This window comes from Jiangella alkaliphila (assembly GCF_900105925.1).
Lineage (GTDB): Bacteria > Actinomycetota > Actinomycetes > Jiangellales > Jiangellaceae > Jiangella > Jiangella alkaliphila.
This window is the reverse complement of the sequence record NZ_LT629791.1, coordinates 5,694,099-5,916,798: the sequence shown is the minus strand read 5'-3', so window position 1 is coordinate 5,916,798 and position 222,700 is coordinate 5,694,099. Positions and strand designations below refer to the sequence as shown.

227 protein-coding genes and 13 pseudogenes (2 of these 240 only partly in view) are annotated in these 222,700 nt (G+C 70.8%); 121 read left to right on the top strand and 119 right to left on the bottom strand.

The annotated features are described in order from the left end of the window. Together BLV05_RS27220 and BLV05_RS27215 are read left to right on the top strand one after the other, a co-directional pair. On the top strand, positions 1-495 hold the 3' portion of the coding sequence (locus BLV05_RS27220) for an HU family DNA-binding protein (protein ID WP_052762918.1). 477 nt of this gene lie to the left of the window's left edge; only the last 495 of its 972 coding nucleotides appear in the window; its start codon lies beyond the left edge, outside the window; its stop codon occupies positions 493-495. 141 nt (positions 496-636) lie between these two features. Beyond that, positions 637-1,644 carry an NAD(P)/FAD-dependent oxidoreductase gene (locus BLV05_RS27215; RefSeq protein WP_152690966.1) on the top strand — a complete coding sequence of 336 codons (1,008 nt, stop codon included), beginning with the start codon at positions 637-639 and terminating at the stop codon, positions 1,642-1,644. A gap of 10 nt (positions 1,645-1,654) precedes the next feature. Here BLV05_RS27215 and cofC read toward each other — a convergent pair whose 3' ends face one another. After that, entirely contained in the window at positions 1,655-2,326 is a 672-nt protein-coding gene (gene cofC / locus BLV05_RS27210; RefSeq protein WP_046771417.1) for a 2-phospho-L-lactate guanylyltransferase, read from the bottom strand. A 114-nt stretch (positions 2,327-2,440) separates the two neighbouring features. Between cofC and BLV05_RS27205 the strand changes: the two genes are divergently transcribed. The 3 genes from BLV05_RS27205 to BLV05_RS27195 are packed head-to-tail and all read left to right on the top strand — an operon-like array spanning position 2,441 to position 5,354. After that, on the top strand, positions 2,441-3,214 hold the full coding sequence (locus tag BLV05_RS27205) for a lysophospholipid acyltransferase family protein (protein ID WP_197683343.1): 774 nt from the start codon (positions 2,441-2,443) through the stop codon (positions 3,212-3,214). After that, the gene (locus BLV05_RS27200) at positions 3,211-4,218 is read left to right on the top strand and encodes an NAD(P)H-dependent glycerol-3-phosphate dehydrogenase (protein WP_046771415.1); all 1,008 of its coding nucleotides are present in this window, start codon (positions 3,211-3,213) and stop codon (positions 4,216-4,218) included. The genes BLV05_RS27205 and BLV05_RS27200 overlap by 4 nt, the downstream gene beginning before the upstream one ends. Positions 4,219-4,238: 20 nt before the next feature. Continuing rightward, entirely contained in the window at positions 4,239-5,354 is a 1,116-nt protein-coding gene (locus BLV05_RS27195) for a D-alanine--D-alanine ligase family protein (RefSeq protein ID WP_046771414.1), read from the top strand. 56 nt (positions 5,355-5,410) lie between these two features. Here the strand turns inward: BLV05_RS27195 and BLV05_RS27190 are convergent, their stop codons facing one another. Genes BLV05_RS27190 through BLV05_RS27180 form a run of 3 tightly spaced genes read right to left on the bottom strand, consistent with a single transcriptional unit; the run spans position 5,411 to position 6,636 of the window. Then, positions 5,411-5,926, bottom strand: a complete 516-nt coding sequence (locus BLV05_RS27190) for a GNAT family N-acetyltransferase (protein WP_197683342.1) — start codon at positions 5,924-5,926, stop codon at positions 5,411-5,413. A gap of 9 nt (positions 5,927-5,935) precedes the next feature. After that, on the bottom strand, positions 5,936-6,397 hold the full coding sequence (locus BLV05_RS27185) for a DUF3515 domain-containing protein (protein WP_046771412.1): 462 nt from the start codon (positions 6,395-6,397) through the stop codon (positions 5,936-5,938). Then, positions 6,376-6,636, bottom strand: a complete 261-nt coding sequence (locus tag BLV05_RS27180) for an Lrp/AsnC family transcriptional regulator (protein WP_046771411.1) — start codon at positions 6,634-6,636, stop codon at positions 6,376-6,378. The genes BLV05_RS27185 and BLV05_RS27180 overlap by 22 nt, the downstream gene beginning before the upstream one ends. 65 nt (positions 6,637-6,701) lie before the next feature. Between BLV05_RS27180 and BLV05_RS27175 the strand changes: the two genes are divergently transcribed. Continuing rightward, positions 6,702-7,652, top strand: coding sequence for a thiamine-phosphate kinase (locus BLV05_RS27175; protein ID WP_046771410.1), 951 nt, complete (start codon positions 6,702-6,704; stop codon positions 7,650-7,652). A 926-nt stretch (positions 7,653-8,578) separates the two neighbouring features. Here BLV05_RS27175 and rpmB read toward each other — a convergent pair. After that, on the bottom strand, positions 8,579-8,767 hold the full coding sequence (gene rpmB, locus BLV05_RS27170) for a 50S ribosomal protein L28 (RefSeq protein WP_046771409.1): 189 nt from the start codon (positions 8,765-8,767) through the stop codon (positions 8,579-8,581). Positions 8,768-8,898: 131 nt separating this feature from the next. Between rpmB and BLV05_RS27165 the strand changes: the two genes are divergently transcribed. The 14 genes and pseudogenes from BLV05_RS27165 (at position 8,899) to ftsY (ending at position 23,615) form a co-directional block, all read left to right on the top strand. After that, positions 8,899-10,515: a DAK2 domain-containing protein gene (locus tag BLV05_RS27165; protein WP_046771408.1), complete on the top strand. Its 1,617-nt coding sequence runs from the start codon at positions 8,899-8,901 to the stop codon at positions 10,513-10,515. Continuing rightward, positions 10,515-12,695: an ATP-dependent DNA helicase RecG gene (recG, locus tag BLV05_RS27160; RefSeq protein ID WP_046771407.1), complete on the top strand. Its 2,181-nt coding sequence runs from the start codon at positions 10,515-10,517 to the stop codon at positions 12,693-12,695. The genes BLV05_RS27165 and recG overlap by 1 nt, the downstream gene beginning before the upstream one ends. A 93-nt stretch (positions 12,696-12,788) precedes the next feature. After that, positions 12,789-13,690, top strand: a pseudogene (locus BLV05_RS27155) (magnesium and cobalt transport protein CorA). Positions 13,691-13,718: 28 nt separating this feature from the next. After that, positions 13,719-14,279, top strand: a complete 561-nt coding sequence (gene rsmD, locus BLV05_RS27150; protein ID WP_046771406.1) for a 16S rRNA (guanine(966)-N(2))-methyltransferase RsmD — start codon at positions 13,719-13,721, stop codon at positions 14,277-14,279. 18 nt (positions 14,280-14,297) lie between these two features. Next, positions 14,298-14,777, top strand: a complete 480-nt coding sequence (coaD, locus tag BLV05_RS27145; RefSeq protein ID WP_046771405.1) for a pantetheine-phosphate adenylyltransferase — start codon at positions 14,298-14,300, stop codon at positions 14,775-14,777. A 30-nt stretch (positions 14,778-14,807) separates the two neighbouring features. Next, positions 14,808-15,458, top strand: coding sequence for an ATP synthase F0 subunit B (locus tag BLV05_RS27140; RefSeq protein ID WP_152690964.1), 651 nt, complete (start codon positions 14,808-14,810; stop codon positions 15,456-15,458). A 75-nt stretch (positions 15,459-15,533) separates the two neighbouring features. Next, positions 15,534-16,136, top strand: coding sequence for a YceD family protein (locus tag BLV05_RS27135; protein WP_172860703.1), 603 nt, complete (start codon positions 15,534-15,536; stop codon positions 16,134-16,136). A gap of 2 nt (positions 16,137-16,138) precedes the next feature. Continuing rightward, the gene (gene rpmF / locus BLV05_RS27130) at positions 16,139-16,342 is read left to right on the top strand and encodes a 50S ribosomal protein L32 (protein WP_046771403.1); all 204 of its coding nucleotides are present in this window, start codon (positions 16,139-16,141) and stop codon (positions 16,340-16,342) included. 22 nt (positions 16,343-16,364) lie between these two features. After that, the gene (gene rnc, locus BLV05_RS27125; RefSeq protein WP_046771402.1) at positions 16,365-17,108 is read left to right on the top strand and encodes a ribonuclease III; all 744 of its coding nucleotides are present in this window, start codon (positions 16,365-16,367) and stop codon (positions 17,106-17,108) included. After that, a complete protein-coding gene (gene mutM / locus BLV05_RS27120) occupies positions 17,092-17,952 on the top strand; it encodes a bifunctional DNA-formamidopyrimidine glycosylase/DNA-(apurinic or apyrimidinic site) lyase (protein ID WP_046771401.1) in 861 nt (286 codons plus the stop codon). Before rnc ends, mutM begins: the two co-directional genes overlap by 17 nt. A 154-nt stretch (positions 17,953-18,106) precedes the next feature. Then, positions 18,107-18,310, top strand: coding sequence for a hypothetical protein (locus BLV05_RS27115; RefSeq protein WP_082155635.1), 204 nt, complete (start codon positions 18,107-18,109; stop codon positions 18,308-18,310). A 45-nt stretch (positions 18,311-18,355) separates the two neighbouring features. Beyond that, a complete protein-coding gene (smc, locus tag BLV05_RS27110; protein WP_046771400.1) occupies positions 18,356-21,907 on the top strand; it encodes a chromosome segregation protein SMC in 3,552 nt (1,183 codons plus the stop codon). A 171-nt stretch (positions 21,908-22,078) separates the two neighbouring features. After that, complete coding sequence (locus BLV05_RS27105) at positions 22,079-22,315, top strand: hypothetical protein (protein ID WP_046771399.1); 237 nt, start codon at positions 22,079-22,081, stop codon at positions 22,313-22,315. Between the two features lie 118 nt (positions 22,316-22,433). After that, a complete protein-coding gene (ftsY, locus tag BLV05_RS27100; RefSeq protein ID WP_046771398.1) occupies positions 22,434-23,615 on the top strand; it encodes a signal recognition particle-docking protein FtsY in 1,182 nt (393 codons plus the stop codon). A 489-nt stretch (positions 23,616-24,104) separates the two neighbouring features. Here ftsY and BLV05_RS27095 read toward each other — a convergent pair whose 3' ends face one another. Next, complete coding sequence (locus tag BLV05_RS27095) at positions 24,105-26,336, bottom strand: MMPL family transporter (RefSeq protein ID WP_046771397.1); 2,232 nt, start codon at positions 26,334-26,336, stop codon at positions 24,105-24,107. A gap of 130 nt (positions 26,337-26,466) precedes the next feature. Here BLV05_RS27095 and BLV05_RS27090 point away from each other — a divergent pair, with 130 nt between their 5' ends. From BLV05_RS27090 to BLV05_RS38775, 4 genes and pseudogenes are all read left to right on the top strand, one after another. After that, positions 26,467-27,666, top strand: coding sequence for a sensor histidine kinase (locus BLV05_RS27090; RefSeq protein WP_046771396.1), 1,200 nt, complete (start codon positions 26,467-26,469; stop codon positions 27,664-27,666). Further along, positions 27,663-28,340 (top strand): response regulator transcription factor, encoded by a 678-nt coding sequence (locus tag BLV05_RS27085; RefSeq protein ID WP_046771395.1) that lies wholly within the window; start codon positions 27,663-27,665, stop codon positions 28,338-28,340. Before BLV05_RS27090 ends, BLV05_RS27085 begins: the two co-directional genes overlap by 4 nt. Before the next feature lie 203 nt (positions 28,341-28,543). Beyond that, positions 28,544-29,592 (top strand): annotated as a pseudogene (locus BLV05_RS38780) (glycerophosphodiester phosphodiesterase family protein); the annotation flags it as partial. Next, positions 29,584-30,597, top strand: coding sequence for a glycerophosphodiester phosphodiesterase family protein (locus BLV05_RS38775; protein WP_407717048.1), 1,014 nt, complete (start codon positions 29,584-29,586; stop codon positions 30,595-30,597). The pseudogene BLV05_RS38780 and the gene BLV05_RS38775, both read left to right, overlap by 9 nt. A 65-nt stretch (positions 30,598-30,662) precedes the next feature. Here the strand turns inward: BLV05_RS38775 and BLV05_RS27075 are convergent, their stop codons facing one another. Continuing rightward, positions 30,663-31,262, bottom strand: coding sequence for a LysE/ArgO family amino acid transporter (locus BLV05_RS27075; RefSeq protein ID WP_046771394.1), 600 nt, complete (start codon positions 31,260-31,262; stop codon positions 30,663-30,665). A gap of 70 nt (positions 31,263-31,332) precedes the next feature. On the opposite strand from BLV05_RS27075, the gene BLV05_RS27070 reads away from it, so the two are divergent. Continuing rightward, positions 31,333-32,250 (top strand): LysR family transcriptional regulator ArgP, encoded by a 918-nt coding sequence (locus BLV05_RS27070; protein ID WP_231948625.1) that lies wholly within the window; start codon positions 31,333-31,335, stop codon positions 32,248-32,250. Here the strand turns inward: BLV05_RS27070 and BLV05_RS27065 are convergent. The 5 genes from BLV05_RS27065 to BLV05_RS27045 all read right to left on the bottom strand — a co-directional run bounded on the left by BLV05_RS27065 (position 32,226) and on the right by BLV05_RS27045 (position 36,853). Continuing rightward, on the bottom strand, positions 32,226-32,819 hold the full coding sequence (locus tag BLV05_RS27065) for a TetR/AcrR family transcriptional regulator (protein WP_046771393.1): 594 nt from the start codon (positions 32,817-32,819) through the stop codon (positions 32,226-32,228). The genes BLV05_RS27070 and BLV05_RS27065 overlap by 25 nt on opposite strands. After that, positions 32,803-34,359, bottom strand: coding sequence for an MFS transporter (locus BLV05_RS27060; protein WP_046771392.1), 1,557 nt, complete (start codon positions 34,357-34,359; stop codon positions 32,803-32,805). The genes BLV05_RS27065 and BLV05_RS27060 overlap by 17 nt, the downstream gene beginning before the upstream one ends. A 119-nt stretch (positions 34,360-34,478) precedes the next feature. Further along, positions 34,479-35,126 (bottom strand): response regulator transcription factor, encoded by a 648-nt coding sequence (locus tag BLV05_RS27055; RefSeq protein ID WP_046771459.1) that lies wholly within the window; start codon positions 35,124-35,126, stop codon positions 34,479-34,481. Continuing rightward, complete coding sequence (locus BLV05_RS27050) at positions 35,123-36,376, bottom strand: sensor histidine kinase (RefSeq protein WP_052762915.1); 1,254 nt, start codon at positions 36,374-36,376, stop codon at positions 35,123-35,125. Before BLV05_RS27050 ends, BLV05_RS27055 begins: the two co-directional genes overlap by 4 nt. 36 nt (positions 36,377-36,412) lie before the next feature. Then, positions 36,413-36,853 (bottom strand): hypothetical protein, encoded by a 441-nt coding sequence (locus tag BLV05_RS27045; protein ID WP_052762914.1) that lies wholly within the window; start codon positions 36,851-36,853, stop codon positions 36,413-36,415. A gap of 158 nt (positions 36,854-37,011) precedes the next feature. Here BLV05_RS27045 and BLV05_RS27040 point away from each other — a divergent pair, with 158 nt between their 5' ends. Both BLV05_RS27040 and BLV05_RS27035 read left to right on the top strand, forming a co-directional pair. Beyond that, positions 37,012-37,812, top strand: a complete 801-nt coding sequence (locus tag BLV05_RS27040) for an ABC transporter ATP-binding protein (protein ID WP_231948623.1) — start codon at positions 37,012-37,014, stop codon at positions 37,810-37,812. Beyond that, positions 37,809-39,272, top strand: a complete 1,464-nt coding sequence (locus BLV05_RS27035; RefSeq protein WP_052762913.1) for an FtsX-like permease family protein — start codon at positions 37,809-37,811, stop codon at positions 39,270-39,272. Before BLV05_RS27040 ends, BLV05_RS27035 begins: the two co-directional genes overlap by 4 nt. On the opposite strand, the gene BLV05_RS27030 is transcribed toward BLV05_RS27035, so the two are convergent. Both BLV05_RS27030 and BLV05_RS27025 read right to left on the bottom strand, forming a co-directional pair. Further along, positions 39,266-40,894 carry a thiamine pyrophosphate-binding protein gene (locus tag BLV05_RS27030; RefSeq protein ID WP_046771390.1) on the bottom strand — a complete coding sequence of 543 codons (1,629 nt, stop codon included), beginning with the start codon at positions 40,892-40,894 and terminating at the stop codon, positions 39,266-39,268. The two genes, BLV05_RS27035 and BLV05_RS27030, sit on opposite strands and share 7 nt — an antisense overlap. Then, positions 40,894-41,667 carry a cyclase family protein gene (locus tag BLV05_RS27025; RefSeq protein WP_046771389.1) on the bottom strand — a complete coding sequence of 258 codons (774 nt, stop codon included), beginning with the start codon at positions 41,665-41,667 and terminating at the stop codon, positions 40,894-40,896. Before BLV05_RS27025 ends, BLV05_RS27030 begins: the two co-directional genes overlap by 1 nt. Positions 41,668-41,870: 203 nt before the next feature. Between BLV05_RS27025 and BLV05_RS27020 the strand changes: the two genes are divergently transcribed. Together BLV05_RS27020 and BLV05_RS27015 are read left to right on the top strand one after the other, a co-directional pair. Continuing rightward, entirely contained in the window at positions 41,871-42,584 is a 714-nt protein-coding gene (locus tag BLV05_RS27020; RefSeq protein WP_046771388.1) for a tetratricopeptide repeat protein, read from the top strand. Between the two features lie 32 nt (positions 42,585-42,616). Then, complete coding sequence (locus BLV05_RS27015; RefSeq protein WP_046771387.1) at positions 42,617-43,249, top strand: alpha-ketoglutarate-dependent dioxygenase AlkB; 633 nt, start codon at positions 42,617-42,619, stop codon at positions 43,247-43,249. 508 nt (positions 43,250-43,757) lie between these two features. On the opposite strand, the gene BLV05_RS27010 is transcribed toward BLV05_RS27015, so the two are convergent. From BLV05_RS27010 to BLV05_RS26995, 4 genes are all read right to left on the bottom strand, one after another. Further along, positions 43,758-45,164, bottom strand: a complete 1,407-nt coding sequence (locus BLV05_RS27010) for an IS1380 family transposase (protein WP_083421320.1) — start codon at positions 45,162-45,164, stop codon at positions 43,758-43,760. Positions 45,165-45,304: 140 nt separating this feature from the next. Next, positions 45,305-46,162 (bottom strand): IS5 family transposase, encoded by an 858-nt coding sequence (locus BLV05_RS27005; protein ID WP_157524380.1) that lies wholly within the window; start codon positions 46,160-46,162, stop codon positions 45,305-45,307. 231 nt (positions 46,163-46,393) lie between these two features. After that, complete coding sequence (locus BLV05_RS27000; protein WP_083421331.1) at positions 46,394-47,800, bottom strand: IS1380 family transposase; 1,407 nt, start codon at positions 47,798-47,800, stop codon at positions 46,394-46,396. Positions 47,801-48,087: 287 nt separating this feature from the next. Continuing rightward, a complete protein-coding gene (locus BLV05_RS26995) occupies positions 48,088-49,062 on the bottom strand; it encodes a helix-turn-helix domain-containing protein (protein ID WP_046772382.1) in 975 nt (324 codons plus the stop codon). A gap of 130 nt (positions 49,063-49,192) precedes the next feature. Between BLV05_RS26995 and BLV05_RS38280 the strand changes: the two genes are divergently transcribed. Next, complete coding sequence (locus BLV05_RS38280) at positions 49,193-53,518, top strand: S8 family serine peptidase (RefSeq protein ID WP_046772383.1); 4,326 nt, start codon at positions 49,193-49,195, stop codon at positions 53,516-53,518. A gap of 33 nt (positions 53,519-53,551) precedes the next feature. On the opposite strand, the gene BLV05_RS26985 is transcribed toward BLV05_RS38280, so the two are convergent. Further along, the gene (locus BLV05_RS26985; protein WP_046772384.1) at positions 53,552-53,812 is read right to left on the bottom strand and encodes a hypothetical protein; all 261 of its coding nucleotides are present in this window, start codon (positions 53,810-53,812) and stop codon (positions 53,552-53,554) included. A 130-nt stretch (positions 53,813-53,942) separates the two neighbouring features. On the opposite strand from BLV05_RS26985, the gene BLV05_RS26980 reads away from it, so the two are divergent. From BLV05_RS26980 to BLV05_RS26965, 4 genes are all read left to right on the top strand, one after another. Then, positions 53,943-54,788, top strand: a complete 846-nt coding sequence (locus BLV05_RS26980) for a glycerophosphodiester phosphodiesterase (RefSeq protein ID WP_197683339.1) — start codon at positions 53,943-53,945, stop codon at positions 54,786-54,788. Between the two features lie 111 nt (positions 54,789-54,899). Further along, the gene (locus BLV05_RS26975; protein WP_046772385.1) at positions 54,900-55,829 is read left to right on the top strand and encodes an ABC transporter ATP-binding protein; all 930 of its coding nucleotides are present in this window, start codon (positions 54,900-54,902) and stop codon (positions 55,827-55,829) included. Positions 55,830-55,834: 5 nt separating this feature from the next. After that, positions 55,835-56,668 carry an ABC transporter permease subunit gene (locus BLV05_RS26970; protein ID WP_046772429.1) on the top strand — a complete coding sequence of 278 codons (834 nt, stop codon included), beginning with the start codon at positions 55,835-55,837 and terminating at the stop codon, positions 56,666-56,668. 65 nt (positions 56,669-56,733) lie between these two features. Further along, a complete protein-coding gene (locus BLV05_RS26965) occupies positions 56,734-57,612 on the top strand; it encodes an aminoglycoside phosphotransferase family protein (RefSeq protein WP_052763101.1) in 879 nt (292 codons plus the stop codon). Positions 57,613-57,623: 11 nt separating this feature from the next. Here the strand turns inward: BLV05_RS26965 and BLV05_RS26960 are convergent, their stop codons facing one another. The 3 genes from BLV05_RS26960 to BLV05_RS26950 are packed head-to-tail and all read right to left on the bottom strand — an operon-like array spanning position 57,624 to position 59,714. Further along, complete coding sequence (locus BLV05_RS26960) at positions 57,624-58,217, bottom strand: histidine phosphatase family protein (protein WP_046772386.1); 594 nt, start codon at positions 58,215-58,217, stop codon at positions 57,624-57,626. Next, positions 58,214-59,116, bottom strand: a complete 903-nt coding sequence (locus BLV05_RS26955; RefSeq protein ID WP_046772387.1) for an alpha/beta hydrolase — start codon at positions 59,114-59,116, stop codon at positions 58,214-58,216. Before BLV05_RS26955 ends, BLV05_RS26960 begins: the two co-directional genes overlap by 4 nt. After that, complete coding sequence (locus BLV05_RS26950; protein ID WP_046772388.1) at positions 59,109-59,714, bottom strand: GNAT family N-acetyltransferase; 606 nt, start codon at positions 59,712-59,714, stop codon at positions 59,109-59,111. Before BLV05_RS26950 ends, BLV05_RS26955 begins: the two co-directional genes overlap by 8 nt. Before the next feature lie 93 nt (positions 59,715-59,807). Between BLV05_RS26950 and ffh the strand changes: the two genes are divergently transcribed. The 16 genes and pseudogenes from ffh (at position 59,808) to BLV05_RS26870 (ending at position 73,153) form a co-directional block, all read left to right on the top strand. Further along, a complete protein-coding gene (ffh, locus tag BLV05_RS26945; protein ID WP_046772389.1) occupies positions 59,808-61,418 on the top strand; it encodes a signal recognition particle protein in 1,611 nt (536 codons plus the stop codon). After that, positions 61,415-62,500, top strand: coding sequence for an amidohydrolase family protein (locus tag BLV05_RS26940; protein ID WP_046772390.1), 1,086 nt, complete (start codon positions 61,415-61,417; stop codon positions 62,498-62,500). The genes ffh and BLV05_RS26940 overlap by 4 nt, the downstream gene beginning before the upstream one ends. 667 nt (positions 62,501-63,167) lie before the next feature. Next, positions 63,168-63,779 carry an ArsR/SmtB family transcription factor gene (locus BLV05_RS26935; RefSeq protein ID WP_046772391.1) on the top strand — a complete coding sequence of 204 codons (612 nt, stop codon included), beginning with the start codon at positions 63,168-63,170 and terminating at the stop codon, positions 63,777-63,779. Between the two features lie 9 nt (positions 63,780-63,788). Then, the gene (locus tag BLV05_RS26930) at positions 63,789-63,998 is read left to right on the top strand and encodes a hypothetical protein (protein ID WP_046772392.1); all 210 of its coding nucleotides are present in this window, start codon (positions 63,789-63,791) and stop codon (positions 63,996-63,998) included. 4 nt (positions 63,999-64,002) lie between these two features. Continuing rightward, positions 64,003-65,223, top strand: coding sequence for an MFS transporter (locus BLV05_RS26925; protein ID WP_052763102.1), 1,221 nt, complete (start codon positions 64,003-64,005; stop codon positions 65,221-65,223). A 222-nt stretch (positions 65,224-65,445) separates the two neighbouring features. Continuing rightward, positions 65,446-65,958 (top strand): annotated as a pseudogene (gene rpsP / locus BLV05_RS26920) (30S ribosomal protein S16); the annotation flags it as partial. Positions 65,959-66,137: 179 nt separating this feature from the next. Beyond that, positions 66,138-66,377, top strand: coding sequence for an RNA-binding protein (locus BLV05_RS26915; RefSeq protein ID WP_046772394.1), 240 nt, complete (start codon positions 66,138-66,140; stop codon positions 66,375-66,377). A 7-nt stretch (positions 66,378-66,384) separates the two neighbouring features. Then, positions 66,385-66,894 carry a ribosome maturation factor RimM gene (rimM, locus tag BLV05_RS26910; RefSeq protein WP_046772395.1) on the top strand — a complete coding sequence of 170 codons (510 nt, stop codon included), beginning with the start codon at positions 66,385-66,387 and terminating at the stop codon, positions 66,892-66,894. An 8-nt stretch (positions 66,895-66,902) separates the two neighbouring features. Continuing rightward, complete coding sequence (gene trmD, locus BLV05_RS26905) at positions 66,903-67,685, top strand: tRNA (guanosine(37)-N1)-methyltransferase TrmD (RefSeq protein WP_046772396.1); 783 nt, start codon at positions 66,903-66,905, stop codon at positions 67,683-67,685. Positions 67,686-67,811: 126 nt separating this feature from the next. Continuing rightward, positions 67,812-68,165, top strand: a complete 354-nt coding sequence (gene rplS, locus BLV05_RS36705) for a 50S ribosomal protein L19 (protein ID WP_046772397.1) — start codon at positions 67,812-67,814, stop codon at positions 68,163-68,165. 140 nt (positions 68,166-68,305) lie between these two features. Then, positions 68,306-69,043 (top strand): signal peptidase I, encoded by a 738-nt coding sequence (lepB, locus tag BLV05_RS36700; protein ID WP_046772398.1) that lies wholly within the window; start codon positions 68,306-68,308, stop codon positions 69,041-69,043. Between the two features lie 5 nt (positions 69,044-69,048). Then, the gene (locus tag BLV05_RS26890) at positions 69,049-69,738 is read left to right on the top strand and encodes a ribonuclease HII (protein WP_046772399.1); all 690 of its coding nucleotides are present in this window, start codon (positions 69,049-69,051) and stop codon (positions 69,736-69,738) included. Next, positions 69,735-70,043 carry a DUF2469 domain-containing protein gene (locus tag BLV05_RS26885; protein WP_046772400.1) on the top strand — a complete coding sequence of 103 codons (309 nt, stop codon included), beginning with the start codon at positions 69,735-69,737 and terminating at the stop codon, positions 70,041-70,043. The genes BLV05_RS26890 and BLV05_RS26885 overlap by 4 nt, the downstream gene beginning before the upstream one ends. Positions 70,044-70,178: 135 nt before the next feature. After that, positions 70,179-70,535, top strand: a complete 357-nt coding sequence (locus BLV05_RS26880; protein WP_046772401.1) for a YraN family protein — start codon at positions 70,179-70,181, stop codon at positions 70,533-70,535. Further along, positions 70,532-71,473, top strand: a complete 942-nt coding sequence (locus tag BLV05_RS26875; protein ID WP_046772432.1) for a YifB family Mg chelatase-like AAA ATPase — start codon at positions 70,532-70,534, stop codon at positions 71,471-71,473. Before BLV05_RS26880 ends, BLV05_RS26875 begins: the two co-directional genes overlap by 4 nt. Positions 71,474-71,611: 138 nt before the next feature. Further along, entirely contained in the window at positions 71,612-73,153 is a 1,542-nt protein-coding gene (locus tag BLV05_RS26870; protein WP_197683338.1) for a recombinase family protein, read from the top strand. Positions 73,154-73,483: 330 nt separating this feature from the next. Here BLV05_RS26870 and BLV05_RS26865 read toward each other — a convergent pair whose 3' ends face one another. From BLV05_RS26865 to BLV05_RS26845, 5 genes are all read right to left on the bottom strand, one after another. Further along, on the bottom strand, positions 73,484-73,984 hold the full coding sequence (locus tag BLV05_RS26865; protein ID WP_046772403.1) for a hypothetical protein: 501 nt from the start codon (positions 73,982-73,984) through the stop codon (positions 73,484-73,486). 18 nt (positions 73,985-74,002) lie between these two features. Beyond that, positions 74,003-74,485, bottom strand: a complete 483-nt coding sequence (locus tag BLV05_RS26860; protein WP_046772404.1) for a single-stranded DNA-binding protein — start codon at positions 74,483-74,485, stop codon at positions 74,003-74,005. A gap of 48 nt (positions 74,486-74,533) precedes the next feature. After that, on the bottom strand, positions 74,534-76,327 hold the full coding sequence (locus BLV05_RS26855; RefSeq protein WP_046772405.1) for a type IV secretory system conjugative DNA transfer family protein: 1,794 nt from the start codon (positions 76,325-76,327) through the stop codon (positions 74,534-74,536). After that, positions 76,308-76,862, bottom strand: a complete 555-nt coding sequence (locus tag BLV05_RS26850) for a hypothetical protein (protein WP_052763103.1) — start codon at positions 76,860-76,862, stop codon at positions 76,308-76,310. Before BLV05_RS26850 ends, BLV05_RS26855 begins: the two co-directional genes overlap by 20 nt. A gap of 190 nt (positions 76,863-77,052) precedes the next feature. Then, on the bottom strand, positions 77,053-77,529 hold the full coding sequence (locus tag BLV05_RS26845; RefSeq protein ID WP_046772406.1) for a hypothetical protein: 477 nt from the start codon (positions 77,527-77,529) through the stop codon (positions 77,053-77,055). A 155-nt stretch (positions 77,530-77,684) separates the two neighbouring features. On the opposite strand from BLV05_RS26845, the gene BLV05_RS38275 reads away from it, so the two are divergent. After that, positions 77,685-78,098, top strand: coding sequence for a YkvA family protein (locus BLV05_RS38275; RefSeq protein WP_046772407.1), 414 nt, complete (start codon positions 77,685-77,687; stop codon positions 78,096-78,098). A 222-nt stretch (positions 78,099-78,320) separates the two neighbouring features. On the opposite strand, the gene BLV05_RS37190 is transcribed toward BLV05_RS38275, so the two are convergent. The 9 genes from BLV05_RS37190 to BLV05_RS26800 form a co-directional block, all read right to left on the bottom strand. After that, complete coding sequence (locus BLV05_RS37190) at positions 78,321-78,773, bottom strand: TSUP family transporter (RefSeq protein WP_231948878.1); 453 nt, start codon at positions 78,771-78,773, stop codon at positions 78,321-78,323. A 462-nt stretch (positions 78,774-79,235) separates the two neighbouring features. Then, positions 79,236-80,768 carry a TraC family protein gene (locus BLV05_RS26830; RefSeq protein ID WP_046772434.1) on the bottom strand — a complete coding sequence of 511 codons (1,533 nt, stop codon included), beginning with the start codon at positions 80,766-80,768 and terminating at the stop codon, positions 79,236-79,238. An 8-nt stretch (positions 80,769-80,776) separates the two neighbouring features. Beyond that, positions 80,777-81,226, bottom strand: a complete 450-nt coding sequence (locus tag BLV05_RS26825) for a hypothetical protein (RefSeq protein ID WP_152691084.1) — start codon at positions 81,224-81,226, stop codon at positions 80,777-80,779. 253 nt (positions 81,227-81,479) lie between these two features. Then, positions 81,480-81,914, bottom strand: a complete 435-nt coding sequence (locus BLV05_RS26820) for a hypothetical protein (RefSeq protein ID WP_052763104.1) — start codon at positions 81,912-81,914, stop codon at positions 81,480-81,482. Continuing rightward, positions 81,911-82,720, bottom strand: a complete 810-nt coding sequence (locus tag BLV05_RS26815) for a DNA/RNA non-specific endonuclease (RefSeq protein WP_046772409.1) — start codon at positions 82,718-82,720, stop codon at positions 81,911-81,913. Before BLV05_RS26815 ends, BLV05_RS26820 begins: the two co-directional genes overlap by 4 nt. A 783-nt stretch (positions 82,721-83,503) precedes the next feature. Next, positions 83,504-84,784: a chymotrypsin family serine protease gene (locus BLV05_RS36135; protein ID WP_157524325.1), complete on the bottom strand. Its 1,281-nt coding sequence runs from the start codon at positions 84,782-84,784 to the stop codon at positions 83,504-83,506. Between the two features lie 227 nt (positions 84,785-85,011). After that, on the bottom strand, positions 85,012-86,475 hold the full coding sequence (locus BLV05_RS26810; protein ID WP_046772410.1) for an SCO6880 family protein: 1,464 nt from the start codon (positions 86,473-86,475) through the stop codon (positions 85,012-85,014). Continuing rightward, positions 86,472-88,133 carry a conjugal transfer protein TrbL gene (locus tag BLV05_RS26805; RefSeq protein ID WP_157524323.1) on the bottom strand — a complete coding sequence of 554 codons (1,662 nt, stop codon included), beginning with the start codon at positions 88,131-88,133 and terminating at the stop codon, positions 86,472-86,474. Before BLV05_RS26805 ends, BLV05_RS26810 begins: the two co-directional genes overlap by 4 nt. Further along, positions 88,058-88,330: a DUF6112 family protein gene (locus BLV05_RS26800; RefSeq protein ID WP_046772437.1), complete on the bottom strand. Its 273-nt coding sequence runs from the start codon at positions 88,328-88,330 to the stop codon at positions 88,058-88,060. The genes BLV05_RS26805 and BLV05_RS26800 overlap by 76 nt, the downstream gene beginning before the upstream one ends. A gap of 361 nt (positions 88,331-88,691) precedes the next feature. Between BLV05_RS26800 and BLV05_RS26795 the strand changes: the two genes are divergently transcribed. Next, on the top strand, positions 88,692-89,615 hold the full coding sequence (locus BLV05_RS26795) for a hypothetical protein (protein WP_046772411.1): 924 nt from the start codon (positions 88,692-88,694) through the stop codon (positions 89,613-89,615). 194 nt (positions 89,616-89,809) lie between these two features. Here the strand turns inward: BLV05_RS26795 and BLV05_RS26790 are convergent, their stop codons facing one another. Genes BLV05_RS26790 through BLV05_RS26780 form a run of 3 tightly spaced genes read right to left on the bottom strand, consistent with a single transcriptional unit; the run spans position 89,810 to position 92,008 of the window. Continuing rightward, positions 89,810-90,091 carry a DUF6112 family protein gene (locus tag BLV05_RS26790; protein WP_046772412.1) on the bottom strand — a complete coding sequence of 94 codons (282 nt, stop codon included), beginning with the start codon at positions 90,089-90,091 and terminating at the stop codon, positions 89,810-89,812. 2 nt (positions 90,092-90,093) lie between these two features. After that, positions 90,094-91,326, bottom strand: coding sequence for a M23 family metallopeptidase (locus BLV05_RS26785; RefSeq protein WP_197683336.1), 1,233 nt, complete (start codon positions 91,324-91,326; stop codon positions 90,094-90,096). A gap of 16 nt (positions 91,327-91,342) precedes the next feature. Continuing rightward, positions 91,343-92,008: a hypothetical protein gene (locus tag BLV05_RS26780; protein ID WP_046772413.1), complete on the bottom strand. Its 666-nt coding sequence runs from the start codon at positions 92,006-92,008 to the stop codon at positions 91,343-91,345. A gap of 1,777 nt (positions 92,009-93,785) precedes the next feature. On the opposite strand from BLV05_RS26780, the gene BLV05_RS26775 reads away from it, so the two are divergent. Further along, positions 93,786-94,088, top strand: coding sequence for a hypothetical protein (locus BLV05_RS26775; protein WP_046772415.1), 303 nt, complete (start codon positions 93,786-93,788; stop codon positions 94,086-94,088). Between the two features lie 1,347 nt (positions 94,089-95,435). Here BLV05_RS26775 and BLV05_RS36130 read toward each other — a convergent pair. From BLV05_RS36130 to BLV05_RS26755, 3 genes are all read right to left on the bottom strand, one after another. After that, positions 95,436-95,603, bottom strand: coding sequence for a hypothetical protein (locus tag BLV05_RS36130; RefSeq protein ID WP_157524321.1), 168 nt, complete (start codon positions 95,601-95,603; stop codon positions 95,436-95,438). 15 nt (positions 95,604-95,618) lie between these two features. Then, positions 95,619-95,972 carry a hypothetical protein gene (locus BLV05_RS26760; RefSeq protein ID WP_152691086.1) on the bottom strand — a complete coding sequence of 118 codons (354 nt, stop codon included), beginning with the start codon at positions 95,970-95,972 and terminating at the stop codon, positions 95,619-95,621. Positions 95,973-96,125: 153 nt separating this feature from the next. After that, positions 96,126-96,320 carry a hypothetical protein gene (locus tag BLV05_RS26755; protein WP_046772418.1) on the bottom strand — a complete coding sequence of 65 codons (195 nt, stop codon included), beginning with the start codon at positions 96,318-96,320 and terminating at the stop codon, positions 96,126-96,128. Positions 96,321-96,632: 312 nt separating this feature from the next. Between BLV05_RS26755 and BLV05_RS38770 the strand changes: the two genes are divergently transcribed. Next, the gene (locus tag BLV05_RS38770; RefSeq protein ID WP_082155788.1) at positions 96,633-96,956 is read left to right on the top strand and encodes a hypothetical protein; all 324 of its coding nucleotides are present in this window, start codon (positions 96,633-96,635) and stop codon (positions 96,954-96,956) included. 184 nt (positions 96,957-97,140) lie between these two features. Here the strand turns inward: BLV05_RS38770 and BLV05_RS26745 are convergent, their stop codons facing one another. Then, positions 97,141-97,452: a hypothetical protein gene (locus BLV05_RS26745; RefSeq protein WP_152691087.1), complete on the bottom strand. Its 312-nt coding sequence runs from the start codon at positions 97,450-97,452 to the stop codon at positions 97,141-97,143. A 292-nt stretch (positions 97,453-97,744) separates the two neighbouring features. On the opposite strand from BLV05_RS26745, the gene BLV05_RS26740 reads away from it, so the two are divergent. Beyond that, positions 97,745-98,920, top strand: a complete 1,176-nt coding sequence (locus BLV05_RS26740) for an aminoglycoside phosphotransferase family protein (protein ID WP_046772421.1) — start codon at positions 97,745-97,747, stop codon at positions 98,918-98,920. 218 nt (positions 98,921-99,138) lie between these two features. Here BLV05_RS26740 and BLV05_RS26735 read toward each other — a convergent pair whose 3' ends face one another. Next, on the bottom strand, positions 99,139-99,777 hold the full coding sequence (locus BLV05_RS26735; RefSeq protein ID WP_152691088.1) for a GIY-YIG nuclease family protein: 639 nt from the start codon (positions 99,775-99,777) through the stop codon (positions 99,139-99,141). 497 nt (positions 99,778-100,274) lie between these two features. Between BLV05_RS26735 and BLV05_RS26730 the strand changes: the two genes are divergently transcribed. Beyond that, positions 100,275-100,967 (top strand): response regulator transcription factor, encoded by a 693-nt coding sequence (locus BLV05_RS26730; protein WP_046772439.1) that lies wholly within the window; start codon positions 100,275-100,277, stop codon positions 100,965-100,967. Here the strand turns inward: BLV05_RS26730 and BLV05_RS26725 are convergent. Next, positions 100,964-101,536 carry a hypothetical protein gene (locus BLV05_RS26725; RefSeq protein ID WP_082155792.1) on the bottom strand — a complete coding sequence of 191 codons (573 nt, stop codon included), beginning with the start codon at positions 101,534-101,536 and terminating at the stop codon, positions 100,964-100,966. The two genes, BLV05_RS26730 and BLV05_RS26725, sit on opposite strands and share 4 nt — an antisense overlap. Positions 101,537-102,176: 640 nt before the next feature. Beyond that, the gene (locus BLV05_RS36125) at positions 102,177-102,389 is read right to left on the bottom strand and encodes a hypothetical protein (RefSeq protein ID WP_152691089.1); all 213 of its coding nucleotides are present in this window, start codon (positions 102,387-102,389) and stop codon (positions 102,177-102,179) included. A gap of 360 nt (positions 102,390-102,749) precedes the next feature. Between BLV05_RS36125 and BLV05_RS26720 the strand changes: the two genes are divergently transcribed. The 3 genes from BLV05_RS26720 to BLV05_RS26710 all read left to right on the top strand — a co-directional run bounded on the left by BLV05_RS26720 (position 102,750) and on the right by BLV05_RS26710 (position 105,127). Beyond that, a complete protein-coding gene (locus BLV05_RS26720; protein ID WP_046772424.1) occupies positions 102,750-103,121 on the top strand; it encodes a hypothetical protein in 372 nt (123 codons plus the stop codon). 62 nt (positions 103,122-103,183) lie between these two features. After that, entirely contained in the window at positions 103,184-103,369 is a 186-nt protein-coding gene (locus BLV05_RS26715; RefSeq protein ID WP_160312833.1) for a hypothetical protein, read from the top strand. Positions 103,370-103,555: 186 nt separating this feature from the next. Next, positions 103,556-105,127: a polysaccharide deacetylase family protein gene (locus tag BLV05_RS26710; protein WP_052763106.1), complete on the top strand. Its 1,572-nt coding sequence runs from the start codon at positions 103,556-103,558 to the stop codon at positions 105,125-105,127. A gap of 58 nt (positions 105,128-105,185) precedes the next feature. Here BLV05_RS26710 and BLV05_RS26705 read toward each other — a convergent pair whose 3' ends face one another. Beyond that, positions 105,186-106,259 (bottom strand): phosphotransferase, encoded by a 1,074-nt coding sequence (locus tag BLV05_RS26705; RefSeq protein WP_046772426.1) that lies wholly within the window; start codon positions 106,257-106,259, stop codon positions 105,186-105,188. 50 nt (positions 106,260-106,309) lie between these two features. Continuing rightward, a complete protein-coding gene (locus BLV05_RS26700; protein ID WP_172860701.1) occupies positions 106,310-109,450 on the bottom strand; it encodes a glycosyltransferase in 3,141 nt (1,046 codons plus the stop codon). Positions 109,451-109,764: 314 nt separating this feature from the next. Here BLV05_RS26700 and BLV05_RS26695 point away from each other — a divergent pair, with 314 nt between their 5' ends. Further along, on the top strand, positions 109,765-110,535 hold the full coding sequence (locus tag BLV05_RS26695; protein WP_152691014.1) for a hypothetical protein: 771 nt from the start codon (positions 109,765-109,767) through the stop codon (positions 110,533-110,535). A 617-nt stretch (positions 110,536-111,152) separates the two neighbouring features. On the opposite strand, the gene BLV05_RS36120 is transcribed toward BLV05_RS26695, so the two are convergent. From BLV05_RS36120 to BLV05_RS26665, 7 genes are all read right to left on the bottom strand, one after another. Then, positions 111,153-111,320, bottom strand: coding sequence for a hypothetical protein (locus BLV05_RS36120; protein ID WP_157524319.1), 168 nt, complete (start codon positions 111,318-111,320; stop codon positions 111,153-111,155). Between the two features lie 109 nt (positions 111,321-111,429). After that, positions 111,430-111,780, bottom strand: coding sequence for a hypothetical protein (locus BLV05_RS26690; RefSeq protein WP_046771863.1), 351 nt, complete (start codon positions 111,778-111,780; stop codon positions 111,430-111,432). A 96-nt stretch (positions 111,781-111,876) separates the two neighbouring features. Then, a complete protein-coding gene (locus BLV05_RS26685) occupies positions 111,877-112,548 on the bottom strand; it encodes a hypothetical protein (RefSeq protein WP_052762994.1) in 672 nt (223 codons plus the stop codon). 107 nt (positions 112,549-112,655) lie between these two features. After that, on the bottom strand, positions 112,656-113,741 hold the full coding sequence (locus tag BLV05_RS26680) for a ParB N-terminal domain-containing protein (protein WP_046771864.1): 1,086 nt from the start codon (positions 113,739-113,741) through the stop codon (positions 112,656-112,658). Next, positions 113,734-114,585 carry a hypothetical protein gene (locus BLV05_RS26675; RefSeq protein ID WP_046771865.1) on the bottom strand — a complete coding sequence of 284 codons (852 nt, stop codon included), beginning with the start codon at positions 114,583-114,585 and terminating at the stop codon, positions 113,734-113,736. The genes BLV05_RS26680 and BLV05_RS26675 overlap by 8 nt, the downstream gene beginning before the upstream one ends. Positions 114,586-114,638: 53 nt before the next feature. After that, positions 114,639-115,316: a DUF2637 domain-containing protein gene (locus BLV05_RS26670; protein ID WP_231948620.1), complete on the bottom strand. Its 678-nt coding sequence runs from the start codon at positions 115,314-115,316 to the stop codon at positions 114,639-114,641. After that, positions 115,313-116,383, bottom strand: a complete 1,071-nt coding sequence (locus BLV05_RS26665; RefSeq protein WP_046771866.1) for an ArdC-like ssDNA-binding domain-containing protein — start codon at positions 116,381-116,383, stop codon at positions 115,313-115,315. Before BLV05_RS26665 ends, BLV05_RS26670 begins: the two co-directional genes overlap by 4 nt. A 993-nt stretch (positions 116,384-117,376) precedes the next feature. Here BLV05_RS26665 and BLV05_RS26660 point away from each other — a divergent pair. Continuing rightward, complete coding sequence (locus BLV05_RS26660) at positions 117,377-118,990, top strand: ParB/RepB/Spo0J family partition protein (RefSeq protein WP_160312812.1); 1,614 nt, start codon at positions 117,377-117,379, stop codon at positions 118,988-118,990. 97 nt (positions 118,991-119,087) lie between these two features. After that, on the top strand, positions 119,088-120,026 hold the full coding sequence (locus BLV05_RS26655) for a DNA processing protein DprA (protein WP_052762996.1): 939 nt from the start codon (positions 119,088-119,090) through the stop codon (positions 120,024-120,026). Positions 120,027-120,094: 68 nt separating this feature from the next. Here the strand turns inward: BLV05_RS26655 and BLV05_RS37185 are convergent, their stop codons facing one another. The 3 genes from BLV05_RS37185 to BLV05_RS26640 form a co-directional block, all read right to left on the bottom strand. Then, the gene (locus BLV05_RS37185; RefSeq protein ID WP_197683335.1) at positions 120,095-120,670 is read right to left on the bottom strand and encodes a hypothetical protein; all 576 of its coding nucleotides are present in this window, start codon (positions 120,668-120,670) and stop codon (positions 120,095-120,097) included. Positions 120,671-121,477: 807 nt separating this feature from the next. Beyond that, positions 121,478-121,924, bottom strand: a complete 447-nt coding sequence (locus BLV05_RS26645) for a hypothetical protein (protein ID WP_046771867.1) — start codon at positions 121,922-121,924, stop codon at positions 121,478-121,480. Positions 121,925-122,025: 101 nt separating this feature from the next. After that, on the bottom strand, positions 122,026-123,717 hold the full coding sequence (locus BLV05_RS26640; protein ID WP_160312813.1) for a NucA/NucB deoxyribonuclease domain-containing protein: 1,692 nt from the start codon (positions 123,715-123,717) through the stop codon (positions 122,026-122,028). A 205-nt stretch (positions 123,718-123,922) separates the two neighbouring features. Here BLV05_RS26640 and mobF (BLV05_RS26635) point away from each other — a divergent pair, with 205 nt between their 5' ends. Then, positions 123,923-127,480: a MobF family relaxase gene (gene mobF, locus BLV05_RS26635; protein ID WP_046771868.1), complete on the top strand. Its 3,558-nt coding sequence runs from the start codon at positions 123,923-123,925 to the stop codon at positions 127,478-127,480. A gap of 172 nt (positions 127,481-127,652) precedes the next feature. Here mobF (BLV05_RS26635) and BLV05_RS36695 read toward each other — a convergent pair whose 3' ends face one another. From BLV05_RS36695 to BLV05_RS26615, 5 genes are all read right to left on the bottom strand, one after another. Next, on the bottom strand, positions 127,653-127,901 hold the full coding sequence (locus tag BLV05_RS36695; protein ID WP_046771869.1) for a winged helix-turn-helix domain-containing protein: 249 nt from the start codon (positions 127,899-127,901) through the stop codon (positions 127,653-127,655). A 576-nt stretch (positions 127,902-128,477) separates the two neighbouring features. Beyond that, a complete protein-coding gene (locus BLV05_RS36115; RefSeq protein ID WP_152691017.1) occupies positions 128,478-128,930 on the bottom strand; it encodes a hypothetical protein in 453 nt (150 codons plus the stop codon). A gap of 457 nt (positions 128,931-129,387) precedes the next feature. After that, positions 129,388-130,230 carry a helix-turn-helix domain-containing protein gene (locus BLV05_RS26625; RefSeq protein WP_046771870.1) on the bottom strand — a complete coding sequence of 281 codons (843 nt, stop codon included), beginning with the start codon at positions 130,228-130,230 and terminating at the stop codon, positions 129,388-129,390. Positions 130,231-130,242: 12 nt separating this feature from the next. Continuing rightward, positions 130,243-130,773 carry a DUF6879 family protein gene (locus tag BLV05_RS26620; protein ID WP_046771871.1) on the bottom strand — a complete coding sequence of 177 codons (531 nt, stop codon included), beginning with the start codon at positions 130,771-130,773 and terminating at the stop codon, positions 130,243-130,245. After that, on the bottom strand, positions 130,770-131,138 hold the full coding sequence (locus BLV05_RS26615) for a hypothetical protein (RefSeq protein WP_046771872.1): 369 nt from the start codon (positions 131,136-131,138) through the stop codon (positions 130,770-130,772). Before BLV05_RS26615 ends, BLV05_RS26620 begins: the two co-directional genes overlap by 4 nt. Positions 131,139-131,333: 195 nt before the next feature. On the opposite strand from BLV05_RS26615, the gene BLV05_RS26610 reads away from it, so the two are divergent. Next, positions 131,334-131,897: an NUDIX hydrolase gene (locus tag BLV05_RS26610; protein WP_046771873.1), complete on the top strand. Its 564-nt coding sequence runs from the start codon at positions 131,334-131,336 to the stop codon at positions 131,895-131,897. Here BLV05_RS26610 and BLV05_RS26605 read toward each other — a convergent pair. Continuing rightward, entirely contained in the window at positions 131,877-133,007 is a 1,131-nt protein-coding gene (locus BLV05_RS26605; protein ID WP_082155692.1) for a helix-turn-helix domain-containing protein, read from the bottom strand. The genes BLV05_RS26610 and BLV05_RS26605 overlap by 21 nt on opposite strands. 452 nt (positions 133,008-133,459) lie before the next feature. Between BLV05_RS26605 and BLV05_RS26600 the strand changes: the two genes are divergently transcribed. Both BLV05_RS26600 and BLV05_RS26595 read left to right on the top strand, forming a co-directional pair. Beyond that, a complete protein-coding gene (locus BLV05_RS26600) occupies positions 133,460-133,756 on the top strand; it encodes a hypothetical protein (RefSeq protein ID WP_152691018.1) in 297 nt (98 codons plus the stop codon). Positions 133,757-133,779: 23 nt separating this feature from the next. After that, positions 133,780-133,989: a hypothetical protein gene (locus BLV05_RS26595; RefSeq protein WP_046771875.1), complete on the top strand. Its 210-nt coding sequence runs from the start codon at positions 133,780-133,782 to the stop codon at positions 133,987-133,989. Positions 133,990-134,289: 300 nt separating this feature from the next. Here the strand turns inward: BLV05_RS26595 and BLV05_RS26590 are convergent, their stop codons facing one another. After that, on the bottom strand, positions 134,290-135,129 hold the full coding sequence (locus tag BLV05_RS26590; protein WP_152691019.1) for a hypothetical protein: 840 nt from the start codon (positions 135,127-135,129) through the stop codon (positions 134,290-134,292). Between the two features lie 186 nt (positions 135,130-135,315). Here BLV05_RS26590 and BLV05_RS36110 point away from each other — a divergent pair, with 186 nt between their 5' ends. Further along, a complete protein-coding gene (locus BLV05_RS36110) occupies positions 135,316-135,462 on the top strand; it encodes a hypothetical protein (RefSeq protein WP_157524317.1) in 147 nt (48 codons plus the stop codon). A 403-nt stretch (positions 135,463-135,865) separates the two neighbouring features. Here the strand turns inward: BLV05_RS36110 and BLV05_RS38765 are convergent, their stop codons facing one another. Further along, a complete protein-coding gene (locus BLV05_RS38765; RefSeq protein WP_160312814.1) occupies positions 135,866-136,033 on the bottom strand; it encodes a DUF4190 domain-containing protein in 168 nt (55 codons plus the stop codon). Positions 136,034-136,602: 569 nt separating this feature from the next. Further along, positions 136,603-137,223 (bottom strand): hypothetical protein, encoded by a 621-nt coding sequence (locus tag BLV05_RS26575; protein ID WP_052762999.1) that lies wholly within the window; start codon positions 137,221-137,223, stop codon positions 136,603-136,605. A 245-nt stretch (positions 137,224-137,468) separates the two neighbouring features. On the opposite strand from BLV05_RS26575, the gene BLV05_RS26570 reads away from it, so the two are divergent. After that, entirely contained in the window at positions 137,469-137,750 is a 282-nt protein-coding gene (locus BLV05_RS26570) for a hypothetical protein (protein WP_083421400.1), read from the top strand. Positions 137,751-137,804: 54 nt separating this feature from the next. On the opposite strand, the gene BLV05_RS26565 is transcribed toward BLV05_RS26570, so the two are convergent. From BLV05_RS26565 to BLV05_RS26545, 6 genes and pseudogenes are all read right to left on the bottom strand, one after another. Further along, complete coding sequence (locus BLV05_RS26565; RefSeq protein ID WP_152691020.1) at positions 137,805-138,038, bottom strand: hypothetical protein; 234 nt, start codon at positions 138,036-138,038, stop codon at positions 137,805-137,807. A gap of 56 nt (positions 138,039-138,094) precedes the next feature. Beyond that, the gene (locus BLV05_RS26560) at positions 138,095-138,622 is read right to left on the bottom strand and encodes a helix-turn-helix transcriptional regulator (protein ID WP_052763000.1); all 528 of its coding nucleotides are present in this window, start codon (positions 138,620-138,622) and stop codon (positions 138,095-138,097) included. After that, on the bottom strand, positions 138,622-138,867 hold the full coding sequence (locus tag BLV05_RS26555) for a hypothetical protein (protein ID WP_046771881.1): 246 nt from the start codon (positions 138,865-138,867) through the stop codon (positions 138,622-138,624). Before BLV05_RS26555 ends, BLV05_RS26560 begins: the two co-directional genes overlap by 1 nt. Before the next feature lie 30 nt (positions 138,868-138,897). Further along, on the bottom strand, positions 138,898-139,119 hold the full coding sequence (locus BLV05_RS37845; protein WP_052763001.1) for an NUDIX hydrolase: 222 nt from the start codon (positions 139,117-139,119) through the stop codon (positions 138,898-138,900). 109 nt (positions 139,120-139,228) lie between these two features. Continuing rightward, positions 139,229-139,339: pseudogene (locus BLV05_RS38760) on the bottom strand (NUDIX domain-containing protein); the annotation flags it as partial. Between the two features lie 240 nt (positions 139,340-139,579). Then, on the bottom strand, positions 139,580-139,765 hold the full coding sequence (locus BLV05_RS26545; RefSeq protein WP_046771882.1) for a MerR family transcriptional regulator: 186 nt from the start codon (positions 139,763-139,765) through the stop codon (positions 139,580-139,582). A 323-nt stretch (positions 139,766-140,088) separates the two neighbouring features. Between BLV05_RS26545 and BLV05_RS26540 the strand changes: the two genes are divergently transcribed. Continuing rightward, positions 140,089-140,694, top strand: coding sequence for a hypothetical protein (locus BLV05_RS26540; RefSeq protein WP_046771883.1), 606 nt, complete (start codon positions 140,089-140,091; stop codon positions 140,692-140,694). 32 nt (positions 140,695-140,726) lie between these two features. Here BLV05_RS26540 and BLV05_RS26535 read toward each other — a convergent pair whose 3' ends face one another. After that, the gene (locus BLV05_RS26535) at positions 140,727-141,044 is read right to left on the bottom strand and encodes a winged helix-turn-helix domain-containing protein (protein ID WP_052763002.1); all 318 of its coding nucleotides are present in this window, start codon (positions 141,042-141,044) and stop codon (positions 140,727-140,729) included. A gap of 163 nt (positions 141,045-141,207) precedes the next feature. Here BLV05_RS26535 and BLV05_RS26530 point away from each other — a divergent pair, with 163 nt between their 5' ends. The 3 genes from BLV05_RS26530 (at position 141,208) to BLV05_RS26520 (ending at position 143,362) form a co-directional block, all read left to right on the top strand. Further along, positions 141,208-141,837, top strand: coding sequence for a hypothetical protein (locus BLV05_RS26530; protein ID WP_046771884.1), 630 nt, complete (start codon positions 141,208-141,210; stop codon positions 141,835-141,837). A 278-nt stretch (positions 141,838-142,115) separates the two neighbouring features. Next, positions 142,116-143,072, top strand: a complete 957-nt coding sequence (locus BLV05_RS26525) for a helix-turn-helix domain-containing protein (RefSeq protein WP_160312815.1) — start codon at positions 142,116-142,118, stop codon at positions 143,070-143,072. After that, the gene (locus BLV05_RS26520) at positions 143,069-143,362 is read left to right on the top strand and encodes a winged helix-turn-helix domain-containing protein (RefSeq protein WP_052763003.1); all 294 of its coding nucleotides are present in this window, start codon (positions 143,069-143,071) and stop codon (positions 143,360-143,362) included. Before BLV05_RS26525 ends, BLV05_RS26520 begins: the two co-directional genes overlap by 4 nt. A gap of 115 nt (positions 143,363-143,477) precedes the next feature. On the opposite strand, the gene BLV05_RS26515 is transcribed toward BLV05_RS26520, so the two are convergent. Next, complete coding sequence (locus tag BLV05_RS26515; protein WP_152691022.1) at positions 143,478-144,401, bottom strand: hypothetical protein; 924 nt, start codon at positions 144,399-144,401, stop codon at positions 143,478-143,480. A 171-nt stretch (positions 144,402-144,572) separates the two neighbouring features. Here BLV05_RS26515 and BLV05_RS26510 point away from each other — a divergent pair, with 171 nt between their 5' ends. Beyond that, the gene (locus BLV05_RS26510) at positions 144,573-145,649 is read left to right on the top strand and encodes a hypothetical protein (RefSeq protein WP_046771886.1); all 1,077 of its coding nucleotides are present in this window, start codon (positions 144,573-144,575) and stop codon (positions 145,647-145,649) included. Between the two features lie 423 nt (positions 145,650-146,072). On the opposite strand, the gene BLV05_RS26505 is transcribed toward BLV05_RS26510, so the two are convergent. The 3 genes and pseudogenes from BLV05_RS26505 to BLV05_RS26500 form a co-directional block, all read right to left on the bottom strand. Continuing rightward, on the bottom strand, positions 146,073-146,897 hold the full coding sequence (locus BLV05_RS26505) for a hypothetical protein (RefSeq protein WP_046771887.1): 825 nt from the start codon (positions 146,895-146,897) through the stop codon (positions 146,073-146,075). A 465-nt stretch (positions 146,898-147,362) separates the two neighbouring features. Beyond that, a complete protein-coding gene (locus BLV05_RS38755; protein ID WP_407717052.1) occupies positions 147,363-147,710 on the bottom strand; it encodes a DUF4238 domain-containing protein in 348 nt (115 codons plus the stop codon). Beyond that, positions 147,646-147,945: pseudogene (locus BLV05_RS26500) on the bottom strand (DUF4238 domain-containing protein); the annotation flags it as partial. The pseudogene BLV05_RS26500 and the gene BLV05_RS38755, both read right to left, overlap by 65 nt. Positions 147,946-147,977: 32 nt before the next feature. On the opposite strand from BLV05_RS26500, the pseudogene BLV05_RS38750 reads away from it, so the two are divergent. Both BLV05_RS38750 and BLV05_RS37840 read left to right on the top strand, forming a co-directional pair. Further along, positions 147,978-148,724: pseudogene (locus BLV05_RS38750) on the top strand (AlbA family DNA-binding domain-containing protein); the annotation flags it as partial. An 86-nt stretch (positions 148,725-148,810) separates the two neighbouring features. Further along, complete coding sequence (locus tag BLV05_RS37840) at positions 148,811-149,482, top strand: hypothetical protein (RefSeq protein ID WP_231948617.1); 672 nt, start codon at positions 148,811-148,813, stop codon at positions 149,480-149,482. Here the strand turns inward: BLV05_RS37840 and BLV05_RS26485 are convergent. The 7 genes from BLV05_RS26485 to BLV05_RS26460 all read right to left on the bottom strand — a co-directional run bounded on the left by BLV05_RS26485 (position 149,479) and on the right by BLV05_RS26460 (position 157,656). Continuing rightward, the gene (locus tag BLV05_RS26485) at positions 149,479-150,906 is read right to left on the bottom strand and encodes a hypothetical protein (RefSeq protein WP_046771889.1); all 1,428 of its coding nucleotides are present in this window, start codon (positions 150,904-150,906) and stop codon (positions 149,479-149,481) included. The two genes, BLV05_RS37840 and BLV05_RS26485, sit on opposite strands and share 4 nt — an antisense overlap. 757 nt (positions 150,907-151,663) lie before the next feature. Beyond that, the gene (locus BLV05_RS26480) at positions 151,664-152,113 is read right to left on the bottom strand and encodes a hypothetical protein (RefSeq protein ID WP_046771890.1); all 450 of its coding nucleotides are present in this window, start codon (positions 152,111-152,113) and stop codon (positions 151,664-151,666) included. Further along, positions 152,110-152,946: a DNA/RNA non-specific endonuclease gene (locus BLV05_RS26475; RefSeq protein WP_046771891.1), complete on the bottom strand. Its 837-nt coding sequence runs from the start codon at positions 152,944-152,946 to the stop codon at positions 152,110-152,112. Before BLV05_RS26475 ends, BLV05_RS26480 begins: the two co-directional genes overlap by 4 nt. 225 nt (positions 152,947-153,171) lie before the next feature. Further along, positions 153,172-153,684 carry a hypothetical protein gene (locus tag BLV05_RS26470; RefSeq protein ID WP_152691023.1) on the bottom strand — a complete coding sequence of 171 codons (513 nt, stop codon included), beginning with the start codon at positions 153,682-153,684 and terminating at the stop codon, positions 153,172-153,174. 425 nt (positions 153,685-154,109) lie between these two features. Continuing rightward, positions 154,110-154,442, bottom strand: a complete 333-nt coding sequence (locus BLV05_RS37175; RefSeq protein WP_197683333.1) for a hypothetical protein — start codon at positions 154,440-154,442, stop codon at positions 154,110-154,112. 73 nt (positions 154,443-154,515) lie between these two features. Beyond that, the gene (locus BLV05_RS26465) at positions 154,516-156,033 is read right to left on the bottom strand and encodes a hypothetical protein (RefSeq protein WP_197683332.1); all 1,518 of its coding nucleotides are present in this window, start codon (positions 156,031-156,033) and stop codon (positions 154,516-154,518) included. Positions 156,034-156,735: 702 nt separating this feature from the next. After that, on the bottom strand, positions 156,736-157,656 hold the full coding sequence (locus BLV05_RS26460; RefSeq protein WP_046771893.1) for a bifunctional DNA primase/polymerase: 921 nt from the start codon (positions 157,654-157,656) through the stop codon (positions 156,736-156,738). Between the two features lie 119 nt (positions 157,657-157,775). Between BLV05_RS26460 and mobF (BLV05_RS26455) the strand changes: the two are divergent. The 3 genes and pseudogenes from mobF (BLV05_RS26455) to BLV05_RS26450 all read left to right on the top strand — a co-directional run. Continuing rightward, positions 157,776-159,371, top strand: a pseudogene (mobF, locus tag BLV05_RS26455) (MobF family relaxase); the annotation flags it as partial. 329 nt (positions 159,372-159,700) lie between these two features. Next, a pseudogene (locus BLV05_RS38745) lies at positions 159,701-159,826 on the top strand (LLM class F420-dependent oxidoreductase); the annotation flags it as partial. 55 nt (positions 159,827-159,881) lie between these two features. Continuing rightward, positions 159,882-161,669 (top strand): thiamine pyrophosphate-requiring protein, encoded by a 1,788-nt coding sequence (locus tag BLV05_RS26450; protein ID WP_046771894.1) that lies wholly within the window; start codon positions 159,882-159,884, stop codon positions 161,667-161,669. On the opposite strand, the gene BLV05_RS36095 is transcribed toward BLV05_RS26450, so the two are convergent. Together BLV05_RS36095 and BLV05_RS26445 are read right to left on the bottom strand one after the other, a co-directional pair. After that, positions 161,666-161,806: a hypothetical protein gene (locus tag BLV05_RS36095; RefSeq protein ID WP_157524315.1), complete on the bottom strand. Its 141-nt coding sequence runs from the start codon at positions 161,804-161,806 to the stop codon at positions 161,666-161,668. The two genes, BLV05_RS26450 and BLV05_RS36095, sit on opposite strands and share 4 nt — an antisense overlap. Before the next feature lie 73 nt (positions 161,807-161,879). Beyond that, positions 161,880-162,323: a GNAT family N-acetyltransferase gene (locus BLV05_RS26445; RefSeq protein WP_197683331.1), complete on the bottom strand. Its 444-nt coding sequence runs from the start codon at positions 162,321-162,323 to the stop codon at positions 161,880-161,882. A gap of 823 nt (positions 162,324-163,146) precedes the next feature. On the opposite strand from BLV05_RS26445, the gene BLV05_RS26440 reads away from it, so the two are divergent. Beyond that, the gene (locus tag BLV05_RS26440; protein ID WP_152691025.1) at positions 163,147-163,671 is read left to right on the top strand and encodes a hypothetical protein; all 525 of its coding nucleotides are present in this window, start codon (positions 163,147-163,149) and stop codon (positions 163,669-163,671) included. A gap of 55 nt (positions 163,672-163,726) precedes the next feature. Then, on the top strand, positions 163,727-163,960 hold the full coding sequence (locus tag BLV05_RS36085; RefSeq protein WP_152691026.1) for a hypothetical protein: 234 nt from the start codon (positions 163,727-163,729) through the stop codon (positions 163,958-163,960). 94 nt (positions 163,961-164,054) lie between these two features. On the opposite strand, the gene BLV05_RS36080 is transcribed toward BLV05_RS36085, so the two are convergent. Together BLV05_RS36080 and BLV05_RS38740 are read right to left on the bottom strand one after the other, a co-directional pair. Continuing rightward, a complete protein-coding gene (locus BLV05_RS36080) occupies positions 164,055-164,207 on the bottom strand; it encodes a hypothetical protein (protein WP_157524313.1) in 153 nt (50 codons plus the stop codon). A 277-nt stretch (positions 164,208-164,484) separates the two neighbouring features. Further along, positions 164,485-164,889: an FAD-dependent monooxygenase gene (locus BLV05_RS38740; RefSeq protein WP_082155700.1), complete on the bottom strand. Its 405-nt coding sequence runs from the start codon at positions 164,887-164,889 to the stop codon at positions 164,485-164,487. Positions 164,890-165,747: 858 nt separating this feature from the next. Here BLV05_RS38740 and BLV05_RS26425 point away from each other — a divergent pair. The 4 genes from BLV05_RS26425 to BLV05_RS26410 all read left to right on the top strand — a co-directional run bounded on the left by BLV05_RS26425 (position 165,748) and on the right by BLV05_RS26410 (position 169,131). Then, positions 165,748-166,392: a class E sortase gene (locus tag BLV05_RS26425; protein WP_160312819.1), complete on the top strand. Its 645-nt coding sequence runs from the start codon at positions 165,748-165,750 to the stop codon at positions 166,390-166,392. A gap of 119 nt (positions 166,393-166,511) precedes the next feature. Beyond that, the gene (locus tag BLV05_RS26420) at positions 166,512-167,207 is read left to right on the top strand and encodes a ferritin-like domain-containing protein (RefSeq protein ID WP_082155702.1); all 696 of its coding nucleotides are present in this window, start codon (positions 166,512-166,514) and stop codon (positions 167,205-167,207) included. 12 nt (positions 167,208-167,219) lie between these two features. Then, complete coding sequence (locus BLV05_RS26415; RefSeq protein ID WP_046771897.1) at positions 167,220-167,828, top strand: ferritin-like domain-containing protein; 609 nt, start codon at positions 167,220-167,222, stop codon at positions 167,826-167,828. Positions 167,829-167,865: 37 nt separating this feature from the next. Continuing rightward, entirely contained in the window at positions 167,866-169,131 is a 1,266-nt protein-coding gene (locus BLV05_RS26410) for an Nramp family divalent metal transporter (RefSeq protein ID WP_082155703.1), read from the top strand. A 97-nt stretch (positions 169,132-169,228) separates the two neighbouring features. Here BLV05_RS26410 and BLV05_RS26405 read toward each other — a convergent pair whose 3' ends face one another. The 3 genes and pseudogenes from BLV05_RS26405 to BLV05_RS38735 all read right to left on the bottom strand — a co-directional run. Further along, positions 169,229-169,813 carry a TetR/AcrR family transcriptional regulator gene (locus BLV05_RS26405; protein ID WP_407717053.1) on the bottom strand — a complete coding sequence of 195 codons (585 nt, stop codon included), beginning with the start codon at positions 169,811-169,813 and terminating at the stop codon, positions 169,229-169,231. Between the two features lie 211 nt (positions 169,814-170,024). After that, on the bottom strand, positions 170,025-170,765 hold the full coding sequence (locus tag BLV05_RS26400; protein ID WP_046771900.1) for an anti-sigma factor: 741 nt from the start codon (positions 170,763-170,765) through the stop codon (positions 170,025-170,027). Beyond that, positions 170,762-170,908: pseudogene (locus BLV05_RS38735) on the bottom strand (sigma factor-like helix-turn-helix DNA-binding protein); the annotation flags it as partial. The gene BLV05_RS26400 and the pseudogene BLV05_RS38735, both read right to left, overlap by 4 nt. A 170-nt stretch (positions 170,909-171,078) precedes the next feature. On the opposite strand from BLV05_RS38735, the gene BLV05_RS26390 reads away from it, so the two are divergent. Continuing rightward, positions 171,079-172,638, top strand: coding sequence for a molybdopterin-dependent oxidoreductase (locus BLV05_RS26390; RefSeq protein ID WP_046771901.1), 1,560 nt, complete (start codon positions 171,079-171,081; stop codon positions 172,636-172,638). A gap of 49 nt (positions 172,639-172,687) precedes the next feature. Continuing rightward, positions 172,688-173,371 (top strand): fasciclin domain-containing protein, encoded by a 684-nt coding sequence (locus BLV05_RS26385; RefSeq protein WP_046771902.1) that lies wholly within the window; start codon positions 172,688-172,690, stop codon positions 173,369-173,371. A gap of 60 nt (positions 173,372-173,431) precedes the next feature. On the opposite strand, the gene BLV05_RS26380 is transcribed toward BLV05_RS26385, so the two are convergent. After that, positions 173,432-174,187 (bottom strand): anti-sigma factor, encoded by a 756-nt coding sequence (locus BLV05_RS26380; RefSeq protein WP_046771903.1) that lies wholly within the window; start codon positions 174,185-174,187, stop codon positions 173,432-173,434. Beyond that, complete coding sequence (gene sigK / locus BLV05_RS26375) at positions 174,184-174,801, bottom strand: ECF RNA polymerase sigma factor SigK (RefSeq protein WP_082155704.1); 618 nt, start codon at positions 174,799-174,801, stop codon at positions 174,184-174,186. The genes BLV05_RS26380 and sigK (BLV05_RS26375) overlap by 4 nt, the downstream gene beginning before the upstream one ends. Before the next feature lie 170 nt (positions 174,802-174,971). On the opposite strand from sigK (BLV05_RS26375), the gene BLV05_RS26370 reads away from it, so the two are divergent. After that, complete coding sequence (locus BLV05_RS26370; protein ID WP_046771905.1) at positions 174,972-175,535, top strand: RNA polymerase sigma factor; 564 nt, start codon at positions 174,972-174,974, stop codon at positions 175,533-175,535. 83 nt (positions 175,536-175,618) lie between these two features. Here BLV05_RS26370 and BLV05_RS26365 read toward each other — a convergent pair whose 3' ends face one another. Continuing rightward, entirely contained in the window at positions 175,619-177,196 is a 1,578-nt protein-coding gene (locus tag BLV05_RS26365; RefSeq protein WP_052763008.1) for a DUF1365 family protein, read from the bottom strand. Beyond that, on the bottom strand, positions 177,193-178,488 hold the full coding sequence (locus BLV05_RS26360; protein WP_083421397.1) for an NAD(P)/FAD-dependent oxidoreductase: 1,296 nt from the start codon (positions 178,486-178,488) through the stop codon (positions 177,193-177,195). The genes BLV05_RS26365 and BLV05_RS26360 overlap by 4 nt, the downstream gene beginning before the upstream one ends. 242 nt (positions 178,489-178,730) lie before the next feature. Between BLV05_RS26360 and BLV05_RS26355 the strand changes: the two genes are divergently transcribed. Next, the gene (locus BLV05_RS26355) at positions 178,731-179,507 is read left to right on the top strand and encodes a hypothetical protein (RefSeq protein WP_063932650.1); all 777 of its coding nucleotides are present in this window, start codon (positions 178,731-178,733) and stop codon (positions 179,505-179,507) included. On the opposite strand, the gene BLV05_RS37830 is transcribed toward BLV05_RS26355, so the two are convergent. Next, the gene (locus BLV05_RS37830; RefSeq protein ID WP_231948899.1) at positions 179,497-179,850 is read right to left on the bottom strand and encodes a hypothetical protein; all 354 of its coding nucleotides are present in this window, start codon (positions 179,848-179,850) and stop codon (positions 179,497-179,499) included. The genes BLV05_RS26355 and BLV05_RS37830 overlap by 11 nt on opposite strands. Between BLV05_RS37830 and BLV05_RS37825 the strand changes: the two genes are divergently transcribed. After that, complete coding sequence (locus BLV05_RS37825; protein ID WP_231948877.1) at positions 179,819-180,226, top strand: class F sortase; 408 nt, start codon at positions 179,819-179,821, stop codon at positions 180,224-180,226. The two genes, BLV05_RS37830 and BLV05_RS37825, sit on opposite strands and share 32 nt — an antisense overlap. Before the next feature lie 14 nt (positions 180,227-180,240). Here BLV05_RS37825 and BLV05_RS26345 read toward each other — a convergent pair whose 3' ends face one another. From BLV05_RS26345 to BLV05_RS26325, 5 genes are all read right to left on the bottom strand, one after another. Next, the gene (locus BLV05_RS26345) at positions 180,241-180,699 is read right to left on the bottom strand and encodes an SRPBCC family protein (protein WP_046772543.1); all 459 of its coding nucleotides are present in this window, start codon (positions 180,697-180,699) and stop codon (positions 180,241-180,243) included. A 174-nt stretch (positions 180,700-180,873) separates the two neighbouring features. Next, complete coding sequence (locus BLV05_RS26340) at positions 180,874-181,077, bottom strand: hypothetical protein (protein ID WP_046772544.1); 204 nt, start codon at positions 181,075-181,077, stop codon at positions 180,874-180,876. Positions 181,078-181,123: 46 nt separating this feature from the next. Further along, complete coding sequence (locus BLV05_RS26335; protein ID WP_052763124.1) at positions 181,124-182,953, bottom strand: CocE/NonD family hydrolase; 1,830 nt, start codon at positions 182,951-182,953, stop codon at positions 181,124-181,126. Next, a complete protein-coding gene (locus BLV05_RS26330) occupies positions 182,950-184,281 on the bottom strand; it encodes a glycoside hydrolase family 36 protein (RefSeq protein WP_046772545.1) in 1,332 nt (443 codons plus the stop codon). The genes BLV05_RS26335 and BLV05_RS26330 overlap by 4 nt, the downstream gene beginning before the upstream one ends. 10 nt (positions 184,282-184,291) lie before the next feature. Then, complete coding sequence (locus tag BLV05_RS26325; RefSeq protein ID WP_046772546.1) at positions 184,292-185,401, bottom strand: LacI family DNA-binding transcriptional regulator; 1,110 nt, start codon at positions 185,399-185,401, stop codon at positions 184,292-184,294. Between the two features lie 447 nt (positions 185,402-185,848). On the opposite strand from BLV05_RS26325, the gene BLV05_RS26320 reads away from it, so the two are divergent. The 8 genes from BLV05_RS26320 to BLV05_RS26285 are packed head-to-tail and all read left to right on the top strand — an operon-like array spanning position 185,849 to position 197,280. Then, on the top strand, positions 185,849-186,703 hold the full coding sequence (locus BLV05_RS26320; protein WP_046772586.1) for an ABC transporter permease: 855 nt from the start codon (positions 185,849-185,851) through the stop codon (positions 186,701-186,703). Beyond that, the gene (locus BLV05_RS26315) at positions 186,700-187,584 is read left to right on the top strand and encodes a carbohydrate ABC transporter permease (RefSeq protein WP_046772547.1); all 885 of its coding nucleotides are present in this window, start codon (positions 186,700-186,702) and stop codon (positions 187,582-187,584) included. Before BLV05_RS26320 ends, BLV05_RS26315 begins: the two co-directional genes overlap by 4 nt. A gap of 25 nt (positions 187,585-187,609) precedes the next feature. Then, positions 187,610-189,256, top strand: a complete 1,647-nt coding sequence (locus BLV05_RS26310; RefSeq protein ID WP_046772587.1) for a type 2 periplasmic-binding domain-containing protein — start codon at positions 187,610-187,612, stop codon at positions 189,254-189,256. A gap of 8 nt (positions 189,257-189,264) precedes the next feature. Further along, positions 189,265-191,202, top strand: a complete 1,938-nt coding sequence (locus tag BLV05_RS26305; protein ID WP_046772548.1) for a heparinase II/III domain-containing protein — start codon at positions 189,265-189,267, stop codon at positions 191,200-191,202. A gap of 49 nt (positions 191,203-191,251) precedes the next feature. Then, positions 191,252-193,462, top strand: coding sequence for a hypothetical protein (locus BLV05_RS26300; RefSeq protein ID WP_152691097.1), 2,211 nt, complete (start codon positions 191,252-191,254; stop codon positions 193,460-193,462). A 59-nt stretch (positions 193,463-193,521) separates the two neighbouring features. Beyond that, complete coding sequence (locus tag BLV05_RS26295) at positions 193,522-194,499, top strand: hydroxyacid dehydrogenase (RefSeq protein ID WP_197683328.1); 978 nt, start codon at positions 193,522-193,524, stop codon at positions 194,497-194,499. Further along, the gene (locus BLV05_RS26290) at positions 194,489-196,480 is read left to right on the top strand and encodes a DUF2264 domain-containing protein (RefSeq protein WP_046772551.1); all 1,992 of its coding nucleotides are present in this window, start codon (positions 194,489-194,491) and stop codon (positions 196,478-196,480) included. Before BLV05_RS26295 ends, BLV05_RS26290 begins: the two co-directional genes overlap by 11 nt. Continuing rightward, positions 196,477-197,280 (top strand): DUF6807 family protein, encoded by an 804-nt coding sequence (locus tag BLV05_RS26285; protein ID WP_052763126.1) that lies wholly within the window; start codon positions 196,477-196,479, stop codon positions 197,278-197,280. The genes BLV05_RS26290 and BLV05_RS26285 overlap by 4 nt, the downstream gene beginning before the upstream one ends. Before the next feature lie 61 nt (positions 197,281-197,341). Here the strand turns inward: BLV05_RS26285 and BLV05_RS26280 are convergent, their stop codons facing one another. After that, on the bottom strand, positions 197,342-197,848 hold the full coding sequence (locus BLV05_RS26280; RefSeq protein ID WP_046772552.1) for a hypothetical protein: 507 nt from the start codon (positions 197,846-197,848) through the stop codon (positions 197,342-197,344). Next, positions 197,839-198,402, bottom strand: a complete 564-nt coding sequence (locus BLV05_RS26275) for an RNA polymerase sigma factor (RefSeq protein ID WP_046772553.1) — start codon at positions 198,400-198,402, stop codon at positions 197,839-197,841. Before BLV05_RS26275 ends, BLV05_RS26280 begins: the two co-directional genes overlap by 10 nt. A 166-nt stretch (positions 198,403-198,568) precedes the next feature. On the opposite strand from BLV05_RS26275, the gene BLV05_RS26270 reads away from it, so the two are divergent. Genes BLV05_RS26270 through BLV05_RS26250 form a run of 5 tightly spaced genes read left to right on the top strand, consistent with a single transcriptional unit; the run spans position 198,569 to position 201,024 of the window. Beyond that, positions 198,569-199,030, top strand: coding sequence for an Asp23/Gls24 family envelope stress response protein (locus BLV05_RS26270; protein ID WP_046772554.1), 462 nt, complete (start codon positions 198,569-198,571; stop codon positions 199,028-199,030). After that, positions 199,027-199,362 (top strand): Asp23/Gls24 family envelope stress response protein, encoded by a 336-nt coding sequence (locus BLV05_RS26265; protein WP_046772555.1) that lies wholly within the window; start codon positions 199,027-199,029, stop codon positions 199,360-199,362. The genes BLV05_RS26270 and BLV05_RS26265 overlap by 4 nt, the downstream gene beginning before the upstream one ends. Beyond that, a complete protein-coding gene (locus tag BLV05_RS26260) occupies positions 199,359-199,538 on the top strand; it encodes a hypothetical protein (protein WP_046772556.1) in 180 nt (59 codons plus the stop codon). Before BLV05_RS26265 ends, BLV05_RS26260 begins: the two co-directional genes overlap by 4 nt. 26 nt (positions 199,539-199,564) lie before the next feature. After that, positions 199,565-200,452, top strand: coding sequence for an Asp23/Gls24 family envelope stress response protein (locus BLV05_RS26255; RefSeq protein ID WP_160312836.1), 888 nt, complete (start codon positions 199,565-199,567; stop codon positions 200,450-200,452). Then, complete coding sequence (locus BLV05_RS26250; RefSeq protein ID WP_152691098.1) at positions 200,449-201,024, top strand: Asp23/Gls24 family envelope stress response protein; 576 nt, start codon at positions 200,449-200,451, stop codon at positions 201,022-201,024. The genes BLV05_RS26255 and BLV05_RS26250 overlap by 4 nt, the downstream gene beginning before the upstream one ends. Positions 201,025-201,060: 36 nt before the next feature. On the opposite strand, the gene BLV05_RS26245 is transcribed toward BLV05_RS26250, so the two are convergent. After that, complete coding sequence (locus tag BLV05_RS26245; protein ID WP_052763128.1) at positions 201,061-201,852, bottom strand: nucleotidyltransferase domain-containing protein; 792 nt, start codon at positions 201,850-201,852, stop codon at positions 201,061-201,063. Positions 201,853-202,032: 180 nt separating this feature from the next. Between BLV05_RS26245 and BLV05_RS26240 the strand changes: the two genes are divergently transcribed. The 6 genes and pseudogenes from BLV05_RS26240 to BLV05_RS26210 all read left to right on the top strand — a co-directional run bounded on the left by BLV05_RS26240 (position 202,033) and on the right by BLV05_RS26210 (position 206,597). Then, positions 202,033-202,902 (top strand): DUF4394 domain-containing protein, encoded by an 870-nt coding sequence (locus BLV05_RS26240; RefSeq protein ID WP_046772558.1) that lies wholly within the window; start codon positions 202,033-202,035, stop codon positions 202,900-202,902. A gap of 184 nt (positions 202,903-203,086) precedes the next feature. After that, positions 203,087-203,278, top strand: a pseudogene (locus BLV05_RS38730) (transcriptional regulator); the annotation flags it as partial. Between the two features lie 70 nt (positions 203,279-203,348). Then, the gene (locus tag BLV05_RS36690; protein ID WP_162489672.1) at positions 203,349-203,978 is read left to right on the top strand and encodes a hypothetical protein; all 630 of its coding nucleotides are present in this window, start codon (positions 203,349-203,351) and stop codon (positions 203,976-203,978) included. 754 nt (positions 203,979-204,732) lie between these two features. After that, the gene (locus BLV05_RS26220) at positions 204,733-204,990 is read left to right on the top strand and encodes a hypothetical protein (protein WP_083421394.1); all 258 of its coding nucleotides are present in this window, start codon (positions 204,733-204,735) and stop codon (positions 204,988-204,990) included. Between the two features lie 724 nt (positions 204,991-205,714). Continuing rightward, positions 205,715-205,963, top strand: a complete 249-nt coding sequence (locus BLV05_RS26215; protein ID WP_046772563.1) for a hypothetical protein — start codon at positions 205,715-205,717, stop codon at positions 205,961-205,963. Between the two features lie 124 nt (positions 205,964-206,087). Continuing rightward, entirely contained in the window at positions 206,088-206,597 is a 510-nt protein-coding gene (locus BLV05_RS26210) for a hypothetical protein (protein WP_046772564.1), read from the top strand. A gap of 117 nt (positions 206,598-206,714) precedes the next feature. Here BLV05_RS26210 and BLV05_RS38270 read toward each other — a convergent pair whose 3' ends face one another. The 3 genes and pseudogenes from BLV05_RS38270 to BLV05_RS26195 form a co-directional block, all read right to left on the bottom strand. Beyond that, positions 206,715-206,843, bottom strand: a complete 129-nt coding sequence (locus BLV05_RS38270) for a hypothetical protein (RefSeq protein ID WP_267884925.1) — start codon at positions 206,841-206,843, stop codon at positions 206,715-206,717. 33 nt (positions 206,844-206,876) lie between these two features. Further along, positions 206,877-207,113: pseudogene (locus BLV05_RS38725) on the bottom strand (hypothetical protein); the annotation flags it as partial. Positions 207,114-207,651: 538 nt separating this feature from the next. Beyond that, a pseudogene (locus BLV05_RS26195) lies at positions 207,652-208,321 on the bottom strand (recombinase family protein). Between the two features lie 229 nt (positions 208,322-208,550). On the opposite strand from BLV05_RS26195, the gene BLV05_RS36060 reads away from it, so the two are divergent. Both BLV05_RS36060 and BLV05_RS26180 read left to right on the top strand, forming a co-directional pair. Further along, positions 208,551-209,099 (top strand): hypothetical protein, encoded by a 549-nt coding sequence (locus BLV05_RS36060; RefSeq protein WP_152691099.1) that lies wholly within the window; start codon positions 208,551-208,553, stop codon positions 209,097-209,099. Between the two features lie 154 nt (positions 209,100-209,253). Continuing rightward, the gene (locus BLV05_RS26180) at positions 209,254-209,664 is read left to right on the top strand and encodes a hypothetical protein (RefSeq protein ID WP_046772567.1); all 411 of its coding nucleotides are present in this window, start codon (positions 209,254-209,256) and stop codon (positions 209,662-209,664) included. A gap of 348 nt (positions 209,665-210,012) precedes the next feature. Here the strand turns inward: BLV05_RS26180 and BLV05_RS26175 are convergent, their stop codons facing one another. Both BLV05_RS26175 and BLV05_RS26170 read right to left on the bottom strand, forming a co-directional pair. Further along, positions 210,013-210,516 (bottom strand): hypothetical protein, encoded by a 504-nt coding sequence (locus BLV05_RS26175; RefSeq protein ID WP_046772568.1) that lies wholly within the window; start codon positions 210,514-210,516, stop codon positions 210,013-210,015. After that, the gene (locus BLV05_RS26170) at positions 210,516-210,707 is read right to left on the bottom strand and encodes a hypothetical protein (RefSeq protein WP_046772569.1); all 192 of its coding nucleotides are present in this window, start codon (positions 210,705-210,707) and stop codon (positions 210,516-210,518) included. The genes BLV05_RS26175 and BLV05_RS26170 overlap by 1 nt, the downstream gene beginning before the upstream one ends. A gap of 80 nt (positions 210,708-210,787) precedes the next feature. Between BLV05_RS26170 and BLV05_RS26165 the strand changes: the two genes are divergently transcribed. Continuing rightward, positions 210,788-210,943, top strand: a complete 156-nt coding sequence (locus BLV05_RS26165; RefSeq protein ID WP_082155810.1) for a type II toxin-antitoxin system prevent-host-death family antitoxin — start codon at positions 210,788-210,790, stop codon at positions 210,941-210,943. 316 nt (positions 210,944-211,259) lie between these two features. Further along, positions 211,260-211,418, top strand: coding sequence for a hypothetical protein (locus BLV05_RS36685; RefSeq protein WP_162489673.1), 159 nt, complete (start codon positions 211,260-211,262; stop codon positions 211,416-211,418). 38 nt (positions 211,419-211,456) lie between these two features. Here the strand turns inward: BLV05_RS36685 and BLV05_RS26160 are convergent, their stop codons facing one another. The 5 genes from BLV05_RS26160 to BLV05_RS26140 form a co-directional block, all read right to left on the bottom strand. Then, a complete protein-coding gene (locus tag BLV05_RS26160; protein ID WP_052763138.1) occupies positions 211,457-212,194 on the bottom strand; it encodes a class I SAM-dependent methyltransferase in 738 nt (245 codons plus the stop codon). A gap of 219 nt (positions 212,195-212,413) precedes the next feature. After that, positions 212,414-212,920: a hypothetical protein gene (locus BLV05_RS26155; protein WP_083421391.1), complete on the bottom strand. Its 507-nt coding sequence runs from the start codon at positions 212,918-212,920 to the stop codon at positions 212,414-212,416. A gap of 114 nt (positions 212,921-213,034) precedes the next feature. Beyond that, positions 213,035-213,355 carry a hypothetical protein gene (locus BLV05_RS26150; RefSeq protein WP_046772571.1) on the bottom strand — a complete coding sequence of 107 codons (321 nt, stop codon included), beginning with the start codon at positions 213,353-213,355 and terminating at the stop codon, positions 213,035-213,037. Beyond that, entirely contained in the window at positions 213,352-214,719 is a 1,368-nt protein-coding gene (locus BLV05_RS26145) for a DUF4331 domain-containing protein (protein WP_046772572.1), read from the bottom strand. Before BLV05_RS26145 ends, BLV05_RS26150 begins: the two co-directional genes overlap by 4 nt. A gap of 3 nt (positions 214,720-214,722) precedes the next feature. Then, positions 214,723-215,019, bottom strand: coding sequence for a twin-arginine translocation signal domain-containing protein (locus BLV05_RS26140; RefSeq protein WP_046772573.1), 297 nt, complete (start codon positions 215,017-215,019; stop codon positions 214,723-214,725). 258 nt (positions 215,020-215,277) lie between these two features. Here BLV05_RS26140 and BLV05_RS26135 point away from each other — a divergent pair, with 258 nt between their 5' ends. Next, positions 215,278-215,739, top strand: a complete 462-nt coding sequence (locus BLV05_RS26135) for an RNA polymerase sigma factor (RefSeq protein WP_152691101.1) — start codon at positions 215,278-215,280, stop codon at positions 215,737-215,739. Here the strand turns inward: BLV05_RS26135 and BLV05_RS26130 are convergent. Both BLV05_RS26130 and sigK (BLV05_RS26125) read right to left on the bottom strand, forming a co-directional pair. Further along, complete coding sequence (locus tag BLV05_RS26130) at positions 215,694-216,443, bottom strand: anti-sigma factor (RefSeq protein WP_046772574.1); 750 nt, start codon at positions 216,441-216,443, stop codon at positions 215,694-215,696. The two genes, BLV05_RS26135 and BLV05_RS26130, sit on opposite strands and share 46 nt — an antisense overlap. Further along, complete coding sequence (gene sigK / locus BLV05_RS26125; RefSeq protein WP_197683325.1) at positions 216,440-216,973, bottom strand: ECF RNA polymerase sigma factor SigK; 534 nt, start codon at positions 216,971-216,973, stop codon at positions 216,440-216,442. Before sigK (BLV05_RS26125) ends, BLV05_RS26130 begins: the two co-directional genes overlap by 4 nt. A 266-nt stretch (positions 216,974-217,239) precedes the next feature. On the opposite strand from sigK (BLV05_RS26125), the gene BLV05_RS26120 reads away from it, so the two are divergent. Both BLV05_RS26120 and BLV05_RS26115 read left to right on the top strand, forming a co-directional pair. Continuing rightward, complete coding sequence (locus tag BLV05_RS26120) at positions 217,240-217,923, top strand: fasciclin domain-containing protein (RefSeq protein ID WP_046772576.1); 684 nt, start codon at positions 217,240-217,242, stop codon at positions 217,921-217,923. Between the two features lie 133 nt (positions 217,924-218,056). After that, positions 218,057-218,332, top strand: coding sequence for a hypothetical protein (locus BLV05_RS26115; RefSeq protein ID WP_046772577.1), 276 nt, complete (start codon positions 218,057-218,059; stop codon positions 218,330-218,332). 37 nt (positions 218,333-218,369) lie between these two features. Here BLV05_RS26115 and BLV05_RS26110 read toward each other — a convergent pair whose 3' ends face one another. Next, positions 218,370-219,071: a hypothetical protein gene (locus BLV05_RS26110; protein WP_052763131.1), complete on the bottom strand. Its 702-nt coding sequence runs from the start codon at positions 219,069-219,071 to the stop codon at positions 218,370-218,372. Further along, complete coding sequence (locus BLV05_RS26105) at positions 219,064-219,642, bottom strand: sigma-70 family RNA polymerase sigma factor (protein ID WP_052763140.1); 579 nt, start codon at positions 219,640-219,642, stop codon at positions 219,064-219,066. Before BLV05_RS26105 ends, BLV05_RS26110 begins: the two co-directional genes overlap by 8 nt. A gap of 133 nt (positions 219,643-219,775) precedes the next feature. On the opposite strand from BLV05_RS26105, the gene BLV05_RS37170 reads away from it, so the two are divergent. From BLV05_RS37170 to BLV05_RS26070, 6 genes and pseudogenes are all read left to right on the top strand, one after another. Next, positions 219,776-219,925, top strand: a complete 150-nt coding sequence (locus BLV05_RS37170) for a hypothetical protein (protein ID WP_197683324.1) — start codon at positions 219,776-219,778, stop codon at positions 219,923-219,925. Then, positions 219,919-220,473: a CHRD domain-containing protein gene (locus BLV05_RS26100; protein WP_197683323.1), complete on the top strand. Its 555-nt coding sequence runs from the start codon at positions 219,919-219,921 to the stop codon at positions 220,471-220,473. Before BLV05_RS37170 ends, BLV05_RS26100 begins: the two co-directional genes overlap by 7 nt. Beyond that, positions 220,470-221,086: pseudogene (locus tag BLV05_RS26095) on the top strand (sortase domain-containing protein). The gene BLV05_RS26100 and the pseudogene BLV05_RS26095 overlap by 4 nt, the downstream one beginning before the upstream one ends. 585 nt (positions 221,087-221,671) lie before the next feature. Next, positions 221,672-222,124: an iron chelate uptake ABC transporter family permease subunit gene (locus BLV05_RS26080; protein WP_052763133.1), complete on the top strand. Its 453-nt coding sequence runs from the start codon at positions 221,672-221,674 to the stop codon at positions 222,122-222,124. After that, positions 222,121-222,468, top strand: coding sequence for a hypothetical protein (locus BLV05_RS26075; protein ID WP_052763134.1), 348 nt, complete (start codon positions 222,121-222,123; stop codon positions 222,466-222,468). The genes BLV05_RS26080 and BLV05_RS26075 overlap by 4 nt, the downstream gene beginning before the upstream one ends. 41 nt (positions 222,469-222,509) lie before the next feature. After that, positions 222,510-222,700: the 5' portion of a hypothetical protein gene (locus BLV05_RS26070; protein ID WP_046772579.1), read on the top strand. Its footprint extends 1,174 nt past the window's final position; the window shows 191 of its 1,365 coding nt (coding positions 1-191); its start codon is at positions 222,510-222,512; its stop codon lies beyond the right edge, outside the window.

Here is a 222,700-nt window from a genome sequence, read left to right as displayed (position 1 = left end):
ACGTCCGCCGCGGCCAAGAAGACGGCCGCGCCGTCGGCCCGGAAGACGGCGGCGCCGTCGGCCCGGAAGACGGCCGCCCCGGCCGCCAAGAAGACCACGACCGCGGCGCGGAAGACCGCCACGCCGGCGAAGAAGACGGCGACGTCGGCCACGGCCGCGAAGAAGACGGCGACCGCCGCCCGCAAGACGGCCGCCCCGGCCGCCAAGAAGACCACCACCGCCGCGAAGAAGACGACCTCGTCGACGGCGGCGGCGAAGAAGACGACGACCGCCGCGCGGAAGACCGCCGCGCCGGCCACGGCGGCGAAGAAGACCACGACCGCCCGGAAGACCACGGCCACGGCGGCGAAGAAGACCGCCGCACCGGCCGCCGGCACCGCGACGGCCGCCAAGAAGACGACGGCCACGCCGGCCAAGCGGGCCGCGGCCACGCCGGTGCGGCCGGCCACGACGTCGGCGCCGGGCACCACCACGCCGCCGTCGACCCAGGGCTGACCCGGGTCACCGGACGACACGAGCCGGGCGGCGGCCACGAGGCCACCGCCTGGCTTGTCGCTGGGCCCGGCCCTACGGCACAGTGCTGCGGGTGACCATGCGACCCATCAGGACCGACCTGCCCCTCCCGGCGAGCCAGTGGTGAGCGGCGACCTGGTGGTCGTCGGCGCCGGCATCGTCGGCGCATCGGTGGCTTATCACGCCGCCCGGGCCGGTGCCGTCGTGACGCTCGTCGACGCCGCGCGGCCGGGCGCTGGTGTGACGGCGGGCTCGTTCGCCTGGATCGGATCGTCCGGCGTCCGCACCGGCCCGGCCGGCGCGCTGCGGGCGAGCGCGGTCGACGAGTACCACCGGCTCGAGGCCGAGCTGCCGGGACTCCCGGTGACCTGGTCCGGCTCGCTGTCATGGGGCACGACGGACGGCGCGCCGGCGGCGGGGCCTGGGCAGGAGATCGTCGACGCGGCCACCGTGGCGACGCTCGAGCCCAACGTGGCGCAGCCCCCGGAGTGGGCCGTCTGGGCACCCGGCGACGGCGCCGTCGACCCGGTGGGCGTGACCGAGCGGCTGGTCGAGGGGGCCCGCGCCCACGGCGCCCAGGTCCGTCCGGACACCCCGGTGACCGCGGTCCGCCGCGACGCCGCGGGCCGGGTCGACGGGGTCGAGACGGCCGCGGGACCGCTCTCCGCAGCGACCGTGGTGCTCGCGGCCGGGGTGGCGACGGCCGCGCTAGGCGCGTCGGCGGGCGTACGCGTCCCGGTCGGCCCGTCGCCGGCGACGCTCTTCCGGTTCAGCGCACCGGCAGGTCTGGTCCGCACCCTGGTCAACACGCAGGACTTCGATCTCCGGCAGATCGCCGCGGACCAGCTGATCGCCGCCGCGGACTCGCCCGAACGGACGCTGGCCGCCGTCCGGTCCACCTTCCGCGGCGCCGCGGACGTCGAACTGCTCAGCAGCCGGGTCAGCGCCCGCCCGATGCCGGCCGACAGCGTGCCGATCGTCGGCCCGGTCGCCGACGTGCCCGGCCTCTACCTGGCGGTCATGCACCCCGCGATCACGCTCGCCGCGGCCGTGGGCCGCCTGGTCGCGCGCGAGCTGGTCGACGGCGCCGCCGAGCCGCTGCTGGCGGGCTGCCGCCTGGACCGCTTCTGAGGCCCTAGACCTAGAGGGCGACGTCCAGCTCGGCGAGCAGGGCGGCCGTGCGGGGGCCGACGCCGAGGCGGCGGGCGTCCCAGAGGTCGACGGCGGTGTCGACGTCGCGGCGGACCGACGCGATGGCGTCCAGCTCCAGCTCGACGGCCCCGGCCAGCCGGTGCGCCGCACGCGACCGTCCGCCGAAGGCCGGCTCGAACGGGGCGCCCGGGCCGGCGGCGTAGCTGGTCGTCCCTATACCGGCCGCGTCGGCGACGAACGACTGCGGGTGCTCGGCGGCCGCGGCCAGCACCCGGGCCAGCTCGGCCGGGCGCAGCGCGGGCAGGTCGGCGGAGAGCGAGGCGACGGCGACGGCGTCGCCCCCGTCGTCGCCGACGTCCCCGCCGTCCTCGGCCCGCGCCGACTCGGCGCCGTGCCGCAGCGCCGCGTTCAGCCCGGCGTCGGGGGTGTCGGCCACGACCTCGGCGCCCAACGACCGCGCCTCGTCGGCCGCGGCGTCGTCGTCGGTCACGACGATCACCCGCTCGACAGACGAGCATTCCAGCGCGGCCTGGACGGTGTCGGCGGCGAACGCGCGCGCGAACCGCGGGCGCGCGTCGCCGACGGCGTCGGCCAGGCGGGTCTTGGCGTGCTCGGGTCGCTTGACGGGAATCACGACCGTCCAGAGCTGCGGTGTCGTCATCGGGATCCAGTCTGGCGCATCGGCACGCGCGGCGCGCCGGTGGCCGGTTCGACGTGCGTGGCCCGGGGGAGCGACACTGTCTGCGGGCATTCACGTGGGTGGAGGGAGAAATAGGTGGCGGGACCGAGTGCGGACGCGCGGGCCGCGATGGGGTTCGCGTTCAGGTTCATCGCGGGCCTGGTCCGTCCGTTCCTCATGGCGTTCACCCGGCAGAACTGGCGCGGCGGCGAGTACATTCCACCGGCCGGCACCGGGGTGATCGTCGCGGGCAACCACATCTCGCACTTCGACCCGCTGACGTTCGCGCACTTCCTGTACGACAACGGCCGCGCCACCCGGTACCTCGCCAAGGCCGGCGTGTTCCGGGTCCCGGTCTTCGGCCGGCTCATCACGGCCGCCGGGCAGATCCCCGTCTACCGCGAGTCGCGCGACGCCACGCACGCCTACCGCGCCGCCGTCGCCGCCGTCGCGGCCGGTCAGCTCGTCGCCATCTATCCCGAGGGCACCATCTCGCGCGACCCCGAGCTGTGGCCGATGGTCGGCAAGACCGGCGCCGCCCGGGTCGCGCTGGAGACCGGCTGCGACGTCATCCCCGTCGCGCAGTGGGGCGCCAACCACGTGCTGGCGCCGTACTCCAAGCGCATCCGGCTGCTGCCGCGCAAGACCATGTACGTCACCGCGGGCCCGCCGATCCCGCTCGACGACCTGCGCGGCCGGCCGGTCGACTCCACCGTCCTGCGCATCGCCACCGACCGCATCATGGCCGCCATCACCGCGCAGCTGGCGCAGATCCGCGGCGAGATCGCGCCGGCCGAGCGGTTTGACCCGAAGGCGGTCGGGCTGCCGCCGGTCGGCGACCCGAAGCAGCAGCCGGAGGAGCAGCCGTGACCCGCGCCGCCGTCTTCGGCGCCGGCTCGTGGGGGACGGCGTTCGCGCTCGTGCTCGCCGACGCCGGCGCCGACGTCACCATCTGGGGCCGACGGCCGGAGCTGTGCGACGCCATCAACGCCACCCACACCAACCCCGACTACCTGCCCGGCGTCGCGCTGCCGCCGGTCATCCGGGCCACGCACGACCCCGGTGAGGCCGCGCACGAGGCCGACCTCGTCGTGCTGGCGGTGCCGTCGCAGTCGCTGCGGGAGAACCTGTCCGCGTGGGCGCCGGAGCTGCCGTCGTCGGCGTCGCTGGTCAGCCTGATGAAGGGGGTCGAGCTCGGCACGGCGAAGCGGATGAGCGAGGTCATCGACGACGTCACCGGCGCCGGCCCGGCCCGCATCGCCGCCGTCTCCGGGCCCAACCTCGCCCGCGAGATCGCCCAGCGGCAGCCCGCCGCGAGCGTCGTCGCGGCCGCCGACGACGACCTTGCCAAGCGCATCCAGCAGGCCTGCCACTCGCCGCACTTCCGCCCGTACACCAACCACGACCTCGTCGGCGCGGAGCTCGGCGGCGCCGTCAAGAACGTCATCGCGCTGGCCGTCGGCATCGCCGCCGGGCTCGGGTTCGGCGACAACGCCCGCGCCAGCGTCATCACCCGCGGGCTGGCCGAGACCGCGCGGCTGGGCGCGGCGCTGGGTGCCGACGCGTACACGTTCTCGGGCCTGGCCGGGCTCGGCGACCTCGCCGCGACCTGCATGTCGCCGCTGTCGCGGAACCGCTCGTTCGGCGAGAAGCTGGGCGGCGGCATGACCGTCGCCGAGATCGTCGCCGGCACCCGGCAGGTCGCCGAAGGGGTCAAGTCGTGCGAGTCGATCCTCGACCTCGCCGGCCGCCACGGCGTCGACATGCCCATCGTCCAGCACGTCACCGGCGTGGTCCGCGGCGAGCTCACGCCGGCGGAGATGGTCGGGTCGCTGTTGTCCCGATCCGCCAAGCCCGAGCGTCACGGACACTGAGGACGGGTAGGGTCGGCGCGATGAACGACACGCAGGACCGCCGCATCAGGGTGGCCGTCGTCTACGGCGGCCGCAGCTCCGAGCACGAGATCTCGTGCGTCACCGCTGGGGGAGTGCTCGCCGCACTGGACCCGCGCCGCTACGAGGTGCTGCCGATCGGCATCACGACGACCGGCCGCTGGGTGCTGACCAGCGCCGACCCGGACCGCCTGGCCATCAAGGGCCACAGCATGCCGCACGTCGACGACGAAGGCGGCACCGTCGTGCTGCCGGGGCGGGGCGAGCTGGCGGTGCAGTCGCCGGGCGAGGTGCCGCGCATGCTGGGCGCCGTCGACGTCGTGTTCCCGCTGCTGCACGGCCCATACGGCGAAGACGGCACCATCCAGGGGCTGCTCGAGCTGGCCGACGTCCGCTACGTCGGCTCCGGTGTGCTGGCCTCGGCCGTCGGCATGGACAAGCACGTCATGAAGCTGCTGCTGGCCGGCGCCGGGCTGCCGGTCGCCCGGCACGTGCTGGTGCGTCCGTCCGCTTGGGAGCCGCAGCGCGACCGCGTCGTCACCGAGGTCGAGCGGACGCTGGGCTGGCCGGTCTTCGTCAAGCCGGCCCGCGCGGGGTCGAGCATGGGCGTCAGCAAGGCCCGCGACGCCGCCGAGCTGGAGGCCGCCGTCCTGGCCGCCCGCGAGCACGACCCGAAGGTGCTGGTCGAGGAGGCCGTCGCCGGCCGCGAGGTCGAGTGCGGCGTGCTCGAGGGCCAGGGCGGCGGCGAGCCGGAGGCCAGCGTCGTCGGCGAGATCCGCCTCGGCCCCGGCCACGAGCTGTACGACTTCGAGGCCAAGTACCTGCCCGGCGACGACGTCTCCCTCGACATCCCCGCCGACCTGCCGGCCGACGTCGCCGAGCGGGTGCGGCTGATGTCGATCGAGGCGTTCCAGGCGCTGTCGTGCGAGAGTCTCGCCCGGGTCGACTTCTTCCTCCGCGACGACGGGTCGCTGCTGGTCAACGAGCTGAACACGATGCCGGGCTTCACGCCCACGTCGATGTTCCCGCAGCTGTGGGCGAAGACCGGCATCGACTACCCGTCGCTGGTCGACCGTCTCGTCGACACCGCGCTGCGCCGGCCGACCGGGCTGCGCTGATTCTCTATTACCTCGTCGTACTCGCCGCCGCCTTGGACCTGGCGGTCGGCCATTGGCTAGCCCTGGCGCGCGTACACGACCACGTCCAGGCCCTCGTGCGTGGCCTCCTCCCAGAGGGTGAAGCCCAGGCGGCGCATGACGGCGATCGAGCGCGTGTTCGCGGGGATCGTGATGGAGATCAGCCGCGGCAGGCCCAGCTCGCCGAACGCGTACTCCATCCAGGCGGTCGCCGCCTCGGTGGCGTAGCCGTGCCCCCACGCGTGCGGCGCGAGGCGCCAGCCGATCTCGACGTCGTCCGGGTACCAGTGGTGGCGGTGGATGCCGGCGAAGCCGAGGAACACGCCGTCGGCGGTCCGCTCGACCGCGGCCAGGCTGTGGCCCTCGCGCAGGTGGTGCTCGCGCATCTTCGCGAGCATGCGGTCGGACGCTTCGCGGTCCAGCGGGCCGGTGGTGAAGTGCTCCATCACGGCGGGGTCGGCGTTCATGGCGGCGAACGCGTCGGCGTCGCGCTCTTCCATCGGGCGCAGGGTGAGACGTTCGGTCGTCAGCGTGGTGGGTTGCGTCGTCGGCACCGTCCGACGCTACTGCAGGGCCCGCTCCGGGACGGTGTCGAGGATCGCCGTCGCGAGGTCGCCCAGCACGTTCGCCTCGGGCGCGTAGTCCTCCGGGATGGCGACCTCGACCAGGATCTCCCGGTCGACGGCGGTGAAGAACAGCCCGCCCTCGCCCTCGTCGGCCAGCCAGCCGACGCCGTCGACCTCGAACAGCTGGGCGTCGGGGCGGTACGAGGCGGGCATCGCGACGCCGCAGCGCAGCACGATCGGCGGCTGGCCCCAGGCGGCCACGTACTCGGAGGACGGGTCGACGTCGCGCCGGACCGCGTCGTCGACCGTGTCGGGGAGGGCGTCCCTCAGGGCGGCGCAGACGTCGGCGCTGCCGGGCTCGGGTTCGTGCGGCGTGACCTCGACGGCGCCGTACCCGCAGCCGGCCAGCCCCGTCGCAAGCAGGATGGCGACCGGCGTCAGATGTGGACGACGGGGCACGTGAGCGTGCGGGTGATGCCGTCGACCGTCTGCACCTTGGCGACCACGAGCTTCCCCAGGTCGTCGACGTTGCCGGCCTCGGCCCGCACGATGACGTCGTACGGCCCGGTGACGTCCTCGGCGAGAGTGACGCCGTCGATCTCGGAGATCTTCCTGGCGACCTCGGCGGCCTTGCCCACCTCGGTCTGGATCAGGATGTAAGCCTGTACGACCACGGGATTGCCCTCCCACGCGTGCATTGAAGTGTGCGAACGGTCAACCTACCTGGTCGAGTAATCGTGCGGGAGAAGAGGGAGTGCACAGAATGCCCGACAGCGTTGGCGAGCTCGGAGAGTTCGGCCTCATCGGTGCCGTGACGGCGCGCCTGCCGCAGGGCCCGGACGTCCTCCTCGGCCCCGGCGACGACTCCGCCGTGGTCGCCGCGCCCGACGGCCGGGTGGTGGTGACGACCGACCTGCTGGTCGAGAACCGGCACTTCCGCCGCGACTGGTCCGCCGCCGCCGACGTCGGCCACAAGGCGGCCGCCCAGAACCTCTCCGACATCGAGGCCATGGGCGCCCGCCCGACGTCGCTGGTGGTGGGGCTGGGGGTGCCGGCCGACCTGCCCGTGTCGTGGGCGGTCGAGCTGTCGGCCGGGCTGGGCGAGGAGGCCGCGCTCGTCGGCGCCTCCGTCGTCGGCGGCGACGTCGTGCGCTCGCCGCTCGTGGTGGTGTCGGTGACGGCGCTGGGGACGCTGGCCGGTGCCGCGCCGGTTCTGCGGTCGGGGGCGCGCGCGGGCGACGTGGTCGCGCTGTGCGGGCGGCTCGGCTGGGCGGAGGCCGGCTACCAGGTGCTCAGCCGCGGCTTCCGCACCCCCCGCGCCGTCGTCGAGGCGCATCGGCGGCCCGCGGTCCCCTATGGGGCGGGGGCGGAGGCCGCGGGGCTGGGCGCGACCGCCATGTGCGACGTCAGCGACGGCCTGCTCGGCGACCTCGGCCACGTCGCCACCGCCAGCGGCGTCCTGATCGACGTCTCGCCGTCGCTGCTGGTGGTGGCGGAGCCCCTGCGTGAGGTCGCGTCGGCGCTGGGGGCCGATCCGCTGGCTTGGGTGCTGACGGGCGGGGACGACAACGCCCTGGTGGCGACGTTCCCGGCGGACGTGGAGCTCCCTGAGCGGTGGACGGTGATCGGCTCGGTCTCCGCCGGTTCTGGCGTCACCGTTGGTGGGGCGGAGTATGACCAGCCGGCCGGGCATGATCACTTCGCCGGGTCCTGACCGTTGGCCGGGTTCCTCGGCCCCCTGCTGTTCGATTGTCGAGGGCGCGGCGGCGCGCCTCAAGCGGACTGTTGGGCGCTTCGCGCCATCGATGACCGCTTGACCCGCGCCGCCGCGCCCTCGTTCGAACAGCATCAGGGGGCCTTCCGAAAGTGGACCGGGCTTTCGGGTCCGCTGGCTGTTCGCTCTCCGCTGGCCTCTTGCGGCCGCACCTTCTGGCGATCGACTCCGCTGTGGGTGGCGGGCCGCTGGCCTCCTCTGGCTCTGCCCCTGCCCGCGCCCATGATCATCGGCGATCGACCACACCATGGAGCCTGTTGCTTTTTGAAAGATGAGAACGATGTTCATCCACGGGGCAACTTGGCCGCTGCAAAGGCGCTGGTCAGCGAGGTGGGCTTTCGCCATTTGATCAAGGGCCCTCCACTTGGGCCTATTTTCAGCCCGTTTTCGCGTTGTTCCCCCCACCTCGCCTGGACGGAGCCTCATTCAGCAACAGGCTCCATGACGTGGTCGATCGCCGATGATCATGGAACGGGGTGTGGGTGAGCGCTTTCCGGCGGGTTTGGTGGGGCACCTCGCTCGCTTGGGGTGCTCCGCACTCGCCTGGGGGTCGAATTGGGGTCGGTTCGGGGCTGGATGCGGTACTTCTGGCGGGTGAGGTGCACTTACGGCGGGTGAGGATCCCCGCAGGTGGCCAGCGGAGGGTGACGAACAGTGGAGTCGGTAGCCGAGAACGCCATCTAGGAAGGGCGAGGGGCAAGCGGAGCTAGCCCTCAGAGCGGGCTAGGGCCGGGGGCCATTCTTGGAGCGGCCCCGACAATTGAAAGCAGCAGGGGGCAGGCCAACTCGGCAACGTCAGCCCCGAAAAACCAAAACGACCATGAAACGCCCCAACGCGGAGCGTCTCATGGTCGTTCAGGAAAGCGTCAGCGGCGGGCGACCTTGCCGGCCTTGAGGCACGAGGTGCAGACGTTCAGCCGCTTGGGGGTGCCCCCGACGACCGTCCGCACGGTCTGGATGTTCGGGTTCCAGCGACGCGGGGTCCGGCGGTGCGAGTGCGAGATCGAGTTGCCGAAGCCCGGGCCCTTGCCGCAGACATCGCAGGTGGCAGCCACGGAGACTCCTACTGAGACGGATTGGAAGACGACAGTGTTGGTGCCCGCGCCAACACCCCCACGCGAGCAACCGCCCCAGGGTACCGGGCGGGCGCGCCACATAACAAACCGGCGCGGGATAGTCTCGCCGGGTGCCACCGGTTCCCGACGCTGAGATCGTGCTGCGGTGGTGTCGCGCCGGGTTGGACGCGCTCGCGGCGGCCAGGGAAGAGATCGACGCGCTGAACGTGTATCCGGTGCCCGACGGCGACACCGGGACCAACCTGTACCTCACCATGGAGGCGGCCGTCCAGCACGCCGAGGCGGCGGCGCCGGACCTCGGCAGCACCGCCGACGCGGTCGCACGGGGCGCGCTGCTCGGGGCGCGCGGCAACTCCGGGATCATCGTCGCGCAGATGCTGCGCGGCGTCGCCGACGTCCTGAGCCGGCCGGGGACGACGCTCGCGGACGGGACAGCCCTCGCCGCTGCCCTGGGTCACGCCGCGGACGAGGCGAAGCGAGCCGTCGCCGACCCCGTCGAGGGCACCATCCTCACCGTCGCCCAGGCGGCCGCCGACGCCGCCCAGCAGGCGGCCCGCAACACCATCAGCACCCTCCCCGCCGTCGCTCTCGCCGCGGCCGCCGCCGCCCACGAGGCACTCGACAGGACGCCGGAGCAGCTGGACGTCTTGCGGCGTGCGGGCGTCGTCGACGCGGGCGGGCGGGGACTGACCGTGCTGCTGGACGCGTTCGACACCGTGCTGACCGGACGGCGCCCGCTGCCCAGGCCGCGCACCGTCGGCGCTCACACCGTACCTGCGCCGGCCCTGACCAGCGGCGACAGCGAAGAACCGGGCCCCGCGTACGAGGTCATGTACCTGCTCGACGCCCCGCAGCGGAACACGGCGCAACTCAAGGAGACGCTGGCAAACCTGGGCGACTCGCTCGTCGTCAGCGGCGCCGGCCAGGAGTGGAACGTCCACGTCCACACCGACGACGCCGGTGCGGCCATCGAGGCGGGCATCGCCGCCGGCCGGCCGCACCGCATCAGCGTCACCTACCTGCCCGCCCAGCACGGCAGCCGGCCCGACACCCCGCACAAGCGCGTCATCGTCGCGTTCGCCGCCGGCGACGGGCTGGCCGAGCTGTTCGCCGAGGCCGGCGCCGTCGTCGTCGCGACGGCGACCGGGCACCGGCCGTCCACCGGCGAGATGCTGGCCGCCGTCGACCGCGGTGACACCGGCCGCACCAGCGACGTCGTCATCCTGCCGAACGAGCGCGACGCGGTCCCGGTCGCCGAGGCGGCGGCGGCCGAACTGCGCACTCACCACCGACGAGCCGCCGTCATCCCGACGGTCGCGCAGGTGCAGGGCCTGGCCGCGCTCGCCGTCCACGAGCCCAACCGCGCCTTCGACGCCGACGTCGTCGCGATGACGTCCGCCGCCGGTCAGACCCGGCACGGCGCCGTCACGGTCGCCGCGAAGGAGGCGGTCACGATGGCCGGCGTCTGCAAGCCGGGCGACGTGCTCGGGGTGGTCGACGGCGACTTCGCGGTCATCGGCGCGGACCTGCTGGACGTCGCGATCGAGGTGGTCGCCCGTATGCTCGCGGCGGGGGGCGAGCTGGTCACCGTCGTCACGGGCGACGGCGCCGGCCCGGGCCTCGCCGACGGCGTCGCCCGCGCGGTCCGCCGCGGCCACCCGGAGGCCGACACCGTCGTCTACCGGGGCGGACAACCCCGCTACCCGCTACTGCTCGGAGTCGAGTGATGGTCGGATTCGACACGCAGCTGACCACCGTGGTCGGCGACAAGACCGCCAAGGCGCTGGCGAACACGTTGGACCTGCGCACCGTCGGCGACCTCATGCGCCACTACCCGCGCCGGTACATCCAGCGCGGCGAGCTGACAGAGCTCAGCTCGCTGCGCGAGGACGAGCTGGTCACCGTCGTCGCGATGGTGAAGAGCGTCTCGAAGCGGCGCATGAAGAACCGGCGCGGCTCGATCCTGGAGGCGGTCGTCACCGACGGCACCGGCGAGCTGAACCTGACGTTCTTCAACCAGGCCTGGCGCGAGCGCGACCTGCGTCCCGAGCGCATCGGCCTGTTCGCCGGCAAGGTCGGCGCGTTCCGCCACCAGCGCCAGCTCGCGAACCCCGAGTACGAGATGTTCCCCGAGGACGCCGGCGACATCCGCGAGGCGGCGGAGAAGTACGCCGACGAGGTCATCCCGGTCTACCCGGCCAGCGTGAAGGTCCAGTCCTGGCTGATCGCGAAGTCGGTCGACGTCGTGCTCCAGCAACTCGGCGACCCGCCGGACCCGCTGCCCGACGAGGTGCTGCGCAAGCGGCGCCTGCCCGGCCTGGCCGAGGCGCTGCACGCCGTCCACCGGCCGAAGACGATCGAGAAGGCCTGGGCGGCGCAGCGGCGGCTGCGGTACGAGGAGGCGTTCGTCCTGCAGACGGAGCTGGCCCGGCGCCGGCTGTCGACGGCCGCGCTGCCGGCGACGCCGCGGCGGGCGACGCCGGGCGGGCTGCTCGACGCGCTGGACGAGCGGCTGCCGTTCGAGCTGACGGAGGGCCAGCGGGAGGTCGGCGAGCGGCTCGCCGCCGAGCTGGCCACCCCGCACCCGATGCACCGGCTGCTGCAGGGCGAGGTCGGCGCGGGCAAGACCGTCGTCGCGCTGCGGGCGATGCTGGCCGTCGTCGACGCCGGGGGACAGGCTGCCCTGCTGGCGCCCACCGAGGTGCTGGCCCAGCAGCACCACCGGTCGCTGACGGCGATGCTCGGCCCGCTCGCGCAGGGCGGCATGCTCGGCGGTGCGGAGCAGGGCACCCGGGTCGCGCTGCTCACCGGTTCGATGTCGACGGCGCAGCGCAGGACGGCGCTGAACGAGATCGTCACCGGCGACGCCGGCATCGTCGTCGGCACGCACGCGCTGCTCGAGGAGAACGTCCAGTTCTTCGACCTCGGCCTGGTCGTCGTCGACGAGCAGCACCGCTTCGGCGTCGAGCAGCGGGCCGCGCTGGCCGCCAAGAGCCGCGACGACACCCGGCCGCACGTGCTGGTCATGACGGCGACGCCGATCCCGCGGACGGTCGCGATGACGGTCTTCGGCGACCTCGAGATCTCCACGCTCACCGACGTCCCGCGCGGCCGCGCCGACGTCGCCACGCACGTCGTCCCGGTCGACGAGAAGCCGCACTTCCTCGACCGCGCCTGGCAGCGCGTGCGCGAGGAGGCCGAGGCCGGCCACCGCGTCTACATCGTCTGCCCGCGCATCGGCGACGACAGCGCGGTCGACGTCGAGGAGGAACCGGCCGGCGATGACACAAAGCGCCGCCCGGTCGCCGTCCTCGAGCTGGCCGAGTACCTGCGCACCGGCCCGCTCCAGGGCGTCGGCCTCGACGTGCTGCACGGCCGGCTGCCGGCGGAGACGAAGGACGCGGTCATGGCCGCGTTCGCCGCCGGGACGATACCGGTGGTCGTCGCGACCACCGTCATCGAGGTCGGCATCGACGTGGCGACGGCGGCGATGACGGTGATCATGGACGCCGACCGGTTCGGCGTGTCGCAGCTGCACCAGTTGCGCGGCCGCATCGGCCGTGGCGCCATCCCGGGCGTGTGCCTGCTGGTCACCGAGGCGCCGCCGGGCACACCCGCGCGCGAACGGCTGGACGCCGTCGCCAGGACCCGCGACGGGTTCGAGCTCTCGCAGGTCGACCTCGAGCACCGCCGCGAGGGCGACGTGCTCGGCGCCTCGCAGTCCGGCCACCGGTCCAGCCTCAAGCTGCTCAGGGTCATCCGCCACGCCGACACCATCGCCGAGGCGCGCGAGGACGCCTCCGCCGTCGTCGAGGCCGACCCCGACCTCTCGCACCACCCGGCGCTGCTGGGCGCCGTCGAGGCGGTGCTCGCCGAGCAGGAGGCGGACTACCTCGACAAGGCCTGAGTCCGCCCGCAGGCAGGCACAACGGCGAATCTCAGCGGTTTCTTGACGCCTGGCGGTCGATCCGGCCCACGAAGCCGTGTTGGAATCGTCAGCGTGATCGTGGACAAGGCCATCTACCGAGACGGCGAGCGCGAGGAGATCGACGGCGACATCAGTGAGGCGTTCGAGCGGGCCAAGGCGCGCGGCGACAGCTTCCTGTGGATCGGCCTGTTCGAGCCCACGCACGAGGAGTTCGACCTCATCGTCGACGAGCTGAGGCTGCACCCGCTCGCCGTCGACGACGCCGTCAACGCGCACCAGCGGCCCAAGCTGGAGCTGTACGGCGACACCGTCTTCGCCGTGCTCAAGACGCTCAAGCACCGCGAGGACGCCACCACGCTCGAGGTCGGCGAGATCATGCTGTTCATCGGCGACGACTTCGTCATCACCGTCCGGCACGGGGCGATCAACGCGCTCGACGGCGTCCGCGACCGCGTCGAGTCGGAGAAGTGGCTGCTGGACGCGGGTCCGGCCGGGGTCCTGTACGCCGTCTGCGACCTCGTCGCCGACAGCTACACGCGGCTGGCCCGGCACGTCGAGGCGGACGTGATCGAGACCGAGCGGCTGGTGTTCCAGCCGGGTGTCGCCGACGCCACCGAGGCGATCTACTCGCTGAAGCGGCAGGTGCTGCAGTTCCGCATCGCCGTCGATCCGCTGGTCCCCGTCATGGAGGACCTCACCCAGGGCCGCATCGCGCTGTGCGCCAGCCCAGGGGGCATTGCTGAGCGAGTAATTCCGCGACATCCTCGACCACCTGCTGCGAGTAGATCCTGCGCAAGATCTCCGCGTGGGCCGCGATCGTCGCCGTGCCGACGATGATCGCCGGGATCTACGGCATGAACTTCGACCACATGCCGGAGCTGGACTGGTCGTTCGGCTACCCACTGGCCGTGGGCGTCATGATAGGCGCGTGTCTGTTGCTCTATCGCAAGCTCCGGCGCAGCGGCTGGCTGTGAGGTCCGTACCACCTGGTCCGGTCCGCCGATGACGCGGATCGTGGCCGGCGTGGCCGGCGGCCGGCGGCTCGCGGTCCCGCCCGGGAACCGCACCCGGCCGACGTCCGACCGCGTCCGCGAGGCGCTGTTCTCGTCGCTGGAGGTCGCCTTCGGCGGCGGGCTCGGCGGCCTGCGGGTGCTCGACCTCTACGCCGGCAGCGGCGCGCTCGGCCTGGAGGCGCTGTCGCGCGGCGCGGAGCACTGCCTGCTGGTCGAGTCCGACCGTCGCGCAGTAGCCGTGATCAGGGAGAACGTCAAATCCGTCGGGCTGCCGGGCGCCGTCGTCGTGGCGTCGCCGGTCGAGCGGGTGCTGGCCACACCGCCGGACGCCCCGTACGACGTCGTGCTGGCCGATCCGCCGTACGCGATGGTTGACGCCGAGCTGAGCGGGGTACTCGTCTCTCTGACGGCCGGCTGGCTCGCCCCTGACGCGCTGGTGGTCGTCGAGCGGGACCGTCGCGGCGCGCCGGTGACCTGGCCCGACGACATCACTGGCGGCCGGGAACGGCGGTACGGCGAGACCGTGCTCTGGTACGGTCGCGCCCGGTGAAGTGACACAGGAGGACACGTGCGCCGTTGTCTGTGCCCAGGCTCGTTCGACCCGGTCACGAACGGTCATCTCGACGTCATCGAGCGGGCCGCGAGCCTGTTCGACGAGGTGGTCGTCGCGGTCCTGGTGAACGTGTCGAAGAAGGGGCTGTTCTCCCTCGACGAGCGCATCGACATGCTCGAGAAGACGTGCGCGCACCTGCCGTCCGTCCGAGTCGAGAGCTTCGAGGGGCTCTTGGTCGATTTCGCCCGCGAGCGCGATATCCCGGCTGTCGTAAAGGGGCTGCGCGCGGTCACCGATTTCGACTATGAACTACAGATGGCGCAGATGAACCACCGCCTGACGGGATTGGAGACGCTGTTCGTGGCGACCAATCCCGACTACTCGTTCCTTTCGTCCTCTTTGGTGAAAGAGGTAGCGTCCTACGGCGGTGACGTCGCTGGACTGGTGCCCGACGGGGTGCTCCAGCGGTTGCATGAGAGATTGGGACGCCGGTGATACCGCTCCGGCACACCTAGGGGGATGGTCATGGAAGTTCATGACAAGATCGCCGAGATCGTCGCACTGGTCGACTCGGCGCGGACGATGCCTATGTCGTCCACCGCGATGGTCAACAAACAGCAGTTGCTCGGCCTGCTCGACGAGGTCCGCGAGGGGCTGCCGGCCAACCTGCAGGCGGCCGAGGCCGTCCTGGGGCAGCGCGAGGCGCTGCTGATCGAGGCGCGCGGCAACGCCGAGCGCATCGTCGCCACCGCCAAGGCCGAGCAGGCCCGGCTGGTGGCCGACCACACCGTCACGCAGGCCGCCCGGCTCGAGGCCGAGGAGATCCTGCGGCAGGCCCGCGAGCAGGCGGAGAACATCCGCAGCGACGCCGACGACTACGTCGACGCCAAGCTGGCCAGGCTGGAGATCTCCGCGGCGCGCATCGTCGAGACCGTCCGCGACGGCCGCGAGCAGCTGCGCCACCCCACGGCCTACGAGGAGCTGTCGCAGCGCCGCAACGGCCACCCGGTCGTGGTGCCGCAGCTCGACGGCGCGCCTGATCCGGCGGACGACTTCAGCGCCGGGTCAGACGGCAAGGCCGAGCGGTTCGGGCCCGACCCCGACGACTCGGCCGACGAGCCCCGTCGCGGCGACCATGACTCCCAGCCGGACAAGCTGACATCGGGTTTGGGCTGACAGCCGGCGTCCGGTAGTATTCGACGTCGGCCTCACGTCGAGGCCGAGATTGGCATGCCCTTACCAGTACGAGAGTTGACTACGCTGAGCACGCTCGATCCGCGCGCCCCGTTCGTTCTCGCCACTCACGAGCTCGGACGTCGGCCAGGGTCGACCCAGCGGGTCTCTCTCACGGTTCCGGCGCCTGCCGATCTCGGACTGGGCGGTGTGGTCAGGGTGCCCGAAGGGGCTGACGTCGAGCTGGACCTGCGGCTCGAGTCGGTCATGGAGGGCGTGTTGGTGTCCGGCACCGTCCGGGCTCCGTACTCGGGCGAGTGCGTGCGCTGCCTGGAGCCCGTCGACGGCGAAGTCGTCGCCGAGGTCCAGGAACTGTACGTCTACCCGGAACGGGCCGACGACCCCGACACCGAGGCCGACGACGAAGAACTGCGCGTCGAGGACGACCTCGTCGACCTCGAACAACCGGTCCGGGACGCGGTGGTGCTCGCACTGCCGCAGTCGCCGGTCTGCCGGGACGACTGCCCGGGCCTGTGCCCGGACTGCGGTGCCCGGCTGGCCGACGATCCGGACCACGCGCACGAGAACACCGATCCACGGTGGGCGGCCCTGGCCGGGCTGGTCACCGACGACACGAATGAGACCGGCTCGCACAGGGCCGGCCCGATGGAAGAGAGCTAGCTGTGGCCGTCCCGAAGCGGAAGATGTCGCGCAGCAACACCCGCCACCGCCGTTCGCAGTGGAAGGCGAAGCTGCCGCAGGTCCAGAAGCGCACCGTCAACGGCCGCACCACCTGGGTCGTCGCGCACCGCGCCACCGTGGTCGAGGACTCCCAGGGCACGCCGCTGTTCCTGGAGTACAACGGTCGCCAGGTCGGCGACGTCTAAAGGGCTCTGTAGGAGCTCCCAGGTGACGGCCGAGACCCCACCCCTGACCGTGTTGGAGGGGCGTCTCGGCGTGCCCATCGAGCCCGCGCTGCTGCAGCTGGCGCTGACCCACCGCTCGTACGCGTACGAGAACGGCGGGCTGCCCACCAACGAGCGGCTCGAGTTCCTCGGCGACGCCGTGCTCGGCCTGGTCGTCACCGACGCGCTGTACCGGCTGCACCCTGACCTCTCGGAGGGGCAGCTGGCCAAGCTGCGGGCCGCGGTCGTCAACATGCGCGCGCTCGCCTCCGTCGCCCGTGAGCTGGAGCTGGGCGGGTTCGTCAAGCTCGGCCGCGGCGAGGAGACCACCGGCGGGCGCGACAAGTCGTCCATCCTCGCCGACACCGTCGAGGCGCTGATCGGCGCCGTCTACCTCGACCGCGGGCTGGTCGAGACCTCCGCGCTGGTGCATCGCCTGGTCGACGACCTCATCGAGGCGTCCGCGCTGCTCGGCGCCGGGCTGGACTGGAAGACGTCGCTGCAGGAGCTCACCTCCCGGCACGCGCTCGGCGTCCCCGAGTACCGCATCACCGAGGACGGCCCCGACCACGCGAAGACGTTCACCGCCGACGTCGTGGTCAGCGGCGAGGTGCGCGGCTCCGGCACCGGCCGCAGCAAGAAGGAGGCCGAGGCGCGCGCCGCCGAACTGGCCTGGAAGGCGCTCAGCGAGGCCGCCGAGGCCGAGAAGGCCGCCGCGGCCGGCGACTCCGGTGCCCGAACTACCTGAGGTCGAGGTCGTCCGTCGCGGCCTGGCCGCGCACGTCGTCGGCCGCGTCATCGACCATGTCGACGTCACGCACGGCCGCGCCGTCCGCCGGCACGTCGCCGGCCCCGCAGATTTCGCCGGATCGCTGGTCAAGGCCGCCTTCACCGACGCGCGCCGGCGCGGCAAGTACCTCTGGCTGCCGCTCGACGACGGCGTCCGCGCGGTCGTCGGGCACCTCGGCATGAGCGGCCAGCTGCTGGTGCAGCCGGCGTCCGTGCCCGAGGAGGCCCACCTGCGGGTGCGCTTCGTCTTCGCCGACGGCGACCCCGAGCTGCGCTTCGTCGACCAGCGCACGTTCGGCGGCCTCGCCGTCGCGGGGCTCGGCCCCGGCGGCGTGCCGGTCCCGATCGCGCACATCGCGCCCGACCCGCTGGACCCCGCGTTCGACGACGAGACGTTCCGGCAGGCGCTGGTGCGCCGTCGCACGGGCGTCAAACGGGCGCTGCTGGACCAGTCGCTGATCTCCGGCGTCGGCAACATCTACGCCGACGAGGCGCTGTGGCGGGCGAAGCTGCACTTCGCGCGGGCCACCGAGACGCTGCGCCGGCCCGACGTCGCCCGCTTGCTGCAGGCGGTCCGCGACGTCATGGCGGCCGCGTTGCACCAGGGCGGCACGTCGTTCGACAGCCTCTACGTCAACGTCAACGGCGAGAGCGGGTACTTCGACCGGTCGCTGGACGCCTACGGTCAGGAGGGGCGTCCGTGCCGTCGTTGCGGCACGCCGATCAGACGTGACCCGTTCATGAATCGATCGTCGTACACCTGCCCTCACTGTCAGCCCCGACCACGGCATGCGCGCTGGTGAGACGCGATGACAGTATCGCCGAACGAGTTGACCGAGAGGCATGTCCGGTGAGATGCTGGTATGCGTTGCGGCCTGTGCGTCTACGGTCAGACGGGTGCCGCGCTGACGAAGAGTGATCATAGAAATTTCTCAGGCCTTCTGGAGGGCTTCGACAATGGCGAAGGCGCTGTTGGGTTATGTCGGGGGTACAGATCCAAGGCTCGCTACCGAGGTGCAGCGCTTGCGCCGGCGGGTGACCGATCTCGAGGCGCAGGTGTCGCGGCTGCAGGTGGAGAACGACCACCTCGCCGAGGCCGCGGTCGAGCACAGCCGGCTGACCCTCGACGACACTCAGGTTCCGCAACCGGCCTTGACCTGACGGTCGCGGTTGTAGGCTGGCCCCTTCAGCAGGGGAGTCGGTCTGTTGCACCTGAAAAGCTTGACACTACGGGGATTCAAGTCTTTCGCGTCGTCCACGACGCTGCGCCTGGAACCGGGCATCACCTGTGTGGTGGGCCCCAACGGCTCGGGTAAGTCGAACGTCGTCGACGCCCTGGCCTGGGTCATGGGCGAGCAGGGCGCCAAGAGCCTGCGCGGCGGCAAGATGGAGGACGTCATCTTCGCCGGCACCGCCGGCCGCCCCGCCCTCGGCCGCGCCGAGGTCGTCCTCACCATCGACAACACCGACGGCGCGCTGCCGATCGAGTACTCCGAGGTCACCATCTCGCGGACGATGTTCCGCAACGGCGGCTCCGAGTACGCCATCAACGGCCAGGCCTGCCGCCTGCTCGACGTCCAGGAGCTGCTGTCCGACTCCGGCATCGGCCGCGAGATGCACGTCATCGTCGGGCAGGGCCAGCTCGACGCCGTCCTGTCCGCCACGCCCGAGGACCGCCGCGGCTTCGTCGAAGAGGCGGCCGGCGTCCTCAAGCACCGCAAGCGCAAAGAGAAGGCGCTGCGCAAGCTCGAGGCGATGGCGGCCAACCTCACCCGCGTGCAGGACCTCACCGCGGAGCTGCGCCGCCAGCTCGGGCCGCTGGGCCGTCAGGCCGAGCTGGCCCGCAGGGCCGCCACCATCCAGGCCGACTTGCGCGACTCCCGGCTGCGGGTGCTCGCCGACGAGCTGGTGCAGGCCAAGGCGAGCCTCGAGCAGGAGGTCGCCGACGAGACCGCGCTGAAGGTCCGGCAGACCGAGCTGGCCCAGGGGCTGGAGCAGGCGCGCGCCGCCGAGGCGCGGCTGGAGGCCGAGGTCGCGCAGGTCGCGCCCCGGCTGGCCCAGGCCTCCGACGCCTGGTACCGGCTGTCCGGGCTGCGCGAGCGGGTCCGCGGCACGGCATCGCTGGCCACCGAGCGGTCCCGGCACCTGTCCGCCGAGGGCGAGGCGCCGCGGTCCGGCCGCGACCCCGACGAGCTGGAGCACGAGGCCGCCGCCGTCCGCGAGCAGGAGGCCGAGCTCGAGGAGCAGATCGCCGCCGCCCGCGAAGGGCTCGACGAGGCGCTGGAGACCCGCCGCGTCGCCGAGGAGGCCGCCGAGGCCGAGGAGCGCCGGCTGGCCGCCGCCGTCCGGGCCAGCGCCGACCGCCGCGAGGGCATGGCCCGCCTCTCCGGCCAGCTGGAAGGCGCTCGCCGCCGGGTCGCCACGGCCGAGGCCGAGCTGAATCGGCTGACCGCCGCCCGCGAGGAGGCGCAGCGCCGCGCCACCGCGGCCGAGCACGAGTACACGGCCATCGAGACCACCATCGCCGGGCTGTCCGTCGGCGAGGACGGCCTCGACAGCGAGCACGAGCGGGCCGCCGCCGCGCTGGCCGCTGCCGACGACGTCCTGACGAAGCTGCGCGAGCAGGAGCGGTCCGCCGAGGGCGAGCGGGCCGCGCTGGTGGCCCGGCACGAGGCGCTGCAGATGGGCCTCGCCCGGCGCGACGGCTCCGAGGCGCTGCTGGCGGCGTCCGACCGGCTGTCCGGCGTGCTCGGGTCGGTGGCCGCGCTGCTCACCGTCGAGCCCGGCTGGGAGGCCGCGGTCGCCACCGCGCTGGGCGCGGCGTCCGACGCCGTCGCCGTCGGGTCCGTCGACGACGCCGTCTCGGCGCTGCGGCTGCTGCGCGACGAGGACCTCGGCCGGGCCGGCCTGCTGGTCGGCGGTTCGCCGTACGACGACCCGGGCTCGTGGCAGCCGCTGCCGGGCGGGCTGCGCTACGTCGTCGACCTCGTCACCGCGCCGGCCGAGCTGCGCCCCGCGCTGACGAACCTGCTGCGCGGCGTCGCCGCCGTCGACGACCTCGCCGCCGCCCGCGCGCTGGTCGCCGAGCTGCCCGACCTCATCGCCGTCACCCGCGACGGCGACCTGCTCGGCCGCGACCGCGCCTACGGCGGGTCCAGCAGCGCGCCCAGCCTGCTCGAGGTGCAGGCCGCCGTCGACGAAGCCGCCGACCGCCTGGCCATCGCCACCGGCAAGGCCGAGGACCTCGCCCGCAAGCTGGCCGCCGCCGAGCGCGCCCGGGCCGAGGCGGCCGCCGCCGAGTCGGCCGCGCTGACGAAGCTGCGCGAGTCCGACGCCGAGCTGTCCTCCGTCGCCGAGCAGCTGGGCCGGCTCAGCGGCACCGCCCGCGCCGCCACCGAGGAGGCCGAGCGGCTGGCCGAGTCCGTCGCCCGGGCCGAGGAGACGCGCGACCGCGACCTCGGCGCGCTGGAGGAGATGGAGGAGCGGCTCGTCGCCGCCGAGGAGTCCGGCGACGACGACGTCGAGCCGTCCACCGACGAACGCGACCGGCTGGCCGCGCAGGTCCGCACCGCCCGGCAGGCCGAGACCGAGGCGCGGCTGGCGCTGCGCACGGGCGAGGAGCGGGCCCGCGCGCTGACCGGCCGGGCCGAGAGCCTCGAGCGCACCGCCCGGCAGGAGCGGGCCGCCCGCGAGGCCGCCGTCGCCGCCGCCCGCCGCCGCATCGCCGAGGCCCGGGTCGCCGAGGCGGTCGGCCGTGGCGCCGCCGTCGTGCTGCGGCGCCTGGAGCGGTCGCTGGAGCAGGCCGCCGCCGAGCGCGACGAGGTGCAGGAGCTGCGCGCCGCGCGCGAGCAGGCGCTGTCGGGCGAGCGGGTGCGGGTCCGCGAGCTGGCCGCCGAGCTGGACGACATCACGTCCAGCGTCCACCGCGACGAGCTGGCCCGCGCCGAGCACCGCATGCGGGTCGAGGCACTGGAGACCAAGGCGCTGGAGGAGTTGGGCGTCGATCCCACGACGCTGGTGGAGGAATACGGGCCGCACCTGCTCGTCCCCGTCCCGCCCGGCGACGACGGCGAGCCGCGCGAGCCGATCCCGTACGTACGCGAGCAGCAGCTCAAGCGGCTCAAGACGGCCGAGCGCGGGCTGAACGCGCTGGGCAAGGTCAACCCGCTGGCGCTGGAGGAGTTCGCCGCCCTGGAAGAGCGGCACGCGTTCCTCACCGAGCAGCTCGAGGACCTCAAGAAGACCCGCGCCGACCTCCTCGACATCGTCAAGGAGGTCGACGACCGCGTCCAGCAGGTGTTCGCGGCGGCGTTCGAGGACACCGCCCGCGAGTTCGCCGACGTGTTCTCCCGGCTGTTCCCCGGCGGCGAGGGCCGGCTGGTGCTCACCGAGCCCGACGACCTGCTCACCAGCGGCATCGAGGTCGAGGCCCGGCCGCCCGGCAAGAAGGTCAAGCGGCTGTCGCTGCTGTCCGGCGGCGAGCGGTCGCTGGTCGCGGTCGCGTTCCTGGTGGCGCTGTTCAAGGCCCGGCCGAGCCCGTTCTACATCCTCGACGAGGTCGAGGCCGCGCTCGACGACACCAACCTCGGCCGGCTGCTGAACATCTACGAGGAGCTGCGCCAACGCAGCCAGCTCATCGTCATCACCCACCAGAAGCGCACGATGGAGATCGCCGACGCCCTCTACGGCGTCTCCATGCGCGGCGACGGCGTTACGGCGGTCATCTCGCAGCGCATCCGGGAGTCCGAGCCGGTCTGAGCCCACTGCCGGGGAGTGCGTCCTCCGGTTGTGAGTACTGGAGCGGTCCCTGTGGCGCGGAGGCAACCCTGCGGACACGCCGCGCGTCATTCGGGTGACGGGGTTGCTCCTGCGCTACGGTCGTGGTGCGAGAGTGAAGGATGTTACTGCTGTGACCAACGGGGGTGTCACATGACGGCAGTAGTGGTGGCGATGCTGGTGATCGTGATGGTGGCGACGGCCGTGCTGGCCGCCGTCGGGGCCTACTACCACCTGGCGGGGTCGGCGGCGGTGCGGCGCAGGCTGCGCCGCTGGCGATTTCTTGCGGTAGCTCGCATGGACGACTGGCGCGAGGTGCTGTTCCACGGCCTGCGCGTCGTCAGGCGCGGCATCGCCCGGCGGCTGGTCCGCCCGGCCCTGTCGCGTTGATCATGGAGAAGGTCGGCTCCGGAGCGCCGCGGAAGCCGACCTTCTCCATGATCAACCTGGCTGACGAGCGGTCAGGACGTCTGACGGGCGTCCGGTGCACGGCCGCGAACGTGCGAGGATGACCGCCGTGGAGTACATCGTCATCGTCGCAGCCGTCGTGGTCGTCCTGGGCATCGCCCTGGCGGCCTACCTGGTTCCCCGTCGCCGCCGGGGTGGGGTCGAGGCGCCGCCGCGGCCGGGGGGCGACTACCAGCCCGGTGTGGGCGACGACGCCACGGCGCCGGCCGAGGCGCAGCGCACGCCGATCAGCGACGTCACGCTGCCCGAGGCGCCGGCCGAGCCCGTCGTCGAGGAGCCCGCGCTCGAGCGGCCCGAGTCCGCCGCCGGCCGGCTGACCCGGCTGCGCTCCCGGCTGGCCCGGTCGCAGTCCAGCCTCGGCAAGGGCCTGCTCAGCCTGCTGTCGCGGGAGCGGCTCGACGACGAGACGTGGGAGGAGATCGAGGACACCCTCCTCACCGCCGACCTCGGCGTCGCGCCCGCGCAGGAACTGGTCGAGCGGCTGCGCACCCGCGCCCGCGTCGAGGGCGTGCAGAGCCCCGAGGCCGCCCGTGCCCTGCTCCGCGACGAGTTGCTCGCCCTGGTCGACCCCGCGCTGGACCGCGCGCTGCGCACCGAGCGTCACGTCGAGGACGGCCGGCCCGCCGTCGTCCTGGTGGTCGGCGTCAACGGCACCGGCAAGACGACGACGGTCGGCAAGCTGGCCCGCATGCTGGTCGCCGAGGACCGCGACGTCCTCCTCGGCGCCGCCGACACGTTCCGGGCCGCGGCCGCCGACCAGCTCACCACCTGGGGCGACCGCGTCGGCGTCGTCACCGTCCGCGGCCCCGAGGGCGGCGACCCGGCCAGCGTCGCGTTCGACGCCGTCAAGGCCGGCATCGAGCAGGAGGCCGACACCGTCCTCGTCGACACCGCCGGCCGGCTGCAGACCAAGGTCGGCCTCATGGACGAGCTGGGCAAGGTCAAGCGGGTCATCGAGAAGCACGGCCCGGTCGACGAGGTCCTGCTCGTCCTCGACGCCACCACCGGCCAGAACGGCCTCGTGCAGGCCCGTGTGTTCGGCGAGGTCGTCGACGTCACCGGCATCGTCCTCACCAAGCTCGACGGCACCGCCAAGGGCGGCATCGTCGTCGCCGTCCAGCGCGAACTCGGCGTCCCCGTCAAGCTGGTCGGCCTCGGGGAAGGGCCCGACGATCTCGCACCCTTCGACCCCGAGGCCTTCGTCGACGGCATCCTCGGCTAGGTCCGCGCAGGGTTGAGACCTGACGCACGAAGGGGACCGGCTCTCGCCAGTCCCCGTTCGCTCCCTGGTGGTTCGGTGGTCAGCCGCTCCGGTCCAAGGTCACATCCGAATCAAGAACGCCACCACGAACAACGGCCAGAGATCCCGAAGGATCTGGCCCATGACCTTGGTGTGACGACGGAGCCTCTCCAAGCGCTCCAGCGTCGTGCGTCCTCGCCTGTCACTACGGCTCACTGGGTGTTCCTCCCAAGTGCTGAGGGCGCCAGGTGAACCGCTGTGAACAGTCCGCCCGGTAGCCCATCTCTGGACTACTTCGGGCGGATTCCCGATGTAGTTAGCCGATCAGGATGACACTTAGACATGCACTCCGTCAACAGGTAGCCTTGGTCACGGCAGGGGGAGGTGCTGTGAACACCAGTGATCCCAGCCAGGCCCCGGTGCGTGCTACTACGGCTCCGCACCGGGGCTTCTTGCGGCCTGCGTGGTGCGTTAGGCGCTGCCCACCGGTTCCGGCTCGGGCTGCTCCGTGGCCGCGGGCAGGAACAGCTCCGGCCGGCCCTCGACGTAGAGCTGCGGCATCCGGCGTTCCAGCCAGCGCGGCGACCACCAGTTCGCCTTGCCGAGCACGTGCATCACGGCCGGGACCAGCAGCATGCGCACGATGGTCGCGTCGATGAGGATCGCCGCCGCCATGCCGACGCCGAGTGACTTCAGGACGACGTCCGGGCTCGGGACCAGGGCGGCGAACACCGTCACCATGATCGCCGCGGCCGCCGTGATGACCCGCCCGGTGCCGGCCAGCCCGTCGACGATCGCGCGGGCGTTGCTGCCCGTCCGCAGCCACGACTCGCGCATGCGGCTGATCAGGAACACCTCGTAGTCCATCGACAGCCCGAAGAGCACGGCGAACATCACCACCGGCACGTACGCGGGCATCGGCGTCTCGGTCTCGACGCCGACCAGCTGGCCGACCGTGCCGCCCTCCAGCACCAGCGCCACCACCCCATAGGCGGCGGCGACGGAGAGCAGGTTCATCACCGCGGCGGTCACCATGACGACGACGCTGCGGAAGGACACCAGCAGCAGCACCATCGACACCGTCACCACGCCGCCGATCAGCAGCGGCAGACCGTCGGCCATCGACTCGTTGACGTCGATCGCGGCCGCCGTCACCCCGCCCACGTGCACCTCGACGGGAGCGCCCGGGATCACGTCGTCGCGCAGGGTGTGGACAAGGTCCTCCGTCGCGGCGTCCTGTGGACCGGTCGCCGGGATGACGGTGAGCAGCGCGGCGTCGCCGGCCTCGGTGACGGACGGCGGCAGGACGGCGGCGACCCCCGGCGTCGCGGCGACCGCCTCGCCCAGCGTCGGCAGCGCGTCCGCGTCACCCGCATCGGGCAGGTCCGCGACCAGCAGCAGCGGCCCGTTCGCGCCGGCGCCGAACCCGTCGGCGAGCCGGTCGTACGCCTGCCGGCTGGAGTGGCTGTCCGGGTCGTTCCCGGCGTCGGGGAAGCCGAACCGCGCGTCCAGGAACGGCGCCGCCAGCGCCAGCATCAGCCCGCCGCCCAGCACGACGGCGAGGACGCTGCGGCGCTCGATCAGCCGGCTCCACCGCAGCCAGCCCCGCGACGGCGCCAGGTGACCACCCTCGGCGACCGCCACCGCGCCGCGCCGCCGCCGCCCGATCGGCAGCCGCCACCGCTCGATCCGGTGCCCGAAGAACCCCAGCAGCGCCGGGAACAGCGTCGCCGCGGCCGCCATGACGACCACGACGGCGACCATCGTCACCACGGCCGCGCCGCGCATGAACGACAGCCCCATCGCGAACAGCCCGAACATGCTGACCATCACCGTGCTGCCGGCGACCATGACGGCGCGCCCGGCGGTGTCCAGCGTCGCGACGGCGGCCCGCTCCGGTTCCAGCCCGGCGGCCCGCCACTCGCGGAACCGCGTCACCATGAGCAGCACGTAGTCGATGCCCAGCGCGATCCCGATCAGCGACGCCAGGATCGGCGCCCAGTCGGGCACGTCCAGGACCGCCGCGACCAGCCCGGCCAGCATCGAGCTGACCGCCAGCCCGGCGATGGCGACGCCGATCGGCAGCCCGGCCGCGACCACCGTCCCGAACGTCACCAGCAGGATGACGGCCGCGGCCACCAGCCCGACCATCTCACCGCCGAACTCGCCGGACTCGGCGATCCGGATCGTGTCGCCGCCCAGCGCGACGTCGAGCCCCGGCCGTGACGCCGACTCAGCGGCCGTCAGCAGCCGCTCGGTGTCCTCGACCGGCATGTCCTCCGGCGCGTCGACGCCGAGGTTGAGCCGCGCCACCAGCGTCTGACCGTCCGGCGCCAAACCTCCGGGCGCCGTGTACGGGTCGTCGACGGCGGTGACGTGCGGCAGCGTGCGCAGCTCGTCGAGCAGCGCGCTGACCTCGGCCTGAACGGACGGGTCGGTCACCGGCCCGTCGGAGCGCACCACCACGTCCACCGGCTCGCCGGACTGGGCCGGGAACCGGTCGGTGAGCAGCCGCTGCGCCTGCTGCGAGTCGCTGCCGGGGCTGGAGTAGTCCACGTCGTACTCGCCGCCGAACGCCGCGGCCAGGCCCACGGCGACGGCCAGCGCCGCCGCCCAGCCGATCAGCACCCGCCAGCGGTGCCGGAACGCCACGCCGGCCAGCCGCCCCAGCGGCCCCGGCCTGTCTGTCGGTGTAGTCCTCATAGGGCGATCCTGGAACGCAGCCCCGTCCCCGTCGTCGGCCACCGAGCGCGGGCCGCTACGCCAGCGGGAGTAGGCCGGTGCGCCGCACGGACGACGCGGGGCGGTGGTGCACCTGGCTACCATCCTTGCCATGGAGCGGTTGGTACGGCGCCTCCCGACGCTGTCGGCGCCGACGCAGGACGTGCTGATCGCCGGATTCGTCACGCTGCTGCAGGTGCAGGGCACGCATTCGGCCATCCTGGCCGACCCCGAGTTGGCTGGGCCGGTCGACGTCCTCGGCTGGGCGGGTCACGGGCTGCTGATCCTCAGCGGCCTGATCCTGCTGGTGCGGCGGCGCTGGCCGATCCCGGTGTTCATGGCGAACGCCGCCATCAGCGTGGTCTACTTCGCGGGCGGATATCCGGACGGCCCCGGCTGGCTGGCGCTGTTCGTGAGCATCTACACGGTGGCGGCGCACGGCGACGGCCGCCGCTCGCTGGTCGTCCTCGCGAACTCGCTGGGCGTGCTGGCCATCGTCTGGATCGCCACGACCGACGTCGGCGAGGGCGAGCGGATCGGCTGGCTGGCGTTCCGCATCGGCGCGACCATCATGGCCGCCGCGCTGGGGGAGTCGATCCGCTCGCGCCGGGTCATCGCCGCCGACGCCGTCCAGCGGGCCGAGGTGGCCGAGCGAACCCGCGACGAGGAGGCCCGCCGCCGCGTCGACGCCGAGCGGCTGCGCATCGCCCGCGAGGTGCACGACACCGTCGCGCACGCCATCGCGATCATCAACGTGCAGGCCGGGGTGACGGCGCACGTGCTGGACAAGCGGCCGGAGCGGGCCCGCGAGACGCTGCTGACGATCGAGCAGACCAGTGCGCGAGCGCTGCGTGAGATGCGCGCCGTCCTCGGCGTGCTGCGCGGCGACGACGACGGCTCGCCCGGGCCGAGCCTCGGCGCGCTGGACGAGCTGCTCGCGGTGGCGCGGCGGGCCGGCTTGGACGTGACGGTGGCTGGCTCGGTGCCGTCCGGGGTGCTGCCCGACGACGTCGACCGCGCGGCCTACCGCATCGTCCAGGAGGGCATCACCAACGTCATCCGGCACGCCGGGCCGGCCCGCGTCACCGTCGGCCTCGAGCTGCGCGACGGTGAGCTGCGGGTCGAGGTGGCCGACGACGGCGGCGACCTGAGCGGCCCGGCCGGCCCGCCGGTCGAGCCCGGCCGTGGCCTGGCCGGCATGCGCGAGCGCTGCGAGCTGCTCGGCGGCGCGTTCGAGGCCGGTCCCGACGGCGACGGCTTCCGGGTCTGCGCCCGGCTGCCGCTCAACCGCGTCGAGGCCGCCGCCCGATGACCGATCTCGTCAGGGTCCTGCTCGCCGACGACCAGGTGCTGGTGCGCGCCGGCTTCCGCGTCCTGCTTGACGTCGAGGACGACATCGACGTGGTCGGCGAGGCGGCCACCGGGGCCGAGGCGATCGAACGCTGCCGCGAGTCGCGTCCCGACGTCGTGCTGATGGACATCCGGATGCCCGGCCTCGACGGCATCGAGGCGACCCGCCGCATCGCCGCGATCCCCGGCCTGGAGCGGGTGAAGGTACTGATCCTCACCACTTACGACACCGAGGAGTACGTGTTCGACGCGCTCGAGGCCGGCGCCAGCGGGTTTCTGCTCAAGGACGCCGGCCCGCAGGAGCTGCTGCACGCTATCCGCGTCGTCGCCGCCGGCGAGGCCCTGCTCGCCCCGAAGATCACCCGGCGGCTGATCGCCCAGTTCACCGCGGTCCGGGCGGCTCACCTGGTGGCCGAGGACCGCCTCGGCGTGCTCACCCAGCGCGAGCGCGAGGTACTGGCGCTCGTCGGCACCGGCCTGTCCAACGCCGAGATCGGCGCCGCCCTCTCGCTCAGCCCGGCCACCGCCAAGACCCACGTCAGCCGCGCGATGATCAAGCTCGGCGCCCGCGACCGCGCCCAGCTCGTCGTCATCGCCTACCAGACCGGCCTGGTCAGTGCCCGCCCGCTGACCTGATGCCGGAGGGTTATGCAAAAACCGATGGCGATGGGGGGCCGAAGGTCTCCCTGAGCCATCGGTCCAGGGCGAATGCTGACTGGAGAGAGTTCGTGATCTTTGCATAACGCGACTCCTGAATATGGCTGCCGGTCGGCTGCCCGTCACCTGACCACCCCGCGGTGTTCAACCGGCGTCAACACGATCGTGCCATGTCGAAGACGATGACCACCTGGCGGCCGGTCGCGGCCCTGGCCGCCGCCGTGCTGGGCGCGGGCCTGCTCGCCGCGCCGGCGGAAGCGAAGCCGGCCGAGACCCGGCCGGGGCAGAGCCGCTCGTTCGATCTGCAGGCCCACCGCGGCGGGCTCGGGCTGCGGTCCGAGAGCACGCTCGCGTCGTTCGGCAACGCCCTGCAGCTGGGCGTGACGACGCTGGAGCTGGACATCCAGATCACCAAGGACGGCTACGCCGTCGTGACGCACGACCGGCGGATCAACCCGGCCAAGTGCCAGGACACCGCGCCAGTCACACCGGGCGACCCGCAGTTCCCGTACGCGCAGGGCCGCTACATCAAGGACCTCACGCTGGCCCAGGTGCGCACGCTGGCTGCGGCAGCCGCCAGCTGGCCGGCTACCCCGAGCAGCAGGTCGTGCCCGGCGCCGGCATGCCGCTGCTGAGCGAGGTGTTCGACCTGGTCGAGCGGTACGACGCCGACGACGTCACGCTGAACATCGAGACCAAGGTCGAGGCCGGCGCGCCGCACGAGACGGCGCCGCGCGAGCAGTTCGTCCAGGTCGTCGCCCGGGAGATTCGCGACGCGAAGATGGACAAGCAGGTCACCATCCAGTCCTTCGACTGGGGCGCACTGATGCGCATGGGCGAGGTCGCGCCGCGGCTGCCGCTGGTCGCGCTCACCAATTACGACTTCCTGCAGGTCGACCGGCCGGGCGCCTCGCCGTGGCTGGGCGGCATCGACATCGACGACTTCGGCGACGACCCGATCGCGGCGATCAAGTCCTTCGGCGCCGACGCGTTCTCGCCGGTGCACGGCTTCCCGCAGGGCGGCTCCGTCAACGACCCGGGCTACGTCCCGTACGTCACGAGCGCGATGGTGCGGCACGCGCACCGCAACGGCATCGACGTCATCCCGTGGACCATCGACGACCCCGCGACGATGGAGAAGCTCATCGACGACGGCGTCGACGGCATCATCACCGACTACCCGGACCGGCTGCGCACCGTCATGGCCGGGCGCGGGTTCCGGCTGCCCGAGCCGATCGCGTCGCCGTTCGACGTCCAGGCGCACCGCGGCGGCCGCTGGGACCGGCCGGAGAACACGCTGCCGGCGTTCGAGCACGCGCTGGCCGACGAGGACATCTCGACGCTCGAGCTGGACACCGGCGTGACGGCCGACGGCGTCCTGGTGGTCACGCACGACCGCGCCGTCAACGGCTCGCACTGCATCGACACCGCCCCGGCCACCCCCGGCGACCCGGAGTTCCCGTACGTCGGGGACCTCGTCCGCGACCTCACACTGGCGCAGGTCAAGACGATCGACTGCGGGACGAAGACCTTGCCGGAGCTGCCCGAGCAGGTGCCGGCGCCGGGCGCGCGCATCCCCACCCTGGACGAGGTATTCGACCTCGTCGAGGCGAGCGGTCGCGACGACATCCGGTTCAACATCGAGACGAAGATCAGCCCGCTGGTGAACGACACGGCGCCGTACCGCGAGTTCACTCGCAAGCTGGTCACCGCGATCCAGGACGCCGACCTCGAGGACCGCGCGACGATCCAGTCGTTCGACTGGCGCACCATCCGCTACGCCCACCGGCTCGACGGCGACATCGAGACCGTCGCCCTGGTCTGGCAGTACGGCCCGGCCGAGTGCGCCTCGCTGGCCGACGAGTGCTCCCTGCAGGCCGTCTACGGCGACCCGTCCGTCAAAAGCCCCTGGACCGACGGGGTCGACTGGTGGCGCTCGGAGAACCTCGGCCTGGTGACCCGCCGGGCGGGCGCCTCGACGGTGTCGGCGAACTGGCAGGTCCACGACCCGTCGCAGGGCACCGTCGCCAACAGCGACTGGTACCTGCGCGAGGACCCGGCGTACTTCCACGGCCCGGAGATCGCCGAGCTGCACCGCCTCGGCGTCAAGGTGGTCCCGTACACCGTCAACGACGCGTCGATCATGCAGCGCCTCATCGACCTCGGCGTCGACGGCATCATCAGCGACGACCCGAGCCTGCTGATCGAGGTGGCGACGCTCAACGGCCTCGCCTGAGGTCTCGTACGCCCGTGAGGGGCGGTTTACTGGCGCTCTGGCACCAGTAAACCGCCCCTCAGCGGTCAGCCGAGCAGGAGGCCGACGCCGATGGCGGCCATGACCAGGGCGATCAGGCCGTCCAGGACCTGCCAGGCGCGCGGCCGCTCGAACACCGAGCTGAGCGATCGGGCGCCGAAGCCGAGCGCGGTGAACCAGGTGATCGACGCCGCCATCGCGCCGAGGCCATACAGCCAGCGGCCGTCGTCGCCGTGCTGGTTGGCCAGGGCGCCGAGCAGCACGACGGTGTCCAGGTACACGTGCGGGTTGAGGAAGGTGAAGCCCAGGCAGGCGAGCACCGCCGCCCGCGCCGTCGTCGCCGCACCGGAGCCGGCCACCAGCGACGACGGCCGCAGCGCGCGCCGGGCCGCCAGCGCGCCGTAGCCGAGCACGAACGCCGCGCCGCCGTACCGCGCGACGTCCAGCGCCCACGGGTGCGCCGTCAGCGCGGCGCCGAGGCCGGCGATGCCGGCGCCGATCAGCAGCGCGTCCGCCACCGCGCACACCACGACGACGGGGACGACGTGGCGGCGGGCGACGCCCTGGCGCAGGACGAAGGCGTTCTGGGCGCCGATCGCGACGATCAGCGAGAGCGACGTGGCGAACCCGACGGCGGCACTGGACATGCTGCCGACGCTAGGGTGCCCGCGCCCCGAAGGCCAGCTAAAGTTTCTACGCCTTCCTTAGAATGGCTTCATGATGCGCATCGACCTCGCCCAGCTCAGCGCGTTCGCCGCCGTCGTCGACGAGGGCAGCTTCGAGGCCGCCGCCCGCCGGCTGCACGTGACGCCGTCGGCGGTGAGCCAGCGGGTGAAGGCGCTGGAGTCGCGCCTGGGCCGGGTCCTGGTCAGCCGCACGCGCCCGGCCGGCGCCACGGCGGCCGGGCAGGTGCTGGCCCGCTACGCCCGCCAGGTGCGACTGCTGGAGACCGAGGCGCTGGCCGGCCTGACCGACGACGAGAACGACGAAGACGCCGACGGCGTCGAGGTGCGGCTGGCCGTCGCGGTCAACGCCGACTCGCTGGCGACGTGGTTCCTGCCGGCGCTGGCCGGGCTGGCGGAAGGACGCGGCGCCCGGTTCGAGATCCACCAGGAGGACCAGGACCACTCGGCGACGCTGCTGCGCGAGGGCGCCGTCATGGCCGCCGTCACCGCCGACCCGCGCGCCGTCCAGGGCTGCGTCGTCCGCCCGCTCGGCCGCATGCGCTACCTCGGCGTCGCGACGCCGGCCTTCGTCCGCCGCTGGTTCCCGGACGGCCCGACGGCGGCGGCGCTCGACGCGGCGACGACGCTGGTCTTCAACCGCAAGGACGCCCTGCAACTGCGGTTTGCCCGCGAGGTCGCCGGCCGCCGGGTCGACCCGCCGGTCACCGTCCTGCCCTCGTCCGTGGGCTTCGCCGACGCGACCATCCTCGGGCTGGCGTGGGCGATGCTGCCGGAGTCGATGGCCCGCCCCGCGCTGGACGACGGCCGGCTGGTCGAGTTCGCGCCCGGCCGGCACCTCGACGTGCCGCTGTACTGGCAGCGCTGGAAGCTCGCGTCGCCGCTGCTGGACCAGTTGACCGACGGCGTCGCCGCCGCGGCCGCGGGTCAGCTGCGGGCGCCGAACCCGTAGACCGTCGCGCGGGCCAGCGCCGCCGCCTCGTCGACACTGGGGAGGCGGATGCCGGTGAGGACGCGCATGAGGATCACGCCGGCCGGCCAGTCGAACATCAGCTGGCGGTCGACGTCGGGGGGCAGCTCGCCGCGGGCGATCGCGCGGTCGAAGATGACGCCGGCCTCGGCCAGCCGGTTGCCCAGGGAGATCCGGTACAGCTCGCCGACCCGCGGGTCGCGCCCGGCCTCCGTCGCGGCCAGCCGGAAGAACGCCCGGCCCTCGGCGCCGCCGGCCAGCCGGAGCAGGTCGGTGTAGACCTCGGTGAGGTCGCCGAGCAGCGTGCCGGTGTCGGGGACCCGCACCTCCAGCCCGAACAGCGCCTCGGCGGCGGCCAGGGCCAGCTCGTCCTTGCTGGCCCAGCGCCGGTACAGCGTCGCCTTGCCGACCCCGGCCCGCTCCGCGACCGCGTCGACCGTCATGCCGTCGATGCCGTGCTCCAGCAGCAGGCCGGCCGCGGCCTCGCGGATGCGCCGGTCCGCCTCCGGGTCGCGCGGCCGGCCGCGACGCGGCTCAGCTCGGCTGTTCATCGCGGGCGTGGCTGGGCAGCCAGATCAGCGCGACCAGCGCGCCGACCAGGATGACGATGCCGGCGACGGCGGTCGTCGTGGTCATGGCGTCGACGAACGCGGCGTCGGCGGCGTGGACGAGTGCCGTCCCGTGCTCGGCGGGCAGCTCTCCGGCGACGGCGTACGCCCCCTGGACGCTGTCCTCGGCGGCGTGCGCCGCGTCGGCCGGCAGCTGGGTCAGGGCGTCGTCCACCTGCGCAGAGTAGACGGAGTTCAGGATGGAGATCAGGACGGCCACGCCCAGCGCGCCGCCGACCTGGCGGACGGTGTCGTTGACGGCCGAGCCGACGCCGGCCTTGGCCCGTGGCACGGCGCCCATCACCGACTCCGTCGCCGGCCCCATCGCGAACGCCATGCCGAACCCCATGACGATCGTCGCGGTGAGGCCGCGCGGCGCGTAGCCGCTCTCGACCGTCGTCCCGGTGAAGATCCAGAACGACACCGCGAGCAGCGCCAGCCCGAACACCGTCGGCCACTTCTCGCCGACCCGCTGCGCCACAGCCATCGCCGCCGGACCGCCGATGACCAGCCCGATCGCCAGCGGCAGGATGCGCAGGCCGGCCTCGAGCGGTGTGTAGCCGAGCACCGTCTGCAGGTAGACGGACAGGAAGAACGCGGCGCCCATCATCGCGAAGAACACCAGCGTGATCGAGATCGCGGGCACGCTGAACCGGCGGTTGAGGAAGAACTCGACCGGCAGCATCGGGTGCGGGTGCCGGCGCTCCCACAGCACGAACCCGGCCAGGATCGCCAGCGACGCTACGACGGCGCCCAGCGTGACGGCGTCGGTCCAGCCGCGCTCCGGCGCCTCGATCAGCGCCCACACCAGCGCGACCAGCCCGGCGCACGACAGCGCCGCGCCGACGAGGTCCAGCCGCGGCGCCCGCCGGTCCCGCGACTCGGGCACCAGCCAGAAACCGAGCAGCAGGGCGGCGCCGGCGACCGGCACGTTGATCATCAGCGCCGACCCCCACCAGAAGTGCTCCAGCAGCCAGCCGCCGACGGCCGGGCCGCCGGCGATGCCGATGCCGGCCATCGCGGCCCAGACGCCGATGGCCCGCTTGCGCTCCTTCGGGTCGCGGAAGACGTCGATGAGGATCGACAGCGTGCTCGGCATGATCAGCGCGCCGCCCAGGCCCATGACCGTCCGGGCGGCGATGACGGTGCCCGCGTCGCCCGCCGTGGCGCCCCAGACTGAGGCGGCGCCGAACACGACGAGCCCGGCGGCCAGCGCGAGCTTGCGGCCGTACTTGTCGCCCCACGCGCCGGCGGTTAGCAGCAGCCCGGCGAAGGCCAGCGTGTAGGCGTCGATGATCCACTGCAGCTCGCTGGAGGTCGCGCCGAGCTCGCGCTGCATCGTCGGGATCGCGGTGTTGAGGACGGTCGTGTCCATGCCGATGAGGACGAGGCTCAGCGACAGCACGGCGAGCGTCGCCCAGCGGCGCCGGTGGGCGCGCTCGGGCAGCGTGGCGGACTCGGTGTCGGGCGGTGCGAGGGTCATGACCACTCCGGTGAAGGCTTTACGAGACTGATGAGTTCCGGAACTAAATACTAGACCCGCCAGTCTCGTAATTGAACCCGGAGTCGCCGTGTGCTCCGTCACGGTGTGGAGGGACGGGGTCAGCCGCCGGCGCCGTCGAGCCAGGCGAGGACGGCCAGGACGCGGCGGTTGTCGTCGGGGGCCTGCGGCAGGTCGAGCTTGGTGAAGATGCTGGCGATGTGCTTGGTGACCGCGCCCTCCGAGACGTGCAGGCGAGCGCTGATGGCGGCGTTGGACCGGCCCTGCGCCATGAGCGTCAGCACCTCGCGTTCGCGGTCGGTGAGCCGGTCGACCGGGTCGGGGCGGCTGGTCAGCAGGCCGGCCACGACCTCGGGGTCGAGCACCGTGCCGCCGGCCGAGACCTGCCGGACGGCGGCGAGGAAGCCGTCGACGTCGGCGACGCGGTCCTTGAGCAGGTAGCCGACGCTGCCCTGGCCGTCGGCGAGCAGGTCGCGGGCGTAGAGCGGCTCGACGTGCTGGCTGAGCACCAGCACGGGCAGCGCCGGGCGGGCGGCGCGCGCCATGGTCGCGGCCGTGAGGCCCTCGGTGGTGAACGTGGGTGGCAGCCGGACGTCGAGGATCGCGACGTCGAAGTCGTCCTTGGCCAGCGCCGCGGCCAGCGTGGCGGCGTCCTGCACCGCGTCGACGACCTCGATGCCGTCGGACTCGAGGATGCGGGTGAGTCCCACGCGCAGCAGCGCCTGGTCCTCGGCGATCAACGCTCTCAGCTGTGCCACGGCACCTCCAGGGTCACGGTGGTCGGGCCGCCGGCCGGGCTGGCCACCGCGACCGTCCCGTCGAACGCGGCCAGCCTGCGGGTGATGCCGGCCAGCCCGGAGCCCCGGGGGTCGGCGCCGCCGCGGCCGTCGTCGCCGACGACGAGGCGCACCCGGCCGGGCTCGGTGCTGCCGGTCACCCAGATGCGGGTGGCACCGGCGTGCTTGACGGCGTTCGCCAGGGCCTCGGCGACGGCGAAGTAGAGGGCCGACTCGACCGGGGCCGGGAGCCGCTCGGGCAGCCGCAGAGTCACCGTCACCGGGCCCGGCAGCGCGAGCGCGAGCGCCTCGACGGCGCCGGTCAGACCCCTGTCGGCGAGCGCGGGCGGGTGGATGCCGCGGACCACGGAGCGCAGGTCCTCCAGCGCCGAGACGGTGCCCTCGCGCGCCTCGCGCAGCAGCTCGAAGGCGGCCTCGGGGTCGGTCTTCATGAGCCGCTCGGCCAGGCCGACGTTCATGCCGACGGCGGCGATGCGGGCCTGGGGGCCGTCGTGCAGGTCGCGCTCGATGCGCCGCACCTCGGCGGCGGAGTGGTCGATCAGCTCGGCGCGGGTCTTCTCGACCTCGGCGACGCGTTCGGCCAGCCGGCGGGTCAGCGAGTGGCCGAGGATCGCCGCGTCGGCCAGCGCCCGCGTCCGCACCAGCCACGGCGTGCCCACCCACCACAGCACGGTCAGCGGCACGGCGAGCACCGTCAGCGCCGACCACACCGGCCCGCCGTCGATGAGCAGGAACACCCCGTAGACCGGCAGCGACGTCAGCAGCCCGATCGGCAGCATCGACAGCACCAGCCCGCCGGTCGCGGTGAATCCCACCAGCGCCAGCTCGCGCCAGCGCAGCGGATCGCGCACCCAACCGGCGATCAACCGCAGTGGCGAGCGCCGCGGGCCGTCGACGGGATGCTCGGGCAGGTCGGCGTCGAGCAGCCCTTCGGCGAGGGTGCGCAGGACGTTCACCAGCGCCGCCGTGCCGTACACCACGATCAGGGCGATCCACAGACCGATGCCGATGACGCTGAGCGGGACCGCCATGATCGCCAGGATCAGCAGGATCCAGGCGGGGACGGCGAGGGCGGCGGTCCCGGTGGCGACGGCGGTCAGCCGGAGCCGCTCGAGGATCCCCGGAGTGTCGACCGGGAACGGTGGCAGCGACACGGCCGGAGCCGGCCGGCCCGACGACCGGCCGTCGTCCGTGCGGTCCACCCGCCGCTCACCTCCCACCCTCGCCGTCGACACGGTTCATGCGATCGCGCGGGAACGGGCGCGACCCGGAACACGATGGTAGGACTCGTTCGCCCACCACAGTGCGGCAACGATGCCCGCGCCGCCTGCCGTCGAGTACAGCCACCACGGCACGTCCAGCCCGCCGGTGCCGATGCCGATCGCCAGCCAGACCACGATCTGCACGGCCGTCATCGCGATCCAGACACCGGTCGCGACCCGCAGCGCCATCGTGACGCCCCACGGCGGGACGCCGCCGCCGAGTCCCTCCAGCGCGAGGTAGAGGTCGTTGCGCGTCGTGGCCGCGGCCACCGCCTCGGTCCGCGATCGCGCCTCGGCGTCCGGCAGTCCTTCGTCGCGCCGGGCGGCCAGGACGGCCAGTGCCCGGGCCTTGTCCTCGGCGCCGGCGGGCACGGTGTCGGGCCAGAGCAGGCGCCGCGTCAGACCGTTGAGTTCCATCGTCTTCTCCTTCGCTCGTTTCGGTGTCTCCGACGCTACGGAGGCACGGTCGCGGGCTCGATCCGGTTGTGTCCCCGATCCGGGTGGACTTTCCTCCACCCCAGGTCGGGAGTCAGCCGTATCGCCCCTGACCTGCGGTGATCCGTAGCGTCGTCGGCATGGAAACCAATCGAGCGAACGAGGAGAACACGATGGACACCACTGCCGTGCAGGTGCGCCGGCTGGTCCGCGTCTACGGAGACCACCAGCGGGGTGTGCGCGCCCTCGACGGCGTCGACCTCGACTTCGCCCGCGGGTCCTTCACCGCGGTGATGGGCCCGTCCGGGTCCGGCAAGTCGACGCTGCTGTCGTGCATCGCGGGACTGGACCGGCCCACCGAGGGCGACGTCCTGGTCGACGGCGACAACGTCACGTTCTGGGCCGAGGACGCCCGCACCCAGCTCCGCCGCGAGCGGATCGGCTTCGTGTTCCAGAGCTTCCACCTGATGCCGTACCTCACGGCCGCGCAGAACGTCGCGCTGCCGCTGCGGCTGGCCGGGCGCAAGGCCGATCCGAAGCTGGTCCGGACCCTGCTGGAGCAGGTCGGCCTGGCCGGGCGGGCCGGTCACCTGCCCGCCGAGCTGTCCGGCGGCCAGCAGCAGCGGGTCGCGATCGCCCGGGCGTTCGCCACGTCGCCGGCCGTCGTGCTGGCCGACGAGCCCACCGGCGCGCTGGACACGGCGACCGCCAAGGACATCCTCCGGCTGCTGCGCACGGCCGTCACCGACCTGCGGCAGACGATCGTCATGGTGACGCACGACCCGGTCGCCGCCTCGTACGCCGACCGCGTCGTCTTCCTCGTCGACGGCCGGGTCGCCGGCCACATGGAGCACCCCACCGTCGACGCCGTCGCGGGCCAGCTGGCCCAGCTCGACCAGCTCGTCGCGGCCGCGCCGGCCGCCCCGGCGGTGGCCCGATGAGCGCGGCACGCACGGCGTCGCGGCCGGTTCGGCCGGTTCGGCCGGACCGGCCGGACCGGCCGAGCAAGCGGGCCCGGCGCGCGGCCGCGGGACTGACGCCGCCGGCTTCCACGAAGCGGCGCCCGGCGCGGCTGGGCAGCGTGGGCTGGCTGGCCCGGCCGTCGCTGCGGCACCGGCCGGCGGCATTCCTGGCCGCCGCGCTGACGGTGCTGCTCAGCACCGCCGTCGTCGGCCCGTTCGCGACGCTGATCGAGACCGCCCTGCACAGCAGCGGCGAGGACCGGCTGGCCCTGCTCATCATGGGCGGGGTGGTCGGCGGCTGGGGCCTGATCATCGTCCTCTACTCGCTGGCGTCGACCATCGGCATCACCGTCCGCCAGCGCACCGACGAGATCGTGCTGCTGCGGACCATCGGCGCGGCGGGCACGCAGGTCCGCGCGCTGGTGCGCCGCGAGACGCTGGTCATGGCGACGGTCGCGACCGCGCTCGGCGCCGTGCCGGCGTGGTTCGGCGCCCGCGCTCTGCTCGACGCGCTGCGATCGGGCGGACTGGTGAGCGACGACGTCCGGTTCCGCGGCGGCGGACTCGCCCTGCTCGCCACGGTCGTCGCGATCATCCTGGTGACGCGCCTGGCCGCCGCCCTCGCCGTCTCCCGGGCCAGCCGGGCGCCGGTACGCGAGGCGCGGGCCCAGCAGGTCGGCCCGTCGCGGCTGCCGCGCTGGCGGCTGCTGGTCGCCGCGGCGCTGGTGCTGTACGGCCTGGGGTTCGCCGTCGTGACGATGGCCGTCACCGCCCACTCCGACGACCCCTACGACGCCATGATGACCGCCGGCAACGCCAGCCTGCTGGTTAGCATCGGGCTGGCGGTGGCGGCGCCGCGGCTGCTGCAGCGGTTCGCCGGTGCACTGCGGGCCCGGTTCGCCCGCGGCGCCGCGAGCGAGCTGGCGCTGTCGAACGCGGCCCGCCGCGCCCACCTGCTCAGCTCGACGCTGGCGCCGGTGATCGTGCTGGCCGGCAGCTCGATCGGCACCCTGATGCTGGTCGACGTCGACGCGCGGTCCATGGCCGGCGCCGGCGGGGCGGACGAGGTGACGAAGCTGCTCAACATCGTGGTCGTAGTGATGATCTCGCTGTTCGCCACCATCATGGTGATCAACGCCTGGGCGGCGGCGGTGGCGCACCGCCGGGGCGAGCTGCGGCGGCTGTGGCTGGTCGGCGCCGCGCCCAGGACCGTCCGCCAGTCGGTCGTGGTGGAGGGTCTGGTGACGGGTGTCCTGGGGGCCGGGCTCGGGCTCGCGGCCGCGGCGGTCACCGTCGTGCCGTTCTCGTGGGCGCGCGGCGAGGGCCTGGTCCCCGACGGCGGGCTCTGGCTGGCCCCGGCCCTGGTGGCCGCGGTGATCGCGGTCGCCGTCGGGTCCGCCGCGGCCGCCGCCTCACGGGTGACGTTCGGCGGTCAGTGACCGCGGAACGCCTCCTCCAGCCACCACGAGCCCTGCGGCGCGGCGACCTTCGCGTCGACGAGCAGCGGCCGGCCGCGGTCGCCGTCCAGCCAGGACCGGACGGCGCCGAGGTCGGCCGCCGAGCGCACCGTGACCGCGTCGAACCCGTAGCCGGTGCCGACGGCGGCGATGTCGGTGTCCGGGAACGTGACGGTGTCCAGCGGCTCGCCGCCGGCGAAGTGGTGCACCTCGGCGCCGTACGCGTCGTCGTTGTAGACCACGACGACCATGGGCAGGCCGAGCCGCCGGACGGTGTCGAACTCGGCGGCCGCCATCAGCGCGCCGCCGTCGCCCAGGGCGGCGACCGGGAGCCGGTCCGGCCGGGCCAGTGCCGCGCCGACCGCCGTGGCCAGCCCGAGCCCGATCGACTGGTAGGCCTGCGTGAAGCAGAACCCGAACTCGTCCGGCACGGACAGGAACATGCTCGGGTAGCCCATGAAGTTGCCGGAGTCGACGGCGACGACCCGCTCGGCCGGCAGCAGGTCGTCCAGCGCGATGGTCAGCGTCCGCGGGTCGATCCGCCCGCCGCCGCCCCAGTCGTCGTACGCGACGTCGCGCCAGCGCAACCCGGCGTCCAGCCGCGTGCGTACGTCGTCGCTGCGGTAGCCGGCCGGGGCGTCGCGCCGGCCGCCCAGCGCCACCGTCAGGGCCGAGGCCACCGCGGCGCTGTCGCCGGCCACGCCGACGTCGACCGGGCGGTGCCGGCCGATCGCGTCGGCGTCGACGTCCACCTGCGCCACCCGCGCGCCGGCGCCGATCAGCCGGCCGTGCCGCATGGTCCACATGTTCAGCGCGCAGCCGAACCCGACGATGACGTCCGCCTCGGTGATCAGCGACGCGGCCAGCGGCGAGGCGAACCCGCCGGACACGTCCAGCGACCACGGGCTGCCGTGGAACAGCCCGCGCGCGACGGCGGACGTGGCGACCAGCGCGCCGCACGCGTCGGCCAGCGCGAGCAGCTCCGCGCGGGCGTGCCGCGCGCCCCGTCCGGCGATCAGCACCGGCCGCCGGGCCGCCGTGAGCAGCGCGGCCAGCTCGGCCACATCGGGCGGCGGCGGGGTCGAGGTCGCCGCCGCGGGCCGCACGCGCGCGCCGTCGTCGACCGGCAGCCCCTGCACGTCGAGCGGCAGGTTGACGACGACGGTGCGGCGCTCGTGCCGGGCCAGCGCGTACGCCCGCGCGACGTCGTCGAGGGCGGTCTCGGCCGACGCGACCCGGACCGACGCCGCGCCGACGGCGGCCGCGAGGGCCGGCTGGTCGACGTGGAAGTTGGACCGAGGGACGGTCGCCTCGGCGGCCAGCACCAGCAGCGGCGTGCGGCTCTTCGCCGCCTCGGTGAGGCCGGTCAGCGCGTTGGTGAGCCCGCAGCCCTGGTGGACGGTGACCGCGGCGACCTCGCCGCTCATCCGCGCATAGGCGTCGGCCATCGTCGCCGCGCCGCCCTCGTGGCGGGCCGCGACGAACCGCGCACCGCCCTCGACCAGTGCGTTCGTGACGTGGAAGTTGCCGCTGCCGACCACGCCGAACGCCTGCCTGACGCCGAGCCCGGCCAGCGCCAGGCCGGCGGCGTGCGCGACCAGCATCAGCGCTCGACCAGCGCCAGCACGCGCGCCGGGCTGCCCGACCCGCCGACGATCGGCAGCGGCGCGGCGACGACCACGGCGCCGGTCGGCGGCAGCTGGGCGAGGCTCTGCAGCTGCGTCAGCCCGTACTTGCCGGCGCCGAGCAGGAAGGAGTGGCACGGGAACGCCGGGTCGAACGAGTGCGCCGCGCCGGCGTCGGTGCCGACGGTCTCGACGCCGAGGCCGAGGACCGGCGCCTCGTCGGCCAGCCAGCGGGCGCACTCGACGCTGACGCCGGGCGTGTGCGGGCCGGTCTCGTTGGCGTTGAGGAACGCCTCCTGGTCGTCGGAGCGCGCGTCCCATCCCGTGCGCAGCAGTAGCCAGCCGCCGTCGGGCAGCGGGCCGTGCTCGGCCTCCCACGCCTTGACGTCGTCGATCTCCAGCAGGAAGTCCGGGTCGGCCGCCGCCCGCTCCGTCACATCGACGACGGCGGCCGGCGCGATCAGCCGGGGGAGCGGCACCTGCGCGACGTCTTCTTGGTCGCGGCCGCTGACCCAGTGCACCGGCGCGTCGAAGTGCGTGCCGGTGTGCTCGCCGGTGGTGATGTTGTTCCAGTACCAGGCCGGGCCGCGGTCGTCGTAGCGGCTGATCTCCTGCAGCTGGAACGGGACCGTCTGGCCGAACGGCTCGGGCAGCCTCAGGATCGGCGTCTGCGAACTGAGCGGCGCGGTGAGGTCGAGCACCTCGACGCGGCCGCCGGCGACGGCGGCGAGCAGGTCGGCGAGAACGGTCATGTCGGCTCCTTCGCGCGGAGTGATCGATCGCGCAGACATCCTCCTGGCTACGCCGGGCCGCCGTCCAGAGTCGATCGAGCCATGGACGTCGCCGCGCGTTCGTCTGCCGTTCGCCTTCGTCGGGTTGGCTCGGCCCGATGACCGACGATGTGGGCACGGGGGATGGCAGCCGGCCGCAGGGCCTGACGTCAGTCCCAAATGTAATGGCGCTGGTCGGCCACGCCGACGGGCTGGCCGAGGAGGGCCGCGAGGACGAGGCACGAGCGCTGTTCGAGCGGGCCATCGCCTCCGGCGTGCCCGAGGCGGTGTCCGAGGCGAAGGCGCTGCTCGGCGCCATGCTGGTGTCATCGGGCGACGTCGACGGCGGGCGGGCCCTGGTCGGCGAGGCGGTCGCGGCGGCGTCGCCGCCAGGCAACGGGCGGGCGCTGACGGTGCTCGGACGCGTCCTGCAGCACCTCGGCGACGACGCGGGCGCGGAGGCCGCGTGGCGGGCGGCCGCGACGTCGGGGCACCCGGACCGGGCGCCGGAGGCCGGCCTGCTGCTGGCCGAGCTGCTGCTCGCCCGGGCCGACGTCGACGCCGCGCGCGAGGCGTTCCAGCAGGTCATCGACTCCGGGCACCTGCTGTACGCGCCGCAAGCGGCGCACGACCTCGGGCTCGAGCTGCTCTACACCGCGCGCGACCCGCAGGGCGCCTACGCCGCCTGGAAGTCCGCCGTCGACTCCGGGCACCCCGAGTACGGCCCGCTGGCCGGCGTCCACCTGGGCAAGCTGCTGCACGACGGAGGCGACACCGAGAGCGCCCGCCGGGTCTGGCAGTGGGTCGTCGACTCGCGGCACCCGGTGGTCGGCCCCGAGGCGGCGCAGAACCTGCGGCTCACCGCGCCGCCCAAGAAGGGCTGGTTCCGCCGGGGGTAGAACATCCGTTCGAATCCGGGTAGCGTGGCGGCATGAGCGTTGCCTTCCAAGCCTCCCTGCTCGACGACGTCAGCGGCGCCACGCTCGGGCCGCTCGGCGGCGCCGTCGAGCGCACTGTGCTCACCCAGGGCGCCTGGGTCGACGTCCGGCGGGGGTGGGTGAGCGGGTCCGACCAGCTGTTCACCGGCCTGGTCGAATCGGTGCCGTGGCGGGCCGAGCGGCGCACCATGTACGAGCGCGTGGTCGACGTGCCGCGGCTGATCCGCTTCTACGGCGACGGCGAGCCGCTGCCCGACCCCCTGCTCGTCGAGGCGCGCGAGGCGCTGACCCGCCACTACGCCGCCGAGCTGGGCGAGCCGTTCACCACCGCCGGCATGTGCTTCTACCGCGACGGCCGCGACAGCGTCGCCTGGCACGGCGACACCATCGGGCGCAGCCGCACCGAGGACACCATGGTCGCCATCGTCTCGCTGGGCGCGCCGCGCTCGCTGCTGCTGCGCCAGCGGGGTGGGGGCAGCGCGACGCTGCGGTTCGCCGTGGGCCACGGTGACCTGCTGGTCATGGGCGGGTCGTGTCAGCGCACCTGGGAGCACGCGGTCCCGAAGACGGCGAAGCCCGTGGGGCCGCGCATCAGCGTCCAGTTCCGGCCCACCGGCGTGCGTTAGGCCTGCCGTGCGTCGGGGTTTGCCGAGTTGGCCGTCCCCCTGCTGCCCATTCTCTTAGCCGCGCACCCGCGCCTCAAGCGGACTATCGGCGCTTCGCGCGACGATGACCGCTTGACCCGCAGGCCCGCGGCCTAAGAACTGGCAGCTATCAGGGGGACGGGGAAGAACCGGGCACGCCCGCCAGATCTGCGCCGTCGGCGTCCTGGTCTCAGGTCACGTCCTGGTCCACCGTTACGCCAGCAAACGCTTACCAGGCATCCCCGCGTGACACAGGACCAGGACGTGACCTGAGACCAGCACGCCAGCCGTGTGGACCCAGGACGCCGGCTGTGCCCGCACTTCCCCCGTCCCCCTGATAGCTGCCCGCACTTAGCCTCGATCCACCGACCAGCTTGGTGACGTCGTCTGGTTTCAGGCGAGGTGGTTGTGATCACGTTGGGTGTGAGTGAGTTGCCGGTCTGCCCGGCTTTCCACTGGGGTTCCTTCTCGTGCCGGCGGGGGCTGGTGGTCAGGTGTGTGTCGTGGCGGGCCGGGGGAAGAGGGCGTTGTAGAGCGTGGACCACGCGGTCTGCCAGGGCCAGTTGGTCGGCAGGTGCAGGGTCAGACGCCGGGCGGAGGTGGCGATCCGGGCGGGGACGGTGATGAGTTTGCGGCGGATCGTCGCGGTGGTCGCCCTGGTCAGAGTGGGGGTCTTGGTCAGGGTCGCGGCGGCGCGGGTGAGGTTGAACGCCATGACCGCGCAGACGAGCCAGGCCGCGTTGGCGTTGAACACCCCGGAGGGCAGGTGGGCCAGCGCGGAGGCCTTGAGGTCGGCGTGGACGTTCTCGATGACCGCGTGGGCCCGGTGGGTCTGGTCCGCGGCGACGGTGTCCATCTCGGTGGTGTCGGTGGTGGTGAAGAAGGCGTGGAAGCGCCAGGAATCGAACAACGTGTCCTGGCCTTCGCTGTTGCGGGGGTTGAGATCGGGGATACGGCGGACCACGAGCCGGCCGGGGACCTGGTCGGTCTTGTTCTTGGAGGTGAACGCGGTGAAGGGAACCTCGGCGACCTCGGCACGAGAGTTCCATGTTCTGGTGGTCTCGTCGTAGACGGCGTCGGTGTATTTGATCGTGGTCCAGGCGGTCTCGGCGATGCCGGCGATGGCGCGTTTGACCGCCGGGTCCATCCGCACGGTGATCGAGACGTTCGCGCCGGCCTTCAACGCTGCGGTGACCAGGGCGTGGGAGTAGAACGCCGAGTCCGCCCGGACCAGCACGTCTCGGCCGGCCAGGTGGGTGCGGCGGATCAGGGCGAGGGCGTCGGTGGCCAGACGCGTCGCCCCGCGTGGGGACCCGGCCGAGCCGTTGCGCAGGCGCTGGGCGGCGATCACCGGCGCGAAGGTCTGGCTGGAAACGGTGGCCAGCACGGCGTTCAGGCCCCGCACCCCGGAGTACCCGAACCCCGCGCCCTGCTTCTGATAGCCGTGTACCTCCACGATGGTGTCGTCGATGTCGACCATCACCGTCGCGGTGTCTGCGGTCTCGCCCAGCAGGGCCGTGCGCTGGGTCAGGTTGATCAGAAACCGAGAGGCGATCGCGTCGGCTTGGCGGACATGGCCGAAGGTGAAGGCGCGCAGGAACGAGCCAAGTGTGGAGGGGGCGTAGATGCCGGCGAAGACCTTCCCCATCGCGCCGTGGCGTAGCAGGGCCATGTCGTCGATGCTGTCCGCGCCGGCGGTCATGCCGGCGACCAGGCCCGACAGCTTCAGCCCGGCGTTGGCGCCCTTGTCCGTCGGCACGCTCAGGTGCTCATCGCCCAGCTCGCGCAGCCGTGCCTCGCCGGCCAGGGCCATCGCCGGGACCAGGCCCGCCGACGACACGAGGTTGGGCTCATCGAAGGCCGCCGAGACGACCGGTCGGGTGTGAGAGAGTTGCATCTACGAGATGCCCTTCTTGAGCTGGCGATACGTGCCTTAGACAAGTCGTATCCTCCCAGCTCAGAAGGGCATTCTCACGCTCCCACGCCCTACCACGACACTCCACCTGTCGGTGGATCGAGGCTTAGAGGGCGTCTGGTCTAGATCTGTGGGGGTGCGCCTGAGTTGGCTGGTTCGTCGCGCCAGGTTTGGATGGTTTCGCCGGTGATCCGGCGGCTCATGTTGTCGATCATCGCCCAGTGGATCATGGTGCGGGAACGTTCTGGGAGCGTCTCGTAATCTCGGACTAATCGACGATGCAGCATCAGCCAGCCGAAGGTGCGCTCCACGGGCCAGCGCAGAGTCGGGTGGAAGCCCTTCAGCCCGGGGTCTTTCTGGACGACCTGAACGTCGATACCGCGATCGACACCACGCTGGGCGACGCTGGCGCGGTAGCCGCGGTCCACCCAAGCCTTGGACACGCCCGCGTGGCGATCGGCGAGGCGATCAACCAGGTCACGCCCACCTGCGGTGTCGTGCACGCTGGCCGCGGTGATCAACACCACCAGCAGCAGCCCCAGCGTGTCGGTGGCGATATGCCGCTTGCGTCCCTTGATCTTCTTGCCCGCATCGATGCCCTGATCGGACTCGGCCACATTCGACGACGTCTTCACCGACTGCGCGTCCAGGATCGCCGCGCTGGGCTCACTGGCCCGCCCGGCCGCTGCGCGCGCCGTGCCGCGCAGCAGGTCATGGATCTTCTCCGTCGTCCCGTCCTTCTCCCACTTGGCGTAGTAGTCATAGACGGTCTTGAACGGCGGGAAATCGTGCGGCAAGTACTCCCAGGCGATGCCGGTCCGGTTCACGTACAAGATCGCGTTGACGATCTCTCGCAGGTCATGGACGGGCTCACTGATCCCCAGCCCGCGCCGGGCCGCACGCCACCCGGACATGACCGGCTCGATCAGCGCCCACCGGGCATCGGACAGATCGCTACGGTACGGCGCCCTGGACATCACAACGACGAGCCCTACCACACCACCCGCCCAAGAACGAGGACCCGAACACCAGCCAACCTCACAACCAGAACATCAACGGATCAGACGCCCTCTTAGCCTCGATCCACCGACCAGCTTGGTGACGTCGTCTGGTTTCAGGCGAGGTGGTTGTGATCACGTTGGGTGTGAGTGAGTTGCCGGTCTGCCCGGCTTTCCACTGGGGTTCCTTCTCGTGCCGGCGGGGGCTGGTGGTCAGGTGTGTGTCGTGGCGGGCCGGGGGAAGAGGGCGTTGTAGAGCGTGGACCACGCGGTCTGCCAGGGCCAGTTGGTCGGCAGGTGCAGGGTCAGACGCCGGGCGGAGGTGGCGATCCGGGCGGGGACGGTGATGAGTTTGCGGCGGATCGTCGCGGTGGTCGCCCTGGTCAGAGTGGGGGTCTTGGTCAGGGTCGCGGCGGCGCGGGTGAGGTTGAACGCCATGACCGCGCAGACGAGCCAGGCCGCGTTGGCGTTGAACACCCCGGAGGGCAGGTGGGCCAGCGCGGAGGCCTTGAGGTCGGCGTGGACGTTCTCGATGACCGCGTGGGCCCGGTGGGTCTGGTCCGCGGCGACGGTGTCCATCTCGGTGGTGTCGGTGGTGGTGAAGAAGGCGTGGAAGCGCCAGGAATCGAACAACGTGTCCTGGCCTTCGCTGTTGCGGGGGTTGAGATCGGGGATACGGCGGACCACGAGCCGGCCGGGGATCTGGTCGGTCTTGTTCTTGGAGGTGAACGCGGTGAAGGGAACCTCGGCGACCTCGGCACGAGAGTTCCATGTTCTGGTGGTCTCGTCGTAGACGGCGTCGGTGTATTTGATCGTGGTCCAGGCGGTCTCGGCGATGCCGGCGATGGCGCGTTTGACCGCCGGGTCCATCCGCACGGTGATCGAGACGTTCGCGCCGGCCTTCAACGCTGCGGTGACCAGGGCGTGGGAGTAGAACGCCGAGTCCGCCCGGACCAGCACGTCTCGGCCGGCCAGGTGGGTGCGGCGGATCAGGGCGAGGGCGTCGGTGGCCAGACGCGTCGCCCCGCGTGGGGACCCGGCCGAGCCGTTGCGCAGGCGCTGGGCGGCGATCACCGGCGCGAAGGTCTGGCTGGAAACGGTGGCCAGCACGGCGTTCAGGCCCCGCACCCCGGAGTACCCGAACCCCGCGCCCTGCTTCTGATAGCCGTGTACCTCCACGATGGTGTCGTCGATGTCGACCATCACCGTCGCGGTGTCTGCGGTCTCGCCCAGCAGGGCCGTGCGCTGGGTCAGGTTGATCAGAAACCGAGAGGCGATCGCGTCGGCTTGGCGGACATGGCCGAAGGTGAAGGCGCGCAGGAACGAGCCAAGTGTGGAGGGGGCGTAGATGCCGGCGAAGACCTTCCCCATCGCGCCGTGGCGTAGCAGGGCCATGTCGTCGATGCTGTCCGCGCCGGCGGTCATGCCGGCGACCAGGCCCGACAGCTTCAGCCCGGCGTTGGCGCCCTTGTCCGTCGGCACGCTCAGGTGCTCATCGCCCAGCTCGCGCAGCCGTGCCTCGCCGGCCAGGGCCATCGCCGGGACCAGGCCCGCCGACGACACGAGGTTGGGCTCATCGAAGGCCGCCGAGACGACCGGTCGGGTGTGAGAGAGTTGCATCTACGAGATGCCCTTCTTGAGCTGGCGATACGTGCCTTAGACAAGTCGTATCCTCCCAGCTCAGAAGCGCATTCTCACGCTCCCACGCCCTACCACGACACTCCACCTGTCGGTGGATCGAGGCTTAGACCGCGAGGGTGCGGGTCAAGCGGTCATCGCCGGCGCGAAGCGCCCAATAGTCCGCTTGAGGCGCACCCTCGCGGCTAAGAAAATGGGCAGCAGGGGGACGGCCCACTCGGCAACATCCGGCGCACCTGCAGCCACCCCAGCCGGATCGCCGCACGGCGTCATAGCCAGCCGCGGCGGGCCGCCTGGATGCCGGCCTGGAACCGGTTCGCCGCCTCCAGCTGGTCGAACAGCTGCCGCGTCCGCCGCCGCATCGTCCGCGTCGACAGGCCGAGCTGGCGCGCGATGGCGTTGTCCGTCAGCCCGGCCGCGAGCAGCCGCACCAGCTCGCGGTCGTGGTCCGGCGCCTCGTCGGCCGCGCCGCCGGACGACGAGCCGAGCGGCGTCGCCCGCGCCCAGTACACCTCGAACAGCTCGACCAGCGCGTCGAGCAGGGTGGACTCGCGGATCACCAGCCCCTGGGCGTGCCCCAGCTCCATCGACAACGGCAGCAGCGCGATCCGGCGGTCGGCGATGGCCAGCTTCAGCGGCAGTCCGGGCAGGACGCGGCCCTGCTCGCCGCGGCGGGTGAGGTCGTCGATCTCGTCCATCGCGCCGGGGATCTCCAGCGCCTCGGGCGCGTAGATCGCCCGCCAGTGCACGCCGCTGTCGAGGCGCACCGGCTCGACCGGGTTGACGGCGGCCAGGACGTACGGCGGGCGGTCCAGCACCATCATCTCCGAGCGGACCTGGTGCTGCAGCCGGACGAACCAGCGGCCCTGCTCTTCTGGCCCGTTGAGCAGCTCGATCGTGCTGCCGTCGCCGGCCTGGCGGCGGGCGGCGTGGAAGATCGAGGAGAGCGCGAGGGCGGAGCCGCGCACGTGGTCCAGCTCGCCGGCGCGCTCGCGGACCAGCGCCTCGAGCGCCGCCTCGGGGTCGACGGCGGTGTAGCGGCGGCGCCGGCCGGACATCCGGATCACCAGGCCGAGCGAGCGCAGCCGCCCGCACGCGCTGTCGACCCGGCCCTCGGGCTGGCCGAGCCGCTCCGCGAGCGCCGCTGGTGTTGCGTCGACGCAGGTCAGCAGTGCGCGGTAGACCTCCTCGTCGAACGGGCCGAGGCCCACCGGCGCGAGCGAGGGTGCGTCATCCGTCGTCATGGTCAGAATATGGCCGCATTGTGCCATCGGCCGCAACCGGCCAGCTGCAGCCATTGATACACGGAGTCACAGCCACTACGAATGTCGACAACCCGCGGCAAACCCCCCGGCCGCGGTCTACCCCGGGAGCATGATGATTGCTCGACGACTCCGCGCCGGATCCGGCGCCGCACTGGTCACCTCACTGGCCGTCGCCCTCGCCGCCGCGGGCCTCACCCCGTTCGCCGCAGGCGCGGCCGCCGAGACCGACCTGTCGGCGGAGCAGGACACCCGCGTCATCGTCGTCATGGCCGGCCCGGACGGCGAGCCGGCCGCGCCCGCCGAGCTCGCCGCCCAGCAGGCCAGCCCGCAGGCGGAGACCGCAGCCGCCCGTGCGCAGGACACCATGCTCGCCGCCGCCGGCGCCCGCGGCATCGACGCCGAGGTCGAGCACGAGTTCACCGGCCTGCTGCACGCCGTCGCGCTCACCGTCCCCGCGGGCGACGTCGACGCGCTGCGGACACTGCCCGGCGTGGCCGAGGTCGTCCCGGACGAGCGGTTCCGCGCCTCCACCGACGTCAGCGTGCCGCTGATCGGCGCGCCGGAGGTCTGGGAGCAGGACGCCCCGGGCGGCGGCCCCGCCGACGGCACCGGCACGATCGTCGCGGTCGTCGACACCGGCGTCGACTACACGAACGCGTCGCTGGGCGGCGGGTTCGGCGAGGGCCACAAGGTCGTTGCCGGGCACGACTTCGTCAACGGCGACGCCGACCCGATCGACGACAACGGTCACGGCACCCACGTCGCCGGCATCATCGCGGGGATCGGCGCCGGCCGGCCCGAGGTCACCGGCGTCGCGCCGGGCGCGCAGATCACCGCGTACAAGGTGCTCGACGAGGGCGGCGCCGGCTACGAGTCCGACATCATCGCCGGCCTGGAAGCCGCGGTCGACCCCGCGAACCCGTACCGCGCCGACGTCGTCAACCTCAGCCTCGGCGGCCCCGGCGACGGCACCGACCCGCTCGGCCTGGCCGCCACGGCCGTCACCGAGGCCGGCGTCGTCGTCATCGCGGCGGCCGGCAACGCGGGCCCCGGCGAGCAGACCATGGGCAGCCCGGCACTGGCCGACGGCGTCCTGTCGGTCGGCGCGTCCGCCAGCGGCCTCGTCCTCCCGTCGGCACGCGTGACGTCGCCGCGCGACGAGGCGCTGGACGCCTTCCGCGCCCCGTTCTCCGCGCCCGCCCCGACGACGCCGGTCAGCGGCGAGTTGGTCGACGTCGGCGAGGGCACCGAGGAGGACTACGACCGCGTCGGCGACGTCACCGGCAAGGTCGTCGCCTACCGGCAGAGCCTGCCACGCAGCCTCGCCGACGTCGCGCCGTACCTGATCGAGCAGGCCCGGCTGGCCGAGGACCGCGGCGCGCTGGCGATGCTCGCCTACACCGACGGCGGCTCCGGCCCGGTGCTGTTCTCCGATCCCGCAGTGTCGGAGAACGCGGGCGAGTCCGGTGTCGTCGACGTCCCGCTGACCCCCCAGGACGTCGTCTCCGGCGACAGCTTCCGGATGGAGCGGATCGTCGTCATGGGGCTGCTGGAGATGCAGTGGGAGCCGCTGCGCCGCGACCTCGCGAACGGCCCCGTCCAGATCGAGATCTCCGGCGAGGACGTCACCGACCAGATCGCGTCGTTCAGCTCGCGCGGCCCGGCGCCCGACTTCGACCTCGAGCCGGACGTCGTCGCGCCCGGCGTGGAGATCCGCTCGACGTGGGCGCTGGAGAACTGGGCGATCGGCGTCTACCGCATCTCCGGCACCAGCATGGCCGCGCCGCACGTGGCCGGCGCGGCGGCGCTGCTGCGCCAGCTGCGGCCGGACGAGCCTGTAGCCGACGTCAACGGGCGACTGACCGGCTCGGCGGTCGCCGTCGAGGGCACCGGCCCGACGACGTCAGGCGCCGGCCGGGTGGACGTCGCGGCCGCCGCGGCGAGCCCGCTGGTCGCGGCGCCGACGTCGGTGTCGCTCGGGCTGGCCGATATGTCCGGGACGACGATCGGCGGCACCGGTACGACGACGCTGCGCAACCCCGGCGACACCGACGTCGCCGTCACCGTCGCGGCAGAAGCGGCGCCCGGCAGTGCGGGCACCGTCACGGTCACCCCGGCCCAGGGCACCATCCCGGCCGGCGGCGAGCTGGAGGTGACGGTCACCGTCGCCGCGGACCGGCCCGAGCAGGACGCCGACCTCGCCGGCTGGATCGTCGCCACCACGAGTGACGGCGCCACCGTGCGCGTCCCGTACCTGCTGGCCGCCCGGCACCTCGTCGTGCAGACCTCGCCCGACCCCAGCGACGGCGCCTCGGAGGCGTTCATCTGGTCCCCGGCGCCGCTGTCCGCGCCGCCGACCGTGACGGTGACGCCGCCGCGGGGCCGCCCGGTCACCGTCACCGCGGAGCACGAGTACGACAGCTGGTACCGAGCCGACCTCACCGGATCGCGGGTCGGGGTGTACGGCCTCGCCGTCGCCGCTGACACCACGCTGGGCGCCCAGTTGATCGGCAGCGGGACGTTCGAGGTCGCCGCGCCGGTGGGCAACTCGAACAACCCGGCCGCCTGGCAGCCGATCGGCCCGAACACGTCCGGCGGCCCGATCACCACGACCGGCGCCGACCCGGACACAGCCGTGGTCACCCAGTACGCCAAAGCCGGCCCTTGGACCACCGACGACGGCGGGGAGACGTGGCGGCAGCACAACCGGCTGCCGGTGCCGGCCGGCAGCGGCAACGACAACGTCGTCGTGGCCGCCGACGACCCGGACACCATGTGGTACGCCGTCAACTCCGCCACCGGGCTGGACTTCGGCATCGTCCTCGACAACACCTACCTCGGCCGCATCCTGCGCACGCACGACGGCGGCGAGACGTGGCAGCAGCTGGACGTGCCCGACGCGCACACGATCGCGCTGCTCAGCGACCCGCAGACGCAGGTGCTGGTGGCGGTGCGGCCGGACGCGCTGCTGGTCAGCCGCGACGGCGGCGACAGCTGGAACAGCTTCCCGAACCAGGCCGGCGCGCAGCTGACCGGCGCGGCCGTCAGTGGCGACGACCTGTACCTGTCCGGCTACGACGCGATCTGGGCCGTCCGCGGCATCATGACCGGGGAGCCGACCGGCACCGACGTCGTGTACGAGGTGACGGACGGCTACGTCGAGGGCCTGGCCGCCACGCCTGACGGTGAGACCGTCGCGGCGCTGGTCGACGACGTCGTCATCGGCTCGCACGACGCGGGCGGCAGCTGGGCCGAGCTGTACGCCGTCCCGAACGGCGGCGCGCTCGACATCGTCGTCAACGGCGACGTCATGATGGTGACGACGTACCGCACCGTCCAGCACGTCAGTCGTGACGGCGGCGCCACCTGGTCGCAGCTGCCGCAGCCGGTGGCCGGCGCCGTCGAGGACGACGCCGTGCCGTGGGCCGGCGGCCTGCTGTGGTCGTCGCCGGGCGCCGGGCTGTTCCAGGCCGAGTCCGACGGCTCCGACCCGCGGCGCATCGGCGTCCAGGGCGGCACCGTCTACGACCTGGCGATCGCCGACGACGCGAGCGGCGCGCCGCAGCTGCTGGCCGGCACCGACACCGACGTCTACGCGACCGCGCTGCCGACCCGACCGAAGCTGCCCGACGGCGGTGCCGAGTGGGGCCTGTCGGGATACGAGGCCTACATCGGCACCCGCATCGGCCAGCTCGCCGTCGACCCGCAGGACCCGCAGACGGTGTGGAAGATCCGCAAGGACGCGCTGTCGCAGTTCTGGGTGTACCGCAGCACCGACGGCGGCCAGGAGTGGGAGCTGCGCGGCCGCACCTACGAGGTCCCGCTGGACCTGGTCGTCGGGCCGGCGGACTCCGGCCGGGTGGCCGTCGCGTTCTGGAGCGTCGTCGGCGCCGGCCTCTACGTCACCGACGACGCCGGGACGGTCTGGCGCAAGCACTTTCACGACCAGCTGTTCACGTCCGTCGCCACCGACCCGGCGCACCCGGACCGGCTCTGGCTGGCCAGCGCCGACGGCCTCTACCGCAGTGATGACTTCGGCCTCACCACGGAGAAGGTCATCGACGGCGAGGTCGTCACGGTGGCGGTCGACGGCGACCGGGTCATCGCCGCGGGCAGCACGATCCGCGTCAGCGACGACTCCGGCGCGACCTGGCACGACGCGGACACCGGCGGGCTGCCGATGGTCGTCGGCGACCTGATCGTGTCGCCGTCCGACCCCGACACCTGGTACGCCGCGACCAGCTCGTTCACCGCGAACGGCCTGGTCAAGGGCGGCCGCGGGGTGCTGCGCAGCACCGACGGCGGGCGCACCTGGGTGAACGTGTCCAGCGGCCTGCAGAACCTGTCCGTGGTGTCGCTGGAGATCAGCCCGGACGGGCGCTGGCTCTACGCCGGCACCCAGTTGGGCGGCGTGCACCGCGTCCGGACGCGATAGATCACCGCTCGTGGCGGGTGGGACGGCGTGCCTTCAGGAGTCGTCCCACTCGTCGCGCAGCTCCTTGCGCAACACGTCGACCTGCACCATCAACGCGCCGAGCAGCTCCTCGCGGTTCAGCCGGTTGGTGGTGCGGTACGACCACGCGGGCCGGCCGTCGGCGTCGAGGACCTTGATCAGCACGAACGCCTCGATGGCCGTCTCGCCCTGCGCGAGCGGGTGCACCTCGAGGCCGGTGAGCACCTGAGCGACCGGCACGCGCTCGTCGCCGATCGAATCGGGGTCGCTGTCCATGGCGCACATCCAAGCATCCGTCCCCTCGCGGGGTGGCCGCGGTGGTCTTCACCGAGGTGTCAACCCAGGTCCGACTCCCCGTAACGTCGCTCGGTCAACCTGGCACACCCACTCGTATCGGAGGATCGTCGTGCGCATCGCCAGGATCGCCGGACTCGTCGTGACCTCGTTGTTGATCGTCTCGCCGGCAGCCGCCTCGCCGGCGAGCGACGACGGGCCGGCCGTCATCGCCCATCGCGGCTCGTCCGGCATCGCGCCGGAGAACACCACCGCGGCCGTGCGGGCGGCCGTCCGCCAGCGCGCGGACGTCGTCGAGATCGACGTCCAGCGGACCAGCGACGGACGGCTGGTGAACTTCCACGACTGCACGCTGGAGCGCACCACCGACGTCGAGGAGCGGTTCCCGGGCCGGGCGTCCTACCGGGTGTCCGACTTCACCTGGGCCGAGCTGCGCACGCTCGACGCCGGCTCCTGGTTCGACGAGCGCTTCGCGGGCGAGCCGATCATCACCCTCCGGGACGTGATCCGCCAGCTCGGCCGCACGACCGGCCTGCTCGCCGAGATCAGCCCGTGCGGGCACTACGCCGGCACCGGCCTGCCCGAGCAGCTGGCCGCGGAGCTGCGCTCGATCCCCGGCGACGTCGACGACGCCCTGGAGGACGGCCGCCTCGGCGTGCAGTCGTTCGTCGTCGCCGATGCCCAGGCCTTCCAGGCGGCCATGCCGGACGTGCCGATCGGCCTGCTCGACGCCGAGCGGCCCACCGAGGCCGAGCTGCTGGAGCTGTCGACCTGGGCCGACCAGGTCAACCCGCAGTTCACCGTCACCGACCAGGCGCTGGTCGACCGCGTCCACGAGCTGGGCATGGAGATCAACGTGTGGACGGTCGACGAGCCCGGCGCCATGCGGCGGATGCGCGACCTCGGCGTCGACGGGATCATCACCGACTTCCCGCAGTCGCTGACGCTGCGCGGCTGAGAACGTCCCCGACGGCCGGCTCAGGGGCGACCCCGAGATGTCCCTGAGTCGGCCCTGAAACCACCCTTGAACTGCTGTTTCATCGGTGCCGACGGCCGTAGCGTGGCCGCCATGATCACAGCGGAACGGCTGACGAAACGTTACGGAGACAAGACCGCGGTCGACGCGATCGACTTCACGGTCCGGCCCGGCGCGGTCACCGGGTTCCTCGGCCCGAACGGCGCCGGGAAGTCCACGACCATGCGCATGGTGATGGGCCTCGACCACCCGTCCGGCGGCCGCGTCACCGTGAACGGCCGCTCGTACCGCGACCTGCCGGCGCCGCTGCACGAGGTCGGCGCGCTGCTGGAGGCCAAGGCGATCCACGGCGGCCGGACCGCCTACAACCACCTGCTGTGGCTGGCGAAGACCAACGGCATCCCGCGCCGCCGCGTCGACGAGGTCATCGGCATGGTCGGGCTGGACGCCGTCGCGCGCAAGCGGTCCGGCGGGTTCTCGCTCGGCATGGGCCAGCGGCTCGGCATCGCGGCCGCGCTGCTCGGCGACCCCGAGGTGCTGCTGTTCGACGAGCCGGTCAACGGCCTGGACCCGGAGGGCATCCGGTGGATCCGGAACCTCATCCGGTCGCTGGCCGCCGAGGGCCGGACGGTGTTCGTGTCCAGCCACCTGATGTCGGAGATGGCGCTCACCGCCGACCACCTGCTGGTGATCGGGCGCGGCAAGATCCTCGCCGACACCGGCATGGCCGACTTCATCGCCCGCAACTCCGCCTCCTACGTCCGGGTCCGCTCGCCGCAGGGCGGCGTCTTGGCCGAGGCGCTGCGCGAGCGCGGCTGGCGCATCGGCCGCGACGACGACGGCGCGCTGAAGGTCGAGGGCGCGACGCCCGAGCAGGTCGGCGACGTCGCCGGGTCCCGCAACCTCTACCTGCACGAGCTGAGCGTCGTCAACGCCTCGCTCGAGGAGGCGTTCATGGGCCTCACCGCCGACAGCGTCGAGTACCACGCCCGCACCGACCAGCCCGTTCCCGCCGGAGTGTGACCACCATGACCACGACCTCGACCCTCAGCCCGCCCGCGGCGCCGGCCCACCGCGCCGACGTCGGCGGGCCCCGGCTCACGTTCGGCCGCATCCTCGACGCCGAGTGGACGAAGCTGCGCACCGTCCGCTCCACGGTCTGGACGCTCGCCTCGCTGTTCGTCCTCAGCGTCGGCCTGACGGCGCTGATCTGCTTCGCCGCCGCCGGTGAGCTGGCCGACGACCCCGGGAGCGAGCCGGTCGGCGCGTTCGTCACCTGGGGCCTGATGTTCGGCCAGATCGCCGCCCTCGTCCTGGGCATCCTGGTGGCGACCGCCGAGTACTCCAGCGGCATGATCCGCACGACCCTCGCCGCGGCGCCACGCCGATGGTCGGTGCTGGCCGCCAAGGCGAGCGTGCTGACGACGGTGCTGCTGATCCTCGGCACGATCACGTCGACCGCCGCGATCGTGGCCGGCAACTTCTTCCTCGACCGCGAGGGCATCGGGTTCTCGCTCACCGACTCCGACGTGCTGCGGACGATGGTCGGCGGCGGCCTCTACCTCGCGGTGCTGGGCCTGTTCGGCCTGGGGCTGGGCGTGCTGATGCGGCACACCGCCGCCGCGGTCACCGTCGGCATCGCGCTGATCTTCATCGTCGGCAACCTGGTCGGCCTCATCCCCGGCGCGGCCGGCGAGTGGCTGACGAAGCTGATGCCGGGCAACGCCGGGACGACGCTGGCCACCGTCGAGTCCTTCAACCCCGACCTGCTGGGGCCGTGGACCGGGTTCGGGGTGTTCGCCGGCGAGACGGCGCTGCTGCTGCTGATCGCGGGGTGGCTGTTCTCGCGGCGCGACGCCTGAGCGGGTTCTCGCGCCCGGAAAAACTCGCGTGCGGCCGGGCGGTCGCGTCGGTTTCAATGACCGGCGTGACCGCCTTCCGCCTGTCCACCCGACTGTCCGAGTCCGCCGCCCACGGCCGGGAGCCCGGGCTCACGGAGTGGGTGGCGACGCTGCCGTCCGTGCTGCCCGGCCTGGTCGAGCGGTGGTCGCTGACGGTCGGCGAGCCGTACGAGCCAGGCGGGCAGTGCTCGTGGGTCGCGCCGGCCACCACGGCCGCCGGTGACGCCGTCGTGCTGAAGGTCGGTTACCGGCACGCCGAGGCCGAGCACGAGGCCGAGGGGCTGCGGTTCTGGGCCGGCGACGGCGCCGTGCGGGTGCACGCCGACGAGACGTTCGGCGACACCAGCGCGCTGCTGCTGGAGCGGGCCGAGCCGGGGACGCTGCTCGCGCGGTCGCTGCCCTCGCTCGAGCAGGACGTCGTGCTGGCCGGGCTGCTGCGCCGGCTGTGGCGCCGTCCGCCGGAGGGTCACCCGTTCCGGACGCTGGCGTCGATGTGCGAGTTCTGGGCCCGCGAGTTCGAACAGCGGGTCGTCGCCGCGCCGGCGGATTTCGACCGCGGCCTGCTCCGCGAGGGCGTCAGGCTCTACCGCGACCTGCCGCTGACCAGCGACGACGACGTCCTGCTCTGCACCGACCTGCACCCGGAGAACATCGTCGCGGCGCAGCGCGAGCCGTGGCTCGTCATCGACCCGAAGCCGTACGTCGGCGACCGCACCTACGACGCGACGCAGCACATGTTCAACATGGACCGGCTGATGTCCGACCCCGGCGCGCTGTCCGACCGCATGGCCGGCCTGCTCGACCTCGACCCCGCGCGGTTGCGGCTCTGGCTGTTCGCCCGCTGCGCCCAGGAGTCGCCCGAGTGGCATGACATGTATGACGTCGCGGTGAAGCTGGCCCCGTAGGCCGTCGGCGCCTAGACCCGCAGGGCGTCCGGGAAGCCCGTCCAACGCAGCTCGTCGGGCAGGTGGCGGGTGTCGTTGTGCACCAGGACCGAGGGCAGCCGGTCCGGCGCGTACCGGATCACCGTCAGCGCCGCGTTGCCCTGGTTCACCGTCAGCCACCGCCACGGTGGCGCGTCGAGCGCGTGCCGCAGCAGCCAGCCGATCGTGAACGCGTGCGTCACCACCAGGTCGTGCCGGTCGGCGTCGCCGTCGGCCGGGCCGGTGAACCGCTCGATCGCCTGCTCCGCGAGCCGCGGGCCGTCGTCATCGCCGGGGAACTGGTCGACGAAGGCCTGGTAGGCGGCGGGCAGGTCGTCGCGGTACGGGACGTAGTCGCCGGCCGCCGCCTTCTCCGCCGGCTCGACCCCGAGGATCGCCGCGACGACGCGCGCGGTCTCGGCCGCGCGGGGGAGCGGCCCATGCCAGACGGCGTCGATCGGCCGGCCGTCGTCGCGCAGGCGCTGCCCGAGCAGCTCGGCCTGCCGCCGGCCGGCTGCGGTCAGCCCGGTCTCGTCGGGCGTGGCCTCGGCGTGGCGGGCCAGGTACAGGTAGCGGGTGGCGCTCATGCTCTCCTCAGCACCTCGGCGACGGCGTCGAGCACCGCCGGCCAGGCGCTCGACTCGGGGTCGATCAGGTCGAAGTGCCCCGCGCTCGTCAGTTCGCGCAGCGTGGTGCCGGCGCCGGCCGCGGCGGCGTAGCGGCGGCTGAAGTCGGGCGGGACGTAGCGGTCGTCGGCGCCGTGCAGCAGCGTGACGGGGACGCCCGCCGGCACCAGGCGCAGCGGGTCGACGGCGGCGTACCGGTCCGGCCGCTCGGCCGGGCCGCCGCCGAGGAGCGCCCGGACGGCACCGTGGTCGAGGTCCAGCTCGGCTGCCGCGTCGAGGTCGAGCACCCCAGCCAGCGCGACCACCCCCGCCGGCCGCGGGCCAACCGAACTCTCGCCGGCCCATGGGGCGCCGGGCGGCAGCCGGTGCCGCGACGCCGCCCAGACGGCGAGGTGGGCGCCGGCGGAGTGCCCCACGTGCACCACGCGCTCCAGGTCCACCCGGACCGGGCCGCCCGCCGTCGCCGCCGCGACCAGCGCCGGAACGGTGTCGAGCGCCGCCGCGACGTCGTCGAACGTCGCCGGCCAGCCGCCGCCCGACCCGACCCGCCGGTACTCGATCGCCGCGACGGCGTACCCCGCGGCCGCCAGCCCGGCGCACTGCGGCCGCGCGTGCCGCCGGTCGTACTCGGCCCGCCAGAAGCCGCCGTGCACCACCACGACGAGCGGCACGGCCTTGCCCGACTTGCCCTCACCCGTTGCCCGGTTGCCCGACTTGCCCGCGGGCACGCCGGGCACGTCGGGCAAGCTCGGCGCGTCGGGCAACCACACGTCGGCCACCTGGTCGGGCAGGTCGCCGTAGGCGACGGTGAGCCGCGGCGGGGGAGCGGCCCGCGTCAGTACCTCCCGCGGGTCACGCACGCGCCGCGGCCTCGCCCAGGTCGTGGCGCATGACGAAGCGCGGCCGCCGCCCGCTGGTCGCGTTCGTGCCGGCCACCCGGGCGAACCCGGCCCGCTCGAACATCCCCGTCGTCCCGACATAGGCCAGCGAGGTGCTGATGCGCGCCCCGCCGGTCTCGACCGGGTAGCCCTCCAGCGCCGGCGCCCCGTGCGCCGCCGCGAACGCCACCGCCCCGTCCAGCAGCTCCTCGGCCAGCCCGCGCCGCCGGTAACCCGTCCGCACCACGAAGCACACGACCGACCAGACCGGGAGGTCGTCGACCGGGTGGATCGTGGTCGAGCGGACCAGCCGTGCCATCGCCGACCGCGGCCCGACGTTGCACCAGCCGGCCGGCTCGCCGTCGACGTAGGCGAGCAGACCAGGCGGCACGTCGCCGCCGACCAGCTCGTGCAGCCGGTCCTCGCGGTCGGGCCCCAGCATGCGCCCGAACTCGCCCGACGGCAGCCGCCAGGCCAGGCACCAGCAGGCGTCCCCGCCCTCGGCACGGGGCGCGAGGAGGACGCGGAGATCGTCCCAGCGCTCCGCCGTGGCCGGGTGGATGCGCACGTCGGCAGGCATACCGGCAGTCTGGCGCATGCCGCGGACATCGGCGGCGCGTTAGGCTTGCGATGGATCCCTGCAGCTGCCTATACCCCGAGGACTCCAGCCGACGTGTTCGCCACCCTCTCCGACCGCCTGACCGCCACCTTCAAGAACCTCCGTGGCAAGGGTCGTCTCTCCGAAGCCGACATCGACGCCACCGCTCGCGAGATCCGTGTCGCGCTGCTCGAGGCCGACGTCGCGCTGCCGGTGGTCAAGGACTTCATCGCGGCGGTTCGCGAGCGCGCCCGGGGCGAGGAGGTCTCCCAGGCGCTCAACCCCGCCCAGCAGATCATCAAGATCGTCAACGACGAGCTGGTCCGCATCCTGGGCGGCGAGACGCGCCGGTTGCGCTTCGCCAAGCAGCCGCCGACGGTCATCATGCTCGCGGGTCTGCAGGGTGCCGGTAAGACGACGCTCGCGGGCAAGCTCGCCCTCTGGCTCAAGGAGCAGGGCAAGCAGCCGCTGCTTGTCGCCGCCGACCTGCAGCGCCCCAACGCCGTCACCCAGCTGCAGGTGGTCGGCGAGCGGGCCGGCGTCGCCGTGTGGGCGCCCGAGCCGGGCAACGGCGTGGGCGACCCGGTCACCGTCGCGAAGTCCAGCATCGAGCAGGCGACCAGCAAGCTCTACGACGTCGTCGTCGTCGACACCGCCGGCCGGCTGGGCGTCGACGAAGAGCTGATGAAGCAGGCCGCGGACATCCGCGACGCCGTCAAGCCCGACGAGACGCTGTTCGTCGTCGACGCCATGATCGGCCAGGACGCCGTCACGACCGCTCTGGCGTTCCAGGACGGCGTCGGCTTCGACGGCGTGGTCCTCACCAAGCTCGACGGCGACGCCCGCGGCGGCGCCGCCCTGTCAGTCGCGTCGGTCACGGGCAAGCCGGTCATGTTCGCGTCGGCGGGCGAGAAGCTCACCGACTTCGACGTGTTCCATCCCGAGCGGATGGCCTCGCGCATCCTCGACCTCGGCGACATGCTCACGCTCATCGAGCAGGCGCAGCGGGCCTTCGACGCCGACCAGGCCGAGGACATGGCCCGCAAGCTGCAGGCCAAGGGCGGCAAGGACTTCACCTTCGACGACTTCCTGCAGCAGATGCAGGCGATCAAGAAGATGGGCTCGTTCAAGAGCCTGCTCGGCATGCTGCCCGGCGCCGGCCAGATGCGCGAGGCGCTCGAGGCGTTCGATGAGCGCGAGCTCGACCGCGTGCAGGCGATCGTCCACTCCATGACGCCGGGCGAGCGGGCCAACCCGAAGATCATCAACGGCTCGCGGCGCTCTCGCATCGCGAAGGGCTCCGGCCGCGAGGTCAGCGAGGTCAACCAGCTCGTCGAGCGGTTCTTCATGGCCCGCGAGATGATGAGCCAGGCCGCCCGCGGCAAGCTCGGAGGCATGGGCGGGATGCCCGGCATGCCCGGCATGGCCGGTGGCATCCCCGGGATGCCCAGCATCGGGGGCAAGAAGAGCAAGGGCAAGCAGCCGAAGCAGGGCAAGAAGGGCAAGCGCGGCGCCCGGTCGGGCAACCCGGCCAAGCGGGCCGCCCAGCTCGCCGCCGCCGACGAGAAGCGCACGGCCGAGCCGCAGCCAGGCGAGCTGCCCTCCGCGTTCGGCGGGTCCGCGCCCGACGGTGACGGGAACCTCGAGCTGCCCGACGACATCACGCAGTTCCTCAAGCGGCGGTGAGCGGGTCGCCGGCCCTGCACCTGCGGGGTGTGCTCCTGCCCGAGGCCGAGCATCGCGACGTGTGGGTGCGTGACGGCGTCGTCACCTTCGACCCGGTCCCCGGTGCGACGACGGTCGGGTCGGGATGGATCCTCCCCGGCCTCGTCGACCTCCACTGCCACGTCGGCATCGCCGCCGACGGCGCCGTCCCCGACGACGTCGCCGAGCAGCAGGCGCTCACCGACCGCGACGCCGGCGTCCTCCTCCTGCGTGACGCCGGTTCGCCCATCGACACCCGCTGGGTCGACTCGCGCGACGATCTGCCGCGGATCGTCCGGGCCGGCCGGCACATCGCGCGCACGAAGCGCTACCTGCGCAACTTCGGCTGGGAGATCGAGCCCGAGGAGCTCGTCGCCTACGTCGAGCAGGAGGCTCGGCGCGGAGACGGCTGGGTGAAGCTGGTCGGCGACTGGATCGACCGCGACAAGGGCGACCTGTCGCCGTGCTGGCCGCGGTGGGCGCTGGACGCGGCGATCGCGCGGGCGCACGAGCTGGGTGCCCGCGTCACGGCGCACGTCTTCGGCGAGGACGCGCTGCCCGACCTGCTCGGCGCCGGCATCGACGGCATCGAGCACGGGTCGGGGCTCTCGTCCGACCTGGTCGCCTCGATGGCCGAGCGGGGCGTGGCGCTGGTGCCGACTCTGGTGCTGGTCGACATCTTCCCCAAGTTCGCCGACCAGGGCGCGCCCAAGTTCCCGGCCTACGCTGCGCACATGCGGTCGCTGCACGAGCGCCGCCACCAGAACGTCCGCGACGCCTTCGACGCCGGCGTGCCGGTGTTCGCCGGCACCGACGCCGGAGGTCAGCTGCCGCACGGCCTGATCGCCCGCGAGGTGCTTGAGTTCGTCGCCGCCGGCATCCCCGCCCCCGACGCCGTCGCCGCCGCGTCGTGGAAGGCGCGGTCGTACCTGCTGGGCGGGAGCGGGCTGCTCGAGGAGGGGTCGCCCGCCGACCTGTGCGTCTACGCCGAGGATCCGCGGGTGTCGCCGGAGACGCTGCTCGATCCGGTTCGGATCGTTCTTCGAGGTCGCGTCGTTCGTTGATCTCGTTGGTTCCTCGGCCCCCTGCTGTTCGATGGTCGAGGGCGCAGCCCTCGTTCTCACAGCATCAGGGGGCCGAGAAAAGTGGCCCAGGCTTTCGGGCCCGCTGACTGTTCGCTCTCCGCCGGCCTCTCACGGTTGCCACGCTTCTGGCGACCGACTCCGCTGTGGCTGACGGGTTCGCTGGCCGCTGCTGGCTCCACCCGTTCCATGATCATCAAAGTTTCGGGGCGTCGGGGCGCACCGTTTCTTTGATGATCATGGAACGGAGGCGTGGGTGAGCGCTTTCCGGCGGGGTTGGTGGGGCACCTCACTCGCTTGGGGTGCACCTCACTCGCCTGGGAAGCGTGCTGGGGTCGGTTGGGGTCGGGTGCGCACTTCTGGCGGGTGAGGTGCACCTGCGGCGGGTGAAGAACCCCCGCAGGCGGCCAGCGGAGGGTGACGAACAGCGGAGTCGGTCGCCGGAACGCCGTCTAGGAAGGGTGAGTGGCCAGCGGAGCTGGACCACAGCGGGCCTTGGAGGCCGGGGCCATCTTTGGGGCGGCCCCCGACCATCGAAAGCAGCAGGGGGCAGGCCAACTCGGCAAACCCCACCAGCGAACCACCTTCCTCAACAACTCTTTCTCAACAACCCTTGCTAAAGAACTCTTTAGCAAGATACCTTTACCTCATGCCCACGGAGCAGCAGAAGATCACCGGCCCGCAGTCCATGCGGGCTCTCGCGCACCCGTTGCGTCTCCAGCTCATGGACCTCCTGGGCATCGAAGCCGAACTGACCGCCACCGAGTGCGCCGAGCGCACCGGCGAGAGCGTCGCCAGTTGCTCGTTCCACCTGCGCATGCTGGCGAAGTACGGCTACGTCGAGCCGGGGGAGCAGCGCGGGCGGGAGAAGCCGTGGCGCCTGGCCAGCCGCAGCCGCACCATCGGGCCCGACGTCGAGAATCCCGAGTCGGTGCGTGAGGCGTCGGCATTCGCCCGGGTGATCGTCGACCGCGAGGCGGCGCGGCTGCATCGGACCCTCGTCCGGGCCGCGGAGCTCGGGCCCGACTGGCTGCAGTCGATGGTGATCAACACGTCCTCGTTCTGGATGACGCGCGAGGAGTTGAGCGAGCTGATCGAGCGGCTCGCCGAGTTCCAGGATGAGCTCTCGGAGCGGTTCGCGCACCGTCGCGGCGACCGCTCGGCCCGGCCCGACGGCGCCCGCGTCGTGCACTTCCTCGGCGCGCTGAGCCCCGACCCCGACGTCGATCCGCACACCGCCGCCACCCCTGACCAGCAGTAGGAGTCCGCCATGATCGTCGACCCCAGCGTCCACTATGACCCGCACGCCGAGCGCCGCGCGTCCGCCGCCCACGACCGCGCCCGGCGCGCGCTCGTCCGCAGCCGCCGGTTACGCCGCTGGGCCGACCGGTCCGCCCGGCTGGCCGCGCTGCTCGACCGCCGTGCCAACGCGACGCGGGCCGGCCGGCCCGGCGTCAACCGGCTGATCACCGCGGCCTGAGCCGGTGCCGTCCGCGCTGGCCCGCCGGCCGTTCCGCCGGCTCACCGTCGCCTGGACGTTCAGCAACTTCGGCGACAGCGCGCTCTACCTCACGGTCGCGATCTGGGCCAAGGACCTCACCGGCAGCAACGCCGCCGCCGGCCTGGTCTTCCTGGCCCTCGGCCTGCCGGTGTTCCTGGCGCCGCTGGCCGGGCAGCTGGCCGACCGCCTGTCGCGCAAGCGGCTGGTCGCCGTCGTCAACGTCGTCGCGGCGGGCGGGGTTCTGGCGCTGCTCGCCGTCGACGACGCCGCCGACATGTGGCTGATCTACCTGGTCACGTTCGGGTACGGCTGGGTCGGCTACGTCACCGCGGCGGCGCAGTCGGGGCTGCTGCGCGACCTGCTCGACGACGACGAGCTGGCCGGCGCGAACGGGCTGCTCACGACGCTCGACCAAGGATTGCGGCTGGTCACGCCGCTGGCCGGCGCCGGCGTCTACGCGCTGTACGGCGGGGGCGCGGTGGCCGTCCTGACGGCGTCGATGCTGGTCATCGCGGCGCTGGTGCTGCTGACCGTCCGCGTCGACGAGAGCCCGCCGACGCCGGTCGAGGAGCGCGAGGGGTTCCGGCGCGAGCTGACCGCCGGGTTCCGGCACCTGCGCGCCACGCCCCAGCTGGCCGACCTGATGCTGCTGCTGAGCATCGCGGTCGCGATCACCGGTTTCGCCAACTCGACGGCGTTCGCGATCGTCGACGGGCTGGGCCTGCCGAGCGAGTTCTTCGGCGTGCTGTCCAGCATCCAGGGCGGCGGCTCGATCGTCGGCGGGTTGACGGCGTCATTGCTGATCAGGCGGACGGGGGAGCGGGCCGCGGTGGGCATCGGGCTGGCCGTCGTGGCCGTGGGGCTGGGCGTCGCGCTGGCGCCGTCGACCATCGTCGTGTCGGTCGGCGCCGCCGTGCTGGGGCTGGGCGTGGTGTGGGCGGTCGTCGCGATGGTGACGCTGCGGCAGCGGCTCACCCCGCCCCGCCTGCAGGGCCGGACGTCCGCCGCGACGAACATGGCGCTCAACGGTCCGCAGGTGGTCGGGACCGCCACCGGCGCGGCGCTGATCTCCGCCGTCGACTACCGGCTGCTCGTCGCCGCCATGGCCGTCACGATCCTGACCTGCGCGATCGTCCTGCTCGCCCGCCGGGTCGCGGCGCCCGAGACCGTCCAGACGGAGGAGCCGGCCGCCCAGACGGTGTAGGTCTCCGAAGCCCACCGGCGAGGTCCAGGCAGGGATGAGTCTCACAAGGGAGAGGGCTGTTTGGGTCTGGGTGCCGCCATCTGGCACAATGTCCTGCTGAACCGGCGTGCGTGCGGCCCTCTCACCCTCGAACACCGGATCCATCGAATCGTCGTCTCCGGTGCCCCACTCAAGTGACGGCGGCTCACCCGTGCGTGAACATTCCAAGGAGACTCCACCCCAGTGGCTGTCAAGATCAAGCTGAAGCGGATGGGCAAGATCCGCGCCCCGCACTACCGCATCGTCGTGGCCGACTCGCGTACCAAGCGCGACGGCCGGGCCATCGAGGAGATCGGCCTGTACAACCCGAAGACCGAGCCGAGCCTGATCAAGGTCGACTCCGAGCGCGCGCAGTACTGGCTGGGCGTCGGCGCGCAGCCGACCGAGCCGGTGCTGGCGATCCTCAAGGTCACGGGTGACTGGCAGAAGCACAAGGGCCTTCCGGGCGCCGAGGGCACGCTCAAGGTCGCCGAGCCGAAGCCCGAGAAGCGCGTCGCGTTCGACGCCGCGCTGGCCGAGGTGCACGGCGAGCCGAGGTCCGAGGCCACCACGCCGCGGAAGAAGCCGGCCAAGAAGTCCGCCGCCAAGAAGGCCGAGGCGGCCGCGGCCAAGACCGAGGACGCCGCCGCGAAGGCCGACGACGCCGCGAAGGCTGAGGCGCCCGCCGAGGCGCCGAAGGCCGAGAAGAAGGTCGAGAAGAAGGCGGAGAAGAAGGCCGAGAAGAAGGCCGAGGCGCCCAAGGCCGACGAGGCTCCCGCCGCTGAGGCCAAGGCCGACGACGCGCCGGCCGCCGAGGCGAAGGCCGACGACGCGCCGGCCGCCGAGGCGAAGGCCGACGACGCGCCGGCCGCCGAGGCGAGCACGGACGAGTCCTGATGCTGGCCGAGGCGCTGGAGCACCTGGTCGCCGGGGTGGTCGACCACCCCGACGAGGTCAGCGTGCGCACGCGTCAGCTCCGCCGCGGCCGGCTGCTCGAGGTCCGGGTGCACCCCGACGACCTCGGCAAGGTCATCGGCCGCGGCGGCCGCACGGCCACCTCGTTCCGCACGGTCGTCGCGGCGCTGTCGTCCGACGGCGGTGTCCGCATCGACTTCGTCGACGTCGACGGGCGCTGACGCCACGGTGATCGTCACCGTCGGGCGCATCGGGCGCGCGCACGGGGTCCGCGGCGAGGTCACGGTCGACGTGCGCACCGACACGCCCGACGAACGGTTCGCCGACGGCGCCGTGCTCGCCACCGAACCCGCCAGGCGGGGCCCGCTGAAAGTCCTCGGGTCCCGCTGGCACAGCGGCCGGCTGCTGGTCGCGTTCGACGGCGTCGCCGACCGCACCGCCGCCGAGGGGCTGCGCGGCATCGTGCTGGTGGCCGAGATCCCCGACGACGCCACGACCGGCGACCCCGACGAGTTCTTCGACCACCAGCTGGTCGGGCTGGCCGTCGTCGGGGTCGACGGCGATCCGCTCGGCGTCGTGCGCGAGATCATCCACGCGCCTAGCCAGGACCTGCTTTCCATCGAGCGCACGGCCGGCGGCGAGGCGCTGATCCCGTTCGTCACCGAGATCGTGCCTGAGGTCGACGTCGCCGGGTCGCGGGTGGTCGTCGACCCGCCGCCGGGACTGTTCGAGGACTGATCCTTCGTATGCGCATCGACGTCGTCACGATCTTCCCCGACTACCTCGCGCCCCTGGACCTGTCCCTGGTCGGGAAGGCGCGCGAGGCCGGCGTCCTCGACCTGCGTGTCCACGACCTGCGCGACTGGGCCGCCGACCGGCACCGCACCGTCGACGACACCCCGTACGGCGGCGGCGCCGGCATGGTGATGAAGCCCGACGTGTGGGGCGCGGCGCTCGACGACGTCATCGGCTCCGGCGCGTCCGGCAGCGTGCCGCGGCTGCTGCTGCCGACGCCGTCGGGCCGGCCGTTCACCCAGCACATCGCCCACGAGCTGGCCGCGGAGCCGTGGCTGGTGCTGGCCTGCGGGCGGTACGAGGGCATCGACGCGCGCCTCGTCGACGACGCCGCCACCCGGATGCCCGTCACCGAGCTGTCGCTGGGCGACTACGTGCTCAACGGCGGCGAGGTCGCCGCGCTCGTCGTCGTCGAGGCGGTCGCGAGGCTGCTGCCCGGCGTCGTCGGGAATCCGGAGTCGCTGGTCGAGGAGTCGCACGGCGCCGACGGCCTGCTCGAATACCCCGTCTACACCAAGCCGCCGACATGGCGCGGGCTGGACGTCCCAGAGGTGCTGCTCTCAGGCCACCACGGCAACGTCGCGCGGTGGCGGCGCGACCAGGCGCTGCGGCGCACCGCCGAGCGCCGTCCGGACCTCGTCGCCCAGCTCGATCCGGCGGCGCTGGACGCGCGTGACCGGGAGGTTCTCGACGAGGCCGGGTTTCCGGTTCCGCCGCCGTCTGTGGCAGACTGATCGGCTGGTGCCCGGCTCGCGACGCCCCTGCCACAGGGGGAGCGCCGACGCGAACGTCCGGTCACACCGACCCTGACAGCACCTGAATCCGCAGGCGACCTGTGGCGCCCGCGAGAGAGCGAACACATCATGCACCTGCTCGACTCCGTCGACTCCGCGCAGCTGCGCGACGACATCCCGGCCTTCCGCGCGGGCGACAACCTCAAGGTCCACGTCCGCGTCGTCGAGGGCAACCGGTCCCGCATCCAGGTCTTCCAGGGCGTCGTCATCCGCCGCCAGGGCTCGGGCATCCGCGAGACGTTCACCGTCCGCAAGGTCAGCTTCGGCGTCGGCGTCGAGCGCACCTTCCCGGTGCACACCCCGGTCATCGAGAAGATCGAGCTGGTCACCCGCGGCGACGTCCGCCGGGCGAAGCTCTACTACCTGCGCAACCTGCGTGGCAAGGCCGCCAAGATCCGCGAGAAGCGCGAGACTGCCTGACGCTCCCTCGAAGGGGAACCCGGTGGCACGGCACGGCACCGCTGCCGGGTAGCGTGCCCGAGGCACGTATTGTTGCTCAGGTGCCACCGGAAGCGTTCGACTCTTCGCCGGGCTCGCCCCGGAAACCCCAGGGAGATGCCGTGACCGAGGAGAACGTGCCTCGGGAAGGCGACGGGGGCCCGCGTCGCGGTGGCGACGGCACCGAGACGGCCAGCGGCGGCTCTCGGAACGGGCTGGCCGCCTTCTTCAAGGAGACCGCCATCGTGGTGGCGCTCTCCTTGCTGATCGCCACGATCGTGCGGATCTTCCTCGTCCAGGCGTTCCTCATCCCGTCCGGGTCGATGGAAGACACCCTGCTGGTCGGCGACCGCGTGCTGGTGTCGAAGATCAGCCTGCAGTTCGGTGACATCCACCGCGGCGACGTCGTCGTGTTCGAGGACCCCGACCGCTGGCTCGGCGACCAGGCCCCGTCCGGCGGCTCCGGCGTCGGCGGCGCCATCAAGGACGTCTTCGAGTTCGTCGGCGTGCTGCCCGACGACTCCGAGGAGCACCTGATCAAGCGGGTCATCGGCGTCGGCGGCGACACCGTGGCCTGCTGCGACGACTCCGGGCACATCACCGTCAACGGCACGTCCATCGACGAGACCGCCTACCTGTACCCCGGCGACTCGCCGTCGCTCAACGAGTTCGAGCGCACCGTCCCCGACGGCGAGCTGTTCGTCATGGGCGACCACCGCTCCAACTCCGGCGACTCCCGCATCCACGGGACGTTCTCCGAGGACCTGGTCGTGGGGCGCGCGTTCGCGATCGCCTGGCCGTTCGCCCGGTGGGCCGGCGTCGGCGACGACAACGCGTTCGACGACGTCCCCGAACCCTGAGCCCTATGCCCACACTCGCCCGACGACGCATCCCGGTCCGGCGTGACGCCGGACTGTACGCCTATGAGCGCACGCTGGCCCGGACCGGGTTCACGCCGGTCGCGGGGACCGACGAGGCCGGCCGGGGCGCCTGCGCAGGCCCGCTGGTCGTCGGGGCGGCCGTGCTGGCGCCGGGGAAGCGTGGTGAGGTGCCCGGGCTGGCCGACTCCAAGCTGCTCACGCCGGCCGCCCGCGAACGCGCCTACGACCAGGTCGTCGCTCGCGCCGCCGCCTGGTCCGTCATCATCGTCCCGCCCGACGAGGTCGACCGCGTCGGGCTGCACCGCAGCAACATCATCGCCATGCGCCGCGCCCTCGCCCGCCTCGAGCCCGCCCCGTCGTACGTGCTGACGGACGGCTTCCCGGTCACCGGGCTGGGCGTGCCGGGCCTCGCCATGTGGAAAGGCGACCAGGTCGCGGCCTGCATCGCCGCCGCGTCGGTCATCGCCAAGGTCACCCGCGACCGCATCATGTGTGAGCTGCACGAACAATGGCCCGACTACGGGTTCGACGCGCACAAGGGCTACGTGACGGACGAGCATCAGCAGGCGCTGTCGGCGCACGGGCCGAGCCCGGTTCACCGTCGGTCCTACGCCAACGTCGCGCGCGTGGTATCCCTTGGAGACGAAGGCTGGAAAGGGGAACCCGACCTATGAGTGCTGAGGATCTCGAGAAGTACGAGACCGAGATGGAGCTCTCGCTCTACCGCGAGTACCGCGACGTGGTCGGCCTGTTCTCGTACGTGGTGGAGACCGAGCGGCGGTTCTACCTCACGAACAACGTCGACTTCCAGGTGCGCGGCGAGGGCGGCGACGTCTACTTCGAGGTCACCATGAGCGACGCCTGGGTGTGGGACATGTACCGTCCGGCCCGCTTCGTCAAGAACGTCAAGGTCGTCACCTTCAAGGACGTCAACGTCGAGGAGCTGGCCAAGAGCGACCTGGAGATCCCCAAGACCTGACGCGTTCTGGCCGCTCCGGCCGCTCCGGCCGTTCGTCCACAGGCACCACCAATTCTGCCCGCTGTCCACATTCCGCGATTTCGCGGTCGAACCTCCCGCCCGATCCGGCAAGGCTCGTGGCGGGAGGTGAGGCCGATGCGACTCAAGGACAACGTCGGCATCTACGGCGAACAGGTCGCCGTCACGCATCTGGAGCACGCCGGGTTCGTCGTGCTCGAACGCAACTGGCGCTGCGACATCGGCGAGATCGACATCGTCGCGCTCGACGGCGCCACCGTCGTCGTGTGTGAGGTCAAGACGCGCAGCGGCCTGGGTTACGGATCTGGCCTCGAGGCCGTCACGCCGGAGAAGCTGGCCCGGCTGTACCGCCTCGCCCTGCGCTGGCGCGACGAGGCCGGCCGCGCGGGCGCCGAGCTCAGGGTCGACGTCATCGCGGTGCACCGGCGCCGCCACGGCGATCCGCAGATCGTCCACGTGCGAGGTGCGCAATGACCCGGCTGGCGCGCTGCCACAGCGTGGCGATCGTCGGCGTCCGTGGCACGGTCGTCGACATCGAGGTGCACATCGGCGGCATGCCCGGGTTCTCGCTGGTCGGGCTGCCGGACGCGTCGTTGTACGAGTCGCGCGACCGGGTGCGCGCCGCTGTCCTGTCCAGCCGCGAGTCGTGGCCGCTGCAGCGGATCACCGTGAGCCTGTCGCCCGCGGCGCTGCCCAAGCGCGGCAGCCACTTCGACCTCGGCGTCGCCGTTGCCATCCTGTCGGCGGCCGAGGAGGTGCCGCCGGCCGCCGTCGACGGCGTGCTGTTCCTCGGCGAGCTGGCGCTGGACGGACGGCTGCGGCCGGTCCGCGGCGTTCTGCCGGCCGTGCTGGCCGCCGACCGTGCGGGCCTGACGCGCGCCGTCGTCCCCGCGGCCAACGCCGCCGAGGCGCGGCTGATCCCCGGCATGCGGGTGTTCGGCGCGCGATCGCTACGCCAGGTGCTCGCCCACCTCCGCGGCACCGAGATCCCGGACGAGCCGCGCGACGAGCTCGACGAGACGTCCGATGCGCTCGCTCCTGCCGCCGACGAGACGCTCGACCTCGCCGACGTGGCCGGCCAGGACGTGCCGAGAAGGGCGGTCGAGATCGCCGCCGCCGGGCACCACCACCTGTTGCTCTCCGGCACACCGGGTTCCGGGAAGACCATGCTGGCCCGGCGGCTGCCGTCGTTGCTGCCCGACCTGTCGATCGACGAGTCGCTCGAGGTCACGTCGATCCACTCGATCGCCGGAGTGCTGCCGCCGGGCCGGCCGCTGATCGTCCGGCCGCCGTTCGTCGACCCGCACCACACCTCGTCACTCGTGTCGATCGTCGGCGGCGGGAGCCGGGTGCCGCATCCCGGTGCGGCCAGCCTGGCACACCGCGGCGTCCTCTTCCTGGACGAGTCGTGAGATCTGAAGTGCACCTCCTTGAGCAGAGGAGGTCATCGCATGTCGGTGTCCAGGGTTCCGGGCAGGAACGCTCGTCCTGGCCGTCCTTCGCGGCGAGTGTCGTATCCGGCGTTCGCTCACACGGGTCCGCGGGAGCCGTTGGAGGGCACTGAGCCGATCTACTTGTACCTGCGCCTATCGCGTTACCACCGGGACGGTGCCGACGCCATCGAGCGGCACCGCGTCGATCTGCTGCGGAAGCTCGCTGCGGAAGGCCGGTGGACCGTGATGGGCGAGTACATCGACAACGATTCAGCCAGCAAGTCTGCGGTGCGCAGTCGCAAGGGTTGGCGTCGTCTGAATGACGACATCCGGGCTGGAGTCGTGCGAGCAGTCGCCTTCTGGAAGCTGGATCGGACGAGCCGGATCGCGACGAAGTGCTTGGAGTGGATCGGCGAGTGTCAGTCGCGCGGCGTGTACCTGATCTCGCACCAGGACTCAGCCGACGAGCTGAACTCGGCCTCGGCGGGCGCGAAGCTCGTCACTGGGGTCAAGGCACTGCTTGCTGAGGTCGAGACAGACACCATGAGCGAGCGGCAGCTTGCGGCGAAGCAGCATCTCGCCGAGGCAGGGTTCTTTCACGGTGGGACCGTGCCGCTGGGATGGATGCGCGGGCCGCGCGTGACCGACCGCTTCGGGCGGACCGGGGTCCGGCTAGTGCCGCATCCCGTGGAGTTCCCAGCGCTGAAGGATGCGACGTCGATGGTCCTCGCAGGCAAGAGCATCGACCAGGTCGCAAGGCACTGGCGGGATCACTACGGCATCACGACCTCATCCGGCGCGCTCCTATATGAACCAACGATCTATCGCGCACTGATCTCGCCGCGAATGGTTGGGTACAGGATGCGCAAGGTACCCGAGCATCGCAGGGGAGTGAAGCTCGAACTACTGGACTATGTCGTTAGGGACAGGCACGGCAACCCGATCATCGCCCACGAGCCGGTATGCGATCTGGCGACATGGTTCAAAGTCCGTCAAGCCTTGAACCGGGCCAAGACCTCAGGTACCCGCCGGCCCTGGGGGTCACATCCGTGGCTCCTGACAGGTCTGTGCTTCTGCCTGTGTGGCGGGCGCCTCTACTGTCACCACAAGACCCATATCAATGCCGCAGGGGACAAGAGGCGCGACTACACCTACTGGTGCCTTGCGAACCGCAGGATGGGCCCCGGGACCTGCCCGACCGGGTGCTCCATCGGCGCGGCGAAGGCCGAAGCGTACGTACTCGGATGGTTCTTCGCTCAGCTCACCGATCCCGCGCTAGGCCGGGCGGTTGCGCGCCGTCGCGCCGCTGACGGCAATCGGGAGATCGAAGCAGTCCTCGCCCGCCTGGACGAGGCCAAGACCGAACGGAGCATGCTGATCGGCAAGCAGGGAACTCCGACATATCGCGGCTCAATGGTGACGGTGCTGCTCGGGCTGGTCAAAGATGTGCAGCGCCGTATTGATGAGCTGCAGCAGCGACTCGATGCGCTCACTACAGCGGAGCCACCGATCAACGATGGGGCCCGGGTCATAGCCGCATGGCCATCACTGGAGATCAGCGAGAAGCGCAACTACCTGCGCCGCGTCATCGACCGGATCGAGGTTCGTTCTGGTCGGGATTCGGTTGAAGATCGGATGTTGATCTTGCCGGCTCAGTAGTACGCGTCGTGCGCCGGCTCGCCTCGAGCATCATCGCAACGTCGTTGAGGAGCTCGGCGCCGAAGGGATGGGTGGCGCGCCGCGCAAGGCCGGCGTGCCACCCCGCCGCGAATGCGTCGTAGCCGTCAGAATCCACGATTGAGGCTACCGATGCAGCAGTTGGCGCGCCGGAGCCTTGAGGCTCCCCATCCAGGCCCGCAAGTGTAAACGGCAGTGTGGCTTCTCCAGGAGCGGTCGGACATGTTGCCGGCTCGTTCGCAGAGCCCTTGCGTCGACACCTTGTGGCGCGACTCGGGCCGTCACGCATGGAGTGAGACGTCATGTCACGATTCAGACATCGCGGCGGCGTCGGACGTCGGCGAGGACGAAGGCGATGAAGTCGCGGTCGCGGTGCGTGATCGGGATGTCTTCTGGTGGATCGGTGGGGTCTTCTCCGGGCCAGGTGGTGATGCGGGTGGGGCGGTCGCGGTCGAGGCGGGTGCCGGAGGCGGCGACCCAGTCGCGCAACCGGTGCCGCGCGGCATGGAAGTCGGCGAGCCAGCCGACGGGGGCCGACGCGTGCTGGGCGGGGTCGTAGGCGTTGAGCCAGTGTTGGTGCAGCGCGGACAGTTCCCAGACCAGCTCGGGGTGGCGGTGCCAGGCCGGCGGGATCACCTGCGCGGGCAATCCGAACTCGCGACGTAGCCAGTTCACCCACGCGTTGAGGGCGAGCCATTCGTGCTCCGCCTCATCCGCGCCGAGCCGGCGCCAGTCGACGACCCTGGCGCGGGCCGGCGAGGGCTCCTCCCAGGTGTCGTCCGGGTCGCCGGAGTCGCCGGTGTGGTCGTTCATGGCGGCTCATCCGCCTGCTCAGCGGCTCATCGTGTCGGGCTGCGGCGGAGGCGGCGGAGGCGCTGGAGGCGGCAGTTGCCGCTGCTGGGTGGCGGCGCCGGGCGCTGCGGTGGTGGGCGCCTGCTGGCCGGGGGTTTGCTGGGTGGTGGCGCGTTTGCGTTGCACGGTGTAGGTGGTGAGGTTGATGTCGTGGCCGATGCGTTTGGCGACGAACTGTTCGGTCTCCTGCTCCTCCCCGTCGACGACGCTGTCGTAGGTCTGGACGGAGCCTTGGGCGATGAAGTTGTCGCCCCTGCGGAGCATCTCGTGGGCGCGTTCTGCGGACTTCCCGAACATCACCAGGTCGTGGAACGTGGGCTCGAGATCCCGGTATCCGCCCTCGATGCGTTCGGCGTGGTTGATGCCGATCCGGACGTAGAGGCGGGACCTCCCGTTGGGGAAGGTGAGCTGGGGATCGGATGCGATGAACCCGTTGATGGACTGCATGGTCTTGATCGCCACGGTGGACCTCCCGGCGTACGAGCCGCCCCTTCTCGCGGGGCGGCGTCCTCATTGGGGAGGTAGACGGTTCGTTCCACCATCGCGCAGGGCGGCCTCGACGGCGGCCTGGTCGGCGGCCAGCCGCTGGCCGTCGCGGCGGGCGGTCCAGGCGCGCAGGTCGGTGATGATCGGTGGTGCGGTGCGCAGGATGGTGATGCCGGTGCCGAAGGGCAGCGTGCGCAGCTGGTCGGGCGGGAGGATGGGGACGCGGCGGATGGATTGCTGGTTGGAGCGGCCGCCGTGGGCGTCGATCGTGGTGGAGCCGGTGTATTCGTCGCGGTCGCCGATGAGCACGGCGAGGTCTTGGAGATCACGGCTGTTGGACGCGCCTCCGAGGATGAGTTTGACGATGGCGGCGTCCCAGATCGCGCCGGCGGCGTTGTCGCCCCATTTGGTGCGGGCCTGGGCCATGGATTGCAGCACGGGCAGGGTGGTGATCCCGGACCCGCCGCCTTCAGCCATCAGAACCGGCAGCGACGGGAGCGGGGCGAGGTTGCCGATCTCGTCGAGCGCGAGCAGCAGCGGCGGGTCGAGCCGGGCGCCGGGGGAGCGGGCGGCGAGACGCCGCGCGGTTTCGACTAGGTCCTCCACGAACGCCGCAACGAGAGCCGAGGAGGCCCCGGCCCCGGCACCGGTGGCGAGCAGGTAGACGGTGCCCCGCTGACTCAGGAACGTGGCGGGGTCGAAGTGCTCGCCTGGGCGGGGTGTGACGGCGTCGAGGACGCGCGGGTCGGCCAGCGCGGACAGGGCGAGGGAGACCCCTTGCCAGATGGAGTCGCGGGTACGGGGGTCGGCTGCGATCATGGCGTCGAGGGAGTCGGCCCAGCCGGTAGCGGCGCCCGAGTGGGCGTGCAGGACGGCGACCGCATCGGACGCGGCGCTGGGGTCGAGGGTCCAGCGGAACAGGTCGGCCGGTGACCTGTGGTCTAGCGCGGCGGCGTGGAGCAGCGCCTGGAGCGCGGTGCGGGTCTTGGCCTCCCAGAAGCCGCCGTTGTCGACTCCGCCGCCACCCAGGCCGGTGGCGGCGGCCAGCCCGGTGGCGCGGATCATCGCCGTCAGCGGGTCGTCGCAGCCCCGCACAGGCGACCAGCGCAGCCCCGCCGGGAGCCCGGGGGCAAGTTGTTGGGGGTCGAAGACCGCGACGGGGCCGAAGCGTTCGCGGGCGCGCAAGGTCACGGTGATGTTGTCCGGGCGGGTGGAGGTGGTCACGACCGCGCCGGGCGCGTCGAGGATGGCGTTGATGACCAGGTGCAGGCCCTTGCCGGAGCGTGGCGGCCCGATCAGCAGGATGGAGTCCTCGACGCTGGCCCACACCGGGCGGCCGTGGGCGCGGCCCAGCTGATACCCGAGATCCCCCGGGCGGGGCTGCTGGAGTGAGGGGCGCAGGGTGGCGCCGCGGCGGGTCAGCGCTTCGGCCGAGGCGTGCCGGGCGACCTCGGCCCGGGTCGCGGTCCCAGCCAGTCGCCGCGGATCGGCCCGCGCGCGCTGGTGCTGGTTGGTGGTCCAGCGGCGCAGCCACCACGCCGCGACGGCGAGGCCGGTCAGCACGGCCCCGGTGAGGGCCCAGTAGACGACCGGGTTGAGGCCGGGTGTGCCTAGCGCGCGGCCCGGGTCGGCGGGGTCGGTGAGCACCCCGACGACGTCGCCGGGTCCGGCGGTCGGCTGCGGGGCGCCGGTGAGGAGGGCGGTGAGGTTGCCGGTGGCGCGCAGCACCAGCACGATGACCGCGAGCCCGGCCAGGACGGCCAGGGCGAGGTTGGTCAGCGTGTCGGTGCCGGCGCGGTCACCGCGCGGCGGGGTCACCGGTCTCGCCGGGCTCGCTGGGTTCGCTGCGGGTGGCGGTGGTGACGGTGCCGGAGATCCGCCCGATCAGGACGACCTCACCGGCGGGTTGGGTGGTGTGGGCGAGGCTGAGCCAGGCCCGCACGGTCCCGGTAGGGCCGGCGCTGGTGGTGAGCACCGCGACGGCGACGGTGACCTGTTCCACGGGGATGAACCCGGACCCGGTCACGATGCCGCGGAACCCGCCCGCCTCCGTCGCCGACGTGCCGCTCGAGGCAACAGGTCGGCGGGGTGGGGTGAGGATGTCGGTGAACGTCGATCCGTCGCTCTCGCGGACGTCCACCCGCAGCGGCTGGTCCCGCTGACTGGTGAGGGTGTCGAGGATCGAGGCGAGGTCGTCGCGCCGCCACCCCTGCCGCGTGGGCGGCGGCACGGGCTGTCCGTCGACGACGACCTCCAGCGTGCCGGTCTCGTCGTCGGTGACAGTGACGACCACGTGCGGCAGGACCGGCGGCGTGGCTCGGCCTGGCTCGTCGTCGCGCGGCGGGCCGGTCATGCGGCATCACGAGCCGTCACCGCTCGGACGGTGCTGGCCGACGGACTGGGCTTCCTGGGCTGCTCCACCTCTGCCAGGTGGTCCGCACGCCCCAACAGCCGGGGAACGCTGGCCGGGGCGGCCCGCATCCGCGCCGGGAGGCGCCCCGCAGTCGCGCGCTGTGCCCGACCCGGGCGCGGAGCGGTGCGGACTACAGGCCGATGCCCGGCGGGGGAGTCTGGGCTTCCGGGCCGCAATGGCGGCCCGGCCGGAGGGCCTGGCGCGGCGGGCCGACCGCCAGCTGGATCGCTCGAGCGGCGTGGGCGGCGTTCCATTCCGTCAGCGCTGCGGCGAGTGCCGCATGCAGGGTCGCGACGGCCAGCTCGGCGCTTTGGATGGGCACGGCGAGCCGGTGCGCCACGTCGTTGACGGTCAGGGCGCGGTGCGCGGGACCGGTGACCGTGAATCCATCCTCGTCGACGGCGAACCGCACGAACGTCGGGACCCGGGCTGGGGGCGGGAAGGCGTAGATCGAGACCATGTCCATCCGGCGGTCCGGTCTCCATCCCCAGAACCGGAACTGGTCCCATTCCACCCGGTCGGGCTCGAACTCGGCGAGCGTTTCGACCTTATCCAGCGCGCGCACGATCGGGAGGTCCCAGGTCCGCACCGAAGGGTCGTCGCTCATGGTGCACCTGCGTCGTGGCTTGTCCCAAGTCTCGCGAGTTCGTTTGGCCATGTCTCTGCTGGGCTGCTCATGAGATGCAGGTGGGGAGACGTCACCGCGGCCTGGTCGGATGGCCGAGACGCTGCCTCCGACGTCGCGCAGGAGACAATGAGTTGGTGAGCTGGTCCTGGTGGTCGCTGGCGTTGGGAGTCGTTGGCGGGCTGCTCTTGTTGTGGCTCCTCCTCCTGGCCGCCCTGTGGCGGAGCCGGCCCGATGAGCTCGGGGCTCGGGACGCGCTGCGGCTGTTGCCGGACCTGATCCGGCTGCTGCGGCGTCTGGCCGGTGACTCCACGCTCCCGCGGGGAGTCCGGGTGCGGTTATGGCTGCTGCTGGGCTACCTGCTGATGCCGATCGACCTCGTTCCCGACTTCATTCCGGTGATCGGCTATGCCGACGACGCGGTGGTCGTTGCGATCGCCCTGCGCTCGGTGACTCGTCGCGCTGGCCCGGAGGCGTTAGATCGGCACTGGCCGGGCACACCTGACGGTCTTCAGGCGCTTCGTCGCCTTGCCGGAATCGCCGGTACGTGACCACCCCCCCACCCAGACCGGCGCGCACAGATTCCTGACCGGATTTCAGGAATCCTGAAAGAATCGCGGCATTGTCTTGCGACCTGTTCGGGCTCAGCATCGAGACCCCGATCCGTTACTCGCAGACCTTCCAGCCCAGCCCAGGTGAAACGGCCCACAGCCGCGACGACTCCGACGGCGAACAGTGAAGCCGGCCGACGAACCTTCCGGCTGCCGCGCCGATCAGCTGAAGACCTGCACCGCATACGCCGCAGCGATGCCCACCGCGGCAACGCCCAGGGCCTGCCGGAGGATCCCTTCAGGGATACGTGGTTGAAGGGCGGCACCGAGATAGCCGCCGGCCAAGCCACCGGCCCCGCACGCGAGCCCGATGCCCCACGCAGGAGCCACCGCGCCAGAGGCCACCAGCGACAACGCTACGAACCCCAGCGCCCCGATCACTGAGGTGACCCACGTACAGGCCAGCGCCGAAGGCGCCACCACCGCGACCGAGAGCCCGCCCGCGACCAGAAGCGGCGAGAGGATCGAGCCTCCACCGATTCCGTAGACGCCGCCCACGCACCCAACGACGAACGCCGCCAGACTCTGATGGCCCGCGACCCAGCGCGCAACGGGTCCCGGTGCAGCCCGGGATCGTGGCCTGAGCAGCGCATATCCAGTCGGCGCCAACAGCACGATCGCCAAGGCACGCGCCACTTCATCACCAAGGGCAGCGAAGACCCGGAAGGTCGCCCCAACAGCACGCCAGGCACGGTGCCCAACAGGAGCCGGCCGGTCAGACCCGCGTCAATACCCCTGGTACCCCGATATCGAAGCAGCGCCCCCGGCGCGGAGACCACGTTGAACAGCAGGTTCGTCGGCGTCACCCGCGGGCTGGGCACCTGCAGGATCTGCATCTGCACTGGCAACAAGAACGCCGCACCCGAGATCCCGACCGGAGTCGTCAGCGCCACCACAAGCAGCCCGCTCACGAAGCCCACCACGACGTCCTGCACGCAGAACAACCTAGTCAGCGCAACACCCGCCACTGCGCGCGTCTCAGCCGCGAGCCAACGCCTCGAACACCCCCATGGCCCCGCACCGATGCGCTGACGTGAGATCATCTAACCCCCGTGCCCTGCACCACACAAACGCTCGTCAGTGCCGTGAGTTCACCGTCGAATCGCCTTCAGAATTCCTGAACTCACGGGTAACGACGCCCATCCGTGCCCGTGTGTCGAACGCCTGCAGCTCGGCGGGGTGCAGTTGGTGCTGCACGACGAAGGACCTGTCGGCGATGCGCCACAGTCCTTGCCCGGTGCCCAGGGTGGGGAGTAGGTGTTGTTCTGTGCGGGTCAGCCCGAGCGTGTGGGCGGTGGCGCCGAGCTGGTCGGTTTCCTGCCGGTAGATGACGCGGGTCTCAGCGTTGGCGAGCAGCGACGACGCGAGCGCCCGGGCCGCGCTGCCGGCGTCGCCCACGGTGTCCAGATCACTGAGCTTGTGGAAGATCAGCATGTTGGCGATGCCGTAGTGGCGGGCGAGCCGCCAGTGCGCGTCCATCCGCCGCAGCAGCGCCGGGTGCGCCATCAGCCGCCACGCCTCGTCGTAGATCACCCAGCGTTGCCCGCCGGCTGGGTCCAGCAGCGCGGACTCCATCCACGCCGACGCGCACGTCATCAGCACCGACACCAGCGCAGCGTTCTCGGCCACCCGGGACAGGTCCAGGCTCACCATCGGCAGCGACGGATCGAACGCCACCGTGGACGGGCCGTCGAACAAGCCGGCCAGGTCGCCGGCGACCAGGCGGCGCAACGCGTGCCCGACGTGGCGGCCGTCGTCGGCGAGGCGGGCATCGGCCTCCGGGTCGGGGGTCAGGATCCGGTCGACCACCATCGGGAGCACCGGCACCTGCGACCCGGCGACCGCGGCGGTGAGGGCGGCGTCGATGGCGGTGTGCTCGACCGGCGTCAGCGCCCGCGCGAGCACGGTCTCGGCCAGCGCGCCGACCAGATCCCGGCGCCTAGCCGTCACCTGCGCGACCCAGTCGACGTCGGCGATCCCGGATGGGCGGTAGCCCTCATCGAGCGGGTTCAGCCGCGCGGACAGGCCATGCCCCAGCACGATCGCGCGGCCACCGACCAGCTGCGCCACCGAAGTGTGCTCACCCTTCGGGTCGCCGGGCACGTAGACCCGACGCCCGAACGCGATCGACCGCGCATACAGCGACTTCGCCAGCGACGACTTCCCCGACCCGACGATCCCCGCCACAACCACGTTCGGCGCCGTCAGCACCCCACGCGCGTAGAGGACCCACGGGTCATACACGAACGAGCCGCCGCTGTGGAGGTCCTGCCCGACGAACACTCCGGCCGCGCCGAGACCGCCTTCGGCCAGGAACGGGTACGCGCCGGCCAGCGTCGCCGACGTGTCCTGGTGACGCGGCAACCGCAACCGGCCTGGCGTCCGCAACGCCGCCGCCCCCGGCTCACCCGAGCGGGGCAGCACCCGCACCGCCGCCTCTGCCCGCAGTGCCTCAGCCCGGGCACGCTCGGCGTCGCGGCGCTCCCGCGCGGCTTGCGCGGTCCGCTGGGCCGCGGCCCGGCGCCGCGCCGCCCGGACCCGCCGCGGCTGCCCGTGCGGGTCCACCAGCACCGCCGTATGCACCCGGCCCTCACCGCTGGGACCGTCCACCGGGCGGTTCACAGGCCCAGCCCGCCACGATCGGCCGACGGCGCGCCGGGACGGCTCGGTGACGGCCGGGACGATGGCGGGGGCGACGGCGGCGGGACCGGGAACTGCCACGCTGTTCGGCCCGGTGGAGGCGATGTCACGTGGTCGGTGTGTCCGTCCAGGTTCCACGCCTCGGTCAACAGCTCCGCGGCCCGGCGCATATTGCGTGACGCCTTGTTCAGCCGGCTGCCGATCTTGTTGGACTCCTTCGCCCCCGCGGCCGCGTCACCGCCCACCAGCGTGTCCGTCCCCGCATACCCCCGATACGCCTCCGCCATCTGCTCCAAGGTCGTCTGCAACGCGCTCGCCGCCCAGTGCAGTGACTCCAATGTCTGGTAGGCCTCGATGCGGTTCGGCGGGTGTCTTGTCGCATACGCCAAGCCCCGCAACGCCTCACGCGCCTCGAGCGCATCCCTCACCGGATCCTCAAAAGTCGCCATCACCCAGCACCCCTCGACATCGCTCGGACAGTCGAGGAACAGGTGCGCCGAGTGCCCCAGTCGATGCAGGTTTGTTCGCGTCAGGCCGTCAGGTGTGGGTGAGCAGGCTCGTTGACGATGTGGGCTCCTCAGCCGCACACGGCACCGGCGGACACCGTGTCAACGGAGCACGGAGCGGCGGTGAGGATGGTGGGCAGGCCCGTCCGGGCTCGCCCACAGCCGGTTCTCTTCGTTAACTGGCTGGATGCCAGGCCGGGAGCCGGTCGGCCGGCCGCGGGTACATCTCGTGGTCCCGGAGGAGGTCCTCGGGGTCGGCGTCGGCCTCGCTGTCCGGTTCATCGTCGTCGATCAGCCCGCCGAACGGGCAGGTGTCGTAGTCGAATGTGGTCGTGACGTCGACGCCGACGACGGTGAAGTCGGCCAGGTACCAGCCCCCCCTGCCCGGGTCATACATCTCGCGGCGCAGCTCGCCGACCGTGGCGCCGAGACCGCTCTCCGGCCGGACCTTCTTGGTCGTGCTGCCGTCGCCCAGCGTGACGGTCAGGCCGATCTCGACCTCGTCGGCGAGCGCCTCGGCGTGCACGACGATGCGCTGCCAGCCATCGGGGGCGGATCGCCGTGCGGCGTCGGCGATGTCGCGCAGTCGGTCGTCGATGGTGAGACTCATTCGCCGGACTCCTGTCGCTGTGCTGGTGTGTTCATGATCGTCAGTGTCTTGATCTCGTCGTCGATCTCGTGCTCGATCTCGAAGTATGCGGGCCGTGTCCCGTCGTCGGTGTAGGTGACCATGACCGTCACGTCGACCGCCTTGTGCGCGCGGACAGCGCGCTCCCATCTGCGTTCCAGCCTCCGGTAGGCGCCCCGGTTGACCTCGTAGGCCTCCATCGGGACGAGGTTGGGCTCGTACCCGATGCCCCCGAACACCCGGCCGATCAGATGGCCCGCATCATCGCCGTCGACCTTGCCGCGCAGGAGCGTCTGAGATCGCTTGTTCCGCTTCGCCGATGGACGTTCATCGAGCGCGGCACGCGCGGTGATGATCCGACCGTAGACGCCGGTGGTGTACTCAGCATGCTCATCGACGACGATGTGCCGGTCCGCGGGCGGGTCGCGCAGGATCGGCCGGTCCGAGCGTGCACTGCTCGAGATGTGAAGAGCCGGCCGGAGCAGCGCGGTGAGTTCACTCGCGGCCGTGCCCGCAGCCGCGCCGGCCGCGTCGCCCAGGGACTGAACGTCCCTAAGCATCCCCGCGAAGAGCTCGTCCAGCTTGCCAGCCAGGGCACGATCATGCAGCTGCTCGACCGGCCGCCGCACCTGATCGGCATGTCCGCGCACCGCCTGGGCGAGCTCGTCGACCTCGGCCGGGATGCCTTCCGCGCGCAACTCGGTCAGCCGCTCGGCGCCGTCCCTGATCGGCCGCTCGTCCACGGTGACCCCTCCGCCCTTGCACTGCCAGACCAGCGTCTCACGCATCGAGCCTGCGCGGGCCCCTCATCGTCGGCTCCCGGCCCGCCGCGGCCATGATCGCGCCCGGGCACACATACCGAGCCGACGACATGCAAGCCATTGGTCGATGCCGGCGTCACGTCACGGTTCTTGGCAGCCCAACACTCATAGATTCCCGCGATGGACAAAAACGAGTACTCTAAAGGTGCCTGTGCGTCGCTCGATCACTGTCGGTTCGAACGGCGGGTCGCTGTGACGGCTACGATCATGCAGACCTGGCCTGCATCCAGGAGGCGCCCATGCCAATCCAAGCTAAGCGATCCGCGCGACGCACAGCTGTCGCCACAACAGTCCTTACTGCTCTGGTCGCTCTCGTCGCGATCATCGTCGCTAGCCGCCTCGGCGACTCGAACTCCGAGTCCGACATCCGTACCACCACCGATGCCGAGCCTTTGCAGCTCATGACCCAGGACCCGGGGGCACCCCAGGCACACGATGGTGCCCGACTCTGGGGCAGCCTCGTGGTAACCGCAGATGGCTGTCTAGCCCTAGACGAGGGCAGTGGGCTTAGTGCGGGCCAGGTCGTCGCGGTAACTTGGCCGCACGGCTGGTCGGCCAGCCACGGAGAGGATGGCCTCGCAGTCTTGCGCGATTCAGACGGTGACGTCGTCGCGGTTGAGGGCGACACTATTGGTTTGGGCGGCGGCTCGGATGCCGATCCACCGGATCATATGTGCGCCCTGAGCAATACGTTCGCTGCAGTCGAAGGCGACACGCTGGTTCGTTAGCGGCATCGCCAAAAGGTCGACGCTAGTTGATCAGAATCGTCGCCTCAAGTTCCGCTGAAATGTTGATCACTGTCGAATAGAACGTCGCGCAGTCACCGCCAGGAAAGCCGAATCCCTTGATCTGCCCGTAAGCGACGACATTGCCTGATCCAGAGAGCGTGCTCAGTATGGGGCCGCCGGAATCGCCACCTATTATCGTGCGGTCCATCCGGACGCAGGTGAGTCGGAAAACGGTACCACTTTCCGTTGTGATTGTCTGATTCCGCAGCGCGATCTCACCGCATCTGCGGAGGGTCGTCGCTCCACTTGCGCACACAGTCGCGCCTATGTTGTCGTCGGGCTCTGGATCGACGGCCACCACCTCGCGAAGAAGGGTTCCTCCGCTGAGCGCGGTGACCCAGACGCTGTTGTCGGCTATGCCCCACCGAAGCAGAATGAGCAGCGCATCAGCGGTCGAGTTGTGCAGGGAGCGATGATTGACGTACCCGATGCGCTGATCAGAAGTGGACTGGTACACGCTGGTTCCTGTACCCCAGCAGTGGCCCGCCGACCCGGCATGGACCACGCCCGTGTCCCAGCGTCGCCAAGCGTATCCTTCGCTGCAGTGATGACGCGAAGTGCCAGCATTAGCTGGGATATGAGTCAGGGCATTTCCGGCGGTCCAGGGTGACGTGTCGACGAATCGAGTTGCGTCGGTCGGGCGCTCTGTAATCTCAACACGAACCGGCACATTGACCATCAGTGAGGCCGATTCGATGATGGCATCCGGAACATCCGTAAGTGCCCAGATGATAGCCTCGCCATTTACTGGATCTGGCCCAGCTCCGATGATCTGATCAACTGAACCTCTCGCCCACGAATCCTTCTCGGCGAACAGCGTATCCGCTGCGGCGAGCAACTCGTCCGACGTGTGTTGTGCTTCCGCAATTTCGATTGTCACGCCTAGGCCATTGAAGTGATCCAGAACTGCAGACTGGAATTCTGCAAATTCATCCTCGGTTGTCTCCGGAGATCGCTTCACTCCGACAACCTGAGTCGCCTCGTCGCTCTTCCATTGGGTGTAGGCGATCTGAATGCCGCTTGATCGGAACCGGGAACTGATGGACTGTTCGAGGGATCCTGATGCCTGGCGTCTTGCCCATTCCTCGTCCGAGATGGTCATCTCCGGGTCCGCCAGGATTTCGGCGAGGACCGCCTCGTCTTCATTCGACTGCACGTCACTCTCGGATGATGGCGCCGGTGTAACGATGCCGATCAGAAGCGTGGCGCCGCCGAGCGCAAGCAGAAATACAGCACGTTGCATGTCGCCCCCCATGCAATTTAGGTTGAATCAACCTACGCGAGATGTGCCGTGATTGCAATGGGTGTCTCCGGTTGCCACGACAGCGGAGTGATCGACGGCTGCGGCCCAGTGTCGAGGTTCTGTGTCGTCGCTATGAGCTGCGGCCGCCCCAGAGAGGAGGTTCGCTAAGGCACGGCATGCGTCGACCGGGTGTGTGGATCGGACGTCGAGGTCGTGGGAGTACGGGGTTAGCTCGATCGGCAAAGGGGAAGTGCCGCCGCTGTGAAGGCTTGTGCTTGTTGTCCGGACAGGAGGCGGGTTTCGCAGCTGGCTTGGATGGCGGCTTGTTCGATGTCGGCGATGGCGGTGTCGAGCTGGTCGGGGGTGGTGGCGGTGATGGCGATGAGGCCGGTGTAGCGGAGGATGCCGTGCCCGGCGGTGAGCTCGGCTTCTTGTTGGAGGATGTCGTGGTACTCGGCGGTGTGGGCGGGGTCGTCGATCTGACCGAGCCGGGCCCGGTGGGCGGCGTCGGAGAGGTGTTCGGTGCGGCGGCGTCGTAGGTCGCGGGCGGCTTGGTCGACGCGCACGGGTGTGTAGAGCAGCGACAGCGTCCGTCGCGTGTTGCTGGTGAGCAGCAACGGAGCGAGAAAGCCGGGGTAGACCGCGGTGCGGGGCCATTCGCTGATCCAGAGGACGGCGTGGTGGCCGGTGTCGCTGTGCAGGCGGTCCCAGGTTTCGGTGACGGCGACCGGACCGGCGGTGGCCAGGTCGTGGCCGAGGTGGCCGTGCCGGTCGAGTGCTGCCGCGACGGCGGGGTCGTAGGCGGAGCGGAGGATGACGGCGACCTGGCCGGGGTCGAGCCATCCGGTGGGGGTGAGGTCGGCCGCGCGCAGGGCGGCGGTGAGGGTGGTCATCTCCTGCCGCAGCACGGCGGCGGCGCCGCGCAGGCCGCCGCCTGCGGCGCGGATCTGGCGGGCCGCGGTCGCGAGGTCCAGGGCGATGGAGATGGTGGTGGCGTGGCGTTCGCCGGCGGGGCCGGCGCGCGCGATCAGGTCGCGGTAGGTGGTGGCGGCCCAGGAGTCGTCGTCGCTGCCGTGCCGTTGCCACCAGTCGGACAGGCCGCTGCCGCTGTCGGGCAGGGTCCGTTCGCAGACCTGGAGGGTGGCGAGCCGCCCGGACCGGCAGCAGGTCGCCAGCACCCTTCCCCAGGCGTTGACGCGGCGTTGCTGTTCGGCGGCGTCGAGCAGCACGAACGAGGGGTGTTCGATCTGGCAGACGGCGGTCAGGGTGCGGGCGTGCGGGTCGTGGATCATCGCGGTGCCGGTGGTGGGGTCGACGTACTCGCGCAGGCTGGCCGCGTCGCCGGGCAGCGCGAGGGTCCCGGCCGGACGAGGCCGCACAACCCGGCGCCGGTACACCAGCTGGCCGGCACTCGCGCGCCAGACCCACCGTCCGGTGACCGGGATCCATTCGACCAGCGTCCGCCCGCCGGCTGGCACCCATGCCAGCACCAAACCGCCCACCCAGACCGGCGTGGCGAGCGCGAGCAGGGTGCCTCCGCCGAGGTAGAGCGCGGTCACCATCGTTGCCACGCTGACGGCGACGGCGAGCAGTCGCGGCAGGGAAAGGCCGAGCAGGACACCGCGACGCGACAGCCGGGAGAACGACACCGGCGCTGGGCCTGCGCCGCTGTCGGGAGTTTGCCCGGTCATCGGGAGCCCTCGCCACCTGTAGATAGGTCGGGCAGCACTTGCGGCGCCGGGTCACGACCAGCTGGTGGTCCTGCAGCCGGAATCTTCGACCCGCTCGAGCCTCCGTCGCTGGCGTCTGACGCCGCTGGGATGCCCGCGTCGGGTCGGGCCGGCTCGGCTCTGTTCGCGGGGTGCCAGCCGGCCGGCCCGGCCGCATCGCCGGGGTTCCGGCCCGCGGGATGCCAGCCGGCCGGTCCCGGCGCCGGTTGTCCGCGATGCCGGTCGGCGGGCTCCCCGTGGCTCGGTCTGTCTGGCCCCGCTGCGCCATCGCCGGTCTCGCCCGTTCTGTCGGTGCCTCCGGGTCGTCGCTCGTCGCTGGCGTCGTTGCCGGTGGCGGGGCCGCCTCCCGCCGACCCGCGCTCGTTCGCCGGTCCGGTCTGCGTCGCACCGTCTGGTCCTGGCGCTGCCGCGGCGGTACCGCCGGGACCGACGCTGGTGGAAGCCCGATCTGGAGCACCGGCCGCGGACGCGCCGCCGCCGGGTCGCGCCGCCTGCTGCTGAGCGGCACGGCCGGACCCGCCGAGGCGGTTGGTCAGGATTGCGGCCGCTGTGCGGCCGCCGAGACCGGCCATGATCGCCGGGCGGGGCAGGACCGCGCCCTTCGCCTCCTGCTCGCTGGCGGTGGCCTGGTGCGCGTCGATCCCGGCGAAGGAGATCATCTTGTAGCTCAGGTACGGCGCGAACGCGGCGAGCATCAGCAGCGCGACCCCGGTGATCGGGTCGGAGATCGACGCCAGATCCCCCTCGATCGGCGAACTCACCTGAGTGACGGCGACCAGGAAGATCACCACCAGGACGAGCTTGGACACGATCAGCGCGACCACGAACGTGGCCCAGCGGGCCAGCCATCCGCGGGTGGCGTCCCACGACGACCCGGCCAGCGCGACCGGCGCGAACACGATCGCCACCAACAGCAGCGCCTTGCGGATCAACAGGGAGAACCACACCGCGACCGCGGCCACGATCGCCAGCCCGGACAGCACGAGCACGATGACCACGCTCATCCCGGCCGCGGTCGCGTCGACGGTGGCCAGCGCGGCGGTCAGCAGCACCACCCGCTCACCCAATTCAGCCATCGAGGTCCCCGCGGCCTGCACGATCCCCACGGCCAGCTGGTCGGTGATCTCCAGCAACAGACCGGTCAACGTGATCGCGAGGAACCCGCCCAGCACCGCCTTCGCCACCCCCAGGCCGGCGCGGGACAACGCGGTCGGGTCCCTGCGCACCAGGCCGGTGATGACCTGGAAGCAGAAGAACACCAGCGTCAGCAGCACCGCCAACCCGAACAGCAGGTTGTAGACGGCCAGATACCCCGGCGAGCGCACGTCGACGAGCGTGGTCGTGTCGATCACCGACCACACCGCCTCCACCAGCGTCCCGGCGGCCTGCCCCATCGCGGTGGCCAGCCACTCGAACGGCGCAGTCACCAGCGTGGCGGCGCCCTCACCGACGGTGTCGCACACCGCCGAGATCACCGGGACATCGCACACCCCGGCGCGTAGGCCGGCGCCGGAGCGCGTCCCGGTCGGGGTCTCGACGGGGCTCATATGCCCTGGCCCACATCCCAGAAGAAATTGATCAACGTGACGCTGGCGCCACAGATGATCGCCGCGCCGCACGCCACCAGCACACCCACCTTCCCCCGCCCGGCCAGGTGCGGGTTCGCGCTGTTCGACCCGAATCCCCACACCACCGCCGACACGATCAACGCCAGCACCGACAGAACCAGCCCGATCGTCATCCCCGCACCCACGATCGTGCGCAGCTGGGCGATCCCGGGCAGTCCGGTGCTGTTCGGGTCGATGCTGATGTCCATCGGCACCCATGCCGACACCACGCGCAGCGCCAACCCCACGCCGGACAGCACCGAGGCGCCAGTCAGCGGGCCGCTTCGAAAGAACCATGGTTCGCTCACACCGGCCTGGTGCGCCGCGGTTCCCGCCATGGGCCGACCCAGCTTGGCGGCGCGAGCAGATCCGTCCGTGCCCAGCCGTCCATGCGTACGTCGCGCCGACACGCCCGGTGGTACCGTGAAACGATCGCTTCGCCTACGGCCACGTTTCCCGGATCGTGGCCAGCGTAGGGGTGCCGGGTAGGCCCGGATTCACGCGACGGATGCACCGCAGTGATTCATGACCACCAACCCGCCGGCCGGGCGGCGCCACGTTGGAGGAGTCATGTCTGCCGCCGTCGAGATCGCCATCGCACAGCGCCGCTGCGCCTACACGCGTGAAAGGTTGATGCGTGCGCGCAACGAACTGCGCGCGCTGGCACCGGGCACGCCGTGGATTCCAGACGCGGCACTTGCGCAAGCGGACTTCGAGTTCGAGCTCTTCGCGACCCGCGCCTACGGGATCTCGCCTCAGTCAACCGAAGCTGATGGATCGGCCGCGTTGCACGTCTTCGGGCTTATACGGATCAGCCCACGTTCGGATGCCCTCGTGGTGTCGGTCGCTGACGCGACATTGCCCGACCTCATCCGGCGGTTCCTGCCGGCCTACCGCCCCAGTGACCCGGAAGTGGGAGGAGCACCCGGGCTACGGCCTGTTGAGGTCGGTCACCGACAGATCGCCCTAGGTCGGTTGGACCGTCCTGGGCGGCTCATCATCGAGGGAACGGCGCCCGCGCGATGGCGCCGCTGTCTTGCGGGATGGACCGACGAACTGGACGCCGCGGGCTATCTCGCGTTGTGGAGGACGTCACCCGAACGGCTTCACCCCCGCGAACTTCGTCAGCTGCGCCTGTTCGACAGTCTCTACACCCGTTATGGATCACATCGCCGACAGGTGGCTCGGTTGATCAGCGGGCTCATCCGCCGGAACGCGGTCTTCCACTACGGCGCTCCCTCTACCTGCGTGGACATGTGGATCAACCCAGCTCTGGACGGTGCGGAGATCCACATCGAATGGTTCGACGGACCCGACCACACCACCGTGATCGACCTGCTCACGGCTCCACGCTGTGGGTTGCCGCTGCGCGTGTTCGATGGTGGCAGCTCCAGGCTCAGCCCGACGTACTCGATAGGGCTGAAGGCAATTGATGACCCCGGTGTGCGGCTGTTCCTGCGCCACCAGGTCACGGTGCCCGGCGACAAGCCGTGACAACCGCCGTCGCGGTCGGGAGCGTCGGCGCGTGGATCTTGCTGGTCTTCGCCGTCGTGGCGACCGCCATCTGGTCGGGCACGGGGGCTCGGCGCCGCGATGCTCGCCTTGTCTTGGAGATCCTGATCCGTGGGCGTCGCTGAGACGCCGCGTGTCGTGCCGCCGCGCGCAGTGGGCTGGGCTGCTCCGTCGGGTCACAGCGACGATCCGAGGTCGATGAGCCAGTTCGTCCAGGCGACGGCAGCGCCGGCGAGCGTGGCAGCAGCAAGGGCGACCAGGGTGCCGGTGCGGGCGCGGGCCGCGGCCTGGTGATTGCCGTGGGCGACGGCGATGGCCCAAATGGCGGCGCTAGCGATGAGCGTGAGTACCGCGGTGATGATGGTGATCGTCAGCAGTGCGCCGATGATCTGTTCGAGGTCTTCAGTGGCCGCTACGCCGCCGAAGTCGGGGACCACGTCGACGAAGCGGTGCGTCATGGTCAGGCTCGGCCGGCGACCGCGCGCCGGGCGGCACGTGCTCGGCCTACCGGGTCGACCAGGGTGGGAGCTGGCGTCGGGTCGGCCCGGGGGGTGCAGGGTCTGCCGGGCGTCTGGTCAGGCGTGTCGAGGCTGTCGGGGTGATGGCCAGCGAGCCAAGGGACCGGGTCTACAGGTGGTTGGTCGGGGCCGCCGGGCCGCACCTCGAGGTGCAGGTGCGGTCCGGTGGACTGACCGGCGGACCCGACGTCGCCGATGTGCTGTCCGGCGGTCACGAGCTGGCCGGGGGAGACATGGATGTCCTCGGGCCAGATGTGGGCGTACGCGGTCGCCACGGGCTGGTCGTCGATGGTGTGCTCGATGACGATGAGCCCGCCGTAGATGGGGGTGGTGTCGGTGGACGCGACCCGGCCGTCGGCGGCGGCCAGGATTGGGGTGGCCTCGGTGGCGGCGTAGTCGGTGCCGCTGTGGAAGGACACCTCGCCGGTGATGGGATGGATGCGTAGCCCGAAGTCGCTGGTCTTGATCCAGGTCTCAGCCGGCAGCGGGAACACCACCCGCCCAGCCTCCGGCACCGGCTGCTCGCCGCTGCCGATGGTGAGGGTAGTGAGGATGGTCTCGGCGACCGGCTGGAAGGCGCGGTACCGGTCGGGGTAGGCGGACACCTCGACGGCCTGGGCGGCCTCGCCAGGGTCCATGTCCTGCCAGCCGGGGATGTCCAGCAGCCCGGGCGGCGACGGGTGGTTGGGGCCGGTGGGTCCGCCGTAGAACGCGGCCGACTGATACTCGGCGTTCATGAGGTCGGCGACGCTGCCCCACCCGGCTGTGGGCCGCATCTGAAACAGGCCCAGCGAGTCGTTGTCCGAGCCGTCGCCGTCGTTGGGGTAGTCACCCGATTCCGGGTAGGCGCCGGTGTTGGCGAGCATCCGCAGCCTCGACTCGGTCAGCGCCGCTATCAGCGCGATCACCACACCGTCACGGCCGACGCCGTCGACGCGGGCGCCGATAGTGATGATCGTTGCCGCGTGTGTCAGTTGGGTCCGGTCCAGCGTGACCGGGTGCCCGTCGCTGGTGGTGGCGCTCAGCGTGTCCGGGATCGCCCCGACCGTCAGCTCCTCGCCGCCGGGCAGGCACGCCGTGGTCGCCGCCGGATTCAGCGCGGCGCTGCCCAGCAGCGCCACGGCCGGCCCGAACGCGAGCACCGCGACCAGCATGGCGATAACGATCTTGCGCACCACGACGAGTCCGCGCCTACCGCAGCGGGTTGTTCAGCTCGGACAACCGCAGCAGACGGCAGTGCTCGAACGAGGGCCGGCAGGTCAGGAAGATCGTGAACGCGACCTCCTCGCTGGTCTCGACCGGGTCGCCGTCCCAGGTCCCGGCGCGGTGGCGGGTGCCGGCGACGGTGTAGGCGGTGGTGCCGGGGAGCAGCTGACCAGGCGCGGCCTGCCCCTCGGCGTCGGCCCACGCATCCGGCACCGTGAGCGTGTCGATGACCAGCCATTGCCGGGTACGGTACCGGGCCAGTTCCACCCAGGCGTCCTGGGCGGGCAGGTACGACCGCACGTCCGAGGCCAGCCCAGCGGTCTCCATTCCGGTCGGATCGCCCGCGTCGACCAGCACCTCCGCATAGTCGACCGGCTCGGCCCCGCTGGTGGGGTCCCAGGTGAACAACGCCTGGGCGACCTGCCGCGCGAACACCTCCGGGTCCGCGGTGTCCGGCAGCGGCTTGGGCTCCGGCCGGGCCTGCGTCGACCACGACGGCCCTGCCCCAGTCGGCGGGCTCGACCCGAACGTATCGTCGCTCGGGCCGCGCGTCAGCCCGAACACCGCGACGCCGACGATCAGCACCACCACGACAACTGCCGCCAGGGCAACGCCGGCCAGCCGCCGCCGACCGCCGGACTCGATTGCCATTCACCGGCCCTCCTTGATCCGACTCAGGTCGAGGACCAGGTGCGCATCATCAGCCGCTGTCGACTGTCTGCGCCGGATGCGGCGACGTCTGGAGCAATCGCGACGGTCGACGCCGGGGGGCGTCCCGAGGTCGACGGTGGGGAGGTGAGCGGGGCCGCATGATCTGATCATTCGCAGTCGGAGGGTCGCTGGATCGATGAATGCTCCATCGACAGCTTCGTTCCCCGGCGCGCAGCCACGATCAATGCGCACGTGCGTCGCGAATCGACGCGGTCACGGCCTAGCTCGTCGGTCGCTGTCAGCCGGATCATCTCCCACGGGATCGAACCGGGCGCCGTCCCGTACGAGATGGTGCTGGTCTGCGACTCCGATCTGGGCCTCGCCTGGGTGACTACCCGTGAAACGGAGCGCGACTGGGACCGGCCGACGGGTTCCACTAACCTGCCCTGACGCTGCCGCGATGCGGGCTGCCTTAGCCTGGAGCAGCGGGTGCTGGAGTGTCCGTGTGCTCTACTGGCGGACCCTTCGACCTGACCGCATGGGTGCCGAGCCGCGGTGCGGTCACCGCGATGTCCGCACCCGAGGTCGACGACCGCGCCGAGGAGCAGGCGGCGGACAGCGGTCGAGAGCGACATACCCCGAGACATCAGTCTCGCAGCCCCAGCAGGTGAAGCCGGACTTCGGCGTCACTTCGCAACTTTGGTCGTGTGATCGCCAGCAGCTCGAGGACCGCCTGCAGCACAGGACTGCGACGAGGACTACGAGCCCGAGTCACTCACCACGGGTCGGCAGCAGCGAGGCTGCCTACTCAGCGCCGGAGGCTGAGCGAGCACATGGTCGATCCTCCGCAGAGCGGCGGCGCCATACCGTCATGGCTTGGACATGCCCGCCCGGCAGCGCATACGTCCGGACGCCCAGTCCCGTGATTGGGGCGCGCCGTCACCTCCATGCGCTCCATGGATTACCACTGAACCGCTGTCGGGGAACGCGTGGGCCTATGGCCAGCATTTTGGTGACACGTATCATGGAAGCGCCTATCGATCATCGTATATATCAGTCTTCGACGTTCGTGCGGCGATCGAGGCGTCGATTTGGCTGCCGTGGTGATCGGCTCGGGGCGAGGGTTCGAGGCGCTTGTAGCGCACTCAAGGACTACCGTCCGGATGCGATCCATACGCCGTTAGGGCTCTCGCACACTGGGTCCGGCGTATATGCGTCGCTCCATCCTCCTTCGAGTTCAACGTGATTACCGGTTTCTGCCCGTTCGACCCCTGTCGAGTCACGAATTACGATCGCGGACTCGCTACGCTCGGCCGTCCACCCCGCTGGCCAGAGCACGAGCCAGTTCTCGCCAGCATCAGTCTCTATCGCGATACAGCCGCTGCGCTCCACGAGTTGGCCTGATGCCAGAGCCTCCATCGCCGAAGCCTCCGAGTGAGTTGGCAGTACCACTGGTTCGCTGCTTGGCGCTGCCGCAGTGGAGTCATCGCCACTTCCACAGCCCGCTGTCAGCAACGCACCCGTGACAGCAGCGCCAATGACTGCCCAAAGCTGGTAGACGGAATGTTCGCGAGTCTGCATCTGGGCACCTCCGTGCCGAAAAGACCCTCGTCGTTAGACGCAGGCGCTGAGCGTCAGGTTCCATCGGCACATTGCCTAGGCGGGCCCGTCATCGGCTTGGACAGCCTCGCCGCGGTCCACATCCTGCTCGCCGGCCGGGAGTTCCTCGGATCGCGCGAATGCTGGGCCGCCGGACGGCCTCGAGTCGACGGTTGTCATGGCCCGGGCCGCGCGCCATCCCGGAACCCGCGACGCCGGCGATCAGCTTCACGACCACCACCGCTACGGCTACGCCGACCACCCCGCCGCCCACACGGTAGGTCGGGTCTCCGCCCTCGGCGGCCGCGCTTACTGGTCCGGCGGCGACGTCACCCATCCACAGCAGCGGCTTGTGGATCGGCCGCGCGTGATCGACCCGGATGGAGTGCTCGATGACCCGACGGGCGCGGAACCGGTCGACGGCGGAGACGTCGCGCCGATCGGCTGCGGTGTTTGCGTGTCTGCAGTCACCGACGGCTGAGAGAGGTCTCTCACCTGGTTCTCCTCGGAGCCTCATCGGTGCGGGCGAGGATCGAGTCATCGCTAGCGCCAGGTCGCTGGCGCTTGACCAGAGGAGACGGCAACCATGGCGACTGCGAAGAAGTGGCTCGTTGTAGGAACGATCAGCGCGCTCGGCATCGGAGCTGGAACGGCTGTGGCCGTGCCTCAGCTCCACACCGATTCACGAGATCCCCGACCGGCCGAGAGCTCGGTGTTCGACACCGGCACGGGCGGCTCGTCGTCGGCGATCTCGGCCAGTAGCCCGCAGTCTGCCGCTAGCCCGTCGAGACCCGCTGGACCGGGCAGTCCAGCCAGCGCTGTGAGTCCGGCAAGCCCGCCTGAACCAGCAAGCCCACCCAGTCCCGTGAGCCCGAACACCCCGCCTTCCGCCGAGAGCCCCGACAGTCCGGCCAGCCCGGTTAGCGCCGTGAGCCCCCCGAGTGCGAGCAGCCCGCACAGTCCGGCCAGCCCTCCGAGCCCGCACAGTCCGACCAGCCCGAACAGTGCGGCCAGCGCCGGCTCCGCTCACAGCCCGGCGAGCCCCAGCTCCGCGGATAGTGCGGCATCGGCCGACTGACCGCGGCACGGACGGCGTCGCCATTGGCCGCGTGCTGCGCCGGGTGTCGGCAACAGGGCGGAGCACAACGACGCTACCCGGACATGTGCAAGCCGACGGCGCGTCATGCGCTCGAACCGCTCGTGTGGCCGCCGTGCAGCCCGAGGTGTTGGGGAGTCACTTGTCGTCAGATGCCAGGCTGATTCTGGACGCGGCTCGGCGTCGCAGCCTGCGGGCTGCCTTGCGCACGCATTGGGCGATGTCGACGAGGAAGGGCAGCGGGTCGCGTCCGGAGAGGACGGCGTGGACTCTCGGGCCGCGCAGCGAGGAGATCCACGCCGCTGGGGTGAGTTCGCCGTGCCGCATGTAGCGGCCGGCCGAGAGCACGTCGCGGCGCAGGTCGACCCAGGCGGTGCCAAGATAGCGTTGCGCGCGGTTGGGGGGCAGTGGTTGGCCGAGCGCGTCGTGTACATCGTGTGCAGCAGTTCGACGCCGCCGGCCTCGGCGGTGGCTGAGCGGCCGGTCGGTCGCCCAATGTTGGCTTCCATGACGACGTACCGCCCGGAGCGCACGTCATGCTTGAGCTCCAGGTAAGCCCAGGCCGTGGAAGTCCACGGCCCCGAACAGCTGCAGGGTGGCGGCGAGGACGTCGTCGTTGCGGCACTCTTCCCCGAGGGTGGCCGTGCCCACGTGTGGCGGCCATTGGCGGCATTTGCGGGTGACGAAGGTGACCAGCGGCTAGTGGTCTTCGTTCTAGTAGCAGTTGCACGTCTACAGCTGGTCGTCGTCGCCGTCGATGTATTGCTGGGCCACCAGCGCCTCCGACCATGTGGCCACCCGGTCGTAGACGGCCAGCAGTTGCTCCGGTCCGGCGGCGGGGAGGGCTTTGGCGGCGGCGTTACGGTTCCAGACCGCGGACTTGATTGACGGCTTGAGCACGGCCGGATACGGCAGTCACTCGGCGGACCGCACGGCCTCGGCCCGGTTGCGCAGAGTGAAACTTGCCGGGACGGAGAGTCCGGCGCGGTGCGCGACGTCGTAGAGGGTGGACTTGTGGATCAGCGCGCGGACCAGTTCGTCGTCGGGCACCTTCACCCAGTACCACTGCTTCAGCTCGTCGCGATGCCGGGAGATCGTCAACACCGCGCGGTCGGTGCACGGGAACAGCACGGCCGGTTCGTCCAACCAGGGCCACAGGCGGTGGAGCTCGTCGAGAAGGCCGCCGCCGTGCACGTCGGCCTGCACGATCTGCTCACACACTCGGGTGCGGGCAGCGAAATGCCGCGCATTACCGGCGATGCCGATCACGCCGATCCCACGCTCGGCGAGAATCCGAGCCGTTCACGCCAGCGGGTAGAGCACTCATGATCGGCTAACCCCACCGGAGCCCATGCCGTGAACATGAAGCAGGCGCTTCGATCTCATCGAGGTGCTAAGAGGCATGATTCCGCGATCGTCGAGTCATGCCTCGTCAGTCCGGGGAACGACGCGCATGGCAGCGGCTTCGAGGGCGATCCGTTCTTCGTCGGTCGCTGACCGGAACACGAGTATCGGGCTGGTACCGCCATGCACCCAACGCACGTCAAACTTGGCCCCTTGGTGGCGGTACATGGCGACGAGTTCCTCGAACTCGCTGCGCGTGAGCGTGTCCTTCACACCCCATCCATACCACCGCGACGGGGGGCGAGATACCCCCATATCGTGAGCGACGGACCGGGACCACTCGACGGCCGCTCTGGCGGTCGAGCGGCATCGTGCCGAAAGGCGCTAACCGGAGCGTGTTGAACAAGCAGGCATCAACCTGATCGACGCCGACACGTGAGCTCCTATCTGGCCGATACCGCTCGGGGTTCTACGCCCGCCCGTCGCGGAACACCAGGCTCGTAACGCTGTTGCTCCTGATCGCCGGCTCGACGCGCCCGAGCGTTTCGGGTCGAGCGGCCCACTGCCGAGCACTGGCTCGCCATCATGTCGTCGCCGGCGCCGCGGCTACTGTCGGCGCGACCAGAACCAGAACGTGGCGTCCGGCTCCACTTCCTCGACCGAGCCTGGACGGACCACCTGGAGCATCTTGCACACCTGCGCGAGTCGACAACGCTGCGCCCGCTGTCCGGGAAGGCGCCGGCGCCAGAGTACAACACCGAAGCCGTCCGCCCCCGCGCCTTCGAGACCCTGCTCGCCGCCGACGACGACGCCGACGAGCTCCTCGCCGCCCACGCCGAACTCGACGACGCCACCACCGCCGCCGACGAAGGCGACCGTCTCCTCTTGCCCGGGCCGTGCGGTGATTGATCGCGGCAGGGTGTCGTGGGCGGCCATGCAAGCGTTGATCACCTCCCCGATCTCGCCCGGGGCCACGTCCATCAGGGTCTCATCCACCGGCGCTCCAGGTGATCTCTGCTGGCGATCGGGTGACCGTACGCCTCAGCCCGGACACAACCCGTTGGCCCCTCCCCGCGCTGTCGATTGCCCCGCATCAGGACGGGCGCCACAGCGACTCCAAGCCGTGGGCGTCCTCAGCAGCATCGGAGAGACCGCGGACCATAGCGGACTGCTCGACGTGGGTCAGGTCCTCACGCCGGAGCAGCTCGAGGTAGTCGTGGAGCGCGTGCGCGGACACGGCCCACTGGTCGGCGGCGTGCTCGGCGACACCCTGCAGGATTTCGCTCGCCGGTTCGTTCTTCTTGCCGAGGCGAGCCATTGTTTCGGCATGCTGGTTCAGGCCGGTCCCGGCGCAGGGTTCACCGTGAGCCGCGCTGTGACGGTTGGCTTGGCTCTGCGGGGTCACAGCGGCGGACGATCGCGAGCGGTGTGCTGGTGGCGCGTTGACCCACGGCGTTGTCGCTACAACGCGCGACGCGGCACGTCGGCGGGAAGAGCCCCAGGCGGCGGGTAGGCGACGTCATCGACGACTCGACGGGTCTCGGCCCTGGGCACCGTCACGGCTGACCTCCCTCAGGTCGCCTCGCTCGCGGGATCCTGCGTGACCTGCTGAGCAGGGCATATCGTGGGTGAGGCGGCGGTGAGAGTTCTCTCATGGAGCACGCCAGTGGGGGTGTGATCGCCCTAACCTGACCGGCATGCTCCGGACCGAACAGGGATCACCGACGCCGCCGACGACGGTCGCGTCCGAGGCGGCGACCGCGCTGGCCTGGTCGGCGCGGCTGGAACGCGATAGCGCCGTTTTGCCGCATCACGGCTGGGCCCGGCTGCGCCGCCGCCCGTTCCGCGCGAACCGGCGCGTCGTGTACAGGCGCGACCTGGACTCCGCCGGCCAGTTCCCGTGCTCGGGCCTGTTCATCGACCAGCGCACCGGCGCCTCGCTGCTGCTTCCCACCGAAGGCGGCGAGGTGCGGTCCTGGTCGGAGGCCGATGTGATCCTGCTCGGCGCGATGCGCAGCCCAGGACAGTTTCGCTTCCGCGCCTTCTTCGTCACCGGCGCACCCAACCGTCGTCCGCTGGCCACGATCGCCGTCCAGCAACGGTCCGACCCGGCCACGGCCAGTCCGCTGGTGGCCGGCGCCCGCGTCGCAGCGAGCCTGGCCGGGCGGACCGCCCTGGTCGTACCCGCCGTCCTCGACCACGGCACCGCCAGCCTCGGGCGCCACGGCGCTGTCGCCGACTGGGTGGTCGAGCAGGCGCTTGACGCGCACCCCATCGCCCTCGCCGATGCCGCCACCACCGTCACCGAGCTCATCGACCTGCTGGCCGGCATGTGGGCCCGATGCGGCCTCGACCACGCTCCCCTGCACGGCCACGACCGGGACCGGGCGCTGCGCGCGTTCGCCGCGCTCGTCGAACAGCCACCGGCCGACATCTGGCCGCACGACCTCGACCCGGCGCAGACCTGGCCGCGCGTCCAAGACGCCCTGACCGAGCGACGACCCCTCACCGTCGGCATCAGCCATGGCGACCCCGGCATCGGCAATGCGCTGCGCCTACCCGACGGCCGCCTCGCCCTCACCGACTGGGAAGACGCCGCCCACCGGCCCATCGCCCACGACGTGATCAAAGCTCTACTCTCCGCGCCCACCGCGGTCCAGAGCCTGAACACATCGACGCCGAACCCACTTCGCGCAGCCATGTCCGCCGCCGGTGCCGCAGCGTGGGAACGCCAACTCGCCATAGCGCTGATCATGTTCCTGACCGGCTGGAAGAACCGGCACGCCCGCGCCCGCCGCCGCAACAGCCTCACCGCACACACCCAACGTATGCACCGTCAACTCCACCTCCTCACGCGCCTCCTCGAGAGCTGACGCACCCACAGTCAAGGTCTGACCGATGGCGAGCCCAGCGGTTCAGACCATCCTGTGGCCGACGCGCGCGATACCGGGTCGGCACTCACAACGGCGGCGAGTAGCAGCTCGCGGATAGCGGGGAAGGTCTACGTCCCGCGGCTCGATGAGCCTGCGTGTTTGTCACGTTGCGCCGAGACATCCATGTTCGCAGGCAGAACAAATGCGCCCGGACGTGCTCATTTTTGATCATCTGCGCCGCAATCGGCATCGATGTTGAGCACCCGAGTGCGTGGCGCCGTCTGCGCCATCAGCGCCGCGGCCTTCTCGGCCAGTCGACGGGCCGACTTCAGCTGCAAGTTTGTCGGCTGGCCGTCGCCCAGTCGCACGTCGGTGGCGATCGCGAACTCGATAGCGCCACCGGCCGACAGCTGGGCGACCAGTTCTTTGTGGATGCGCCGACTGGTCCGCTGGCGGGTGTGGTCGGTTCGGGCGTTGCGGTAGTTGCTACCTCGACGCGCAAGGTTCGTGGACTCGCCGATGTAGAGGGTGCGGACGCCGGCGTGGTCGATGCCGAAGTCGAACCCATACAGCCCTGGTAGCCGCGGCAACGGTGGGAAGCATGGCAGACCGGCCGCCTCGAGGGTGATCGGGCCCGCTCGACGCCACGTGAAGGCGACCCTGACATCGAGCGACTCAAGCACCTCGAGCGCTTCGACATCGAAGTCGCGCCGTGCCGACGACGGCGACGACGTGCTGATCGTCGACGAGCCGACACCAATCGTGAAGCCCAGCCCGGCCAGGTGCCCACGCGCGCGGTTTGCGACTGGAAGCGGCGGGTGCCGGTCGCGATGGCGAGCACCTGCTTGACGGGCCAACGCACGCCGTCGATCTCCGCCCAGTACTGGTGGATGTCCGCCGGTTCATGCCCGACGAGCCGGGCACGAACGAGCTCGGGTGTGAGATCGAACGACTCACTATCCAACGTGAAGCGCATACCTATTGACAGCGCCCGGGTCGGACAGATGGCGATCCACCGTCCAGCGCTGGCCATCACCCGCGGGCGTGAAGACGCCCGCCCCCGTGCCAAGCCAGGGACGTCGGGCGAGCGGGCGCCCGGCAAGGGCCGGAGGCCGCGTCGCCATCCTTCGGATGGTGTTCCATTCGCTGCCGTTGTCCCATTCCGGAGGGGCGTACGTGAGAGCACTCTCATGACGAAGCTGGGATCTCGGTTGGCCGGACAGGGAAACGTTCGCATCTGGGCAACCGAGCAGGTGAATGTCCAGGGGGCGACTATGTTTGAGCATCTCGTCCACTACGAGAAGTTGTTTGGACGTGCAATCACTAACGGGGCAATGAAATTGCTGGTGTGGTCATGAGCAGAATCCTTGTCGTCGAAGACGATCCGAGGCTCTCGGCGGTCATCGAGAAGGGTCTACGCGCCGCCGAGATGACACCAACCGTGGTGGCCGATGGCCGTTCGGCGCTGGACTACGCCATGACCGGAGAGTTCGACCTGATGATCTTGGACCTTGGGCTGCCGGTCATGGACGGCCTGACCGTGCTGCGAGAGTTGCGGGCCGCCCGGGTTCGTCTCCCCGTGATCGTGCTCACCGCCCGCGTCAGCCTGGACGACACCATCGCCAGCCTGGAAGGTGGCGCGGACGATTACATGCCCAAACCGTTCCGCTTCGATGAACTCCTGGCCCGCATCCGGCTGCGGTTACCCGCGGCAGGCGTCCACGGCCCCGAAACCATGATCCTCGGCGACGGCGGCCTGGTGCTGAACCTGCACACCCGGCAAGCCACGGTCGACGGCCGGTCCGTGCAGCTGTCGGGGCGTGAGTTCTTGCTGGCGGAGACGCTGCTGCGGCACGCCGGTCAGGTGCTCAGCCGACAGCAGATCCTGGATCGGGTGTGGGGCATCGGCTTCGATCCGGGAACCAACATCGTTGACGTCTACATCCGGTACCTGCGACGCAAGCTCGGCCAGCGGCGCATCGAATCCGTTTGGGGCGTCGGCTACCGGCTGGTGCCCGAGCGCCCGGACCAGACCGGCGACAGCTAGGCCCACTCGGGCGTCGACGCCGACGACGCGGCAGGCACAGACAGTGTGTCCGGCCACACGATGCCGAAGGGCGTACTGGTGCTGCGCTGGACGAGCGGATTGTCCGCCAGGGCGCCAAGCAGGATCGACGCTGGGAGAGCGCGTCGCGATACGCCGCGGACGCTGCCGCCGTAGTCGTTGAGGTCCACGACGGCCACGCCGACGCCCAACAGGTCATCCAGGGCAGCACACAGCTCGGTGGCATCGTCTCGCCGCAGCGGCGGGCAGACCCGATCCTCGTAGGGCGGACGCCCGCCATCAGTGTCACGAGCCACCGAGCCCGCCACCTTGTAGAGGACGCCGGCAAAGCCGAACGGGCGGGTCACGGCACTGGCCAGCGCGGCGACCAGCAAGCGAGGGTAGCCCACTTCGCCGAGGACGAACTGCATCTTCTCCGGAACCGACAAACCACGGGACCCGGGACGTGGCCGGACCGCTCGAGCCAGGACGTGGGCCAGCCGCCCGGGCCGGCAGCTGTCGATCGGAACGGCACGGCCGGTGAGCAGCACGGCCACCTTCTCGCTGATCATCACCGTGTCACCCTGCCGCAGCGGCGCCAGGGACTCGATGAGCGCTGAGTGCAGGTCGTCCCCAGCGTTAGACCATGGTGTGGGGATGGCCAGGCGGGCATACCGCTCGCCAGCCACAAAGGCATACGTCCAAGCCGCCCGCCTCCTCCGCGTCTCTCGCGCCACCAAAGGACTCTGTAGCGTAGAAGGACACTTCGGCGCGAAGGCATTCATGAGAAAAGTCTCATCAAGATGGGTGCGCAGTTCGCCTCGATGGCTGGGGGAGCGGCGCAGAATGCGGCCCCGCCATAGAGCCGCCAGGTCTAAAGGGCGGGGCCGCTCTGCGGACGTAAGCGCCTCGGAATACGCCCGCCTGGCATCCCAGCATGTGCAGGAGAGACTGCCGGGAATGCAGCCGGCGCACCCGAACGGGGCGAGAGTGGCCGACAAAGTCAGCGTGCTCCTCGGTATCGGCAACGTCAACAACACGGCCCGGCACATTCCATTGACACACCAACAGGATTTCGGGTCCAACCAGCGAGGATGAAATTGGGTCGCAGTCAGCATCTACTAACAGCAGGAGGCTAGAACGCCCGCTCCGTGTCAAGCCAACGGACGTGGAGCGGGCGCCCGGTAGATCGTAGTCAGCCTGGCGACGAAATCATGAACGTCGTTCACGCAGGCGCACAAGGTGCTGACCGGGTCCGTCAGCGTTCTGTGTGGCTTCGAGTTCCCACGTGACGTCGGCGGTGCCTTGCAGCTCAGCCAGGAGCAAATTGATCGAGCCGCCCTCCCGTCGCAACAGCGCGATGAGGAGTGCGGTCTGGATCTCAGGTATGATGACCAGCCACGGGCGTTCGTCTGGCTTCGTCATGGACTGTCACCCACGGATGCACCATAACCATGAAGCCATGATCGATTCTTCGGTTGCACACGCTCCGGTGCGTCCAGCAACTCGGCAACGCGGACGTCGTCGCCCAAGAGGGCCGCCGGACCCTGACTTCCGGCGGCACGTTCTGGCTCAACCTGGGCGAGATCTACGCCCGGCGCGCCGCCAAGGGGCGTCGCGCAAGAGCCTGTTGCTTGGGCCGGAACGAATCGCGCTCATGCTCGTGCGCGATGGCTGGCTGCTGCACTGCAAGGTCGCCAGGTTCCTGAGGCTCGGCGCAGGGGATGAGAGTTCTCTCATACGTGCCTCACCGCGCTATCGCTCGGTGAGCCGACCATGCTTTCCATGAAGTCGGCGGCAGCCCTCACCCTGTCCGCACTCGCTGTTCTGGTCGCGAGCGTCGTGCGTATCGTCGCGCTGCTGGCGGCACCGTCCGCCGGCGACGACTTCGGTGAGCCGATCGACGTCGGGTCGAACACCGGCTCCATGCCCGACGGCAGCCAGCCAACGCCCATCCCGACCACCAGCACCGCAATCCCGACGCCGACGCCGACACCGACGGTCCCGCCCGTGCCGTCCGGTGACGACGACGGCGCAGGCAGTGACGACGACGGGCAGCCCGTCGACCCGGCATCCCCGGTCCGGCCGGACCCCAGTGACGACGACGATGATGACGACGATGACGACGGTGACGGCGCCGATGACGATGACGGCTGAGCTGGGCTCATGACGACCCGGGTGGGGTGCGGGTTCGCGGCCGTGGCATGCCAATGGGCGACGTGGCGTCGTTCCTCGTCCAGCTCGAACGGGTCGGATCGCTGGTCGAGGACAGCCTCGCACGGAGGCTGCGCGAGCTCGCCGCGACCGGCATCGACCCGGTCTCCGAGCTGCACGCACCACTGTGGTCCGGTTCGTCCAGGTCGTGCTGCGGTGCAACGTGCCCGATCTCAGCGAAGGTCTGCTGACGCTGGTCGGGTGAGGTGGCATGGTGACCGGCCGTCGACGGCGACGTGCGGCTGCACGGCGACGTCTGGGCGCCAACGCTGATCGCATGAGGGTTCTCTCATGTCGGTGAACACGAGGTTAACTACGGGCTAATGTCAGCGGCCATGGTCCGGGCACGTGCACGGGGATGGCTGCGCCGTTGGCCTGTGACCGGCCGACTCACCGGTGGCCAGGTCGGTTCGGCTGACGTCGGTGGAGCGGGGCTGGAGGTGCGTCGGCTGCCGCAGGTGCCCGGAGGGCGGTGGCGGGCGCGACAACTGGTGGTCGCGCTGACGTTCGATGATGGCCCGCTCCCGGACCGGTCTCCTCGGCTGCTCGAGGTTCTGGCCGCGCACGAGGTGCCTGCGTCGTTCTTCATGGTGGGCCGCCGCGCTGACATGTACCCGGAATTCGCGCGCCGGGTGGTGCAGGCCAGGCACCTGGTGGGCAGCCACTCCTACACCCACGAGAACCTGGTGGGAATGGATCCACGCGACGTCCGGGCGCAGGTCGAGTGCGCGCTGGCATCGCTTCGGCACCACACCGGGCAGCCGGTGCGTTACTTCCGTCCACCGTTCACCTCGCGCGATGAGCACGTCCATGAGGCCGTTGCCGCCGCGGGTCAGGTATTCGTGCACTGGAGCGTGAGCGTCAACGACACCAAGCACGACGCTGCGACGATCGCCGAGTCGGTGGCGCGGCGCCTGCATCCGGGCGCGATCGTGCTGTTGCACGAACGGGACCGGACGATCGACGCGCTCCCTCGGATCATCGCCGATGCCCGCGCCCGTGGATATCGGTTCGTCACCCTCGACGGTAGGGCGGCAGCGGTAGCCGAACCGCCAGAGAGCAGGTCTGGCACGGCGCGGCGGATCGGCAGTGCGCTGGCACAGCACACGGCCGGCCTGGTGATCTCCGGCTACGCGAAGGCGACTCCTGTCGTCGTGACGGGATGTCGGGTGGATCCGGTGCTGGCCACCGCCGTGGCGTGGGCCGGTGCGCACGGCTTCGCGGTCGTCCCGGCCGACGGTGAACGGCTCGCCTCAGCGTTGCAGGCCCAGATCGCTCGCCTGGAACCGGCGGAGGTGGTGGTCGTGGGCGACGAACTGGCGGTCGGAGCGGCCGCGGTCGTCTGGCTCGGGAAGCACGCCCCGACCGTTCGGCGGATCGCACACACCAGCGCCCCCGCGACTGCCGCCGCTCTGGCGCGGGATGCCGGTTCGCGCCGGGAGGTTCTCGTGACGACGTCCACCTCGCCGACCACCTTGCTGCTTGCCGCCTGCACGGCCGGGCGCCGCGGCGTGCCGCTGTTCGTCGTACCGGCGGGGCAGGTGTCCGGGGAAACCGGCCGTGAGCTTCGCGCGATCGCGCCGGACCGGATCGTGCTCGTCGGTGGAGGCGGGGAGAATGTGCTGCACGAGCTGGCCTCGACCGGCGCGCACATCCAGCAGGTCACGGCTGACTCGCCGGCCACCATGTCCGCCGCGCTCGCGCGGGCCTTCCCTCCGTCCGGAGGCCTGTGGCTGGCGTCGGGCACCGCATCGCACCACTCGCCGATCACGGCGGCAGCGGCCTCCGCGGCCGAGGGTGCGGCGCTGATGTTCGTCGACCGGGCGTCGAGCGGCGGGCTGGCCGAGGTCGTCAGGGTCTTCGGCGGAGCTGGTGTCACTGTCGTGGGCGACGAGGCAGAGTTTCCTCACGCGCTGGTGGACGAGCTGCTCGGCGGCTCGACGGCGTGACCCTGGGTAGCCGGTGGTCTTGCGTTCGCCACGGATCAGGTCTGAGCCGCCCTTGATCTCAGGGCAGCAGCATCACCAGGAGCCGGAGCCGCGCGCGGTGTTCGGCCTCGTACCGGTGGAGCCGGCCGACGGCAGCCGCCGAGCGGCGGCCCGCCTCGGACCAGGACAGGAACTGTGCGATCCCCAAGGCCAGCTGCTCCTCCCAGGAGTAGCACCGGCGTCGACCGGCGAACCCTCGGGTGGTCGCTGACAGGGCGTCCAGGAGCCGTGCCGGATCCCCGCTGGTCAGGATCAGCTTGACCAGGTCGAAGGCGACCGGCCCGGTGCGTCCGTGCTCCCAGTCGACGAGGTGGTGCCGGCCGTCGGGGGAGCGGATGATGTTCGTGGCGACGAGGTCGCCGTGGGTGACGGCGACGGGCAGGCGCCGGTCTTGGTCGATCAGGCGCAGCACCCGGTCACGAAGCCGCGCGAGAGTCTCGGGAGTCCAGTCGCGGTTCGGCTCGGGGCCCAGCGCGGCATCGATGCGGTCGCGGAAGGCTGGATGGGTGGTCGCGGAGAGCCGCCGCAGGCCGGTCATGGTGGCCCGGTAGCCGTCGCACAGCGCCGTGCCCACGTCCGCCGCCGCGTTCAGCCGCTCGGCCGGCCCGGATGGGTGCCGGCCGTAGATCACGGTCTCGGCGAGGTAGTCGATGTCGTCGATGCGCCCGTCGGCGAGGACACGCGGTGACCGGTACCCGTCGATCCCGGCGATCTGGGCACGGACCAGGCGTTCACGCCGTCCGGGAGACGTGCGCTCGTCGAACCCCCGCCACACTTTTAGGCTCACCGGCTGGTCGTCGAGGGCCAGGTAGGAGCGGACCTTGATCGTCTGGCCGCGGGAGAACTTGCCCAGTCTGACCACCGCGCTGAGCAGCTCGAGTTCGACCTCGCCCTCGGCGTCGCCCGGGCGAGCCCGGGCGAGGACGTCAGCTAGCCGGTCGGTGTCCAGCTGCCCCGTATCGGTGCGCCACAGGGCTCGCTGCGCGTGCAGGTAACGGCTCGACGTGACCGGGATGTCTGCGGCGACCGTTCGTTCCACGCGGCGCACCGCAGCCGCCCCAGCGAGCAGCATCGCCTCGGGCACACCGTTCATCCCACTCGCCCTGCTAGGTCCGTAGGCGCTCGACGGGCCCGGCCAACGGCTCAGGCCGGGCCGGCGACGATCCGTTCGGCGTGCAGCTTGCGCACCGTCTCGACCAGCTCCTCGGCCCGGGCGTCGAACGAGTGCTCGCGCCGGACCAGTTCGGACAGCTTCTCGCGAGCCGCCGCGCGCTCGGGCGTCTCGGCCAGTTGCAGGTTCACGGCGGCGGCCAGCTCCTGCGGCGTCGAGTAGGTCAGGACGACGTCGCCGAAGACCTCCTCGACGCCGGGGACGACGTCGGTGACCACCCGCGCCCCGCAGGCGGCGAGGTCGAACAGCCGGTTGGACATCAGGCCCTCGGCCTTCATGTCGTCCCAGTGGTCGTTGAGGACGACGCCGGCGCCGGCGTAGACGGCGGGCAGATCCTCGTTCGGGATGTACTCGCCGAGCCAGGCGCCCTCGGGCAGCAGCCCGCGCCAGCGCACGCCGTAGACAGACGGCACGATGCCGGCCGACAGCGCCGCGCCGACCGAGGCCCGCATGCCGCGCGCGTTGCCGACGAACAGCACGTCGTGGCGGCGGCGCGGGTCGGCGGGGACGGGGTGGAAGCGGTACTGGTCGGTGGCCTGCAGCAGCGGCCGCACCGGCGCGCCGAGGTCGGTCGTCATCCGCCGGGCGAGGCTGGTCGACGCGGCGAAGACGGCGTCGTAGGAGGCCAGCTCGCGCCGGGTGACCCGCTCGGGGTGGCTGATCACCCAGGACAGGTTGATCTGTTGCGGGTTCACCGTGTAGACGCTGACGCCGCGCAGCACGAGGGCGACGTCGTCGAACCGGGAGGTGGGCCGGTACCACGCCCGCTTGGCGTCGATGACGGCCTCGTGGCCGAGCCGCTCGAGCGCCTCCTTGAGGCCGATGGCGTAGTGCCAGTCGCCCCAGTTGGTGCGCCGGGCGACGTCGGGCGCGCCGATCTTGATGGCCCAGCGCAGCGGCCGGTCCGGCCGGTCCTGCACGACGATCGGGTCGAACCCCCAGTGCGTCGTGGCCCCGCCGTCGTAGCCGACGATGGCGTAGCCGCGCTCGCCCCACACGGTGACGTCGTCCTGGGCGACGGTGTCCTTCCAGCGGCCGGTGAACAGCTCCTGGTTGTCCGTCGCCGTGGTGACGGCCGACGCCGTGGTGCGCCGCTCCGGGATCTCGGTGAGAGCGACCTGGCTGTCAGGCACGTACCGCAGCGGGCGGCCGGTCTCGCGGGCCAGCCGGAGGCTGAGGTCGGGGTTGTCGGGGTCGTTGACGAACAGCGGCTCGAAGCCGCGGACGGCGGCGAAGTCGGCGGCCCGGACGGCGAGCGCGACCGGCGTCAGCCCGGCCGGCGACGACGGCGCGACCACCTCGGGTGCGTCGCCGGGGAACCGCTGGTAGAGGTTGTGCGGGTGGGCGCCACGGGCGAACGCCACGCCGGCCGACCACACCGTGCCGTCGCGCAGCAGCACCAGCGGCTGGGCCGCCGCGGCGCCGTCGGACAGCGCGGTGGTCAGCGGCCCCAGCCAGCCGGGGTCGACCCAGCCGCCCGGGGTCAGGAAGACGACGGTCTCGCTGGTGGACTGCGCGGCGCCGATGGTCCGCGACAGCTCGGTCGAAAGCCGCTGGGTCTGCCGCAGCACCCGCACGTTCGGGAACCGGATGGGCAGGAACTGCAGCCGCATGGCCTCGGCCTCGGACGCCTTCGCGTCGACGACGACCACCTCGAGGTCATCGCCACCGCCGGCGCCGTCAACGCCGTCGTCGAGCAGCCGCTCGACGGTGGCCGTGACGGCCTGGGCGTCGTCGCCGGCGTGGATGACGACGGAGACGGTCCCCGGCCGGCGGCCGGCCAGCCCGGCGTCGACGGCGGCCCAGTCGACCAGGTGCTTGGCCCGGATGACGAAGCGGTAGCCGAACAGCTCGTTGATGGTGATGCGGTCGCTGCGCTCTTCCCACGCGTCGTAGACGGTGGCGATGAACGGCGCCAGCTCGAAGTCGGTGACCGCGGACATCCGGATGAACAGGTCCCAGTCGACGTTGCGGCGCAGGTCCTCGTCGAACGCGCCGACCTCGTCGAGCAGCGACCGCTCGTGCAGGACGACGATGCAGTCGATGAAGTTGCGTTCCACCAGCGCGGCGCGGTTGTACGGCAGCGACCGGTAGCCGCGGCGGCCGTTCTTCTTCTCCTCGACCAGCTCGGAGACGGCGTAGCCGAACCGCAGCGACCGGGTGCGCACGAACGCGACCATGACCTCGAGGAAATCGGGCGTCCAGACGTTGTCGCTGTCGAGGTAGGCGACGTAGTCGCCGCGGGCCTGCGCCAGGCCGGCGTTGCGGGCCGCAGAGACGCCGCCGGCCCGTTCGCGGCGGACCAGCTCGATGCGCTCGTCGGCCAGCAGCGGCTCGATCGCCTCGGCGGTGCCGTCGGTGCTGCCGTCGTCGACGACGATCAGCTGCCAGTTCCGGTACGTCTGCGCGACGACGGAGTCGATGGCGGCGAGCACGCCCTCGCGCCGGTCCTTCGTCGGGATGACGACGGTGATCAGCGGCGGCGCCTCGCCACGCCCGGCGTACTCGGCGATGACGCGGCGCTTGAACGCCTCGGCGGCGTCGTGGTCGAAGGTGTCGGCGGTGCGCGGCAGGTGCTCCCAGCCGCGAGTCTCCTGCATGAGCCGGCGGGTGCGGCGGGCGAAGTCGGCCAGCGGCGCGCCCTGAACGTCGTCGAAGTTCGTGGTGTAGGCCTCGACGTCGAAGGCGGCGCTGGGCTGCGCGCCGGACTTCCAGCCGGTCTCGAGGTAGTGCCCGAGCGGGCCGCCGCGGTGTTTGGCCGCCTCGGGGTGCCGCTCGGTGTAGAACAAGGGGTCGAACAGCGGGTGCGGCGACAGCCCGCGGGCGATGCCGCGGTTGACGTAGTGGATGAACGGCGAGACGTCGAGCTTCTTCGGGCTGTCGGGGTGGTCGCGGTACCACTCGCTGACGAAGCACGGGTTCGGCGAGACGTCGGTGGCCGAGCCGACCGTGACGTAGTGGTCGATCGGGTCGACGCCGGACGGGATCGGCTCGTCCAACTGCTCGCGGTACCAGGCGGCGTCGAACAGCCCACTGGCACGGATGGCCGACGCGATGCGGCGGCGCCGCGCCACGTCGTCGAGGTACGCCTGCGGCAGTACCTTCTTGACCAACCGACGGACCCTGCCAACAGGCAGTTTCATACGATGAACTCCTCGGGAACGATCACGACACCCGCGATGAAGTTCGGTCGCCTGAACACCGGTCGCAGGAATGCCGGACACGGCGCGACACCGACACGCCATTGTCCTGCCGAGCGGAGGCTGCGGATCGGGCTCGTGGCAGTCGCATTGCTCGAAACATACAGGCCAGGCTAGGGCGAACAGTCCCCCACAGGACGCGGCATTAGAGGATTCTCACCCACATCGGTGCGACGTGCACACCTATCGGCCTTGGTCAGGTTGCCCGCACTGTTAACCTCCCGTTCATGTCAGGCCCTGTCCGCCGACGCCGAACCATCGTCGCAGCAAATCCAGTCCTGTACACGATCGGGAAGGTCCTCGTACTCGGCTGTGCGGTCGTCATGGTGTTACACGTCGTGGCGGTCATCGGGCGGGCACTGATCCGCCCTGACAGCGGCCCGCTCCTGGAGGTCCTGGCCCTGCTCAACGCCGGTCAGGAGCGATCTCTAGCAGCCTGGTGGACCGCTGCCCTGCTGATTGGAGCAGCCCTCGCCGCCGCTGTTGTCGCCAAGCTCTCGACTCAGACGCAGACCTCAGGCCGTTCACGTGAGGCGCTGTCCTGGACCGTCCTCACAGTCGTATTCGCAATGCTGTCCCTAGACGAGGTCGTCTCCCTGCACGAGCGTGGCGCCAGCTGGACCGCCGCGGCCATCGACGCCGGCTCGCCACTGGCCCTGCTGGGCTGGATCATCCCGGCGACTGCTGTCCTCGTCCTCTCTCTCGTGGTCCTGGTCCCCGTCTTCCGAGCCCTTCCACGACGACCGCGCACATACATCATCGCCGGCCTTGGGACGTCGATCACTGCGGCGTTGGGGTTGGAGTTCGTGAACGTTTTGCTCGTCAATGCCGGAACGGAGCTCCGCTGGAGGCACATCGTGATGGCCGCCGAGGAAGCAATCGAGATGCTCGGTGTCTTGATCATCCTTGCTGGCACCTCGATGGCGCTCAGAATCACATACGTGGACGGCACTTTGACGCTGAAGTACCTCGGGAGAGAGGCCGGGGGAGAATCGTGAAAGGTCGCCACCGGCCCGAAATCTCTCGGCCGGGTCGGCACGTGGGCTGCACCGGCTAGTCGGCTAGTGCAAACGGCCGACGCTCACGCATCCTTGGCCACGAAGATCCAAGCACATGGGGAGGGCTCCCAACGTACGCCTCGCTATGGCAGGCACAGACGTACGGAGGGCCCACTTCGCAAGCAACGTCAGGAGACGTCGTATGCGCGCACACAGAACCCGGGAGGCCCCGCATGCGTTGCCGAGCATCGCATAGTTTCGCCGCAGGACATAGAGCCGGTGTGCCGTGATGACGGCACTCCAGTTGGTCATCGGCGCCCCGGCGACGCTGTACCTGATCATCTTGGTGACGTTCGCCCTGATTCACCTGTACTCCCGCGATCCCGGGGGGCGCTCAAGGTGCTCAAGGTGCTGACGTTCCGGAACCACGAGGACGACGATGATGACCGCGGTGATCGCGACAGCCGGCCGCGCATCGGCCGATAGCCCAGCTACCGCACCGTCGCCATTTACGCGCCGTGTCTCTGAGCTCGAGCTGGGAGGCGCGGCGTCTGTTCGCGTGTGGGGCGGTGACCTGACTAGCCCTTGGCCTGGGTAGCGCGTCTCACCTGCCTGAATCACGGCCGACTCAAAATCAAGGGCGCCCTGATCTGTTCGTGCCCGTTATCGCATTGCTGGCCGGCGATCGCGGTGACGGTCACGACGCAGCCGTAGAGCACCTGTACCGCCAGGGCGGCGCCGGTGCAGCGGAAGCACAGCCGCTGCGGGCGCGACGACATCTCCATCTGGCCCGGCGGAGGTCGGCGGTGGCGATCATGTCGGTGTCGTACTCGTGGCACCCATCGCAGTCGTTGCGCTGGTGCGGGTACGCCAGCCGGATCGGGTCGCTGCCGGTCATGGCCGCCGGTCTGGGGTGGTGGCCGCGGACGCAAGCGCCCTGGCGATGGTGCGCACCAGGTTCCCGGCCTCCTCGGTCACGTCGTGGGCCTTGCTCCACACCATGCGCGCACCGTAGGTGTAGAGCGGGTTGCCGTGGCCGTCATGCTCGATCTTGCCGCTGAGCGGTGCCAGCGAGATGTCGCGGAGCGCTTCCAGGACCTCGCCGGCGACGATGAGCCGATCCGGGCCGACGGCTTCCAGCAGCTCCCGGCCGATGAAGGCCAGCGCCTCGCCCTCGTCCTGGCGTAGCTGCGCGGCCTTCTCCTCGATCGTCATGCTGGCGTTGGTGACGTGGTCGGCGCTCATGGCGTGTCCTCCGGGGCGGGGTTGGCGGCAGAGAGCGGTCTGACCACCGCGCCGAGCTCGCGCGCGATCTGTGCCGGTAGCGCGGAGCCGTGACGGTCAAAGCGGGTTGTTGAGTTCGGACAGGCGCAGCAGGTAGCAGCGTTCGTCGACGCGTGGTGGGCAGGCCAGGACGACGGTGAAGGTGATCTTCTCGCGGGTGGTGTCTTGGACGTTGTCCCGGATGCTGTCGCGGTGACGGAACGCGCGGATGGTGATGGCTGTGGTGCCGTCGGGGATCTGGCCGTGCGCGTCGTCGACGATGCGGTTCCAGCCGGCGGCTACCTGGACGCCGTAGATTTCGATGCGCTGCTGGGTCTGGTGGGCCTGCAGCTGCTGCCACGTGTTGTCGGTGGGTAGGTAGGCGGCGACGTCGGTGGCCAGTTCGTCGGTTTCGTCGGTGTCGGGTGCGGTTTCGGCCAGGACCACGGAGGTGTAGTCGCTGGGATACAGGCCGGTGGTGGTGTCCCAGGTGAACAGTGCCTCGGCGATGGCGCGGGCGTAGGGGATGGCGTCGTTGGTCGCCGGAATCGACCCTGGCCCGGTGTCGGGTTCGCCTGGTGTGGACGAGCTGGGCGACGGCGGGAGGGGTGCCACGGGTTGCCCTGACCGGGCAGGGTCCGGGCCGTCGCCGAGCTGGTTGAGCCCTAGGAGCAGCACGGTCACGAGCGCGACCGTGGCGAGGACGGTAGCGAGGCGTCGGGTGGTTGCGGTACGGGCGATGTTCGGCACGGCGGGGTCTCCTCGACAGGTGGGGATCGTGGCCATCCGGAGGTGCGCACGACCTCCCAGTGCGGGCGTGCCGGGCCGACGCCGGCGGATGGTGCGGCGGGCTGCGCTCAGCTGTGACGGCGCTCGTGCCTGGCGGTGCGTGCGGTGTCGGCGAAGTTGATGGTGGCGGTGAGAGTGTGTTCGAAGCGTTCCCATTGGTCGTTGGTGAGAGTGGTGCCGATTTCGGTGGGGTCGTAGTGGGTCCACCAGTCGTCGAGGTCGTTCCAGGTCAGCAGGAAGGCCCGCAGCCCATAGCGGACCGGTGCCGACGACGCGTCGGGTTCGGTTGCGGGTCGTCTCGGCCGGCGGGCGCCGGCCGGTTGGCGCCGGACGCGGTGAAGGGCGTCTTCGGCCAGGCGGCGTAGTTCGTCGGCGCGCTGGTCGTCGGCGTGGTCGCGCAGGTGGGTGGCCTCGCGGGCGGCGTCCTGGCGCACGCCGGCCGGCTGGGTGGGGTCGGTGGCGAGCTGGTCGAGGCCGGTGAGTGCGGTGAGGGAGCGGATGCGCTGGTAGGCGGGGTTGACCGGGCTCCCGTCCTCGATCTGTTTCAGCTCGGCGCGGGCTGCGTCGCGGACAACCGGGTCGGCGTCGGGGTCGTCGGCGACCTCTCGCAGGGTGTTGATCTGTTCGAGCTTGGTGTAGGAGCGGTGCCCGGTGACCATGCGCGCTGCCTGGGCACGACTGTCCCCGGCCGCGGCTCCGGCTCCGGTGCTGGTGTGCGGTGCCGCCGATTCGGCGGCACCGTGTGAGCTGCCCTGTTGTCCGCTGGTGGTGAACTGGGTGGCTGCTTGGCGGCGGGCGGCGTCTTCGGCGACGAGCTGTTTGAGTTCGCGGTAGAGGGAGGCTGCTTCGATGGGGGAGAGCGGTTTGTGGTGGGTGTTCTCGTCTTGTTCGGCGATCAGCTGGGTGAGTTGGTCGGAGATGCCGCTTCGCACCCAGACCGGGGTGGTGCGCCAGCCGAGCTGTTGCATGGCGGCGAGGCGGCGCCGCCCACATACGAGCACGCTGTCCGGGGTGATGGTGGGTGGCTGGACCAGCCCGATCCGTTCGATGGACGCGGCGAGGGCGTCGATGTCTCCGAGGTCGGTGCGGTGGCGGAGCCCGATCCGGATGGAGTCGATGGCCCGGTCCAGTTCGATGTGCCCGCCGCTACCCACCGGCGCCTCCTCGGGTACGTCCGGGCGCGTTCAGGCTGACGGTCAGGACGAGGTCGTCGTCGTTGAGCAGTTCGGTGAGGGTCTGCCCGATGAGCAGCCGCACGAGGATGCCGCGGCCGGCTGCGGTGAGGGCGTGGTGGGGTTGCGGGGTGCCGAGCACGACCCGCAGCATCGCCGTCCAGGTGTCTTGTTCGATGTCGAGCAGCGCGCGGGCCTGCCGGTCGCGGCGCAGCGCCTCGTAGGCGGCGACGCGGGAGCCGGCGTCGGCCAGCCGGGAGCAGATGTAGTCCACCCCGGTGCGGGCGACGGGTGCGGGCCAGCCGAGCAGGGTGAACAGCGCGACGGCGTCATCGACGGCGGCGGCGACCTGCGATGCCGTGCCCGTCTCCGGGTCGTCGTCGTGTCGGTCGTGGGGGTGGATCTGGAACGCGGGGTGCCAGTCCAGCAGCGAGGTGTCGCGGTCGGACAGCCGCATGGCGCGCCGGTACCCGGCGTAGCGGCGGCGCCTGGCCTGGTGCGGCGAGACCAGCATGCCGGTCGCCTTCTCCTCGGCGCCGAGGGTGATCTGCACGGCGCGGGTGATGACCGCCCAAGGGTCGTCGGCGTGGCGGGCGGCGCGGGTGCGCATCGCCTCGAACGCGGCCGCGGCGGCGTCCCAGGGGCCGAGGTTGTGTTTGCGGGCCAGCGCGGCGTAGCGCTGCGCGACGTGTTCCATCAGGGCGTCGGCGTCGCGGTCGTGCCGCCACGCGCCGGGCCCGGCGGCGTGCAGCCGCCGCAGCAGCGTGCGCAGCTGTTCGGAGTCGTCGAACCGGCTGTGCGGGTGGCTGGCGTGGTTGCCGGTCATTCCGGTGGCACCTCCTGACCGTGAGGTGCGCACGTGCTCCCACGACGCGTGGGTCATCGCGGTCCCTGCCCGTCGACGGGGCCGGTGATCGCCGGTGTGCCGTTGCTGGTGTGGTGGGCCGGCTCGAGCGGCTGCAGGGGGCCGGTCTGGGTGAGCCACCGGCCCACGGTGGACGGGTGCACCCCGAGCTGGCCGGCGATGTGCTTGTTCGACCAGCCCTGCCGGTGCAGGCGGGCCGCGGCGTCGCGGCCGGGATGCCGCACCGCCTCGGCGGCGCCGCTGGTGCTGGTGTGGTGGGCGCCGTCCGGGACGGGGCGGGCGAGCACCACGGTCAGGTGGGTGACCGCGACGAGCACCAGCGGCGGCACCGCGGCGACGGGTGCGGCGAGCGCGACCGGCACGTCGACGTCGTCGGTGAGCCCGGCGTGCAGCGCGTTCGCGAGCACCGACACCGCGGCACCTGCGAGCAGCAGCATCCACGGGTACCAGGCGGGCTGGCCGCGCCGCGACATCGCGACCACGGCCACGGTCGTCACCACGATGATCCCGTCCACGATCAGCGGCCACGCCCACGCCTGTCCCGGGTCGATGCCCGAGCGGCGGGCCAGGTCGGTCAGCGCGGTGAACGACAGCCAGAACGCGCCGGCCCCGATCACGACCGTCCCGGTGACCGCGGTGCGCAGCGCCACCCGCGCGCCACCCTCGAGCCCGCCCTGCCAGGGCGCGCTCACAGGACCGGTCCCGTCGCCGGTAGGCGATCCCGGCCGACCGGTAGTTCAGGGGCCGCGGCCGCGACCCGCGTCGGCGTGGCCGGTACGGTGGTGGGCTTGTGCCGCAGGCCCGGCGGGTCGCCGTCGCTGACCTGCTGGGTCGGCAACGCGTCCAGGATCGCCACCGCGGTGCGCCGGACCCGCTCACCGGTGGCCTTCACGACCTCGCCCGGTTCGGTGCCCGGGACGCGGGTGGCCCAGATCGACACGTACGGCACGGTGTAGTCGCTGGTGTCCAGGTCGTGCGCGGCGGCGACCATCAGCGCCACCGATTCGGCCTCCACCTCGCTGATCCCTCGATGCGCGGCGGCGTCGGAGTGGTCCGGGCCGTGCAGCAGCACGTGGCCTAGCTCGTGCGCCAGGGTCTTCACCCGGGCCGCGGGGTCCATGTCGTCGCGGACCAACACGGTGCGGGCCAGGTAGTCGGTCATGCCGTTGGCGCCGCCGAGCTCCACCGCCGACCGGGCCGGCTGCACGGTGTAGCCGTGGTCCTCGACCAGCCCGGCCAGGCCGTCCCAGAGCCCGGGCGGGGCCTCGCCGGCGAGCAGCTGCGGCGCTGGACGTGGTGGGATCGCCGCCCCGGTCGTCAGCGACACGTCCCACACGTAGGCCGGCTTCATCCGCGCCGCGCGGCGCCGCACTACCTCACCCGGCTCCGGTTTCTCCCCAGGGGCCAGGCGCCGCCACGAGCTGGCGTCGTCCGGGGTGCGGCTGGCCATCCGCACCTTGAGCGGGGCGTAGATCTTGTACCCGGGCTCGCCGTGACGGACGTTCCGGCCCAGCGAGGCCCACTGCCGGTACCCGGCGACGTAGCTCGGCACCGGTTCGGGCGCCCTGCCCTGCTCGAACGCGGACAGGTGCTGCGACCAGATCAACAGCGTGTTGTTGAACGACCGGCTCCGGAACCGCGCCGCGAACGCCATCGCGCGGCGCCAGTCCGCGCTGGACACCAGCGCATCCACCGCCCCGGTCAGCTGCTCCTGCATCTGCGCGAGCCGCTCCGTCCGCTCCTGCTCTCTCGTGCTCATCTGATCCACCCCTCCTGCCCCGGCCCGCACCCCCTTCGGCGCGCGTCCGCGCACCTTTCGGTGCCGGTCACCGAGAGGTGCGCCACCGATTTCAGGGCAGGCTCCGCCCCAGGAATGTCGTCATGTGGTTTCGGGCAGCACACATCCACGCCATGCGCGGCTGCGCCGAATGAAAATACGTAAAGTCGTGGTCCCCAGGTCACCGCATGCGTCGGCATCCTTGCCATGCGCCGCCGATGTTCACCGGGCCAAGTGCAACGTCCTAGCCGTCACGGCCTACGTCAATGCACAACCTCTCCGCCAATGAGCAAAGCCTTTCAGGCTATGCCAGTCACAGGCGATGGTCAACATCATTCCCGACGCAACCACCACGACGCTGGTCCCGCCGGCCGCGACACCCCGAACAGCTCTGGGAGCCCGGACCGCGTCGCAGGCGTCGCCGGCGCTGCCGGAGCAACAGCAGATCGAGGCCGCCACCCCGGCAGCGACCTGCACGAAACACCGGCAGGGAACGGCGGGGACCGGCCCGCGGGCGCCCGCACATCCCGGGCGCCGACGGCGGCGCGCCCCGGCCGCCGGTGATCCTCGCCGGCGCCGGACCACCGGCGCCGGTCGCAGGCCGCGATCCACCCGGTGCGGCATCCTCCTGACGCCCGGGCCCCTGGGGCTCGCGGGTGACCGGCAGGCCCGGGCGATGCGACGCCTGCCGCCTGAGGGCGGGGAGAGTCTCGTGTCGCTGCATGCCGCGGTGATTTGCCTTTCGGCAGCTCGATTTTACGGGCCCGGCCGGTGATGGCAAGGAACGCCAAAAGTTCCCGCCCCGGGCTGTCTATTGCCCCGGTGCCGGGGGCAGGAACTGTTGTCTCTTACGTCCTTGCCATCACCGTCCGGGCCCGCTCAATCGGCAATTGCCGAAAGGCAAATCGGGGATCTGAACAGGACTCACACCCGGTGAGACCCGGATCCCCCGGAATCCCGAGAAGGGGACAGCCGATGACCACCCAGACGATGAGCGCCGAGGCCGCCGCGACACCGGAAATGCACGCCGCCGGGCTCGACCAGGTCGTGCACCTCGACCCGCACACCCTGGTCCTGGAAGACAACATCCGCACCAAGGTGAAGATGCCGCGCTGGTTCCTCGCCTCCGTCCGGCAGAACGGCGTGATCACGCCACTGATCGCCCACCCAGGACCCGGCGGCACCGTCGTGGTCCGCGATGGCCAGATGCGCACCCTCGCCGCCCGCGAGGTCGGCTGCCCCACCGTCCCGGTGTGGATCGTCGACCGCGACGACGAACGACGCCTGCGGATCATCGAGCAATACATCACTGGTGTGCATCGCCTCGCCCTCAGCGAGCGCGACAAGGCCGACGCCTGGCGTCAGCTCTCCCTTGACGGGATGAGCGTGACCGCGATCTCCCGCCAAACAGGCGCGAAGCGTGAAGACATCCGGACCGGTATCGCCGTCGCGGACCACGAGACGGCGGCAGCCGCCGTCGCCGACTACGACCTGACGCTGGACCAGGCCGCCGTCCTGATCGAGCTGGACGACGACCCCGACGCCGTCGCGAAACTACGTGAGGTCGCCAAGACCCAGCCCGAGGACTTCGACCACGCCGCCCAGCGCGCCCGCAACGCCAAGACCCGCCGCGACGAGCTGGACCAGGCGAGGGCCGACCTGGAAGCCAAGGGCTACACGATCATCGACCGGCCCACCCACGACGACGACACCACCGTCGCGCTGGACCAGCTTCAGACCGCGAACGGGCAACACCTCACCGAGAAGAACTACGCCGGGAAGCCCGGCCACGCCGTCGCCGTCACCAACCGCTACGGCTACCTCGACATCGCACACTTCGTGGTCGACTGGCGCACTCACGGCCTGCGCAAGATCGGCTCCACCGGCACCGTCGTCGGGGGCAAGCTCACTGAGGCAGAGAAGGCACAACGCCGCCAGGTCATCGCGAACAATCAGGCATGGGACGCCGCCGAGACCGTGCGGCGGGAATGGCTGACCAAGCTGCTCGCCCGCAAGCGCCTGCCCGCCGACGCCGCAGCCATCGCCGCCATGATCCTCACCACCCACACCGGGCGCGTCGCGCGGGCCGCCACCGACGACCACCAGATGGCGGCCACCCTGCTCGGGCAGGAGACCCGTCTGGGTGAGCGCCCGCTGACCGACCTCGTCAGCAAGACGCCCTCCAAGGCCGGGCACGTCATCCTGGCCATCGCGCTCGGCGCGATGGAAGACGCCACAAGCCGCTACACCTGGCGCAACCCCACCCCGGCCGACCGGGACTACCTCAACCAGCTCACCGCCTGGGGCTACACCCTCTCCGACGTCGAGCAGATCGTCACCGCCGACCCCGAACAGGGCAGCCAGGACCCCACCGAACCGTCCAGCGACGACCACGAGCCGCAGCCCGACGACCCGGCCGCCGACGCCGATGCCGAAGACCCCGAGTACGAGGACACCGACGCCGACGGCCGCGAGTCCGCTGACGCCGGGGAAGCCCGCCACGAGGACGAGGACCCGGACGAGGGACAGGACGAGGGAGAAGACCCCGGCGACGACGGCGACCTCGAAGGCGATGGCGGGGACGCCTGAGCGCTGAGCACCGTCCGATGGCCGGGGCCGTCCGCAGCCCCCGGGGCGCGGCACCCCGGCCAACCCGTGAACCTCACCTCACTGAACGGAGATCACTATGACTAGCCTGACCCACGACGCCAGCCTCATCCTGCGCATCGTGTCCGACGGTGACCGCGAACGCCTGGCCCGAATCGCTCTGGCCATGATCCCCGCGAACGCCGACGAGCCCATGCCCAGCCCGGAGGGCGGGGAGGCTGAGTCCCGGCTGCGCGTCCTGCTGACCCACGACCCGCACTGCCTGGACGCAGGACGCTTCCGAGCCGTTCTAAACGCCACCGCCGAGCAGGGTCTCGACGTGCTCATCCCCGGCGACGACGGTTGGCCGATCAGTTCAGTCGACACGCGCGGCGAGCTCTGGCCGCCGGGACTGTCCGACCTCCGCGCGAACCAACCCGTCGCCTTGTGGGCGCGAGGCGACATCACGCTGCTCACCCGGCCGATGGCCATCCGGGTCGTTCTGACCGGCTCCCGGGCGGCCAGCCACTACGGGGAGCGCGTCGCCAGCGACATCACCCACGACCTTGCAAAGAGCGGCTACATCCTCACCACGGGCGGCCAGTTCGGCATCGACGCCGCAGCACATAGGGCAGCCGCAAGCCTGGACGCGCCGAGTATCGCAGTCCTGCCCGCCGGTCTCGACCGGTTACACCCCACCGCCCACGGCCAGCTCTTCGACAGCGTCATCGACACTGGCGGGCTGCTGCTCACCGAAGCCGCACCGGGCACGCCAGCAACACGAGCAGCGATCCTGCGGCGCGGTCGCATCATGGCCGCGCTGGCGCGCACGACCGTCATCGTCGAAGCCGCCGAACGTTCAGCAACCCTGCCGATCGCGCAGCAGGCCATCGCCCTATGGCGGGTCGTCGGCGCGGTCCCCGGGCCGGTCACCAGCGCTACCAGCGCCGGATGCCACCAGCTCCTCAAGGACGGCGACACCCACCTGATCACAAACGCCAACGACATCATCGACCTCATCGACCGCCCGAAGTCCTGACCCAGAACGGCGGCGGGCCGGCCCCCTCGAACCAGGGAGCCGGCCCGCCGGCGCGTTCTGTGGCCGATCTACTCACCACCCAAGGCTGCCGGCGCACCCGAGCGGCACCCGTACGGCGAGCAGCCGTCCGGGTCGCCGTCCTCCACCATGTCCCAGATCTCGCCCTGCCGGTCCGCCCACTCCGAGCGGCTGACGCGATCGATCGGTGCCCGATCCAGCGGCACGCGCGAGGCGTGTAAGAACGCCTCACCCCGCAGCGGACGCCCACGCGCGCCGCCCCAACGGATCGCCGCATCGAAGGCCACCGCCTGCCGCCACTCGTCCGGCCGCTCATCACGCATCCGCCGCCACGTCCGGTTGCCGTGGAATGGGCACCCAACGCAGGCACTGCGCGGCGTCGACCCCCAGCCGCGCGCCCGCAACCACCGCTGACAGGCACGCCGATCCATGCCCAGCTCAATCAGCGGATACCGCGCTCGCGCATAGCGCACACCCAGGTCGCGCATCCGGTGGACCTCGTCGGCGGAGAACCCGACCCACTGCTCCACCCACACCGCCGACGGCACCCGCGCCGGATGCGGATACCCCAGCAGCTCCCGGATGCGCCGCCGGATCGGCTTCACCTTGTACTCGCTCGTGCACATGCGCCGCGCCATCCCGCGCCGTTCGGCAACCGTCGCAAGGCGCCTGCTCGCGCCCGTCGCTACACTTCCGGTGCCGCCGCACCGTCGGCACCCTCGAGCAGGCTCCACCCCCGTCGACGACACCTCCCGCGAACCACGCGCACGCACACCGCCGAGCCGGACCGGGGTAAGAGACCATCCCGGGCGAGGCCAACGTGAAGTACGGCAGTGACGCGAACCGCCGCTCCGGGTCCAGCGCGTCGCGACGGATGTCGCCGCCCGACACCCGATGCACCCCGATCCCGGAGGACCGGAGCACATCCTCCAGACGTTCGAGGTGTCCATAGACCGCCGTCGGTTCCCACCCCGTGTCGGCGAAAATCGCCGCGTCCGGCGCGGGCAGCTCGCCCGCCACCGCCATCAACGCGATCGTGGTCGACTGCACCCCCCGCCCCCAGCGACAGCACCCGCCACGCCGGACCGCCATCGAAACCATCCATCCCTGACCACCGCCTGGAACCCGGCACCCCGAACAGGCACCACTCACCCAGACAGGTGAACCGGCTCCGACTCAGCCACCAGCCGGATCGTGAACGTCCCCATCAACCGGCCCCACGCCTCTTGCAGATCGAGGTGGGACAGCGGGCACACAGCCCAAGCGGCACGAGGCGTGCGCACCGGAGGCGCAGCGTTGGAGCGAACCTGCGGGCATGTTGGGCGGGTCAATCATGGGGCTCGTGGACGCTGCGGGTTGGCGGAGACGAGCCGCGGTCCGCGGGTGCTGTTGAGTTGAGCTGGGCACACTGGATTCAGTCGGGTCGGCCGGCGTCAGCTCCTCGGCGACAGCCGGATGAGCCAGCGTTCGAGTCCGGTCTCACCGTAGGAGTGTGATTGCCGGGCGCGTGCGCGCCCCAGTACCCATGCCTGCACGGTGTAGTGGATCGGCTGGATCGGGATTCGGGGCAGTCCGGGGATGGGCACGCTGATGTCGTTGGTGACCGCGAGTGACTGGAGTTCGAACCGGGTCGCGTCCAGTTCGTTGGAGCCGTACTCGGCCTCGTCCCAGCCACTTGCCGGCTCGGGTGTGGAGTCCCAGATTTCGATGCGGACATCGGCGGTGTGGTCGGAGGCGCCGCTGCGGAAGAGACACAGGCCGGCGCCGCACTCGACCACCGCGGTCATCGAGAGGTTCAGGACATCGACGTCACCGTCGCCCATCAGGCCGAAGCTGGAGTAGGTCGTCATCACCTGGTGCTCAACGGCGATGACAAGCACTGTTGATCACTCCTGGGCTAGGTGGTCCGGGTCGTGTGGGGCTCGGTGTGGTCCCGCCGGCAGCATCGCAGGACCACACCGAGCCTAGTTGTAGTGGTGGATCAGCGCGGGGGCGTTGTTGTGCCGATGACGCGATTGGTCTGCGATCGGACGGCGTCGCCCTGGGGTTGGATGCATGCCTCTGTCCAGCGTTGGACGAGGCCGGCTTCGTAGTCGGCATCGAAGCTGGCCCTGACGCACATCTGCGGTAGCGATTCGCTTCCCAGCAGCGGTGTCACGGTGAAGTCGTCCGTGTCCAGCGCTGCATTGCAGGTGCCGGGATCACAGTCGGTGGTGGCGTCGTCGAGGCCGTGGACCTCGTTGCTTGTTCGAAGCTCGAGGGCGCTGACCATCTCAGCGTCCGGGCTCGGCAGCCAGTTCTCCGCTGACACCTGCCCCTGTGCGCCGTCGTAGCAGTAGTAGCCGCTCGTCTCGCCCGGTCCGCTGAAGTACCAGAACTGCGCGCCTCCGACCGTCTCGAAGTAGCAGTAGCCGTGCTGTGCGGTGGTGACCTCAGCTGTGAGCTCGCCGGGGTTGGGCTCCTCACCGAAGACATCGACGAAGAAGTCGTCGCCATCCAGTAGCCGCTGGTCGCGGTAGAGGGCGTTGATCACCTGGCCCGCGTCGAAGTTCTGTAGCGCGGGTATCGCCCTGACGCTGTACGGGCCGTAGTTGGCGTTCTGGTAGGTGCTTGCGAACGGGTACTCATCGCATTCGAGGCCCTGAGCCGGATAGCCCGGCCAGAGTTCCTGGCACTTGTTCTGAACGATCGTGCGGCTCCGGTTCCCGTAGAAATTTCGGCGCAGCGGTTCGTCGAGATCCTGGCGTCCTGGCATGCGCACGCCAGTGTTCGGAACGGTCCGCTCCGGGGCGTACAGGGCATCCTGGATGTGTAGGGCGGCCTCTTCGTACGTCGACGTCTCGGTGGCGTCGAAGACCAACTCAGGCACGAACTCGTGGAAGACACACCCGAGCGGGCGGGAGACGTAGGTCGCCTTGTCGCAGCGGAAGTCCAGCAGCTGGTTCACCGGCGGCGCGGGCGAAGGCGGAGCGGTGTCCCCGCCGGCATGGAGGTCGCTGGAGATGTAGAGCCCGCTGTGCGCGGCGTGATCATCGCCGAAGCCTGTTGACTCTTCGAGGTTGACGGTGACGAGCACGACAGCGTTCTGCCAATTCTCCAGCGTCCTCGTCTCGCCGTCGCCGTCACTGGTTTCGCAGGTCACCTCGTCGGCGAGCTCGACACATGCAACGTCGATGGTGAGGGTGTCCGACCTAGGGTTGACGCCCTGGCTCACAATGATCGGGCCGATATCCAACATGACCAGCATCTGATTCGATGACAGGATCATTTCGGCAGTTTGGTAAGCCGAATACACCACGAACCGGCTTGGCTCGACGCCGCCGACCGAGCCAAGCGAGCACGCCTCATTCCGTGAAAGGACCACCCAGAGCCATTCTGGATTGAAGTCCTCATCGTAGGGTGGCCCGTCGCCCCACGCTTCCTCGCACTCTTCGGGGGTCGCCGCCGACCTCATCGAGTTGCCGTCATCGATGAGGTCGTCAGCGAACACCTCACCGGAGAATCGCTGCGCATTTCCGGGGTCGAGGAGATCCTCATAGGTGAGCGGTTCAGCGCTGCCTGCAGGCCGACCGCCATGCATCGGCCCGCCGGGCGTCTCGACAGCGGATTCGGCTGACGACGGAGCTGCAACGGCCCCGATGCTCAGCACGGTCGTGGCGACGACGGTGATCATGACCCGGAGTCGCCGAAGGGATGGATGCGTAGTGTGTCCCTGCACATGACTCATGCGAGCATCGTCGCAACTAGCACACATTGCTGCAATACTATCGGATCAATATACAATATCTGAGCGTAGCGCTTGGGGCGCTCCAGCCGTCGGGCTTGGCGGTTGCGCCCGGCGCTGGTTAACCACTCATCTGGGCGCACACCTGCCTCTCATGACTGTGTCGATGCGGGTGATGTCGGCCGGGGACGGTTACAAGTACCTGGCGAAGACGATCGCTGCCGCGGACGGGGACCGGTCGTTGTCGACGCCGTTGACGCGGTACTACGTGGAGAAGGGCACGCCGCCGGGGTGGTGGCTGGGCAGCGGGCTGGCGTCACTTGGCGGCCCATTGAGGGTGGGGGACCGGGTCAGTGAGCCGCAGCTGCAGTTGCTGATCGGGATGGGCCGCAACCCGTTGACCGGCCAGCTACTGGGCCGCGCGCACCCAGCGCTCCGCTGCGTCGCCGACCGCATCCACGACCGCGTCGACGACCTCAACCCGGCCCTGACCGGAGAGGAGCAGGGTCTGGCGGTCACGGCGATCGAGGACGAGGAGACCAAGCGGGGCACCCGCCGGGTGGTCGCCGGTTTCGACTTCACCTTCTCGATCCCGAAGTCGGCCAGCGTGGTGTGGGCGGTTGCCGACGCTGGCACGCAAGGGTTGATCGCGCAGGCCCACCATGCGGCGATTGCCGATGTGGTGGCGTTCATGGAGCGTGAGGTTGCGGCCACCCGTATGGGTGCGACGCCCGGTGATGGCGCGGTGGCGCAGGTCGACGTGACCGGGGTGATCGCGACGGCGTTCGACCACTTCGACTCCCGTGCTGGTGATCCGCATCTGCACACGCACGTGGTGATCTCGAACAAGGTGCGCACGGTCCTGGACGAGCAGTGGCGGGCGCTGGACGGGCGGCCGATGCACGCTGCAACCGTCGCGCTGTCGGAGTTGCACGAGGCGCTGTTCGCTGACCGGCTCACTCGCGTCCTGGGGGTGGCGTGGGAGGCGCGGGAGCGGGGCCGGGACCGCAACCCGGAGTGGGCGATCAGTACGGTGCCGGCCGAGTTGGTGGCCGAGTTCTCCACCCGCTCCCGGCACATCGACGCCGAGACCGACCGGCTCATCGACGCCTACGTCGCGGAGCACGGCCGGCGGCCGTCGCGGCGGACGATCCTGCGGTTGCGGGCGCAGGCAACCCTGGCAACGCGCCCGGCGAAGGAGGTGCACTCGCTCGCGGAGCTCACCGCGGGCTGGCGCACCCGCGCCAGCGGGATGTTGCGCGCGGACGCGACCGGGTGGGCGCGCAGCGTCACCGCGGCGGGCGGCGCGCCGCCGCCGTTGTTGCGCGCGGACGACGTTCCGCTCGACCTCATCGGTGAGCGGGGCCTGAGGGTGCTGGAGGTGGTGGGGGAGAAGCGGTCGACGTGGCGGCGGTGGAACCTCTATGCCGAGGCAGCGCGGCAGACCATGGGCTGGCGGTTCGCGACAACCGCCGACCGGGAGGCGGTGATCGGGCTGGTCGTCGACGCCGCCGAACGCGGGTCGCTGCGGCTGACCCCGCCGGAGCTGGCGCCCAGCCCGGCCGCGTTCCAGCGCGCGGACGGCACCAGCGTGTTCCGGCCGAAACACTCCACCGTGTTCTCCTCGCACCAGCTGCTCGCCGCCGAGGACCGCCTGCTCGCCCGCAGCCGGACCGCCACCGGGCCGACCCTCGAGCTGGCCACCATCGAAGTGGCGACCCGGCGCCGCGGCCGTGCACGGCAGCGTCTGGACGCGCATCAGGCCGCCGCACTCACGGCGATCGCGATGTCCGGTCGCGTGGTCGACGTGCTCGTCGGGCCGGCCGGCACCGGGAAGACCACCGCCATGCACGCGCTGCGCCGCGGGTGGGAACGCGAGCACGGGTACGGGTCGGTGGTCGGGCTGGCGCCGTCGGAGGCGGCCGCGGACGTCCTCGCCGGCGAGCTCGGGATCCCGACGGAGAACACGGCCAAGTGGTGGCACGACCACCGCACCCGCGGCTCCACCTTCACCGCCGGGCAGCTCGTCATCGTCGACGAAGCCTCCCTGGCAGGGACGCTGTCGCTTGACCGGATCACCGCCGCCGCGCACCGAGCCGGTGCGAAAGTGTTGTTGGTCGGCGACTACGCCCAACTCCAGTCCGTCGACGCCGGCGGCGCGTTCTCTCTGCTTGTCCACGACCGCGACGACGCCCCGGAACTGTTCGACGTGTACCGCTTCACCCAACGCTGGGAACGCACCGCCTCGCTCCAACTCCGGCACGCGAACCCCGACGTCATCGACACCTACCTCGAGCACGACCGCGTCCTCGACGGCGACACCGACGCGATGGTCGACGCCGCCTACACCGCCTGGCGCGCCGACACCCGCGCCGGGAAGGCGTCGGTCCTCATCACCGAAGCCCGCCACAGCGTCACCGAACTCAACCTGCGCGCCCGCACCGACCTCATCCTCGACGGCACCGTCACCCCCGCCACCGGAGAGGTCGCGCTGCACGACGGCGCATCCGCAGCCGCCGGCGACACCATCATCACCCGCCGCAACGAACGACGCCTGCGCACCCGCAACGGCTGGGTCCGCAACGGCGACCGCTGGACCGTCCTCAACGTGCAACCCGACGGATCAATCACCGTCCGCCGCGCCGGCCGCCGCCGCGGCCAGGTCCTGCTCCCCGCCGGGTACGTCGCCGAACACGTCGACCTCGGCTACGCCATCACCGCCCACCGCGCCCAAGGCATCACCACCGACACCGCCCACGTCCTCGTCCTGGTGACGACCACGCTGGAGAACCTGTACGTCGCGCTCACCCGCGGCCGCAACCTCAACATGGCCTACGTCGCCACCGACCAGCCCGACCCCAACCACACCGGCCCGCACCCCACCGACAACCCCGACGCCACCGCCCGCTCCGTCCTCTACGGCGTCCTCCACCACAGGGGCGCCGAGCTCTCCGCGCACGAGACCATCACCGCCGAACACGACCAGTGGGGATCGATTGCTCAGCTTGCCGCCGAGTACGACACCATCGCCGCCGCAGCCCAGCACGACCGCTGGGTCACCCTCATCCGCGCCAGCGGGCTCAGCCCCGACGAGGTCGACGAGGCCGTCACTTCCGACGCCTTCGGTGCGCTCACCGCCGAGCTGCGCCGTGCTGAAGCCAACCACCATCGCGTCGACGCGCTCCTACCTCAGCTCGTCCGGGCGCACGGGTTCCACGACGCCGACGACATCGCCGCCGTCCTCCACAAACGCCTCGCCCACGCCACCACGCGGCCCGCGCCCGCCCGCGTCCGCGATCGCCGGGCACCGCGGCACATCGCCGGGCTCATCCCCGAAGCCACCGGCCCGATGAGCCCCGACATGCGCGACGCCCTCACCCAACGCCGCACCCTCCTCGAAGCCCGCGCCGCCGCCACCCTCGACACCGCCCTCCACGACCACCAGCCATGGACTACCCATCTCGGCCGGCTACCAGCCGACACCCGCCACGCCGCCCTCTGGCGACACCACGCCCGCACCGTCGCCGCCTACCGCGACCGCTACCGCATCACCGCACCAGCCCCGCTCGGCCCGGAACCGCAGCACACCGCACAGAAGATCGACGCCGCACGCGCCGCTACCGCCCTCGCAGCCGCACAGCGGCTCAGCATTCCAACCCGGCACAGCGCCGCCGACGCCGTCACTCAAGGCGCCGGCAGGCCGCAGCTCTAGCCGCAGACACGGCGCCACCAGGGCTGCCCAATTGATCACTATGACCAGTGCGGGTCGAGTCTCACCAAGGTCCCCGCCAGCCAGCGCCTGCGCCTGCGCCATACCAGGCCAGCCAGCTACGACCTGGCACGTCGCTTCTCCTTGCGCACCTCGGCGAACACCCGACTCGGTCCTACTCCTCACCGCGGTCCTCAACCTCGGGCCCAAACATCCCGCGGCCGTGAACAACAGTGACGATGCCTTCTTCCCGGAGCACGGCAACCGCGCGCCGGACCGTGTCCACCGAGGTGCGGTACTCGCGGGCAAGGGCGGGCTGGCTGGGCAGCCGCCGTTTCTTGCTCAGGTTACCCACGAGCATCCGGTCCCGAAGCAGGTCAGCCACCTGCTGGTAGTGGTAGCCCGGGGCATCGCGATCAATCATCAGTTGTCTCCACCGGGCACCGGCGAGGCATCGGACCTCGAACGCCTTCTGCCCGAAGGGACAGGCTCGAATCGGCCTGGGAGAGAGAGCGCGCACTACCCGTGGCGCACGCGATCGAGCTGCGAACGCGATGGCCGGCGTCCTGACGTTGCGCGATGCGTTGCGCTCGAGCGCGCTGACGAGCACGCAGGACATCACCGCGACCCCAGAGCTCGCTCAACGTGCCCGGACACAACGGCCGGCGAAGACATTCACGGCGGACCTGTGCAAGCCTCTTCCGGGGTGAGACGGGGACCCGAAGGAACACCTGGTGACCCGCACGCCGGGCCGAATGACTATGGCTGGTCACAGCCCCGCAGCTTCCCCGTCGCCCCGCCGCCGCATCGACCCCACAATGCGGATGCCGTACTGGTCGATCACATGCGTGATGTGGTCGTGCTTATCCGCGTGACCCTGGGCGGCCTGTTCGGCGTGACCGTACGACGAGAACGTACGACCGGACTTCCTGCAGCGCGGGCAGTACGCCCGATAGGCCGGAGTCTGAAGCCGCTGGATGGATTCGCGGATCCTGAGCGGTCACCGGCCGCTCCCGAGCTCAATCCGAAGTCGAGTGGCCAACAGACAGGAGAACCGCAGCACTGGAAGGCTCGAGGCCGTCAATGAGTCAGGGTTCACAAGCCGCCACGGCGACTGAGGTGTGAGCTGGCCATGCCGGTGAGCTGGGCGAGGTCGTTGAGGCTCAGGTCGCCGCTCAACCCGGATCGCACGCGCACGCCCCCCGAAGTCGGCCACGGGATCGGCGCTCTGGCGTGCCAGCTCGCGCGTGATCGCATGGCGGTGCCGACGCGGCACGTCGACGCGCACTCTGCGCTCCAGGATTAGATTGCCGCGCTCCACTTGCTCGAGCACCGCGACGCGCACTTGTTGATCGGCGATCCTGCGGACTGTCCAGGGCCTGGCGTCGACGAACAACTGCGCGCTGTCGCCGACGCTCAGCAGGTCAGCACCGCGGTCATCCGCGAGGCTCATCGCGCACCTCGCCGCGTTCGGAGGCGATCGATGAGCAGGCAGACACCCCACAGCGCCGGCAACACGAGGACGACGGCGAGGCTGTCGGCGCTCACCGCCGTGCCGCCCCGGGGGTGTCGGCAGCGCGCCGCTGCCATCGGTCCGCCCAGGCGACGGAGCTGCACGGCCATAGTTCGTCGCAGCGGCGGCATCGAGCGGATCTGTGCAGCCGGCGGCCCTGCTGGTGGGTGGCGAGGAGCTCGGCCGCGTGAGCGTCGACCTTCTCGGGCGTCCAGTCGACGAGCCCGTGTCCGTGCACACGAGCGGTGAACAACATCGGGTCCTCCGTCGATCGGCGGCGATCCGGGGAACGCTGGCGCCAGTCCGGCCACGTGAGTGGCGGCCGGACCGGCGGCAGCAGGGCCCCTGTGGACCCCGACGCTAGGTGCGTCGTGGAGGGCCGATCCAGGAGATTGCGTCAGATTGCGCGAAGCGCCTTGACCGCGTGAGCGATCAGCTCACGGGCGTCCTCGCCGTACCGGGCCGACAGCTGGAGCCGGCGAAAGGTCTCCAGGTAGAAGGCGACCTCGCGCGGTTGGGTGATGGTCAGCTGGGCCGACACGGTCTCGACCTGGACGGTGGACCCGTCGAAGATCAGGAACCCTTCGGCCGGCCAGATCACCCGCGCGCTGAGCTCGGGCACGATGCCGACGCTCACCCGGTGCAGGGACACGATGGCCAGGACACGGTCGAGCTGGCCGAGCATCACCTCAGGGTCGCCGACGACGGTGCGCAGCGTTGCCTCCTCGAGCACGAACTGGAACCGCCGGCCGCCCTCGTACAGCAGCCGCTGGCGCTCCATCCGCGCCGGGACGGCCTCGGCCCGGTCGTCGGGGATCTGTAGGAGGTCGATGTACGGGCCCATGATCGCGTGGGCGTAGGCCGCGGTCTGCAGCAAGCCGGGGATCAGTGCCGGCTCGTAGGCCCGCACGAGGGACGCCTGCTCGTAGAGCGGGAACGATGCCTTCTGCTTGCGGCGCATCCCTGTGCGTAACTGCTGCTTCCACTCCAGGTACGCGGCCTCGATGTTGCGCAGTGTCGCGATCAGGTCCGCGGCCTGGTCGTCGGCGCGGCAGTGCTGGCACCACGTGCGCAGGTCGGGCTCTGAGGGCGCCTGTTTGCCGTACTCCAGCCGGGACACCTTCGCCGGGTGCCAGCCGGCCAGCTGGGCGAGCGCCCGGCCGGTGAGGCCCGCGTCGTGGCGCAGCTCGCGCAGGCGGGCGCCCATCGCCTGCCGCGCCTGCTGGACCTCACCGGACATCGTGCGACTATCTCACCTCGGCTGATACTCGGCGTGCCGGACGGCGAGCGGCCAGAGCCGGTCGCGGGCGGCGACGACGAACTTGATCATCGCAGCGTCGTCGACGCGCTCCATCCGCATGGATTGGCTGGCCTCGTCGAAGTGGTTGAAGATCAGCCGCTCGTCGTCGAACAGCCACAGATCCTCCGGCGGCAGCACGACATCAGGCGGCACCTGGTCGCGCGGCAGCCAGCGCACGTCCTCGCCGGCGGACACGTTGAAACGGGTGCCCTCCCACAGGAACCGGGTGTAATCGCTGATCGGCTCAGTGACGATCCGGAGCCGACGCACCGTCCGGCCTGTGGCCGACGCACGGCGCATCTTCGCCAGCCACGGCTCCCACCACTCAGCCGCCTCGGCGTCGGTCCACTCGCCGGCCCGCCACTTGCGTTGCGGCTCGACCTCGTCCTCGACGACGTAGACGTCGCGCATCTCCAGGTGGAACGCGTCGAAGTCGAAGGTGTCGAACAGGCCGGCCCGCTCCTCGTTGCTGAGCCAGGTCATGCGAGCTCGCGGGCGAGGGTCGCCAGCCGGTCGCGCGGTACCTCGACGGCGGTCTCGTGGCCGGGCACGTTCATCTGCGCCAGCGTCTCGGCGTCGAGGATCTCCGGACCGCGGATCACGTAAGTCCCGGCCGGGGTGGTCACATACGGGACCTCCGTGCTGGCGGGACCCTTGGGCACCTCGAGTGCAGTGAGGAGCCGGGAGGGCACCTCGATGCAGGTCTCATTGGCGCCGAGCTGCAGCCCGGCGACAGCCGTCGGGTCGGCGACCCGCCAGCCCTGGATGACGTAGGAGTCTCGGTCGGTGGCGTAGAGGGTCGGACAACCGTCCTTGCCGGTGTCGATGGCGATGAAACGCAGGCGCATGACTCACTCCTCCGGGGCGTTGCGCGAGATTGCGCGAGTTGTGCCAACATGATTCCTTCCCACTATGTATGCGTCAAGCGGATACCGCCATGCCCCGGCCGGGAGCGTTGCAGCGGTGGTCGCAGATGATCTACCCAGGCTCGCATCGACGAGGCTGGCACTATCGATCCGCCCTTGCCCGTAGCCTGCTGCACCATGGGCGAGGAGCACGGAGATGTCCCAAGGTGGAAAGTTCACAGTGAGCGCACGCTCTATGAACACCATTGGGTGCGTCTCGACCAGGTCGACGTCGAGCCGCCCGGCGGGAGCCGATGGTGGCATCACGTCGTGCGGCTGCGCCCGATCGCAGCTGCGGTCGTTCTCAATGACGAGGACTGTGTGCTGATGCTTTACCGGCACCGGTTCGTCCCGGATGCCGTCGCGTGGGAGCTTCCCGGTGGTGTCATCGAGGAGGGTGAGTCCGGTGCCGACACTGCCGCGCGTGAGACGGAAGAAGAGACCGGCTGGCGGCCCGACGGTCCCATCGAACCGCTCGTGGTGTTCGAGCCGATGCCCGGCATGGTCGCAGCGCGTCACGAGGTCTACGTCGTCAGGGCGGCGTCACGTGTCGGTGAGCCGGCTGACAGCGAAGAGGCCGGCCGAATCGCGTGGATTCCCCTTGAGGACATCCCGACCATGATCACTAACGGGCAAGTGGCGGGTGGGGGATCCCTTGTGGGTCTGCTGTATCTACTGGCCTCACGCAGCGTCAAGCGCTGACGTCAGTTGGCGCGCACGTTTGCGCTGACGAGCGGACCCGATACGGTTCGCGAGGTGGCTGGCGTGGACCAACTCAGAGCGGGCTTCCTGGTGTCGGCCGGCCGCGTACAGAGCGCCAGCCAGGTCGACGTGCATCCCGGCACGGGCGCGGGTGAAGGTCTGGTCTAGCCCGCCGAGCGCGCTATGCAGTTGGTCGATCGAGGCCGTGTCGCCCAGCTTGGCCATGGCTGCGCCGGACCACCGGTCCAGGTGGACATCGCCCAGCACCACGTAGGGCAGCAGCGGGTCGCGCGGATCTGCTGGCAGCAGCTGAGCGGACGTGTCGAACGCCTGCCTGCTCGCTGACCAATCGCCGACGTGCGCGTGAAACTCGCCGACGGCGGCGTGCAGCCATGCTCGCATCAGCGACGGCACGCGGGTCCCTGCGACTGACAGCGCATGGGTTGCCAGCTGTAGTGCAGCCTCGGGCTCATCCAGCTCTCGGAGCACGTATGCCTGTTCGGCCATCGAATGGGCGAGATCGGTCGTCGACTCAGCCTCCCGCGCGGCGTTCTTCGCCTCCTCGTAGTGCCGCCAGGCGGCGGGCAGGTCGAGCCGGTCAAGGCGTTGCCAGCCTGCGAGGGTGGCAGCCTGGGCGTGTAGTCCGCCGAGGGGCCGCCGCTGGTTCGGGGAGATGCTGAACATCCTCAGTGACTGGAGGGCGTCCAGATACCCGTTGAGCTGGGCCTCGGCAGCGCTGGCGCCGAGCATGCGATCCATCAGCCGGATGTTGTTGGCCTGGGCAGCGAGCAGGTCGATGGCCTGGGCGTCAACGGCAGCTGCGGAGCGGATCCGATCGCGTAGCTCGTGGAAGCGGTCACCGACCGATGGCACCGGAGGTGCCTGACGGCGCGCACCCGATTCATGGTTGACCAAGAGGTCATCGAGTTGGTCGAGGGTGACGTCGAGAAGTTGGGCGAGCGTTGGCCGCAGCCACGGCTGTGGGTCGGTCTCGCCCGCTTCCCATCGTGCAATGGTGGTGCGATCTACCTTGGCGGCGGCTGCGAATCTCTCCTGGCTATATCCGCGCGCACGCCGGCGCTGCGCGAAGCCGCGACGCCTTGTGTGCATTGCGAATCACCCACCTGACAATTCTCGCCGGCGTTGTTCCTGGTCAGCGGCGACGCTGCGACAACTCTGCAACAAAATCCCGTCGTTGGTGCTGTGGCTAGGTGGTCGTCGTTCGACTTCACTTTTGGCCACGGTACAGGTGATCCACGTCATTCGCGGCTCCCGTGCTATTGGCGCCCTGCCGGGAGAGCCCAGAGCCCCGGCAGGGCGCCGCCACTACCGACAACCCTGGGAGCTGGAGTGACGGACACGCAGGCCATCGCGCTGTGCGCCGATCGGGCCAGGACGTCAACTGCAACGACCGGGTGCACTGCCCTTGTGCAGGGCCATTCTCTCGTTGACTGCTCGCCGAACTGGATCGACGCCTACGCCGAAGCGCTGCGGACAGCTCACGTGCCGGCAGGTCGTTGGATCCCGCACCGCACATCGACCTGTGCCAGCTGTGGGGAGACGTGGCCGTGCGTGTGGTCCGGCTGGGCCGAGCATTGGCGGCGCAGCATCACGCGACGCGAGGCAACCAGCACATGACTCTGGGTGCCTTCATCCTGCCCTCGTCGCGATCGGGCTCTGTGCTGCACCACGTGTTCGTCATAGGGGGTGGCGAGTTGGTCACCGATCGCCCTCTGGCGTGCAGCACCCGCATACCCGACGGCGCCGACGCCGCGCTGCATGACCTCGGCTCTGCGCGGCTCGATGAGTGGACCGAGGCCGCTGATGGCTGGCGCTGCACGGTCCAGTCGCTCGCCTGATCTCACAGGGAGGAAGGACCCTCATGGTATTGACGCCCCGACAGATCCACGCCATCGCTGACCGGCTCAACCAGATCGCCACCGACGCACAGCGGGACCACTGGACGCCCGCGGGTGCCCAGGGTGCCGTTCATGCAGCACTCGAACAGCTCATGCCCGCCGAGTCTGTGGACGACGCCGAACACGCATTCGTGGCCTTGCGGGTCTGCTACGAGGCGGAGTTCGTTCGATGACCGGGAGCGGCCGTATCGCCGAGCCGGACAAGTGCCCGCTCACGTGGTGCCAGGAGGCCGGCCAGCATGCTGTGCACCGTCGACATGTCGCGCCTCCCCTGACCGGTGAGGGGCGGGCCGTCGGCGTGAATGTCGTGCAGGCCGGCGGCCGGCCGCAGGCCGTCGAGCTGGCAGAGCTTCCGCGCTCGCGCCGGCGCAGACGGTCGTGTTCCAGGTCGGCGACGCCGATGCCGTCGCGGAGGGCATCTGGGCCAGTATCGAACTCGCCTGACCTCGCTGAAACAGCTGGCGCCGGCGCTCCTACAGTCCGGGTGCTGGGGGATCGGTGTGGTCGGGGCCGTGCGGTGGTGTGGGTGGTCGTGGTGTCCAGCCGCCGGGCTGCCCCGGTGGGTTGGGGTGCCGGGCGTTGCCCGGCGACGCGCTCGGAGGGTCGGCGGGCGAGGTCGATGGCCTCTGGTCGGCGTCGACGGGCCGGTAGGCCGCTGCCATCAGGCCGTCCGTCATCGGCGCTTCGGCGACGAACACGGTGAGTTCGTGGTCGGGGTGGTGGCGGAGGTGCGCGTCGTAGCTGCCTGGTGCGAGGTGGTGGTGAGCCTCGCCGGCTGGTCCCTCATACAGTGGCGGACCGTTCGGATCTCCGGGGTCCGGGACGGCGACATCTCGGTCTGCCCTGGCTGCGAAGTCCTGAAGGACGGAGAGGGTCTCGGGCCCATGGAGGCCGGGGCCTTGCATCTGTGTTGAGGCGCGCAGGATTTCGCGGGTGAGGTCGACGGCGAGCATGAACCGGTCGGTGGGGATCCCGACGGTGATGATCTCCGTAGGGCTTACCCCGGTCCAGGCCACGACCGTCAGGTCGGTGAGGTGGCGGTGGGCAATGGCCGCCAGCCAGAACGGGTATCTGAGGTCACCGTGCCCAGCTTCGTGGAAGTCCTCGCCGGCGCTGATCAGCGCGCGCGCCAGGAGGCGCAGCCCCTCCCGGCCGGTCAGCTGGCGGTCAGCTAACTCGTAGAGGTGATCCTTGGACATCGTGCCGGGTAGGTCCGGATCCGTTGATTCCACCTGCCATTCGAACCGCGTCACCGGTCTGCCGAGGCCCACATCCGCCGAAGTGACTCGCACCGACAGTTGCAGCTGACCCACGACGCAGTGCTCCTCTTGCGCGTTTCCCGCAGTCATAGCTTCTCCCTCCGCACCGGCGTCCACTGCTGTGGTTCATGAGGTGCGCCCCCGCGCCCACACCCCGCGGGTGCAACTTCCGTTGGCCACCACCCGGCGCGGGCCGCGCGGCGACGTCGAAGCGCCGGGCTAATCCTGCTGTCCTGTGTCGTGCTGGCGCGCGGCCTGCTGTTCGGGCAGCTGCTCGGCTGGGGTCTGGACGCCGCGATCGCGGTGGCGTTCTCGTTCTTCGTCGCGGCCGGCGCCGCGCTGCGGATCTCTGTCCTCATCAGGAGGCCGATCCGTGGACGCCAGTGACGTCATCGCCTTCGTGGGCGTGCTGTTCGGCATCGGCGGCGTCGGCGGGTTCTTCATCGCGCTGGTGAAGCTGCGTCCGGAGGCCGGCCAGATGGTCGTCACCTCCGCACAAGGCGCCCTCATCGTCCAGGACACCGTGCTCAAGACGGTGCTCGCGGAGAACGAACGGCTCCGCAAGCGGGTCACCGAGCTGGAGACGCAGGTCGCGCAGCCGCGGACCGAGATGCGCGCCAACCACAACGCCGGAGGCAATGTGCAGCGGCTGACATATCACAGGCCCCGGACACAACGACGCCTCTCCGGCCATCGCGGTCGGCGGGGCGTCGTCGTTCGCGTGTTGGGGGTGCCGCTGGTCCTACGAAACGGGGGCGATCGAGGACCAGCGGCACGTTCCTGCTCGGGGTCAGGCCGCGGCGATGATCAGCAGCCAGGGCACCAGCGTTGCGATGCCGATGTAGCCGAGCACGAGCCCGGCGACGGCCAGGCCGCGGCCGCCGACGTTCGGTTGCTCGGTCCGCTTCAGCGCGATGTGGCCGAAGATCACGGCGAGGATGGAGCCGATCCAGAACACCCAAACGATGCCCAGGACGAGGGACGCTACGGCTAGCCCGGATGTCTTGCGTGGCGGTTGCTGCTGCGGCCAGGTCGAGTCTGGCGGCGGGCCGTACCCGTATGGGCGCTACTGCGGTCCCTGCGGTGTGGTTGGTTCGGACATCGTTGTCCGCCCCCTTCGATCGACGTTTGGCCTCCCCGAATGGGTCCGCCCCCGCCTCGCGGGATCTCCGGCCCCGGTCAGCGGGGGCGACCGCCGACCCCAGTGCCGTAGCCGCCAGCGGCGGGGCCGGTGCCCGGCCGGTTGAGGTGTGCCCACCGGCCCGGCGCTCTCGATCACCCGGACCCTGCTCCTCGTTGACCGGCGTGTCAACAGGTCGCCCGCCCGCTGCGGATGAGAGTTCTCTCATCACCTATCAGCGGGGTCGACAACGCCTCGACCGGTGCGGCAGCATCGTCCAGCACGGGGGATGAAGAGGCCGGACGCCCACGTGGCGGGGGCCTGGGATCGCGAGGGTTTGGGCCCCGTCGAAGCCGCCCCATCCGGCTCGGCGCTGGGTGGGGCGGCTTTCGCGTGTTGGTCAGGAACTACCGGTCGCTCAACCGCCGGACGATGCCGAAAGGCGTGCTGGTGCTGCGCTGCCCGAGCAGATTGCCCGCGAGAACGGCGAGCAGGACGCCGGGCGCGGCGGCTTGCGGCGACACGCCGCGGACGGTGCCGCCGTAGTCGTTCAGGTCCACGATCGCCACTCCGACACCGAGCCACGCCTCCAGGTCGGCGCACAGTTCGGTGGACTCACCCGCGGTGAGGGGCGGGAACACCAGGTGCTCGTAGGGTGGGCGGCCGCCGTCGACGTCGCGGGCGACCGGACCGGCCACCCGGTAGAAGACCCCGGCAAAACCGAACGGCCGGGTCAGCGCGCTCAGCAGCGCTGCGACGATCACCCGCGGACGCCCGATCTCGGCGACGACGAACTGCATCTTCTCCGGCACGGACAGCCCGCGAGATCCGGGCCGGGGCCGTACCGCCCGGGCCAACAGGTGGGCGAGCCGTCCAGGCTGGACGGCGTCGATCGGTACTGCCCGGCCGGTCAGGAACACGGCGACCTTCTCGCTGACGACCACGGTGTCACCGCGTTCTAGCAACGGCAGCGACTCCAGCAGGGTGGCGTGCAGGTCGTCGGCAGCGGTGAACCAGCGGGTGGGCACGGCCGTTCGGACGTACGGGACGCCGTCAACAACGATGCTTGTCCACGTGGTCAACACGGTCGCCCCCTACCTCCACTTCGGAAAGGCACCAGCGTGCCGCATATGCACCGCCCACAACCTTCATGAGGGGTTTCTAGTCTGTAGGTGCAACTAGCATCCGCCGAGACCAACCGCCCCGCCCCGCCCGCCCGACTCTCGTCCGCCCGGTGGCAGGTATGTGCGAACACGTGTTCTAAGATGACGGCATGGCCGGGTATCGGAACGAAGAGATCCCAGGTGACATGCCGCCGCGGAACATGGGCGCGGTCCTGGCCATCGCCTGCCTCATCGACGGCGTCGACGGCGAGCACTACCGGCCGGTCGTCGCCCGGAAGTGGACCGCGACGCACGTCTGGGTGACGTTCACGCCCGACTGGGCCGCGCTGTCGGACGAGTCGGTGTGGCTGCGCAAGAGCGACGTGTGCCGCATCCTTCGCGCCGCAGACGTTCGCCGCCGACCACGACGCGGGCCCGTGGTGCATCCGTGAGGCCGCGCGCATCCCTGCCCGTCCGGGGTCGGGGAGGGATGCGCGCCCCCGGGTTCAGTCTCGCGTCGGCAGCTCGGCGACGCCCTTCACCCTGACAATGCGCCGCTGGTGGATCTCGACAACGGCGACCTGGCCGACCTCGCCGGGGAACGGCTCGTCGACGAAGTACGTCTCCTCGATCTCCGGCAGGTGCTGCGCCAGCCGGTACCGCAGCGTCACCGTGTGGCCCGGCTCGCCGTCCGGGAGCTCGCTGCTGACCCGTGCAATAGTACCGGTTACATGCATCATGGCAATCCTCCGCGCGTTGCCGAACGCCCAGCGTACGGCCACCGCCGGACAGGCGGTCAAGCGGTCTTCGACGGCGGCCGCCCGGCGCGGCGCTCCCACCGCTGCCCGAACGCCTCGACGCCGGCGCGGAACCACAGGCTGCCGACGCCGAGCTGGTAGGCCGGCGCCGGGAAGTCGGGGTGCTCGTGCGCCAGTTGGTGCACGCGCTGCCGGCTGACACCCAGGATCTCCGCCGCCTCCGGCCCGGACACCAGGTCCAGCAGGGTCGGCCGCTCCTGCTCGGCGTCGCGGACGTCCTCGCGCACCACCTCGACCCGCACCACCGGCGCCGTGGGCAGCCTGGCCCGGTCGGCGGCCGCCAGGATCTCGCTGACGGCGCGGTCGCGGGCGCCGTTTAGGGTGTCGTCGTCCAGGGTCACCGTCGCCGACCAGCCGCGCTCGTCGCCGCTGATCGCGCCGTAGAGGTGGGCCAGCGCATCGGTCATGGCGCCCAGCCGGTCGACGGTGGTGTCGCCGAGGATGGCGGGGTCGAGCGGGGAGTGACCGTCGAGCAGGACGTCGACGGTCACGCAGTACCCGGTCATCACGCTCTCCTCCCTGGTGGCCACTCGCCACCTGCCCGTCGCACGGCGGCGACGAAGTTCTTCAGCGCGCGCCGGTCGCTGGGCGTCGACGCGAGCACGATCGGCGGCTTGGACCGGTCGGCCGGGTAGACCCGCGGCTGCCTGTTGGCTGGGTGCTCGTACCACCAGCCGTGTTGGCTGATCTGGTAGTCGATGACCTCGCGGTATTCCTTCGGGATCTCCCGGCCTGGCCGCTCCGTCGCCATCGTCATCATCCCCAAAACTCTTTACCTAGGTCAAGGGTAACGTAAAACCCGAGTCGTTGTAAAGAGTTTTCTCGCCGCCAGTTGGTCGACGTGCGGGCGGCTGGCGCCGTCGCGGGCGTAGTGCTCCAGCCGCCGCCGTTGCGACGGCTGCATCCGCACCGCGGCCAGGTCGCCCAGGTCGACCCACTGCAACGCTGTCGACTCGTCCGAGCCGCGCAGCTCGCCTCCGATCCAGCGTGCCTCGAAGGTCACGTTGAACTCCTACCGGACCTCGCCGTCGGGGTAGGCGATGACGTGGCCGGGGGTCGCTGTAGATCCCGACGCTCCCGGTGAGCTCGACGTCGAGGCCGGTCTCCTCGCGCGCCTCCCGGACGGCGCACTGCGTCAGCGACTCGCCCAGCTCCAAGCCGCCGCTTGGCAGCGCCCACGTCCCGGAGTCGGCGCGCTGCAGACTGCTATTTATCGTAATCATGTCGGGTGAGTGCAGTCGCCCCCGGGATGGCGTCGGCGGAAGCCCTCGGGACCGGGCCCGAGGGCTTCTGTCACCCCACTGCCGCGCCATCGCAGGGCATGGATCCCGAACACCATCACGGCGAGCCGCCGCGCTGCCACCGCGCGGGCCTCGAGCCGGCTGGCTCCGGCGGGATGCGGGCCCTCGTGCGGCCCCTGCGAATGGCGGCGCCGGTGCTGTTGGGGTCCGTGCTGAGCGTGCCTAGTCCTCGCGATGCCGCATCGCGCGGAGCTGCTCTTTCAGCTTCTCCTCATCCCAGCGGGCGTGTCCGCCGGGTGTGACGAACTCCGGCGTGACCAGGCCCTTGTGCCACCACCGTGTCAGGGTCGTCGGATCGACTCCTATGGCTTTCGCCGCGACCCCGGTCGACACGGGCTTGGCTGTCACAACGACAACCGTCGAGCATCGAAAGCCGCGTTTACTTGCTGGTGCAGCGAATGCATGATTTGCATTGATTGCAGCGAATACCTGGTTAGACTCATGTCCGTGGTCCAGCGGTGGGACGTGTGATGTGCGGCGGCCTGGGCATCGCCGGCACGACCCCCGTGCGCGCCGACCGCCTGGCCACGTTCGACCGCGGCCAGTCCCACCCCGCGTGCCGGGCTGCGGCCGGGGGTGGCCGCCCAGCCCTAGGTGGGTGGCCACTCCTTCCGATCGACCACAGGGCCGGCGCGCGGCCGCCGCGCGTGCACGGATCATCGCGGCAGCCGATGCCTGACCCGCCCGCGGATCCGTCGGCCGTCGCCCTGACGGTGTGCCAGCGCGGGCCGGCCTGGGACGCGCCACGGACACAGCGCTGGCACGCCAACGCCGACGCTGAGGGTGAGTGCGACGAGCGGGTCCGTCACGTCGGCGACATCACCGCATGGCTGGCCTGGCCCGATCCAGTACGGGTCGACCCGCTGCCCGTGGAGCTGGGGTTCGTGCTGCAAACCGCCTTCGAGGCCAGCACGGGGCGCCTGAATCCCGAGCTGGATGAGTTGATCGGTTCGCCCACCGCCGACCGGACGTCCGCGGTGCTGATCATCACCGAGTGCGAGTTGGCGCCGCCATGGCGCGGGATGGACCTCGCCGGGCTGATGATGTCGGCCACAGTGGAGCGGTTCCGCTCGTGGGCCCGGCTGGCCGCATGCCGGATCTCGCCGGCCCAGTTCGGCGGCGGCCGGGCCGAGGCCGAGACGGCCGCCGCGCGCGCCGGGGCGATCCTCGAGCGCTACGGCTGGCAGCGCTGGCGCGGACTGCACGTCATCGACACCCAGTCAGACGCCCTCGTCGACGCGACGCTCGGCGTGATGATGCGAGGAGACCCCCGGTGACCACGCGGCGGCTGGTGAGGGCGCGAGGGCCGTCAGGCGCCGGGCGGGACATCTGTCTGCTCGTCGCCGGGTCGCTGGAGCCGCCGTTCGAGCCGTTCCCGGGTCTGCGGCCCGATGGCGTAGCTCCCGCCACCGTGCCATGTCACCACCAGGCCACGCTCTCGCAGGCTCCGCACGGCGGCCTTGGCGGTGTTGACCGACACCTCGTAGTCCTCGCTGAGCTCCCGCAGGCTGGGCAACTTCGCATCGGGCGGGATCTCCCCGCTCTCGATCTGCCCGGCGAGCAGGTCCGCGAGGTTCTCCCACCGGTACCCGGGACCCTCGATCGGCGACCGCGGCTCCTCCTCCACGAGCCACGACCCTAGACATACCAACTCAGTCCAGCTGTGACCAGCTGTGTCCATCTCAGACTATCTCTGTCCATCTGTGTCCCACTCATGCATAATGGGGACGAGACTCGTTTTGATTGAGCGCAGGGCAGCTCCCGGGGCCGGGGAGTAACGAGAGGCCGCCATGCACGTTCTCACCGCGTGGTGCATCGCACCACGACCACCGGCGTCACCGCTGTGGACCATCCAGATCCGCCACCGCAACGGCGGCCTCGTCGACGAACTCACCGGTGTCGTGACCCCCGCCGACGCCACCGGATGGGACCAGGTCGTGACGAAACTCGGGTTCACCCGCATCTCCACCCGGTGGGGCACCACGACGCCGGGCACCTACCGGTGCCGCGTCGTCCCGTCGCCCTCGAGGCACGACCTGGTCGAGGATCTCGTGCCGTCCTGCCCGTACACCACGATCGTCGAGGCCGCCCACATGCCCGCACTCGGCGGACCGTCATCGGGCGTCCACGCCGGCTACCTCGTGCACTGCGAAGCCCAGGCCGACCACCTGGGAGACCAGCACGTCGGCCTCGGCCTCGAAGACGGGCGCAACGGGGTGTGGTGGCTGTGGTGGGCCGCCGATGAGGCCCAGCTCACCCGCTTCGCCCTGACCGGCCTGTGCCGCGCCGTCGGCCGTCCACCCACGGCCGGCCTCGACCGTGAGCCCTGGCCGTGCTCGCTCCCACTCGGCCACCCCATCGGGCGCGTGCCCGCGCACTCCTGGGCCACGGCCGGTACGACCCGGCACAGGGCGTGGTGACCAGGGTGGGTCCCCGGCCGTTCTGCCCTGGTTGTGACTCCGACGACGCTGAATTCCGCCGCGCGATGCGCGCCCGCCGCGCGTGTCCGCACTGCCGGCTCTCCTCCCGCATCATCGCCGCGGTCTGGTACGTGAGGAGCCACAACGTCCGCCCACGCCGCCGCACGAACGACGACCCGGACCGGCGACCCGGCCCCGCCGGACAGCTGGAGGAGGTGAACCGCGGACCCGTCCAGGCACGCCCGACGGCGGCGACTCCATCACCGACCGCGGCTGCGTTGGCCGGCAACCCCGACGTCGAACAGCAGCTACGCGCCGACCTGGCCTCGGCACGGGCGGAGCTGGCGAAGCTCCGCGACGAGAACGTCTCCCTGGGCGACCAGGCGCAGACACGACCCGCCGCGGGGGAGGCCGCGCAACCGCGAACGCAGGTGACGCAGCTCGAAGCGGAGAACGGCGATCTCGTCGATCATTTCCATGCACCGGCCATCGCCGAGCGCCTGGAGCGCGTGCGTGATCACGTCGCGTTCCTGCGCACCGTCATGGAGCGCCTGCACGCCGACAACGCCCGACTCACCCAGGAACTCGCCGCCCGAGCGACTCCGCCGCCGGCCGGCCCGCCTGTCGTCGAGGTTCCCGTCCCTGACCCCGCCCTGGTCGAGCAACTGCGCGCGATCCGCCGGGACTGGGGAACCCATATGGACACCGTCATCGCCACCGCACACGTGCTTCGCGGCCTCCTCGGCCAAGCCGACCAGGCGCTACCGCCCGCGCCGGCGCCACCGGACCGCGCCACCCGCGACCGCACGGATCGCGCCTTCACCCTCGGAGAGCACGTTCACCTCGACGCCGGCGGCGCCCCCTGGCACGTCACGAAGGTGTGGCAGTCCGTCGATTCCTGGGTGATGCTCCAGCACTCCGTGCACACCGACCAGATCCGATCCATCCGCACCCGCGTCCTTGCCAAGCATCAACACTCCCTCGCTCGCAGCGACCCCGGATCCCGGCCCCAGGACACCTTCGGCGCACGCATCCGGGTCCTGCGGGTCGAGCGCGGCCTCACCCAAGCCGAGCTCGCCACCCTGGCCGGCCTGCCACCAGCCGTGCAGCGCAACCTCGAGAACGGGCACCGGCGCGCCATCACCCTCGACACCATCCACCGGCTCGCGACCGCTCTCGACGTCGACGCCACCGACATGTTCCGCCCACCAGCGACCGGAGACCCAGCACCGTGAACGCGCCCCAGCACATCGACCCCAATTCACGCGACCACCCCTACCAGCAGCTGGCGCGGCTGCTCCGCCACCGCATCGAGAACGGCGACCTCAAAAAGATGGAACGGCTGCCATCCATCGCCGAACTGACCCGCGAATACAAGCTGTCCGTCGGACCCGTACGCCGAGCACTCGCCCTGCTCGTCGCCGACAACGTCATCGAGATCGTCCCCCAGCGCGGCACCTTCAAAGCCGACCCCACCCGCCCAGGCGGCCCGTCCCAGAGCCCAGCACGCCGTGGCGGGAGTTGACCGACCACGCCACGCCATCGGCGCCGGTCCCGGCACCGCGATCGCAAGAGCCGTGCATGCCGCAGCCAGGCCGGCCGAACCGGGCCGATCACCCCGCGGCGCGGTCTCCGGGTGCCTACAGTCCCGGCGCCGGCGGATCGATGCCGCCGGCGCCTCGCGGCGACGAGCGCGGTCCTGGTGCCCACCGATCCGATTGCTGCCGCGCGCTGGGCGCCTCGGTCGCTGCTCCGTGCGCGCCGGGACCGTTCGCGCGTTGGCGCGGGCGCTCCACGGAGCGCAGGCGACTGAACGATGCCGCCATCGGCCCGCCGTACATCTCCGACCTCGCGACGATCACCACCAGCCGGTGCGCCGGCTGGTGAAGCAGGTGCGCGCGGTACCGGCCAGGCGACAGACGCTGATGAGCCTCACTGGCAGGCCCCTCATACAGGGGCGGACCGCGCGGATCGTCCGGATCCGCGACGGTCACATCCTGGTCGGCGTTCGCCGCGATCCTCCGCAGCTCATCAAGCGACTCCGGCCGGACCAGGCGAGGACCGCTCAACCGCGCCTCCGCGCGCAGCGCCTCCCGCGCGACCTCCACACCCACGAGAAGACGATCAGCGGGAATCCCGACAGTGAGCATCTCGGCGGGTGTCGCCCCCGTCAACGCCACCATCCGCAGATCGAACAGGTAGCGGGCTGCCATTGCCGACAACCAGATCGGATACCTCACGCCACCCGGATCGTCGGAGTAGAAGTCCTCGCCGGCCTGAACCAAGTGGCCGGCCCACAGGCGCAGCCCGTGCCGGGCGGTCAGCGCACCTTCAGCGGTGTCGAAGAGGTGATCGAACAGCTGGCCCGGCAGATCCCTCGACGTCGACCGCACGTGCGATTCGAAGTGCGTCACCATCTCGCCCGGACGCAGAGGGCCCGAACCGAGGCGCGACACGGAGAGCCGTAGGTCACCCACGACGCAACGCACCTCGTCCGGATCTTCTGCAGCCATGGCCGTCTCCCATCCGCCCGGTCCGCTGCTGACATCCACGAGGTACGCCACCGCACCCAACCCCAGCGCTGCGACGGCTCGCCCGCACACGCGTACTCGGAATTGCTCGCCACGCCTGTCTGTGCCCTCGGTGCGCCGACTGGGGGCAGCGCCACACCAGGTCCTACGAAGACGCGGGGGACACCGCGGCCCCGGCACCGTCTGAAGAGAGGACCTGCACCCATGCCGCACGACATGCCGATCAACGATCCGCTCGTCACCACCCTGGTCGCGCTCAGCGCAGTCGCTCGAGAACGACAGCTCACCGACACCGGCGAGCGCCCCTTCGACGTCGCCGATGAACTGGCCGAGATCCTCGCCGCCGTCAACGCCCGCGTCGGCGGAACTGACGAACTCTTCGCCGGCCAACCAGCCACCAAACGCACCGAACTGATCACCGCACTCATCGCCGCCGGCACCCAGCGCCGCCCCGGCCCCGACCGCGGCCTCCACGAGGCCACCGTGTTCCGCGCGATCGTCGCCGTCACCGACCTGGCCCGCCAGTCCGTCGCCTACATCGCCGACGACGGCCGCTCACCGTTCCCGTTCGCCGACGAACTCACCGACGCCCTCGACAGCGTCGTGACCCGCATCGGCGGGATCGCAGAACTGTTCGCCGGCCAACCGATCACACCGAACACGACCACCATCGCCGCACTGCTCGGATCGCCGCTGCCCAACACCCTGCCCACCTATCGGTCAGAACCGGTCCGCGTACTACTCGACGTCGACGACCAGTTCGACAACTTCGGACTGCTGGATCACCACGAACGAGTCGTCCGTGGACTCTGGTCGGCAGTCGTCGACGAGAGTCTCCCGAACGAGTCCCGACAACGCGCCACCGCTTCCTACCACGCGCTGCAGGCCGACTTCACCGCCGAGAAGGCCGCCTACGCTGACAACTACATCAACACCGTTCCGCAAGTCGCCCAGGACCTCGATCTGCACGCGCCGATCGAGGTAGTCGTTCGATATCGCCACGACCCAGGCGCCCCAGCCGTCGACCCGCTCACCCAGCAGGTCACACGGGCACTCACCCAGGCCACGATCGTCCCCGCCACAGGCCAGGCGCCACGCGACCACCCCGGCCGCCGCCCGGCCGATCTCCCCGGCATCGCGCTGCTCACCGGCTCCGGCGTCCATCGGAGGGCCGAGCCTTCACCAACAAGGCGCACCCAGCCGCGGCGCGATTCCGGCACCGCCCTCGACCCGTGCACAAGGCGCGCGTCACACGATCACCGACCCGATGGGCTTCAGTGATAGTCCCGGCCGCGGACCAACGCTGGGTGGGACCTCGTGCGGGTGCACGCCCCCCGGCGTGCGTGACTGGTGCTCGGCTCCTCCGCTGTGGGCTCGCTCGCGCGGAGTGTGAGGTGGGCCGATCCATTGTGCATTGGGGTAGATCGTGACCTTCGAGCAGGAGCGCGAGGTCGGCGTTTTGCAGCCGGCATAGGCGGGGTCCTTGATGCCGCCATCGAGTGCTTGTTGTAGTCGAAGGCGCCTCGACCAAGCCGACGCCGGACACAGTTACAGCCAAGCGCCGGGTGTCGTTCCCTTCTCCTGCCCGGCCGACGAATTGTCGACAGCGTCGATACTTTCAAGCTCAAGCGGGCTTATTGGGCCAGAGTGAATTCGTCTCTCACAGGAATCGCCTTTATTGCGTGGCGCTTCGCCCCGCAAGCGTCATGGTGCGGGCCCGTCACCTGCGGTCATGCCGAAGTAGAAGGGAGAACCTCGCCCGCCGGCGCTCTCCATGAACTCGGCTTCGACCTGCTGTAGCAATGGGAACTCCTCTGGATCGTCTTGTCCCTCGCCCTCTTCGTAGGCAAAGCACACGTTGACCCATCGCTGGTCGCGGGTGGACCAAATCACGAGGATTGGATGTGGCGACCACAGCGTCCAGACGCTGTCGATGCCGTCGAGACCGGACAATGGAGCGAGCCTGTGAGCAATCAGGGGGATCTCGTCCGCGTAGACTTCGACGGCTGGATATTCTAGGTAGTGGGCAACGAGAAAGATATTCCTCGAGTATCCAATTGGCGCCTTCTGTTCTAGTTGTCTCTTAGCGCGCTGGATGACATCGGATCCCACGCCGCTCAACACGTCATTGACCGAGACTACTTTTGCCCGGAAAGTCTTCTGCACTGGTTCGACTCCGGCGGCGATGGCTCGATCGATCGCAGCGTCAAACTCACGGAACTTGCCAGGTAGCGACTTGACCTCGAACGTGGCGTGCGAGGCGTCGCGGAGTCCGAAGGCTTCCGGCACTGGCGTGGGCGGGTCCGTCAGGTCGTATGTCAGATCCACGCTGCCGTGCAGGTCGATGCCCACCGGCGTCCGGTTGAGACAAGCGCTGGTGAGGATCGCCGCGAGGTGCTCCCCGGACGCGCGCTTGAAGCCATCCCGGGACGCGGCCGGGTGCTGGCGGACCAACTCGCTGGCCATTCGACCCAACTGGCTGTGATGAAACGCTTGTACGACGCTCCCCGCTATGTCGTCTCCTGCCATGGTCCCATCATGGCCATCAGGGCGACTGATTGCACCCGGTTTGCCTGGTCGGCTGGGGTCAAGGCGGCGCTGTGACTTGCGCGCGACGCTGGGCTACCTGCCCGCCGGACCATCCGGCTTCCGACGCCCTGGAATCGGCCACGGCAGGTCGTCGATAGAAAGCTCTGCGAATCATCGTGAAGCACGCGCGTCTGAGACATTGCTTTACGCTCATCCTCGGTCATGCCATGGAACAACCCATCCTCATGGACAAATGGTCACTATCAGCCGTCTTAGGTCGCCTGGTTTCTGGATCGCGAAGGACGATTCCCGTCAGTGGCGCGTCATCCGGATGATGGTAAACATACCGTCGCGCACGCGCTGCAGTCTCTTGACAAAAAGCTCGAGCCCATTTAGTCGAACCGGGCAAGTTGAAATCGGGTGCACGGCCGAAGCCGCTGGGAAGCCGATCCCGTGGCTGAATAGTCAGGCCGAGTCTCCGGCTGAGGGGACTGCGAACAGGTCCGTCGTGAAGATGCCAACGCCTTGCCATTCAGGGTATTCCGGACCGACGATCATCGATACTGGGTGGTCTGACGTAAGAAGCGACCGGCGGACGAATCGCAAAAGCGTCCAGTGGCAGTCGTAAAGGTGGCGACTTGTGCCGTCGATCAGGGACGTGAGGAGGCGCATGTGTTCATCGGCATTTGGCGATAGATCGGGCCCTCCGGGCTTGGTGATGTCGCGCCACTCTCGATCGAGTGCATCGTCAGAAACCGATTGACCGTCTGCTCTCGATGATCTGACGAAGTGCTTCCTTGCCTGATGCGCCAACGACGAGGCGAATCATTTCTGCGTTCATGATGCTCTGGCTTGCTCGTACTTCCTCGGACCGGAGATGCTGGAGAGCGATCCACGTGGCTAGGGCCGAACGGCGGTCACCGACAATCGGCCAGACTCCATCAATGATTGCGCGGAGCGCATCTGCAGCCGGCTCTTCGATCTCACTAAAGGCGCGCTCAAACATGTCTGATTGCCTGCCGTCGGGCAGCGTGATCGTGTAAAGTCTTTGATGACCGAAGCATCAGATGTTGCCAAGAGATGGCTCGGTTCGCCTGGCAGCGTTATGCGGCGAATCTGACTTGCATCACTTGCAAAACCCTTGAGGTAGAAGCGCGATACAACATGCTGTCGCCGAACTCTCTTACCCAAGCTATCCCTCCACGCAGGGCCCTCTACAGTCGATGGACATCCAGTTTGCCAGACAACGCGCGTGCCCAACGTGCAGGCCACGCTGCTGGCTCGAGTCGAGGCCTGAGGGGCCGACGTAGCCGACCTCCTCGTCAGCGCCCTTTTCCGCGCGTCCACTTGACTGCCAGACTTCCGCCTATGGTCGATCTCACGCGCACGTTCTCCTTGGGCCCTGACGTTCCGCGATGGTCGCCCGCCACTTGGGACGACATCGTGGCGGCCGCAGCGGCCGGTTTGCTCAATGAAACGCACTGGGTCGAGTTGAAGAGGGCAGTTTCTCCGACCTCGGAGGAAGGGAGCCTGGAGCTGGCTAGGGATCTAGCTTCCCTCGCTCTGGACGGCGGCCTCCTGATCGTGGGCATTAAGGACAATGGCGGGAAGGCGGGTGAGGTGGTTGGCACTTCTGAGCTTGAGGCGCTCCGAGACCGGGTGGATCAGGTCGCGCGTACCCGAGTCCACCCGCCGCTGCTTGTGAGCATCACGACGTTTCCGCATCCGACAGAGCTGGATACAGGCTGCCTCGTGGTGTCCGTTCCGCCCAGTCCCGACGCGCCACACATGGTGGACAAGCACTACTGGGGAAGGGGCGATGCGAGTAAGCGGAAGCTCGATGACCACGAGGTAGAGCGCTACATGGTTGAGCGCCGGCTCCGCGTGACGCAGATCACGGCGGTGTTGCGCGAGTGGGTCGAGGCGAGGCCGGGAGCGCGAATGCAACGACCGATGGGCGGGCCTATGTCGTGGTGTCACCGCGGTCAGGACGGCGTGATCAGTTCGCGGAGCTGCTGGATCGTGGCGACGGGACGCTGCCGGCGGCTATCCAGGCAGCAGCCGACGCGGTGCCCGTGCAGCCCGAGCCGCCGCGTATCAGCACGGCCACGCGGTACTACCGCGACCAGGGGTCGGAGCAGTACCGAACTGACGGGACGGACGAAGGTCCGGACCTCATCGTCGTCGACCTTCACCAGGAAGTTGGTGTCCGGGTCATGCAGGGAGGCGTCACGGGTGATCGAGCCGAAGGTCGGCTGATCGGCACGTCTCAGATCCGGTACATCGTGGAGCAGGTTCTGCACCTGGCCGCTGGCCTGGGCACGAAGGTTGGCTACTACGGCGCGTGGGATGTCGGCATCCACGTCACGCACGCCCCGGATGGCCAGGACAGCCAACTGACCATCCGGGGTGGCGTCAGGCACGCTGCCTGGACGCGAGAGCACTACGAGAACGTCATCACGGTTACGAGTGAAGAACTCGTGGAGCATCGGGGCGATGTCGCCTACCGGCTCCTGCACCCCCTCGCCCGCGTCCTTCGTGTCGAGGGCCGTCTCGCCGCAGAGCTGGGCATCGATGTGCCTTAGGGGTCCTGCTTAGATGCTGACTTCTTAGGCCGAGCGTCGATCGCGGCGTAGCGGATGTTCTTGCCCGTCGCCTGCGCGCATTGCCTTACCATCGCTGGAAGCTCCTTCATCCGCTTGATGGAGTTCTTGTTGTCTCGATAGCGCAGCGCCACGTACCAGCCCTCGGTGGCGTCGTCCGACTGCAGGTAGCTCGGCAGCTGGATCGAGAGGCCGTTCCAGAACTTCCCGTTGTGGGCCTTCTTCACCTCGATCAGCAGGCGGATTTTCGAACCGGAGGAGACCTTGAAGTCGACCGGTCCGCGACCCAGCTCGACCTCACGGTCGAGCTCCACGTTGAAGAGCCGGAGATAGTGCTGTGCCATGCCCAGGAAGGCGAGCTGCGCCGCCTCCTCAGGCTTCTCCGTGCCGTCATCGTTGTGGAGCAGCGACCAGCCGCGCTGGTCCTCGATGAAGTGGCGGAACTTGTTGATCATCTCGTCGATGAGCCGGCTCAGGTCCGCCTGGTTGGCCGGCTCCTTCATATCTCCCAGAGGGTGCTGCTGCGCGTACTCGACCGGTTCCTTGTCCCAGTTGACAACGCCCAACGGATCAGCCTCGAAATTGTACCCAGCTAGGTCCGGACGGCTGGTCTGCTGGCGTGCCCACTGGCGCACCCGTTGCGGATACCTCTGGGCATACTGAACAATCCTGGCCTTGGCGGCGTGTTCGCCAACCTTCAGATTCATCTGACCGCGAATGTCTTCGTTCAGGTCAGAGTCGAACCAGTCGTCGGCGTTGAGCGTAGGGAGTTCGTTCAGGATTCGCTCCGGAACCAGCAGAACCGGGCCGTTGGTTACTGGATTGGTCGGTAGAAGGGTCTTCTCCTTGACCCACCGGCCGTTGGTTACGTCAACCCGAGCGTTGCGCAACATGTGCTGGTCGAGTTGGATGCCATGTCGCCGGGCGACCGTCTGCGTGTACTTGACGAACCGCTGCTTGAGCACATTGCATGCTGCGTCCGAGATGCGGTCGGCGCCGATTCCCTCGTTGAGGATGCCGATCTCTTCAATGTGCTCGGGAACCTTGAGCCCGGCGGCGATGGCGACGGCGATGCCGTCAGCCATCTGCCGCGCGAGCCCGGAGCTGGAGCCGGCGCCCGAAGTGCCGGAGGCGGTGTAGCCCAGGCAGAACTCGGCCGGCTCCGGGAACTTCAGCATGCGCACTGCAGTCCTCGCAGAGACCGACGTCGGTGACGCGGCCTTGGCGACCAGGCGGTAGCAGCTGACGAAGTGCTTTACCAGCTCGTCATGAGCCATGGCCCACTGCCCACCGGCGCGGATCATGAGCAGTGGGTCGATGAAGAGCTTGGTGTCGACCGTGAGGTGGGGGTCGAACCAGTCATCCCGCGCACCGGTGGTGATCCCGAACGCCTCGGAGAACCTCATGCTCGGTGACCACCGTTGCGCATCAGGCCTCGAGTTGATCGCTCTTCGGAGAAGTGGACATAACTCGGGGCATGAACGGCCCACCCTTCGGACTTCTGTGGGCGCCAGGGCACGACTTCGTGCATCATTGGTGTACCTCATTCACGTGGGGTCGGCCCGAGCCGAGGGCGCTCGCGTCTGCTCTCCCAAAGTCTGTCGCGAGTCCTCGGCGCCGGGTCAACCGTTCGGAGCGGCTGGTTGCCGCCCCGCCAGTAAGCCTGGCACATCGATCCGACAGCAGGGGGATGCGCCGCACAGCTCGATGGCGAACGGGCTGCCGACAAACTGCAGGTCAGCTCGTTCTTCCAGACGGGTGTGGTATAAGCAGTCCGCCCGGGCGTGCCGGCGCAGCCACCCGGCGACGAAAACGCAGCCCTGCCTCGATGAATGCGGGCTATCCACGACCTATGACTGTACTTATGACAATGCGTCACATAGCATTTTTGTGCTACACAAATCCGGCAACGACGGCAGTTCCTGTGCTTGGCATCAGTCATGCTCAAGATCGCTGCTGACGTGGAGTTTCGCTCATGGCGTAATCACCTGGCCAGCCGTTGGCGCAGATCGGTCGGTTGAGGCGGGACATCTGACCGATGGGCATCCAGATATCCATACTCTCCGCGATTACGAAGATTGTGCAGGTATATACCTGAAGTGGCATCCGATTTGGTGTGCTGGGCTCCCGGCATCTAGCTCCAGCGCTCTGCCGCCTTCACGTTCAGTCGGACGACGGTTGCCGCACCGGATGCCACGCCGGCAGGTTCGCCTCATCGCGCGGGAACAGCTCGTGGTCGTACAGCAGCAGTTCGCGGGCGGCGCTGCCGGTGTTCGTGGGGTCGTCAGCCATGCCGCCATAGGGCGGGTTGTCGAAGTCGAAGCTGGCGTCGAGCTTGCCGCCCTCGCTGACGATGAAGGTGGCGTTGTACCAGGTGCCCTTGCCGTCCTGGTACATGGCGTCGTGCAGCTCGTCGAGGGTGTCGGTGCCATCGCTGTCGATCGTGGCGCGGGTGTGGTGGCTGGCGTCAGCCAGCTCGACATCGAGCGCGGTGGTCATCATGTTGGCGGCCGCGGTGACCGTGAGGGTGATGGTCCGCCAGCCCTCGGGGCTAGAGCGGACCATGGCCTTGCCGACCTCGTTGAGCAGCGGCTGCGTGGCTTCCAGATTCACGGTGTCCCCTTGGGGGCGGGCTTGTTGCGGATGATGGTCAGCTCAGTCTTGTCATCGATGGTGTGATACACCTCCAGCTTGTGCGGCCGGCGGGTGTGGTCGTTGTAGAACAGGTGGACGTCGAGTTCGACTTCCTTCTTGTCCTTGGTGATCGCGTCGTGCCACTGGCCCTCGAGCGCGGCGTACTGCCCGTTGTTGACGTTCTTGCCCTCCATGGGCACGAGGTTCAGGCGCTGGCCGATGCCGCCGAAGATCCGGCCGATGATGTGCCCGGCATGGTCGCCGGGGAGCTTGTCCTTCAGGCTGGTCTGCGCGTACTTGTCGCGGGGCTGATCGGGCGTCGTCTCAACCAGCACGGACTGGGTGCGGATGACCCGGCCCCGCTCATCGGTGGTGTAGCGCACCGCACCGTCGACCTCGATGACGCTCGACGGCGGCGGGTTGTTGAGCGCCGGGTGCCGCTCGGAAGCACCGGTTGAGACCTTGATGACGGGCAGCTCGTCAGGCACCGCAGCGACCGCGGTCGGCGCATCGGCAGCTGCGGAGTTGTCGGCGGGGCGACGCAGCTCATCGAGGTCATCAGCGGCACCTCCGAGGAGGGATTGCAGCTCGTCACCGAGCGTGCGCAGCACGGCCTGAATGGCCTGGCCGAGATCCGCTACGGCGGCGGCCGGGTTGTCGGTGCCGCTGCGGACGTTGGCTGCCTCGACCATACGGGTGATGCCGTCGGTGGCCTTCCTGGCGCGATCGGCGACGTCGGCTACACCACGTGAGGCCTCATCGCGCGCTTCATGCAGGCCGTCGACGGCGTGCTCGATCGGCCGGTCGGTCATGCCACGATCTCCTGCCCTGCGAGGTTCTTGATCGTGGGTCAAGGCTCTCATACAGAGCTGAGCGATGCTCGTCCGTCGGCAATGACTCTCGTGAATGCGGATGAATGAGCTGGTAGAGCAACTGTCCGACCCCCTGGCTATGCTGCGGCCCCGCCTGCCGAGGCAGCTGGAACACCAACAGGGGGTGCGATGTGACGACCGCGCTGAAGGCGTGCTTGGGCTCGCCTACTGATCGGCCGAATCCTCGGCAGTCTGGTTTGGTCGCCAGAGCACGCCCGTGACCTTCATCGATGTGTCGAGCAGCTCCATGACGACCTCGTCGAGGTCATTAGATAGCCGTGTAAGGTCGACGGCCGGCTGCAGCAGCATCATCATATACGGCTGGCGGTACTTGCTGACAATCTGCTGGTCGTCGTCGATCCAAGCTCCATGCAGAGCATCGTTGCGCCGCTTGTTCGCGTCCTTGCAGCGTTGGATGGCGGTGGCGAACGCCGCAACGTGCCTAGGCGGGCCCAACGTCGGGGCTCGTGCCTCGTCATTGTGCTTAACGATTGCCAGCGCTGTCTCAATCAGCCATGAGACACTTTGGCCGCTCACGACAATGACGGCCCGTGGCGAGCCGATCAGACTGGCAACCAATGAGCGCAAGATGGTCTCCATGAGGGCAGCGGACTGCGCGATCCGTCCGAGGACCATCAGCCTCTCGTCGTGCGTCAATGGTTGGTCGCTGGCTGTCACATCGAGGAGGGTAGCTGTGCCAGGCCAAGGGTGTTGATAACGTGGTCGCGGACGGCGTGCGCCCAAGGGAGCGAGCAGGACCCATTCCTCGAGATCTTGCCAGTCCACCAAAGATGACCGGATCCTCGAGGCCGCACGTGCCGCCGCTCAAGGCATCGCCGGAGGTTCACCTGTGCGTTCGTCTGGCGACGGCCAACCATCGACACAGCTTTCGACGCCGGCGCCGGAAGCTTGTGCTGTGGTCGGCGAGATGCTGTCGGCGCCGTCGACGGCGACAGGCTCTGCAGTCTCGGCTGCGTGGCGCTCGGGCTTGCGCCGGGCCGTTGCCGGCGCTGGCCATCAACCGGCAAAAGCAGTCGTGGTCGACAACGCGCTCTCACGCCTGCACCGGCCGGCCAGTGGCGTTGGTGTGTCGACGCCTGTGCCTACGATGAGCCGGTACCCGTTGCAGCTTTGGCGGTGAGATGAGCCCGCCAATAGCTGGCGGCGTCCTGGCCCGCCTGCATAGCGATGAACTCGTCGGTCCTCTTCGCAAGCGCGGCAGCGGGCTCTCTGCCCTCGACGTAGGACTCGAGGCCGATGCTGAGTGCGGTGCCGCTCAAGAACCCGGCGTACTCCCGGACGGACTCAACTATCGCGAAGCTGGCGGGGTTGCCGTGCACCAAGGCGTTACGGACACGACGGCGTCTGGCCTCCAACACAGCGCCTTCGGCGGTGTAGTACGCAATCAGGGCGCGGTACGCGGTGGAGTCGCTCACACTTGCGAGCATCCGTTTGATCCAGGCGCGCTCGGACTCGATGCGGCAGAGCGAGAGCAGATCGCTAGAGCGTTCAACGACGAGCAGAATCCACGGGCGCGACGGGTTGTCGGCGTACCACTCGCGTCTCAGTTCCGCGAACTGTTCGTTCTGGTCTCCAATGCCGAGCAGGCACATTTGGACGGCTCGTCGCACATCGGTTAGCCACCGGGCGTGCGGCCAGCGCTCGCCGAGGAGATCGAACAGGTCGATTGGGGGGGAATGCTGCGTGTGCCGCGATGTGTTGCACCACGCGGTCCGCGAGGGGGATCACGCTTCTGATGTCTGCTTCGGAAGGCTTGCGCAGCGCCATGTCGCGGCTGAATGGGTGATCGGCGTTGGTCTGTACTTCCAGCGCGGCGGCGAGAAACCGGGGAAGCTCTTCGCGGGCGAGCGCCTCGGCGATACGCGGCCCGTGCTCCTTGATCGATTCTGCGGTGATGTGAGCGCCGTAGTGATCCTGGGGGAACCCCGTCTCGCGTCGGGAGACCATGCCGCTGTACGAGCCGATCTGGCCAGAGCGCAGGACTCCGTACTGGGCAAGGTGCGGGCGGATCCCGCCAGAGTTGTAGATCGAGACACTGAGGATCGTGTTCACGATGTCGACGGCACGGTTCACCGCATCGGCGGCCGTGGACTCACCGAGGTCGACGCGAACGAGAAAGTCAACGTCAGACTCCTCGTCGACCAGCTCTGCGACCTTGAAGAGGTTGCCGCGCTGCACCAGTTGCCACAGCTCTGCCTTGTGCTCGAAGTCCTGGCCCTCGGGCTCGGCGTTGGGAACCGCCCAGTGGGCATTCATGAAGGACACGCGCCCAGCGGCAATGTGTGCAAAGGCCTGGCCCTGGTAGCCGAGCCACACCACGATCGGCTCGACTTTAGCCGGCGTGCTGGCATGGGCTCGGGCGCTCGCGATCCGCTCCTCCAGCGGTACGGTCGTCTGCCCGATGGGAATGTCGTCGGGATCACGGCCGAATGCGACCACCGAGACGAGGTCGCGGAACGTCCCCTCCGCGCTGAGGCCGCGCCTGCGCAACTGGTCGAAGAGCAGTTCAGCGATCGGGCGGTACTCCCGGCCAGCCAGTGTGCGGTCCTGAGCTGTGGTCACGAGGTCATCCCAGCTTGCCCTGGCGGCCTCGTCCGTGTCGAGCGCATCGAGGAGGTCCATCGCGGCCGCGGTGACGTCGGTCCACACAGCATCGGAGCGGGTGCCCGGTGGCCGTGCCAAGACCGTCGCAGGGCTACCGATGAGCTGCGAGAAGGTCGCTTGGAACTCTGCGAGCGACGCGGCGATGTGTGCTCGAAGCGAGGCACCGATCGCACCGATGGACTCGTCGAGGTCGAGCCGTAGCGACGTTCGATTGTCGCGCTTCTTCCAGGCATCGACGCCGCTGGCAAGCTCCACCCACTCCAGGACCTCCTCCAAGATCACGGTCAGCGGCAGGACGGTGCTGACGCCGTGGCTGCGGCCGAGTGACGAAACGTGGGACTTCAGCCAGTCCGGATCGTCAGCGGACCAATGGTCGCTGACGTTGTAGTCGATCATCACCATGTTCGTGCCTCTCGCGCAGTCCTGGCAGCAGGCCGGAATGGCTGTTTGGCCAATAAGCGTACGGGGATGGGAACCGATATTCGGCCTGCGCAACGACGCTGCAGCCGCACGACCGTCATGTCGCGAGTATGTGTCCAAGTTGTCTTGATGTGCCGCTGGCGAGCACGCGTTCAGCCGGTTAGCAAGGTTGGCGTCCGGCGATACGCCGCCCGCTCAGGGCGGCGACGCACGTTACCTGCTGCCCTCGGCTCGACAATAGACCTTGGATCAATCTCAGCTAAGGCCATTTCAAGATCATGGGAGATCTGTGGGACGATCTTGATGGTTAGGCCGGGTCAGGATGCGTGATGCTGGGCGAGGCAGGGCTGTGAACTGCGTGGACTCGTATCCTGCGAGGTCCTGCACGACGAGTTTCGTTGTTCACACCGAAGAGGTCACTAGTCGGTCCAATCACTCGACCTTGTTAACCACTGGCTGTCGGTGGCCAACTCCGACTGTTGACGGCTATCGCCGGACATCCCGTGGCGAATACGTGTCCAAGTCGCCCAACGTGATCAAGGGAAGGGTGCCTTGATGCAGGTCAGCGCCTACGGCCGCTGAGCGAGCGCGCTGCCCAAGGCTCTGGGACGAGCACAGGAGGCGTCATCGAGAGCGCGCATGACGATCCTCCGGGGCCGGTGCAGGCGCGGCCGTTTACCGCCGTCATCGGCCCACGCTTTCGTGTGCGTCTGGGAGTGCTGGGCCGGCGGCCGAGCTGATCGAGCGGGGCAGACGCATACCGTAGGCGAGGCCGTCGTCGATCGTCCGCTCGCCCTCTCTGGCGGTCCAGCCGTCGACGCCGACGTGGACAGCTGCGGCCCGCAGCAGTTGCTCTCGCGCATCGCTCGCGTCGAGCTCGCCGGCGCTTACCAGCTGACCGAATGTACGCGCCGCCCTGAGGACGGCGTCGTGTCGATAGCCGGACTGCGCAGACTCCACGTTGGCGGTCACGCTCGCCACGATCGCCTGGACGTATCTGCTGGCCCGGTCGGTCGAGAGCTGTAGCGGTGGCGCCGGCGTCGGTGGAGGAGGCGGGGTGAGGGCGTGGACGAGCCAATCAGGCGGCTCCGCTACCGGATGGTCCAGCGCCAGGTCGTACGATCCCGCTGCGCTCCGCGAGCCCGCGCCGACAATGCACCCGCCGCGGCCCCGGGTGTCGACCCGCCAACCCAACGTGCCGGTGGTCGTCCGATGCGCGCCGCCGCCGGGAGCTCGGAAGTACAGGTGCTGGCCACCGCTCGGCGTGGTGACGGTGTAGGTGTCCGCTGGAGGCTCGGCTCCGGCGGCAGCCGCAAGCATTGCCAGGACGTCCGATCCGTGCTGGGCGCCCTTGAACGGCTCGGGTGCCGTCGCCCCGTGCGCCGGATCGAGGTCAACCACGAGCAGCCCTGACTCACCGGTGGCAATGCCGACGTTCCATCGATCCGTGGCCCGCCACCAGGAGCGGAGTTGCTGATGATCAGTTGTCGCCAGTTGCTGCCAGCGTTCGAACGCTGGCCTCTTGCCGCCGGAGCCGATCGGGAAGACGCGCCATCCTCGGTCCGCTGCCGCGAGGGCAGCGTCGAGGAACGGGTTGTTGGACATCGCTTCGGACCTCCTCCGTCGCGTGCGCACAACGTCCTTGTGGCTCTCTGACCAGGAGGTGCGCCAACCGCTACCTGCTGACGTCGGTGGCGGCCGGTGATGGTGACCGGTGGCTGTCGATGCCGCTGACCCGGTACTACCAGGAGAAGGGCACCCCTCCCGGCTACAGGATCGGAACCGGGATCGGCGCCCTGGGCGACGGGTCGCTGACGCCGGGCGACGTGGTGACGGAGCAGCAGTTGCGCCGGCTGCTGGGCCAAGGCCACGACCCGCTGACGAACGAGACATTGGGGCGGGCGTACTTCCAGTTCAAGCCGCTCACCGAACGCATCGCCATCCGGACGGCTGCCCTCCATCCTGCGCTCTCGCCCGACCAGCGTGCCAAGCGCGTCAGGGACCTCACGGCGGAGGAGAAGGCGCGGCCGGCGCCGCGGACGGTGGCCGGCTACGACTACACGTTCTCGGTGCCCAAGTCGGTCTCGGTGCTCTGGGCGTTCGCCGATATCGGGACGCAGGCGCTGATCATGCAGGCGCACCATGCCGCCGTCGCCGACGTGATCGAGCTGCTCGAGCGCGACGTCGCGATGACGCGCACCGGTAGCGGCGGTGTCGCTCAGGTCGAGACCCGCGGTGTCGTGGCGACGGCGTTCGACCACTACGACTCCAGATCCGCGGACCCGCAGCTGCACACCCACGTCGTCATCGCCAACCGGGTGCAAGGCCGAGACGGCCAGTGGCGCACGCTGGACGGCCGGCCGATGCACGCGGCGGTCGTCGCGCTGTCCGAGCACTACAACGCCGTCCTGGCCGACACGCTCACCCGCGACCTCGGCGTCGAGTGGGAGCAGCGCGACCGCGGCCGGGACCGCAACCCGGCCTGGGAGATCGCCGGCGTGGGCGACGAGCTCATCGCGGAGTTCTCTTCGCGGGCTGCGGACATCGAGGTGGAGAAGGACCGGCTCATCGACGCGTACATCAAGTCGCACGGCCGGCGCCCCACGCAACGGACGGTGTTGCGGCTGCGACAGCAGGCGACGCTGGCGACGCGTCCGGACAAGGAGGTGCGTTCGCTGGCCGAGCTGACCGACCTGTGGCGCACCCGTGCAGGCCCGCTCATCGACACCGAGCTGGCGGCCTGGGCTAAGGACCTCCTCACCGCGGGGAATGGACGCGCCGTTTTCCGCGCCGACGACTTCCCGCGAGACGAGCTGGAGCAGCTGGCTGCCGCCGTCCTCGTGCGGGTGGGGGATCGGCGGCGGACCTGGCGGCGGTGGAACCTCCACGCCGAGGCATCCCGGCAGCTGATGCACCTGCGATTCGCGACGACCAGCGACCGGGAGGCCGTCGTCGGCCTGGTCGTCGACGCCGCGGAGCAGGCGTCGCTGCGTCTGACGCCGCCGGAGCTGGCGTCGACGCCGGCGGAGTTCCGGCGTGCCGACGGGACGAGCGCCTTCCGGCCCAAGCACGGCACGGTCTACTCGTCGGCAGCCGTGTTCGAGGCCGAGGAGCATCTCCTGCGGCTCGCGGACACACGCACCGCGCCGACCGTCGACCTGGACGTGGTCGCCCGCGCGACCGGTCACTACGACGGCGGCGTCGTGCTCGCCGCGGACCAGGTATTCGCGGTGGAGAAGATCGCCACCTCCGCCCGCGTCGTCGACGTGCTCGTCGGGCCGGCCGGGACCGGAAAGACCACCACCTTGAGTGGGCTGCGGCGGGCGTGGGAGGGACAGGTGGGCGCCGGCCGGGTGATCGGCCTGGCGCCCCGTCAGCGACGGCGGCCGAGGTGCTCGCCGCCGACCTCGGGGTCGAGACCGAGACGACGGCCAAGTGGCTGCACGAGCACCGGCACGGACGGTGGGACCTGCGCCCGGGCCGCCGGTTACTTCGCGGACCGCCTCGCCGATATCGTCCACGGCGTCCGGGCCGAAGACGTGCTCGCCGCGCTCGACGGCGCGCGCCCGCCGCTCGGGCACCGGGTCGGAGCCGATCACTCGATGCCCGCCCGCACAGCGATGCGACAGCCGGAACCTGAACCGGCGTCTACCTCGACGCCGGGTACCGCGACGTGTTCGTCAACCAGATCGGCCCCGATCAGGACGCCTTCTTCGACTTCTACGGGGCGGAGGTGCTCCCGAAGCTGAAAGCCGACGGCGACTCCCGCCGGTGACCTCCGGCTGTTCGGGTACGGGCCGACGGAAGCCAACGCCGAGTGAGGAGACAGCATGGCCGAGACGGTGGCAGCCCGGTTGCTGGGACGGCTGCGCGAATGGGGGGTCGAGCAGGTCTTCGGCTATCCGGGCGACGGCATCAACGGGATCATCGCTGCCTTCGGGGCGGCGGACGAGCCGAGGTTCGTCCAGTCGCGGCACGAGGAGATGGCGGCGTTCGCGGCCGTCGGGTACGCGAAGTTCAGCGGCCGGCCCGGCGTGTGCGTGGCGACCTCCGGGCCTGGGGCGATCCACCTGCTCAACGGCCTCTATGACGCCAAGCTCGACCACGTGCCGGTGGTCGCGATCGTCGGGCAGACGGACCGTGCGGCGATGGGCGGGCACTATCAGCAGGAGGTCGACCTGCAGGCGCTGTTCAAGGACGTCGCCAGTGAGTACCTGACCGAGGTGAACGTCCCCGAGCAGCTGCCGAACGCCGTCGACCGTGCGTTCCGCACGGCGCTGACCCGGCGGGCACCGACGGCGATCATCGTCCCGGCCGACGTGCAGGAGCTGGACTACCACGCGCCCGGCCACGTGTTCCGCCAGGTGCCGTCCGGCCCGCCGGACACACCGTCGTCGGTCGTCGTCCCGGCCGCAGACCAGCTGGCCGCGGCCGCCGAGGTACTCAACGCGGGGGAGAAGGTCGCGATCCTGATCGGGCAGGGCGCCCGCGGCGCGGCCGGCGAGGTCATGCAGGTGGCCGAGACGACCGGCGCCGGCGTGGCGAAGGCGCTGCTGGGGAAGGACGTGCTTTCCGACGACCTGCCGTACGTCACCGGGTCGATCGGGCTGCTCGGCACCCGGGCCAGCTACGAGCTGATGCGCGACTGCGACACCCTGCTGATCGTCGGCTCTAGCTTCCCGTACAGCCAGTTCCTGCCCGAGTTCGGTCAGGCGCGGGCGGTCCAGATCGATCTCGACGGGCGCATGGCTGGCCTGCGCTACCCGACGGAGGTCAACCTCGTCGGCGACGCCGGCCCGACGCTGCGGGCGCTGATCCCGCTGCTGCGACCGGTGACCGACCGCTCATGGCGGTCGCGGGTCGAGGCGAGCGCCGCGGCCTGGTGGGAGACCGTCGAGCGGCAGGCGATGGTCGACGCGAAGCCCGTCAATCCCATGCGGATCGTGCACGAGCTGTCTCTGCGGATCCCCGACGACGCGATCGTCACTGCCGACTCCGGGTCGTCGACGAACTGGTACGCGCGGTTGCTGCGAATGCGTGGCCGTATGCGCGGGTCGTTGTCGGGCACGCTGGCGACGATGGGCGCCGGAGTGCCATACGCGATCGGCGCCAAGTTCGCCCACCCGGACCGGCCGGTCGTCGCGCTCGTCGGCGACGGCGCGATGCAGATGAACGGGCTGGCCGAGCTGCTGACGATCACCCGCTACCAGGACCGCTGGGCCGACCGGCGGCTCGTGGTCTGCGTGTTCCACAACAACGACCTCAACCAGGTGACATGGGAGCTGCGCGCGCTAGGCGGGGCGCCGAAGTTCGAGGAGTCGCAGACCCTGCCCGACGTCGACTACGCGGCGGCGGCGCGAGGGTTCGGCCTCGAGGGGATCAACGTCGGCGCGCCGGATCAGCTGGGCGACGCGTGGGACCGGGCCCTGACGGCGGGCGGCCCCGTCCTGCTGGACGTTCGCTGCGACCCCGAGGTGCCGCCGATCCCACCGCATGCGACCTTCGACCAGCTCAAGGAGACCACCGAAGCACTGCTCAAGGGCGACCCGAACGCGTGGCGCGTGCTCGTCCAGGGGGTCAAGGCCAAGGCGCAGGAGTTTGTCCCCGGCCGTGGCTAGCCGGCGTCGTCGAGGAGGACGAGGACGGCGCGCTCGACCCGGTCGCGGTCCTGTTCGTCGATCAGTACGTCGTCGGTCCCGAACTGCGGGGACGAGATGGCGGTTCCGGTCAGCTCGTAGAGGGAGCAGGCTTCCAAGCCTCTCGAGCGATGTCAGTGCTTCACGCGCAGCGTCCGCACCGCGGACCACGATGAGGCTGGGTAATGGGCCTCAGGGCGAGCCGTGGGCGAGTCGGCTGCTGGGGCAGAGGTAGAAGAGCTCGGGGTCGCCTTCGTCGAGGCCGTGGAGCAGGCCGACTGGCGACCAGCCGGCCTGTTGCAACAGGTGCTGGATCGGGTGGTTCGAGACGTTGGCCGAGGTGAACAGCTTGGGCGTGGTGCAGGCGGCCTCAACGGCGCTGAGGAGCAGCTTCCCGACGCCTTGTCGGCGTGCGCTGGGGGCGACCATCAGCATGGTGACGAAGCCCTGCTGGAAGAAGCTGTACTCCAGCGTGCTGTAGCCGACAGGCCGCTTCGAGGTGTCCTCGGCCATGAGCACAAGGCCGTGTTCGCACCATCGTCGGATGTCGGCGCGCCGTGCTTGGTCTCCGCTTGCCGCGACGGAGTCGATCGCCGCCAACGCGGACCAGTCCGACGAATCCGCGCGGCGCACCACCGGGGCGCTCGTACCGTCTGGATTCACCGCGTCATCGTGGCACGCACCCGGCTACGGAGCACGCGAATTTCTTACCGCCGCACCGCCTGTACCCGATCGCCGCCGAAGGGCCGGCGTGGCGGACGTCAAGAGCCGAGTTCGCTCGATCGGCTTCGGAACGCAGAGGCCCTGATTGACAGGGTCTGTGGGAGCCCGATTGAGCACTCGTCATGCACGTGTACATGTGGCCCGGCAGGTCCCGGGAGCGCCTCAGGGAGCGACCGACCGTCACGTCCCCGACCTGGAAGACGCGACAAGGAGCCGGACCAGCGGCCGGCCCCCGGGGCCGGCGGGCACTGGCGTTCTGCACTGTCTGGACGACACTTGGCTGAACGTGTTCCAGCCCTGGCAGAATAAGTTGTCCAGAGGCACCTCGACGGCGGGCGCGTCGGTACTGTTCCAGAACATCCGCAGGAAGGCGCCCCCGTCACGCGCGGTGCGGCGCGGTGATGCACGCGGCCTACGCTGACTTGCTCGCCGAAGTGGACGCGGCACCGAACCCTTGACAGTGATTTGAACGGTCCTCTACATCAGAATTGGTTAGAGGTCCGGGGATGATGACGATGGTGACTGAACAGCCGGGCCAGGAGATCGTCGACCGCCAGATCAGGCAACGCTGCTGGCGCTACGCGCGTGGCAAGGGCCATCCACGGGTCTACCCGCCTAACCGATCCCAGACGGCGATCGTGCCCACCTCGACGCCCAACGACGATCGGGCGCTCAAGAAGTTCGTCTCCCTCGTCGGCCGAGTCAGTGGCGAGTGGCCACCAGGGAGGAGAGCATGATGACCGGGTACTGCGTGACCGTCGACGTCCTGCTCGACGGTCACTCCCCGCTCGACCCCGCGATCATCGGCGACACCACCGTCGACCGGCTGGGCGCAATGACCGCCGCGCTGGCGCGCCTGCACGCCGCGGTCAGCGGCGACGAACGTGGCTGGTCGGCGACCGTGACCCTCGAAGCCTCCACGCTGCACGGCGCCCGCGACCGGGCGGTCAGCGAGATCCTGGCGGCCGCCGACCGGTTCAGGCTGCCAACGGCGCCGGTCGTGCGGGTCGAGGCAGTGCGTCAGGATGTCCGCGACGCCGAGCTGCAGCGGCCGACCCTGCCGGACCTGGTGTCCGGGCCCGAGGCCGCCGAGATCCTGGGCGTCAGCCGGCAGCGCGTGCACCAGTTGGCCCACGAGCACCGCGACTTCCCGGAGCCGGCCTACCAGCTCGGCGTCGGCTCCCTGTGGTTCCGCGCCGGCGTCGTGGCGTTCGGCGAGCGGTGGAAGCGCCGCGCCGGGCGGCCGGCGAAGACGGCTTGACCATTCGTCTGGCCGTGGCCGTACGCTGGGCGTTCGGCAAGCGCAGAGGATTGTCATGATGCATGTCACCGCTACTATTGCACGAGTCAGCAGCGAGCTCCCGGACGGCGAACCGGGCCACACCGTGACGCTGCGGTTCAGGCCGGCGTCGCACCTGCCGGAGATCGAGGAGACGTACCTCGTCGACGAGCCGTTCCCCGGCGAGGTCGGCCAGGTCGCCGTCGTCGAGATCCACCAGCGGCGAGTCGTCAGGGTGAAGGGCGTCGTCACGATGCCGGCGCAGGACTGACCATCAAGGCCGCGCACCCCTGCCCTACCCGGACGGACACGCCTTGCGCAGCCACAGCGCCTCGCGCGACAGCGCCGCCTGTCTCGCGGAGGCCTCACCCGCAGTGCGTCGCGATCCACGTCCTGACGACGGCCGGCCGGAAGCTGTCACTGTCGAGGCCGTCGAGCGGGCAGGCCATCGCCTGGAACTCGCACGCGTTCCGCGGCGGGATGTCGCTCGGGAACTCCTCGTTCCGACATCCGACCACTACTCCACCTCGGAACACATGAGCGGTCGCGTGAAAAATGCAGGCACCCGAAGCCGCCCCCACCCAGCGCCCGGATGGGGGCGGCCGCGGCGGGGCGCTTGGCCTCTTCATTCCCCGCGTCGCCCGATCCTGCCGCACCTGCCGCCGGGTTGTCGAGGTGTCGTACGGGCCACCGCCGGACTCCACCTGGATCCGGCAGCAACTACGTAAGATGTCCGGGCTGGCGATCGCGTCGCTGGGTTGGTGCTCGGCTACATCGGCATCGCGACGCTGGCGTTCAAGCACCTGATCGGCCTCGCGGCCGCGGGCTAACCCCGGTTCGGGGCATCCCCGACGAACGCATGGGCCGCGTCAGGCTCGATGCCGTCGGTCGCGCCAACGCACGGACGTTGCTGCGTGCGCCTTCGCAGCCGACGCCATACCGAGCGGTGACGGTCTCGTCATCCGTGCCGGCGCCCCGGAGCCGGCTGATGACCGCGTCGTCATGCTGTTCGCGGCCGACGAGTTCAACACCGCGGCCCGGCCGGACACCCTGCTGGGCGAGGTGGGCGACGAGAATGCGTTCGGCCTCGGCCTGGGACGAGAGCGGCGCCGCCGACGCTGCAGCTCTGGTCGCAAACCGACCAGAACGCGGGCGGCGAGAGGTGCGACCGGTGGCCGCTGAGGTGACCGACGACCGCATGGGTTCGGCGTTGTGCCGTCGACCGTGAGCTCACGCCGCTGGGCGAGGGCCGGCTGGCTTGAGCATGACCTGGACTGAGCCGTGCCTGCCGAGGTGCGCGCCCACGTGCTGGCCGTCGTGTACGGGCACTTGGACCATCGACCCAGTCATGACCGCGTCGCCGGTCTCGAACCGTTCACCGACGGCCGCCAGCACTCGCGCCGCCCGCAACAGCAGTCTGTCCGGGTCCCGGTGGACGTGGCCGTTAGCGAGCACCATCCCGTCGACGGTCGCGTGGGCCCGCGTCGCGGGCGGTGGGAATCCCGGCCTCCATGGAACGCGACCGCGCAGTGGAAGACGTTCGCTGCCACGCTGGCCGCCGGGTCGTCGCTGCATCCGAGGCCACAGAGCTCCAACGCCACCGCGAATCCGGCGACGGCCGCGCGAACCTCGCCCAGCCCGCCACCGGGACCACCTGGCGGCGGCCGGGACGTCGTCGGGCGACAAAGCCGACACTGGCGAGTCCGCGCAACATCGGAACTCCTCTCCTAGGGACAACGTGACAGTCCCGCAGAGTGCTACCCGGGGCTGCGACCTGTGTGAATGCAAGGTCGATGAATTGGTGAGACGCGGGACCAATCCGCTGGCGCAGTCGCTGCGAATTCAGGGTGAGTGGGTACGACCAGCTCGACTGACGCTCACACCGTGTCGTTTTGAGCTGGCCCTTTGGACGTGGCTGGTCGAGTTGGACCGGCAAGTCGTGTGGAGTCAGCAATGAGAATGGCGAAGCCCAGCGTTGCGGACCAAGGCTCGCGACAGAGCGTCTTCCGGCGCCGTCGGCTCGTTCGCGGTGCTGCGCTCGCTGTGAGTGTTCTCGGCGTGACGATCGCTCTGATTGTGCTGCCGGGGCGGCCGAGTGAGCGGGAGGCCATCTCGCCGTTCGATGGCATGCCCACACCCAGTGGTGCGTCCGACCAGGGGGAATCCGAGGACGATCCAACGACGCCCACTCTCGATACGGTCCGGGACATTCGCGCAGAGCTCGACGCGGACGCGGCCGCGCGTTATGACAACCCGATCGACCCTGATCGGGTCGCTGCCGTGGTGACCCGGCCAGGGCCGTACGTGCCGATGGGCACGATCCAGATTCCGGCGATCGGACTGGATGTCGAGTACGGCAGCGGTGTCCACGAGGCAGCTCTCGTGCACGGACCCGGGCATTGGCCGGGGACACCGGCTCCGGGACAGCCCGGCAATCCGGTGATCTCCGGGCATCGCAACACCCACACCCAGCCGTTCAAGAAGCTCGATCAGGTGGAGGTGGGCGACGTGATCATTGCGTCCGCCTACGGCGGTCCCGCGACGGAGTACACCGTGTTCAACACAGTGATCGTGCCTGAGGCGGAGTACGAGGACTACGTGCTGCAGCAGCCCGACGATCCCACGGTCCGGGAGATCACCGTGTTCGCCTGCCATCCCGAAGGGAATCCGGTCAATCGCATCATCGTCCAGGCTCGCGCATGACGAGTACAGGGCCAGCGGGCTGCCGTCCCCTGGCGAGGAGGTGGTTCTCGATCGATGACAGAACGACCAATGCCACCCGTCAGTGGTGATTCGTTCCATCAGGAAGAGGTGTGACATCGATGTATCGATCTCCAGAAGAGGATCGGCAGGCCGCCGCGGAGCTCGCGGCGCGAGCACGCTCATCCAGGCGCCTGTTCGGCGGGAAGCCGGTGATCAAGTTCGGTGACGAAGCCAGCCGCCGCACGTTCATCAAGGGCGCCGCGCTGGTGGGTGTGGGCGCCACGTTGGTCGCTTCGAGCCGTCGTGACCCGCAGGCCTTCGCAGCGGACGCGACCACGAACGATCTCGAGATTCTCAACTACGCCCTGACGCTGGAGTACCTCGAGGCGGAGTTCTACACGTTGGCGCTCGAGGCGAATCTGCTCGCAGATCGCGAGCTGGAGCTCGTGACGCCGATCCGCGACCACGAGCAGGCACACGTGACCGGAGTCACCCAACTCATCACCGACCTGGGCGGCACGCCGGTGGCGAAGCCGACGTTCGTGTTGCCTCCGGAGACGTTGGCCGATCGCGCCGCGTTCCTCGAGGCCGCGTCGATGTTCGAGGAGCTCGGCGTGACGGCGTATCACGGTCAGGTGGGTCTGATCGACGACGCGGCGATTCTCGGCACCGCGGCGTCCATCGCGGGCGTCGAATCCCGCCATGCGGCGATCATCGCCGACATCAGCGGCGGGAATCCGTTCCCGGCGCCGTTCGAGGCCGGCAAGCCGATGGACGAGGTCGTCGCTGCCGTCACCCCATTCATCCAGAGCTGAGAGGAGGCCACGATGAAACGCAGGGATTTGATCAGAGATGCCGGACTCGTGATTCCCGGTTCGGTGGCACTGACCATGATCGGCGCAAAGTTCTCGTTCGCTGCAGAAGGCGACTTCGAGGGCCCGGTCGACGTCCTGAACTACGCACTGACGTTGGAGTACCTGGAGGCGGAGTTCTACCGGCAGGGCAACGAGGCCGGGCTACTCACCGACAAGGCGGCCGACTACTTCCAGACCATCCAGACCGACGAAGAAACACATGTGATGACGCTGCAGGACACCATCACGAGTCTGGGGATGGAACCGGTGCCGGCGCCCGAGGTCGACTACGGCGAGTCATTCGCCAGCGCCGAGAGCTACCTCGAAACGGCGTACATCTTCGAGAACCTCGGTGTGCAGGCCTACCTGGGCGCTGCACCGTCGTTGTTCCAGGAGAAGGCGTTGCTCACCGCCGCGGCCAGCATCTTCGGGGTCGAGGCCCGCCACGCCGCGATCATCGGGCAGCTGCAGGGCAAGCCTGCCGAGGGCGGCGTCTACCAGGGGGCGTTCGAAACCCCGCTGCCCAGAGCGGACGTCCTGCAAGCGGCCGCCCCCTTCATCGTCGACGCCCAGACCCTCTGACCCTCAGCGGGTCCGGGCTGACGAAGGGCTGACGACGATGTACGTGCGTGTGCGACGCCGGGCCCGGCATCCAGTGCCGGTCGCCGGCTCGCACGCGTCCGGCCTCGGCGGCGTGGCATTGCTGGGGCCGGCGTTCGTGGCCGCGGTCGCCTACGTCGACCCCGGCAACGTCGCCACCAACCTGTCGGCAGGCGCCTCCTACGGGTACCTGCTGGTGTGGGTTCTGGTCTTGGCGACGGCGATGGCCGGGTTGGTGCAGTACCTGTCGGCCAAGCTCGGCGTCGTGACGGGGCGTTCGCTGCCCGAAGTCCTGCGCGAGCGGCTGCCGCGCGGCGGCCGCATCGCCTACTGGCTACAGGCCGAAGTCGTGGCGGCAGCCACAGACGTGGCCGAGGTGGTGGGAGGCGCGATCGCGCTCAACCTGCTGTTCGGGCTCCCGCTACCGCTAGGCGGCCTCATCACCGGAGTCGTGTCGATGGCCGTGCTGTCCATCCAGAACCGCCACGGCCAGCGGGTGTTCGAGCAGGTCATCACGGCGGGACTGGCGGTCATCGCGGTCGGTTTCGTCGCCGGACTGTTCGTGGCCCCGCCCGATCCGGGCGGCATCGCGGGCGGCCTCACGCCTCGATTCGCCGGCACCGAGACGGTCCTACTGGCCGCGGGCATGTTCGGTGCGACGGTGATGCCGCACGTCGTCTATCTCCATTCCGCGCTGTCGCGCGACCGGTTCGGGCGCACCCCTGACACCAGCCGGGTCCGGCGCCTCCTCGGCGCGACCCGGGTCGACGTCGGGCTGGCGATGGTCGTCGCCGGCAGCGTGAACATCGCGATGCTGTTGCTGGCCGCATCGGCGCTGCGTGGGGTCGACGGCACCGACACCATCGCCGGAGCGCACGCCGCGGTCACCTCGAACCTCGGAGCCATCATCGGGGTGGTCTTCGCGGTCGGGCTGCTCGTTTCGGGCCTGGCGTCGACGTCAGTGGGCTGCTACGCCGGAGCGGTGATCATGGAAGGGCTGCTGATACGGCGCATCCCGCTCCTGGCACGCAGAGTCGTCACACTCATACCCGCCATAGCCCTGCTGGCCACGGGCGCGGAGCCGACCTGGCTGCTGATCATCTCGCAAGTGGTGCTCTCGTTCGGCATCCCGTTCGCCGTCGTGCCGCTCGTGCTTGTCACGGCCTCGCCGCGAGTGATGGGCCGGTGGGTCAACTCCACACTGACCACGACACTTGCCGTGGTCGTGGCGATCACGGTGGTGACGCTCAATATCGCCCTGCTCTGGCTGACCTTCTCCGGCTGAGCCCGCTTCGGCACTAGACACCAGCAACCAACATCTACCCGCTGGTCGCCGGACTGCCGGGGGCCCGACGGGCACCGTTCAAGGTGATCGGGATGCGTCACCGGAAGTTGTCGATGAGCGTTCGGGCCATGTCATGGGCGTGCCTGGCGGCTTCGGGTTCGCCCTCGGCGGCGGCGAGGATCGCGCCCTTCATCAGAATGTGCCACGAGCGGGCGAAGTCGTCCGGGTCACGCAGGCCGGCCTCGACCGCCCGGCGGCGGATCATGGCCCTGATGTTCTCCAGGTACTGCACGCTTGCCTGGCCGACGACGTTCTCCGCATCGACCTGGAGGAGAACTCGGATGAACGTGCACCCCTCGAAGTCGTCGCGAGCGAACCATTCGCCGAAGACGTCGAAGATGGCCAGCAGGCGCTCCTCGGCGTTCGAGCCTCGCCGTTCGGATTCGGCCTCGACGTAGCCGGTCGTCCATTCCTGCTCGCGGCGTTCGAGGACGGCGAGGACGAGATCGGACTTGGAACGGAAGTGCCGGTAGAACGTCGCTTTGGCCACCCGCGCCCGGGCGATGACCTCGTCGACGGCCACCCCACGGACGCCGCGCCGACTGAACAGGGTGTATGCCGTGTCCAACACCCGTTCACGGGCGTTGGGCGTAGAGGCGGCGGCATGCTGACCTAGGACCAATGGTCGTTCCCGGCTGGACGGCGGTGTCAGTTCGACATCCTAGCGAGATGCGCTGCCTGGTCGGATGGCGACGGGCAACAGCCGTCTGCGCATGAGCAATGGGACGGAGGCGAGCCCGGTGCGTACTCGCCGTCTCGCTGAGCCGCCTGCCGACGACTTCGACGGCCCGCGTCCGGCCGTCCGGGTGTCAGAGCAGGTACTGCCCGTCGAGTCAGGCCGGCAGCTCGATGACCATGACAGGGTCCGATGTCGGCTGATCGGAGCCGCCGTTCGGTTCGACGGTGATGCCGATGCGGTTGCTCGCCCCGAGGCCGGAGGTGAGCAACGGCGCGTCGGTGTCATCCAGCAATCCCGCGGATCTGATGCCGTCCGGGTGGATGAACCACACCTGGTAGACGTGGCCTGTGCCGGCCGGTGGCATGTCGGTGGAGATCAGGATCGCGAGGTCCTCGGCCCGCGACAGCAGCACCGTGCCGTGCGCACCGTCCGCCTCAGCGCGCGCGACGCCAACGTCCGGTGCCTCGATGACCTGCCGCATCACGGCGCTGGCCGACTGCGAGCGTTCGAGATCGTCGCGTGCACCATCGAGCTGGGTGGCGAGAACGGTCGTGGTGGCAATCGATGCGGCGATGAGACCCATGGTGGCTCGCGGCCACCATCCGCGCCGGTCCGACCGGCGGTGCCGCGCGCCGTCATCGCGCCCATCCGGTTTCGGAGGAAGTGGTCTGACCTGCGCGATGCGGGTCATGACCCGTGCCTTCAGCGCCTGGGGAGGGGCGACGGCGAGGGCCGCGCCGAGTGTCGCGGCGGTTTCACGGAACTGCGCCACCTCGGCCTGGCAGGCTGGGCATCGGACCAGATGACGCTCGAACTCGCGGGCCTCGTCGTCCGTCGTCGCGTTCAGCGCGTACGCGGCTGCAAGCGCGTGGACGTCGGGGTGAGGGAGTGTCATCGTGCCTCCATGCAGTCGCGAAGCCAGATCAACCCGTCTCGCAGCCTGGTCTTGATCGTGCCGAGTGGCGCTTCCAGCAATCGCGCTACCTCGCTGCGGCTAAAGCCGTCGTCATAGGCGAGCGCGACGCATTCGCGCCGCAATCGGTGCGCGTCGCCAGATCCGGGGCTTTGAAGTTGATTCGGAGTGATCGATGTGACGGATTGGTCCGGCACATCTGTTCCCGTTAGCCACTTCTGGTCGGTGCATGGGCCGCATCCCTGATTCCGGCAGCCGCACCAATCCGCGGGCGTACCAGCTTCGAACTCGATACATGAAGGCATCGGCAACCCGCTGGCTCACCCGGGCCCTGGCCACGGTGGCCGGAATCGTTGCGGGCGGGCTGACCCTGGGGGTCGGCGAGCTGGTCGCGGTCGCCGTCGATCCGCCGGCGGCGCCGTTCCTGGCGGTCGGCAACACGTTCGTCGACCTGACGCCGGAGTGGTTGAAGAGCTTCGCCATCCGCACGTTCGGCGAGAACGACAAGCAGGTCCTGCTGCTCGGCATGGGGGTCGTACTGTTCGTGGTGTCGGCCGCCGGTGGGCTGCTGGAGCTGTGGCGGCGGTGGGCCGGAGTGGCCGTGCTGGCCGCCCTGGGGGTCGTCGCCGCCGCTGCTGCGCTGAACCGACCAGGCGCAGGCGCGACCTGGATCCTGCCGACCGTAGCGGGCGTGCTCGCGGGTGCCGCGGTGCTGGCCCTGCTGGTCGGCGCGCTCAGGACACCGGCACCGGATGCGGACTCGCTGGAGCCGGCATCAGGTGCCCGGTCCGATCGCCGCCGGTTCCTGCTGCTGACGGCGGCCGCGGCCGGGCTGGCCGTGCTCACCGCCGCGGGCGGCCGCCGGTTCGGGCAGTCGCTGCAGGCGGTGCTCGAAGCTCGCGAGGAGGTCCGGCTGCCGCGGCCGGTGGCCCCCGCGCCGGTCGTGCCCGACGGCGTCGCCCTCGACGTCGACGGCGTCACCCGGTTCACCACGCCGAACCGCGACTTCTACCGCGTCGACACTGCGCTGGACGTGCCGAAGGTGTCGCCCGACGAGTGGCGGCTCACCATCCGCGGGATGGTCGAGCGCGAGGTCGAGCTCGACTTCGACGACGTGCTCGGGCTCGACCTGGTCGAGCGGATGATCACGCTGACCTGCGTCTCGAACGAGGTCGGCGGCGAGCTCGCCGGCAACGCCGTCTGGCTCGGGTACCCGCTGGCCCGGCTGCTGGAGCGGGCCGGCCCGCGGCCGGAGGCCGACATGCTGCTGTCGACCAGCGTCGACGGCTTCACCGCGAGCACGCCGCTCCAGGCGATCATGGACGGCCGGGACGCGCTGCTGGCGGTGGGGATGAACGGCGAGCCGCTGCCACTGGACCACGGGTTCCCGGCCCGGCTGGTGGTGCCCGGACTGTACGGCTACGTGTCTGCGACCAAGTGGGTCACCGAACTCGAGCTGACCCGGTTCGACCGGGCCACAGCGTACTGGACCGACCGCGGCTGGGCAGCCGAAGCGCCGATCAAGATCGCGTCGCGCATCGACGTCCCCGGTTCCTTCGGCGACGTCACGGCCGGCTCGGCTGTCGTCGCCGGGGTGGCCTGGGCGCAGCGCCGCGGCATCGCCGCTGTCGAGGTGCAGGTGGACGACGGCGACTGGCGGCCGGCCGAGCTGGCCGACGAGGCCTCGATCGACACCTGGCGGCAGTGGTTCTTCGAGTGGGACGCCGAGCCCGGCAACCACACGCTCCGGGTTCGTGCGACGGACGGCGACGGGGAGCTGCAGACCGACGAGCAGGTGCCGCCATTCCCGGACGGGTCCAGTGGCTGGCATTCGGTGGTGGTGCGCGTGAGCTGATCCATCGCCGGCCCGAACCACCAGCAGAGACGATCCGAGAGGAACCATCATGAAACTTCTGACCAGGCGTACCCCGGTGCTCGTCGCGACCATCGCGGCGCTCGCCCTGACCATGGCCGCGTGCGGTGACGACGACGGTGACGACTCGACGGCGAGCGGCAACGGCGACAGCACCTCCGCACCGGAGGAGGAGACCACGCCGGCCGACGAGCCGGCGGACGAGATGACGGAGGAGCCGATGGCCGGTCCGGTGGGTCCGGGCTGCGCCGACTATGCCGCCCAGGTCCCCGATGGTGAGGGCTCGGTCGAGGGCATGTCCGACGACCCGGTCGCGGTGGCCGCGTCGAATAACCCGATCCTGACGACGCTGGTCGCGGCGGTGTCCGGGGGACTCAACCCCGAGGTGGACCTGGTCGACACGCTCAACGGGGCCGAGTTCACCGTGTTCGCGCCGATCGACGACGCGTTCGCCGCGGTCGACCAGGCCACGCTGGACACGCTGGCCACCGACGCGGATCTACTCACGACGGTGCTGACGTATCACGTGGTGCCCGGTCAGTTGTCCCCGGACCAGGTGGTCGGTGAGCAGATGACGGTCCAGGGCGACCCGGTGACGGTGGCCGGCACCCCGGACGCGCTGACGGTCAACGACGCCAACGTGGTCTGCGGTGGTGTCACGACCGCCAACGCCACCGTCTACCTGATCGACGGCGTGCTCATGCCCCCCATGTGACCCGCGAGCCAGACTGGCGCCCCACGAGTCCGTGGGGCGCCAGTCCATGGTGAGCGAAGGTCAGGCCGGGAGTTCGATGACCATCACCGGTTCGGTCGTCGGCTGTTCGGATCCGCCGTCCGGCTCGACTGTCACACCCATCTGCTCGGCTTCACCCAGGCCGTGAGCGGTCAGCGGGCCGATTCGACCGCCGTCAGGATCGTCCAGCACGCCGGCCGACCGGATGCCGGTGTCGCCGATCAGCCACAGCTGGTACGTCTCGTCGGGTGGGGCAGGTTCCATGCCGGTGACGATCAGAACGGCAATGTCGCGCGACCGCGCGACCAGCGCCGTCCCATGACTGCCGCCAGACTCGGCCCTGACCAGCTCGACGTCCGGAGCTTCGATGATCTCGCGCAGCTGCGTGTCGGCGCGCTCGGCGCGCTCGAGGTCGCTCTGGACGTCGCCGAGGCGGACGCCGAGGACGACGACGCCGGCGGCCAAGGCCGCCACCAGCCCGGTCGCGACCCGTGGCCACCAGCGGCGGGCCGCCCGGACGGTCGCGGACCCGACTCCTTCGACGCCGGCGACCTGCGGGGGTAGCGGCTGGACCTCCTGGACTCGGCTCATCAGCTGGTCCTTCATCCACGCCGGCGGGGTCACGGCGGTGACGGCTCCGAGCCGGGCCGCCGTCTCGCGCAGCTCGTCGACCTCGGCCCGGCACACCGCGCACGCGCCCAGATGGGTCTCGAACGCACGTGCCTCGTCGTCCGGCAGCGCGTGCAGCGCATACGGCGCGGCGAGCGTGTGCAGTCCGGCATCGGCCGACTCGGTCATCGTGCCACCCCCATGCAGTCGCGCAGCCGGATCAGTCCGTCCCGCAGCCGAGTCTTGACCGTCCCCAGCGGGGCGCTCAGGAACCGGGAGACCTCGCGGTATGTGCGCCCGTCGTAGTAGGCCAGCGCAATCGACTCACGCTGCAGTTCGGTGAGCGATTCCAGGCACTGACGGACCTGTTCGCGCTCGATGTTCGCCTCTACCTCGTCGACGACCTCATCGTAGGGCCGGCCGCGGCCGTCGCGGCTAGCCACGAGCACCTCGCGATCGTGGTCGGCCTGCTCGCGCCGGACCCGGTCGACGGCGCGCCGATGCGCGATCGTCATGATCCAGCCGCGAGCGCTGCCACGCTCGGGCACGTACCGCGACGACGTACGCCAGATCTCGAGCAGCACGTCCTGCGCAACCTCTTCAGCCTGTGCCCGGTCGCGGATCACCCTGATGGAGATGCCGAGCACGGCGCCGGCGACGGCGTCGTAGAGCTGCTCGAACGCCGCCGTGTCACCGCTGGCGCACCGGCCGAGCAGGTATCCGAGATTATCGCCGAACCCTGAGCGCGGCTGCGGATCCCCATCGGGCACGGGACGTAACGTCGGCATCGGCCGCCTCTCCATAGGCCGTCTGACACATGTTTCGCGGAACTGACCACACGCTAGCCGACGACATCGTCGCCGTCGCCCAACTCGACGGTGGACTGCGGTATGGTCGAGGTGGTCATGACGCGTCGTCGTCAACGCTGCCCCGGACCCCGGTGGCACTCGTACGAGTGTGGGGAGTAGGGCGCATGTCGATCACACGCGCGTCACAACAGGAATTCGCGACCGCGACCCGTGTCGATGAGTCAGCGGCCGAACGGATCTGCGACCGCCACGGCGCGGCGCTCTTCTCGCTGGCCTACTCGGTCCTGCTGGACCAGGGGGACGCGGAGCGTGTGGTGGTCAGCGTCATCGCCGAGGTCTGCGTCGAACACGACGTGGCTCGCGACGAGGTCAGCATGCGCCAGCGTCTGGCCTATCTCACCTTCGTCCAATGCCTGAGCTCTGGGATGACGGTCGCGTCCCTGACGGCAGATGGGTCTGAGGATCCGGCGCCGAGCGGCCGTAAATCCGCGCCGGCCATGATGGCAGGTCTGGGGATGCTGGCCGGCCAGCAACGTGCCGCGATCGCGCTGGTGTGTTTCGGTGGCTTCTCCTATCGTGACGTCGCGCTCCTTCTCGATCTGCCGGCGGCCGAGGTGGCAGGTCTCCTGACGTTGGGTCTGCGCGAGATGGCGGGCGCGGGTTCATCGTCGTCGAGTCGTCGGCACGGGCTGGTCGGGAACGGGGCCGATGGCCGTGGGCTCGACTGAACTGCGGACGCTACGTCGCGCCGACACCGTACGAGCGGGCGGTCAGGCCATGCTGGAGACGCTGCCCACCGACGCGGACCTGCCTACCGCGAGGCCGTGCGGATGATGTTGCGGGCCATGCCGCCGAAGATCAGCCCGTGGAACGGCCAGAGCGCCCACCAGTACAGCTGGCCGGCCAGTCCGCGTGGGACGAACACGGCCCGCTGGCTGTAGACGGCGCCGTCGCCGTCCGGAGTCACCGACATCTCCAGCCAGGCCTGGCCCGGCACCTTCATCTCCGCGCGCAGGCGCAGCAGCCGGCCGCGCTCGATCGCCTCGACCCGCCACCAGTCCAGCGCCTCGCCGAGGTGCAGCCGGGCCGGGTCGCGGCGGCCGCGGCGCAGCCCCACCCCGCCGGCCAGCCGGTCGGCCCAGCCGCGCACCGCCCAGGCCAGCGGGAACGAGTACCAGCCGTTCTGGCCGCCGATGCCCTCGATGACCCGCCACAGCCGCTCCGGTGGGACGTCGCAGCGCACCGAGCGCTGGTCGGTGCGGACCGTGCCGCCGGACCACGACGGGTCGCTGGGCAGCGGGTCGGACGGCGCGCCCGGCGCCGTCGCCGTCGACCAGTGGCTCTCGACGTCGGCCTCGCGGATGCGGGCCAGCGCCAGCTCGACCGCTCGCGCGTACGGCGTCGGGTCGGCCGGTTCCGTCAACAGCGAGCGCAGGTCGTCCTCGCGGCAGACGGCCTCGTGCTCGAGCGACTCGATCAGCGGCATCGCGATGGACCGCGGCACCGGCGTCACCAGGTTCACCCACTGCCCGGACAGCCACGGCGTCAGCAGCGGCACCGGCACGATCACCCGCCGCGGCAGGCCGGCGGCCCTGGCGTAGCCGCGCATCATGTCCGCATAGGTCAGCACCTGCGGCCCGCCGACGTCGAAGGTCCGGTTCGGCCGATGCCCCTTCGGCCGCGGGACCACCGGTACCCGGCGCAGCCAGAGCCGGATGCCCTGCCAGCGGATCAGCGCGCTCACCCGCAGCGGCGCCCACGGGAAGCGCAGCAGCAGCCGGAGCAGCGCGGGGACGGTGGCGCGACGCCGCCGGCCGGTCAGCGACGCAGCGAACGCGAGCTCGCCGGCGCCGCCGGGACCGGGGCGCGACAGCGTGACCGACAGCCGCAGCCGGCGGTCCGGGCGGGGGACCGTCATGGCGTACCCGCCGTCGACGGGGAAGAACGGCGACACGTACAGCTCCTTCGCGGTCGTCGCCCGGTCACGCTCGTCCGGCCGCAGGACGTAGGCGTGCCGGCCTCCATAGGTGTTGTGCACCTCGGCGACGACGCAGCGCGGCGCCCCGTCCGCGTCGAGGCACCAGAACACCGTGATCGGATTGAACACATAGCCGAGCACGGCCGCGTTGGCGAGCATGAGCACGCGGCCGCCGTCCAGAGACGTACCCTTCTCGGCCAGCCACGACTCCAGCCCGGCCCGGATCGTCGGCGCGGAGCCGGCGAAGTGGTCGCGGGCCCGGAACGCCGCGAGCGCCCGTACCGGACGCGGCAGCCGCGGCAGGTCGTCGAGGTCGACCAGCCACAGGAACGTGCGGTACCGGAACGTACGGCGCACCCGCTCGTAGCGCGTGTGCGTCACGGTCGCCGCATACAGCGCCGGCGCCGTCACCAGCGGACCCCCAGGTGCGCCGCGGCAAGGACGCCCGACGCGCAGCCGTCCTCGTGGAAGCCCCATCCCTGCCAGGCGCCGGCGTACACCGTCCGGGCGGTGGCCAGCTCCGGCAGCCGCTGCTGCGCCGCCACGGTCTCGACGGTGTGGATCGGGTGCTCGTAGACCATCCGGGCCACGACGGCGTCCGGGGCGACCTGCTGAGTCGCCCCCAGCGTGACGACATACTCCCGCCCACCCGCCGCCACGCCCAGCCGGTGCAGCCGGTTCAGGTGGTACGAGATCGCGACCGGCGCCGCGACCGGCAGACCGCCGGCGCCGCACGCGGGCACCCGGTGGTTCCACGACGCCCACGCCCGCCGCTCCTTCGGCAGCAGCGTCGCGTCGGTGTGCAGGACCGCCTCGTTGACCGAGAACCCGAACGCCCCCAGCACGTCCCGCTCGGCCGGCGTCGGGTCCTCGAGCAGCCGCAGCGCCTGGTCCGCGTGCGTCGCCACCACCACGTGCTCGAACCGGTGCACCGTGTCCGACTCCTCGCGCACCAGCACACCGTCGCCGGTGCGTCGCAGGCCGCGCACCGGGGTCGACGTGCGCACCGAGGTGAGGTTCTTGGCGGCACGCTCCACGTACGTGCGCGACCCGCCGCTGACCGTCCGCCAGCGCGGCGACCCGCCGACCGCGAGCATGCCATGGTTGTCGAGGAACCGGAACAGGAACCGCGCCGGGTAGGCCAGCGCGTCGGCCCGGCCGGCCGACCAGACCGCCGACACCAGCGGCACCATGAAGTGGTCGGTGAAGTACCTCGTGTGCCCGTGCCGGGCGAGGAACGCCCCGAGCGCCTCCTCGCCGTCCAGCCCGGACGAAGCCGCCAGCAGCGCCCTGGCCTGCCGGTGGAATGCCGTGATCTCGCCGAGCATCCGAACGAACCGCGGCCGGGCCACGGACCGGCGCTGCGCGAACACGCCGTTCGGACCCAGCGCGCCGGCGTACTCCAGTCCGCAGGACGCGCAGCTCACGCTCATCGACATGTCGGTCTCGGTGGTCGCGATCCCGAGCTCGCCGAACAGCCGCAACAGCAGTGGATAAGTGCGCTCGTTGTGCACGAGGAACCCGCTGTCCACCGCGAGCGGCGCACCGGCGCCGTCGACGTCGTGCGTGTGCGCGTGCCCGCCGAGCCGGTCGTCCGCCTCGAACAGGTGCACGTCGTAGCGGCGCTGCAGCAGGTAGGCGGCGGTGAGGCCGGCGACGCCGGACCCGATCACGGCCACGGACGGTCGCGAGGGCTGCTCCATGCCACGGGTTCGAAGCCGCTGCCGGACCGGATTGGTTCCTGTTCGATCGATCCGGGACCGGCGATGGTCGGTGTCGGCCGTTCGCCTGGTGTGCGAGACCTGGACCAATCCGGACGGCCCGGGGCTCCGAATGGGTTGTCAAGCCCCCTTCGGGGATTCCCATGAATATGGAGGACGCAGCTATGCGACGCACTCGTGCGTTCCTTGCCGTTCCGGCTGTCGCTGCTTTGTCGCTCGGTGTCTTGGCGCCTGTCTCGGCGCATGAAGGGCACTCAGGCAGCACCGGCGATACCAGCGAGGGCGAGGCCGGTGACTACAGCATCACGTTGGGCTCGCTCAACGACAGTGGTGCCGGCGGCTCAGCGGTCATCACCCTGGCCGACAACGGTGACCTGACGGTGAACATCGAGGCCACCGGTCTGGTGCCGAACCAGCCACACGCCCAGCACATCCACGGTGCCACCGACCGTCAGCAGGACTTCAGCTGTCCCACGGGCGACGCGGACGCCGACGGCGACGGCATCGTCAGCACCGCCGAAGGCCTGCCGTCCTACGGCGACATCTTCATCTCCCTGACGACCGAGGGCGACTCGTCGCCGGACTCGGGGCTGGCCGTGGACCGGATGCCGGTCGCCGACGCGGACGGCAACGTGGCCTACAACCGGACGTTCAGCTCCGACGAGCTGCCGGACGGCACGGCGGCCGCTGTGCGGAACCTGCACGTCGTCCAGCACGGCATCGACGTCAACGGCAACGGTGAGTACGACGCCGAGGCGGGCCCGAGTGAGCTGGACCCGGCGCTGCCGCAGGAGGCCACCGCTCCCGCGTCGTGCGGCATCATCGAGGGCTCCAACATCGGCGACATCCCCGACGGCGGTGTCGACACCGGCACCGGCGCCCTCGCGTCGCACTCCGACACCGGCACGGCTGTCCTGGCCGTGTCCGGCGCGGTGCTGCTGGGCCTGGCCGGCGTTGCCGGCGCCGGCGTGCTCCGACGCCGCCGGGCCGTCACCCGGTGACGATCACCTCCGCGACCACGGCCCGCTCCGGCAGCACGCCCGCCGGAGCGGGCCGGTCGGCGCGCTCGGTGCTGTCCGCGGCCGTATTGCTGGCCGTGGTCCTGGCGGGCTGCGCCGACGACGGTTCCGGCTCGGCCGCGGGGTCGGCGCCGTCGCCGGCCCAACCGACGCCCAGCACGACGCAGCCGCCCAGCACGACGCCGCCGGCCACGGAGTCGCCGGCACCGGCCGAGACGGGTCCGGCGGAGCCGGCCGTTCCAGCCGCACTCCCAGCGAGCCGGCCCGCCGTCGTCGAGATCGAGTCGCTCGGGGTGCGCCGGGAGGTGATCGATCTCGGGCTCACCGGCGACGGCAGCATGGAGGTTCCGCAGGGTCCGGACCCGATCGGCTGGTACGACCAGAGCCCGACGCCGGGGGAGTCCGGGCCGTCGGTCCTGGCCGGCCACCTGACCTGGAACGGCACCGACGGCGTGTTCCGTCACCTCGATCAGCTCGCCGAGGGCGACGAGGTCGTGGTGACCCGCGAGGACGGCACGGTCGCCCGGTTCGCCGTGACCCATGTGGACCAGTACGCCAAGGACGCGTTCCCGACCGCGCGGGTCTACGCCAACACGCCCGGTCCGGAGTTGCGTCTCATCACCTGCGCCGGCGACCTGGAGCCTGAGTCCGGCGACTACAGCGACAACGTCGTGGTCTACGCGCGGCTCCTGCCCGGCTGAGGCGACCGGACGGCTCAAGCGGCGCGGTGCTCGGCCTCGGCGGCGGCCTTGAGCCGGGGGAGCGTGGCCTGGATGCCCCGGCGGTTGCGTGCCGGGAAGCGCAGGACATGCAGGACCGAGGCCGCCAGCAGGCCGACACGGGAATAGTCGAACGACTCCACGACGCGGGTGCGCTCGGCACCCTCCGGCCGCAGTTCGTAGCGCCACCGGTGCCCGGCGAAGTGCCGCCACGCGATCAACCGGTCCTCGTGGTACTCGACCACCCGGTTGGTGATCACATAGCGCACGCCGAACAGGCGCATGCCCACCGAGAACGACGTGCCCCGAGTCAGCCGCGCCGGGGCGGAGACGATGGACTGGACCGACCCGGACCCGTCGATGCGGTGATGCTGGCGCGGGTCGGCGAGGATCGCGAAGATCACCGCCGCCGGCGCGGCCACGACGATCGACTCGCTGACAGCTCGGTTCGTCATGGTCCTCGTCTCCTCCGGTGCGGCTCCAGGACACTCATGGTTCGTACCCGAAGCGGTCGCGGATGGGTCGGGACGCATCGGAACGTACCGCCCTGCGGTCACCGCCGGCGCTGTTCGCCTTGCCTCTCGAACGCGATCGCTGACCGCAGCTCGCGAGCTTCCGGCCTCGGCCGCTCAGCGCACGACGAGCGCCCGGGGGAGCCCGGTCACCACGCGCCGGGTCGGCCGTCCTTGGCCCAGGCCGAGGTCGACGAGGTCGTCGAACACGCCCTGGTCCCGGTCCGCCGCCGCGATTCCCGCGGTCAGCACCGCCGGCACGGCGGAGCGGCGAGCCGCCGCGGCCGTGTGCCGCAGGTGGCGCCCGAGGAGGGCGCGCACGGCGGTCCGGTGCCGCGCGCCGGCGCGTCCGGCCAGCGCGCCTCAGTCATGTTCTTCTTTGTAGCTCATTGCGAACCGAGGCGGCCGACCCATGGGAACATCGTGCCGTGGGTGGCGGGACGATGGGCAGCACGATGCGCGACGGGTGCGCGTTGTCGTGGTGGATCGTGTTCACCGCTACGACGTGGCGCTGGCTGCGGCCGGGTGGTTCGCCGGTGTTCGGGTTGACGTCGAAGCGGGGGAAGTTCGAGCTGGAGATGTCGACGCGGATGCGGTGGCCGGCGCGGAAGAGATTGCTCGTCGGATAGAGCATGATCGTCACGTCGGCCGGATCAGGTGCGGCGGAGCGTGTATCGCGGACCCGGATGATCGAGTCGGTGAGGTTCAGCGCGTAGCCGTGCGGATACGCGGCCGACGGTGGGTGCAGGTCGATCAGCTTGGCGGTGACGTCGGTGCTCACCGCCGTGGAGCTGACCCACAGGTGGACCTCGACGGTGCCCGTCACCTCGACGGGTTCGGGCAAGGCGCCGGACTGGAACACGAGGACGTCGGGCCGGTCGGCGAGCGGGGAGTACGGCGGTGACGCGCCGAAGACGTGCGGGCCCTCGCGTTGGTCGAAGCCTCCGGCGCTGACGATGTCGCGGGCGTCGTCCTTGCCGGGAACCACCTCGGTCAACGCGGACACGTTGCCGCCGATGGTCGGGACCGGGTCGGACGGGTCGAAGCGGTAGGTCGTGGCCGAGCCGGCGTCAGCCGGCCGGTCGGGCGCGAGGCGGCCGCCGGCGTGCAGGTGGAGGGTGGCCGGAGTGGCCCGGGCGAGCGGCCACTCGGTCTCGTCGCGCCATCGGCCGCCGTGCGACAGCCGCCCGTCCGGCCGGCGGACGCCGCTGCCGCCGCCCATGACGAACAGCCGCACCGGGGCCTCGTCGTCGACGCCGTTGCGCTCGCCCTGCAGCCACCGGTCGAACCAGCGTCGATGCACGGCGCGTGGGTCGAGGACGGCGTCGTCGCCGAACCACACGTCGCCAGCGTGCGGCTCCTCCAGGCCGCCGTGCGCCCACGGTCCCATGACGACTCTGATCGGGCCGCGCCGGCCGGCCGCGAGGCGCTCGTAGAGCTCGAGCGTTCCGCGCGCGTAGGAGTCGTACCAGCCGCCGATCAGGAGCGTCGGCGCGTCGGTGAAGGTGTCGAGGTGAGCGAGCGGCGCGAGGCTCGGGTGCCGCCATGCGGGATCGTCGTCGTCGGCGGTCAGCAGGTGGAACGCCCACCGCTCGTAGGCGGGGGCCGCCGCGAGCTGCGTCCCGCCCGGACGGATCGGCCAGCGGGCCAGCCAGTCGCCGAACCCGGGCCCGCTCGCCGCGGCCGGCACGTTGCGGGCCGCGTGCGAGAAGGCCCACGCCACCCAGCGCAGCTCGACTGCGCCGCCGTGCCGGACGGCGCTCGTGCCACCGTCGGAGCCGCTCGTGACCGGCACCATCGCCGCGAGGCCGGGCGTACCGAGCGCGGCCATGGCCGTCTGCGCCCACCCCGACCACGACGCGCCCCAGGTGCCGACGCGGCCGTCGCACCAGGGCTGCCGCCGGATCCATTCGACGGTGTCCTGACCGTCCTCGGCCTCGGGGAACAGGAAGTCCACCTCGCCCTCGGACGCATGGCAGCCGCGGCAGTCCTGGACCACGGCGACGTAGCCGTGCTCGGCGAACATCCGCGCCCAGCCGGATCCGTCAGCGGGCTCGGTCTTGTCGTACGGGGTGCGGTGCAGCAGGACGGGCCCGGGCCCTGGCGTAGCGGTGGGCCGGTAGACGTCGGCGGCCAGCCTCGTCCCGTCGCGCATGGGCACCAGGACGTCCCGCTCGACGACGACGTCCCGCGTCACGGGAACGGGGTGGGCGGCGGCACCGTGGACAGCAGCCGCCGCGTGGTGTCCAGGCCCCAGTCGTCGAGGTCGGCGATGCGGTCCGACGACGCCCGCAGCCCGCCGTAGCGCTCCACCACGCGCGCCCAGTCCTCGCGACGTTCGATCGCCGGCCGGGCGAGGAGGCAGTCGGGATCGTTGACCCAGAACCGGCCGTGCTGCCAGGCCCGGCTGGCCGTCGACAGCGTCGCGCCGCGCTGCGACGGCCCGCCGAGGTCGCCGTCGGCCGGCTCGTAGCTCGGTGCGACGTCGGCGGAGACGCGCATGGCGTCGACGAGCCCGACCGACGGCAGGATCGGAGCACCGCACCCGAGCAGGTAGGCGTCGGCGCCGATGGCCTCGCGGACGACGCGCAGACCGTGCCGGTAGGCGTCGAGGGGGCCGCGGCCGTCGTGGCGGGCGCCGGGGAGGGCGGCGGCGTAGACGAAGTCGATCTTGAAGTAGTCGAAGCCGGTCCGGCGCAGCCCTTCGAAGACGCGCCGGACGTAGTCGGCGGCGCCCGGGTGGGTGACGTCGAGGCCGTAGAGGTCCTGCCCCCAGTTGTGGCCGGCCGAGGCGGGGGCGCCGTCGGGCCCGGCGACGAGCCAGTCCGGCTGGTCGGCCGCGGTCGAGCTGCCGGCCCCGACGAGGAACGGCGCCACCCAGATGCCGGCCCGCAGCCCGGCGTCGCGGACGCGGCCGGCGACGGCGTCCAGCGAGGTGAAACGGTCGGACAGCGTGAGCCAGTCGCCGATGCCGGCCTGCCAGCCGTCGTCGATCTGGACGACGTCGACGGGCAGGTCGAGGTCGACGATCGCGGCGAGGTTCTCGGCGACGTCGGCCTCGGTGACCTCGGTGAAGTAGTGGTACCAGGAGCACCAGACCGTCGGCGCGGGGCGGATCGGCGCGACGCCCATCCGGTGCACGAGGTCGTCGGCCCAGGCGCCGAGCGCACGGTCCAGGTCGCCGTCGACGACGCTCACCGCCACCTGCCCGTCGGCGGCCACGACGACGGCCGGCCCGTTCGACGTCGCCCGGATCGACGGAACGGCCCGCTCGACGTCGGCGGCGGTGAACAGGTGGATCTGCGTTCCGGAGTCGATGGCAAGGACGCCCTCGCCCTGGAAGGCGCCGGCCGGGGGAGCGGCGCCGGGCCGGTAGCGCATGCTGCGGCGGCGCGCGTCGGCGGGCCGCGGCGCGGTCGCGGTCAGCGGGTGGCTGCCGGTGGGCGACCACGACTGCCAGCCGTGCTCGTACACCCGTGCGCGGGTCGGGTCGACGGTGACCTCGGCCACCTGGACGAAGCTCATGCGGGTCCTCTCACGGCGCCGGGGCGCAGGTCTCTCGGCAGACGTAGTCGAGTGGGATGGTCACCCTGCGCGCCTCCGGGTCGCCGGCCGCGTCGCCGCGCAGGAGCCCGGCCAGCAGTTGGGCGGCCTGCTCCGCGGCCGCGTAGAGGTGCGGGTCGTAGCTGCACAGCGCCGGCCACAGGTACTGGCCGATCGAGTTGTCGAAGCCGATCACCGAGAGCTGGTCGGGCACGGCGATCGACAGCTCGCGGGCCGCCCGCAGCACACCGTGGGCGACGTGGTCGTTGTAGGCCACGATTGCGGTGACCGGCTCGCCGGATCCCGGCAGGCCCTCGGTGAGCAGCCGGCGGGCGATGTCGTGACCGGACAGCGGACTCAGTGGGCCGGTGGCGTGCACGATCGACACATCGGCCGCGTCGCCGCCGCTCTGGGCGATGCCCTCACGCCAGCCCTGCTCGTGGTCGAGTGCTGTGGACGTGGCCGACGAGTCGCGCGAGAAGATCGCCGCCATCCGCCGGTGGCCGAGGCGGTGCAGCCGGCGGACGGCGTCGCGGGTGCCGCCCACCCAGTCCGGCGTCACGCAATTGACGGGGAAGGCGTCAGCCTCGTGCGCCAGGTGGCGGTTGACCAGCACGTAGGGAATGCCGGAGGTCTCCAGCGGAGTCAGGTCGGACGGACGGAGCCGTGCGGCCGTCAGCAGCAGGATGCCGTCGGCGCGGTCCTCGGCGACGAAGCGCTCCAGCTCGCCGGCCGGGTCCTTCCGGTCCATGACGGCCAGTTGGACGTCCATGCCCTCGGCGGCGGCGCCGGCGAGTATGCCCGGAAGCGCCGCGCCGTAGACGGACTGCGGCAGCACGGACGCGGACAGGTCGAGGCTCACCACCGCGCACCGCAGGGTGGCGTCGCGGCCCATCGCGAGGTTGCGGGCGCGGAGGCTGGGCCGGTAGCCGAGGTGGCGAGCCAGCTCCGTCACCCGCAGCCTGGTCGCCTGGGCGACGTCGCTGTAGCCGGCCAGGGCGCGGGAGACCGTCGTGATGCTGAGCCCGGCCTCGGCGGCGACGTCGTGGAGGGTGACGCGGCGCCGGGGCGGCGCGGCGGCTGACCTGTCGATCTGGGTCACGGTGTCCGTCCATTCGGCAGTGGTGCGACGGCTGCGGAGCGGACCCCGATACCGCCGGGAAAGCGATGTCCGGATCGGGCTCCATGATCGCAGCGTAGCACCCGAATGCCTCCAAAGCGTATTGGGAAAGCCCTTGCCAACCGCCGCGCAGGCTTGCTACCGTCCGGTCACTGCACGATGAACGATGCGTTACCGACGATGCCGAGCACTGCCAATGAGCTGCCGATTCTCTCGACACGTGCGGAAGTGCCGCGTCTGCCGACCTCTCACCGCACCACCCTCACGGACTGCCATCTGGCTCCAAAGCGTAGGTGGAAGGAGTGGCTTGTGACCCTCACGACGAGACCAGCGCGTCCGACCGCGGCCGGCACACCGGCGAGCGGGGGCGAGCGGTCCCGCGGGTCGTGGCGGCGGCGGGTGCGTCGCGACCGGGCGCTGCTGCTCATGATGGTGCCCGGCCTGGCGTACTTCATGATCTTCGACTACCTGCCGATGCTGGGGAACGTCATCGCGTTCCAGGACTACGTGCCGTTCATCGGCTTCGCCGACTCCGAGTGGGTCGGCCTTGCGAACTTCGAGCGGATGTTCACCGACCCGGCGTTCTGGCAGGCGTCCTGGAACACCGTGGTCATCTCGGTGCTCCAGTTAGTCTTCTTCTTCCCGGTGCCGATCGCGCTGGCGCTGCTGCTGCACAGCCTGACCCGCGACGTCGTGCGGCGATTCGTGCAGAGCATCGTGTACCTGCCGCACTTCCTGTCCTGGGTCATCGTCGTCGCGCTGTTCCAGCAGGTACTGGGCACGACCGGCCTGCTCAACGGCGTGCTGGGCGACGCTGGGTTGCACACGGTCCACGTGCTCGGCAACCCCGACATGTTCAAGCCGCTGGCCGTCCTGCAGGTGATCTGGAAGGACGCCGGCTGGGGGACGATCATCTTCCTGGCCGCGCTGAGCCGCGTCGACGACCAGCTCTACGAGGCCGCGGCCATCGACGGCGCCGGGCCCTGGCGGCGGTTCTGGAACGTCACGCTGCCGTCGATCAGGCCGATCATCATCCTGCTGCTGATCCTGCGTCTCGGCGACATCCTCACGGTCGGCTTCGAGCAGATGTTCCTGCAGCGCGACGCCTTCGGTCCCGAGGTGGCCGAGGTGCTCGACACCTTCGTCTACTACACGGGCATCGTCAACGGCGACTACGGCTACGCCACGGCGGCCGGACTGTTCAAGGGCGTCATCGGCGGCCTGCTCATCTACGCCGCCAACCGGGTGGCGCACCAGCTCGGCGAGCAGGGGGTCTACCGATGACGACGAACCGGCGCCCGCCATGGATGGAGCGGCCGCGGCCGGTCACGGTCGGCGCGAAGGGCGTCGCCCTGGTGGTCCTGGTGCTGCTGGTCACCGTGCCGTTCCTGGTGGTCGTCTCGACCAGCCTGGCCTCGCAGGCCGAGGTGGACGCGAACGGCGGCTGGGTGCTGTGGCCACAGGACCCGAGCCTGCACGCCTACCGCGAGATCCTGGCCGGCGGGGTCGTCACCAGGGCGCTCACGATCAGTGCCGGGGTGACGCTGTTTGGCACGCTCGCCAGCCTGACCGTGACCGCCCTGCTGGCGTACGCGCTGAGCCGGCCGGTGGTGGGCGGACGGCCGGTGATGGTCGTCGTGCTGCTGGTCTTCGTCCTGCCGCCGGCGATGATCCCCACCTACCTCGTGGTCCAGGGCCTCGGGATGCTGAACACTTGGCCGGCGCTGGTCGCGCCGGTCCTGGTCAGTGTCTTCAACCTGGTCGTGATGCGTGGCTTCTTCCAAGGCATCCCGGACGAGCTCTACGACGCGGCCAAGGTCGACGGCGCGGGTGAGCTGCAGACCCTGGTCAGGATCGTCCTGCCGCTGTCGAAGGCCGTGCTCGCGGTCGTGGGGCTGTTCTACGCCGTTGGGTTCTGGAACGCGTTCTTCAGCGCGATCCTCTATCTCCACGACTCGTCCATGTGGCCGATCCAGGCGGTCCTGCGGCAGTACGTGCTGCAGGGGGCCACCCTCGAGGGTTCGATGGCCGAGGAGATCACCTACGCGCCGCAGAGCATCCAGATGGCCGTGCTGGTGCTGGCCACGCTGCCCATCGTCTGCGTCTACCCGTTCCTGCAGCGCCACTTCGTCAAGGGCGTGCTCACCGGCGCGGTCAAGACCTGACTCATCTCGAAAGGACGTGCTCGTCATGGCAGATTCGATCGAGCTGCCCCGCCGGACGCTGATCAAGGCGCTGGGCATCGGGGCGATGGCTACGGCGGTGCCGGGCCTCCTGAGCTCCTGCGGTTCCGGCGGCTCGGGCGGCGGCTCGGGCGCTGGGAGTGCTGGCGGGCCGGCACCCTGGCCTGACTACATCGCCTTCGATGGACCGACTCCGGAGCTCCCAGCCGGCTCGGAGGCGTCCAGCAACGTGTTCCTCTCGTACCCGTCCGAGCTGGTGCGGGCCGTCGAGGACAAGCCGGGTGACGGGAGCGGCGTGTCTATCCTGCTCTCGACCACGGCGCCGCCGCCCGCGCCGGCCGGCGAGAACGACTGGTGGCAGGCGGTGAACGACGCGCTCGGGGTCGACCTCGAGCTCAACCTGGCGCCCGCCGACGCGTACACGGACCGCCTCGCCGTCGTCATGGCCGGCGGCGACCTGCCGGACGTGATGTTCATCGACGCGTTCGCGAACCCGCCGCGGTTCGACGAGTTCGTCACCAGCCAGTGCCAGGACCTCACCGAGTTCCTCGCCGGCGACGCCATCGCGGACTACCCGCACCTGGCCAACCTGCCGACGTACGCATGGCAGGCGCTGGGCCGGTTCGAGGGCGGGCTCTTCGGCATCCCGGTGCCCCGCTCGCTGGTCAGCAATTCGCTGCTGGTCAACCGGACGCTGCTGGGCGGGGTCGGCGCCCAGGCCGGCTGGAGCCGGGACGACTTCGCCGCCAGCATGACCGAGCTCAGCGGAACGCAGCGTTGGGGGCTGGCGCACGCGCCGTTCTGGCACAACGCGGTGCATGCCGCGGCGCACGGGGCGCCGAACGGCTGGCGCGAGGAGAACGGCGGCTTCGTCTCCATGTACGAGCTGCCGGAGTTCCGCGCCTCGCTGGAGTTCGCCCGCGAGCTGCACGACGCCGGTGTGTACCACCCGGAGTCGCTGGCGCTCGGCGCGCCGGACAAGCAGACCCTGTTCGTCAACCAGACGCTGGTCGGCAACGCGGACGGCCTGACCGCCGTGCCAGCGGTCGTCGACCGTCTCGCCGGCTCGTTCGAGCTCGACTTCGCCATGCCGTACCAGGTGAGCGGCGCCACCGCCGCGTGGCACACCGGCGCCGGCGCGTATGCCCGGCTGCTACTAAAGAAGGCGCCCCAGGAGCGCATCGAGATGCTGCTGCGGGTCCTCGACTTCTTGGCCGCGCCGATCGGCACCGAGGAGTACGAGCTGGTCCGATACGGCGTCGAAGGAACGCACTTCACCCGCGGCGGCGCCGGGCAGCCGGAGCCGGCCGACGCGGCCGAGGGCAAGAACCCGGCGCTGGGTCCGATCAGCGGCGGCGTGCCGGTCTTCCCCGGCTGGAACGCCCCAGACGAGGCCCAGCGCATGCACGCCTGGCAGGAGGAGATCGCCTCGATCGCGGTGAAGGACCCCACCCGCAGCAACGGCCTGCGCTCGGCGACAGCGTCGAGGTCCGGCGGCACCCTGACAGCCCTGCTCGAGGACGCGGTGAACGCCGTCGTCACCGGGCGCGAACCGATGTCGCACTGGGACGACACCGTCACGACCTGGAAGAGCGACGGCGGCGACGCCATCGCCGAGGAGTTCGCCGCGTCCTACGCCGAGCTCGAGGGATGACCCGGCCCATGGGGTGGCCGCGGGAGCCGGAGTCGTCGTCGGCGTCGCTGGCCCGGACGTTCGCGTTCCCCCTGCTGGGCGACGTCCTGGTCGCTCGCGCGCAGTGGCGTCCGTTCCCGGCGATCGGCGACCGCGACGCGTGGCGCCGAGCTGAGCCGGAGCTCGCGCGGGTCGTCCTCGATCGGGCCGAGGCCGAGCGCGGCCGCGAATGGCCCGTCCTGCCGGCCCGGCTCTACGCCCGCTACTCGCGCGACGGCGACCGCACGGCCTACCAGTCCGCGTGCAAGGAGCGCCGGGCCGCCCTGCACCGCTTCGTCCTCGCCGAATGCCTGACCGGAGCGGGGCGATTCGTCGACGACGTCGTCGACCTGGTGTGGGCGATCTGCGAGGAAACCAGCTGGTCCTACCCCGCCACCAGCCATCCGCCCCGGCTGGACGCCGGGACGGAGTGGGACGGCTCGCTGCCCGACCCGGACGAGCCGGTGGTGGACCTGTTCTCCGCCGAGACCGGCAGCTCGCTGGCATGGACGGTGTATCTGCTCCAGCCCGTGCTGGGCGCGGCGTACCCGCGGGTCGCGGGCCGGGTCACGGCCGAGGTGCGCCGCCGGCTGCTGGTGCCGTACCGCACGGTGGACGAGTGGCGGTGGCTGCGACGGCGCTCCGACGGGCGTCCGCCGTCGAACTGGAACGCGTGGATCCACTCCAACCTGCTGGCCGCCGGGCTGCTGCTGGAGGACGACGCGTACGCGCGTGCGGCGCTGGTCGCGCGGATCGCCCGCGGCCTGGACGCCTTCCTGGACGGGTACGGCGCCGACGGCGGATGCGACGAGGGCATCAGCTATTTCTGGCAGGCCGGAGCGCGGCTGTTCGAGTGCCTGGACCTGCTGGACAGCGCCACCGGCGGGAAGCTGGAGCCGTTCGAGCACCCCAAGCTGGCCGAGCTGGCGCGGTTCGCCCAGCGGATGCACGTCGGCGGCGACTCGTACGTCAACCACGGCGACGGATCCGCGCGGCAGCGTCAGGGCGGCGAGCTGCTGTACCGCTTCGGCGCCAAGGTCGGTGCCGCGGACGTGCGCGCCCACGCGCTGGCGATGCGCGACACCGCCGACCCGCCGAGCGCGGACGGCGTGCCACTCCACCGCAGCCTGGCCGCCCTGTTCGACACCGAGTACGCGGAGGCCGCGCCGGCCCGGCCGCCGCTGCCGCGGGACAGCTGGCTGCCCGACCTGGAGGTGCTGACCTGCCGCAGCGCCGGGGGCAGCTCGGACGGCCTGTTCCTGGCCGCGAAGGCCGGTCACAACGGCGAGAGCCACGGACACAACGACGTGGGCTCGTTCGTGGTGGCGGTCGACGGCGTCCCGGCCGTGGTCGACGTCGGTGTCGGCGTCTACACCCGGGCCACGTTCAGCGGCGAGCGGTTCGGCATCTGGACCATGCAGAGCGGGTACCACAACGTCCCTGTCGTCGACGGCGTGGAACAGGCGCCCGGCCCGCGGTTCGCCGCCCACGACGTCACCTGTGCGGTCGGCGGCGACGGCGCCGGCCTGCGCCTGGACCTGGCCGGCGCTTACCCGCCCGAAGCGGGGATCCTGCGGTGGGTCCGAGACCTGCGGCTGGACCGGGCCGCCGGCGAGATCGTGCTGCACGACGAGTTCGAGCTCGATCACCAGCCCGGCCGGCTGGCGCTGCACCTCATGTCGTGGCCCGCGCCCGAGCACGACACCGGGCGCGTGGTCCTGCACACCGGGCCGGGCCGGGCGCTGCGGATCGAGTTCGACCCGGACCTGGTCGACGCCGGCTCCGAGCGCGTGCCGACGGACGACCCCCGGCTGGCCGGCGCCTGGGGAGACGCCGTGCATCGCATCGTGCTGGCCGTCCGGCGGCCCGCACCGACCGGCGCGCTTCGGATCGTGCTGCGGCCGGTCGACGTCCAGCACCAACGGTAGGAACGGCAGCACGTCATACGTCAGAACTGTCGCAGGAAGGCGGCTGATCATGACCGGACGAAGAAGACTGGCGAGCGTCGGCGCATCGTTACTGGTGGCCATCGCCCTGACCGGCCCCGGCGGCACCGCGGCCGCCGACGAGGGGGACATGCTCCTCACCGAGGACTTCGAGGACGGCGTCGCCAACGGCTGGGCCCCTCAGGGCGGGACCTGGGCGGTGGTGGACGTCGGCGGCGACTCGGTGTACCGCGCGACCTACAACGACGGCGGCGCGACCACCCTCACCGCCACAGCAGGCAGCTCCACCTGGTCGGACTACGCCGTCGAGGCCGTCCTGACCAGCGCGAACGACGCCAACGCCATCGCGCTGCGGGGCCGGTACCGCGACGCGAACAACACCTACGCGCTGTCGCTCAACACCAGCACGAACACACTCAGCCTGAGCGCCCGCGTCAACGGCACGTCCACGACCCTGGACACCGCGGCCGCGACGCTCGACACCGGCGTGGCCTACCGGGTCGGACTGCGAATGGACGGCGACGCGATCACCGGCTACCTCAACGGCACCGAGGTACTCGCGGCCACCGACGCCTCGCTGGTCGCCGGCCGGGTGATGGTCGGCGGCTACAGCAAGAGCAACTTCAGCGTCGACGACGTCATCGTGACCGACCTGCGGCCCACCCCCGCCGGCGACCGGTACATCACCCCCACCGGGGCCGGGACACGCGACGGCAGCAGCTGGGCGAACGCGTTCCAGGGCGACCGGGCCGGCGGGCTGCAACGCGCCTGGGAGGCCACCGGACCGGCCAGCACACTGCACGTCGGCAGCGGCACCTACACGACGCCGCAGACCCTGATCATGTCCTCGGGCGGCCAGAGCGTCACCGCCCTCAAGACGCTCACGGGCGTCAACACCGGCGGCGGGCTGCCCACGTTCGTCGGCGACTTCTCGCTGGCGAACCAGGTGCAGAGGCAGCTCATCGAGGTACCGGTGGGCGTCAGCCACTGGCGGGTCCGCGACCTCGCCGTCGAGAACTACTTCTACGGGATCATGGCCCGGGGCCAGCACGTCGGCGTCCGCATTGACAACTTCGACGTGACCAACAGCAGCGACGCGATCTACCTGTGGGGGCTGCCCAGCGGGTCGAGCGGCGACCCGGCCACCGCATCGCACGACATCGTCATCACCGGCGGCGACTACCTCAACTTCACCAAGAGCGCGGTCCGGTTCCGCAACGGCAACTACCTGGCCAGCGTCATCGACACCCGCGCCGACGCCGGCGGGCAGGCCAACTGGCTGCCCGGGAACTTCCCGCTCGGCTTCCGGGTGGGCGACTCCGGCCAGGCGTCCAACGTGATCGAGCACGACATCGTGTTCCAAGACGTCGTCAGCCGCAACGGCTACCACGAGGCCGGGACGAGCTACTGGAACGGCGACGGTTTCACCGCCGAGAGGCGGGCGCGGAATATCACATACGTGCGCGCCAGAGCCTTCGACAGCACCGACGGCGGGTTCGACGACAAGTCGACCAACCCGGCCTACATCGACACCGTCGCGTTCGGGAACAAGCGCAACTACCGGATCTGGTCCAGCGGGGGAGCGCAGTTCTTCGGCGCCATCGGGGCGTACTCGATCGATCGTGGCGGCAGCGGCGACTCCGTCGGGCTGTGGGCCGGCGCCGGCACCGCCGTCGTCGACGCCTACTACAGCACCTTCACCAACAATGCCCACGCCGAGATCCGCCTCGAGGACGCCGTCCGCGTCGACATCCACGACTCGATCATGGCGAAGACGAACGGCACCGCCCTGTACACGATCACGGGCACGGGACCGCTCACCGTCCACGACTCCGAGGAGTACATCGCCGGAGTCCAGGGCACCGACCCGCAGTTCGTCGCCCCGCAGGCCGGCTGGGAGGGCGGCACGAACGCCTTCGACAGCCGGGTCTACGGGACGACCAAGGGCTACCACAGCTCGGGTGAGCACGACACGCCCTACACCGTGGACTCCGGCACCTCGTCGCTCGCGCTCGGGGTGTACGACGACGCGTCGGTGACCGTGACCGTCGTCGACGCCGGCGGCCAGCCGGTCGCCGACCCGCAGCTGGTCGTCTGGTACTCCGAGGCCGGCGACGTCGCCCGGCTGCTGTCCGCACGAGGTGCCACCGCGCAGGTCCAGGGCCTGACCGCGGGGGCGACCGAGATCGTCGCGGTCTACAAGGGCGAGAAGCTGCGCATCCCAGTCACGGTCACCGGCTGACGCCACCGATAGAACAGGAGAGAGCGCCGATGACGATCCGTCCGCGCACCGTGCTGGCAATGACCGAGACGACAGCGCAGCGGTTGTTCGACGAGCCGGCCCGGAGCGGGCTGGCCCGCCTGACCCGGCTCGACACGGTGCCCGGCGGATTCGAGTCCGCCTCGGCCAGGTCCGCCCTGGCCGAGGCGGAGATCCTGGTCACGGCGTGGGGGAGTCCGCAGTTGGACGCGACGTTGCTGGCGGCGGCGCCCCGGCTGCGGGCGCTGTTCCACGCGGGCGGCACTGTGCGGCGACTGGTCACGGACGCCTCCTGGGACCGCGGCATCGTCGTCGTGTCGGCGGCCGCCGCCAACGCCGTCCCGGTCGCGGAGTTCACCCTCGCGGCGGTGCTGTACGCCGGCAAACGGATCCCGCTCTACGCCCGAAAGCTGCACGCCAGCCGCGGCGGCAGCTGGGCCTCGCGCTCCGGCGACCCAGCGGTGTCGAACTACCGGCGGGTGGTCGGGCTTGTCGGCCTGTCCCGCATCGGCCGGCGCGTGGCCGACCTGCTGCGCCCGTTCGACCTCGACGTGCTGGCGGCGGACCCGTACGCGACGCCGGAGCTGGCGATGTCGCTCGGCGTGACGCTGACCGACCTCGACGACCTGGTGAGGCGCAGCGACGTCGTCTCGCTGCACGCGCCGTCGTTGCCGTCGACCCGGCACCTGATCGACGCCCGGCGGCTGTCGGTCATGCGCGACGGCGCCACGCTGATCAACACCGCCCGCGGTGCCCTCGTCGACACGGATGCCCTGACGAAGGAGCTGGTCGCCGGGCGGCTGCACGCCGTGCTCGACGTCACCGACCCGGAGCCGCTGCCCGCGGACTCGCCCCTGTACGACCTGCCGAACGTGCAGCTCACCCCGCACCTCGCCGGCTCGACCGGTACCGAGCTGTTCCGCATGGGCGGGCTCGTGGTCGCCGAGATCGCCCGCTACCTCGACGGCGCGCCGTTGCGGCATCAGGTGCGGCGTGCGGACATGGACCATGTGGCCTGACCGCGGGCCGGCGCGCGCCGGCGGCACACCGAGGGAGGGCTGGCTGGCCGCGGCCGACCGGTTGCTGGCGGCGCCACGACGCCACGCGACGCCGCACCACGCGCTGATCCACCTGCCCGGCCCGGCGAGCGTGTCCGGGCACTGGAGCGACGGGCTGGAGGGGTTCGCCCGCACGTTCCTGCTGGCCGCGTTCCGGCTGGCGGGCTCGCAGGGCGCCGACCCCGACTGCCTGGCCGGCTGGTACGCGCGTGGGATCACGGCCGGTGTCGACCCGGCGTCACCCGAACGGTGGCCGCGGCTGTCCGAGCGCCGCCAGGCCAGGGTCGAGGCGGCGTCCGTGGCGATCGGACTGCACGAGACGCGGGAGTGGATCTGGGACCGCCTGACGGACCGGACGCGTGAGCAGGTCGTCACCTGGCTGGCGGAGATCGTCGGGACGAGCGACTATGCCAACAACTGGATCTGGTTCCAGAACGTCGTCGAGGCGTTCCTGCGCAGCGTGGGCGGTCCGTGGGAACCGGCCGACCTCGAGCGCAACCTGGCCGCGCACGACGGCTGGTACGCCGGCGACGGCTGGTTCACCGACGGCGGCACGCGGAACTTCGACTACTACGGCGGCTGGGCCATGCACTTCTACCCGGTCTGGTACGCCCGCATCTGCGGCGACCACGCCGACCCGGACTTCGTCGCCACCACCAGGGACCGGCTCGAGCGATACCTGCTGGACGCCCAGTATCTCGTGGCCGCCGACGGCGCACCGGTGTTCCAGGGCAGGTCGCTGACGTATCGGTTCGCCGTGCTGGCACCGTTCTGGGCGGCGGCCGCGGCGGGCGCGGCCGAGCCGGAACCCGGACTGACCCGCCGGGTCGCCGACCGCGTGCTCGCGTACTTCTCCGGCCACGGTGCGCCGGATGAACGCGGCCTGCTCCCGGTCGGCTGGCACGGCGCCTTCGCTCGGGTCCGGCAGAACTACAGCGGCGCAGGGTCGCCGTACTGGGCCTCGAAGGGCTTCGCCGGGCTCGTCCTGCCGCCGGACCATCCCGCGTGGACCGGGCCGGACGGCGCGCTCCCGGTCGAGCGGGCCGATGTCGAGCGGGTCGTAGGACCGCCCGGCTGGGTGGTCTCCGCCACCAGAGCGGACGGCATCGTCCGCGTCCTGAACCACGGCACGGACCACGCGGCCGGGGCGAGCGGCGTCGTCGACTCCCCGTTCTACGCGCGCCACGGTTACTCGTCGCACGCCGCACCCGACCTCTCCCAGGGCCGGCTCCAACGGCCGCTGGACTCGCATGTCGCGCTGCTCGACGCCGCCGGGAACCCGTCGCACCGGACGCCGCTGCGGCGGGTCGCACTCGACGTCGACGGGCTCGGGCTGGCGTCGTGCAGCCGGGCCCACTGGCTCGATCTCTCCGGCGACGGCGGCGCCGCCGGCGAGGCGCAGAGCGTACGCGTGGGCCCCTGGCTGACCACGGCGTCACTGGTCCGGGGCGGCGTCGAGGTCCGCCTCGCCCGCGTCGACCCGGTACCGGACGGCTTCGGCCGGCCCGGCACGGCCGCCTCGGACGACCCCGACGGCCACCGTCCCATCGACCGCGGGCCGTGGCGGCTGCACGTCGGCGGCTGGACGATCGCCAGCGACGCGGCCTCACCGGCCAGCGCCGTCGACGGGAGCCGGGCCCAGGTGCGAACGGCCGACGACCTCACCAGCGTCGTCATAGGCGTAGCGGCGCTGGACGAGGCCGGGTCGGACGAATCGGACGGAGCCAACCCCATGGGACGCTGGTCGGCCGTCCCCTGGGCACGGACCTCCGCATCCGTCGAGCCGGCAGTCGTTCATGCCGCGGTCGTCGTCCTCAGCGGTGCGTACGCGGGCGACGCGGCCCGCACCTCCGTCACGATCTCAGGCGAACAGGCCGTGGTGACCTGGGCCGACGGCGCGACGACCACGGCTCACCTGCGCGCACCCGAGGATCGAGGGTGATCGACGTCGTCGTCGGCCATGACGGCACGGCCCGGATCGTCGCAGGCGATCGCGTGCTGGGCGTGCGGCGGTCCGGCGAGGAGATGCCGCCGCACCACGCGCCGCGGCCGAGCTGGCATCCACTCCGGACCGTGGACGGCGCGACATTCACCGAGGACGGGCCGGCCGACCATCCATGGCATCACGGCCTCTCGATCGCGGTGGCCAACGTCGCCGTCGACGGACACAGAGACGCGGCGACCAGCTGGGGCGGCCCGACCTTTCAGGACGGCGCATATCGCGATCTCGCGAACGCCGCCCGCCAGCGCACCCGCGCGATGTCCGCGACGGGCCGGGTGCTGACCGAGGAAATCGACTGGATCGGCCGCGACGGCCGCCTGCTGCTGACGGAAACACGAGAATCTCGGGTGGCGAAGACCAGTGACGGCTGGAGCCTCACCATCGCGCCGCGATGGCGCGCACATCGCGACCTCGGGTTCGGCAGTCCGACCACCGCAGGGCGCCCCGATGCAGGCTACGGCGGGCTGTTCCTCCGCGGCTCGGACGCACTGCTGGGAGCCGGCGTCGTTCTGGACGGCATCGACACCCCGGCCGACGAGGCAATGGGAACGACGGCGTACCAGTGCGCGCTGGTCCGTGCGGCCACGTCGATCACGATGAACGCCGACCGGCCGACACCATGGTTCCTCCGGACCGATCCAGTCGTCATGCTCTGCGCCGCACCGTTCTTCCACGAAACGATGGAGCTCGCCGCCGGCTCCCAAACCTCGTGGAGCTGGGGCGTGGAGATCCGTTCGTGAGTTGCGTGCCTGGTCGGCCGATCGAATCGGCTGGTGTCGACGGCGAGTGCTTCGGCCGTCGTCAGCGCAGGCCGGGTGGCGGTTCGATGCCGGTCACCTCGATGGTCAGGTGCGGCGGGGAGAGGGGCTCGGCCGAGCCGAGCACCGCACGCAGTGCCTCCATCGCGGTGGCGCGCACTCGCGCCGCGATGGGGTGGATGGGTTCCGGGTAGCGCACGGTGATGCCGAGCGTGACCGCGCGGAGCCGATCGTCGTCGAGGTCCAGGCGGACGCTGGTGAGCTCGGCGTCGTCGAGGTCGTCAACGGCGGCCCGCAGGTAGGCGGTGAGCACCTGGTCGCTGACGTGGAACGGGCCGGTCGCCGCGCGTCCGCGGACCGGGCGGGAGCGCCGCGTGGCGGTGAGCACGTGGTCGAGGATCCGCTGCGACGCGCCCGCCCAGGACTGGTCGGTATACGACCGCAGCGCGGCCGCGGCGTCGTCGAGGACCGTCAGGTCCGGCTCGGTGCGCGAGTCGCCGGCCTCGGCCTGGTGGTCCGGGGTGCGCCGCGGGTCGGGGGTCATCGCCATGCTGCCAGCCTCTCCGCCAACGTGTGCCGAGCTCGGTGCAGCAACCCGCGGACGACGTCGCGGGAGGTGCGCATGACGTGGGCGATCTCCTCGTAGCTCAGGCCGTCGACCTCGCGGAGGATCCAGGCGATCCGCTGGTTCGGCGGCAGTGCGGCCAATGCTCGGTCGACCGCGTCGATCAGCGCGCCGCCGACGACGTTGGTGGCGGGGTCGGCGGTGGCCGGTGCGGACGTGTCAATGGGCTCCTGCGGCTCGGGACGGTTCTTGCGGCGGATGTTGTGCGCCTTGTTCAGGGTCAGCCGGAACAGCCACGTACGCAAGGCGGAGTCGCCGCGGAAGCCGCTCAGATGCTGCCAGGCGGCGACGAAGGCGTCCTGGACGGCGTCCTCGGCGTCGCCGTCGTCGAGCAAAACCCGGCGCGCGAAGCGGAACATCGCCGGGCCGTGGCGTTCGACGACGACGACGAAGGCCCGGCGGTCCCCGAGCGCGGCACGGCGGGCCAGCACGTCGTCGTCCTCGTCGACGACGGCCGGGCCGAGCCGGCTCCGGAACATCCCTCCAGTCTCATCCACCGAACCACGGGTAGGCGCCGGGCAGCACTCACCGTCCTGTGACGGTCGTCACATCAACCTCGGCGTGCCATCCGCGGGGCCGGCAGTGTCGAACACCTGTCGACCGAGGACACCGGAGTCTTGGCGGCATACCGAAGGAGACGATGACATGGCGGACAATCCAGGGGCGTCGACGACGCGGCGCGGGTCCGATGAGGCTGCGGCGGCGAAGGACGGCCCGCTGGTGAGTGACCAGGGCCGCACCACCATCGCCGAGGGAGTCGTCTCGAAGATCGCCGGCATCGCGGCGCGCGAGGTGGCCGGGGTCTACAACCTTGGTGGCGGCACTGCCCGCGCGGTCGGGGCGCTGCGCGAGCGGATCCCCGGCTCGCGCACGAACCTCCAGCAGGGCGTGGCGGTCGAGGTCGGCGAGCGGCAGGCGGCCGTGGATATCGACATCATGGCCGAGTACGGCGTGTCGATCGTCGACCTCTCGATCGGCATCCGGCGCAACGTCATCGCGGCGGTGGAGCGGATGTCCGGTCTCGAGGTGACCGAGGTGAACATCAACGTCAACGACGTCCACCTCGAAGGAGAGGAAGAGGCCGCGCCGGAGAGCCGGGTCGAATGACCGCGCCGGACCGGCCCGGCGGCGAGGATCGGGCGCTCGCCGATGACGTCGCGGCCGCGGTGCTCGGCGTTCCGGGCGTCGCCGGCCTGCACGCCGGCCTGTTCGGCGAGGTCGCCACCTACCTGCCGGGACGCCGGGTGCGCGGCGTGCGCGTGGGACCGGAGGACGACGCCGTCGCGGTCCACGTCGTCGTCGAGTGGGACGCGCCGGTGCCGGCGACGGTCGACGCGATCCGGACCGCCGTCGCGGGCCTGGTGGCCGGCACGGTGCACGTCACGGTCGAGGACGTGGCCGCGCCCGGCGAGGCCGCAACCACGAGGAGGAACTCATGAACGCGACGGGGATCGGTCTGGTCGCGGGGCTGCTGCTGGCGCTGGCCGCCACTACCGGCGGGCTGGGCGGTTTCCTGCTGGCCATCGTGCTGGGCCTCGCCGGGCTGGCCGTCGCCGGCCACCTGTCCGGCGAACTCGATGTCCGCGCCCTGTGGCGCGGCCGGGAGCGTGACTGACGATGCCGGTCGCCGCAGAACCGGACGTGACCGCACCTCCCGATCCCGGCGACCGGGGACGGCTGACGATCCATGACCGGGTCGTCGCGCGCATCGCCGAGCAGGCGGCGGTCGAGGCCGGCGGCTGGCGCGAGCGCGGTGGACTGGTGCCCGGCTTCGGCGGCCGTCCGTTGCCTCGGGCGTCGGCGCGGGTCGTGGGCCGGCACGTGCGTCTGGACCTCGTCGTCGGCTCGCGACTGGATGCCTCTCTGCCCGAGGCGGCGGCCGAGATCCGGACCGCCGTGCACAGCCGGGTGGGGGAGCTGACCGGGCTGACCGTCGACGACGTCGATATCCGGGTGTCCCGGTTCGCCGACACCACGCCGTCGACGGGCGCCGATGTCCTGCCCGCCGCGGCGCGGCCGGCCGCACCGGGCGTGGCCCGCAAGGCCGGCCTGCTGCTCGCGTTGCTGCTGCTGGGGGTCGCCGGTGTCGCGATCCACGCTGCGTTGGCCGGTCTCGACCTTGTCGGCGGGCAGTCCCTGGTGGACCGGGCCGTGCGCTGGGTCGACGGGTTGCGCCCACAGGATTGGATGCTGCCGGCTGGTGTGGCGCTGATGGTGGTGGGCGTCCTGCTGGTCGCCGCCGCCGTGTGGCGGCGACCGCGCCGCTCCCTCGAGCTGGTGTCGTCGACCGGCGTCTACGCTTCTCGCCGCGCGATCGAGGCCGTCGCCGTCGACGCGGCCGGACGGCATCCGGATGTGGTCACGGCGCGGGCGCGGGCCCGGCGCGGCCACGTTGTCGTGCGCATCGGCACCGACGGCGACCCCGGGATCGACGCGGACGTCGCCCCGGACATCGGCGCCCGGCTCGAGCGGTTGGCAGGCTCGCCCGACATCCGCGTCCCGGTGTCCCGTGCCGGAGGTGAGCGATGAGCAGGGCCAGTGCCGCAGCCGAACGGGTCGTGGTGTTCCTGGCCGGTGTCGCCGTGATCGTGCTCGGCGCGGCCGCGGTGGCGTGGCAGCAGGACCGCCTGCCCGGCGCTGCCGATGCGATCGCCGTCCCGGACCTCGTGGCCTGGACCGATGAGGCGTGGTGGCCGTGGACCGTCGGCGCGGCCGGGATCGCCCTGGCGCTCGTCGCGCTGCTCTGGATGTCCGCGCATGCGCACCGCAGGACCGTCGGCCGCCTCCGGCTGTCCGGCTCGGGCCGCGACGGCCGGCTCGTTGCCGATGTCGCCGCCCTGTCCGACGCCGTCGGCGCGCCGTTCGCGGCCGTGCCGGGTGCCGCGGTCCGTCAGACCCGGCTGCATCGCGAGCAGGGCGAGACGGTGCTCGACCTGCGGGTGGCTGTCGACCCGGCGACCGATCTGGACGCCGTCGTCACCGCGGCCGAGTTGGCCGCCGCGGTCGCCAGGCGGCAGCTCGGCGACGACACCGACGTCCGGTTCCGTACCGTCGTCGTGGCCGGGCGGCGCCGCGGCCGGCCAGCCGCACGCGTCATCTGAACACTCGCACCACAAGTCGTCCCGTGGGCGCACTCCTTACCCGAGTTCCAGGTCGAGCTCGGTGCGCAGATGGCGGCGCGCGGCGGTCTCGAGGTCTTCAGGCCACTCGAGCCCGCACCGGTCGTGCAGTTCCCGGGCGAGCGGCAGGAACACTCCGGCGCAGGCGACGTGACCAGCGAGCGCGGAGGCGCGAGTCGCTTCGATCGCCGGCAACTCGGTGAGTACCCGCAGGCGTTCAGGAGGCAGTAGCCCAGCGAGGCGCAGCGCGCCGCCGCGGTCCTCGACGGCGACGTCTTCGAGCATCAACTGGATCAGCAGCTGTCGCAGCAGTCCGGTGCCGGATGCGGCCACCACGTACTCGTCCCTTCCGAGCACGACGGGCAGCAGGCCGAGCACGCGCAGGAACTCGGTGGTGAGGCCCGCCACTCGGCAGGGGTCGGGCTGGAGCGGCTCGCCCGCGGGCTGGAGCTTCTCGGTGAGACCGGCGCGGTCGAAGAGCGGCTCGAGCGTGGAGCTGCTGCGGGTCGCGACCTCTTCCGGAGTGCCGATCGACACGTCGAAACGCAGCCACTCAGGGGTGACCGAGTTGAACACCGGCCCGCCACGTACCTGTTGACGCAGCACGGTGGGCGATATCCGGTCGGACAGCTTCGGCCAATCCTCGACGAAACCCTGCAGGTCGTCGGCCGAGACCACGAGCCACACGTCGACGTCGCTGTAGCGATCGGCCGTGCCCCGCCCTCGGCTGCCGCTCAGCCAGGCCGCCAGCACGCGCGGCTCGTCGTGCAGCACCTCGCCGATCCTGCCGATGAGAACGTCCGGGTCCATCGGCACCTCCGTTCCGCGCGCGCGTTCCGCACACTCTAGGGGTGCTCGTGAACCTCTTCGCGTCGTAGGCAGCACGCATGCACTCCTCGTCGCGCGCAGGTCGAAACCGCGCGATGAACGCTGGCGCGTTCCCGGACGTAACACCAGACGTCGCACCCTTGAGAGCGGAAGGAACTCGTGATGAGAAGAATCGGAATGGTGGTCGCCGCCGTGCTGGCTGCCGGTGTGCTGGCCGCGCCGACGGCGTCCGCGGCGCCGGCGTCTGCATCGACGCACAACGACCGCAGTGACCTGTTGGTACTCGGCTCGAACGGCGTGCTGAGCCGGCACAACGGAAACGTGCCGCTGCTCGTCGAGCATCGGGTGCGGATCACCGGTCTCGCGCACAAGGACCGGCTGGTCGGTATGGACGTACGGCCGGCCAACGGCGCGGTGTACGTCATCGGCGCGTCCGGTCAGCTGTACACGGTGGACGCCAGGTCGGGGAAGGCCACGAAGGTCGGCGCGCCGGCCGCGCTTGCCGGGACGGCCGTCGGCCTGGACTTCAACCCGACGGTCGACCGGATCCGACTCGTCACGGACACGGGCCAGAACCTGCGGCTCCACCCTGACACGGGCGCGGTGGCGGCGGTCGACGGCATGCTCGCCTACGCCACTGGCGGCGGCAAGCCCGAGGTCGCCGCGTCCGGCTACACGAACAGCGTCGCAGGGGCCACCTCCACGGCGCTGTACGGCGTGGACTCCCGCACGGACACGCTCGTGTTGCAGGGCAGCGTCCCCGGCGCGACGCCGGTGGTGTCGCCGAACACCGGACAGCTGTTCCCGGTCGGCCGCCTCGGCCTGAACGTGGTGGCGGCCAACGGGTTCGACATCGACGGCGCGGCCCCGATCGGCGAGTACAAGCCGAACGACTACCGCGCCGTGGCCGCCGTGCGGACCGGCCTGCTCCTCGGTCTGTCGCTGCTGGTCGACGTCGACCTGCGCACCGGTCGCGCGAAGGTGCTGGCGCCGCTGCTCACCTCGCCCGTCGGCGTCGCCTTCACTGGCTGACCGGGCCTGGGTGGGGTGATCCGCACGGCGGCTCACCCCACCCGGTCAGCTCGCACGGCCGCGGAGAACTACGCACCTGCCGAGACCTGTCGCCGCCGCAACCCCTGGGATCTCCACCGGCGTTCTCTGCCCCAACTCGTCCCGTCGCAGCGTGGGGTGCGCGACCAGGCCCGGCCGGACGGGCGCAGTCGTGTTGCGGCGGGTGCATGAGATCCTGCGCCCCGGCGGCGTGTTCGTGATGATGGACACCAAGGCGGCCTGCAACCTGGAGGACAACGTCGGCAACCGGTTCGCGCCTCTCCTGTACTCCGTCAGCACGCTGCACTGCATGACGGTCTCGCTGGCGCGCGGCGGTGCCGGGCTGGGCACGGTCTGGCGACCCGGTGCATCACACGGACGGGTGCGCATTCGATCCGAAGACGCCTGGGTGCTGGCTGATGGCCGAGATGCCCGACGCCGGCGACGTCCGGCACCCGCATCCGCTGAACCCGGCCGGCCGGCGGACCAACGGGCCGGTGTGGGTGACCACGCCGACCCTGGCCTATGCGATGCAGCTCGGGTACGAGCCGGCGATCGTCGAGGCGTACACGTGGCCGCAGCACAGTACGGATCTTGGACCCGTACTACGACCGGCAGCGGAAGGCCCGCGCCGAGCTGAACACGCCCGACCCGACGACCAGGCTGTGCAGAACCAGCTCAAAGAGATCGCCAACAAGACGTTCGGTTGGATGGGTTCGCCGCTGCTGGCTGGCCGGCCCGGCTTCGCTCCGGAGCGCCGGCACCATGTCATGGCGAACGCTGACGCCAACCTGTTGCGGATGATCGTCAAGATCGGCACCGCGACGGACCGCTGGCCGCTCGCCGTGATCGACGACACGATCGTCTATGCGTTCGAGACGGCCGACTTCGCCGCGGCCTGGCCGGGCGACCGGGGCAAGTGGGGCCGTGGGTTCGGGCAGTTCAAGCCGGAAGGCGCGGCGCTGATGAGCGATCACGTCCGCTACTTCACCGGCGCCGGCTACGAGGGCAAGGGACACCTGATCGACCCCGCGGATTGGGAGGCGAGCCGTGGCTGAGGACGTCTTTGACGAGGACGAGATGCCGGCCCGGAAGGTCGACCGTGGCGCGGTGTTCGCGGCGCTCACCGGACGCCGGGGTGACGTGTCCGGGGTGGTGAGAGTGTGCGGGGCATGTTGGCTGCGGTCGCGGGCACGTCGCGCCGGACGGGGGGAGGTCGACACGCGCGCTGCTGCCGTGGCGCTCGGGGTCAGCCAGCGCACCGTGCAACGGTGGTTGCGGTCCGAACGTGAGACTGGCCGCGCCGGCATCCGCTCGGAGAACCTGACCCGCACCCAGAAGGCATCTCGGCAGGCCGCCACGACCCGTCAGGGCCGCCGGCGAGCGTTGCAGGACGCCCGCACCCGCCGGAACCGTCAGCGGCCCGTCACGGTCCGAGTGAAGGGCGACCAGGGGCCGCGAAACAGCGGGAAGGGCTACGTGCGGAACCGGACCACGGGTGCCGAGCTGGACCCGGAGCAGCACGACGCGATGTTGGACGCCTACGAGGCCGGCGGCGACCGTGGCGTGGCCGAGTACACCTTGAAACGGTGTGGGGTGAGGACTACCTCGACGACTGGCGGTTCACCAGCATCGATGAACTGTGGGTGGAGTGATGACCGAGCACGAGAGCGAGCCGCCGCGGGCGCTGGTGATGGTGCCCGTGCCTGACCTGTTCCCGGCTCCGTGGTTCGTCCCCACCGACCAGCCGGCGTGCGCCGCAGTGATCGAGATCCCCGCTGAACAGACCCGCGACGGCGTCGCTCGCCGGTCGTGTGCGACAAGCCGGCCGGTCACGAGAACGACCCCGCCGACGCCAAGCACCGCCGGGTGACGGACAACGATGAAGGCCGCGCGATCGAGTGGCCGAGCCGCCTTGCCGACGCCGGCGACGTCATCACGCGCGCGGCCGAGCGGACCGAGCACTCCACCGGCTCGGCTCGGGAAGCGTTGGAGCCTGCCCGGGCCGAGCGCGAGCGAGAGAACGGCCGATTAGCTCAGGCGCGCGGGTCGGTCCCGGGCGGCCACTGATGATCGGGTTGGCTAGCCGGCGATCTTGGCACGGTCCGGTGCTGGTTGGCGGTGTCGATTCATGGACAGCTGGCGTGTGCCTGGCGGTCACGGAGTGGGGTGCCTAATCGTCAGTCGAGTCGAGGACCGCGTCGATCCCCTGCGGTCAGGCGCTGCCGGTGAGGTCGTCGGAGCGGCCGGCGGCGAGGCGGGACCACTGTGCGATGGGGCGTCCGTTTCCGCGGGTGATCCCGTTGTATCGGGTTCGTGGTTCGGCCGGTTCCTTGACCCCCCAGCCCTGTCCGCCCTTGGTACAACGCCACCCTCACCCTCACCCTCACCCCCGGCGGCACCACCGCGGCCACCTTCGACGACGAGAACCCGCCCTTCGGCGGCCTCTGGTCCGCGGACAACCCGGCCGGCGACGCGCACCCGGAGATGCTGCGCGCCGAACACGAACGCCTCTACGTCGGCGCCCTCGACCAGCTGCCCGCCTGGCACCCCGCCCACACCCGGCCGTGGGGCGTGAGCATCTACTGGCTCGACATGCTGAGCCAGTGCGCCGACGACGCCGCACCGGATGGCTGGCGGCACCTGGTCCTCGACGTCGAGGCCGCCTACCCCACCGTGCGGGTCCGGCTGCGCGACATCGCCGGCGAGAACCCCGACACCGACTACGCCGCCGCGTACGAGGCCGACGCCGAGTCGATCAAGATCACCAACGAGGCCCGGGTTCAACGAGCACGTGTACGCGCCCGTGCCGGGCACCTGGTACAGCGCCCGGTTCGTGATGGACCAGCCCGACAACCCCGACCGGATCCTCGTCGACGAACTCGACTTCACCACCCGCCCGTTCACCAAGGTCCCCCGGGCCGGCGACGACCCGGACAGCGACGAGCACCGCGACCTGCTGCTGCACGACCAGTGGCGCCACCCACGCGAGCGCCACGAACTGCCCGCCTGGCACCCATCGCTCGCCGACGCCGGCGCTTGACGTCTACATGTCAAGGCCCGCTGCACCGCCGCTGCCCTGGCGCTGCACCACCGCTGCCCTGACGGACCACTCCTGTACATGAACATGTACGGAAATCTGTACATGTTCGTGTACAGTCTTTGGTATGGCCGTTCCCGAGATCTACACCGTGTCCGACGCCCGCAAGAACCTCCCGGCCCTGATCGCCTCCGTCGCCCACGGGCGCATGCCGATGATCGGAGCGCACCGCAGGCCCGCGGTCGCGCTCGTCGATCCCACGACGCTGGACGTGCTGCCGCTCCTGCTGGGCGCTCACGCCGAACAGACGGCGCTGTTCCTGATCGAAGAGCAGGGGCTCGACGACGAAGACCGCGCCGCACTCCTGCACCCGGGAGACCCGGCCGGAAAGGTGCTCGCGTGGCTCTGGCGCACCGGCCAGCACGACACGATGACGCTCTACGTCGCCGACATCGTCTCCTACATGCGAGTGAAGCACGCACGAGACGGGCGCCCGCGGCTGCGCCTCGCCGACCTGCTCACCGGCATTCCACTCGCCCTGCCCCACGACCTCCCCGACGACGAGGCCGAGCAGCTGGTCCGCGTGCTGCGCGAGAGAGTGCCGGGCCTCTTCGGCCAGGACGTCGACGCGGCCTGATCTGACCCCGCCCGGCGGGGCGGCGGCCATTGTCGCCGCTCGCGCCGGCGAAGTGGTAGTCTTGTTCTCGCAGATCCCCCCACACACGTGGATAAGGGGGTCTAGCTGTTTGTTGGGCTAGATCTTCTGCGGTTCGCGTGCCCGGTCCCGTTCGGCCAGGTAGGTCGAGTACCACTCCCAGGCGAACTCGTTTCCGTGGTAGGGGTCGACGCGAACGTTCGCGCTCCAGGCCACGAGATCAGCCATCTGGACGAGTTGGGAGCCCCTGGAGTCCAGGTGGATGGCGTCTTCGATCACTCGCCGCTCGGCGAGTCTGAGGCTTCGATGCGTGGATCGGTAAGAGCTGTCGCTGCCGTCGCCGTCCATGAACACCATCGCCAGCGACCCGGCGGCCGCCAACTCGCGCTCGAGGCGTTCGACCAGCGCGGCCTGGTGCGGGCCAGGTCGCGCGGGTCGCCCTTGCGCCACACGGCGCCGACGGTCAGGCCCTCCGTGCTGCGCAGCGTGTCCAGGCATTCCACCGCGACCGCCCGGCCGAAGTCCTTCCAGTAGGGCACGCCGGCGCGTACGAAGCGGTCGGGGATCGACGTCGAGATCCGGCCGCGCCCGTTCACGTACTCCGTCGCGTGCAGTTCTTGGGTGACGGGGATGGAGTACTCACGCCAGAGCTTCTTGCGGGTGTCCAGCCAGGACTTGAGCACGCCGGCCCAGCGATCGGGCGCGCACTCGATCCAGCCGTAGACGACCATCCCCGACTGCGGGTGCCCGGAGTCATCCACATAGATCAGCCGGTCGAGGGTCGCTGCCACGCCGACCACCCTAGAGGCGCCGGCCGGGTGCTTCGTGCGGTGCCGCACCGAGGGGAGCCGGCGGCCGTTCCTGCCATCGTCGGTCGACCTTCACGCCCGAGATGGTCACGATGCGCAGCGCGTCGAGGCTCCAGCTCGCGCATCGCGGCGCGCGCCGATGCAGCGTCGATGTCCTGCAGCGTGCACGCCGCCATCACGTACGCCCTCGTCGGGCCGGATCGACTCGTCGACGTAGGCGAGCCAGCTCAGCCCTTCGCCGGGCCGATCGCGCGGGCGCGTTCGTGGGCGGTGGCGCGCAGCTCCTGCAGGTCGGGGATGTGGTTGTACAGGGTCCCGACGCTGACGCCGAGCAGTTTGGCGATCGAGGTGATGCTGTGGTCGGGGGTTGGGGAGCAGGTCGCGAGCCGCGCGCAGCAGGTCCGCGTCGACGACCTTGGGTCGTCCGCCGACGCGGCCGCGGGCGCGCGCGGCGGCCAGGCCCTCGCGGGTGCCGTCGACGATGAGTTCGCGGATGAACTCGCTCAACGCGGCGAAGACGTGGAACACCAGCCTCCCACCCGGCGTGGTGGTGTCCAGGTTCTCGTACAGGCTGCGGAAGCCGACGTCGCGGCCGCGCAGCTCGCCCACCATGGTGATGAGGTCGACGAGCGAGCGGCCGTAGCGGTCCAGGCTCGGCACCACCAGAGTGTCGCCGGGATCGATGAAGGCGTGGCACGCCTTGAGCTCCGGCCGGAGTGCGTTCTTGCCGCTCTTCTCGTCGGCGAAGATCCGCCGGCACCCGGCGGAGGTGAGGGCGTCGATCTGCCGGTCGAGGCTCTGTGCGCCGGTGGAGATCCGCGCGTAGCCGATCAAGATGTCGGACAGCCGCGCCGGCGCCGGCGCGAGGATGTCGTCGGGCCCCAGGACCAGCGTCATGCCCGCGATCCTTTCAACAAACGGTGGTGGATGGTTGTTGACGCGCCGGGGTTGTTGAAGCTCATTCGCCCTGCTCGCGTCCGGCCGCTGTTGATCTTCATCAAGCGATCGTTTCTTGACGCCGCGCTTCTGCCGAGGCGCGATCGCGACGTGACCTTAGAATGGGGATGTGTCGCGAGGCGGACCTGCTTCGAGTGAACAGCGGCGGCCGCCCTGGGCTTACCCGCCGGTGGCGGCGCGCAGCATCTTGGTCCTGGGCGACCAGGTGATAGCGACGTCGCCCACCGCTGCCGTCTCCATCCTGCAGGTCCGGGCGTTCAGCCAGGGCTGCCTCATGTCCGTATCGGCCATCGCCCGTCGCAGTGACCGAGTCGCCTGGTACCCGCGGAACTGGTTCCGCACCGGTAATTCCGCTAGCGGGACGCTGGCCCCGGACGACTTACTGCGCTTCACTGTCAGCCTGACCGACGGCCGGCAAGCCTCCTCGCTGGACCCCTGGCGCCGCCCGGCCGACACACCCGACCCCGATTTGTCGCTGACGACCTACGGAACCCGCGTGCGGTCGTCGACCGCCGACCCCTACGGTGCACCCAGCGACCCCGCCGGAGCCGACACCGTCGTCGCCGAGATCACCACAGAGCTTTGGCTGTGGCCACGACCGGACACCGCGGGACTCACGCTCACGGTGTCGTGGCCAGCGTTCGGCATCACCGCGGTGCCGGCCCCGATCGACGCCCGCCACATCCACGACACCGCTACCGCCGCCGGCATCTGGTGATCGCGGCAGAGCCGTAAGAAGACACCCGGTACTAGCCGGTTGACAGCACGGAAATCTGCTAGTACATCACTATGTATCGCGATTGCCCCCGAGACAGCTGACTCGTCCCCACCCTTCGCTCCCCACCCCGGGGCGGTGGAAGTCGAGGTATGTCGTGAAACACGTCCTTACAAAACTCACGCTGGCCACAGTGGTCGGCGCCGTCGTAGTCGTCGCCGCCGCACCCGCCCCCGCGAGCGCCACGCGAGAGGTCTTCTGCGACGGCTCCAGCTCAATCGTCCACATCTACTACCAGGGCGGCTTGCTCTGCCGAGGGTTCGACTTCACCGATGGTGATCCGCTCAACCTGGTTCTCAACCCCATCGACAATCCGGACTCGCTGGCGGCCGGGTTCAACGAGGGAGTTCTTCGGTACGGCCCACCCAGCAGCCCGAACTACTACCCCTTCGATCTCTACGAACTGGCCGACCTCAGCTGGATGCCATCCATCACCGCCGTCACGGTCTCAGTGATCGCAGACGAACAAGGAAACCCAACGCCAGTGTTGGAAGGGGCACAGCCCTAACGGCGCCACTGACCAATCCTTGACGCACAGTGAGGTCCCAGCCCACCACAGCTGTGGTGGGCTGGGACCTCACGCGCAAGCTCTGGGCGCGTCGTCGAGGGCGGTCACGGTGACAACGCCGCCGTAGGACACCTGCACCGCCAGAAACCGTGCCGACGCGCTGCGCACCGCCGCCCGCGGCCACTTCGAGTACGCTCACCGATTGCGTCACCATCACGGCCAGTGCTGCGGCAGCGATCTTCTGCGCGGCGTCGACGAACTGCTCAACCTCTGCCGGGTCGACTGGCCAGCTGGAGTCAGCGGCGAACCCGGCCAGCTCGGCGGCGAGCTCGTACGCGCGCTCGATCGTCATCGGCTCGACTCTTCGCCGCCTGGGCCGTCCAGCGGCGTGACCACCGCGCCGACGATGCGGTTCTGAGCGTCCTTCGCGTGGCCGGCGCACATCGGTCCGCCGCCGCCCTCGGTGTCGCGGACGTCGAAGGCGACCGGTTCGCTGCACGGCAGGCCCAGTCGGTCATACCCCCACGACCGGCCGCAGTCCAGGACGGTGCACCAGCAGCGGCCGCCACTCGCTCGCAGCGTGTTGCCGTGCACCGGGCAGACGCCCCAGTCCGCGCCGCAGGTCGGCCGGCCCCGGACCCGGGCCAGGTCGCCGGCCGTCGCGACAAGCTCGTGCGCGATCCGGGCCGCGGTGCCGGCGGCGTCATCCAGCCGGAACCCCGCGAGCCGAGTGGACTCGTCCGGGTCGGCGCGGAACCGGTCACGGACGCCGGCGATCTCGGCCGCGAGGGCTTCGGCCTGGCCGACCAGACGCCGCAGCTTCGCCGGCGTCGCCGCTCGGTCGGTGCTCATCATCCCCACCTCTCGTTGGCCGCCCGCCGGGTGATCCCGACCGCGGCGCCGATGCGCTCCCAGGTGGCCCCAGCCGCCCTGGCGGCCGCGACTGCCTCGTTCAGCCGGCCGTTCGCGGCTACCACGTCATCGGCCGCCTGCTCGACCTCACTCACGGCGACCGCCGGCGCGACGTGGACCCGCCACTCCACGTAGACGGCGTCGTCGACGCGCTCCGGCGGATGCGGGTACTTGCCGTCGACGTGGACCCGGCGGGTAGGCCAGTCCGCGGCTGGGCGACATCGTGTCGCGCGCCGAGATCGGCGGCCAGGTCGCGGTCATCACGCGCAACGGCCGGCCGGCGGCCGCGGTGGTGCCATTGCCGCTGCTGCCGCCGGAGATCCGCGAGCAGATTGGAGGTGACGACGACGCCAGCTCGCCGCCGTAGAGCGAGCAAGGACAAGGCGCCCTGACCGGTGCGGCAAACACCGGCCAGGGCAGTTGGACAAAACCCCTGGAGAGGCGATGTCCACGTACAACGCTACCGGTGCGCCTTCTGGCGCCGACACCAGCAACGACAACTTGCCGGCCATCAGGCCGGTCACCATCACAGCGGACCCGGTCGAGGTCCGCACCCGCCGGCCGCGCCTGCGCACCGTCACCAGCGGAACCCCGATCGTCGGCGGCGTCACCCCGGCGCCGGCCGGGCAGTCCACGCTCGACCTCTTCGTGCGCCGGCTCGTGGGGCGAGCAGACCGCGCCCCATGCGCGCCGACGCCGGATTCACCGCTGTCGAGATGCGCGACGTTCCCGATGACCCGCTCGACTCGGTCTACTGGCGCATCGCGCAGCGGCCTGAGCCGCCGCAGGACATCCCCGTCCTTGAGAGTGAGGGCATCGCTGCGACGCCGGGGCAAGTATGAGTCGACCATTCTCTGGCGCCGGGCCGGTGGAGTCGAGGTCAGCTGATCGGAGCCCTTCGACGGAGGGCGTACTGGGCGAAGATGCCGTCGTCGGTGTAGGTGGCGTCCTCGATGGTGAAGCCGGCCCGCAGCATCATCGGTTCCAGCAGCCAGGTGAAGGTCGAGTGCTCGTCGCGGACGTGTTCCTCCAGGTCCGCCCGGTTCCACCGGTCCGCGTCGCCGGTACTGGCGTCGGCGCTGGCGCACCAGGCCTCCAGCCGCTCACCGGCGTCGGCCGGGTCGAAGCTGTAGACGACGTCCCACAGGCGGAGCACGCCGCCGGGCCGCAGCATGGAGGCGAGCCGAGACAGCGCGACCGCCTTCCAGAAGTCCGGCAGGTGGTGCAGCGCGTACCGCGAATAGACGAGGTCCGCGGGCGGGCCGTCGTGCTCGTAGGTGAGGAACCCGGCCTGCACGACCAGGACGTTCGACAGCCGGGCGTGAGCGAGGTTGGACCGGAGCGCGGCGAGCATCGCCGGTGACACGTCCACGGCGATCACGCGGGTGCAGGCGGGAGCCACGGCGAGGGTGAACTGGCCGGTTCCCGGACCGAACTCGACGACGACGGAGTCGCGGGTCAGGCCGAGCCGCCGGCACAGCCGGACCTCCTCGGCGGCGCCGGCGTCCTCCTTTGCGTCGTAGCGGGCGCCGTGGTCGCGGTCGAGGTTCTCGCGACCCGCGCTCGCGACCTCGTCCAGCAGCCACCCGGGCCGCCCGGCGTCACCGTCAGCCGTCATGACGTTCATTCTGCCTGCGAGCGAGCGCGGATACCTCCGTCAGTGGCGAAGGGCGTGGTGCGCCGGTGTGATCGGCCCAGGGGCCGATCTGGTCGAGTCGCCACGGCGACGGCGGGTTGGCCGGGTGGCGAGATCGAACCGAGAACAGGGGCGGGTCCCGGCGATCATGGAGACCGGGACCCGCACCCTTCGTCCGCCGGACGCGGACGTTCGGGTGGGTCAGAGGTGCAGGTCGAGCAGGACGTTCAGTCCGCCGTCGATGTCCAGGTCGACATCGAGCGAGGAGTCCGAGCCGTCGGTATCGAGGTCCAGATCGACGTCGACGTCGATGTCGGCGCCGAGGCTGACGAACAGGAAGAGGTCGAGCAGGTCGTCCAGTTCCAGCTCGAGCACGACGATGAGGTAGGCCTCGATGTCGGCTTCCAGGTCGCCCTCGAGCTCGGACTCCAGGTCGTCCTCGAGGTCGACGTCGATGTCGCCGTCCAGTTCGATGTCGATGAGGATGTCGCCGTCGATCTCGACGTCGACCAGGGCTTCGAGGTCGACGCCGCCCTCGGCGAGGCGGTCCTCGACGACGGTGCTCAGTCCGGCTTCGAGCTCGGCCTCGACGTCCGCCCTGGAATCGGTCGCCGGGGCGGCGCTGGCCATCGCGGGCGCGCCGAGGAGCAGCGCTCCCGCCGCGCCGGCCGCGACGACGCCGGTGCCGAGCTTGTGAAGGTTCCGCATGGACTTCTCCCATCGATTTCGACTACCTATCGGTCCTGGCCGGCTGAGTTCTTCCGGCCAAGTGCTGCGCGGGTCCGGATCTGCGCCGGGTCCCGCTCTTCTCGCGCGGCCGCGTCAGACCGCGATGTCAGACCACCGCGCCTCGGTGACCCGTCCGCCGTCGATGTCCACGGCGGTGGTCGGTCGTCCGTCGGGTTGCCAGAGGACGTAGCTGCCGGCGCGCAGTGCCGGGTAGACCGCGGCGGTCACGTGGCGGTCGCCGATCGTGCGCTGGTGCACTGCGACGTGCGTGCCGTCTCGGTCGTGGCCGACGCGGGTGATCTCGATCTCGGCGCCGGTCAGGCCAGGTCCGGTGTAGAGGACGAGGGCCCCGACGTCTCCGCCGACGTCGAGCACGACGGGACCCTCGCCGGCGTGGTGGTGGTTGTAACTCATGCGGCCGGGACGGCGAACCCGTCGTGCGGGGTGCGCAGGTAGGGGAACGTGTCCTCGTTGCCCGGCGGGGTGGTGCCGTCGGTGATGGCCGCCGCGGCGCCGTCGGGGGTGAACTCCGGGTCGATCAGCGGGTACGTCACCCCGGCGACTGCGCGCAGTTCGATCGTGACGACGTCGTCGAAGACCCGGCGCCCGTTCGGGAATCCGGCGAGGTCGCCGCCCACCACACCGAGCGGGTTCGGGTCCGCGGATGGCGGGATCGCGGTGTTCAGCCGGAGCATGTCCGCAGGGGTGGCGCCGGTGAAGTTCTGGAAGCCCGGCACGACACCTTCGGGCAGCCCGGTGAGCAGGATCGCTTCGAGATCAGCGCGGTCGGCAGCCTCGTTGAGCTCGGCCAGCCGCGGGAAGACGCCCGGGTAGAGGACGGGCAGCAGCTTGGCGACCTCGGGGCGCCGGACATACGAGACGTAGTCTTCGTCGTCCTCGGGCTCGGCGGCGTTCCACTCGTCCTTGCGGGCCATCGGGACGATGACCTCGTTGAACAACGGGTTACCCAGGCGGGAGACCTGCACGAAACTGCCCGCGCCGCGGTAGGAGCCCTCGTCCTTGTCGAAGATCCGGGCGCGCTGCCGGCTCGCCGTCGTCCACACACCGATGACCGCGGCCGCGTCCTCGGCGTTGCGCGGACGCTTGCCGCCGCGCGTGAGGTCGGTGATCGGCACCTGGATCGCGATGGTGTGGACGTTCGAGTGGGCCAGCGTGTTGACGCCGTCAGCGTCGGCCATCGGGATGAGATGGGCCGACTGGAACGGCCGCAGCGTGGCGAGATCGAAGATCGAGCCGAGGTCGACGAAGAACCCGTCGGCGCGCTGCCCGGCGAACACCTTGCCGCCGCCCGGAAGATCGTGGACGGCTGCGTCGGCCAGGCTCGAGTAGTCCGGCGTCGAGCGCGGGCCGATGTTGCACGGCGGGCAGGGCAGATCCTCGGCCAGCACCTTGCCGCGCCGGCCGCCCTCGCTCCGGGTCACGGTGTAGAACTGGCGCCGGTTGAACTCCGGCGCGTCCAGCGAGGCGATCGGGCCGGTGTTGTAGAGGAAGGTCTCCTCGTTCGCGACCTCGGTGCGGAAGCGGAACGCGTAGGTGACGTCGGCCCCGGCGCGGCCGCCGTTGGAGATGTGGATCTCGTACCGAACGTCGTCACCGAACTCGTAGAAGTTCGGCCCGGCGGCCGGGCTCTGCGCCGGCAGGTAGTTGGCGATCAGGGTGACCGTGTCGGGCCGGTCCGGGCTGACGAACGCGTAGAGGTCGGTGGAGTCGGCCACCGGGTCCTTGGAGATCTCGGGTGCTTCGCGGTGCGACGACACGGGTCACCCCACCTGCTCACGGGCGGCGCGCGCCAGGGCCCGAGCCAGGACTCGGTCGTGGACGACGCTCTCGCGGTCGTCGACCATGAGCGTGACCTCGTCGCGAGCCGGGTCGCTGACATACGCGACGACCTTTGTGTCGGCCGGGGCCAGGTCATCACCCCTCGTGGCCGGCGCCGCGGCCTTGGCCGGTTCGGAGTGGGCGGCGGCCGGACCGGCCACGAGGATGGCACCGGCGCCAACGGCGACAGTGCCCGCGCCGGCTGCCACCAGGAAGCGCCGGCGAGACTGCTCGGACATCAACGATCCTCTCTGACGATGTGCCGGCCGCACCACCTCGATGATCGGCGCGGCGACGTTAACCTCTCGTATGACGATTCGGAGTGCTGTCGGTCGCGGATTGGTCGAGGCTGCGGGTCGATGTGAATTCCTGGTTCTGCTGCCTGTCATTTCGCTGGATAGAGGACAAAGCTCCGCTACGCGAATGGGGCGCCCGCATCATGGCCGAGATCGAGGATGTGCCTGCCTGCCCGCGAAGCGCGTGTCATCATCGGCGGGATGGAATCGACGAATCGGGCGGCCGGACTGCTTGCCCGTGCCGCGGACGGTGACGTTGCGGCGTTCGGCGAGTTCTACGATCTGTGCGCTCCCGCCGTCTACGGGCTGTGCCTCGACGTGGTCGGCGACGCCTCCGTCGCACAGGGCGTGGTCCAGGAGGTGTTCGTCGAGCTGTGGGAGCGATGCGGTGAGACGGTGGCGTCGGGGCGGCCGCCGCTGACGGCGGCCACGGAGATCGCGCGTACCCGCGCGGTTTCCCAGCTGGTTCCGGCCGACGCGGCCATGGCGCCGGAGCAGGCATACCGGCACGGGCGCACGTATCGCGAGATCGCCGGCCTGCTCGGCGTCGCCCCCGAGTCCGTGCCGGCCATGCTCGAGCACGCCCTGTCCCACGTCGCCGGTGAGTCCGGTCCAGCTCACGACGGCAGATCGGCCACCATGAGTGGTTCGCCGCTCGGCTGAGCCGATCCGCCGCTGGGCTCGAGCGTGACGGTCACCTGGCGGGCGGCTCCGATGCCGGTGGCGACGACCGGCTCCGACTCGGCACCGGGTCGCAGGAGGCCGGCCGACACCGTCCGGTCGGAGCCGCTCAGCCAGACCTGATAGTCCCTGCCCTCCGGCGCCGGGGGCAGCCCGGAGCCGAGCACCACGACCGCGTCGGCCGTCCGCGATGCGATCACGACGGCATCGCCGCCGGCGAGCGTGCTCCGCTCGGCGTCGGCGGACGTGACGATCCGCTCCACGAGCGCGAGGCCGGCCTGTTCGCGGTCGAGGTCGTCCTGGGCGTCGCTGACCCCCACCGTCAGTACCGCCAGGACGGCGGCGAGGGCTGCGACCAGCATGGTTGCCGCCCAGCCCGCCCGTCTCGACCGCCGTGACCTGGACCGTCGGGACCGCCGCGACGTCGCCGTTTCGTCGGCGGGCGGCGGCGGGAGCGGCCGCACCTCGGTGATCTCGCGCAGGACCCGTGCCTTGAGGTCCGGCGGCGGCGTCACCGCCACCGTCGACCCGAGCCGCGCGACAGCCTCGCGCAGGTCCGCCACCTCGTCGCGGCACGCTGCGCACGCTCTCAGGTGCGTCTCGAACGACGGGATCTCGTCGGGCGGGAGTGCATGCAGCACGTATGGCGCCGCGAGCGTGTGAATGCCGGGCGCGGGCGGTCTCATCGATCCTCCATGCAGGCCCGCAGCCGCAGCAACCCGTCGCGGAGCCGGGTCTTGACGGTGCCCAGTGGGGTGTCGAGGATGCGGGCCACCTCGCGGTAGGTGAAGCCGCCGTAGAAGGCCAGTCGCACCGACTCCTGCTGCACCGGTGTGAGCCGGCCCAGACAGAGGTGCAGCTGATCCACCTCCAGTCGAGCTTCCGCAGTCTCCACGACGTGGTCGTGGGCGCGTCGTTCGTCCAGTTCGGCGTCGCGCAGGTCCCGCTGGGTGGCCGACTGCTCCTGCCGCACGCGGTCGACGGCGCGCCGGTGCGCGATCATCATCACCCAGCTGAGGGCGCTGCCCCGGTCGGCGCGGAATCGGCTCGACGACCGCCACACCTCGAGCATGACGTCGTGGGTGATCTCCTCGGCGTGCGCGTGATTACGAATGACTTGGTGCGCGACCCCATAGATCGTCGGGGCCGTGCGTTCGTAGAGCTCCTCGAATGCTGCCTCGTCGCCGGCCGCCGACCGGTTCAACAACCCGCTCAACGCGTCGTCCGCCAGCCGAGAGGCACCACCCGCCGGGGCTGAGCGGAACTTCGTCATGGCCGTGGTTCGAAGTCACCCGGCCGCCGGATTGGTGTGCGCACGTATTGCGAATCAGATCCAGAACGTCCGCCATCGGGCAACGCGTCCTGAGAAGTTTCCGGGCGCGGCCAATCCGCGGCGGCGCCGGCGACGAATGGGGATCGAGTGTCGCGCCACATGAGCGACACGCGTCGGGAATTCCCCGGCGTTCAGTGAAAGGAACCATCATGAAGCTTCTGACCAGGCGAGTCCCCGTCCTGATCGCGGCGGCCGCCGCACTCACCCTGACGCTCTCTGCCTGCGGTGACGACGACGGTGACGACTCGACGGCGAGCGGCAACGGCGACAGCACCTCCGCACCCGAGGAGGAGACCACGCCGGCCGACGAGCCGGCGGACGAGATGACGGAGGAGCCGATGGCCGGCCCGGTGGGTCCGGGTTGCGCCGATTACGCCGCCCAGGTCCCCGATGGTGAGGGCTCGGTCGAGGGCATGTCCGACGACCCGGTCGCGGTGGCCGCGTCGAATAACCCGATCCTGACGACGCTGGTCGCGGCGGTGTCCGGGGGACTCAACCCCGAGGTGGACCTCGTCGACACGCTCAACGGGGCCGAGTTCACCGTGTTCGCGCCGATCGACGACGCGTTCGCCGCGGTCGACCAGGCCACGCTGGACACGCTGGCCACCGACGCGGACCTGCTCACGACGGTGCTGACGTATCACGTGGTGCCCGGTCAGTTGTCCCCGGACCAGGTGGTCGGTGAGCAGGCCACGGTCCAGGGCGACCCGGTGACGGTCGCCGGCACCCCGGACGCGCTGACGGTCAACGACGCCAACGTCATCTGCGGTGGTGTCACGACCGCCAACGCCACCGTCTACCTGATCGACGGCGTGCTCATGCCCCCGATGTGACGACCGATCCGTGTGGAGGGCGGAGTATGCGGAGCCGGTTCCGCATACTCCGCCCCTCCGTCTGGGCGAACCCGTTGCCGTCTCGGGGTCATCGCTGTTGGATGAGTGGGCCGGAGGGCCGGAGCGCGAGTTCATGACCGCGATCCTGCGTCCTGAGGTCACCGGCGGCACGCTCACCGAGGCCGAGCTCGACGCCGTCGCCGGATACCGCCGGAACCGCCGCGCCGCCGTGAAGGCTCGTCCGTCCGGCACCAGCCGTCGCCGCGAGCAGCATCTGATCCGCGCGACCCGCGACCTCGGGCACGACCTCGCCGTTGCGGGCGGAGAGACGTCGCCGGCGGTCGAGCATTCCCGCGCCGAGATCGCCCGCCTCCGCGGCCGCGTTGCCGATCGGCCACCGTCCGGCTGACCCCTGCCTGCGGGCGCCGCCGCTTACCTGATTGGCGTCAGGCGGTGGCGGGCGGGAGTTCCGACTTCATGACGGTGCCGCCGCCGGCGTCGCGGATCTCGATGGAGGCCGCCTCCTGGCGGAGGACCGCCGCGTTCATGGCGCACGTCACGGGAACGGTCGAGCCGATGAACTCGCCCGACGGGAACTCGTCGCCGTTGGCGGCGATGACCACGACGGTGAAGGTCTCGCCGGCGGGCAGTCCGTCGACGTCGACCAGCGTCTCGGTGCCCCAAGTGTGCGCGACCACCGACGCGTCGACGGCGACCCCGGACGGCTCGCCGTCGAAGCTGATCTGCTCGACGGCGCCGAGCGTTCCGGGCGGGCCGGTCGACGCGTCGTCGTCGAGCAGGTTGCCGACGACGGCGCTGCCGGCGGCACCCAGGCCGAGGAGGGCGACGGCAGCCGCGGCCAGGAGCGGGCGTGACCAGCGGCGCGGCCGGGCGGCGACGGCCGAGGGCTCGGCCGTCGCGGCGATCCGTTCGCGCAGGGCCGGTGGCGCCGGCTCGTCCAGGATCGGCCCGAGACCGCCGAGAGCCGCCAACTCGGGCGCGAACTGGTCGTACTCGACGCCGGGGTGCTCGTGCAGCAGCCGGGTCAGCTCTTGCTGCTCGGCGTCGGTGAGCTCGCGGTGGGCGCCGAGGTCGAGCAGTTCACGAGCGCGCTCGCGTCCGACTGCGGGAGACCGGTCGTCAGGCATGGATCTCGCCCACCTCCTTCAGGGCCGTCCGCAGGGACCGCAGCCCGTAGTACATCCTGGTGCGCAGCGTCGCCACCGGCACGTGCGTAACCCGCGACAGCTCCTCGTACGACACCCCGTTCAGCTGGACCTGCACGATCACCTGCCGGTGCTCGTCGGACAGCCGGGTCAGGGCCTCGGCGACGAGGAGCCGGTCGAGGCTGGCTCGGACGTTGTCGGCCCGGTCCTCGGCCCGGGTGGAGTCGACCGGGCGCGGCCAGCGTTGGCGGGCCCGCAGCGTGTCGATCACGAGGTTCCGCGCGATCGCGAACAGCCAGGTCCGGACCGTGGCGCGGTCCGGTCGATAGGTTGTCCGGGCCCGCCAGGCCCGGACGAAGGTGTCTTGAACGCACTCTTCGGCCTGGGCGCGGTCGCCGAGCGCGTGGAGCGCGAACGCGTACAGCTCCCGGCCGTGGTCGTCGTAGGCGCTCACCACATCGAACGTTCCCTCCTGCTGGCGGCGCAGGGCGACCACGCTCCTCGTCACGAGTGCCCGGGTCCGGCTCGCCTGGTCGGCGGCTGTGAGTGTCACGCGAGGGTATACGCGCGCGGGCACCGAGCCGTTCACCTTCGATGCGAACTGCCCGTGAACGCGCGCGACCTGCAGCCCGTATGCCCCCTCGAGTGGGACGGCGCCGTCGTCCCCGGACAGAGAGGTGACCACGATGACCGTCGTGACCCGCGTGGCCGGTACGGCTACCGCCGTGACCGTCGCGCTCCTCGGTCTGCCGGCGTTCGCCGCCGCCGAGACCGACGTGGCCGAGCCCGCGACGTTCACCAGCGCGTTCACCGTGCACGCCGACCCGACATGGTAATCAACCCCGACGGTGACCCGGTGCCCGGCGCGGCCGGCGGCAGCGGTGAGTTCCACTACCGCATCAACTCCGACCAAGAGATCATCTGCTACGACCTCACCACCCGCGGCGTCGAACCGCCCTACGAGAGTCCGGCGAAGACGGCGACGCACATCCACGAGGCGGTCGCCGGGTCGGCCGGGCCGCCGCGCCTGGCCTTCCCGAACCCGGAGGGTGACGGCGAAGTCCGGCGCAGCTCCGGCTGCCTGCAGGGGCCGTTCACCGCCGGCATCCTCGCCGACGGTGTCGACACGGGTGACGGCTTCAACCTGGCGCAGATCGAGGCGAACCCGGCCGGGTTCTTCGGCGACACGCACACCGCGGAGTTCCCGGCCGGCGCGGTGCGCGGCCAGCTGGTGCCGATGCCGGTCGGCGGCGTGGACAGCGGACTCGGTGGCACGGCCGACCGACCCGCGGATCGGGGGACGGACATGCTGCTGGCCGGCGTCGGCGGATTGCTGCTCGTCGGCGGTGCCGGCGCCGTCATGCGGCGGCGCGTTACCACATGATCCAATTCCGCACGTGGGCCGGTGGCCTCGGCGTGGCGGCGGCGACGATGGTCGCCGCATGCGTCGGGCCGACGGCGTCCCCGACCGAGGGGTCGCCGCCGCCGGAGCCGCCTCGCGCGGCGTCGGTGCCCGCGCCTGTGGTGGAGCCGACGCCGGTGCAGGCGCCGGTCGTCGAGCCGGTCGGCCCGGCCCCGGTGTCGGTCAGCATCGATGCCATCGGGGTGACGTCAGCCCTGGTCGAGCTGGGCCTTGATGCCGATGGCCGGATGGAGGTGCCCGCCGCCCCGGACCTCGCCGGCTGGTACGCGCCCGGCGCCCGGCCCGGCGCAGGAGGCCCAACCGTCATCGTGGGACACGTCGACTCGGTGACCGGGCCGGCGGTGTTCGCCCGGCTGAGTGACTGCGACCGGGCGACCTCGTCCGGGTCGGTCTCGCCGCCGGCGGCCAGGCGGACTACCGAGTCGAGCACCTGACCGCCCACCCCCAGGACGCCTTCCCGACCCTGGAGGTCTTCGGCGCCTTGCCCGGGGACGAGCTCCGGCTCATCACCTGCCACGGCGACTACGACGACGGCTACACGGAGAACCTGGTCGTCTACGCCGTGCGGGCCTGAAGCCCTCCCGCCGCCCGGGCGGCGTTCGATCCCGGTGAGCCTCGTGCGGCACAATGCGGGCACTCCGGACTTCGGTAGGTTGTAGCGCGTGCCGCCTCTCGCCGTGGTGTGTGGGCGGCGGCGGACCGGCGGCGCGGGTTCGGCGGCGTCCTCGCGGTGGTTGGGGCCTTCGCAGGTGCTGTTCCATCTGCTGAGTGCGGTCGATCGTGGCGCGGTGCGGCGTGCTCCGCGCGGTCCGTCTGATGCGGTTGCTCCATGGCTTCCCGCCGGCGACGCTGGTGGTCTCGATCGCCGATCGGGTCACCTGCCGGCGCTGGGTCGTCCCTCGCTCCGGGCCAGGTCTGGCGCGGTACCCCCCGGCCGCGTTGATCTGAGCGTTCCGCCGGCACGATCCATCGCGCCGGAGCCGCCGGGTGTTCCGCGGTCCGGTCGTCCGTCGACGTGCCCAGCCGAGCCTCCGATCGACCCCGCGCGGGATCCCGCCGATCGGTGACGGCCTCGGATGATGTACGAGCAGACGCCACGCCGATGAACCAGCCAACAGCTCGGCCTGGGCCTGGCCGGGCACAGCCGGAGGTCCCGCCGGTGCGCGAGCCGATGCGGTCGTCGCCACCGGCCAGCCCCGGCCGCCGGATCACCCGCACGGCCGCGGTGAAAGCGGCGATGTTCGCGCTCCTCGTCCTGGGAGTGCTGCTCGACCAGGGCTTCGTGCGCATCCCCGTCGGTGAGGTCGCCTCGGTGCTCCTGGGCGACGAGGCCAGCCGTGACATGCACGGGACGGTGATCCTCGACGCACGGCTGCCGAAGGCGATCGGCACGGTGCTGGTCGGGGCCGCGCTGGCAGTGGGCGGGACACAGATGCAGACGATGTTCCGCAACCCGCTGGCGGACCCGTTCGAGCTCGGGGTCAGTTCGGGGTGCCGACCTGGGCGCCGCGATCGGCATCGTCGGCTCCACCGGCACGACTGCGTGTTCCAGCTCGGGGTGCTGAATCAGCTCGGCGTGACCGGGGCGGCCATCAACGGTCCGGCCTTGTGATCGTCCTGGCGCTCGGCGTCGCGCAACAGGTCGCCAGCCCGGTCACCGTGCTCATCGTGGGTATCACGCCGCCCGGGCGTGTCTGGCCGCGCCCGCCACTCATGACCGCACCACACTGCGCCGATGGCTCGGTGCTGGCGGTGCTCATCAAACGCACCGTGCGCGGCGACGCTGTCCGCCGGCAGATCCTCGACGAGTCCGCGGCCGGATACGAACTCGACCCCGCCGAAGCCCGACAGCGACGAGAAGATTCGAAGCGCCTGCCGGCGCCTGACGACTACCGGCGTCGGAGGCTGCTCAGCGAGCCCAGGACGTCTGAACGCTGGATCTACCAAGTTCCCTAAAGAGGGTGTGAGCCAGTCCTGGGTGGCGGCAGGATTGCACGGTGTCCACGATCCATAAGTACGCATTCAAACGTCTCGTCGATGAGTTGTCCGACGATCAGTATCAGGCGGTGCTCCGCGCCCTGCGCGATGCACGCGTCGCACTTCCTGGGTGGACGGATCGCCTTGCGGAAGATGACTCGGAACCGGTGCCCGCCGAGAGCTTGAAGCTGCAGATGCCGCTGGACGACCT

Excerpts from the sequence above, each read along its gene's own strand:
- cofC (WP_046771417.1), bottom strand. The coding sequence starts at position 2,326 with ATGACGACACCGCAGCTCTGGACGGTCGTGATTCCCGTCAAGCGACCC.
- BLV05_RS27195 (WP_046771414.1), top strand. The coding sequence starts at position 4,239 with ATGAACGACACGCAGGACCGCCGCATCAGGGTGGCCGTCGTCTACGGC.
- BLV05_RS26385 (WP_046771902.1), top strand. The coding sequence starts at position 172,688 with ATGAAACTTCTGACCAGGCGTACCCCGGTGCTCGTCGCGACCATCGCG.
- BLV05_RS27180 (WP_046771411.1), bottom strand. The coding sequence starts at position 6,636 with ATGCACGCGTGGGAGGGCAATCCCGTGGTCGTACAGGCTTACATCCTG.
- BLV05_RS26380 (WP_046771903.1), bottom strand. The coding sequence starts at position 174,187 with ATGACCGAGTCGGCCGATGCCGGACTGCACACGCTCGCCGCGCCGTAT.
- trmD (WP_046772396.1), top strand. The coding sequence starts at position 66,903 with ATGCGCATCGACGTCGTCACGATCTTCCCCGACTACCTCGCGCCCCTG.
- BLV05_RS26390 (WP_046771901.1), top strand. The coding sequence starts at position 171,079 with ATGAAGGCATCGGCAACCCGCTGGCTCACCCGGGCCCTGGCCACGGTG.
- BLV05_RS26915 (WP_046772394.1), top strand. The coding sequence starts at position 66,138 with ATGCTGGCCGAGGCGCTGGAGCACCTGGTCGCCGGGGTGGTCGACCAC.
- BLV05_RS26975 (WP_046772385.1), top strand. The coding sequence starts at position 54,900 with ATGATCACAGCGGAACGGCTGACGAAACGTTACGGAGACAAGACCGCG.
- BLV05_RS26620 (WP_046771871.1), bottom strand. The coding sequence starts at position 130,773 with ATGACCTGGCTCAGCAACGAGGAGCGGGCCGGCCTGTTCGACACCTTC.
- BLV05_RS27025 (WP_046771389.1), bottom strand. The coding sequence starts at position 41,667 with ATGACCGTTCTCGCCGACCTGCTCGCCGCCGTCGCCGGCGGCCGCGTC.
- BLV05_RS26985 (WP_046772384.1), bottom strand. The coding sequence starts at position 53,812 with ATGGACAGCGACCCCGATTCGATCGGCGACGAGCGCGTGCCGGTCGCT.
- BLV05_RS26845 (WP_046772406.1), bottom strand. The coding sequence starts at position 77,529 with ATGAGCGACGACCCTTCGGTGCGGACCTGGGACCTCCCGATCGTGCGC.
- BLV05_RS27060 (WP_046771392.1), bottom strand. The coding sequence starts at position 34,359 with ATGACCCTCGCACCGCCCGACACCGAGTCCGCCACGCTGCCCGAGCGC.
- BLV05_RS26210 (WP_046772564.1), top strand. The coding sequence starts at position 206,088 with ATGGCCGTTCCCGAGATCTACACCGTGTCCGACGCCCGCAAGAACCTC.
- BLV05_RS36685 (WP_162489673.1), top strand. The coding sequence starts at position 211,260 with ATGCGCGCCGACGCCGGATTCACCGCTGTCGAGATGCGCGACGTTCCC.
- BLV05_RS26155 (WP_083421391.1), bottom strand. The coding sequence starts at position 212,920 with ATGCGGAACCTTCACAAGCTCGGCACCGGCGTCGTCGCGGCCGGCGCG.
- BLV05_RS26265 (WP_046772555.1), top strand. The coding sequence starts at position 199,027 with ATGACCGCGCCGGACCGGCCCGGCGGCGAGGATCGGGCGCTCGCCGAT.
- BLV05_RS36690 (WP_162489672.1), top strand. The coding sequence starts at position 203,349 with ATGCCCGACGCCGGCGACGTCCGGCACCCGCATCCGCTGAACCCGGCC.
- rsmD (WP_046771406.1), top strand. The coding sequence starts at position 13,719 with ATGACGCGGATCGTGGCCGGCGTGGCCGGCGGCCGGCGGCTCGCGGTC.
- BLV05_RS26850 (WP_052763103.1), bottom strand. The coding sequence starts at position 76,862 with ATGACCGGCCCGCCGCGCGACGACGAGCCAGGCCGAGCCACGCCGCCG.
- BLV05_RS26730 (WP_046772439.1), top strand. The coding sequence starts at position 100,275 with ATGAGCAGAATCCTTGTCGTCGAAGACGATCCGAGGCTCTCGGCGGTC.
- BLV05_RS36120 (WP_157524319.1), bottom strand. The coding sequence starts at position 111,320 with ATGGAGATGTCGTCGCGCCCGCAGCGGCTGTGCTTCCGCTGCACCGGC.
- BLV05_RS26460 (WP_046771893.1), bottom strand. The coding sequence starts at position 157,656 with ATGTCCAACAACCCGTTCCTCGACGCTGCCCTCGCGGCAGCGGACCGA.
- BLV05_RS26115 (WP_046772577.1), top strand. The coding sequence starts at position 218,057 with ATGACCGCGATCCTGCGTCCTGAGGTCACCGGCGGCACGCTCACCGAG.
- BLV05_RS26475 (WP_046771891.1), bottom strand. The coding sequence starts at position 152,946 with ATGACCGACCGGCCGATCGAGCACGCCGTCGACGGCCTGCATGAAGCG.
- BLV05_RS26625 (WP_046771870.1), bottom strand. The coding sequence starts at position 130,230 with ATGTCCGGTGAGGTCCAGCAGGCGCGGCAGGCGATGGGCGCCCGCCTG.
- BLV05_RS38740 (WP_082155700.1), bottom strand. The coding sequence starts at position 164,889 with ATGCGGTCGTCGGTCACCTCAGCGGCCACCGGTCGCACCTCTCGCCGC.
- BLV05_RS27020 (WP_046771388.1), top strand. The coding sequence starts at position 41,871 with ATGGCGCTGGTCGGCCACGCCGACGGGCTGGCCGAGGAGGGCCGCGAG.
- BLV05_RS26410 (WP_082155703.1), top strand. The coding sequence starts at position 167,866 with ATGTACGTGCGTGTGCGACGCCGGGCCCGGCATCCAGTGCCGGTCGCC.
- BLV05_RS27140 (WP_152690964.1), top strand. The coding sequence starts at position 14,808 with ATGGAAGTTCATGACAAGATCGCCGAGATCGTCGCACTGGTCGACTCG.
- BLV05_RS26695 (WP_152691014.1), top strand. The coding sequence starts at position 109,765 with ATGTCAGGCCCTGTCCGCCGACGCCGAACCATCGTCGCAGCAAATCCA.
- BLV05_RS26935 (WP_046772391.1), top strand. The coding sequence starts at position 63,168 with ATGCCCACGGAGCAGCAGAAGATCACCGGCCCGCAGTCCATGCGGGCT.
- BLV05_RS26865 (WP_046772403.1), bottom strand. The coding sequence starts at position 73,984 with ATGAACGACCACACCGGCGACTCCGGCGACCCGGACGACACCTGGGAG.
- BLV05_RS26595 (WP_046771875.1), top strand. The coding sequence starts at position 133,780 with ATGGTATTGACGCCCCGACAGATCCACGCCATCGCTGACCGGCTCAAC.
- BLV05_RS26505 (WP_046771887.1), bottom strand. The coding sequence starts at position 146,897 with ATGGCAGGAGACGACATAGCGGGGAGCGTCGTACAAGCGTTTCATCAC.
- BLV05_RS26705 (WP_046772426.1), bottom strand. The coding sequence starts at position 106,259 with ATGAACGGTGTGCCCGAGGCGATGCTGCTCGCTGGGGCGGCTGCGGTG.
- BLV05_RS26665 (WP_046771866.1), bottom strand. The coding sequence starts at position 116,383 with ATGAGCACGAGAGAGCAGGAGCGGACGGAGCGGCTCGCGCAGATGCAG.
- BLV05_RS26720 (WP_046772424.1), top strand. The coding sequence starts at position 102,750 with ATGAAGTCGGCGGCAGCCCTCACCCTGTCCGCACTCGCTGTTCTGGTC.
- BLV05_RS26570 (WP_083421400.1), top strand. The coding sequence starts at position 137,469 with ATGGCCGGGTATCGGAACGAAGAGATCCCAGGTGACATGCCGCCGCGG.
- BLV05_RS26295 (WP_197683328.1), top strand. The coding sequence starts at position 193,522 with ATGACCGAGACGACAGCGCAGCGGTTGTTCGACGAGCCGGCCCGGAGC.
- BLV05_RS26660 (WP_160312812.1), top strand. The coding sequence starts at position 117,377 with ATGACCACCCAGACGATGAGCGCCGAGGCCGCCGCGACACCGGAAATG.
- BLV05_RS26530 (WP_046771884.1), top strand. The coding sequence starts at position 141,208 with ATGCACGTTCTCACCGCGTGGTGCATCGCACCACGACCACCGGCGTCA.
- BLV05_RS26560 (WP_052763000.1), bottom strand. The coding sequence starts at position 138,622 with ATGACCGGGTACTGCGTGACCGTCGACGTCCTGCTCGACGGTCACTCC.
- BLV05_RS26440 (WP_152691025.1), top strand. The coding sequence starts at position 163,147 with ATGACCGGGTACTGCGTGACCGTCGACGTCCTGCTCGACGGTCACTCC.
- BLV05_RS27115 (WP_082155635.1), top strand. The coding sequence starts at position 18,107 with ATGGCGAAGGCGCTGTTGGGTTATGTCGGGGGTACAGATCCAAGGCTC.
- BLV05_RS27085 (WP_046771395.1), top strand. The coding sequence starts at position 27,663 with ATGACCGATCTCGTCAGGGTCCTGCTCGCCGACGACCAGGTGCTGGTG.
- BLV05_RS26565 (WP_152691020.1), bottom strand. The coding sequence starts at position 138,038 with ATGATGCATGTAACCGGTACTATTGCACGGGTCAGCAGCGAGCTCCCG.
- BLV05_RS26240 (WP_046772558.1), top strand. The coding sequence starts at position 202,033 with ATGAGAAGAATCGGAATGGTGGTCGCCGCCGTGCTGGCTGCCGGTGTG.
- BLV05_RS26110 (WP_052763131.1), bottom strand. The coding sequence starts at position 219,071 with ATGCCTGACGACCGGTCTCCCGCAGTCGGACGCGAGCGCGCTCGTGAA.
- BLV05_RS36695 (WP_046771869.1), bottom strand. The coding sequence starts at position 127,901 with ATGATTGATCGCGATGCCCCGGGCTACCACTACCAGCAGGTGGCTGAC.
- BLV05_RS26655 (WP_052762996.1), top strand. The coding sequence starts at position 119,088 with ATGACTAGCCTGACCCACGACGCCAGCCTCATCCTGCGCATCGTGTCC.
- BLV05_RS26970 (WP_046772429.1), top strand. The coding sequence starts at position 55,835 with ATGACCACGACCTCGACCCTCAGCCCGCCCGCGGCGCCGGCCCACCGC.
- BLV05_RS26725 (WP_082155792.1), bottom strand. The coding sequence starts at position 101,536 with ATGATCAGCGAGAAGGTGGCCGTGCTGCTCACCGGCCGTGCCGTTCCG.
- BLV05_RS26815 (WP_046772409.1), bottom strand. The coding sequence starts at position 82,720 with ATGCGTGAGACGCTGGTCTGGCAGTGCAAGGGCGGAGGGGTCACCGTG.
- BLV05_RS27010 (WP_083421320.1), bottom strand. The coding sequence starts at position 45,164 with ATGCAACTCTCTCACACCCGACCGGTCGTCTCGGCGGCCTTCGATGAG.
- BLV05_RS36125 (WP_152691089.1), bottom strand. The coding sequence starts at position 102,389 with ATGACGAAGCCAGACGAACGCCCGTGGCTGGTCATCATACCTGAGATC.
- BLV05_RS38770 (WP_082155788.1), top strand. The coding sequence starts at position 96,633 with ATGTCGTCGCCGGCGCCGCGGCTACTGTCGGCGCGACCAGAACCAGAA.
- BLV05_RS26555 (WP_046771881.1), bottom strand. The coding sequence starts at position 138,867 with ATGGCGACGGAGCGGCCAGGCCGGGAGATCCCGAAGGAATACCGCGAG.
- BLV05_RS27000 (WP_083421331.1), bottom strand. The coding sequence starts at position 47,800 with ATGCAACTCTCTCACACCCGACCGGTCGTCTCGGCGGCCTTCGATGAG.
- BLV05_RS27040 (WP_231948623.1), top strand. The coding sequence starts at position 37,012 with ATGGAAACCAATCGAGCGAACGAGGAGAACACGATGGACACCACTGCC.
- BLV05_RS26995 (WP_046772382.1), bottom strand. The coding sequence starts at position 49,062 with ATGACGACGGATGACGCACCCTCGCTCGCGCCGGTGGGCCTCGGCCCG.
- BLV05_RS26930 (WP_046772392.1), top strand. The coding sequence starts at position 63,789 with ATGATCGTCGACCCCAGCGTCCACTATGACCCGCACGCCGAGCGCCGC.
- BLV05_RS26415 (WP_046771897.1), top strand. The coding sequence starts at position 167,220 with ATGAAACGCAGGGATTTGATCAGAGATGCCGGACTCGTGATTCCCGGT.
- BLV05_RS26345 (WP_046772543.1), bottom strand. The coding sequence starts at position 180,699 with ATGACGAACCGAGCTGTCAGCGAGTCGATCGTCGTGGCCGCGCCGGCG.
- BLV05_RS26675 (WP_046771865.1), bottom strand. The coding sequence starts at position 114,585 with ATGACCGGCAACCACGCCAGCCACCCGCACAGCCGGTTCGACGACTCC.
- BLV05_RS26100 (WP_197683323.1), top strand. The coding sequence starts at position 219,919 with ATGGTAATCAACCCCGACGGTGACCCGGTGCCCGGCGCGGCCGGCGGC.
- BLV05_RS26615 (WP_046771872.1), bottom strand. The coding sequence starts at position 131,138 with ATGCGCCTGCGTTTCATCGCCATCGACACCGGCAAGGACGGTTGTCCG.
- BLV05_RS26800 (WP_046772437.1), bottom strand. The coding sequence starts at position 88,330 with ATGGACATCAGCATCGACCCGAACAGCACCGGACTGCCCGGGATCGCC.
- BLV05_RS38280 (WP_046772383.1), top strand. The coding sequence starts at position 49,193 with ATGATGATTGCTCGACGACTCCGCGCCGGATCCGGCGCCGCACTGGTC.
- BLV05_RS26690 (WP_046771863.1), bottom strand. The coding sequence starts at position 111,780 with ATGAGCGCCGACCACGTCACCAACGCCAGCATGACGATCGAGGAGAAG.
- recG (WP_046771407.1), top strand. The coding sequence starts at position 10,515 with ATGGTCGGATTCGACACGCAGCTGACCACCGTGGTCGGCGACAAGACC.
- BLV05_RS36115 (WP_152691017.1), bottom strand. The coding sequence starts at position 128,930 with ATGAGCCTCGCGGATGACCGCGGTGCTGACCTGCTGAGCGTCGGCGAC.
- BLV05_RS38270 (WP_267884925.1), bottom strand. The coding sequence starts at position 206,843 with ATGGCTGATCTCGTGGCCTGGAGCGCGAACGTTCGCGTCGACCCCTAC.
- BLV05_RS26485 (WP_046771889.1), bottom strand. The coding sequence starts at position 150,906 with ATGAGGTTCTCCGAGGCGTTCGGGATCACCACCGGTGCGCGGGATGAC.
- BLV05_RS26245 (WP_052763128.1), bottom strand. The coding sequence starts at position 201,852 with ATGGACCCGGACGTTCTCATCGGCAGGATCGGCGAGGTGCTGCACGAC.
- BLV05_RS27075 (WP_046771394.1), bottom strand. The coding sequence starts at position 31,262 with ATGTCCAGTGCCGCCGTCGGGTTCGCCACGTCGCTCTCGCTGATCGTC.
- BLV05_RS26420 (WP_082155702.1), top strand. The coding sequence starts at position 166,512 with ATGTATCGATCTCCAGAAGAGGATCGGCAGGCCGCCGCGGAGCTCGCG.
- BLV05_RS26360 (WP_083421397.1), bottom strand. The coding sequence starts at position 178,488 with ATGGAGCAGCCCTCGCGACCGTCCGTGGCCGTGATCGGGTCCGGCGTC.
- BLV05_RS26450 (WP_046771894.1), top strand. The coding sequence starts at position 159,882 with ATGGCCGAGACGGTGGCAGCCCGGTTGCTGGGACGGCTGCGCGAATGG.
- BLV05_RS26610 (WP_046771873.1), top strand. The coding sequence starts at position 131,334 with ATGGGCGAGGAGCACGGAGATGTCCCAAGGTGGAAAGTTCACAGTGAG.
- BLV05_RS26300 (WP_152691097.1), top strand. The coding sequence starts at position 191,252 with ATGACCGGACGAAGAAGACTGGCGAGCGTCGGCGCATCGTTACTGGTG.
- BLV05_RS26130 (WP_046772574.1), bottom strand. The coding sequence starts at position 216,443 with ATGAGACCGCCCGCGCCCGGCATTCACACGCTCGCGGCGCCATACGTG.
- BLV05_RS26290 (WP_046772551.1), top strand. The coding sequence starts at position 194,489 with ATGTGGCCTGACCGCGGGCCGGCGCGCGCCGGCGGCACACCGAGGGAG.
- BLV05_RS26250 (WP_152691098.1), top strand. The coding sequence starts at position 200,449 with ATGAGCAGGGCCAGTGCCGCAGCCGAACGGGTCGTGGTGTTCCTGGCC.
- ftsY (WP_046771398.1), top strand. The coding sequence starts at position 22,434 with ATGACCGCCGTGGAGTACATCGTCATCGTCGCAGCCGTCGTGGTCGTC.
- BLV05_RS27065 (WP_046771393.1), bottom strand. The coding sequence starts at position 32,819 with ATGAACAGCCGAGCTGAGCCGCGTCGCGGCCGGCCGCGCGACCCGGAG.
- BLV05_RS26950 (WP_046772388.1), bottom strand. The coding sequence starts at position 59,714 with ATGCCTGCCGACGTGCGCATCCACCCGGCCACGGCGGAGCGCTGGGAC.
- BLV05_RS26640 (WP_160312813.1), bottom strand. The coding sequence starts at position 123,717 with ATGATCACCGTCGTCGCCACGACCGTGCTGAGCATCGGGGCCGTTGCA.
- BLV05_RS26260 (WP_046772556.1), top strand. The coding sequence starts at position 199,359 with ATGAACGCGACGGGGATCGGTCTGGTCGCGGGGCTGCTGCTGGCGCTG.
- BLV05_RS26775 (WP_046772415.1), top strand. The coding sequence starts at position 93,786 with ATGGCCCGGGCCGCGCGCCATCCCGGAACCCGCGACGCCGGCGATCAG.
- BLV05_RS26275 (WP_046772553.1), bottom strand. The coding sequence starts at position 198,402 with ATGTTCCGGAGCCGGCTCGGCCCGGCCGTCGTCGACGAGGACGACGAC.
- BLV05_RS26605 (WP_082155692.1), bottom strand. The coding sequence starts at position 133,007 with ATGCACACAAGGCGTCGCGGCTTCGCGCAGCGCCGGCGTGCGCGCGGA.
- BLV05_RS26875 (WP_046772432.1), top strand. The coding sequence starts at position 70,532 with ATGACCCGGCTGGCGCGCTGCCACAGCGTGGCGATCGTCGGCGTCCGT.
- sigK (WP_082155704.1), bottom strand. The coding sequence starts at position 174,801 with ATGGAGAGGCGGCCGATGCCGACGTTACGTCCCGTGCCCGATGGGGAT.
- BLV05_RS26790 (WP_046772412.1), bottom strand. The coding sequence starts at position 90,091 with ATGACGCACCGCTTCGTCGACGTGGTCCCCGACTTCGGCGGCGTAGCG.
- BLV05_RS27070 (WP_231948625.1), top strand. The coding sequence starts at position 31,333 with ATGATGCGCATCGACCTCGCCCAGCTCAGCGCGTTCGCCGCCGTCGTC.
- BLV05_RS27105 (WP_046771399.1), top strand. The coding sequence starts at position 22,079 with ATGACGGCAGTAGTGGTGGCGATGCTGGTGATCGTGATGGTGGCGACG.
- BLV05_RS26820 (WP_052763104.1), bottom strand. The coding sequence starts at position 81,914 with ATGAGTCTCACCATCGACGACCGACTGCGCGACATCGCCGACGCCGCA.
- BLV05_RS27015 (WP_046771387.1), top strand. The coding sequence starts at position 42,617 with ATGAGCGTTGCCTTCCAAGCCTCCCTGCTCGACGACGTCAGCGGCGCC.
- BLV05_RS26885 (WP_046772400.1), top strand. The coding sequence starts at position 69,735 with ATGAGTGCTGAGGATCTCGAGAAGTACGAGACCGAGATGGAGCTCTCG.
- BLV05_RS26400 (WP_046771900.1), bottom strand. The coding sequence starts at position 170,765 with ATGACACTCCCTCACCCCGACGTCCACGCGCTTGCAGCCGCGTACGCG.
- BLV05_RS26140 (WP_046772573.1), bottom strand. The coding sequence starts at position 215,019 with ATGTCCGAGCAGTCTCGCCGGCGCTTCCTGGTGGCAGCCGGCGCGGGC.
- BLV05_RS27045 (WP_052762914.1), bottom strand. The coding sequence starts at position 36,853 with ATGGAACTCAACGGTCTGACGCGGCGCCTGCTCTGGCCCGACACCGTG.
- BLV05_RS27030 (WP_046771390.1), bottom strand. The coding sequence starts at position 40,894 with ATGCTGGTCGCGCACGCCGCCGGCCTGGCGCTGGCCGGGCTCGGCGTC.
- BLV05_RS27035 (WP_052762913.1), top strand. The coding sequence starts at position 37,809 with ATGAGCGCGGCACGCACGGCGTCGCGGCCGGTTCGGCCGGTTCGGCCG.
- BLV05_RS26330 (WP_046772545.1), bottom strand. The coding sequence starts at position 184,281 with ATGAGCTTCGTCCAGGTGGCCGAGGTCACCGTCGACCCGACCCGCGCA.
- BLV05_RS27175 (WP_046771410.1), top strand. The coding sequence starts at position 6,702 with ATGCCCGACAGCGTTGGCGAGCTCGGAGAGTTCGGCCTCATCGGTGCC.
- BLV05_RS36135 (WP_157524325.1), bottom strand. The coding sequence starts at position 84,784 with ATGCAACGTGCTGTATTTCTGCTTGCGCTCGGCGGCGCCACGCTTCTG.
- BLV05_RS26810 (WP_046772410.1), bottom strand. The coding sequence starts at position 86,475 with ATGACCGGGCAAACTCCCGACAGCGGCGCAGGCCCAGCGCCGGTGTCG.
- BLV05_RS37170 (WP_197683324.1), top strand. The coding sequence starts at position 219,776 with ATGACCGTCGTGACCCGCGTGGCCGGTACGGCTACCGCCGTGACCGTC.
- BLV05_RS26280 (WP_046772552.1), bottom strand. The coding sequence starts at position 197,848 with ATGGCGATGACCCCCGACCCGCGGCGCACCCCGGACCACCAGGCCGAG.
- BLV05_RS26270 (WP_046772554.1), top strand. The coding sequence starts at position 198,569 with ATGGCGGACAATCCAGGGGCGTCGACGACGCGGCGCGGGTCCGATGAG.
- BLV05_RS26370 (WP_046771905.1), top strand. The coding sequence starts at position 174,972 with ATGTCGATCACACGCGCGTCACAACAGGAATTCGCGACCGCGACCCGT.
- BLV05_RS26510 (WP_046771886.1), top strand. The coding sequence starts at position 144,573 with ATGCCGCACGACATGCCGATCAACGATCCGCTCGTCACCACCCTGGTC.
- BLV05_RS26780 (WP_046772413.1), bottom strand. The coding sequence starts at position 92,008 with ATGGCAATCGAGTCCGGCGGTCGGCGGCGGCTGGCCGGCGTTGCCCTG.
- BLV05_RS26120 (WP_046772576.1), top strand. The coding sequence starts at position 217,240 with ATGAAGCTTCTGACCAGGCGAGTCCCCGTCCTGATCGCGGCGGCCGCC.
- BLV05_RS26960 (WP_046772386.1), bottom strand. The coding sequence starts at position 58,217 with ATGAGCGCCACCCGCTACCTGTACCTGGCCCGCCACGCCGAGGCCACG.
- BLV05_RS26150 (WP_046772571.1), bottom strand. The coding sequence starts at position 213,355 with ATGAGTTACAACCACCACCACGCCGGCGAGGGTCCCGTCGTGCTCGAC.
- BLV05_RS27095 (WP_046771397.1), bottom strand. The coding sequence starts at position 26,336 with ATGAGGACTACACCGACAGACAGGCCGGGGCCGCTGGGGCGGCTGGCC.
- BLV05_RS26310 (WP_046772587.1), top strand. The coding sequence starts at position 187,610 with ATGGCAGATTCGATCGAGCTGCCCCGCCGGACGCTGATCAAGGCGCTG.
- BLV05_RS26795 (WP_046772411.1), top strand. The coding sequence starts at position 88,692 with ATGTCTGCCGCCGTCGAGATCGCCATCGCACAGCGCCGCTGCGCCTAC.
- BLV05_RS26880 (WP_046772401.1), top strand. The coding sequence starts at position 70,179 with ATGCGACTCAAGGACAACGTCGGCATCTACGGCGAACAGGTCGCCGTC.
- BLV05_RS26320 (WP_046772586.1), top strand. The coding sequence starts at position 185,849 with ATGGTGCCCGGCCTGGCGTACTTCATGATCTTCGACTACCTGCCGATG.
- BLV05_RS26305 (WP_046772548.1), top strand. The coding sequence starts at position 189,265 with ATGGGGTGGCCGCGGGAGCCGGAGTCGTCGTCGGCGTCGCTGGCCCGG.
- BLV05_RS26740 (WP_046772421.1), top strand. The coding sequence starts at position 97,745 with ATGCTCCGGACCGAACAGGGATCACCGACGCCGCCGACGACGGTCGCG.
- BLV05_RS26160 (WP_052763138.1), bottom strand. The coding sequence starts at position 212,194 with ATGACGGCTGACGGTGACGCCGGGCGGCCCGGGTGGCTGCTGGACGAG.
- BLV05_RS37185 (WP_197683335.1), bottom strand. The coding sequence starts at position 120,670 with ATGTGCACGAGCGAGTACAAGGTGAAGCCGATCCGGCGGCGCATCCGG.
- BLV05_RS27090 (WP_046771396.1), top strand. The coding sequence starts at position 26,467 with ATGGAGCGGTTGGTACGGCGCCTCCCGACGCTGTCGGCGCCGACGCAG.
- BLV05_RS26135 (WP_152691101.1), top strand. The coding sequence starts at position 215,278 with ATGGAATCGACGAATCGGGCGGCCGGACTGCTTGCCCGTGCCGCGGAC.
- BLV05_RS26540 (WP_046771883.1), top strand. The coding sequence starts at position 140,089 with ATGCCTGACCCGCCCGCGGATCCGTCGGCCGTCGCCCTGACGGTGTGC.
- BLV05_RS36085 (WP_152691026.1), top strand. The coding sequence starts at position 163,727 with ATGATGCATGTCACCGCTACTATTGCACGAGTCAGCAGCGAGCTCCCG.
- BLV05_RS26175 (WP_046772568.1), bottom strand. The coding sequence starts at position 210,516 with ATGAGCACCGACCGAGCGGCGACGCCGGCGAAGCTGCGGCGTCTGGTC.
- BLV05_RS26890 (WP_046772399.1), top strand. The coding sequence starts at position 69,049 with ATGCCCACACTCGCCCGACGACGCATCCCGGTCCGGCGTGACGCCGGA.
- mobF (WP_046771868.1), top strand. The coding sequence starts at position 123,923 with ATGACTGTGTCGATGCGGGTGATGTCGGCCGGGGACGGTTACAAGTAC.
- BLV05_RS26315 (WP_046772547.1), top strand. The coding sequence starts at position 186,700 with ATGACGACGAACCGGCGCCCGCCATGGATGGAGCGGCCGCGGCCGGTC.
- BLV05_RS26465 (WP_197683332.1), bottom strand. The coding sequence starts at position 156,033 with ATGGTGATGATCGACTACAACGTCAGCGACCATTGGTCCGCTGACGAT.